The following is a 230,686-nucleotide window of genomic DNA, read 5'->3' as shown; positions in this document are numbered from 1 at the left end:
AATTAAACACCTAATTAATGAGCAACAAATTATATTTGATGCTCATTTTTATACGGTTGTTTACTTGTTTTCTAGTGTAATATACGTGTTTTCAAAGTTCCTGGAATAGACTGAATTTCTTGATATATAGTTTTAGCATCTGTTATATCAAGGTCAAAAACAACATATCCTAAATCATCTTTGGTTTGTAAATACTGAGCAAGGATATTTATATTATGAGCTGCACAGACAGCATTTATTTGATTCAGAATACCAGGGATATTCTGATGAACATGAATAACTCTAGAACAATTCTTTTGATGTGGTAGATTAACCTCTGGAAAATTAACGGCAGTAATAGTAGAACCATTATCAGAATATTTAATTAGCTTCTGTGCTACTTCATCGGCTATTTTGATTTGTGCTTCTTGAGTCGATCCGCCTATATGAGGAGTAAGTATAACATTATTTTGACCACATAGTACTGATTGAAACTTTTCTTGATTATTTTCTGGTTCAATGGGAAAAACATCAATTGCAGCACCTAGTATATGATTTTCATCAAGAGAAGTCTTTAAGTGTTCGATATTAATAAGATTTCCTCGGGCTGCATTAATTATCACACTTCCTTTTTTCATCAAATCCAATTCTTTTTTAGTTATCATATGATGAGTTTGGTTCGTTTCGGGAACATGTAATGATACTACATCTGATTGGCTCAGTAAGTCATTCAAGGAGCTGACTTGACGAGCATTTCCTAAGGGTAGTTTAGTTAACAGATCAAAAAATATTACTTTAAATCCGATGTTTTCTGCAATAACTCCTAGTTGAGTACCGATATGCCCATAGCCAATTATTCCCAAAACTTTATTTCTTGCTTCGAAGCAATTATTTGCAGACTTCAACCAAACATTAGAGTGTGCAGCAGTGTTTTTTGAAGGTACCTGTCTTAAAAGCAGAATTGCTTCGGCTAATACTAATTCAGCAACACTTCGAGTATTTGAAAAGGGTGCGTTAAATATTGGGATACCCATGTTTGAAGATTTGATCAAATCGACTTGGTTTGTTCCAATACAAAAACATCCTATTGCAATTAACTTACTAGCAACTTTAAGGACCTTATCATTCAAATGCGTTCTCGAACGAATTCCAATAAAATGATATGAAGGTATAATCTTTATTAACTCATCTTCAGATATGGCTGACTCATAATATGTAATACTTGTATAACCCGCTGACTTTAATGTATTTACAACATTTTCACTAATTCCTTCTAACAGTAATATTTTAATTTTGTCTTTGGATAAAGAAAGCATTTTTTTTTCCTATATTCTATAATGTTATATTTTTCACACAATCACTAGTTCCCAGTAATAGTATATCGGCCTTTCTTTTAGCAAAGAGACCTACAGTCACAATTCCTGGGATATTATTTAACTGCTCCTCTAAGTTCTTTGGTTCATTTATCATTAAGTTATGAACATCAAGTATGATATTGCCGTTATCGGTGATGCAGTTCTGACGGTAAACTGGATCTCCTCCAATTTTTACAATTTCTCTCCCTACTTGAGAACGAGCCATCGGAATAACTTCAATTGGTAATGGAAATTTTCCAAGCGTTTTAACGTATTTTGATTCATCTGCTATGCATATAAATTTATCTGAAATTTGTGCAATAATTTTTTCTCTAGTTAGTGCAGCTCCTCCGCCTTTTATCATTTCAAAGTTGTGATTTATTTCATCCGCACCATCGATGTAAAGATCTAACTTAGAAACTTCATTAGCTTCATAAATATCGATATTTATTTCTTTAAGTCTTTTTGTGGATTCTTCTGAGCTTGAAACAGCTCCTTTTAATCTTAGATTAGATTTTTTTAACTCTTCAATAAAAAAGTTGACAGTGCTACCAGTGCCAACACCAATAATTGTTTCATCTTGGATATATTGCAGGGCTGATTGAGCAACTAATTTTTTTTTCTCATTTTGATGTAATGTCATGATTTTTCCAATTAAGTGTTTTTGATGGTGTTAGGACATAATCAAATGGCATATCCCACTTGTCATGCTTGAAATTAAAATTGTACTGTAGATCGTATGCTAATCCAATAGTGACACATTCAGTTGAAAGTTGTGAATACAGTCGATCATAATATCCACCACCCATCCCTAACCTTCTGCCTTCTGAATTATAACCTACTAGAGGAACAATAATTTTTTGAATATTCGAACTTGTAATAATTTTACTTTTTTTTAAAGTAGGTTCTTTGATTCCATAATTATTCTTAGAATATTTAGTATTTTTGTCAATTTGTTGAAAAATTAATTGATTAGATGAAAATGGATGGATAATCGGTAAGCAAACACAGGCAGAGTTATTAATTAGAAACTTTATAATTTTAGATGTATCCACTTCAACACTAGTACTTATGTATGCTGCATAAATTTCGTTTTGAGAAATATTAAAATTATATTTAAATCGTTCAAAAATTATATTATCGAATAATTTTTTAGTATTATCAGGTAAAGATTTTCTTAGATATTTTGAATTGTTTCTAATAGTATCTTTAATATTTTGCATAAATTAAATGGGAAATGTTTGCCAAAAATTATGGCTCCCAAGTGCCGTCGTTATTAGTAGCCCTTGAACCATTATGTTCAAGGCGGAAATATATTATTTACCGTAGGCTTCCTAATTAGATTGGGCATGCACAAAAGTAAATGAAAATAGTTCCTAATTTTTTACTTATCGGCTCGGGGACGTTAACAACTAACGAACACAAGAGAGTTATTTATATTTTCTACTTAAATCATAATTATTGCAATGCATTTTCTAAAAAAAGATTTAAATTTTTGATTTTTTCTTCGATATTTCTTTCATTCTGAGAGTATTGTCTCTCTAGTTTTAGTTGTTCTCGACAGAGATTTAAGCAAACAAATATTAAAGCTTGTTCTTTATTTTTAATATTTGAATTGTTAAAAATCAATTCAATTTTTTGCTCTAATGTTTCGACTGAGCTCATAAGAAGCTCTTCTTCACCCTCAGGACAATTTAAAGTTAATTTATTGCCCAATATATTAATTGTCGTGGGATTATTTTTCATTTATAGTTATTCCTAAAAGACTTTATAAAAGTATAATAATATATCTTTTATAATTCTATAAATAATTCATTTGTTTAATGAGAAAGAGGTTTTTATTAATGCTATCTTGTGATATTGGCAATTATGACTCAGTTCAATCTAAGTTGAAACTTTGTGGTTTTCCTATAACTTTCTGTGAATTAGAGGGCTTTGTCTCAGGGATTATGTGTAAAGATCAAAGTCTTGCTTTGAATGTTTATATGGATTATGTTCAAGAATATTTATTAAACGATATTTCTTTTGATAACAAGCAAGAAGATTTTTTAAAATCCATCTTAAATCAAATACTGAAATCTTTTCGTAATAAAACGACATTTTTTGAACCAACTTTCCCTAGTGATATCAGCCAAAAAAAAAGGGCTATTGTAGATTGGATAAACTCATTTTTATCTGGTTTTGGTGTCGTTCCTAGTACAATTGATTTTTCTAAGGCAACAAATGATCTTTTAAAAGATTTATATGAAATTAGTCAGCTAGATGTTAATGAAAAAATTGATAGTACTGAAGAAATAAGTTTAATGAGGGAGGTGGTTGAACATATCAAAGTAATTATTTCTTATTTACAATTAGAGTTTAATAATGATGCAAAGCAATAATGTTCATAATTTTGATATAGTTATAACTGGATGTGGACCAGCTTCTCAAGTTTTAGCGTCAGCTTTAGAAAATGCTCTCCCAGAAAAAAAAGTTGCTTGGATAAGAGATCAGTCTGATTTGAAAGAAAAAAAAGTAGATTCAAGAAAACTTGCTTTATCTTATTCATCTCTTTCAATACTAAAAAAATTAAAACTAATCTCTGATAAAAAAATAGGTTATTACATAAAAAAAATTAATGTATCTGATGAAGGTCATTTTGGGAAAGTATTTCTGCATGCTTCAAAAATAGGAGTGCCTTACTTAGGAACAGTTCTTTCTTTTCATGAACTTTTGCAAAGTTTAAAGAAGGAGAAATGTTGCATATACAAAGATACGGTATGCGAGATTAATCAAAACGAAGAAGAAATAAAAATATCACTTACAAATAATCAAAAATCATAACTAAACTTATAATAAACACAGATCGTACAACACTTCCTTTATCAACAATGCAAAAATTTAAATTTAATACAAAAATTTTTAAACAATTTGCAATAACAGCAGACATTATATTTGAAAGTAATAATGGTAATGAAGCTTTTGAAAGGTTTACTGAAGAAGGTCCATTTGCCTTACTTCCTTTTTCTGATAATGCAATGAATATGGTGTGGTGTTTAGATGAGCGAGAAAAAAAAGTTTATTCTTCACTAAATGATGGGGAATTAATATCTCTAATCCAAAATAAATTTGGATGGAAACTCGGAAAAATTTGCTCGGTTAATAACATAGCATTTTATGATTTAAAGCGAGAAACTATTAAAAATTTTTTTCTCATAGAATACTTAATATCGGAAGTTTTGCAAATAAGATGCATCCCGTTGCAGGACAAGGTTTTAACTTAACCATAAGAGATATATACACCGTCATAAAGACATTAGCCCAAAATGAAGATCCAGGAAGTTGGAGTTCTCTTAATTCGATAAATAAAAATAGAAAAATTGACCAACAAAATATAATATGGTTTACAGAAGGTTTGATTCACTTATTTTCCAATAAAGAGTTGTCATTTTTAGAAGTTTGGGTCTATCAACTTTCAATCATTTTAATTTTTTACAGCAATCACTTAAGAAGTTTATTATTAAAGATGAATATTAAATATTATGATATTGTTATTGTGGGAGCAGGTATTGTTGGATTGAGTCTTGCTGCTTCATTTAGAAACTCTAACTTGAAAGTAGCTCTAGTCGATAAAAAAAATATTTTGCAAAATAAATTGCACAACAACTCCGATGTTGTTGCTCTGAATCGAGCTAGTAGAAATGTATTAAAAAATATCGGAGTAAACAAAGACTTCATCGAATCATCGTGGAGTCCTTACTCAAATATGTTCATCACAAATCAAGATTATACATCTAAAATTAATTTTGATACTGATAAGATATTAGACGTATCACTTGGTTATATCGTAAATAAAAAGAACTAGAAAAAGAATTAACGCTAGTAGTAGAAAAGTCCTCAAACATAGATATTTTCGAAAAAAAGAAAATAAATCTATTCTTAATAGAGATAAAGAAGTTTGGTTAAGTTTTGAATCAGGTGAATATTTAGTATCTAAATTAATTGTTGGTGCTGACGGAGGAAATTCTTGGGTTAGGGGTCAATTAAAGATTCCAACAGTTGAGCAGGACTATGATCAATTTGCACTTACTTGTGATGTTCTAGTTGAACACAGTCACAGTAATACAGCTTCGCAGTTTTTTTTATCTACGGGGCCACTTGCTTTGTTACCAAAGTCAAACCCTAAATCCTATTCTATTGTTTGGACTTTAACTCCTGAGTTAGCTAGAAGTTATGAGAATCTTAGTAAAGATAAATTTCATAAAAAATTATTATCTGCAAGTAATGGATTCGTAGGGAAAATCCTAGAATCAACTAATATACGGATTAGACCTTTAAAAATGATTTGCGCGCAACAATTTATAAAAGATAACGCTGTTTTAGTTGGTGATGCGGCACATGTATTTCATCCTCTGGCTGGGTTGGGTGTGAATTTGGGAATACAAGATATTGCATCATTAAATGAGGTTATAAATCAATGTATTGAAAAAGGCACTGAAGTCAATGATGCAAAACATTTACGACATTTCGAAAGGTGGCGCAAATCAGAAGCAATTAAATTAATTAGTATGTTGAGAGTCATAAACGACATATTTAAAAGTAAAAATAAGATAGTTAATTTTTTTACAAAAACTGGTTTATGTTTAATTGACAATAACTCTTTCATAAAAAATTTTTTCGTAAAAAAAGCTCTACAAGTTGACTTTAAACCCCCTAAGCTGTCTAAAAAAAGTGAATGACTTTTGTTTTAATTGTTTAATAATTTCTTAGGTTGCTTTTAATTTTTTAATTTGAAGATTGATTTCGCATACGGTTTTATAATGCTTTTCTTTGGCTTGATTAGGAATCTGAAGAAAGCCATTATTGAAATCAAATCTACCACGCCCTTTGATATAAATTCTGCCTGTAAACAATCTTATAATATGTTTTGCAATCAAAAGTGGTGAGTAATACGAAAAAAGCCTCATTTTAATTAACTTCCTTTTAAAAATAATTGTTATTATACAGGAATAAAAAAAATTATTGAGTGAGAAAGTTAACAATATTGTTAACTTTTAGTTAAATCTTATGCTTTCTTGAATGTAAACAATAAATCTTCTCTGTCTTTAATTCTCAATTTTTGATTACTATCAAGGTTATTAGGTAAAACAATTAATAAAGCAGTTTTTCCTGTAATGGGGTTTTGATTTATATTTAGTGGGTTACCAACTGAACGCCACGCTTCACCAATACTTCTTTCTAAAGAAATTGTCGTATCTATTTTTATATTGATAGCCTCATTCGAAGTAAGTAAATAGAGAGCTTTTTTATTTATACCTCTGTATTTTGCGCGAGCAACATTTTCTTGACCAGTATAACAGCCTTTATCAAAACTGACTGCGTTAATAACGTCTAAACTAAGAGCTTGAGGTAAATATAATGACGAAGTTTCTTTACTTAATTTAGGAAAAAAATTAACTATATCGTAAAAATCCCATTCAGTTGAACATCCCAATTTCTCAATATTTAATTTTTTTTGTATTTCAACTTTATCAATTATATTACTTTCTTCAAAAAACAATACTCTTTCTGAAGAGGGAATTGTACATGAGACATAATCATCAAGTAATGTTTTAAAACTAGGATCATCCATTTTATTAATACCGAATATAGACGTATTTAGTATTTTTATAGTGACTTTTGAAAAAATAGCATATTTTTTGAGATTATTTATGTGTTCTGCGGCTATCTCCTCATTTATAAAAAAATAAAAACAGTTCTTATAATTAAGCACTATGAATGTGCTTATAACTTTACCATGAGGATTACACATTGCTCCAAATGTTGATTGATTATTATTAATTTCAGTTACGTCACAGGTAAGTTGTCCTTGAAGAAATTTTTCGGAGTCTTCTCCCTCAACTTTAATAACTTTCATATTTGAGAGATCGAATAGTTTGTTATCATTCGTTTTCTCTATACAACATTTAATATTCATATTATACTCTTTGTAATATTTTTTTATAGATTAAAGCAATTTTTTAGAATTGTTAAGTTAAATTCAAAATATGTTACCGATTAACAACGAAAAAAAATTAAATGGGCATGTCGACGAGGTATGTTAGAACTAGATTGTACTCTAGTCCCCTTTTTTGAAAATAGATATGCTTCATTAACAGATCAATTAAAAGAAGATTTTGTAGAGTTGCTTGAAAATAGTGACCCTGATCTTTATTCATGGATAATGGGATTTAGTCATACTTATCCTCTCAAGAGCACTGATATAATTAAATCAATTCACAAATATATTCGTGATTTACAGTCAGTATAATTGTGATTTTTTTCTAATAAACAGCAATAGAAATTTATTTCTCCCTTTTGGATATTATATTTAAATAGAGTAATTAGGGAGAATTTATATGAATAAAAAGCAAACTCAATCTTTTATAAATGCAAGGTGTAATAATTCTTCTTCTTCAAAAGTTCTCCAGATACCTGTCGATAGGGATCTTTATGAGCAAGTTATTTTAATTCAAAATCAACTAGGATTAAAAAAAATTGCTCATGCAGGGCGATATATTCTTTTGCAGGGTTTAGTGTCTCTTGAGAAAGATAATAATAGTTTAGAACATGAAATTTTGATTGAATTATTCAAAAATATTAAACAAGTTAATCAAAAAGTTGAGTATTTACTAACGGAGCATTATTGCGAAAGTTATACACAACCTCAATTATCCTCTGTATCATCTAAGGTATATAGAGAAAAAATTAAAGATAAAATTAAAAACTTTAACGAAAAAATTAATCAAAATGTTGATGATATAATTAAAAATATACCAAACAAATGATGTTAATCATTAGGTTTTAGGATTGTTGGGTGTGGTTCATCATCCTTAAATGGATAATCTATATTGTAATGTAAGCCTCTACTTTCTTTTCTACTCAAAGCACACTCAATCATTAATTTAGACACTAAAACAAGGTTCCTTAATTCGATAAAATTTGATGTTATTTTATATTTAGAATAGTATTCTTGTAATTCTTCTTCTAAAAGGCAGGCTCTTCTTAAGGCACGTGCTAATCTTTTATCAGATCTAACTATTCCCATATAGTCCCACATAAAAAGCCTTAATTCATGCCAATTATGCTGTATAATTACTTCTTCATCTGAATTCATTAAGTTTGATTTTTTACAACTTTCAAAGAACATTGGTTCTTTTAGGGTTGGGATTTTTTTCAGAATATCAAATGATGCCGAACGAGCCATAACTATACATTCTAACAGTGAATTAGAGGCCATTCTATTTGCGCCATGAAGGCCAGTATAAGAGGTTTCTCCTATGGCATAAAGATTTTGAATATCAGTTTCACCATTAAGATTAACAAAAACCCCACCACAGGTATAATGTGCAGCTGGGACAACTGGAATTTTCTGTTTAGTGATATCTATATTTAAATCTTTTAGCTTATGATATATATTAGGAAAGTGACTTACAATGAAACTTTTATCTTTATGCGATATGTCTAAATACATGCAGTCTGCACCTAATTTTTTCATTTCAAAGTCAATAGCTCTGGCTACTATGTCTCTTGGTGCTAATTCTTTTCTAGCATCATAATCTTGCATAAATCTTGTGCCATCGGGCCTAACTAAATAAGCTCCTTCACCTCTGAGTGCTTCGGTTAGCAAAAAATTTCTTGATTCATGGTGGTATAGACAAGTAGGATGAAATTGATTAAATTCTAAATTTGCAACTCTGCAACCAGCCCGCCATGCCATAGCGATACCATCGCCAGATGATATATCAGGATTCGAAGTATACTGATAAACCTTAGATGCTCCACCAGTAGCTAAAATAGTTACTTTAGATAAAATATTGAATATGTTTTTATTTTTATTATCTAAAACCGAACAGCCAATCGCTTGTTTTGTATCTGTTGATTTAATGATATCAATAGCGCTATGATGCTCCAGAATAACAATATTATTCTTTAATTGCACTTGTTCTTGAAGAGAGCTTTGAATGGCTAGTCCAGTTGCATCAGCTGAATGAAGAATTCGTCGATGGCTGTGCCCACCTTCTTTGGTTAAGTGGAAGAGTTGTTTATTATTTTTAATTATAGTATCAAAATGTACGTTAGTATTTTCAATTAACCATTCTAGACTGTTTCGAGCATTTTCTGTTATGAATTTGACAGCATTTTCATCGCAGATACCAGCTCCAGCAATGAGTGTATCGGTTGTGTGAGATTCTATACTATCAGCCTTGTCGAAAACTGCTGCTACTCCACCTTGTGCATAGTAAGTTGAACTTTCTGATAACTTTTGTTTACTTATTAATATGATATTTAAATTATAATGTGATAGATTGAGTGCCAAAGATAAACCAGCAGCACCACTACCAATAATCAATACATCACTTTTCATATTATCTTCATTAGTCTTAATTTGATTTTTATTATAATATTAATTAAATTATAAAGATATAATATAAAAGACAAAAAAATATTATTTTATTGAACTTTTTATAAACATAGCTGTCCAACTTTTTGCTTGGATATTATAATAATAATTAAACAAGGGGATTTGCTCGGATGAGCAAGCTAGACAATAATGATGATTTGCTTGTAAAAAAAGCTCAAGGCGGTAACAAAAAAGCATTTAACATTCTTGTAATAAAATATCAAAATAAAGTTTGTAATATTATATCTAGGTATTTGAATGGCGATTCTCACGAAATTGAAGATATTGCACAAGAAACATTTATCAAGGCTTTTAGATCGCTTCACAATTTTCGTGGTGATTCTGCTTTTTACACATGGTTATACAGGATTGCAATAAATACAACTAAAAATTATTTACTTAGCAATATGAAAAAAAACAAGAAATCTGATTTAACAATTGATGATGCTGATGTGATGGATATACCCAACTTAAAAGAAGTTGAAAATCCTGAAAATTTGTTAACAACAGTTGAATTAAGAAATAAGGTTTTAAGTTGCATAAATGAATTAAGTGATGAATTGAAAACTTGTATTACTCTTAGAGAATTTGATGGTCTCAGTTATGAAGAAATTTCTGACATAGTTAATTGTCCTGTCGGTACAGTGAGATCTAGAATTTTTAGGGCAAGAGAATTTATCGAAAAATCTATTAACAGTATAGGATGAAATATGTCTTTGAATGATAAGTTGTACAATAACGAAAAACTGAAAGAAACCATTTCGGCTCTTATTGACAATGAGTTAATTACTGGTGAAGAGTTGGATACTTTACTATCAGATTCATGTGGTTTGGACTATTATGCTAGATATTATAAAGTTCATAACTCCCTAAAAACTAAAGATTTCCCTCATAATTGGAATTTGACAGACAGAATTATGTCTTCGATTGATGAACCTGAAAATTGCCATGCAATCAAAGACCAGCCATCAATTAAAGAAATAAAAATAAGTGCGCCTCATTGGCTTAAAAGGATGTCTGGTAAGTTATCTCACGTTGCTGTTGCCGCATCTGTTTCACTTTGTGTGGTTGTAGGTTTTCAGTCTTATAATTCCAGAACAGATGATAGTGATTTAAGTGAAGTGGTTCAGTTCAATCCAGCTGGTTCAACTCAACCAGTGAATTATAATCCCAAAACCAATTTCACAATAACGCCAAATCAAAATTACAATATGGAGTTAAAACAACTCGATTCGCATCAAATGTCAATTCTGCAGGATTATAATGAAAAAAAATTTAATGCTGTTAATTCAAACTAAACACATGTTATGAAAATTAAAAAAACATTTTTTTTATTATTTTTTTTAATTTATTTAATGTTAGCTATGCTGTTGACATAATAGATGATAAGGACCTATTACAAGAGATCACTTCAGCAGCAAGCAACAAAAATTATATATTGGATTATGTATATTACTCTCCAGTTCATGGAATTATCCCTCTACGATATGAACATTTAACTAAAAATAACAAAGAAGTTGATTCACTTAGTTTTCTCTCTACTGATACCTCAATCCGAAAGATCATTAATCATGACAATGAACAGGAATACTTCTTCTGGGATGCTAAGCATAACTATAAAACAAATTACAAACCTTTCAGACTTTTTATACCCCCATTCAACAAAGGAAGCTATAAAACTCTACTAGAAAATTACAATATTGAATTTATTAGGACTGGTATAGAAGCGAATAGAAAATGTTCAGTGTACAAAATATCATCCAAATACAACAATACCTACTCATATTTAATTTGGGTTGATTCAAAAAGCAGACTCATACTGAGAGCAAATTTAATTAACAGTAGAAATTTGTTACTCGAAGAATTTAGAGTTCTATCCTCGACTATATTACCGCCAAGCGACAATGACAACGAGAACGATAAAAAATTATTAGTTAATGAAGTTAATAGTGAAAAGTATAATAGTGAGTCGTTTGACTGGCACTCAAATTGGATACCTCAAGGTTTCCAAAAATTTAACTCTACAGAATATAAATTAAAGTTAAATGGTAAGAAAGTACAAGTAAAGATGTACACTGATCACTTGTTTTATTTCTCAATTTATTTTACACATGGTGAATCGACTCAAAATGTTGAAAATCGAGTTGTGAAATTAGGCCCCCAAATTATGGAGTCTAAAAATTTAAATGGTAATTTAGTAACGGTTATCGGTTCTCTTCCGCTCAAAACGATTAATAAAATCCTAAAGAATGTATCTAGCGAAAGCACAAATTAGTTTACTCTCATTTAATCTTTGAATAGCTACTTTTAGTTAAATAAGGTAAAATTAAATTATTGTCTTTATCCAACTTTATTTTATATGAAAAACATTAGAAACTTTTCCATAATTGCACACATAGATCACGGGAAATCAACCTTATCCGATCGACTTATCCAAGACTGTGGCGGCCTTTCTGATAGAGAAATGCAGTCACAAGTTCTAGATTCTATGGATTTAGAAAAAGAAAGAGGTATAACCATAAAAGCCCAAAGTGTGACTCTTAACTATAAAGCAAAAAATGGTGAAAACTATCAATTGAACTTCATTGATACTCCAGGTCATGTCGATTTTTCTTATGAAGTGTCCAGATCACTTGCTGCATGTGAAGGTGCACTATTAGTTGTTGATGCTGGGCAGGGCGTCGAAGCTCAGACACTTGCAAATTGTTATACCGCAATAGATATGGATTTAGAAGTTGTTCCAATTTTAAATAAAATTGATCTACCGGCAGCTGATCCTGAGCGTGTCGCAGAAGAAATTGAGGATATAATTGGTATAGATGCTTTAGATGCAGTTCAGTGTTCGGCTAAAACTGGAAAAGGTATTGATCTTGTTTTAGAAAAAATTGTTAATACAATACCTGCCCCGGATGGAGATATGAGTGCACCCCTCCAGGCATTGATAATTGATTCATGGTTTGATAATTATCTTGGAGTTGTTTCTTTGGTAAGGATAAAAAATGGTGTTTTAAAGAAAAATGATAAAATAAAAGTTATGTCTACTAACCAAGTTTGGAATATTGATCGCCTAGGAATCTTTACTCCTAAACAAATAGATACTGACTGTTTAAATACAGGCGAAGTTGGGTGGGTTGTTTGTGGAATCAAAGATATTTTAGGAGCACCTGTCGGTGATACCCTAACACACTCTAAGGGTGGAGCTGAATCTCCTTTACCAGGTTTCCAAAAAGTCAAACCTCAGGTGTATGCTGGGTTGTTTCCTATTTCTTCTGATGATTATGAAAATTTTAGAGATGCTCTTGGAAAGTTAAGTTTGAATGATGCTTCTTTATTTTATGAACCCGAAAACTCAGCAGCTCTTGGTTTCGGCTTTCGTTGTGGTTTCCTGGGAATGCTTCATATGGAGATCATTCAAGAAAGGTTAGAAAGAGAGTATAACTTATCGCTAATAACAACAGCACCGACAGTCGTTTATGAAGTAACAACTACGAATAATAATATATTATATGTCGATAGTCCCGCCAAATTACCTGCAGTTAATGATATTGATTTTATTGGTGAGCCAATTGCAAGATGTAATATTTTAGTGCCATCAGAATATTTAGGAAATGTTATAACTTTATGCGTAGAGAAGAGAGGAATGCAAGTTGATATGGTTTATCATGGAAATCAAGTGGCCTTGACTTATGATATTCCTTTGTCCGAAGTGGTGTTAGACTTTTTTGATCGGCTTAAATCAACCTCTAGAGGCTATGCTTCCCTAGATTATAACTTTAATCGATATGAAACTTCAGATATGGTAAGGGTAGATATTCTTCTAAATGGAGATAGAGTAGATGCTCTTGCAATTATAACTCATAAAGATAATGCTCAATATCGTGGCCGTGAGTTAGTCGAAAAGATGAAAGAGTTTATTCCTCGACAGATGTTTGATATTGCTATTCAAGCTGCTATAGGTAATCATATTATAGCAAGATCTACTGTTAAGCAATTAAGAAAAAATGTAATTGCAAAATGCTACGGTGGTGATGTTAGTAGAAAGAAAAAATTATTACAAAAACAAAAAGAAGGTAAGAAAAGAATGAAGCAAATTGGTAATGTTGAGTTACCTCAAGAAGCTTTTTTAGCTATTTTGCATGTTGGAAAAGACAAGTAAGTAAAAAATGGATGATATTATTTTAAAAAAGTTACAAAGTGATATAGGTTATCATTTTAACGAAGTAGGTCTTCTAAAGTTGGCCCTAACTCATCGCAGCATGGGATCTCAGCATAATGAGAGGCTCGAGTTTCTAGGTGATTCTATTTTAAGTTACTCAGTTTCAAATAAACTTTATAAAAATTTTTCACAATTAGATGAAGGTGATATGAGTAGAGTAAGAGCATCTTTGGTAAATGGGAAAAATTTAGCAAAATTAGGTAAAAATTTCGAAATCGGTAATAATTTAATAATGGGGCCTGGAGAGCTAAAAAGTGGTGGATATAAAAGGGAGTCAATATTAGCTGATGCCGTAGAGGCCATCATTGGTGCTATTTATCTTGATAGTGACATTTTGACGGTTAATGATGTTATTTTGAATTGGTTAAAACACGACTTTGAGAAAATTGATCAAAATAATGTTATGAAGGATCCAAAAACACAGTTACAAGAACTTTTGCAATCAAAAAAAATGAAGTTGCCCAACTACGAGGTTGTTGAAATTATTGGTAAAGCACATAATCAAAAATTTAAAGTTAGATGTCTTGTTAAAGATTTATCTCTTGACGTTTTTGCAACAGGTACAAGTAGAAGAAAAGCTGAACAAGCATCAGCATTAAAAATTTTAGAGATATTACAATATGACATTAAAAACTAAATGTGGATTTGTTGCTATCGTAGGGAGACCAAATGTAGGTAAGTCGAGTTTGTTGAATAAACTAGTTGGTCAAAAACTGTCGATAACTTCCCGAAAGCCCCAAACAACAAGACATAGGATTATAGGTATTGATACGGAAAACTCTTGTCAAACAATTTATATTGATACTCCAGGGCTTCATGTAGAAGAAAAAAGAGCTATTAATCGACTTATGAATAAATCGGCACAAAGTTCCTTATCTTCGACTGATATTATTCTTTTTGTTCTTGATGGTACCATTTGGAACAAAGATGATGACTTAGTTATGAAATATGTTGCGGAAAGCTCTGCAATTAAGGTTTTGGTGATTAATAAAGTTGATTTAATTAAGGATAAGGAAGTTATTTTTCCTTTTATAAAAAAAATAACATCCAAATATAAATTTGATCAAGTTATTCCTATGTCTGCGAAAGATAATAACCATATCAAAGATTTAAAGTCTAACATTCAATCACTTTTGCCTTTAGGTGACTTCCATTACTCTGAAGATCATATAACCGATAGGTCTCAAAGATTTTTAGCGTCTGAAATAATTCGAGAAAAATTAATGAGATTTACTGGTGATGAACTACCTTATTCTGTTACTGTTGAGATTGAGCGTTTTGATTATGTTAAAGACAATGACTCTTTTCATATAAATGGTTTAATATTAGTAGAAAGAAAAGGGCAGAAGAAAATGATAATAGGTAAATCAGGTGAAAAAATTAAAGTGATAGGGCGAGAATCAAGAATAGATATGGAGTTATTATTTGATAGGAAAGTTTTTCTTGAATTATGGGTTAAAGTTAAGTCTGGATGGGCTGATGACGAGAGAGCTCTAAGAAGTCTAGGTTATATTGATGATTTATGAACCAACTTGAAAAAGCCTTTGTTTTACATGTTGTTAAATATAGGGAAAGTAGTTTTTTTGTGGATTTTTTGACTGAGAATCATGGAAAAATAAGAATTTTAGTCAGAAATAAACATAATAAACACTCAAGCCGACAAGCCATATTACAACCATTTACTCCTCTTTTAATTAATTGGACGCAATCTAAAGAAGTATACTATTTGAATAAAATAGAACCAATAGGTATTGGAATCCCATTTTATGAAAAGAAAATATTTTTATCATTATATGTAAATGAGATTGTTAATAAACTTGTGAAACCACAAAGTCCTTGCCAGGAAATTTTTCATTTATATTTAGGTACTTTATTAAATTTGGCTAAAAGAACAGATACAGAAAGAATTTTGAGATATTTTGAATTTGAATTGTTTGACTTGCTTGGGTATAGTTTTAATTTTTTAAATTGTTTACATCAAAAAAATGGAAATAAAAATTTATATTTTTTTTATGATGAGTCAAAAGGTATGCAAAGAACCAATTCATTCTCCCCTTTAGTTTTTTCTTTAGAGGAAATAGCCATTCTTCACAAACAAGATTTTAATTGTAAACTAAATTTAAGAGTTGCTAAGAAATTTGTTCGAATTTTTTTAAAAAATGAATTAAAAAGTCCTATTGTTAGTAGGAGTTATTTTATAATGAAAGGAAGTTAAATGTTGAATAATACTTTATTAGGTATAAATATCGATCATATTGCTACACTACGAAACGCTAGGGGTACTAAATATCCTGATCCAGTTCATGCAGCTGAAATTGCTGAAAGAGCAGGAGCTGATAGTATTACGGTACATCTTAGAGAAGATAGAAGACATATTAGAGATAGAGATGTCTTTTTATTAAAAGAGACCGTCCAAACTAGACTTAATTTAGAAATGGCTTTAACTAATGAGATGATTGGTATTGCAGAAAAAATACAACCTCACAACATTTGTATTGTTCCTGAAAAAAGGGAAGAACTAACAACTGAAGGTGGTTTTGATTTAATCTCTTGTTCAAGAGAAAAGCTTAACTTAACAAGGTTAGAAGATATAGGGGCCGAAGTTTCTTTTTTTATTGATCCTGATCATGAGCAAATTGAAAGAGCTTTGGAGTTAGGAATCAAAACTATAGAAATTCACACTGGTGGATATGCTGAAGCTCATAAAAATGATGTAGATCATATTCTTGAAAAGTTGTTAGTTGTATCTAAATTTGCGAAAAAGGAAGGGCTAATAGTTAATGCAGGCCATGGTTTAAATTATCATAATGTATTACCTTTAATATCATCTTTTAGATATAATGAGTTAAATATTGGTCATGCAATTATAGCGAGATCGGTTTTTGATGGTTTATATACTGCAGTGAATACTATGAAAAATATTATTTTAAAGGCTTGAATTATGGCAAACATAATAGGAATTGGTATAGATATCTGTGAGATTCTGAGAATTAAAAGATTATACGAAAAGTATAATCATTCTTTCTTAAAAAAATATTAACGGAAAAAGAAATCCAAGATTTTTATGAAAGAAATGAATCTCTGTCATTTCTTGCAGGAAGATTTGCAGCTAAAGAGTCTATAGTAAAAGCTTTGGGTACAGGCTTTACAGGTGGTATTTCTTTTCAAGATTTTACCGTATTCAATGATAAATATGGTGCTCCCAAATTAGATATTATGAATAATGCTCTTGAAATCAAAGAAGCTAAAAATATAAATCAAATACATTTGTCAATTAGTCATGAAAAAAACTATGCAGTTGCATCAGTTATACTAGAGAAATAATGATTTATTATCAAATAATGATATTTATTTCATCAATTAACTCAAATAATTCAGGTTCAACATCTTTAATTGCTTTCCCTTTTTTTAAATTATTTTCAATAGTAAAACATAGTTTTGATATTTTTTGAGCCCCACAATAGACTGAACTTCCATGAAGTTTATGAATTAATGTCTTCATATTATCATTATCATCAACTTTAATTAAATTGGTGATTTTTTCTTCAACATCATTTAGTTCAATTTTAAACATTTTTATCATATCATTTGCAAGAACTTTATTGTTTGCGCAGCTTTTAAGCGCTAATTGAAAATTGATTCCTGATTGTATTTGAGTGGGATTAATATCTAATAAATCTTGTTGAGTCCATTTAACTAATATATTGTAAAGCACATGCTCATCAATTGGCTTAGGTAAATAATCTGACATTCCTTTTTGTAGATATTTTTGTTTTTCTTCTAGAAATGCATGTGCTGTTACGGCAATTATTGGAGTAAGCTTGTTAAAACTAGTGTTTTTTATGAGCTGAGATGTTTCTATACCATCCATTTCTGGCATTTGAATATCCATAAAAATGATATCAAATTGTTTAGTTTGGCATTTTTGTAAGGCACCTTTACCATTATTTACAATTTCAGTACTTAGACAATATTCATTCAGTAGGGCTTGAATTAATTTTAAATTAGCTTCATTATCATCTACTGCTAAAACAGATATTCCTAATTTTGGTTTTCTATTTATGCTATGATTTTCAAGTTCTTTTTTGTATGTTTCTGAAGGCTTTCTATAAAATAACTCTGCTCTTAATTTATTTATATCTATTGGAGCTGAGTATATTTTTCCAACCTTCATTTTTATTAATATTTCTTTTAACACGCTTTGATTTGAAGGAAGAGCTATCGTTAAATTTGAGCTCAAACTATAAATGCCTTCTATAAAGTTTTGTGTAATATTTGAGTCTTTAGATAAATCAACTGGTGAAAATACAGCGACTATGTATTCATATTTATCAGCTTCTACCCTAAAGTCAATATCATATACTCCATTATTATTAAAAAGCTGTATCAATGATCTTTTAGCTGTTTTATTTTTACATAGAATTAATGCTTTTTTATGAGTATTTTCCATTTTAACAACTGATTGTTTGTAATTGTGATTTTGTAATTTCAAATTAAATAAAATATTTGTTCCTTCATTTAATTTACTATCTATGAAAATATCTCCTTTCATGTGATTAATCAGTTTTTTTGTAATAACAAGCCCTAAACCAGTTCCCCCGTATTGTCTGGAAATACTTGTATCTGCCTGAGAAAAAGCTCTAAAAAGGTGCTTTTTTTGTTGAGAGGATATACCTATTCCTGAGTCGTTTATTTGAAATTCAATTTCAACTTCTGAAGATTTAAGACTTTTTAATTCAACGATAATCTCAATGAAACCAGATTGAGTGAATTTTATAGCATTACCGACTATGTTTGTGAGAATTTGTTGTATTCTAAGAGTATCACCGCTAAGCTTTTTGGGAATGGCAGAAGAAATAAATAAAGAAAGATCTATGTTTTTTTCATGAGCTGATGGAGATAATAATTGAATAACCTCATAAACGGTGTCATAAAAATCTAAAGAAGTATTTTCTAAAATAAGTTTTTTTGCTTCTAACTTCGAAAAGTCCAAGATATCATTTATTATTGTAAGTAAGTTATTCGCAGACTTTTCAATTGTCACAAGATTATCTTTTTGATTAGCAGTTAGTTCAGTTTTTAAAGTTTGTCTTGTAAACCCTATTACTCCATTTAGAGGAGTTCTTAGCTCGTGAGACATATTTGCAAGAAATTCTGATTTAATTCTAGCAGCTTCTTGGGCTTTTCTTTTTGCGATATCGAGCTCTACATTTTGTATTTCATATTGTTCTAATGTAGCTCTTAAATCAGAAGTTGTTTGTTCAATTGTTTTTTCCATATCATTGTGATACTCAGATAAAGAAATAGCCATAGAGTTAATGCCATTTTTGAGCGTATCTAACTCACCTAGAAGCTGCCCCTTTATTCTTATAGATAAATGCCCTTGTTTTATTTTATTAATGATTTTCACCATATGATTTATTGGTGTAGTAACATCTTTCATTAACCTATATGCAAAAACACCAGAAAGTAAAAAGCCAAATATTAGGGCTATGAGAGCTGTTAGAATTTCATAATATTGTTGTAAATGAAGAGATGATAAGTCTATTTCAAGTGAGACATAACCAATTACTTTATGTGCAGTTTTCGCAGAATACCCAAAAATTGGAGAGTGAATGATTAAATTATTTTCATGAAATGTAGAAACATCATTGAAAGGAATATTTTTTATCGACTTTAATTGAAGTGCCTTAAAGTCTTTATGATAATTTGACATTGCAAATATTTGATTGTTTTTATCAAATATAGCTATACTTCTTACAATATCTGAATGTCTTCTATGTGAGTAATTAATAAATTTGAGAACTTTCTCAATGTCTCTGGATTCAAGGCCTTGTGAACAACTTGCTGCTAGAGGGTCTATAATGTTTGTGCCTGTTTCAACAAGTTGATTTTCAAGGTCATTATAACGATTAATTGTAAAAAATATACTCAAAAACAACCCAATTATTAGCGTAGGTGCTAAGGTAAGTGTAAAGACTCTGGCTTTTAGTCCATTTTTTGTCATATTTATTTCTGCAAATTAATTTTATTTTTTAAAGTTAACTTATTTTATATTTTAAATAAATATTTATTATTTAAAATTTAAAAAAAAATTTAGTACAATACTTATTATATATTTCTGACGATAGGAATGTTTATTATGGTTTCAATTCGGGAAACGCATAAAAACGACAAAGTATGTTTTGATAGGTGGTTAGATTCATTGCGGTTTGATGCAAATGTTGCGTTAAAAATAAAATCTGCTAAAGAATTTTTAAATAATAATTTAGAAATATACAATGATGATTATCATGAGGGTAGAGAAATCGTCGAAATACTTTTAAGCCTTAATATGGATAGAGATACCTTGATTGCAGGATTACTTTATCCATACCTTTCAGAAGAAAACTTGCAAAGTACTGTGTTCAAGGAAAATTTTAACGAGACTGTCTTGAATTTAATTCTTGGTGTCAGACAAATGGCAGCAATTCAAGATGTAAACACTTTAAATGAAAAGGCTACCTCTAACCAAGTTGATAACCTCAGAAAAATGCTGTTATCTATGGTTGAAGATTTCAGGTGTGTGATTATCAAATTAGCTGAAAGAATTAGTTATTTGAGATTTATCAAATCTGAAAGTAGAGAATCTCAATTAATAGCTGCAAACGAATCAATGAATATATATGCACCTTTAGCCAATCGTCTTGGAATCGGTCAATTAAAATGGGAGCTAGAGGACTATGTCTTTAGATACCAAAACCCAATAATTTATAAAAAAATTGCAAAACAATTATCAGAAAAAAGAATTATTAGAGAAAAATATATTGATAGTTTTGTGCTTACAATCAAGCATGCAATTAAAGAATTAGATATAAAAGCAGAAGTAATGGGAAGGCCTAAGCACATCTATAGTATCTGGAAAAAAATGCAGAAAAAAAGCTTAGACTTTGATGAGCTTTTTGACGTTAGAGCGGTTCGTATAATAGCGAATAAAATTCATGATTGTTATGCAGCCTTGGGCGTAGTCCACACAAAATTTAAACACTTGCCGAGTGAATTTGATGATTACATAGCTAACCCTAAGCCAAATGGTTATCAATCAATTCATACTGTAATTTTGGGCCCAGAAGGTAAAACTATAGAAATTCAAATTCGAACACAAGAAATGCATGAAGATTCTGAACTAGGTGTTGCTGCACACTGGAGATACAAAGAAGGGACATCTACCAACTTAAGTAAATATGATGAGAAAATTAATTGGTTAAGAAAGTTACTATCATGGCAAGATGAAATGGCAGATACTAGTGAGGCATTACAAGATATAAAGAGTCAAGTTTTTGATGACAGGGTTTATGTTTTTACTCCTAGAGGAGATGTTGTTGATTTGCCAATAAAATCTACGCCTCTTGATTTCGCCTATCATATTCATTCAGAAGTAGGACATCGATGTATTGGTGCGAAGGTTGAAGGAAGGATTGTACCATTTACTTATCAACTTCAAATGGGAGAGCAAATTGATATTATAACTAAAAAAGATGCAACTCCATCTAGAGATTGGCTGAACCCCAGCCTAGGATTTGTTACCTCCTCAAGAGCTAGAATGAAAATTCATGCTTGGTTTAGAAAACAAGATAGGGAAAAAAACATTAGTGAAGGTAAAGAATTATTAGAAATTGAATTAAGTAAAAATCAAGTAAATCTTAAACCGATCTTAGAAAAAGTAACTCAGAAGTTTAATGTTTCCTCTTACCAAGAACTGTGCTTGGGTATTGGTAATGGTGATATCAGAATAAACCAAATTTTAAACTTTATCAGTGCAATTCTAAATAAGCTTAGTCCCCAAGAAGCGGATGAGGAGTTAATAAAAAAATTAAGTCCAACAAGTGAAAATAAGGTAAAAAATCTCAATAAAGATGCCGTGATTATTGATGGTGTTGATAATTTAATCAATCATTTGGCGAAGTGTTGTCAGCCTATACCAGGTGATCCTATTAAAGGATTTGTAACTAAAGGTAGGGGTATTTCTATTCATAGAGATGACTGTGAGCAGTTAGAGGAATTAAAACATCATGCACCAGAAAGAATTATAAATACTGTTTGGAGTGAAAATTACAAAGACCATTATAATATGTTCATAAGAGTTATCTCTTCAGATAAAGCTGGTATGGTTAAAGAAATTACTCACAATTTATCAAATGTTAAAATAAAGGTTAATGGAGTTAAGAATAAAATTGATTTTAAAAAAGATTTATCGATAATGGATTTTGAAATTGAAGTTGTTGATTTGGAGTCTTTAAATAAAGTCATTAAAAAGCTCGAACAGATTTCTGGAGTGGATGATGTTTATAGATTAAAATAATCATTTAATACTTTAACTTCATTTGTTTTATTTTATGTTTTCTGTTAAAGTCTTATTCCGTCTTGAATAAACTACTATACTAGGTTGAATAATGAATACTAGATATATTTTTGTTACTGGCGGAGTCGTTTCATCGTTAGGTAAAGGTATTGCAGCTGCCTCACTTGCTGCTATTCTCGAAGCTCGAGGATTAAAAGTTACAATGATGAAACTAGATCCTTATATTAATGTAGATCCAGGTACAATGAGCCCTATTCAACATGGAGAGGTTTTTGTTACAGATGATGGCGCAGAGACAGATTTAGATCTAGGCCATTATGAGAGATTCATCAGAACAAGGATGACAAAAAAAACAACTTCACTGCAGGAAGAGTATATGCAGATGTTCTAAGAAAGGAAAGAAAAGGTGAATATTTGGGTGCTACCATTCAAATAATACCTCACATTACCAATGAGATTAAAAACAAAATTGTAGATGGCTCAAAAGACCATGAGGTTGCTATTGTTGAAATTGGTGGTACTGTCGGAGATATTGAGTCCCTGCCTTTTATGGAAGCCATCAGACAACTTGCCATCGAAGTTGGGCGAGATAATTCTTTATTTGTTCATCTCACATTAGTCCCTTATCTCGGAGCTGCAGGAGAATTAAAAACTAAGCCTACTCAGCATTCTGTTAAGGAGTTATTATCAATTGGAATTCAGCCTGATGTATTGATTTGTCGTTCAGATAGGTCTATCCCAGCCCATGAAAAAGCTAAGATTGCACTATTTTGTAATGTTCCAGAAAAAGCTGTTATTTCTATGCAAGATGTAAACTCAATTTATAAAATCCCCCAGTTATTAAAATCTCAAGGTTTTGATCAATTTGTTTGTGATAGATTTGGGTTTGAGCTTCCAAATGCAGATATGTCTGAATGGGAACAAGTTATATATGAAGAAGCAAACCCGACAGGAGAGGTTAATATTGGGCTTGTTGGAAAATACACCGAACTACCAGACGCATATAAATCAATAAATGAAGCGTTAAAACATGCTGGCTTAAAAAATAGAGTTACCGTTAACATAATTTATATTGACTCAACTGACATAGAAAACAAAGGAACAAAAGCTCTAGAGCAACTTGATGCTATTTTAGTTCCAGGTGGTTTTGGCGAAAGGGGAGTCGAAGGAATGATAAGTACAGTTAAATTTGCAAGAGAAAAAGACATACCATTTCTAGGTATTTGTCTCGGTATGCAAGTCGCTCTGATTGAGTATGCTAGAAATGTAGCTGATATGAAAGGAGCTCATTCAACTGAATTTAATTCTAACTCTGATTATCCTGTTGTTGCTTTAATAACTGAGTGGATTGACTCTGATGGTCAAGTTGAAAAAAGAACGCAATCATCTGATTTAGGTGGTACGATGCGCTTAGGCGCTCAAGTATGTCACTTAGTTGACGGCTCAAAAGCTCTTGACGTTTATGGTAAAAAGACTATTAGAGAAAGACATAGACATAGATTTGAAGTAAACAATAATTTTTTACCTCAATTAGAAAAATCTGGTTTAGTTATTTCAGGGTTTTCTGAAGACAAAACACTAGTTGAAATTATTGAAATACCAAAACATAAATGGTTTATTGCAGCACAATTTCATCCAGAGTTTACATCAACACCAAGAGATGGACATCCTCTATTTGAGGGATTTGTTGATGCTGCAAAAAACTTTTCAAAATTAAAATTAAATTAATTTATATTACAATTAAGAGGAAATGTAATGACTAAAATTGTTAAAGTTCACGCTCGTGAAATCATTGATTCAAGAGGTAATCCAACGGTTGAAGCAGAAGTTCATCTTGAAGGTGGATTTATAGGTTTGGCCGCTGCGCCATCAGGGGCATCAACAGGTTCTCGCGAGGCACTTGAACTTCGTGATGGAGATAAATCAAGATTTTTAGGTAAAGGTGTATTGAAAGCAGTTGAGTCAATTAACGGCCCAATAGCTAAAGCATTAGTTGGACAAAATGCTAGGCAACAGGAAAAGATTGATTCAATAATGATAGAGCTTGATGGAACAGAAAATAAATCGAAGTTTGGTGCCAATGCTATTTTAGCAGTTTCTTTAGCAAATGCGAAAGCTGCAGCTGCTTCAAAAGGTATGCCTCTTTATGAACATATTGCAGAGATCAATGGTTCTAAGGGTAAATTTTCAATGCCTCTACCAATGATGAATATTTTAAATGGTGGTGAGCATGCGGATAATAATGTTGATATTCAAGAGTTTATGATTCAGCCGGTTGGTGCTTCTTCACTTAAAGAAGCTGTTCGAATTGGATCAGAAGTATTTCATAGTCTTGCAAAAGTTCTTAAGTCACGTGGTTTAAGTACATCTGTTGGAGATGAAGGTGGGTTTGCTCCAGATCTTAAATCTAATTCAGAAGCTTTAGATGTAATACAAGAAGCAATAAAGAATGCAGGTTTTGAATTAGGCAAAGATGTTGTGCTTGCAATGGATTGTGCGGCTTCTGAATTTTATAATAAAGAAAAAGGATTATATGAAATGAAAGGTGAAGGCAAAACCTTCACTTCAGAAGAATTCAATCATTATCTAAAAGCATTGGTTGAAAATTATCCAATAATTTCAATTGAAGATGGTCTAGATGAGTCAGATTGGGATGGATTTAAGCATCAAACAGAATTATTAGGCGATAAGATTCAAATAGTTGGTGATGACTTGTTTGTTACAAATACAAAGATCTTTTCTGAAGGTATTGAAAAAGGAATCGCGAATTCAATTTTGATTAAGTTAAACCAAATTGGAACTTTAACTGAAACTTTAGCTTGTATAAAAATGGCGAAAAAAGCAGGTTACACTGCAGTCATTTCTCATAGATCTGGAGAAACAGAAGACGCTACTATTGCTGATTTGGCAGTTGGTACGCAAGCAGGTCAGATTAAAACTGGTTCAATGAGCCGTTCAGATAGGGTTGCAAAGTATAACCAACTAATCAGAATAGAGGAAAACTTGGGCTCTTTAGCTCCATTTAATGGCATTAAAGAGGTTAAAGGTCAATAGTCTCTTTACTCTATACAAAACTCTATTATTAGTAAATAATAGAGTTTTTTTTTTGGAAGAACATGACAATGAACATTTTTAGATATAGTTTAATATTTATATTCTTTTTTTTTCAGTTTACATTGTGGTTTGGAAAAAATGGTGTGATAGATTATATTGAGTATTCAAATAAAGCTACAGAACAAAAAATTGAAAACAATAAACTTTCATTAAGAAATGCCCAAATGTTTAAAAAAATAAATGATTTAGAGAAAGGACATGAATCTATAGAAGAAAAAGCTCGTTTTAATTTAGGGTTTGTAAAAAAGGGTGAGACTTATTTTAATATACAATGATAGCCTTTATTTAAAAGATAAAAAAAATGTCCGATAAGAAGAATGAAATAATACGTGTTAGCGCTGTCATTGTTGCAGCTGGAGTCGGTTCAAGAATGTCGGCTGGAAAACCCAAACAATATATTAAAGTTCAAGATATAAGTATTTTAGAGCATACAATAAATATTTTCATTAAAAGTCAATTAATTGATGAAATTTATGTTGTTATAAGTAGAGAAGATATCTTTTTTGATAAGTTGGGATTAAGAAACATACCAAATGTAAAAGTTGTTTATGGCGGAAAGACTCGCTCTGAATCCGTATTAAATGGTTTACTGGCTATAAAAAACAAAAATAGCTGGGCTTTAATTCATGACGCTGTTAGACCATGTTTGAAGACAGAAGAATTAAACAACTTTATTTATAAAGCAATAAATGATCCCGTTGGAGGTGCTTTAGTCACTCCAGTTATAAATACTCTTAAACATGTTAATGATGAAGGTGTTTATACAACTGTTAATCGAAATTATTATCAAAATGTGCTGACTCCACAGATCTATAAAAAAGACATAATACTAAATGCATTAAAAAGAACTTTAGATTCTAATATTGAGCCTTCAGATGAATCATTTTGTATAGAACATTCGGGTTTAAAAATGTCCTATATTAATGGTAAGTCCAGTAATATAAAAATCACTTACAATGAAGATTTATTATTTTTTGAATTCTATCTTAATCAGTTAAAAGGTAAATAAAATGTATCGAGTTGGCAATGGTTTTGATGTCCATAAATTTATTAAAGGTAAAAAACTAATTATTGGAGGCGTGGCAATAGATTATGAGTTTGGTTTAGAAGCTCACTCTGATGGTGACGTTTTGTTACATGCAATTTGTGATGCCTTACTTGGAGCTGTTTCAGAAAAAGATATAGGGTTTCATTTTCCTGATACTGATAAAAAGTGGGAAAGTGTAAGTAGTTTGGAGTTACTCAAAAATGTATATGAATTAATTAAAACTAAAGGTTTTGTTTTAAATAACATTGACTCTATTATTATAGCGGAAGAGCCTAAAATATCGCCTTATATCGATCACATGAGAAATAAGATAGCCAAAACATTAAATACAAATATAGACTGTGTTAGTGTCAAGGCTACGACTACTGAACGGCTTGGATTTACAGGAAGAAAAGAAGGGATTGCCTCACAAGCAATCGTTATGTTGAGAAAAACTGATGAATAGTGTTACCTATTTACAACATTTGTACGGTTTACCTAAATCGTTTGCAAAAATTAAAATGAAACCCAGTGATTTTAAAGTGTATGAAAACTTAAAATATTCATTCTCAGGTGTCGGCGAACATTATGTATATAAAGTTAGAAAAATTGGAGAAAATACGAAATTTGTAGCGAATGAGTTAGCCAGGTTTGCAAACACGAACCCTAAAAACATAGGCTTTGCTGGCTTAAAAGATCGTCATGCTGTAACTGAGCAATGGTTTAGCATTTATGTTCCTAAAAATAGAGAGTTTTCTCTGGATAAGTTTCAAAAAACTTATACTAATATACAAATTCTTGATAAAAACAAACATAATAAAAAATAAAAAAAGGAGATGTTTCCTATAATACATTTAATATTAAAATTAGAAATATCTCTAATCTAGATGATGTTGTTAAAAAAATAAATTTTGTTAGAGCTGGTGGATTTCCTAATTATTTTGGTCCGCAGCGTTTTGGGATAGACAATGCAAATATCCAAAATGCATTAAAGTTAAACGAAAGAAGAGTATCAAAAAATTTAAAGAGTATTTATCTATCTGCAATAAGATCATATTTTTTTAATGAAATTTTATCTGAAAGAATTCATCGAAATATTCATAGAACAGAATTAGATGGAGATTTTTGTCTTAAAGCTAAAGATTTTGAAGATAATCAATTCATGCTTGATTATGTTCAAGGGACTCAGGATAAATCTTTTTTTCTTACTGGCTCACTTCTTGGAGATAATCGACCAGAAAAAATAAATGATATTGGTTTATTGGAGAATGAGATAATTTCAAAAAATAGAGATCTTTTTAACATTATTAAATGTAATAGGATGCAGTTATCTCAAAGACTATTGATAATAAAGCCCATGAACTTATCTTATTATATTGATCTTGATTCGATATGTATAAAATTTGATTTGCCCAGCGGGGCCTATGCAACATCATTAATGAGAGAATTATTTAAAGAGATTTAAATTTATTTTTATGAGACTAAATAATGAATAATAACTTTCAGGATTATAGAAAACTAATAGAATTTTTAAAAAGTAAAGGTGACTTTAATCAAGAATTATTGGATGCAATGTATAATACACCAAGAATTGATTATGTTGATGAAGCTTTTTCTCATTTAGTGAACTTTAATGATGCTCTTCCTATAGGGTATGGTCAAACAATATCTCAACCTTATATCGTTTTAAGAATGCTTCAATTACTGAATTTAAATGAAAAAAAAATCGTTTTAGAAATAGGTACTGGCTCAGGTTTCCAGACTTCTGTTTTATCTAAGTTAGTATCTCATGTATATTCATTAGAGAGGATAAAAGCGCTACAATTAAATGCGAAAAGAGTTATGCGATTGCACAATATATCTAATGTAACTTGTAAGCATAGCGATGGGTTTTACGGTTGGGAGTCTAAAGCACCATATGATGCTATTATTTTTTCAGCTGCTATATCAGAAAAGCCACTCCATTTGATTAAGCAGTTAAAGTTGAATGGAAAACTAATTGCACCTATTGGAGATAAAAAACAGCAATTAATTATGTATATAAAAAAAAATGGGAGTGTTACTGAAAAAGTTTTCGAAAATGTTAATTTTGTCCCTCTATTAACCGGCCTTTGCTAAAACAGAGCAATATTTATTTATAAAATTTGCAATATTTTTTTTGCAATTCAAGTCACACATTTACTAATTTATTTTTTTTGGTTTAAATTACACTTGATATTTTTGTACAAAATATGTATAAATGTTAAAAACATGTTAAAAAAATGTAAATTTTATTTTGTTTTTGGGGGAAGTATGTCAAAAAGTAATATTGTCGAAGAAATATCTGATTTTGATATTGAAAAGGTTGATGTAGCCACAAATGTAGATGAATCTGACAGTTATGAATCAAATATTATTAACAGCAAAAGCCTTTCCAAGAAAGCATTAGATGCTACCCAATTATATCTTGGTGAAATAGGTTTTTCACCTTTATTATCCGCAGAGGAAGAAGTCTATTTTGCCAGGAAAGCATTAAAAGGAGATGATGCTGCTAGAAAAAGAATGATTGAAAGTAATTTAAGGTTAGTTGTTAAGATTTCTAGACGATATAACAATAGAGGGCTAGCTCTTCTTGATTTAGTCGAAGAAGGTAATCTTGGACTTATAAGAGCCGTTGAGAAATTTGATCCAGAAAGAGGTTTCAGGTTTTCAACTTATGCAACTTGGTGGATCCGTCAAACAATCGAAAGAGCTATAATGAATCAAACAAGAACTATTCGATTACCAATTCATGTTGTTAAGGAACTTAATGTTTATCTTAGAACTGCTCGTGAACTCTCTCAAAAACTTGATCATGAACCGACATCTGAAGATATTGCTAAAAAGTTGGATAAACCGATTGAAGATGTTGACAAAATGTTACGATTGAACGAAAAAATTAGTTCTGTCGATAATCCCATAGCAAATGATTCTGAAAAAGGGTTGCTTGATATCATTGCTGATCAAAAAGAACATGGACCAGAACTAAAAACACAACATGATGATATCAAAAATTCGATTGTTGACTGGTTATATCAACTTAATTCAAAACAAAAAGAAGTGTTAGCAAGAAGATTTGGTTTACTTGGTTATGAAGCCTCTACATTAGAAGATGTAGGAAAAGAAATAGGACTTACCAGAGAAAGAGTTAGGCAAATTCAAGTAGAAGGGCTAAAACGTTTAAAAGATATTTTAACCCATCAAGGTTTAAGTTTGGACTCTTTATTTGATTACAAAGATTAATAATTTTTATTTTGTAATTGTTTGAGAAAGTTAAGTGACTCTAAAGGAGTTGTGTTATTTAAATCTATGCTTTGTATTTTTTTTTCTAGTTTATTCAGCTCCAACTCACTGTCACTTTTATTTGTTTGGTTTAAACTGACGTAAGGGTCACCTTGTTCTTTTTCTAAAGCTAGTATTTTTTGCTTTGCCGATTCAATCACCGCTGAAGGTAATCCAGCCAATCTTGCCACTGAAATACCGAAAGATCTTGAAGTCGAACCTACTTTTATTTTATGGTTGAATGCAATGTCATTTATTTGTTCAACAGCATCGAAATGAAAGTTTTTAATTTTTTTAAACTGAGCTTCTAAATTAGTTAATTCATAATAATGAGTAGCAAACATTGTTAATGGTTGACTCTTTTCCATTAAATATTCAGAAGTAGCCCAGGCAATTGATAATCCATCATATGTACTTGTGCCTCTTCCAATTTCATCCAAAAGAACTAAACTTGATTTTGTTGCGTTATTTAAAATATTTGCGGTTTCAGTCATTTCTACCATAAAAGTTGACTTTCCTGAAGAAAGGTCATCTGATGCACCTATTCTTGTAAATATTCTATCAATAGGCCCAACTTTGCAAGATTCGGCGGGTACATATGAACCTATATGAGCCATGAGAGTTATTAGGGCAGTTTGCCTCATATACGTTGATTTTCCACCCATATTAGGTCCTGTGATAATCATCATTTTAATTGTTTCATCAAAGTTTGTATTGTTTGGTGAAAAGGTGCTATCTAATGACTTTTCTACAACGGGGTGTCTGCCATTTTTTATGGATAATATATTTTCATCAGTAAAAGTAGGGCGAGTATACGAATTTTCAATTGCGCTTATTGCGTTGGAGTTATGTACGTCAATAAGTGATAATATTTTTGCAATATCTTGTAGTTCCTCAAGCTTTTTATATAATGTATCAACTAGTTCAAACCAGATTTTTTTTTCTAAATTTAATATTTCGGTTTTTGATTTAATTAATTTTTCCTCATACTCAGCTAATGCTTCAACAGTATAACGCTCATAGTTTTTAAGAGTTTGTTTACGAATATAATGACTTGGCGCCTTTACAGCTTGAGCTTTTGAAATTTGTATAAAAAAACCATGGACTTTATTATAATTAACTTTCAATGAATCAATTGAATATTTTTTTTTCTCTTCCTTTTCGTAGTTTGCCACATAAGCGTCGACATTTTTGGATAAGGCTCTCCATTCATCAAGCTCTTGATTAAAGCCTTCAAGCACAAAGTTACCATCACGAACGGTTGATGGTGGATTTTCAACCAATATAGATGAGATCCTTTCTACAATAGACTTATATGTATCAGATAATAAGCTGACTTTTTTTAAATCATTGCTTGTGGTGTTATTCAATATATTTTGAAGGGTTGGTATTTTTTGTAATGTTGTTTTTAATTTAATTACATCTCTAGGAGTAACACTTTTTAAGGCAATTCTCGATATAATACGCTCTATATCAAAAACATGGTTGAGCTCATTCGCTATATCATTAAAAAGATCTTTTTGGATCAATTCAGCCACACAATTTAATTTTAAATTTAATAATTGAGTATCTCTTATAGGTTCATGAATTAGTTTTTTTAATAATCTTGCTCCCATAGCTGTTTGGGTTTTATTAATACACGAATAAAGAGTATTTTTACCGTTTTCCTTAGTATTTAAGGTAAGCTCTAAATGTTTACGGGTGTCTGCATCTAAAATAATATAGTCATCTTGATGAGATACTTTAATGGTTTTGATATGATCTAGAGTGCTTTTTTGACAATTTTTAACATATTCCAGCAAGACAGCTGCAGATGAAATAGCTGCATGTTTACTTGAAAATCCGAAACCGTCAAGATTATTAGTTTTAAAATGTTTGTTCAGAATAAATAAACAATTATCAATATTAAACTTATATGATGATAACTTTTTTACAGATATTGATGATGCAAATAAATCAGGATTTGGAAAATTTTCTTCGTACAATACCTCTGTAGGGAAGTTCTTAATTAAAGAACTTTGAAGTGCATTTAACGTGTCATATTCAGATATATTAAACTGGGCTGTTGATAATTCAATTGTTGCTAAAGCATATCTTTTATTCCTATATGAAACACATGCGATTAAGTTTTCATTTTGCTCATTTAAAAAACACTCATCTGTTAATGTGCCGGGAGTTATTACTTTGGTCACCTTTCTTTCCATTGGGCCTTTATTGGAGCCAGATATACCTAATTGCTCGCAGATTGCAATAGACTCTCCTAACTTTATAAGCTTTATTAAATAATTTTCTAATGAGTGGAAAGGAACTCCAGCCATTGGAATAGGGTTATCACTATTTTTGCCTCTACTTGTTAAAGTTAAATCTAACAGTTTTGATGCTTTTTTTGCGTCATCGAAAAATAATTCATAAAAATCCCCCATCCTATAAAATAATAATATTTCTGGGTATTCTGATTTAATATCCAAATACTGTTGGATCATAGGGGTTTGTTTTTGTGAAAAAGTTTCTTTAGACATTTTTAATCTTCTGTTTTTTTTAATTTAGCGTAATTATTTTAATTAAAGTTAGATTGTATCACGATAAATAAAAATATATTATACAATTAAATAATTTTAAATTGGATCTATATTATGAATGTAGATGAGGCTCAAATTCTAAACTTAGTAAAAAGTCTCAGTAAAGTTTTGACGATGAACAAAAAAACATTAACAGTAGTTGAATCTTGTACTGGTGGTGGTATTGGTTACTATATGACAAAACAACCAGGCTCATCTTCTTGGCTTCACTCTTCTCTGGTAACATATTCAAATGAAGCAAAATCTTGTATTTTGGGAATTCAACCTGATTATATTCTAAAATATGGAGCTGTTAGTCAAGAAGTTGCAATGCAAATGGCTAAAAATGGGCAGGCAAAAACAAATTCAAATATTGCTTTATCTGTTACAGGAATCGCAGGTCCGTCTGGAGGAACTGCTTTTAAACCAACTGGAACTGTATACTTTGGTTTAAGTAATGATTTAGGTGAGCGTAAGTATAAACATACTCTTTTTATGGGAAGTAGAGAACAAGTTAGAATTCAATCAATTTTTTATGGTCTAACTTTTTTGTATGAATTTATTACTTAGTATTTACAAATTACTGGAAACTGTACAAATAAACAGTATAATGTATTTAAATAAAAGTTTTATTATTAGGAATAAATAACAATGAACGAGAACAAACAAAAAGCTTTAGAGGCAGCACTAAGTCAAATTGATAAGCAATTTGGCAAAGGCTCAATCATGAGGTTGGGTGATAACAAAACCATGGATATTGAAACTGTTTCAACTGGTTCATTGTCTTTAGATATTGCGCTTGGTGCTGGTGGTCTTCCGTACGGTAGAATTGTTGAAATATATGGACCAGAATCTTCAGGGAAAACAACCTTAACTTTGCAGGTTATTGCTGAAGCACAAAAAGAAGGTAAAACTTGTGCTTTTATTGATGCTGAACATGCGCTAGACCCTTTATATGCAGGTAAAGTTGGAGTAGACATTGAAAATTTATTAGTTTCTCAACCCGACACGGGTGAACAAGCTTTAGAAATAGCTGATGCATTGACTAGATCAGGTGCTGTAGATGTTATTGTAGTTGATTCGGTGGCGGCGTTGACACCTAAGGCAGAGATTGAAGGAGATATGGGAGATGCTCATATGGGACTTCAAGCTAGAATGTTGTCCCAGGCGATGAGAAAATTAACCAGTAATTTAAAAGCTTCTAATACATTAATGATTTTTATCAACCAAATACGAATGAAAATAGGCGTAATGTTTGGTAGTCCAGAAACAACTACAGGAGGAAATGCACTAAAATTTTACGCTTCTGTACGGCTAGATATTAGAAGAACGGGTGCTATTAAAAATGGCGATGAAATAGTTGGTAACGAAACACGTGTAAAAGTAGTTAAAAATAAGATAGCAGCACCTTTTAAACAAGCTGAGTTCCAAATCTTATATGGGAAAGGTATAAATTTGTATGGTGAGTTAATAGATCTTGGCGTGCAACAAAAACTTATTGAAAAATCAGGTGCATGGTATAGTTATCAAGGAAGCAAAATAGGCCAAGGCAAAGCAAATGCAGTTAATTTTCTCAAAGAAAACTCCGCTATTGCTAATGAAATAGAATTGTCTTTACGAAATGAATTATTGGCTGGAATAACTTCTGATGAAAATGAAAGTCCTGATAATGTAACAAATATTAATCTTTAGGTAGAGTTTAATTCATATTTACATGAGTTAAATTCTTAATTTAAAGTGCACTATTTTTCTGTTATATTAATTTATAATATTTTATAAATTAATATAACTCTCATGACAATTAGCACAAATAACTTAAGAAAAAAGTTTTTATCCTTTTTTGAAAAAGAAGGACATACCAAAGTATCAAGTTCATCTTTAGTTCCTCAGAATGATCCTTCTCTTTTATTTACTAATGCAGGAATGAATCAATTTAAAGATGTATTTTTAGGAAAAGAGTCTCGAAACTACTCAAAAGCCACTTCAGCTCAGCGTTGTGTTAGAGCAGGAGGAAAGCATAACGATCTTGAAAATGTTGGCTTCACCGCAAGACACCATACATTTTTTGAAATGATGGGTAATTTTAGTTTTGGCGATTACTTTAAAGAAGAAGCCATTAAACTTGCCTGGAATTTTTTAACAATTGAATTAAAATTGCCAGAAGAAAAATTATTAGTTACTGTCTATCATGATGATCAAGAGGCATATGATATTTGGCATAATAATATTGGGCTTAGTAAAGATAAAATTATTAAAATAGGAGATAAGGGCTCTAAATATATATCTGATAATTTCTGGCAAATGGGAGATACGGGGCCATGTGGTCCATCTACAGAAATATTCTATGATCACGGGCCATCAGTATTTGGAGATAAACCAGGAACAAAAGATGAAGATGGCGATAGATACATTGAAATTTGGAATATTGTTTTTATGCAATATAATCGAAGCTCAAAAGGAGAGATGACGAATCTCCCTAAACCATCTGTTGATACAGGTATGGGTTTAGAGAGGTTGTCCGCAATATTACAGGGTGTTCATTCTAATTATGAAATAGACATTTTTAGAGAGTTAATCGAAAAATCGGGAAGAACTCTAGGGCTTCAAAGCTTTGAACATAACTCTCTAAAAGTGATAGCTGATCATATCAGATCAATTACATTTCTTATTTCCGATGGTGTCACTCCATCTAATGAGGGAAGAGGATATGTTTTAAGAAGAATCATTAGAAGAGCTTTTCGTCATGGACATAAGTTAGGTGCTAAAGAGGCATTTTTATTTAAATTAGTCCAAAGTGTTATTGACGTTATGAGCGATGTTGCAAAAGATATTATCCATCAAAAAAAGAAAATCGAATCAATAATAAAAAGAGAAGAAGAAAACTTTGAAAAAACATTGGATAGAGGTTTATTACTTCTCAAAATGAAATGGATAAATTATCTTCTGGTGATAACTTAAGTGGTGATGTTGCATTTAAATTATATGATACTTATGGGTTCCCTTTAGACTTAACCTTTGATGTTTTGAGAGAAAAAGGGTTAGAGGTTGAAGAGCACAGATTTAATGAGTTGATGGATATACAAAAAAAACGAGCAAAAAATCAAGGTAAATTTAATGTAAATTTAGATAGTACTTCAATCATTGAAGGAAAGAGTATATTTCATGGGTATGAACAAGATCTTTTAGAAACAGAAGTGAAAGAAATCTTTGATATTGATATGAATCGCTTGGATAGTTTATCAAGTGGTAAAGAAGCCTACTTAGTTTTATTAGAAACGCCTTTCTATGCTGAATCAGGCGGCCAAGTTGGAGATACCGGTACTATTAGAGGAAAAGATAACTGTTTTATAGTTTCAGATACTCAAAAAATCGGCAACATATATCTCCATAAGGGAGTGATTGCATCAGGAGTAGTTAATAAACATGAAAAAGTAATAGCTGAAATTGATGTGAAACATAGAAATAATATTAGACTCAACCATACTGCAACACATTTACTTCACAGTGCTCTTAAACAAGTGATTGGAGATACTGTTAACCAAAAAGGCTCTTTAGTAAAGGAAGACATGCTTCGATTTGACTTTTCATCAGATACTAGTCTTGATAATGAACAACTTTTGAAAGTTGAAGACATAGTAAATAATGTGATTAGGAAAAATATCAAGGTTTCAACTGAATTAATGAATATCGATGATGCTAAAAAGAAAGGCGCGTTAGCTTTATTCGGAGAAAAATATGAAGAAGAAGTTAGAGTACTATCTATTAATGACTTCTCAGTAGAGCTTTGCGGAGGCACACATGTTCAAAGAACGGGAGATATTGGGTTATTTAAAATATTATCAGAGAGTGGAATTGCTTCAGGAATAAGAAGAATAGAAGCAAGTACAGGTGAATTTGCTTTGAAACATATACAAGAGAACTCCACAGTTATATCTCGAATAAGTAACGAGCTTAAAGTAGATGAAAATACAATTTTTGATAAAGTCTCAACTTTATTGAAGAGAAACAGAAGTTTAGAAAAAGAAGTTAGTCAATTAAACGAGGCAAAAGTACTCAATGAGAAGTCATCTTTGATTTCGAATGCAGTAAAATATGGTGATATCTCGTTGGTGGTATCAAATTTGGGAAGTGTTAGTTCTAAAAGTTTAAAACAGCTTGTTGACGATATAAAAAATGAGGTCAATAAAGTAGTGGTGGTATTAGCATGCGTTAACTCTGGCAAAATCTCACTGGTAGCGGGGGTATCAAATAACATAACTCAAATTATTAAAGCTGGTGATATTGTCCGCTATGTTTCCGAAAAAATAGGTGGCAAAGGTGGAGGAAGACCTGATTTCGCTCAAGCAGGTGGTACAGATCTTGCTTCACTTAAGGATGCGCTTTTGTCTATTCCAGTTTATGTTGAGAAAAGCATTAATTCTCTAAATTGAATTTATTATTAAATTTATTTACTAAAACTGGATATTTAAGATAAAATGAGCAACTATTTTGAATGTGATGTGAAAATATTAAAACTCTAAGGAGATTATGGATGTTAATTTTGACAAGACGAGTCGGTGAGACCTTGATGATTGGAGATGAAGTAACTGTAACTGTTTTAGGAGTAAAAGGTAATCAAGTAAGAATTGGTGTTAATGCTCCTAAAGAAGTATCTGTTCATCGTGAAGAAATTTATATGAGAATACAATCAGAGAAAGATGCAGAGGAACGAAATGACGAGTTTTAATTTTTTTGGTCGTAAATTCAGCATTTAAAAAAAAAAATGAACAAACAGATTGACTTATTTTATTACCCTAGTATTATAAATTTCCATTGATGTGGTGAGGTGGCCGAGTGGCTGAAGGCGCTCCCCTGCTAAGGGAGTATACGGTTTGTCCCGTATCGAGGGTTCGAATCCCTCCCTCACCGCCATTAAAAGTGCGCTCGTAGCTCAGCTGGATAGAGTACCTGGCTACGAACCAGGCGGTCGGAGGTTCGAATCCTCCCGAGCGCGCCATTCTTATTAGCGTCCGTAGCTCAGCTGGATAGAGTACCTGGCTACGAACCAGGCGGTCGGAGGTTCGAATCCTCCCGGACGCGCCATATTTATATTATTTCGGTGAGGTGGCCGAGTGGCTGAAGGCGCTCCCCTGCTAAGGGAGTATACGGTTTGTCCCGTATCGAGGGTTCGAATCCCTCCCTCACCGCCATCAAAAGTGCGCTCGTAGCTCAGCTGGATAGAGTACCTGGCTACGAACCAGGCGGTCGGAGGTTCGAATCCTCCCGAGCGCGCCATCTACAATATGCTTTTAAAGCGCTCTTAGCTCAGCTGGATAGAGTACCTGGCTTCGAACCAGGTGGTCGCAGGTTCGAATCCTGCAGGGCGCGCCAATCAAGCAACCAGATTAAATAATATTTATAAATTAGTTGTTTATCGTAATTAATTCGTTATGATAAGTATACAACTTAGAATAAACAGAGAAATACTTTGAGTAACTTTAATTTGAAATTAGAATCAATTGGGCGCAATCCAAGTGTACTATGTCAAATCTCTCGAGGGATAGAGAGGGAAGCTCTGAGAATCGACGGAAACGGATCCTTGTCTAAAACCTTACATTCTGAAAATTGGGCTCAGCATTAACAAATAGATTTATTACAACTGACTATAGCGAGTCTTTGCTTGAATTTATAACACCAGTATCAAAAAAAACTAATGAAACAATTCATCAACTTACAGATATCCATAAATTTACCTATTTAAACTTACCAGGAGAATACTTGTGGCCAATGTCAATGCCATGCTATGTTGGAAATGAGGATGATATCAAAATTGCTTCTTATGGAACTTCAAATATTGCGAAAATGAAGTCGACATATAGACTTGGGCTCAAGCATAGATATGGTAGTTTGATGCAAATTATTGCGGGTGTACACTATAATTTTTCGTTTCCAGATGAGTTTTGGAAATGTATTTACAATATAGATTCTAAAAATTTTGCACATCAGAAATCAGATTTTTATTTTGCATTAATTCGAAACTATTTGAGATATGGCTGGATAATACCTTATTTTTTTGGTGCATCTCCAGCTATCTGTAAATCCTTTATTGATAATTCATCATGTAGAAAATATGACTTTAATACTTATAACCATTCGAATTGTTATCTTCCTTGGGCAACCTCTCTAAGATTAAGTGACTTAGGGTATACTGATAGTAATGAACAAGGCCTAATTAAAACATCGTATAACTCTCTTCAAGAATATATTACCTCAATAACTAAGGCTATGAATACAAAATCTTCAATATATTCTAATATTAGCTATGGAGATGAAGAACAACCGAACCAGCTTAATGACAATATTTTACAAATAGAAAACGAACATTATGCTCCAATCAGGCCTAAAAGGGTAACTAACCCAAATGAAAAGCCACTTGAGGCTCTAAACCATAGAGGGGTTGAATATATTGAGATTCGATCTTTAGATGTTAATCCATTTTCTCCTATTGGTATAAGCAAAGAACAAGTTCTATTTCTAGATGTATTTCTAACATGGTTAGCATTAGAAGATTCACATGAAATAAGTAGTGAGGAAGAAGCAAAGATAAAAACAAATTGGAGTAGAGTAATACTTGAAGGAAGAAAAAATAATTTGCAATTATTACACGGCTCAAAAGAAAAAAAATTGAAAGAGTGGTTGAGTCAAATTTTTGAGCAGTTATATAAAGTTGCAAAATTGTTTGATTTAAATAACTCTATTAATCTTTACCAAGAGAATTTAAATTTTTTTAAGAAGCAAATTGAAGACACTTCGCTAACTTTGTCTGGAAAGTTTCTTGATAGGCTTTTTGAGGTTTCAAACATTAAAGAGCTTGGCTTATCCTTAGCAAGGGATCATAAAGCAGACTTGGAAAAAGCAAAATTTAATAATTTGGATGAAAAAACTTTTCAATTGGAAGTAAGTGAATCTTTAACAAGACAAAGAAAATTAGAATCGTTAAGCCAAGAAAAATTTTCTACTTTTTTGAAAAACTACTTTAATTAGTATTATTCTTTTCGAATTTACAATTTGATTGCATGAAGTTTGGTTTTTAATTACATCTTCATGCTATCTTCAATTTTATATATTTACGTATACAATTTAAATTTTAATTAATAAGCTTTTTTATATCAAGTTCAATATCTAAATCTACTTTCTCAACCTTTTAACTTTCACTAAATTAATCCTATTCTTTGATACATCGATAACCTCAATTTGATAATTTGAAATTTTTATTGTTCTTCCTGCTTCGGGAATATCTTCTATATGCTCGAGAATGAGACCATTTAGTGTTCTGGGGCCATCATTAGGTAAATTCCAAATTAAATTTTTATTAAGTTCTCTTAGATTAACACCACCTTCTATAATAAAGCTGCCATCTTTTTGAGGTGTTATCTCTTCTGATAAGTTTGAAGAAATGGATGTTGTAAACTCACCAACAATTTCTTCTAAAATATCTTCCAATGTAACAAGACCAATTATATCACCATATTCGTCAACTATTAGGCCAATTCTCTCTTTGTTTCTCTGAAATTTAAGAAGTTGAGTATTTAAGGGAGTACCTTCAGGTATAAAGTAAATTTCATCGGCAGCTCTCAAAAGTGTTTCTTTATTAAACTCATTTTTTTCGATCATGAGTCTGTAGGCTTCTTTAACTCTGAGCATACCCACAACTTCATCAATTTGGTCCCTGTAAAGTACTATACGACTATGCGCTGAGTGGGTTAATTGTCGTACTATAGATTTCCAGTCATCATTAATATCTATTCCTGTAAGCTCATTCCTTGGTATCATAATTTCATCAACAGTAACATTTTCAAGATCTAAAATTGAAACTAACATGTTTTGATGTCGTTTTGGGATTAATGCTCCGGCCTCATTGACCACAGTTCTTAATTCATCAGTACTTAAATGGTGTTCATCATTGTTATTTACTCGCAGCCCAAAAGTTTTCAATACTAAAATAGAAAAATTATTAAGTAGCCAAACTAGAGGATAAAAGATAAACATTAGATATTTGAGTACAAAACTGCTTATAAATGATACTTTTTCAGAATATACTGCTGCAATTGTTTTAGGAATAACTTCTGAAAAGACTAATACCAAAATTGTTAGAATCATTACAGCACCAGTATCCCACCAGCCACCAAATCTTTGTCCAAATATAGTTGCAATAGACGCTGCAAGGTTATTCGCGAAAAGATTACCTATTAAAATTAGGCTCAAAAGTCTATCTGGTCTTTTTATTAGCTTTTCTGCACGTTTTGCATGCTTATTACCTTTATTTGCAAGATGACGTAATTTATATTTATTTACAGACATTAACCCAGTTTCTGAGCCAGAAAAAAAAGCAGAAATAAATATCAAAATAATTAAACTTATTATTAAAACAATTGAGCCTATTTCTTCCAAAGAGAATTCCTCACTTAACTATGGTGAAAAAAGTAAATATAAGTCATTAAGATTATACCTAATAAATTAACATAATCTATATACTTGCTTTTTAAAATTTTACAGAGATTAAATAATAAAAGTAGTGAATAAATTATAAATATAATTATAGACAGTATCAGATTTGTGTAACTAATAAGTTCAAAGCTTAGAAATTTAGGTTGGAATGAACTCAACAGTGTGAAAATTAAAAATAAATAACCCAGTTTTATTAATAATAATTGTTGTTCATGAAGCTTTTGTAAAGAAGGGCTATTGGTTTTGAAATAAATATTTTTATTTTTAAGTTTTTTATAAACAATTCTGTATAAAAAGTTATATATTAGTGCAAGTAACATAAAAGAATAACTAATGAGACCTAAAAGAAAATGAATTATAAAAATTAGACTTATAGACTTATTTTCAACAAGGGGTATTTTAAAGAATAAAAGTAAAATTAGAGAAATAAGGCTAATGATATTAGTTGTTTTAACGAGAAGTTCTAGATTTTTACTAGAACTTAATCTGTTTAAAATTAACGTTATCGTTAAAATTGTTAAAGACGTTAAATCAAAAAGGTTTAGATTTAATATTGATTGAGATATAATCGAAAAACCAATTGCTAGTGCATGAAAAATGTAAGCTAAACTTAAAAAAATATTAAAACTGGTATAAGTGGAGTTTTTTTGTGTATTAGCATACATGAATTTAATAGAAATTAAATAGCATAAAATAGAAATAATAGAAACTGAAATCATAAGTAATATATCAGCATTTTAGTTAAAATTTATTATAAATGAATTTTTCTTTTTTTTCTAATTTCGATAATTAAATATTTAATATAGAGAAAAAAATAATGTTTAATAATTTAACAGATCGTCTTTCAAGAACACTTAAAAATATAAGTGGTAAAGGTCGTCTCACAGAAGAAAATATCAAAAGTTCTTTACGTGAGGTCAGAATGGCCCTTTTAGAGGCAGACGTTGCTCTTGAAGTAGTCAGAAATTTTATTAAAAAAGTTAAAGAAAAAGCTGTTGGTCTAGAGGTTTCTAAAAGTTTATCTCCTGGTCAAGAGTTTATTAAAATAGTCCAAAAAGAGTTAGAAGAAGTTATGGGAGAATCAAATGAGTCTCTTAACTTATCTACTCAACCACCAGCAGTTATTTTAATGGCGGGGCTTCAGGGTGCGGGGAAGACAACTACTGCTGCAAAATTAGCTGCATTTATTGAAAAAAATGATAAAAAGAAAGTTTTATTGGTATCAACAGATGTATATCGTCCTGCTGCTATTAAACAATTAGAAACCTTAGCAAATGAGATAAAAGTTGATTTTTTTAGCTCAAATATTAATGAATCTCCAATTGATATTACACAAAAAGCAATAAAACAGGCCAAGTTAAAATTTTACGATGTTCTAATAATTGATACTGCTGGTAGACTTCATGTTGATGAAGATATGATGAGTGAAATTTCGCTCATACATAAAGAATCAAATCCGATTGAAACTCTTTTTGTTGTTGATTCAATGACCGGACAAGATGCTGCAAATACAGCTAAGGCTTTTAATGACTTACTTCCTTTATCTGGAGTTATACTCACTAAAATTGATGGGGATACTCGTGGTGGGGCAGCTCTTTCAGTAAAAGAAATTACTGGTAAACCAATCAAGTTTTTAGGTGTATCAGAAAAAATAAATGGATTGGAACCTTTTTATCCAGACAGGATTGCGTCAAGGATCTTAGGGATGGGCGACGTTCTTTCTTTAATAGAAGATATTGAAAAAAACGTTGATAAAGATAAAGCATCTAAACTTGCGAAAAAAATTAAGTCGAAAAAAAGTTTTGATTTGGATGATTTTGTTGAGCAACTTGGACAAATGAAAAAAATGGGTGGAATGACTGGTATGCTTTCTAAGTTGCCGGGTGCTGCGAACTTACCAGATCATGTGAAAGATCAAGTCGATGATAATACTTTTATTAAAATGGAGGTTATTATTAGCTCAATGACAAAAAAAGAAAGACAAAAACCAGAAATTATAAAAGGCTCTCGTAAAAAAAGAATAGCTGTTGGTTCTGGTACCAGTGTCCAAGATGTTAACAAATTATTAAAGCAATTTACCCAAATGCAAAAAATGATGAAAAAAATGCAAACTGGTGGTATTCGTAATATGATGAAAAGTATGAAAGGCATGATGCCAAACAATAAGTTTCAAGGATTTTAGTATTATTTTTATCAAATATAGTTGCATTTAATTTTATTAATAGTAAAATTCTATGGCTTAATGTATGTATATCTTGTATAAGATATATTTTTTTTTATTTATTGGATGTAAAGAGGACGATATGGTAACCATTCGTTTAGCGCGTCATGGCGCAAAAAAACGCCCATTTTATCAAATTGTTGTTGCAGATTCTCGTTTTAAGCGTGATGGCAGAAGCATTGAAAAGATTGGTTTTTTTAACCCTTTAGCTCAAGGTAAAGAAGAACGTTTGCGTTTAGACCTTGATAGAGTAATGCACTGGGTTAGTGAAGGTGCAACTGTTTCTGACAGAGCAGCTAAACTTATCAAAGATGCACAAAATAATGCTTAATTTTATCTGATCATGGAAAAGAATGACATGAAAGATCAACATAGTATAGTTGTTGTGGGTAAGTTAGGTTCTGCCTATGGGATTAAAGGTTGGTTAAAATTACATTCTTTTACTGAAGTATCTGAAGATATTTTTAAGTACAATCCATGGTACATTCAATCTAATCATGATTGGAACATTGTGTGCCTTGAAGATTGGAAAAAACATGGGAAATCATACATTGTTAAATTACGCGGTATTGATGTCCGAGAGGATGTTCAATATTATTCTAATTTAAATATTGGTGTGAATTCTAATACGTTACCAACACTTTCTAACTCTGAGTTTTATTGGCTTGAGCTAGTAGGTATGGATGTTTTTACTACTAAAAACTATCATTTAGGTAAAGTTTCTGAAATTTTAGAAACTGGTTCAAATGATGTCCTGGTAATAAAAGCTAACGTAAATGATGCTTTTAATAAAAAGGAAAGATTAATTCCATTTATTGACGAGCAAGTAATAAAATTTATTAGTCGTAAAGACAATAAGATAGAAGTTGACTGGGAACCAGGCTTTTAAGGCTAAGAGTTATGACGAATGAGCCATTGAATATAGGTGTTATAACAATTTTCCCGGAAATGTTTGAGTCTATACTGAAATCAGGAATAGTCGCTAAAGCTATAAACAATAACTTAGTTTCTATTACCTTTTCAAATCCAAGAGATTTTGCTGAAGATAATAGAAAAACTATTGATGAAAAAGTATTTGGAGGCGGGCCTGGTATGCTTATGATGGCTCCTCCACTTGAAAAATCTTTAAAATTTTTAAAAAAAAAATTGGGAGATGATTCATTAGTTGTATATGTTTCACCACAAGGTAAGAAATTTAATAATGTCTTATCTAAGAAAGTTGTAAATAATAATAAGATTATTTTAATTTGTGGAAGATATGAAGGTATTGATGAGCGATTTATTGAAACATTTGTTGATGAAGAGTGGTCAATAGGCGACTATGTTTTAACAGGTGGTGAATTAGCTTCTATGGTTATTATTGATAGTGTAACAAGGTTTATTCCTGGGGCATTAGGAGATAAATGCTCTGTGGAAGAGGATTCATTTGAGAATGGTCTTTTAGATTATCCTCATTATACAAAACCTAGAGTTTATAATGGAAAAGCGGTACCAGATATACTATTAAATGGTAATCACGAAAAGATTTTAGATTGGAGGCAAAAACAGTCATTGGGAAGAACTTGGCTTCGAAGACCAGAGTTGCTGGAAAATCTAGCTCTGACTGATAAACAAGAAAAACTTCTTTCAGAATTTATTGAAGAACGAAAGAATTTAATGAATGAATAATATATTCAGTTTAATCTAGGAAATAATTATGAGTAACATTATTAAAGATATAGAAAATGCACAATTAAAACAAAGTTTACCTAATTTTGCTCCGGGTGATACAGTATCCGTTAAAGTTAAAGTAAAAGAAGGTACGAGAGAGAGATTACAGGCTTTTGAAGGTGTTGTAATAGCTGTAAGGAATAGAGGCCTGCATTCCGCTTTTACTGTTAGAAAGATTTCTAATGGAGAGGGTGTAGAAAGAACTTTTCAAACACATTCACCGATTGTCGATAGTATTGAGGTCAAAAGAAAAGGTTTGGTTAGACGTTCAAAGTTATATTATTTGAGAGAACGTTCTGGTAAAGCGGCAAGAATTAAAGAAAAACTTGCTAAATAAAATACTAAGAAAGAGCTTTTAAAGCTCTTTTTTTTGGGAGGGACTTGTTAATTTTTGTAAAGTAAAGTTTACACTTTAATTTTATCGATTATTTGATAGTTGATTATTAAAACTATAATATTTCACTTATTAAAAAATTTTATTATAAACATGGAGAAATTTATAGTGAATAGTTCTTTAAGTGATATACACATTAAAAATGCAAGTATATTAATTTCACCAGATGAATTAAAAGAAATATATCCAATCCAAAATAATGACTTTGTACATACTTCAAGAAAAACTATTTCCAATATCATTCATAAAATTGATAATAGACTTTTGGTAGTTTGTGGCCCTTGTTCTATTCATGACGTATCAGCAGCTCTTGATTATGCAAAAAAGCTAAAGCATTTATCTGATAAATTAAAAGACAAGATTTTTATTGTAATGCGTGTATATTTTGAAAAACCTAGGACCACTGTTGGCTGGAAAGGTTTAATAAATGACCCTGATTTAGATGACTCATTTGACATGGAAAAGGGGCTTAAAATAGCAAGAAAATTATTGATTGATATTACTAATATAGGTTTGCCTATTGCAACAGAAGCTCTAGATCCTATTACACCACAGTACATTGATGATTTGATTTCTTGGTCTGCTATCGGTGCCAGGACAACAGAATCCCAGACTCATCGTGAAATGGCCAGCGGTTTATCTATGCCTGTTGGTTTTAAAAATGGTACTGATGGCAGCCTTGATGTTGCAATTAATGCGATGAAATCGGCAGCATCACCGCACAGATTTTTTGGAATTAACAGTCAAGGTAAAGTTGCGATACTATCCACATCTGGTAATAAGGATGGACATATAATTTTAAGAGGTGGAGTGACCCCCAACTATGAAGAAAAGTTTGTTAATGAGTGTGAGCAGTTTATGTTAAAAAACAAATTAAATCCTTCTATTATGATAGACTGCAGTCATGCCAATTCATATAAAAATTATAAAAATCAACCTAAGGTTATTGATGATGTTATTGAACAAATAAAAAGAGGAAATAACACAATTACTGGATTAATGATAGAAAGTAATTTAAATGAAGGAAATCAAACCATAACAACAAAAGATAAACTATTATATGGCGTGTCGTTAACAGATGGCTGTATAAACTGGCAAACAACTGAAGAGCAATTATATAAAATTGCTGAAATATAAATATGGTTGAAATACTATTATGAGTAGTGAACTTGATACATTAAGAAAAGAGATTGATAATTGTGACTCTGAGCTATTAGATATATTATCTAAAAGATATAAGGCTGTTGAGAAGATTGGCCAAATAAAACAAACATTGGGACTTCCTATTTATTCACCTGATAGAGAAAAAAAAATGTTTAAAAGTCTTAAACAAATGGCTCTTCAAAAAAAATTTCCCCTGATTTAATTGAAGATATCATAAAGAGAATTATGCAGGACTCTTATTCAAAAGAGAATAATCATTCATTTAATTGTTTAAATGATAATAATAAATATATTGTCATTGTAGGTGGTAATGGCAAATTAGGGGGCTTATTTTTAAAATTATTTAAATCATCAAAATATCGAGTTGTTTCTGTTGATAAACAAGATTGGGCATCATCAAGTGATTACTTTAAGAATGCTGCACTTGTAATTGTATCAGTACCTATTTCATTAACAAAAAGTGTGATTAACAAAATTCCTGTTTTGCCTAAAGATTGTATTTTAGCTGACTTTACTTCCTTAAAAAAAGAGCCTTTAGCTGCCATGTTAGCTCAGCACTCTGGTCCTGTAGTAGGATTACACCCAATGTTTGGGCCAGATATAAAAAATTTAGCTAAACAATTAATAATATGTTGTAATGGCCGTCAAAAAGAAAGTTATCGCTGGTTTCTTGATCAGTTGATAATATGGGGAGCAAATATAGTAGATATATCTGCGGATGAACATGACCATTATATGAAATACATACAGGTTTTAAGGCATTTCACGTCATTTATTTATGGTAACTTTCTTAGAGATCAAGATGTAAATTTAAAAAAATTAATAGATTTGAGTTCTCCTATCTATAATTTGGAATTGACTATGGTTGGTCGCTTATTTGCTCAGGATCCATCATTATATAAAGATATTGTTTTTTCATCAGAACAAAGTTTAGATATTATTGATGAATTTCTGAAATATTTTTCATTAAATTTTTCACATCTAAAAAAGAAAAAGGAGAACACTTTAAAGCCGAATTTAAAGAGACGTCTGAATGGTTTGGTGATTTTTCTAGAAAATTTATGAAAGAAAGTAAAAGATTATTGATTCAAGGAAATCAAAAGTAAATTTTATTTACTTAATTTTAAAAGTGTTTGAGCTTTCGTAAACACTTTTAGGATAACAGCCCAAAATCTGATGAAAATTAGTGATCTTTCTGAGCTTTTGGATTGCTTCTATGAATTTATAGCTCTCACTATTTTCTTCTACATCAATATAAAATAGGTATTCCCATGGGTTCCCTATGATTGGTCTAGATTCTATTTTTGTCATATTTATATCTAGTTGTTTAAAGATATTTAAACATTCAGCTAAAGAACCACATTCTTTGTTTGTTGACAAAATTAAGGATGTTTTTGCTGGGATATGTTGGCTTACTGGTTCTTTGTTCCTTGAAAGTAAAAGAAAGCGAGTAATATTATTTTTTTGATTGGCGATATTCTGCAATAAAGGATAAAGGTCATAGAGATCGCAACATTGCGTATTTCCAATTGCAGCAATATTAGGGTTTTTGCTATTTTTTACTTCGATAATAGCATCAGCTGAACTATTACAAAATTTAAACTTTACATTAAGCTGCGATAGAAAATTACTACATTGCTCATATGGCTGTGGATGTGTATATATTTCCTTGATTTCACTCAAACAAATTTTTTGTTTTGTAATTATTGTATGAGGTATATCAATGTATATTTCACCAATAATATTTAAATGCGAGTTTTTGAAGAGATCATAAACTTGATTAATAGAGCCTGAAGTAGAGTTTTCAATTGGTACGATACCATAATCGGCACATCCAGTTTCTACATTTTGAAAAATAGCATTAAAGTTATCGCAGTTTAAATCAACTGTTCGTAAGCTTTTTTTATTAAAATAAGAATGTGCTGCAACACTAGAATAAGAACCTTGTTTACCAAGATAAGCAACTTTTACAACTGATACCTTTTCTGAACTATATTTATTTTGGAACATGGATTGTTGTATTAGAACTGAATCTTCAATTATAGAGTTATATATCTTAGAGATGTAGTGCGAATCTAAACTTAAATTTTTTCCTTTAGAAATTAGATTATTTAGTAATGCATGCTCTTGTTTAATGTCCCTGATATCTAAATTAGATTTTATCTTAAGCTGGGCTACTTTTTGACTTAAACTTCTTCGACTAGAAAGCAGTTCTAATAGTTTTAAATCAACAGAATTAATTTTATCTCTAAGTAGTTTAAGTTTAGTATTTATCATAATTAAATTTAGGCACTATTTTGGATTAATAGTACCTAAATTTATAGATATTACAAGTCACTTTCTTCAATGATTCTGTTTTCTATATTTATTTCCATTTGTTTTGCCTTCTCGCCATTGGAAACACGTCTTGATTCTGACTTATGTTGATGTTTGTTTAGCTGTCTCTCAAGTTTATGAAAAGCGTCATTAATAGAAGCATAAAGATTATCTTTCGAAGATGAGGCCTGTAATGTTGAACCGGGAATCGATGAAGTTACTTCAACAGTGTGAACGCCATGAGAATCTTTTTCTATTAAAATGTGGTTTTTTATAAATGGGACGTTAAACTTTTCTAATTTTGAAAATTTTTCGTCAATTTTTTCTCTTACTGCAGGAGATATTTTTTCAAAGTTTTTACCAGTAATTTCAGTTGTCATATTCTTTTCCTTATAATCAACGAAGTAATCTGTTTACCAGATTACTTGATTAGTAAAAAAATAAAATGATATTTGTCACAATTATGAACCATACAGGTTATTTGGATAAATATTCATCATGATTACTTATGTTAGGATTTTATTTCATTTAGTTGTTTAAGCTTTTGATATTCTTTTTTTTGTGAATTTAAATTAAGTTTATCATAACCTTGAATTTGAAAATTTATTGCTTCTTTAGCAGACTTTGTATCAGAGTACAAAATTTGAATTTTCTTTGCTCGATTGATTGAAGAAATCCAAGCACCTTTCTGATTGTAATAATTTGCTATAGAGTATTCATGTTGGGCAAGTTGATTTTTAATAAATATCATCCTGAGCTGTGCGTCTCTAGCATATAAGCTATTAGGGTAGAGAGTTAGAAGTTTTTTGTAGGCAAAAAAAGCTTTCATTTTATATTGATCGGTTCTATCCGAATTATCCACGTTAAATAAGTATTGAACGTAATTTGTATTTAAAGCTTGATAGTTAAGCCCCTGCATGTACAAAACCCAGTCTGAATGAGGGCTTTCTGGAGAAAGTTGCTCATACTTTAAGATTTGTGCATCAGCTAAATTGTATTGGCTGTTCTGATAATATGAAAAGATTAAATTTAGTTGTACTTGGTCATAATAAATCCCGAAGGGATAATTTAAATCTATGTATTCAAAATTTTTAATTGCGCTTGCATAGTTTCCATTATTCATTTCGCTGACACCATCATTGAACAGCTTAGATTGTGGAGCATCTGGACTTATTTTATCAGTTGATGTGCAGCTAGAAAGCATAATTGCGAATAAGAAAGGCATTAAAATTTTTTTACATACGTTCATTATTAACAGTAATCCCTAATTTAATATTAAATAAATTCTTATTGTTATTATAACACGTAACTCTTTTCAGGTTACTAAAATTTAATTTATGTTATAATAAAAAAAATTTAATGAAGTTGTTAGTATGTTAAAGCAAATAGAATTAAAAACAACAATAGATTTTGACTTTTATGGAAATAGACTTGATCACACTTTGTCCTCTATTTTTACTGATTATTCCCGTAATAGAATTAAAGAATGGATTTTATCTGGTTTTATTAAAGTAAATGGAGTTACAATTATTTCTCCAAAGTGCAAGGTAAAAGGCGGCGAAGCAGTTGAGATTAATGCACATATTGAAGAACAAGAAAGGTGGTTGCCACAGGAAATTTATTTAGATGTTGTGTGGGAAGATGATCATATCTTAGTGATCAATAAACCTCAAAATTTTGTTGTGCATCCTGGTGCAGGTACTCCTGACAAAACGGTATTGAATGCTCTGCTATACAGATATCCTGAGCTTTCCTTGGTTCCTCGAGCTGGTATTGTACATAGGCTAGATAAAGACACTACAGGTCTAATGGTTGTAGCTAAGACTATTGAAGCACAAACAAAACTGGTCAATATGCTTCAAAAACGACTTTTTACAAGAGAGTATGAAGCTCTTGTTAATGGGACATTAGTTGGAGGCGGTCAAGTGAATCAACCTATTGGAAGACATCCTTCAAAAAGAACATTGATGTCAGTAAATGCAAATGGTAAACAAGCAATTACTCATTTCAGGGTAGCGACAAATTATCGTGCGCATTCGAGAATTATCTTAAGACTAGAAACTGGTAGAACTCATCAAATTAGAGTGCATATGTCTTATATTTCACATCCCTTGATTGGGGATACTGCTTATGGAGGTCGTCGTAGAATAGCAAAGAACATTTCAAGTTCATTGAAAGCTTGTTTACAGTCTTTTCCAAGACAAGCTCTACATGCGAGAATGTTGAGACTAAATCATCCTATTACAAATGAAGAAATGAGCTGGAAAGCGCCACTACCTAATGACATGAAGTTGCTAAAAAAAGAACTAGAAGAAGACTTTAAAATTGGCGAATAATAGAATAAAAATTATACCTGATTGTTTTGATTCAAAAAAAGTTGATGCTTTTTTTTCAACAAGAAATGGTGGATATAGTCAAAAGCCTTATGATTCAATGAATGTGGGTTTTCATGTGGGTGATGATAGACAAAATGTTATCCGAAATAGAAAAAAATTATTTGTATCCCCAAAAAATCTAGTTTTACCAATTAATCTAACTCAGCAACATAGCGACAAAGTTGTGGTATTGAATAAGCATAGCGATTTAGGGTTGGATTATTTTGGTGATGCGGTTTACACAAAGTTAATTGGTGTTCCTTGTGCAGTAATGACAGCAGATTGTGTGCCAATCTTACTTTCAAGTATTGATGGTAATGAGATAGCTGCTTGTCATGCGGGATGGAGGGGTTTGCTGTCAGGTGTTATTGCAAACACTTTGGAGTGTTTTTCTTCACCGAAAAATCAAATTATTGCATGGATTGGTCCATCTATAAGTTCGAAATTTTTTGAGGTTAAGAATGATGTTGTTAAATTATTCGAAGAAAAGTTTCCAAACTATAACGATAGAGTTATATCTTTTAATAATGGTAAGTTCTTTGTAGATATGCAATATTCGACAGAAATACTTTTGCTAAGGGCAGGGGTTAAAAAAATTAAACAAAGTAGAATGTGTACTTATGAAAATAGGGAAACTTTTTTTTCTTATAGAAGAGATCATGTTTGTGGTAGACATTTTAGTAGTATTGTAAAAATTTCATAAAGTAAATATCTTAATCTTGTTTTTTTCAAATTAAGCTATATGTATATAAATATATACAAAAAATTAATAGGTTAATTATGAGACTCGATAAATTTACTACAAAATTTCAAGAAGCTCTTTCTGAATCTCAATCTTTGGCGATTGGGAGTGATAATCAATATGTGGAGCCCGTACATTTACTTTATTCGTTGATAAATCAATCGAATAGTTCAATTTCACCGCTTTTGCAGTTATTAAAAGTGGATGTTCCTTCGTTTAAAGAGCATTTGTCTTCAATACTTAACAATCAACCCAAGGTATCGGGTGCAAATGTTAATGTTCAGATCTCACAGCAACTTTTAACATTGCTCAATCTATCAGATAAACTTTCTCAGAAAAGAAATGACAAATATATTTCATCAGAGATGTTTTTATTAGCTCTTTTTGAAAATTCAAATCAATTGAGTGATTTACTTACTAAGTATAATTTAACAAAAGTAAACGTTGAGAATGCAATAGATAAAATTAGAGGAGGAGAGAGTGTGGAAGAGCAAAATTCAGAAGAAAGTCGTCAAGCTTTAGAAAAATATACAATAGATCTTACTAAAAGAGCCGAAGAAGGTAAACTTGATCCTGTCATTGGGCGTGATGAAGAAATAAGAAGAGCAATTCAAGTACTCCAAAGAAGAACTAAAAATAATCCTGTTCTAATCGGTGAACCGGGTGTTGGTAAAACAGCTATAGTTGAAGGACTTGCTCAAAGAATAATTAATGGAGAGGTACCGGAAGGTTTATCTGATAAAAAAGTACTTTCTTTAGATTTAGGTGCCTTAATTGCAGGCGCTAAGTTTCGTGGAGAATTTGAGGAGAGATTGAAAGCTGTATTGAAAGAATTAGCAAAAGAAGAAGGCAAGGTTATTTTATTTATTGATGAAATTCATACTATGGTTGGAGCAGGAAAGACTGACGGTGCTATGGATGCCGGTAATATGTTAAAACCAGCTTTGGCAAGAGGTGAACTTCATTGTGTGGGTGCTACAACTCTTGATGAATATAGGAAATATATTGAAAAAGATGCTGCTTTAGAGCGTCGTTTTCAAAAGGTATTAGTAGAGCAACCTACTGTAGAAGACACAATAGCTATTTTACGTGGATTAAAGGAACGATATGAAATTCATCATCATGTTGATATAACGGATCCAGCTATAGTTGCAGCAGCAAGATTATCTAATCGATACCTAACTGATCGTCAATTGCCAGACAAAGCAATTGATTTAATTGACGAAGCAGCCTCAAGTATTAGAATGCAAATTGATTCAAAACCTGAATCTATGGATAGGTTGGAGCGCAAACTTATTCAAATGAAGATAGAAGTGCAGGCATTAGAAAAAGAAAGTGATGATGCAAGTAAAAAGAGATTAACTTCATTAAATAAAGAAATCTCTAAAAAAGAAAAAGAATATTCAGATCTTGATGAAGTCTGGAAAGCAGAGAAAGCTTCACTTTCAGGCACACAAAATATAAAGCTTGAGTTGGATAAGACAAAAAATGAACTTGAACTAGCAAGAAGATCTGGGGATTTGAATAAGATGTCGGAGCTTCAATATGGTAAAATTCCTGAATTAGAAAAACAATTAAACCTTGCTTCTCAGGCAGAAAATCAGGAGATGACGTTACTTAAAAATCGTGTTACAGAAGATGAAATAGCTGCAATTTTATCCAAACAAACAGGTATACCAGTATCTAAAATGTTAGAGGGTGAAAAAGAAAAATTGCTCAATATGGAGACTGTGCTTCATAGAAGTGTCATTGGACAAAAAGAAGCTGTTGATGCTGTATCCAATTCGATTAGAAGAAATAGAGCAGGGTTGAGCGATCCAAATAGACCAATTGGTTCCTTTTTATTCCTAGGACCAACTGGTGTGGGTAAAACTGAATTATGCAAAGGTCTTGCAAACTTTTTATTTGATTCCAAAGAAGCGATGATTAGACTAGATATGTCTGAATATATGGAAAAACACTCCGTTTCAAGGTTAGTTGGTGCTCCTCCTGGTTATGTTGGGTATGATGAAGGTGGTTATTTGACTGAAGCAATTAGAAGAAAACCCTATTCTGTTGTTTTGCTTGATGAAGTTGAAAAAGCTCATCCAGACGTGTTTAATATTTTATTACAAGTTCTGGACGATGGGCGTTTAACAGATAGTCAAGGACGGACTGTTGATTTCAAGAATACTGTATTAATTATGACCTCCAATTTGGGTTCTGATAAAATACAAGAGTTCTTCAATGAAAGGCTTAATAACGATGATGTTGTAGATAGTATTGTAGATGAAGAACTTGATTCTAAAGGTTCTTTAAAAGAACATCTTCAAGAAAATAAGGAACAAGTTGATTATGAGTTAGTTAAAACAAAAGTTATGGAAGTGGTTGGTGCTTATTTTAGGCCTGAATTTATTAATCGTATTGATGAGTCGGTGGTTTTCCATCCATTAAGTGAAGATAATATCAAACAGATTGCAAGGATACAGCTTAATCAATTAGGTGAGAGATTAAGAGATAGAGATTATCAGATTGTTTTCGATGAAAATACGGTTTCATTTGTTGCAAAAGCTGGGTATGATCCTATTTTTGGGGCTAGACCTTTAAAGAGAGCTATTCAAAATTACATTGAAAACCCTCTATCTAAAGACATATTATCAGGTAAGTTACTACCCAAAACAGAAATAGAAGTTTCTTATGTTGATGGTTCGCTTGAAATAAAATAACGCCAGGATTCTCACTAAATATATAAAAAAAACATAAGTGAATGATTTGTGTTCACTTGCGTTTTTTTTTTATTTTTATGCTTGACTACTTCATTTTTTTTGCGTAATATTTGCAACCCTAAGCAGGGATAACTTGCTGAAGTTCTTTAAAAATATAACTAGATAATCTGTGTGGGCACTCGTGAATGATAGTCATTAAAAAAGAATTATCAATGAGCTGAGTGACCGAAATGAATAGAGATATTCATCACAGTCAATTTATTAATCAGAATTCATTGAGCCAAAACTTTAATTGAAGAGTTTGATCATGGCTCAGATTGAACGCTGGCGGCAGGCCTAACACATGCAAGTCGAGCGGTAACAGGGGAGAGCTTGCTCTCCTGCTGACGAGCGGCGGACGGGTGAGTAATGCCTGGGAATATGCCCTAATGTGGGGGATAACCATTGGAAACGATGGCTAATACCGCATAATCTCTACGGAGCAAAGGGGGGACCTTCGGGCCTCTCGCATTAGGATTAGCCCAGGTGGGATTAGCTAGTTGGTGAGGTAAGGGCTCACCAAGGCGACGATCCCTAGCTGGTTTGAGAGGATGATCAGCCACACTGGAACTGAGACACGGTCCAGACTCCTACGGGAGGCAGCAGTGGGGAATATTGCACAATGGGGGAAACCCTGATGCAGCCATGCCGCGTGTATGAAGAAGGCCTTCGGGTTGTAAAGTACTTTCAGTTGTGAGGAAGGTGGTAGCGTTAATAGCGTTATCATTTGACGTTAGCAACAGAAGAAGCACCGGCTAACTCCGTGCCAGCAGCCGCGGTAATACGGAGGGTGCGAGCGTTAATCGGAATTACTGGGCGTAAAGCGCATGCAGGCGGTTTATTAAGCCAGATGTGAAAGCCCCGGGCTTAACCTGGGAATTGCATTTGGAACTGGTAAACTAGAGTCTTGTAGAGGGGGGTAGAATTTCAGGTGTAGCGGTGAAATGCGTAGAGATCTGAAGGAATACCGGTGGCGAAGGCGGCCCCCTGGACAAAGACTGACGCTCAGATGCGAAAGCGTGGGGAGCAAACAGGATTAGATACCCTGGTAGTCCACGCCGTAAACGATGTCTACTTGAAGGTTGTGATCTTGAATCGTGGCTTTCGGAGCTAACGCGTTAAGTAGACCGCCTGGGGAGTACGGTCGCAAGATTAAAACTCAAATGAATTGACGGGGGCCCGCACAAGCGGTGGAGCATGTGGTTTAATTCGATGCAACGCGAAGAACCTTACCTACTCTTGACATCCAGAGAACCTTTTAGAGATAGAAGGGTGCCTTCGGGAACTCTGAGACAGGTGCTGCATGGCTGTCGTCAGCTCGTGTTGTGAAATGTTGGGTTAAGTCCCGCAACGAGCGCAACCCTTATCCTTGTTTGCCAGCACTTCGGGTGGGAACTCCAGGGAGACTGCCGGTGATAAACCGGAGGAAGGTGGGGACGACGTCAAGTCATCATGGCCCTTACGAGTAGGGCTACACACGTGCTACAATGGCATATACAGAGGGCTGCCAACTCGCGAGAGTGAGCGAATCCCATAAAGTATGTCGTAGTCCGGATTGGAGTCTGCAACTCGACTCCATGAAGTCGGAATCGCTAGTAATCGTGGATCAGAATGCCACGGTGAATACGTTCCCGGGCCTTGTACACACCGCCCGTCACACCATGGGAGTGGGCTGCACCAGAAGTAGATAGCTTAACCTTCGGGAGGGCGTTTACCACGGTGTGGTTCATGACTGGGGTGAAGTCGTAACAAGGTAGCCCTAGGGGAACCTGGGGCTGGATCACCTCCTTACCTTAAAGATTATATTGATGTAGTGTCCACACAGATTATTTAGTTAAATATTAAAGAGATTTTCAAGATAGTTAATCTTGAAACCCAAGTCCCGTTCGTCTAGAGGCCTAGGACACCGCCCTTTCACGGCGGTAACAGGGGTTCGACTCCCCTACGGGACGCCACTTAGGGTCGTTAGCTCAGTTGGTAGAGCAGTTGACTTTTAATCAATTGGTCGCAGGTTCGAATCCTGCACGACCCACCATTATTTAATTTAATGGTTTTTTAAGTGGGCGATTAGCTCAGTTGGGAGAGCACCTCCCTTACAAGGAGGGGGTCACTGGTTCGAGCCCGGTATCGCCCACCATTTTCTCCTGGGGCTATAGCTCAGCTGGGAGAGCGCCTGCCTTGCACGCAGGAGGTCAGCAGTTCGATCCTGCTTAGCTCCACCAATTCCTAAGCTGTTTGATTGAGACACTTTAGGAATTGGTTTTTTTGAAAACCATAGCTCTTTAACAATTTGGAAAGCTGACTAGTAAAATAATTCTAACGAGAGTTAGAAGAGTTCTCAAAAAGCAAAACACATCAAGTGTCTTGTATTTTTAAGATCCGGCGAAACAAAGAACCTTGGTTGTTTAGACATACGTGAGACCCTTTGGGGTTGTATGGTTAAGTGACTAAGCGTACACGGTGGATGCCTTGGCAGTCAGAGGCGATGAAGGACGTACTAACTTGCGATAAGCGTAGATAAGGCAGTAAGAGCCACTTGAGTCTACGATTTCCGAATGGGGAAACCCAACTGCATAAGCAGTTATCCTAAACTGAATACATAGGTTTAGGAGGCGAACCGGGGGAACTGAAACATCTAAGTACCCCGAGGAAAAGAAATCAACCGAGATTCCGGTAGTAGCGGCGAGCGAAACCGGACCAGCCCTTAAGTTTTCATTGTGCTAGGCGAAAGTTTTGGAAAATTCTGCGGTACAGGGTGATAGCCCCGTAGCTGAAGGCGCAATGATAATGAAATCGAGTAGGACGGGACACGTGACATCTTGTCTGAATATGGGGGGACCATCCTCCAAGGCTAAATACTCCTGACTGACCGATAGTGAACCAGTACCGTGAGGGAAAGGCGAAAAGAACCCCTGTGAGGGGAGTGAAATAGAACCTGAAACCGTGTACGTACAAGCAGTGGGAGCCCCTTCGTGGGGTGACTGCGTACCTTTTGTATAATGGGTCAACGACTTAATTTTAGTAGCAAGGTTAACCGAATAGGGGAGCCGTAGGGAAACCGAGTCTTAACTGGGCGAATAGTTGCTAGGATTAGACCCGAAACCAGGTGATCTAGCCATGGGCAGGTTGAAGGTGAGGTAACACTTACTGGAGGACCGAACCGACTAATGTTGAAAAATTAGCGGATGACTTGTGGCTAGGGGTGAAAGGCCAATCAAACCTGGAGATAGCTGGTTCTCCCCGAAAGCTATTTAGGTAGCGCCTCGGACGAATACTACTGGGGGTAGAGCACTGTTAAGGCTAGGGGGTCATCCCGACTTACCAACCCTTTGCAAACTCCGAATACCAGTAAGTACTATCCGGGAGACACACGGCGGGTGCTAACGTCCGTCGTGGAGAGGGAAACAACCCAGACCGCCAGCTAAGGTCCCAAAGTTATAGCTAAGTGGGAAACGATGTGGGAAGGCTTAGACAGCCAGGATGTTGGCTTAGAAGCAGCCATCATTTAAAGAAAGCGTAATAGCTCACTGGTCGAGTCGGCCTGCGCGGAAGATTTAACGGGGCTAAGCTATACACCGAAGCTGCGGCAGCGTGCATTAGCATTGCTGGGTAGGGGAGCGTTCTGTAAGCCGTTGAAGGTGGATTGTAAAGTCTGCTGGAGGTATCAGAAGTGCGAATGTTGACATGAGTAACGATAAAGGGAGTGAAAAACTTCCTCGCCGGAAGACCAAGGGTTCCTGTCCAACGTTAATCGGGGCAGGGTAAGTCGACCCCTAAGGCGAGGCCGAAAGGCGTAGTCGATGGGAAACGGGTTAATATTCCCGTACTTTTTATAATTGCGATGGGGGGACGGAGAAGGCTAGGTAGGCCTGGCGACGGTTGTCCAGGTTCAAGAGTGTAGGCTAATGACTTAGGTAAATCCGGGTCATTGTTAGGCTGAGACTTGATGTCGAGCTGCTACGGCAGTGAAGTTATTGATGCCATACTTCCAGGAAAAGCCTCTAAGCTTCAGATTATAAGAAATCGTACCCCAAACCGACACAGGTGGTCGGGTAGAGAATACCAAGGCGCTTGAGAGAACTCGGGTGAAGGAACTAGGCAAAATGGTACCGTAACTTCGGGAGAAGGTACGCTCTTGACGGTGAAGAGACTTGCTCTTGGAGCTGTTGAGAGTCGCAGATACCAGGTGGCTGCAACTGTTTATTAAAAACACAGCACTGTGCAAAATCGAAAGATGACGTATACGGTGTGACGCCTGCCCGGTGCCGGAAGGTTAATTGATGGGGTTAGTTTTCGGACGAAGCTCTTGATCGAAGCCCCGGTAAACGGCGGCCGTAACTATAACGGTCCTAAGGTAGCGAAATTCCTTGTCGGGTAAGTTCCGACCTGCACGAATGGCGTAATGATGGCCACGCTGTCTCCACCCGAGACTCAGTGAAATTGAAATCGCAGTGAAGATGCTGTGTACCCGCGGCTAGACGGAAAGACCCCGTGAACCTTTACTACAGCTTGGCACTGAACATTGAGCCTACATGTGTAGGATAGGTGGGAGGCTTTGAAACGGTGACGCCAGTTATCGTGGAGCCAACCTTGAAATACCACCCTTGTATGTTTGATGTTCTAACTTAGCCCCATAATCTGGGGTGAGGACAGTGCCTGGTGGGTAGTTTGACTGGGGCGGTCTCCTCCCAAAGAGTAACGGAGGAGTACGAAGGTGGGCTAATCACGGTCGGACATCGTGAGGTTAGTGCAATGGCATAAGCCCGCTTGACTGCGAGAATGACGGTTCGAGCAGGTGCGAAAGCAGGTCATAGTGATCCGGTGGTTCTGAATGGAAGGGCCATCGCTCAACGGATAAAAGGTACTCCGGGGATAACAGGCTGATACCGCCCAAGAGTTCATATCGACGGCGGTGTTTGGCACCTCGATGTCGGCTCATCACATCCTGGGGCTGAAGTCGGTCCCAAGGGTATGGCTGTTCGCCATTTAAAGTGGTACGCGAGCTGGGTTTAGAACGTCGTGAGACAGTTCGGTCCCTATCTGCCGTGGGCGTTGGATGATTGAAGGGGGCTGCTCCTAGTACGAGAGGACCGGAGTGGACGAACCTCTGGTGTTCGGGTTGTTACGCCAGTAGCATTGCCCGGTAGCTAAGTTCGGAATCGATAACCGCTGAAAGCATCTAAGCGGGAAGCGAGCCCTGAGATGAGTCATCCCTGATACTATAAGTATCCTAAAGGGTTGTTGGAGACTACGACGTAGATAGGCAAGGTGTGTAAGCGTTGTGAGGCGTTGAGCTAACTTGTACTAATTGCCCGTGAGACTTAACCATACAACACCCAAGGGGTTTTGCAGGATTTTAAAGATATAAAGATCTTGATGTGTATTGCAGAGTCAGCTTTTCGAATTGTAAACAAATTTTGCTTGGCGACCATAGCATTATGGCACCACCTGATCCCATGCCGAACTCAGAAGTGAAACGTAATTGCGCCAATGGTAGTGTGGGGATTCCCCATGTGAGAGTAGGTCATCGCCAAGCTTTCCTTTTTTACGGAGCGGTAGTTCAGTTGGTTAGAATACCGGCCTGTCACGCCGGGGGTCGCGGGTTCGAGTCCCGTCCGCTCCGCCATTATTTTATTTATAAAAAATAACAAATTTTTCTTCATTCTTTATAATAAAATTTATCTTCAATTATATTAGTTATAAAAAAAAAAAATTTCTTAGTTACTTATTGCAAAACCTATATTATTATAAGTAAAACATTTTTAATAAAAGCGCAAACAATATGTATATACTCACTGTTATATTATTGGTATATTTTTTTTCTATTGTAATTATCAGATTACGATGTAAAAACTTTTTTAAATTAAGGAAGCAACTGTCAGATTTTTCAGTGTTTATGGTTCCTTTCAATTTACCTGCTTATTTATTATCGAAAGTACCTACAACATCAAAAATAAGTGCCGAATACTTTCCTGAATTAAATGAGTTAGAACATAATTGGGAAACTATCAGAGATGAAGCATTGCAATTATTTGAAAATGGTTATATCAGTATAAAAGAAGACCTTCCAGCGAGTAGCTTTTATAAGGATGGTAGGTGGACTAGTTTTTACCTTAAGGTATACGATTGTGATATTCCTTCAGCAAGGGAATTAGCGCCTAAAACTATGGAGTTATTAAACAGAATTCCAAATATTAATCTGGCATTGTTTGCTTGCCTAAATCCAGGTAGAAAATTAAAAGATCACCATGATCCATTTGCATATACTGTTAGATATTCATTAGGCTTAAGTACTCCTAATTCGGATAAATGTGCTATTGTTGTTGATGGTGACTCATATACTTGGGAAGATGGTAAGGGTATTCTTTTTGATGAAACATTTTTACATTCAACTCATAATGAGACTGATAAACCAAGAATAATATTAATGACAGATGTCGATAGACCTTTGAAAAGTACATTTATACAAAAATTATATTTTATGTTTGGAAGGTTTTTCAATAGCTTTTTTTATATAGATAATGTTGATTCAAAAAAGAGTGGCTTTGGTAACAAGATCACACCATATTTAAATAAATATAGGAAGTTTCAGAAGAACTTAAAACATAATCATAATTCAGTGTATAAATTAGTAAAATTAGGATTGCTGATTTTTTTCATTTTCATTATATATATAATTTTATTTTAATTAATAAAAGTTAATTTATTTTTCTGGAATGTATTAGTACACTTACAGTTAAGCAGATTGTTCCGCCTAACTGTAAGAAGTTTTATACAATAATAAAATGAACTAAATTATACATTAATTTTTATGAAGCTCTTCGTTTAAAGAGAATGTCTTACTGTTAGTCAAGCACTCAATGCTTCCATTTAAAGAATTTCTTCTAAACAGTAAGTTGTCAAGATTTGCTAAATCTGAAGCTTTAGCTTTTTTCAAAACTTTCCCACTTTCATCCAAGACATTCACTTTTGAACCAGAGGTTACATATAAACCAGCTTCTATAATACAATTATTTCCAAGAGGGAAACCCAACCCAGAATTTGCACCTAAAAGTGATTTTTCACCAATTGATATTGTTACTGTTCCTCCACCACTTAAGGTGCCCATTATAGATGCGCCTCCACCAATATCACTACCATTGCCAACAACAACACCAGCTGAAATTCTTCCTTCAACCATACTCTCTCCGAGAGTACCTGCATTAAAGTTAACAAAACCTTCATGCATGATCGTTGTCCCTTTGCCAAGGTATGCACCAAGCCTGACACGGGAACAATCACCAATTCTGATTTGTGATGGAACAATATAGTCTACCATTTTAGGAAATTTGTCGACAGAATAGATTTGAATAACTTCACCATTGAGTCGAGCAATCATTTGTCTTTCTTCTAAATCTTCTAAGTCAATTGCTCCTTTATCAGTCCAAGCAACATTTTTTAAAACACTAAATATACCACTCAGATTTAAATCATGAGGTTTGACTAATCGATTTGATATCATTTGTAATTTAAGAAATGACTCTGGGATTGATGATGGTGGTAAGTCTTTATCTAAATTGATTATAAGTATTTCTTTAGAAGAACTCTTTGCGTGTTTTAAGAGATTTGCTGTTTTAGAGAAGTTTTGGAAAATATTTATAAATTTATCATATTGATTTTTTTTGATGAGAAAATACTGTTCTTTTGAAGAACTTTGTTCCATAACATCATTTAATAAATTTTGAATAGGGTGTAATATTGGTTCTGGGTAGTAAACTTCTATAATTTCATTTTTAGAGTTTTTTGTAATAATACCTACTGCTAAGCATAAAGATGCCATATAATTAGTTCCTTATATGTGTTGAATTAGAGTTTTAAATGATAAAAACTTAATTAATTTTTATACGATTTTAACAAAAAATTATATTTTATTATATCTATTTTATTAAGTAACAATTTGCTTAAGGGAAAAAAGAAGTGATTAACTTTGTGTATTCAAACGATACATCTGTTTTGGAAAACCTATTGATTGAAATGTCAAAAAGGCAAATGCAGAGTAATTTGAAGAAATTTATCATAACTGGAAAAGTTGATAGGGACATCATCCAAGAAATTAAAAAAAACACAAAAATTGATAAAATAGATATAGTTCATTTGTCAAATGAACTTAACATATGTGAAAACTTATTTCTTTTTTTAAGTAAAGAAAATAATATTGAATTAGTTGAATGGGAAAAAACTTTTTTTTGGTTGTATTCGGTTATTGAAAAATTAACAGGTGATACTTTTGAAAATCTAAGATATCTAAATAATCTTGTAGATTCTTTTAAAGAATTAGATTCAGAAGAAAAAACAAACCATGAAATATCTAATAGTTTGTTGCACTTTAATTCTTTCGAAAAAAAACTAAATCAAAGAACTCTTTACGAAAAAGTGAGTTTACAGCTTTATCAACAAAATATTTTTACTAATCAGAAAATTTTAAAAAAATTAAAAAAAATCATCACACCAGAATTTATCGATAAATATAATGTAAATATTTTTCTACCCTCAAAAATTAGTTTAATAGAAGCAGAAACTTTAAAGTTTTTAAGTAAGTTTATAACTATAAATATTTTTTTTCAGTGTCCTACAAAAGAAATAAGCATGTATTTGGATTATGGGGATACATCAAATGCAGATAATTTTATTTTATCTAAATTTAAACAAAAATACATTAATACTTTTAATAATATAGCTAACATACCTCTTAACGAAATTACGGCTTTTGTTCATTTCTCACCTGTTAAAAGTAGATTAGAAGAATTGAAAAATAATTTGTTACATAATAATGATAATGATATAAAAAATGCGTCTTTTAATAATGGTAATAAAGTTCATGAAAATATCCTTATTAAAAGCTATGATTCAAAAAAGAATGAAGTGCAGGGATTAAAACAAAAATTATTAGAATTTAAAAGTACCTCAGGTTTTGATTATACGGATATCGTAGTTTATGTATGTGATTTGAATTCCTATTCATCAATTATAAAAGGTTTATTTTTAGGTGATACAGCTTTTAAAGATGCCGATATTCAAATACTTAAAGAAAAAAAATTAAATCAAAACTCTGAAATTCAATTGTATCTAAAGTTATTAAAAATAATACATTCAAATTGTACTATCGATGATTTTTTGAATATTATTGAATCTTCTCAAATAAAATTAAAATTTTTATTTTCCGATTTAGATTTAAATTTAATTCGTAAAATTATCAAGGAAAACAAGATATCTGAAGGGATAAGTAACGATATTTCAGTTCATAATAGTTTTACCGATGAACATGGTTTTTTGTTTGGTCTAGATAGAGCACTAAAAAAACTATTTCACCCTTCAAAAATATTTAATATTTCTAGAAATGAGCAAATTTTATTAAGTGGTGTTTTTGATAGATTATACTATTTTTTAAGACTATTATTAAAATATCAAAGAATCTTTAATTATAAAAGAACTTTAACTGAATGGACTAGTATATTAGAAAAGATAGCAGTAGATTTTTTTTCTCATGAAGATGATAACTTAGAGTATATTAATATTCATAATTTAATAGAAGAATGTCATTGTTATTATCAACCCACTATTAAGACTTATAAGTTTTCCTTTAAAGTTATTTTATTTGTTTTAGATAAAATGTCGAATAATAAAATTAAGGAAAAAGTTCCTGTTGGTAAGAAAATTCTTTTTTGTGATTTTCATAGTGATATTACCTTTCAAAAAAAAACCATTTGTTGCTTAGGTTTTGATAACTATGATAACCAGTCATTTCCTAATAATGATTTATACTCTGATAATAAAATTATTGATGTAATACTCAGTGCACAGGATTATTTATACATAAGTTATATTAAAAGAAAAAAAACAAAATTAAACCTACCAATTCAATTACTCAATTATCTGCAGTTTTATATGTCTAAAAAATCATTACATAAAACTCGAAAAGATAATAATCAACTGATTTCAGCATCTTTTAAAAATTCAATTTCATTTCAGTTAGAAAAAATAAAAGGTAAGAATATCAAAACAACTGTAAAACCTAATCACCTAGAGCTTGACTATAGTGAATTGGTAAGAATATTACCTTCTCCAATTAAGTTTTATCTAAGAAGAAAGTTATATTTTCAGCCAGAATCAATTTATAAAAATATAATTTCTAAAGATGATTTGATGATAACGCTAAAAGAAGAGACAAAAATATCAGAGTTCATTTTTAATGAAGTACTAAATAAAAAGAGATTAGATGTTAATACAGTATTCAAAATGTTGGTAGATTCGGGGCATTTCGTTGATTGTAATTATAATAAAAACATTATTAAAGCAACATATTTAAAGGTAAGAAGTCTCTTAAGTAAAAAAAAATATTGTTTAGAAAACTTTAAAACAATTAAGCTAGAAAAATTAAACCTATTTCATGAAAATCAAGCTATAATTTTAAACTCAGTTGTTTTGAGGCTTTATGATAATCATATTGTGGATTTTAACTTTAAAGATCTTAAATATAATAAACTGAGTTATAAAATTAGTATAATTAACTGGATAAATCATTTAATTTACAATGCCTTCATAGAAGAGAAAGATACTTTTATCATTTTTTATGACAACACTTTCATAATAGATAAAGTGCAAAGTATTAAAGCGAAAAAAATTTTATATGAATTGATAAGTTATAGTATTGATTTTTCAAACTCTAAAATCCAAATGCCTTTAGAGTATTTATATGACCATTACGACTCTAAGAATACATGTGCTCTATTAAGTGATGACTTTATTTCAAAATTTATTGAAGATATTTCTTTTGAACACAAAGATAATTTAAACTTAAAAGAAAATTTAAAAATGTCAAATTTCTCATTTTACTTCAAGGGAATAGATAAAGAGGAATTAAAGAAGAATATTGACAGGGCTTTTGAGTTTATAAAAGTAATGCAAGTACATATTCATAAAGCAAAAAGAGGTTTTGATTAAAATGAAATCAATTTTCAAAATTGAGGACTTTCCTCTTAATGGCCAATTTTTAATAGAAGCATCAGCGGGATCTGGAAAAACTTTTACGTTAATAATTATTTTTCTAAAAGTTTTATTAAAAAATGCTATTCATCCTTCAATAAGCACAAAGGTAAAGTTAGATGATATTTTAATTGTAACCTTTACCAATTTAGCTGCATCTGAATTGAGTGAAAGAATTGTAGAATTATTAATTGACGCTAAATTAATTTTTGAAGAAAAAATCACTGAAAGCAAATACTTTGTTCCAATTAATAGTATTAGAAATCAAGTTGTTGACACAAAGCTAGCTATAACAATATTAAATTCATCCATTAAAAATATTGATAAATTATCAATATATACCATTCATGGTTTTTGTCATAAATTTTTGTATGACATAGATGAAGTTTTACAAACTAACCCTATGGATTTAATATCAAATACATATAATTTAAAAAAAAGATCGGTCTCAATATTTTGGAAGAAATACTATTTAAAGGCCGATAGTCAATTATTAGAAATAATATCATCACTTTGGAGCACACCTACTCAATTATTAAATAAAATAGACAAACTGATTGATAACTCTATCCCCATAACTGAATACTATAAAATTGAAAAAATAGAAGAAAATTTAAGCTATTTTAATTCAAAAATTTATTTAATTAGAGAGTTATGGACTCATAAAGAAGAAATATTTGATGAAATATTTAATTTACCATGTATTAATAAAAGAAAATATAATCGCAGAAATATGCGTGTATGGCAAAATAAAATTGATTTGTTTTTGAACAGCTCTGAATTCCAAAATTTTGATAAAGAAGTTTTTGTCAAATTTAGCTTAAGTAATTTTCAGGATCAAATAAATTCGAATGAAAATAAAATTTTGTATCAATTTTCTTCAGCAATAGATAATTTAGTCTTTAAAAGCAATCAAATAATAGATATGTTAGTAAATCATGCTGTAAATGAGACTAAAAATTCTTTTAATATATTAAAAGAAAAGTTAAATCTGATAACTTACGACGATTTGATAAAGCGAACCTCTGAGATATTTAATAGTGATGATAGATATGTTATTAAAGAAACTTCTAATAAGTTTCCATATGTGTTAATTGACGAATTCCAAGATACAGATCAAAATCAATATGATATTTTTAATATCAATTATGAATTAGCAAAACCGGAGTCACTTCTTTGTTTAATCGGTGATCCAAAACAGTCAATATACTCATTTAGAGGTGCAGATATAGACGTTTATCATGCTGCGATTAAAAATGTTAATCAAATTTTTTATTTGGATTGTAGTTTTAGATCATCTGAAAAATTTATAGAAGGTATTAACTCTATTTTTAGCTTAAGAGAAGATCCATTTTGCATTGGAAATAGAATCACATACCAGTCTTTATTACCTAGTCCGATATCAAAAGTAAAAACATGGTTTGTAAATAATAAAGAAAACAAAACTATTAAGTTCTTAATATCGAATAAGATGAGTAAAAAACATGAAACTTTTGAAAAAATAATTAAAGAAACGGCTAATGAAATTTATAAGATTTTGGATAGCAATGTAAGTTTGTATGATGGAAATAATAAAAAACATGTTCAAAAGAAAGATATCACAATTTTAGTTAGAACAAATGATGAATGTTTATTAGTTAAAAAAAAGCTCAAACAGTTAGAAATTGAAAGTGAAATAGTTTCTAATAAAAAAAATGTTTTTGAGTCTCATTTAATTATAAACATTATCTATCTTTTAGAATTAATTGATGATCCCAGTAACTTGCAAAAATTATCTTCTTTTTTATGTTGTGACTTTTTTGCAAATAAGCCATCTGATTTAAATTCTTTACTGGAAGAAGAAAAGACCATTGAAGCTATTAGGGCTTCAATATATGAGTACAGAAAAATTATCATTAATGATGGTTTATTTGCAATGATATTAATATTTATTGAAAGAGAAAGAATATACGAACATCTGCAATCTGATAAAGATAGGAACAGATTAATTGATGATTTTTTGTATATTTCAGAGACTTTAAATGAAGAGTTTAACAACTTCTATCATTTAAAAAGCTTTATTCGGTGGCTTTGTGAAGGTATTATTTCACCGGAAAGTATGAGCCCACAAGAAACCCATGAAAGCTCAGAAGACGCTATAAAAATTTCTACAATTCATAATTCTAAAGGATTGGAGTATAGCATTGTATTTCTTCCATTTATATTTTATTTTAATATAAAAAAGAGTTCGATCGATTATGATATAAAAAATAAAAGATATTGTTTATCCAAAAAGCTGGATAAAGAAATTTTAAAAAACCCATTGTTTAAGGAAGAAATTAGATTATTGTATGTTGCAATAACCAGAGCTATTTATGGATGCTATTTAGGAGTTGTTGATGGATATAATTACAGCCCTCTTAACTATATAATAAATTGCGACACAAACAAAACACTTAGTGATGAAGTGAAATGTTTGTGTAATTTAAATGAAAACTTTGAAGTAATAGACAAGACATATTAACTTGAAAGCAAGTCAATTAACCAGTATGATTCTGGGTTATCTGGGCATTGAAATGGGCCACATTCAATAAAAGTTGCTATTAAGGTAACAAATATACTTATCATCGCAATCAAACCTACAACATTATTGAAGTTACTTATACCTTTAAACGACTCCTGAACTTCACTATTTTGTAATATCATTAGTAGGGATATTATAATTATAGTGGCACCGAAAAGTATAAAAGCCCATGTATAAAAATGAAACCCAAAAATTGCACTTCCATATGGAGGTGTCCCAGGTATAACATGAAGAGAAACTTGTCTCAATGATGCAATTCCTCCAAAAACAGCCCCCAACAAAGCAATTCCATAATGTTTTAAGGATAAACCATGTTTGATGTTCAAAAATAAACCATACATCACAAAACAAAATCCAACTCTTTGAAGAAGGCAAAGAGGACAAGGCAATTCATTCCAAACTAATTGAAGAACTAATGCAACAATTAAAACAACTGACAAGCCAAGCAGTCCAAGTGCATTTATGTTTTGTAAGGAAGTATTATTCATAATTTAATCCTTATAATAATATCGATAAGGTGTCTGTAGCGTGATGATTTAGCCAAAAACAACTTATAATAAATGAGATGCTAAAGACTACGTATCCCATTCTTTTTCTATTTAAATACGAAAATAAAAAAGATAAAAACAAAAGAAAAAAAATCAAAGAAATCATACCTGTAGCTCAATTTAATAAAACTTAATTAAATATAGACCTAGATTAAAAAAAAACCAAACATAAAAGTTAACTCAAATTCTCATTTTTTAAGACTATATAAATAAAAATCATTATTTAATGAAATTTATAGTATAATTTAAAAATTTAAAAAAATATTAGATTGTATTATTGAGTTAATAAAATATTATTAACAAGTTGATTAATAACTTTTTTAAGTAAGAATTTAAATATGAATGAAGCATTGAGATTTAATGGAATAGAAAGACTATACGGACATGAACAATTTGATAGATTAAAGAATTTAAGTGTGTGTGTAGTAGGTATTGGTGGAGTTGGATCATGGGTATGTGAAGCTTTAGCCAGAACTGGAATTGATAATATTACAATGATTGATATGGATGAGATTTGTGAGTCTAATATTAATCGTCAAATTCATGCTGATACTTCTACTATTGGGAACTTAAAAACAGAAGAAATGTTGAAAAGAATTACCAACATTAATCCAAAATGTAACGTCAATATAATTGATGATTTTTTAGATCTTGAAAATATCAATATTCTCATTAATCAAAATTTTGATTTGGTTATTGATGCTATTGATAATGCACGAGTAAAAGCTGGACTAATTAATTTTTGTTATAGAAAAAAAATTTCCATTGTATCTGTTGGTGGCGCAGGTGGACAAATTGACCCTACAAAAATTAAAATAGATGATTTATCAAAAATATATAACGATCCTTTAATGTCAAAAGTGAGAAATCTACTAAGAACAAAATATGGATTTCCGAGAGATAAAAAATTCAAAATAAAAGGGGTTTTTTCTGAAGAACAACTGAGGTATCCTGACACAGAGGGTAAAACTTACTCTTTTAAAAAACCAGGTAACACTACAAAATTAGATTGCTCAGGAGGATTTGGTTCTTGTTCAATAGTGACTGCATCATTTGCATTTTTTGCTGTTTATGCGGGTTTAAAGTTAAAAAAAATTACTTAAACCTCTATCAGTTTTTGTTCTATAGACTTTATGATAGAGTCTATACCCGACATTTTTGTTGCACTTAATGTATTTGGTAAGTTATATGCCTTTAAAATATTAGATAAATCACTTTTTCTTAAAATATCTAAGCTTTGGTTTTGTATAAAATCTAACAACAAATAAATAATACCATTTATAAGTCTTGATTCGGAGTAAAGATCAATATTAACTTGTTCATTATCAATAGTTATGTTTAACCAGACGTCATTTTCACAACCAGATATTAAATTTTTATCAATTTTTTTTCTAAAGGAATTGATTTAACTAGTTTACCCAGTTGTAAAAGAGACTTATACTTTTTTTCCCAACTATGATTTTCTTTTAATAAAATTAGTAACTCATTCTTGGATTGCATATACTATTCTAAAAATTTAATTGCTTTTTTCAAATATTTTATAAATAAGTATATTTCATCTACTGTATTATATAAAGCAAAAGATATTCTAATCGAGCCATTTATATTTTTTAATCTAAAAAAAGGCTCTGCACAATGATAGCCGGATCTAATAGCAACCCCTTGTTCAGAAAGAAGGGTTGATAAATCATAGTGATTTATGTTTGGAGTATAAAAAGAAATTATACTTGTCTTAAAACTTTTATTTAACAGACTCACTTCTGGAATTTTCTTAAGTTCATCAAAAGTGATTTTTGATAAGTGGTGAAGATGTTTGTTAATTAAATTCAAATCAAATTTAGAATACCAATTAATTGCTTCTGCAAGAGCAATTGCACCGCTGATATTTGGTGTGCCAGCTTCGAATTTAAGAGGAGGGGCATTTAATGTAATTTTGTCAAATTGAGTTGATTTAACCATCTTGCCTCCACTCTTAAATGGTGGCATTTTTTCTAATAAATCTTTTTTTGCATAAAGGATACCAATACCATACGGTGCAAAAATTTTGTGTCCTGAAAATACATAAAAGTCTGGTTTTAAATTACCTACACTAATTTTTTCATGAACAATACCTTGTGAACCATCGATTAAAACTTTAGCTTTATATTTATGAGAAATTTCTATGATTTTTTCAATAGGATTTCGATGTCCAGTAATATTATTTATATGTGATACTGCTACAAATTTTGTTTTTGCATTGATTAATTTCTTAAAATGGTTAATGTCAATAATATAATCATCGTTAACCTTTACAACTCTTAAATTAGCACCAATTTCATCACAAGCAATTTTCCATGGGATTAGGTTAGAATGATGCTCGATTTCAGAAATGATAACTTCATCATTAGGTTTTAGGAAGTATTTCAAGTATGATGAAGCCACTAGGTTAATGGATTCAGTAGCGCCAGATGTCCAAACGACTTCCCCATCTTTATCGCAATCTATATAATTTTTTATAGTATCTCGCGAAAGTTCGTACTCTTCTGTAGTTTTATGAGCTTGAATGGAAGTTCCTCGGTAAACGTTTGTGTTTTTATGAGTATAAAATTCAACTAGTGAATCAATAATAATTTGAGGCTTTTGAGTAGTTGCAGCATTATCAAAATAAATATAATTATTTTGTCGAAAGAAAGGGAACTCTTCTCTAATTTTTTTTGTATTAATATAATTCATTTTATTTTAATGGTTATGATTTATTAAAGATAAAAAAAAAGCACTGATTAAAGATTTCAGTGCTAAACATTTTGGTTAATAATCCAAAAATATAGGAAGTAAATTAGTAGATTAAACTACTAGATTAGCAAATGCTAATCAAAATACAAACACAACATGACAAATAAAATAATTTAATACTTTATTCGCATGCACGTAATATAGTTTTTATCTGGAACTTATTCAACAGATAATTTATAATAATTAGCATTAAAAAAACTAATGACAAAATTATATGGCTAGAAGAATTCCTCCTCTTAATTCCTTAAAAGCTTTTGAGGCAGCGGCGAGATATTTAAGTTTTACCAAAGCTTCAGAAGAATTGTTTGTGACTCAAGCTGCAGTAAGTCATCAAATAAAAACGTTAGAAGACTTCTTAGGGGTTAAATTATTTAAGAGAAGAAATAGAAATTTACTATTGACGGAAGAAGGGCAAAGCTACTTTTATGATATTAAGGATGTTTTTGCTTCATTGTCAGATGCTACTGATAAAGTTTTAGAAAGAGGAGCAAAAGGTTCAATTACTGTGAGCTTGCAACCGAGCTTTGCAATTCAATGGTTAGTTCCAAAGTTAGCCAAATTTAACGATCTGGAGCCTGATATAGATGTTCGTATTAAAGCGGTTGATGCTAATGATGGCTCGTTGACTGATGATGTTGATGTTGCAATATATTATGGAAAAGGAAAATGGAATGATTTAAGAGTTGATAAATTATACCAAGAATACCTTATCCCTGTTTGCTCACCAATGTTGCTTAATTCAGAAAAACCAATCAAATCAGTATTTGATTTAAATAATCAAACCCTTTTACACGATACATCAAGAAAGTCTTGGAAAAATTTTTTTAAAGAAAATAATATAGATAGCACAAGATATAATCAAGGGCCAATTTTTAGTCACTCCAGTATGGTTCTGCAAGCTGCTGTTTATGGGCAGGGTATTGCTTTAGCTAACAATATTCTGGCTAAACCAGAATTAGAAACAAAAAGATTAGTAGTTCCATTCTCAGAAAAGCTAATGAGCAAAAATTCATACTATCTTGTTTCCTCAGAAAAAAATGCTGACTTTGGTAAAATTTCTGCTTTTAGAAAATGGATTCTTGAAGAAGCTATGATAGATAACCAACAGATGTGATAGGAAAATTCTCCGACTTTTCTCGAAGAAATAAGGAGTACTTTTCCTTTTTTTAATTTAATAGTTTATAAATATAAATATAAATATGACTAATAATATGTAGCTTAAATGATTAAATTTTTTTATTTTTTTGTATAATTTTCTTTGGTTTATCATCTCTTCTTTTAGAAGCAACATTATCTCATTTACAAATTTATTTTAATTCTTATCAAAAAGATATTTTCAAAACCGGATTGAGATTTCAGGAATTTTATTTGGTGTTTTTTATTATTGGGATCATTTTAGATAGAAAGATTCAATATATTCGAACAAAAGTGTTTTGTGGATTAATTTTTTTGGTATTATCTTCTTTTGTTTTAACTTATATTTAAAAGCCTTTGATTTACATTATTTGGTTTCTATTTTGACGCCATTTGGTGCTATTCTACTTGGGTTGTCATGGATATTTTTCCCTTTCCTTTTATTTAAATCAGCCAATTAAGTTTATTTTATATGAGGGTGTATATTTTTCTTTATTGGTCATTCTTTTTTCTTTAATGAATAGACTTAAAAGCTTTTCAAGTTCAACTTTAATTTTTTGTCTGCATGAATAATAAAAGGTCCTTTTTTTTGGATATTATTTTGGTATTTGACTTTCACATTTCCGGAAACTATTGTAGAAAAAACTTTTCTGAGTTGGCATAACAAAGTAGAAGGATTCGTATTCATACTTAAAATGATTTTTTCAACAGATTTATGGGTTGGCTTGAATGGTTGTTGAAGATTTTTATTTATATGCGTTAGCCAACTAAATGAATATGAATCATTGTTTAAGGTTCTATTTAATTTTACAAGTTTTAAGCAGTTTTTTACTTCAACAGCAACCTGATTAAAGTCTCCTAAAATTATTTTATATAAATCAGTAATTTTTTTTCCAAAAATATTAGAAAGAAAACTATTTATAGCCTCAAAATATGGTTGTGAGTTGGTAGGGCCTGTCAAGATGATTGGTATATAGTTTGATGAGTTGTTTTTATCTGATGCAACTCCTAAAATATAAAGTAACTCTTCCAGAGTTCCTGGACCTCCAGGTAATATAATAAAAGCATGTCCAACTCTTATGAAACACTCTAGTCTTTTTTCGATATCGGGAAGAATTAAGAGCTTATTAACAATTGGGTTTGGTGGTTCTGATGCAATTATAGAAGGTTCACTTAAACCTATGAAATCACTTGAGTTGACTCTTTGCATTGAATGACCAACAGCAACCCCCTTCATTGGAGCTTCCATTGCTCCTGGCCCACATCCGGTACAAATGTGTATTTTCCTCAAGCCCAATGCAAACCCTAAATTTTTACAATACTCATACTCTATTTCATTTATTGAGTGTCCACCCCAACAGACAGCAAGTTTAGGTGGGTGTCCTTGTTTTAGGATACTTGCATTTCTACACATGTTGAATATTAAATTTGTGGTTTCTTGAGAGCTTAAAGAAATTTTTTCTAACTTAATTAAATTATTTAAATAGATTAAATCTCTCAAAACAGAAAATAAGTTTTCCTGAATGCTTTTTATTATTAAACCATCAATAAATGCAAACAGAGGAGGGTTAATTAATTCAATTTTAAAGTCTCTTGCTGTTTGAATAATTTTAATTTCAAAATTTTTATATTTTTCATAAATTAATTTACAGTTATCAGATTTATTTCCTGTATTTAGTATTGCAAGTGAGCAATTTCTATATAATTTATATAACTTGCTACTCTTTTTTTTTAAATCTTTAATTTCAAGTTGAGAAAGCATATTCATGGAACCGGTAGGAGAAACTAAGACTTTGAACTGTTGCTTTTTATACATGAGTAATTTCCTAAATATAATACTCTTAATATTATAGTTTAGTTATTAATTATAAAATTAAATAGAATCTCTTGTTTACTCTTTATATGCTTAAGTTGATTTGAATTGATCTTAAGAAACCCTTTTTCCAAAAGCCTTACCAATCCGCTATTAGAATTGAGATCTATGTAGGATGTTGAAGGAAAGTAATTTATTGATTCGATAAATGTTATTGAATTTTTTTTGTCTCCAAGTTTGTAAAATAGGCAATCTTATTTGCTAGTAATAAAATTTTTATAAAACTCTGAAAAGGAAGATTGAAATTCATATTAGAAATTAATGGGAATTGCAAAGATCCTATTGAGTATGAAAGTATTTTATCAAATTTTTTTAAATGAAAATCAAATTTCTCGAAATATTTTAATGTCATTGTTGTTTTATTTAATCCATAATCCTCGATGATAAAAGTGTTAGTATTGTAAAAATAGACTGTCATTTTCAGTTTGAGTTGTAGTATGCCTATAATTTGTTTTTTTACTTCCTCTGGAACACTATCATTGCCTCTACTACTTATTTGAATGGTGTGGAAAATCACTCCTTTATTAAGATTTTTTGAAATTTTATTTTTATATAAAAACGTTAATTTATTAAAGTTGAAGCAGTTGTATTTATCACAATTAAAACTTTCATTCATAAGCGTGATATTCTTATTAGAAAGTTTTCTATATTTGAGAAGAAGGAATATAAATATAAGGCCTAAAAAAATTAAAGTAAAAAAACATAATAAAATTATATTTTTAAATTGTATAATTGCATCATCTTTTCTTTGTATCGCAGCTCCTATTCTTTTGAAATAGAAGCTTTTATCATATAATTTTTCTTGTTTTAAAAAAAAATGAAGATCTTTTTGGCTTCTCAAGTTTTCTTGTTTCTTTATCAACTGATTGTATTGCTTTTCAATGATCAATGCATGATAGAAATCAGATTGCTTTTCATAACTTTTTGAGAGCAAATCAAGGGTATGAAGCTCTATTGAAATTAGATCTTTGTTTGTTATATTGTCTAAAATTAAATTTAATTTGGGTATTGCCTCTTTAAAATTATTACTATTAATATTTATTTGTGCTTCAATAAGCTCTTTGTGTAATTTTAAATTTTTATTCAGATAATTAGAAGCAACCTCTTTCAGGTATTTTTTGGCATGTTCTAGATCATTATTAAGTAAATATGTTTCGGCTATGTGTAATTTAGTTTTAGATGTTGAGCTGTTATTTTGTTCTTGGTAGTTTAATAGGTTGAAATAATAGTTTAAGGCTAAACTGTATTTCTGTTTCTTTTGATAAATCTGTGCAACTATAAATATTGTTTTCATCAAACTATTCGTATAATGATTATCTTCAAAGTATTTCATTGATGCCTTAGCATATCTTAATGAGTCACTGTAGAGTTTTTTCTTTAAATATAAGTTAGATAAGAAATATTTAGAAGTAGCAACACCGTAATCATCTTGGTTACTTGTCGCTAACCAGAAAGCAGACAAAAACTGATCTAATGATAAATCATATTGCCTATAATTAAGATAATGTTTGCCCTCTTGGATATAAAAGTAAAATAAAACTTCCTTACCTAGTCCTTCGACAAGATATTTTTAGCAATTGAGAAGCTATTAGTTGATTCTTGTTCACTAGTTTTAGACAGGATAATGGCTTTGAAAAAATAGTAGAAAAATAAGGATTGATTTATAGATTTGTCGCGATAATTTAATAGTCTTTCAATTTTTATATTATTGAGCTTTTCTAATGCGTTTTGAGTGTTATTATTAAGAACCCACTCAGCGTAAACTTGGAAGATTTGTGACTTTAGTAAGGAGCTTTCTAAATTATTACGTTTAGAAAATTTATTAAATTCTTTGTTCCAAAATATTGCTGCCTTAAAATTATTTTGAGCAATTTCAGACATGATAAGAATTTGGTATACATGATTTATTTGATTTAATAAAGTCAAATTGTTAATGATTAATAATTTTTCTCCAAATTTATCCTTCATATTTTTTAAAATAAGGACGATTGTTTTGTTACAAGGGAAGGGCTATCTAATAACTTATTTTCAAAATTATACAGATATGGTTTGGGGGAGTTAGATGCATGTGTTACAGTGGAAATGGTAACCAAAATGGCCATTAAAACTATTTTTTGAATGACTTTTAACATTTAATTATTGTCTTGCAAATCTAACATTTTCACTAGGAACTTTACCTTGGTTGGTTCTGTATGGATTAATATCAAGACCTCCTCTCCTTGTGTATCTTGCATAAACTGTTAACAACTCAGGTTTACAATACTGCAAAATATCTAAAAAAATCCTCTCAATGCATTGTTCATGAAACTCGTTATGAGTTCGTAAGGAAATTATATATTTTAATAAAGTTTCTTTGCAAATTTGAGGTCCTTTATATGATATTTTAATGCTTCCCCAGTCAGGCTGATTTGTTATCAAACAGTTGGATTTTAATAAATTAGAATAAAGGTCTTCTTCAACAATTTCACTACCCTTTGCATTTGTTAAAATCTTTGGATTATATTGATATTGTTCAATTGACAAATCAGAAAAAACTTTTTCTAAACATATGCCTGAAAAAAAACCAATAAATTGGTTATTAAACTCTTCTAAAGGAAGAAGCGTAACATCGACAGACGAATTGGCTACCTTAGAAAGATCTTTTTGCATCGTATTAGCAACCTCTTGCCAACTTTTAAAGTTAGTTTGGTTAAAGCTATTTAAATAAAGCTTGAAAGACTTCGACTCAATGATAAAGTCACTATCAGATGAAACTCTAACTTCTCCAATCGCTACTTGAGGCAAGCCATTCATATTTAACCAAGATAGTTCATATAAAGTCCATAAATCAAAGCCAGAGAATGGTATGCAGTTTTTTGTTAGACCTAATGTAGCCCTATTTAAATCCCTAGAAACTCCTTTAAGGAGGGTATTGTTATATTCACTGGGGTATTTTGTGCTTTTACCTAAAATTAAGTGAAGCGTACCAGAATCGGTCGATCGTTTACTCATATTTGATTCTCAATCAGATCTATAAAAATTATTATTAAATTTGCATATTTTGGGTTTATCAAAATTTTATTATTTACTAGATAGCAGAGCAGTAAGCTCATCAATTACAGGTGACCAATCAGAATCATTTAATAACTCTTCTTTCAAAAAAGATTTTTGAAAATCGTTCCAAAAGTTGGCATCATAAAGAGCAATATTTTTAATAGAGTGAGCTTGAACGAAAGAGTCTATTTCTTTTTGGCTGTTAGGTAATCCTAATTGACTAAATAAATTAGCTAGATCGTGTTTAAATGCTTCCATAAAATTTCACAAAAGTAGATATATTTAATTAAGAATTATATCATAAAAAAAAAAAAAATGGGAATAAAATTATTAATAGTATAGATATAAGTTATCGTGACGAATACATCGTAGCTATCAATAAACCTTCAGGTCAACTAGTTCACAGAACATTGATAGATAAATATGAAACCGATTTTGCATTACAACAGATAAGGGATTATTGCGGTAAATTTGTATACCCACTTCATCGATTAGATAAACCCACATCGGGATGTCTTTTATTTGCTTTTGATAAAAAGGTGGCAATAGATATTTCTCATCAGTTTACTGCACGAACAGTAAAAAAAAATATATATCAGTAGTTAGAGGTTGGGTAGAAAAGCCACTTAGAATTCAACATCCGGTTAAGATATTTAAAGATAAAAAGAAGTTTACAAAAAAAGAAGCGATTACCTGTTGTAATCCTCTGAGTTACATTGAACTTGATATACCTAATCGAAAATACCCTAAAAGTAGATATACCTTGCTTCAAATGCAACCCCTAACAGGAAGAAAACATCAACTTCGTCAACATATGCATCATATTTCACATCATATTATTGGTGATGTAAATTATGGTGATGGAGTCCACAACAAAATATTTAGAGAAAATTTTGGAATTAGTAGGTTGCTTCTTCATTGTAGCGAAATGATTATACATCACCCTATATTGAAGAAAGATATTGTCATTAAAAGTCAATTGAAAGGAAGTTTTAAGAGCTTTGTGGAAAATATGTTTAGATAATTTAACATTATATCATTCTTTGCAGAATGGTTAATTTAAGCCTTTCCTTTTGAGTTTCAGTGAGGCAACTGTCATTTAAATTTGTAATAACAAACGTATCTTGAGCTTTTTCTCCAATTGTTGCAATTTTTGCACTTTTCAATATTATATTTTCTTGAGAAAATATTTCTGATATTTCTGTAAGTAAACCAAGTTTATCCATTGCAGTTATCTCGAGTATTGAATGGGATTTCGAAATGGTTTTAGGAAAATTAACTTTGGGCTTAACGTTAAAAACACTATTTTTATAGTTATGGGTATTATTCTTAATTAGATGTTTGTCTTCAATTGCTTTTGTTAAGGAGCGACGCAACTCATTATATCTGTTAGATTGAAGAGGCTTATGATTGACATCCAATATCAGAAAATAGTCTATTATATATTTATTCTTTGCTGAGAATATATCTGCAGAAACAATATTCAGTTTTTTTCGATCTAAAACATGGACTAACTTTGAAAATAAAAAGTTCTCATTGTCACAATAAACAAAAATCTCAGTACCTCCAATTTCTTTGTTTTCTTTTATAGCTATATTTGGCAGAGATGATGACATTAAAACTTCTTTTGTGTGAAATGCAATCTGATTACTATTATGCCTAAGAAAGTATTCAGCTCCAAATTTTCTCCAAAGCTTTTTTATTTCTAAGGGGGGTTCTTTAAATCCCATAATTTTGAGAGCATCTAATTTATTAGTTCTAATTTTTAATCTTATGTCAGGGTATGAATTTACTTTATCGATTAAAATTGATTTGGTTTGTTTATAAAGCTCAGATATCAAAGAGCGTTTCCATCCATTCCAAAGAGATGGATTAGTTGCACATATGTCTGCAACAGTCAAACAAAGAAGGTATTCAAGTCTTTCTAAACTTTTGACTTTTTTTGAAAAAGAGATAATTTCTTCGGGATCATAAATATCTCTCTTTTGTGCCGTAAGAGACATTAGTAAATGGTTTTTAACTAACCAATGCAAAGTTTCTGCATCAGATATTGATAAATCATGTTTTAATGCAAAATTGTAAACTTCATTTGCTCCAATTTCCGAATGGTCACCTTTTCTACCTTTACCAATATCATGAAATAAACAAGCAAGTATAATAATATATTTTTTGGAAGTGTTATTAAATACTCTTGAGCAGAGCGGGTGCTCTTTACTATTTTCTTCAAAGTTTTTTAACTTACTTAATAATTTTATGCTATGCTCGTCAACTGTATATACATGAAATAAATCGAACTGCATTTGGCCTACAATAAATCGCCATTGAGGAAAATAGTTTGAGAGTATATTAAAATCATTAAGCATATGATAGGTTCTTTTCAAAAAATTTGGCGCCTTTAATAATGTCATAAATTTTTTTCTGGCACTGGGAATATCTATCAAATCTTTTGTAATTTTAGTTTGAGATGATCTTAGCAACCTGATGGTTTTAGCTGAAACTCCAACTATTGACGTATCTTGAGTAATTTTGATAAATAGTTCTAATATTGATTCTGGTTTAGATTGAAAGAGAGCGGGTTTTTTTACATCTATTAAGTTGTTAACAACTTGGTAATTATCATCAAGAACTCTTAAAATTGTGTTTTTTTTGTTTGATTTTAAGATTGTTTGCTCAAAAAGTTGCATGAGAAGGCCGTTTAATTCCAATACAACCCTAATAACTCTGTATAGCTCTTTCATCATTTTTTCCACAGCTTCGTTATTTTCTCCACTGTAACCTAGTTCTTTTGAAACTATTGTTTGACTTTCAAAGGTTAATCGATTGTCTTTTCTTTTTAAACTTATATGAAGAGCAAAACGTAATTTCCATAAAAACTTCTTACATTGTTCTAATTCACGATATTCAGATTCTATGAAAAAACCTTTTCTAACAATTTTCTCTTTGTCGTTTGTTCTGAAGTGCTTATTAACTATCCAGTCAATTGTGTGTATGTCTCTTAGAGTTCCGGGGCTAGACTTTAAATCAGGTTCAAGATTATAACCAGTACCCTTATATTGTATCCGACGTTTATCTTGTTCTTCCTTTTTGGCTAAAAAAAAATTTTTTGAATTCCACACAAAATCACCACGAATAATATCCATTAATTTTGTATATAATTTATTATCGCCAACAATTAATCTGGACTCTAATAGGTTCGTTGCGACTGATAATTCGACTTTAGCTATTTTAATAGTTTGCTCTGCAGTTCTGACACTATGCCCTATTTCAAGCTTTAAATCCCATAAAAAATTGACAAATGTGCTAATTTTTGACTCTATCTCATCATCTATTTTTTCTTTACTTAGAAGTATCAATATATCAATGTCAGAGAAAGGGTGGAGTTCATTTCTTCCATACCCTCCCACAGCGACAAGAGACAACAACTGTTTAAGATCTTTTGAAAAGCAATTATCCCATATTAAGCAGACTAAATGATCGATATATGAAGCTCTTTCATGAATTAATTTTTCTGCAGAGTCTGGATTTTGTAAAAATTGTTTTTTTTGTGTATCGTTAAACCCGATTAATTTACTCTTTAATTCTTGCAGAGATAATTTTTTATCCATCTTATTAAATATGTTACATAAATAAATTATATTTTATAAAAAAATCATAACTTGTCTATTATATAACTAGTATTTTGTTAAAAAAAATGATATAAAACGCAACGTAAATTTAAAGTTACAAAAAATTAAAACCACACATATCGACACATTTTTCGGGGTGCTTTTTTTGAAATAAGTCGAAAAATGGGATCATGTGAACGAATAACCCCATATTAAAAGAGGTATTATATGACAACTGTATCTATGAGAGATATGCTAAAAGCCGGTGTACATTTTGGTCACCAAACACGTTACTGGAATCCTAAAATGAAACCTTTCATTTTTGGAGCTAGGAATAAAGTACATATCATTAATCTTGAGCACACAGTGCCAATGTTTAATGACGCTCTTGCAGAAATTAAAAAAATTGCTGATAGAAAAGGTAAAGTTCTTTTTGTGGGTACAAAAAGAGCTGCAAGTAATGCTATCAAAGAAGCTGCTGAAAGCTGTGATCAATTCTATGTAAACCATAGATGGTTAGGTGGTATGTTAACTAACTGGAAAACGGTTAGACAATCCATTAAAAGACTGAAAGAGTTAGAGTCACAATCACAAGATGGTACTTTCGATAAGCTTACAAAGAAAGAAGTTTTAATGTTAACTCGTGAGATGGAAAAGCTTGAAAAATCTCTCGGTGGTATAAAAAATATGGCTGGTTTGCCAGATGCAATGTTTGTTGTTGATGCAGATCATGAACATATAGCTATAAAAGAAGCTAATAACCTTGGTATTCCAGTATTTGCCGTTGTAGATACAAACTCTAATCCTGACGGTGTAGATTTTGTAATTCCTGGGAATGATGATGCTATTAGGGCTGTACAATTATATACTAGCTCTGTAGCTAAAACTGTAAACGATGCTAAAAATGAAGATATTGTTGTTCAAGCAGAACAAGATGGTTTCGTTGAAGCAGAGTAATTTTTACTGTAAGTGAATTTTATTAGAGGGCCTAATAAGGTCCTTTATTTTACCAAACGTATTTATGAGGATATTTTATGGCTACTGTTACTGCTAGTTTAGTAAAAGAGTTGAGAGAAAGAACTGGTGCTGGAATGATGGAATGTAAAAAAGCACTCGTGGAAGCTAATGCTGATATAGAATTAGCTATTGAAAATATGAGAAAAAGTGGTGCAGCTAAGGCAGCGAAAAAAGCAGGAAGAGTTGCCGCAGAAGGTGTTATTTTAGTAAAAGAACACAACGATAAAGCAGCTATACTAGAAGTGAATTGTGAAACAGATTTTGTAGCAAAAGACGAAAGTTTTCTTAAATTTGCAAATGATGTTGCTGACGTAGCAGTTCTAGAAGAGTTGGAAATTGATGAGTTGAAAAATCAGTTCGAAGGCGCTCGTTCAGCTTTGGTTGCAAAAATTGGTGAAAACGTAAGTATTAGACGTGTTTCATACATCAAAGGTTCAAAGATTGGAAGTTACAAGCACGGTTCTAGAATTGGTGTAGTTGTTAGCGGTAATGCAGATGAAGAAACAATAAAGCATGTAGCTATGCATATTGCTGCATCTAAACCTGAATTTGTAAATCCTTCAGATGTTCCAGGCGATGTTGTTGAAAAAGAAAAAGCTATTCAAATTGAAATAGCAATGCAATCAGGCAAACCAGCTGAAATTGCAGAAAAAATGGTTGTGGGTCGAATGAAGAAGTTTACAGGTGAAATCTCTTTGACTGGGCAACCATTTGTAATGGATCCAAGCAAATCAGTTGAGCAGTATTTGAAAGAACGTACAGCGACTGTAAATAACTTTATTCGTTTCGAGGTTGGTGAAGGAATTGAAAAAGAAGAAGTTGACTTTGCCGCTGAAGTTGCCGCAGTTCAAAAAGGCTAAAAATTATAATTAACCACCATTTTAAATGGTGGTTTTTTTTCAAGTGAACTTAAGGTGAACATTATGTCTCAAAATCTAAAAAGTAAGTACAAGCGTATTTTGCTAAAATTAAGTGGGGAAGCACTTCAAGGAGAAGAAAATTTTGGCATTGATGCTAAAGTTTTAGATAGAATTGCTGAAGAAATTCATCATCTAATAAATTTAGGAATTGAAGTTGGTTTAGTTATTGGTGGCGGAAATTTATTTAGAGGCGCTGGATTAGCTGCAGCAGGAATGAATCGAGTTGTTGGTGATCATATGGGTATGTTAGCGACGGTCATGAATGGGTTAGCCATGAGAGATGCCTTGCATCGTTCAGGATTAAAAGCTAAATTAATGTCATCAATCCCACTTAATGGAGTCTGTATTGATTATAACTGGGCAGAAGCAATAAGACAGCTTAGTAAAGGTCAAGTTGTAATTTTTTCCGGTGGTACTGGTAATCCTTTTTTTACAACAGATACAACTGCTTGTCTTAGAGGGATTGAAATTGAAGCAGATTTGGTTTTGAAAGCCACTAAAGTTAATGGCGTTTATTCGGATGATCCTGTTATAAATAAAGATGCTACTTTGTATAGAAAGCTTTCATATGATGAAGTTTTATCTAAAGAGTTGAAAATAATGGACTTAGCAGCATTTACTCTGGCTAGAGATCATAATATGCCAATCAAAGTATTTAATATGAATTTACCTGGAGTATTAACAAAAATTGTTAATGGTTCAGATGATGGTACATTAATAACAAATTAAGTGCACTTGGAGTTAAAAATGATAGATGATATAAAAAAAAACACAAAGTCAAGAATGGATAAAAGCATAGAAGCTTTTAAAAACCAGTTAATTAAAATCAGAACAGGTCGAGCCCATCCAAGCCTTTTAGACTCAATTCAAGTTGATTATTATGGTGGTATGACTCCACTGAAGCAAGTAGCTAATATTGTAGCGGAAGATTCAAGAACGTTGGCCATTACAGTATTTGATAAAGAGCTCACACAAAAAGTTGAAAAAGCGATTATGATGTCAGATCTTGGCTTGAATCCCAACTCAGCAGGTACTGTTATCAGAGTTCCTTTACCTCCACTGACAGAGGAAAGAAGAAAAGATTTAGTAAAGTTGGTTAGATCTGAAGGGGAACAGGCTAAAGTTGCGATACGAAATATTAGACGTGATAGTAATAATGACATTAAAAGCTTACTGAAAAGTAAAGATATTTCTGAAGATGATGATAGAAAAGGTCAAGAGGATATACAAAAAATCACAGATGGATTTGTAAAAAATATTGATGATTTACTGAGTTTGAAAGAAAAAGAATTGATGGCAGTATAACCTAAAGGAGATATATTCTATATCTCTGGATTCTTTTTAATTAGGAATATTAATGGATCAAATTATTAGTAAAGAAAAGGCACCTTTACCTAACCATGTTGCTATAATTATGGATGGAAATGGTCGATGGGCCAAACAAAAGGGACTGCCCAGACATAAAGGGCATAGAAAAGGAGTCGAGACAACTAAACGTATCATAGATTTTTCAGCTAAAAACAAAATTAAAGTGTTAACACTTTTTGCTTTTAGTAGCGAAAACTGGAAAAGAAATAAAAGAGAAGTTAGATTTCTGATGATGCTTTTTTTTATTACTTTAAAGAAAGATTTAAGTGAGCTTTATGATAGAGGGGTAAGGTTGAGAGTTATTGGTGATAAAGTTCAACTACCACTTAGACTTCAACGTTTAATAGAGTTAGCAGAGAAAAAAACAGCAAATAATGATAAGTTATTTCTAAATATTGCTCTCAATTATGGCGGGCAGTGGGATATTGTCAATGCCACCAAAGCTATTGTGGAGCAGATAGAAACAAAGCAAATTAGTAAAGATGAAATCAATACAGAATATTTTTCTAAATTTCTCCAATTATCTGATCTACCAAATGTAGATATGTTAATCAGAACTAGTGGTGAATTTCGAATTAGTAATTTCCTATTATGGCAAATAGCTTATTCTGAACTTTATTTTTCAGAAGCTCTATGGCCTGATTTCAGTGAATCCCATTATCAAGAAGCTTTATTTCAATATCAATGTCGTAATAGAAGATTTGGTGCTTAGCAACAAATCAAATAGATTAATTAAAGGATTTATTGTGCTAAAAACTAGAATCATATCAGGCCTCATCTTGGCACCGTTGTTAATATTTTCAATTATATTTTTTTCATTTAAGTATTTTATGATATTAGTGGGATTAATATCTATTTTGGCACTTTGGGAGTGGACGCAATTTGTTGTCAAAGAATCTAGAATATATCCTATGATTTTGTTTATTATCTTATTACTTTGTTTAATGTATTTGTTACCGACAAACCCCAATGAATTACAGCATAAATTAGTATTTGATTATGTAATTCTTGTTATAGGCATGATATGGTGGGTTTTAGCCAGTTTGATGGTAATTATTTTTCCAAGAAATTCAGAGTATTGGGTTGACTCTAAGTCCTTTAAAGAATTATTTGGTATTCTTAGTATAGTGCCTTTTTTTTGGTCAACTTTGATTCTAAGGAGTTTCGAATACAACATATCTGATAAAGGCATCAAATTGGTTTTTTTAGTATTGTTCATTACTTGGTCTGCTGATACAGGAGCATATTTTGTTGGCAAAAAATATGGAAAACATAAAATGTCTCCACACGTTAGTCCTAATAAAACGATAGAGGGTATGGCTGGAGGAGTTTTATTTGCCTTTGTAGTTGCAACAATCTACAGCAATATATTTTCTATTTCTATAAATTATTTTTATTTAATAATTGCACTCACTGTGATATTTTCTATTTTTGGAGATTTAGTTGAAAGTATGTTAAAAAGAGTCAGTCATGTAAAAGATAGTGGTCGAATTATACCAGGTCATGGTGGTGTTTTGGATAGGATAGATAGTTTATTAGCTGCCTTTCCGATTTTTACTATAAGTTACCTATTATTAAACTAAAAGTCAGTGAGACTTAAATGAAGCAAATTGCGATTTTAGGAGCTACAGGCTCCATTGGGTTAAATACATTAGAAGTTTTAGATTTAAATACAGAAAGATTTTCTGTATTTGCTCTGACTGCTCATAAAAATGTAAAAAAATGATGGAACTATGCATCAAGTGGAGCCCTAAATACGCAGTTATGATGGATGATGATGCTGCAGAGTTATTGGATAACCGACTAAAAAGTACAAATCTAAAAACTAAGGTGCTTTCAGGTAATGATGGTTGTTGTTTTGTTGCATCCCATGAATCAGTTGATGTTGTAATGTCAGCAATAGTTGGTTCACCTGGATTAAAGCCGACATACAGTGCCGCTGAATCGGGTAAAACAATCTTGCTGGCCAACAAAGAATCATTAGTCATATCTGGAAGAATTCTTTTAGAGTGTGTTAAAAAAAACAATGCGCGTTTGATCCCTGTTGACAGTGAGCATAATGCGATTTTTCAATGTTTAGCTCCCGAACTTCAAAATACTATTGGGGATTGTAAATTAAGCGATTTTGGCGTTGAAAAAATTATATTAACAGGATCTGGAGGCCCTTTTTTATCAAGGGATTTACAGACTTTTAATCAAATTACGTTGGAGGAAACACTAAAGCATCCTAATTGGAGCATGGGCTCCAAAATTTCTGTAGACTCGGCTACTATGATGAACAAAGGATTGGAATATATTGAAGCTAAGTGGCTTTTTAATGCAGATGAATCGCAGATTGATGTAATAATTCATCCCGAATCAATTATTCATTCTATGGTAAGTTACAAGGATGGTTCTGTTCTTGCTCAAATGGGAAATCCAGATATGAAAACGCCAATTTCGTATGCAATTAATTACCCAAAACGTTTTTATTCTGGTGTTGAACCTTTGGATTTTATCAAATTTAATCAGTTGAACTTTTTGAACGTTGACTTTCGTCGATATCCTTGCCTTAAATTAGCTATAGATGCTTGCCATTGTGGTCAAGCTAAAACAACAGGTCTTAATGCTGCAAATGAAGTAGTTGTAGCTTCATATTTAAAAAGAAAAATTAAATTTAATGACATATATAAAATGAACCAACAAGTTTATGATCTTATTGATGCTTCAATTAAAATCCAATCAGTTGATGATCTGTTGAGATTAGATAAAGAAGTGAGGGTTTTAACCACCGAATTATTAATAGAGTATGAGCAATGAGTAATGCTGATATCTCAATGATTTTAGTTTCGCTTTTGTCATATTGTTTAGCAATTTTATTCATCATTTTCATTCATGAACTTGGTCATTATTCAGTTGCACGCATATTTAATGTTCAAGTTGATGTTTTTAAGATAGGTTTAGGAAGAACCTTTTTTAAAAAAAAAATGAAGTCAAATACTATATTTGAATTTGGCTTTCTGCCATTGGGCGGTTATATCAAAATGGCATCTAGAGATAATGTAAAAAATCAAAATGAGTGTATTAATGACAAAACTTATTTTCAAAAAGTTCTGATTTATTTTTTTGGTCCTTTTGCAAATATCTTATTAGCCTTGTTTTTATTTTTTGCCATCGATTTTTTTTCTGGTATTCAACATATAAGTCCAGTAATTGATACAGTTAAATCTAACTCATTAGTATCGAATGCAGGAGTGGTTAGTATGAATAGAATCACTCAAATTAATAATCAAGCTGTAAACAACTGGGATGATATTAAAAAAATTCTTAATGAAAGTACTTCTAAAGATATAGAGTTAACGTTTGAAAATGAACATCAAAATGAAAAAAAAATAAGTTTTCAAAAAAGAGTTGAAGATGAAACAGCATTATTATTCCTTGATAGAATAGGTGTAGTGCCTATTGAAGTTAATTCTAAGAAAGTGGGGCTTGTTAATGAAAATAGTCCGGCTAAAACAGCTGGTCTTGAAAGAGGTGATGTTTTTATCAGTATAAATGGAAAAAAAGTTTATAGCTGGCAAGATGTAAGTTCTTTTATTAAACAAAACCCTCAAAAAACTTTAAATATTAAAGTTTATCGCAATAAAAAATATTATGACTTAATATTAAAGCCGCAAGTTGTAATTAAAGCAAATGGAAAAAAAGAGGGTTTTGCTGGGTTTAGCTTTGATATTAGAAAATTACCTGAAAATTTCATAAATTATGAAAGGTTTAATCTTTTAGAGTCATTAAAAAAGTCAATTAACACGACTTATCTATTATCAAATACTTTATTTTCCAATATAATAAACCTTATTTCAGGTAAGATAAGTATTAATAATTTATCTGGACCGATAGCAACAGCTAAAGTTGCTGGTGAAACTTTCTATGATGGTTTTGTATCTTATGTTTTTTTTATAGCGTTTATAAGTTTAAATTTGGCGATAATTAACTTGTTACCTATTCCTGTTTTAGATGGTGGTCAAATAATAAATATTTCAATAGAAAAATTTATCAAACCAAATTTGAGAGAAATGTTTCAGGTAGTTTGGAATATGATGGGCCTAATGATAATATTGGTCTTATTAGTAATAGTTTTCTTTAATGATGTAGCTCGAATATAATTTTATATAAGGAATAAATACAATAATTATGGTTATGAAAAATGTTATTTTAACTGGAGCATTGCTCTCGAGTACCGCAATTTATGCTAATAGTAACTTCAAAATTAATAGTATTGAGTTTATTGGGTTGGAGAGAATATCACAAAAAGCAGCATTAGCTGAACTACCCTTAAAAAAGGGAGATTATTTTAATGTCTCTGAAAGCTCAAAAATTATTAAAGCCTTGTATGATACAGGGAATTACTCAAGCATTGATTTATCAAGCAAAAATAATAACTTAATTATTAGCGTTAAAGAAAATCCAATTATTGCAAATATAGAGATTTCTGGAAATAAAGCCATTAAAAGTGAAATGATTAAGGATAACTTGAAAAAATCAGGAGTCGTTGTGGGTTCTCCCTTAGATCAATCTAAAATTGATCAAATAGATGCGGGTCTTGAAGATTTTTATTATAGTGTGGGAAACTTTGATGCGACAGTTAAAGCAGTTGTGACAAATTTACCTAGAAATCGCGTGAATTTAAACTTTGTTTTTATTGAGGGTTTATCTTCGAGAATAAAGGAAATTAATTTTATTGGTAATACTGTTTTTACCACACAGGAAATAAAAGATAATCTTAAACTTCAAAGTGATGTTCCTTGGTGGAATTTCGTGAGTGATGAAAAATATAAACAGCAATCACTCTCAGATGATATTAAGACTATTGATAAAATGTATAAAAGAAAAGGATATTTAAAATTTAAAATTACACAGAATAAGGTTTCAATTTCCCCTGATAAAAAAGGTGTCTACATAACATTAAAGTTTGACGAAGGAAAAAAATATACCGTAACTGATGTAACTTACTCAGGAGATCTTAAGGCTCTTGGAGGAGTTTCTAAATTAAAGTCTGAGCTACCGTTTAAATTAAATAAGATTTATAATGGCGATTTAGTTGATATTTACAAGAGGCAACTTAAGAGAAAACTTAACAATCAAGGCTTTTCAAATTCAAGAGTACAAGTTTATCCAATTTTTAATGATGTAAATAATAGTGTTGTTCTCAATTTCAATATCCAACAAGGACAGCGCTCTTATGTTAGACAAGTCATTTTTCAGGGAAACTCCGAAACAAAAGATACTGTGATTAGAAGAGAGCTTCCTCAAATGGAAGGTACCTGGTACAATGAAAATAAAGTTCAACTCGGCAAACGAAAATTAAACCAACTTGGCTACTTTAAACAAGTAGATACTAAAACTCAAAAAGTACCTAATAGTCCAGATCAAGTTGATGTTGTTTATGATGTTCAAGAGAATAACACTGGTGCCTTTAATTTTGGTATAGGTTACGGTACTGAAACTAAGGGTATGTTTAAGGCGGGTGTCAATGAAAGAAACTTCTTAGGAACTGGTTACAAAGTTGGTTTAAATGGCCAAACGGATGCATATAACAAATCTCTCTCATTAGATGTAATGAACCCATATTTTACTCTTGATGGCGTTTCTCTTGGTGGTAATATCCATTTTACAAAATTTACTAACCCAAATAATGATGATGGTAATAGTGATTATAATTATACGAACTTTGGACTTAGTACAACACTCGGTATACCAGTAAGTGAAAATAACAGGTTAAACTTTACATTAGGCTATGAGCATTATGATATATCGAATATACCAAATTTTTGGCAATATAGAGATACAATTTTACAAAATGAATCGGGTCCATTGAATCAAGAAATTGTTGATGCATTCTCAACAAATGATTACTCAGTTGGGGTAGGTTTTACTCATAATACATTAAATAATCCACAGCAACCGACTAATGGAAATAAACAAGCAATAAATTTTACAGTAAGTTTACCTAACTCATCCTATAAATATTATACAATGTATTTAAGTAGTGATAATTATTTCCCGTTAAATGAAAAACAAAACTGGGTTTTTTATCTTAACTTTAATGGAGGTTATGGGACAGGTTATGGTGGTAGCACTTTGCCATTTTATAGATGGTATTCTTTAGGTGGTTCTAGTCTTCCTGGTTTTGGTTATAACCAAGTTGGACCTAGAGGCATCCAGTATGACCCTAAGACTGGTGGTTATACTAATCTTACTGACTCTTTTACAGGAGGTAATGCTTTATATGCTGGAAAAATATCTTTAATTACACCTACACCAATTCTTTCTGAAAAGTATCAAAGGGATGTAAGAACTCAAGTTTTTGTTGCTGCGGGGAATGTTTGGAATACGCAATATAAAGCACCCACAAATAATGTTGTAAATAATAGTGATTACTATGACTATTCAGATCCATGGGCGGTTAGGGTGTCAACAGGTGTTCAATTAACTTGGTTTTCACCTATAGCACCTTTGTCTTTTACCTTTGCAAAGGCACTGAAATCTTATCCTGGTGACGATGAGTCATTTTTCTCGTTTGACATCAGTACTGGTTTTTAAATTATATAAATTGTTAGGAGTATTATTTTGAATAAAAAAATCTTAAAGTCGACTTTACTTAGCTTGTCGCTAATATCAACACTTTCTCTTTCTACTTTTGTATCTGCAGAAACAAATAGTAATGTTGTAGCACCAAATAAAATAGCAGTTGTGAATGTTAGAACTATCATTGACAAATCTGGTTTAATGCAAAATACGCAAAAAGAGTTTGCTAAAGAAAATAAAACACAGATTGCTCAATTTCAAAAATCACAAAAAGAACTACAGCAAAAACAAGCAGACTTCCAAAAAAACCAGGCAATTTTGAGTCAAAAAGATAAACGAGCAAAAGAAGAAGATATCAAAAAATTGGTTGTTAAATTACAAAAAGAAGAACGTGATCTTCAGCTATCTCAGCAGAAAATTGGTATGAAGTTACAAAAAGAATTACTTACTAAATTAGAAGTAGCCACAATGAAAGTTGCTAAGAAGGATGGGTATACGAGTGTCTTAGATGCGCAAGTTGTTTTATATCCTAATGGTAAAGGTAATGATATAACAGACGCTGTTCTAAAAGCTATGAAATAATAAAATGAAAAAGATCACTTTAAGAGAGCTAGCAAAACTGTTAAATTGTGATTATCGTGGTGAAGAGTTTGCAGCTGTTAATTCGGTTGCAAGTCTTGACGAAGCCAATGAATTAGATTTAACTTTTTTTGCGGATATTAAGTTTAAGAATAAACTGAATAAAACAAGAGCTGGAATTGTTATTATCGCAGATAATTCTAAAAATCTTTTCACGGGGAATGTCCTTATATCCAAAGATCCCAAAGCTGATTTTATAAAAGTAGTCAATTTGTTGGATCTAATTCCTAATGCCTCTGAGCAAGGAGTGCATCAATCAGCGACTATTCATCCATCAGCTAAAATTGGCAAAAACGTTAGAATTGGTCCAAATGTTGTTATTGAACAAGATGTTGTTATTAATGATAATGCTCAAGTTGGAGCCAATGTTTTTATTGGGCAAAATAGCTCTATTGGACAATCAACAAAAATTTGGTCCAACGTAACCGTTTATTTTAATTGCCAGATTGGATCTGGTTGCACTATAAGTTCTGGTGCAGTTATTGGATCTGAAGGGTTTGGCAATCATTTTTCTAACAATAAATGGCAACCTATTCCCCATATTGGTCGGGTTATTTTAGGTAATGATGTGGATATCGGTGCCCTGACTGCAATTGATAGAGGTGCTCTAGACAATACTATTATTTCCAATGGAGTAAAAATTGATAATTTATGCCATATTGGACATAATTCTTTTATTGGAGAAAATACAGTAATTGCTGGTTGTGCTACAATTGCAGGTAGTGTGAAAATTGGTTCATTTTGTATGATTGGCGGGGATACAGTTTTTAATGGTCACATTGAAATTTGCGATAAAGCAGTTGTTTCTGGTTCGAGTGTAGTGATGAGAAGCATTACTGAACCAGGTATATATAGCTCTTCTATACCAGCAACAAAAAACATAGAATGGAAAAAACAAACTGCTTTACACTACAAACTTCCTAGTCTTAATAGTAAAATTAAAAGCTTAGAAAAAGAACTCATAGCTTTAAAAAAACAAATTGAAAAATAAATTTTAATAAAACTTGAATTGAGGAACTATTTTGTCAGAAATAAATAAATCTTTGGATATAACTGAAATCAGAAAATTACTTCCACACAGATACCCTTTCTTATTAATTGACAGAGTAGTTGATTATAAAGAATTTGAGTACCTAACTGCTGTTAAAAATGTATCTGTTAATGAGCCACAGTTCACAGGTCACTTCCCTCAGTTACCAGTTTTTCCTGGTGTGATGACCCTAGAGGCAATGGCTCAAGCCACAGGTTTATTGGCATTTAAAACTTTTGGTGAAGCTAAAGATAATGAGATATATTTACTGGCTAGTATCGATAAAGCTAAATTTAAAGGTCAAGTTGTTCCTGGCGATCAACTGGTTATTAAAGTTGAGTATATTAAAAATAGAAGGGGAATAGCTGTTTTCAACGGGTATGCCTACGTCAATGACTTATTGGTATGCTCTGCTGAATTGAAATGTGCAAGAAGGGAATTTTGATGATTCATGAAAGTGCAAATATCCATCCATCTAGTATCATTGAAGATGGAGCAATTGTTGGGCCTAATTGTAAAATTGGTCCTTTTTGTGTTATAGGAAAGAATGTACGTTTGGATTCCGGTAATATATTACATTCACATATTGTCATTAATGGACACACTAAAATTGGAAAAAATAATGAATTTTTCCAGTTTTGTTCAATTGGTGAAGTTAATCAAGACAAAAAATATAAGAATGAGGCGACTGAGCTGATTGTTGGGAATGGTAATACTTTCCATGAATGTTGTACTGTCCATAGAGGAACAATACAAGATAATGGTAAAACTATTGTTGGGGATAATAATTGGATTATGGCTTATGTTCATATTGGGCATGATGCTGTGATTGGTAATAATACAGTTATGGCTAACAATGTAACTTTAGCTGGGCATATTAATGTTGGGGATCATGCATATATTGGAGGTTGTTCAGCTATACATCAATTCTGTCGAATAGGTGCATATGCTGCAATTGCAGGAGGGGCCTTAATTGAGAAAGATGTACCTCCTTTTATTTTTGCTCAAGGTGATCGAAAAAATCAGGTCAGAGGAGTACACGAAGTTTCAGCTAAGAGAAGTGGTAACTTTACAGAAGAAGATTTGCATGCAATTAAAGGGGTATATAAGTTAATATATAAAAGTGACAAGTTATTAAAAGATATTATCCCTGAAATTGAAGAAAAGGCAAAAGATAATGCAGTTTTAACTCCATTTGTAACTTTTTTTCAAGAGAGTAAACGTGGCCTTGTCAGATAGAAGAATAAATGTGGTCATTGTGGCTGGTGAGTTATCAGGAGATATTTTAGGTGCTAATTTAATTAAAGCCATGAAACTAATTCATCCAAATATTTCATTTAAAGGTATAGCTGGACCTAAAATGATGAAGGAGGGCTGTGATACGATAGTTGATATTGAAAAAATATCAAAAATGGGTTTAATTGAAGTACTACCTTCTTTAATTAATATAATTAATATTAGAAAAAAAATTATAAATCTTTGTAAAAAAGAAAAACCTGACTTATTTATTGGTATTGATGCACCTTCTTTTAACTTAGGTATAGAATACAATTTAAAAAAAATTGGGATAAAAACCGTTCATTATGCAGGGCCAAAAGTGTGGGCATGGAAACAATGGCGTATCCACAAAATCAAAAAGTCAGTTGATTTGATGCTTTTGTTTCTCCCATTCGAACAGAATATTTATAATAAATTTTCGATACCATCAAAATTAGTTGGGCATGAATTAGCTGACCAGTTTCAATTTGATATAGATAAAACTAAATCGAAATCACTCTTAAATTTAAACCCAGTAAAAAAAACTATTGCAATTGTTCCTGGTAGTAGAAAAAGTGAAATTAAATACTTAACTCCTATAATAATTGAGGCTTGTTTGAAGATTAGAAAAAAAAATGCTGATGTTCAGTTTATTATTAATTTTTCTAGCAAAGAACGACAAAGAGAATTCTTTTTAATTTTAAACAATAGTAAAGAAAAACTTGATTTTATTACATTTCAAAATCGTTCAAAAGAGGTATTATCTGCAGCTGATTATGCGATAGTTAAGTCAGGTACTTCTACACTTGAATGTCTATTAGCCAAAACGCCCATGGTTGTAATATATAAGCCTCATTGGGCTACGACATTTATTGTTAGGTTGATGTTAAAAATACCATTTGTATCTTTACCAAATTTAATTGCCGGTAAAGAATTAGTTAAAGAGCTTATTGCTGATGAGTGTACGTATAATAATATTTATGAAGAAATAGATCATTTGATGACTTCCAATAATGAAGCTCTAATTAATCAATTTACCGAAATCCATAAACTTTTGAAAAAAAATGCCAGTTTTGAAAGTGCAACAGCAATATTTAACTTATTAGACTTTAATATAAAAACATAATGAATACTCAAAAATTAATTGCTGGAGTCGATGAGGCTGGAAGAGGGCCCTTAGTTGGTAATGTGGTCGCTGCAGCAGTAATATTAAACCCGAATTCGATGATACCAGAACTTGACGATTCAAAAAAATTATCTGAAAAAAAACGAATATTTCTTTCAACAGAAATCAAGACAAAAGCTTTTTGTTGGAGTATTGGACAAGCTTCCCCAGATGAAATAGATCGATTAAATATTTTACAAGCTTCGTTGTTAGCAATGCAAAGAGCTGTTTTAAACTTAAAACATATTCCTGAAAAAGTATTAGTTGATGGTAATGCAGTCCCACGACTTAATATTGAAACCGACGCTATAATTGGTGGTGATGGGAAGATACCATCTATTTCTGCAGCATCAATAATTGCAAAGGTAACAAGAGATCAACAAATGAAAATCCTTGATGCAGAATATCCAGAATATGGGTTTGCTAAACATAAAGGTTACCCAACCAAGAAACATATTGAAGCACTAAAAAAGTTTGGTGTTTTAAAAGATTATAGAAAAACATTTAAACCTGTAAAAAATATATTAAATAACTGAGCAAATTACAATGGAAAGAAAGTTTGTCCACTTAAATGTACATAGTGAATTCTCTATCGTTGATGGAATTGTCAAAATACCGAAATTATTAGATGAAATTGAAAAGAATAATATTCCGGCAGTTGCTCTAACAGATTTTAATAATTTATTTGGGTTAGTTAAATTTTATAATGCTTGTTTGGTTAGGGGTATAAAACCGATTATTGGGACTGATATTCTTGTGAAAAGCTGTTACTATGATGGTTTTTTCAATTTAACTTTGTTAGCAATGAATAATCAAGGTTATAGTAATATTATTGAATTAATATCAAAGGCATACAAACGGGGTCATGTAAACAACAGTCCTGTTATTGATCAAGCTTGGTTAAAAAATTACTGTGATGGATTGATTGTTTTATCAGGTGGATTAGATGGTGACTTATCATATGCTTTATCTAAAAATGATAAAGAGCTAATAGATGATATTATTGTATTTTATGGAGAGTTTTTTCAAGATAGATTTTATTTAGAGTTATCGAGATTAAACAAGAAAAATGAACATAAATACATACAAGAAATTCTTGAATTATCCCAAAAGCATAACTTACCACTTGTAGCAACAAATAAAGTTAGATTTATAAAAGAGAGTGATTATGATGCACACGATATTAGAGTATGTATTCATGATGGAGATACGTTAGATAACCCTAAACGTATTCATAAGTACACTAAAGAGCAATATTTAAAGTCGGAACAGGAAATGTTCGACTTATTTTATGATATTCCAGAAGCGATTCAAAATACAATTAACATTGCTCAACGATGTAGTGTGTTTTTAACATTTGGTGATTATTTCTTACCTGATTTTCCAACTGGCAATTTAAAGATTGAAGATTATTTAATAGACAAAGCTCAAATAGGACTGGAAAAAAGACTTAGAAAAAACTTTCCTGATATTAATGAACGCAACAGAATTAGAGGAGAATATGAAGCAAGACTAAATATTGAACTCGAAGTTATTAATAATATGGGATTTCCAGGATATTTTTTAGTTGTGATGGAGTTTATACAGTGGTCTAAAACTAACTCTATACCCGTTGGACCAGGAAGAGGGTCGGGAGCAGGTTCACTAGTTGCATATGCTCTTGATATTACGGACTTAGATCCCTTGGAGTATGATTTATTATTTGAAAGATTTCTAAACCCAGAAAGAGTTTCAATGCCGGACTTTGATATTGACTTTTGTATGGATAAGAGAGATCTTGTTATTGAACATGTATCAGATATTTATGGTAAAGACGCTGTTTCACAAATAATCACATTTGGTACTATGGCTGCTAAAGCTGTAATTAGAGATGTTGGCAGAGTTTTAGGGCATCCTTATGGTTTTGTAGATCGTATTGCTAAATTGATTCCATCAGATCCAGGAATGACACTGTCAAAGGCCTTTGAAGAAGAAAAACAACTTGTTGAGGCATATGAAAGTGATGAAGATGTCCAATTCTTAATTGATATATGTCGAAGTCTTGAAGGCGTAGTAAGAAATGCTGGTAAACATGCTGGTGGCGTGGTTATATCTCCAACAAAAATATCCGATTTTTCTCCAGTTTATTGTGATTCTGAAGGGAGATTTCCGGTCACACAATTTGATAAAAATGACATAGAAACAGCGGGTTTAGTTAAGTTTGACTTTTTAGGATTAAGAACTTTAACAATTATAGATTGGACCTTAAAATTAATCAGAGATACGTTAGGCACCAATATTGAAATTGAAAATATAGCCTTAGATGATAAGAAAGCTTTTTCAATTCTTAAAAAAGCTCAAACAACAGCTGTTTTTCAGTTAGAGTCAAGGGGGATGAAGGACTTAATTAAGCGCCTTCAACCAGATTGCTTTGAAGATATTATAGCATTGGTTGCTTTATTTCGACCCGGCCCACTCCAGTCTGGAATGGTCGATAACTTTATAGATCGTAAACATGGTCGTGAAAAAGTTTCTTATCCTGATGCTAAGTGGCAACACTCATCTCTCAAAGAAACTCTTAATCCGACTTATGGTATAATTTTATACCAGGAACAGGTTATGCAAATTGCTCAAACATTATCTGGATACTCATTAGGAGAAGCTGATATCTTAAGGCGAGCGATGGGCAAAAAAAAACCTGAAGAAATGGCAAAACAGAGAGAGGTTTTTAAGCAAGGAGCGATTAAAAATAATATTGATGGCGATTTAGCTATGAAAATATTTGATTTAGTTGAAAAGTTTGCGGGATATGGATTCAATAAATCTCATTCCGCTGCCTACGCACTTGTTTCATATCAAACATTGTGGCTTAAGGCCCATTTCCCTTCTCAGTTTATGGCTGCTGTAATGAGCGCAGATATGGATAATACTGAAAAAATTATTAATTTAACAGATGAATGTCGACAATTGGGTATTAAAATTTTATTACCTAATGTAAATAAAAGTTTATTCGAATTTTCTGTAAACCAAGATAATGAAATTATTTTTGGCTTAGGTGCCATAAAAGGTGTTGGTGAAAATTCAATTATTAATATTGTGAAATCAAGAAACTTGGATGGGCATTATAAAGATTTGTTAGATTTTTGTAAGAAAGTAGACTTAAAAAAAGTCAATAAAAAGTTAATTGAAAAATTAATTAAATCTGGTGCAATGGATTGCTTAAACCTAGATAGAGACTATTTATTTTCTTCTTTAGATGACACTTTTCAAGAAGCTGAACAATATAAAGCAGCAAAAAATAGTGGGCAATCTGACTTATTTGGTTTATCCTTAAATGTTGGTGTAAGTAAAAGAAATCCTGATTTCAATCAATACAGTTGGTCTGATATAGAAAAATTAAACTATGAGCGAGAGTTGTTAGGAATGTTTTTATCAGGTCACCCTATGGATTATTGTCAAAATGAAGTTAAAAACTATATTACCTTCAAGCTTGACAATCTAAGAGTGTTAAAACTTAACAAACAAGCTGTAGTATGCGGTTTGCTAGTGAGTATTAGACATATTTCTACAAGGAAAGGCACAAAACTTACGATAGCAACGATTGAAGATAGCAGAGCTAAAATTGATGTTGTATTATTCGATGATACTTATGAGCAATTTAAAACAATCCTTACTATTGGAAGTATTCTTTTTTTGTAGGTAATATATCTAAAGATGATTACAATGGAAACTTTAAAATAACAGCAAAATCTATTTACACATTGACAGAAATGAGAGAACAAAATTTAAAGAACATCAATATTGTTTTGAATGAAAAAGATTTAAGCTTAGATAAAAATATACAATTAAAGAATATTTTAGAAAATTATTTTGAAGGATCTGTTCCACTTAATATTGAGTATCAAAAAGATAATTACAAAGTTAAAATCTGTTTAGGTATGCAGTGGTCCGTAACACCAAACGATGATTTAATAAAAAGATTAGAAAATTTAGTCGGCAAAAATAATATTAAATTTAATTACTAAAGATAAATTAAAAGGTTTTAAATTATGAGTTCAAATTTTTTAGATTTTGAAAAACCAGTTGCTGAATTGGAAGCAAAAATTGAAGCATTACGAAGTATTTCCAATAAAGATGAACTGACTGATGTTGATTTAGATAAAGAAATTCAATTATTAGAAAAGAAAAGCTCTGATCTTACAAAAAAAATTTTTTCTAACCTAAGTTCTTGGCAAATATCGCAATTAGCAAGACACCCTGATAGACCATATACTTACGATTATATTAAATATATTTTTGATGACTTTGATGAACTTTCTGGTGATAGAGCGTATGCTGATGACAAAGCTATTGTTGCTGGCTTAGCTCGATTAAATAACACACCTGTTATGGTCATTGGACACCAAAAAGGCAGAGAAACTAAAGATAAAATAGAGCGTAATTTTGGGATGCCAAGTCCGGAAGGATATCGAAAAGCTTTGCGATTGATGAAGCTAGCAGAAAAATATAATATACCAGTAATTACGTTTATTGATACTGCCGGAGCTTATCCTGGGGTTGGTGCAGAAGAAAGAGGTCAATCGGAAGCTATTGCAAGAAATTTAAAAGAAATGTCTGGGTTAAAAGTCCCAATCATTTGTAATATAGTTGGTGAGGGAGGATCTGGTGGAGCTTTGGCTATTGGAGTTGGGGACACAACTAATATGCTTGAATATTCTACGTTTTCGGTAATTTCACCAGAAGGAGCGGCCTCAATTTTATTTAGAGACTCTAATAAAGCTCCTCAAGCTGCAGATTCAATGAGCATAACTGCTCCAAAATTGCATCAATTAGGTTTTATTAATAATATTATAAAAGAACCACTTGGGGGTGCTCATAGAAATTATGAAAAAGCTGCTTTGGAATTAAAAGAACAGCTTGCAAGAGATCTTTTAAAGTTGAAAGATTTGAATGTTGAACAATTACTTGAAAAACGATATGAAAGACTTTTAAGTTTTGGTTTCGTTTAATGATCACTTATGAGGATTTTGAATCTTTAACAAAAAAACACATACCACACAATGCTAGTGTGGTATTAGGCTTTAGCGGCGGGGTTGATTCATGTGTGCTTGTAACCTTATTTGATAATTTTGTAAAAAAGAATAAAAAATTTAATTTAACTGTTAAAGCAGTTTATATTGATCATGGTCTTTCAAAGAAATCAGTTCAATGGGAGAAATTTTGTTATAACTTCTGTAAAACAAAAAATATAACTTTTTACTCAAAAAAAATATTGCTTAATAAAGAATCTAATATTGAGGCAAACGCCCGTCATAAAAGGTATGAAGCTTTACAAAGCTTCATGAATGATGGTGATTATTTGGTAACTGGTCATCATGCTAACGATCAAGTTGAAACACTTTTTTTATCTCTCAAAAGAGCTAGTGGTCCCAGAGGGTTATCCGGAATGTCAATATTCAATAAAAGAGACGTAGGCTATCACTTTCGTCCTCTATTAAAATACCCAAAGGATGCTATTTTAGAGTTTGCCCAAACGTATAATCTAAAATGGGTTGAGGATGAAAGTAATGAAAGTGTTAAATTTGACAGAAACTTCATACGAAAAGATATTGTACCTAGACTTTCTGAGAGGTGGTCAAACTTTCAATCGTCGGCCTTAATTAGTATGAAGTTATGCTCTAAACAAGATAGCTTACTTCAGGAATTAGTAGAAGAAAAAATTAATTTTATATCAAATTCAGGTAAGGCTCTTTCTATAGAGAAACTAAAGAATATGAGCGAAGAGCTTCTACTTTACACTTTAAAGATATGGGTTAAAAAATTATCTAATATCACTCCATCTTCAAAGGGATTGAATACAATAATAAAAGATTTTATCTTTTCAAAACATGACTCTAATCCCATTTATAAAATAGGTGATTATCAAGTAAGAAAGTTTCAATTTTTTTTATACATTATCCCAGATTATAAGGATTTAACATATTTTTCAACAGCATTAAAAATAAATGAAAAAATTCACTTACCGCATAATTATGGCCAAATAACTATCATTTCAAACCCTAAAAAGAATATATTAAGGTTTCCAGATAAATTAGAATATCCTTTACGTATAACATTTTGTCCTCCCAAAGGATTAATTTATCCTAATGGCAAAACCGTTGGTAAAAAATTCAAAAAATGGGCGCAAGAATATAATATACCCAGTTGGGAAAGAAAAAGATTACCTTTTTTATATTATGGCAATAGTTTGGCAGCTATTGTTGGTTTATTTGTTTGTACTAATTTTTCTGGGCAAGATCTATCTATAGATCATCAAAGGCTAGATAAGTAAAATAATTTTTGAAATAAATATTTCACTTTTTAATACGTAAAAACCAATGTCATAATGTAAAATTTTTACATGATATTCTTTATTGTCATCTCTTTTATAACCTGGTCTAGGGTCATATGATAAGATTTCCTGTATTAATTCTTTATGATTTTTAGGTATTTGTTTATTCCATGCATTTTTGAAAAAAAACACTTTTTTTCTCAAGGGTGCTTCTTGTGCATAACCAGAAATAGCATCTTCATGACTATCTGAATATTTAATATATGGTTTTATATCAATAATGGGTGTATTATCAATTAAATCAGCACCTTGAACAAAAATAGAAACATTGTTTTTATTAATTTCAACTTTATTTAAAATGACTGAAGATAAGCCAATATTATTGGGTCTAAAGTTAGAACGAGTTGCAAATACCCCTGTTTTTTTATTTCCTCCAAGTCTTGGAGGTCTTATTAGTTCTTTCTTTTTTTTATTAATACACTCAGAAAATAGAAACAATATCCATAGGTGACTAAATTTATCTAAATCTCTCACAGCATTTTTACTAAAGTTAGTATTAAGAATTATTTGACTTTGCACTGAAGTTAAAAGACCAGGTTGTCTTGGTGTTGCAAATTTTTCTTTAAAGGGAGAAATAATTCTCCCAATTGGTTCAACTGTATACATATTTTTTAAGTGTAGCTCTTATTTTGGTTAAATCACCAACCTTTTACTATATTATTGTGGAATAGTAAAATAGCTTTTTTATAAACTGCATCAGATTGATAGGCTTTAACAAAATCAATTAATTTTTGGTTTTTGATATTATTTGTTTTTGTAACAATTAAATTTACATATGGAGAGTTTTTATCCTCTAAAATAATGGCATTGTTTATATTTAAACCTGCCTGAGATGCATAGGTATTATTGACAAAAGCTAAGGTAACATCTGATAAACTTCTCGGTAGTTGGGCTGCATCTAAAGGTATAAACTTTAAGTTTAATTTATTGGAAGTTATGTCCATAGGTGTCGCAAGAAGACCCACATTTGGTTTTAGTTTAATAAGGTTATTTTTTTCTAAAAGGATCAATGCTCTTCCCATATTAGTTGGGTCGTTTGGTATAGCAATTGAAGCATTTTGGGATATTTGTTTTATATTTTTAATTTTATTTGAATATGCAGCAATTGGATATATGAAAGTATTTCCTATTGAAGAAAACTTATAATTATGATCTTTTATTTGTTGTTCTAAATAAGGTCGATGCTGAAAAACATTTACATCTATAGAGCCATCATTTAATGCAATATTCGGTGTATTGTAGTCACTAAAAGTTATAATTTTTACATTGATATTGTATTTTTCTTTTGCAACTTTAGCTGCAACTTGAGCTAAATCGGCTTCTTGTCCTGCAATCACACCAACTTTTATTTCTTTATCATCACTTTTTTTGTTACAGGCGCTTAATACAATGATTGAGCAAATAACGAACAAAATTTTAAAATAAGACTTCATTGTTTTTGGATCCTTTTGTCTATAAATGTTTTTGAAAAATAATCACCCAGATATTGAATAATTTGAACTAATATTATAATTAAACAAACAGTGATGATCATAATGGTTAAATCAAACCTTTGATAACCATACCTTATAGCTATATCACCTAACCCACCACCACCAATCGTGCCTGCCATTGCTGAGTAATTGACAAGAGTTATAAGTGTAATCGTAGCTATATTAATTATTCCGGAAATAGATTCGGGGATAATAATATAAAATATAATTTGTAATTTTGATGCTCCAAAAGCTTGTGATGCTTTTATTAATTCGTAAGGCATTTCAGAAAAAAGTGCTTCAGATAATCTTGCTACAAAAGGAATTGCTCCAATAGTCAGAGGAACTATAGCTGCAGATGTCCCTATTGATGTTCCAACAATAAATCTAGTTAGTGGCACAATAGCAACCAATAGTATTATAAATGGGATTGATCTTCCGATATTTATTACACTAGAAAGGGAAGCATGTATAATTTTATTAGAGCAAATATGATTTGGGCGGGTTATAAAAACGACAATACCAAGTAAAACACCTAAAATAATAGAAATCAAACCGGATACAAAAACCATTAATAGTGTTTCTATCATTGCATTGTATATGAGATTAAATGTTGCGTTATCCATTATTGATTCCTTTAGCACATAAATCTATATGCTTAATTTTCCCAAATTCCATTGTAACTATTTTATTACAAAATCTATTAATACTTGATATATCATGCGATACCAAAATAATTGTGATACCTAACTTTTTATTTATGCTGTCGAGTAACTCAAGAATTGTATTTGTGTTTTTTGGATCGAGGGCACTGGTTGGTTCATCACATAATAATAATTTAGGGGAGCAAGATAAAGCTCTTGCTATTGCAACTCTTTGTTTTTGTCCTCCACTTAGTTGAGCCGGATATTCTTTCCTTTTGTCTGATAAATTTACTAAATCAAGTAACTCATTAACTTTATTTTGAATAGTTGTCGCATTTAGTTTTTGTAATTTCATTGGTAAAGCGATATTTTGCTCAACATTTTTTGTGCTTAATAAACAAAATGATTGAAAAATCATGCCAATATTTCTTCTTAGAGATACAAGTTCCTTTTCATTAAAAAATAATATATTTTGCTTATCAATTATTATTTCACCGGAGGAAGGCCTATCAAGCAAGTTTATACTTCTAAGAAAAGAACTTTTTCCTGCACCCGATTCACCTATAACACCTACAAAATCTCCTTGTTCGATTTTTAAATTAATATCTTCAAGTATTTTTGTATGCGTGTGTTTTGTAGTTTTTATGGTTTTATTTAAATTAATTATTTCTATCATGCTAACCTCTTTATAAGCAATACGGATGTTAAGACGTTTAGACGTCCGTGTCAATTGTTTTTTTTTATTGATAATTTGTGACATAATAATTTCTTTAACCATATTGTGGGTTTTTTATGAGCTTTAAAGCATTGTTTTTAGATCGAGACGGAGTTATTAATAAAGATTTAGGTTATGTTTCAAAGATTGATGACTTTGATTTTTTTGAAGATATTTTTGAGACTTGTCTGGAATTTAAAAAAAAAGGTTATAAAATTATCATCGTAACTAATCAATCAGGAATTGCTCGTGGTTACTTTACAGAAGATGAGTTTTTTAAATTAACAGAGTGGATGGATTGGAATTTTATAGATAAAGGCATAGAAATTGACGGTATTTATTATTGCCCTCATCATTATGAACATGGTCAAGGTAAATATAAGATAAAATGTAAATGCAGAAAACCAGAGCCAGGTATGATATTAGACGCTGCAAAAGAGCATAACATAAATTTACATCATTCTGTTTTAATTGGAGATAAACATTCAGATTTATTAGCAGGTCATAGAGCTGGTATCAATAATTTGTATTTAATTGAAAATAAAAAATATGTAACAAAAGAGAAAGAATTATTTTCAAAAATAATACTGAATAAAGTATCAGATGTTTTAAAATATATCTAGTTTGTATGATATTTGTTCACTTGTGCTTAAAAGTTATTTTTTTTGAAAAAAAGTATTGAAATAAAATTATAACTATCTATAATTCATTCCCACAAAAGAGAGAGATTTCTTTTAAGTTCTTTAAAAATATAACTAGATAATCTGTGTGGGCACTCGTGAATGATAGTCATTAAAAAAGAATTATCAATGAGCTGAGTGACCGAATGAATAGAGATATTCATCACAGTCAATTTATTAATCAGAATTCATTGAGCCAAAACTTTAATTGAAGAGTTTGATCATGGCTCAGATTGAACGCTGGCGGCAGGCCTAACACATGCAAGTCGAGCGGTAACAGGGGAGAGCTTGCTCTCCTGCTGACGAGCGGCGGACGGGTGAGTAATGCCTGGGAATATGCCCTAATGTGGGGGATAACCATTGGAAACGATGGCTAATACCGCATAATCTCTACGGAGCAAAGGGGGGGACCTTCGGGCCTCTCGCATTAGGATTAGCCCAGGTGGGATTAGCTAGTTGGTGAGGTAAGGGCTCACCAAGGCGACGATCCCTAGCTGGTTTGAGAGGATGATCAGCCACACTGGAACTGAGACACGGTCCAGACTCCTACGGGAGGCAGCAGTGGGGAATATTGCACAATGGGGGAAACCCTGATGCAGCCATGCCGCGTGTATGAAGAAGGCCTTCGGGTTGTAAAGTACTTTCAGTTGTGAGGAAGGTGGTAGCGTTAATAGCGTTATCATTTGACGTTAGCAACAGAAGAAGCACCGGCTAACTCCGTGCCAGCAGCCGCGGTAATACGGAGGGTGCGAGCGTTAATCGGAATTACTGGGCGTAAAGCGCATGCAGGCGGTTTATTAAGCCAGATGTGAAAGCCCCGGGCTTAACCTGGGAATTGCATTTGGAACTGGTAAACTAGAGTCTTGTAGAGGGGGGTAGAATTTCAGGTGTAGCGGTGAAATGCGTAGAGATCTGAAGGAATACCGGTGGCGAAGGCGGCCCCCTGGACAAAGACTGACGCTCAGATGCGAAAGCGTGGGGAGCAAACAGGATTAGATACCCTGGTAGTCCACGCCGTAAACGATGTCTACTTGAAGGTTGTGATCTTGAATCGTGGCTTTCGGAGCTAACGCGTTAAGTAGACCGCCTGGGGAGTACGGTCGCAAGATTAAAACTCAAATGAATTGACGGGGGCCCGCACAAGCGGTGGAGCATGTGGTTTAATTCGATGCAACGCGAAGAACCTTACCTACTCTTGACATCCAGAGAACCTTTTAGAGATAGAAGGGTGCCTTCGGGAACTCTGAGACAGGTGCTGCATGGCTGTCGTCAGCTCGTGTTGTGAAATGTTGGGTTAAGTCCCGCAACGAGCGCAACCCTTATCCTTGTTTGCCAGCACTTCGGGTGGGAACTCCAGGGAGACTGCCGGTGATAAACCGGAGGAAGGTGGGGACGACGTCAAGTCATCATGGCCCTTACGAGTAGGGCTACACACGTGCTACAATGGCATATACAGAGGGCTGCCAACTCGCGAGAGTGAGCGAATCCCATAAAGTATGTCGTAGTCCGGATTGGAGTCTGCAACTCGACTCCATGAAGTCGGAATCGCTAGTAATCGTGGATCAGAATGCCACGGTGAATACGTTCCCGGGCCTTGTACACACCGCCCGTCACACCATGGGAGTGGGCTGCACCAGAAGTAGATAGCTTAACCTTCGGGAGGGCGTTTACCACGGTGTGGTTCATGACTGGGGTGAAGTCGTAACAAGGTAGCCCTAGGGGAACCTGGGGCTGGATCACCTCCTTACCTTAAAGATTATATTGATGTAGTGTCCACACAGATTATTTAGTAATGAAGAACAAAGATATGGGTCTGTAGCTCAGCTGGTTAGAGCGCACCCCTGATAAGGGTGAGGTCGGTGGTTCAAGTCCACTCAGACCCACCAATATTTTATTGGTATCATATCTTAACCATGGTTTCATGGGGCTATAGCTCAGCTGGGAGAGCGCCTGCCTTGCACGCAGGAGGTCAGCAGTTCGATCCTGCTTAGCTCCACCAATTCCTAAGATGTTTGATTGAGACACTTTAGGAATTGGTTTTTTTGAAAACCATAGCTCTTTAACAATTTGGAAAGCTGACTAGTAAAATAATTCTAACGAGAGTTAGAAGAGTTCTCAAAAAGCAAAACACATCAAGTGTCTTGTATTTTTAAGATCCGGCGAAACAAAGAACCTTGGTTGTTTAGACATACGTGAGACCCTTTGGGGTTGTATGGTTAAGTGACTAAGCGTACACGGTGGATGCCTTGGCAGTCAGAGGCGATGAAGGACGTACTAACTTGCGATAAGCGTAGATAAGGCAGTAAGAGCCACTTGAGTCTACGATTTCCGAATGGGGAAACCCAACTGCATAAGCAGTTATCCTAAACTGAATACATAGGTTTAGGAGGCGAACCGGGGGAACTGAAACATCTAAGTACCCCGAGGAAAAGAAATCAACCGAGATTCCGGTAGTAGCGGCGAGCGAAACCGGACCAGCCCTTAAGTTTTCATTGTGCTAGGCGAAAGTTTTGGAAAATTCTGCGGTACAGGGTGATAGCCCCGTAGCTGAAGGCGCAATGATAATGAAATCGAGTAGGACGGGACACGTGACATCTTGTCTGAATATGGGGGGACCATCCTCCAAGGCTAAATACTCCTGACTGACCGATAGTGAACCAGTACCGTGAGGGAAAGGCGAAAAGAACCCCTGTGAGGGGAGTGAAATAGAACCTGAAACCGTGTACGTACAAGCAGTGGGAGCCCCTTCGTGGGGTGACTGCGTACCTTTTGTATAATGGGTCAACGACTTAATTTTAGTAGCAAGGTTAACCGAATAGGGGAGCCGTAGGGAAACCGAGTCTTAACTGGGCGAATAGTTGCTAGGATTAGACCCGAAACCAGGTGATCTAGCCATGGGCAGGTTGAAGGTGAGGTAACACTTACTGGAGGACCGAACCGACTAATGTTGAAAAATTAGCGGATGACTTGTGGCTAGGGGTGAAAGGCCAATCAAACCTGGAGATAGCTGGTTCTCCCCGAAAGCTATTTAGGTAGCGCCTCGGACGAATACTACTGGGGGTAGAGCACTGTTAAGGCTAGGGGGTCATCCCGACTTACCAACCCTTTGCAAACTCCGAATACCAGTAAGTACTATCCGGGAGACACACGGCGGGTGCTAACGTCCGTCGTGGAGAGGGAAACAACCCAGACCGCCAGCTAAGGTCCCAAAGTTATAGCTAAGTGGGAAACGATGTGGGAAGGCTTAGACAGCCAGGATGTTGGCTTAGAAGCAGCCATCATTTAAAGAAAGCGTAATAGCTCACTGGTCGAGTCGGCCTGCGCGGAAGATTTAACGGGGCTAAGCTATACACCGAAGCTGCGGCAGCGTGCATTAGCATTGCTGGGTAGGGGAGCGTTCTGTAAGCCGTTGAAGGTGGATTGTAAAGTCTGCTGGAGGTATCAGAAGTGCGAATGTTGACATGAGTAACGATAAAGGGAGTGAAAAACTTCCTCGCCGGAAGACCAAGGGTTCCTGTCCAACGTTAATCGGGGCAGGGTAAGTCGACCCCTAAGGCGAGGCCGAAAGGCGTAGTCGATGGGAAACGGGTTAATATTCCCGTACTTTTTATAATTGCGATGGGGGGACGGAGAAGGCTAGGTAGGCCTGGCGACGGTTGTCCAGGTTCAAGAGTGTAGGCTAATGACTTAGGTAAATCCGGGTCATTGTTAGGCTGAGACTTGATGTCGAGCTGCTACGGCAGTGAAGTTATTGATGCCATACTTCCAGGAAAAGCCTCTAAGCTTCAGATTATAAGAAATCGTACCCCAAACCGACACAGGTGGTCGGGTAGAGAATACCAAGGCGCTTGAGAGAACTCGGGTGAAGGAACTAGGCAAAATGGTACCGTAACTTCGGGAGAAGGTACGCTCTTGACGGTGAAGAGACTTGCTCTTGGAGCTGTTGAGAGTCGCAGATACCAGGTGGCTGCAACTGTTTATTAAAAACACAGCACTGTGCAAAATCGAAAGATGACGTATACGGTGTGACGCCTGCCCGGTGCCGGAAGGTTAATTGATGGGGTTAGTTTTCGGACGAAGCTCTTGATCGAAGCCCCGGTAAACGGCGGCCGTAACTATAACGGTCCTAAGGTAGCGAAATTCCTTGTCGGGTAAGTTCCGACCTGCACGAATGGCGTAATGATGGCCACGCTGTCTCCACCCGAGACTCAGTGAAATTGAAATCGCAGTGAAGATGCTGTGTACCCGCGGCTAGACGGAAAGACCCCGTGAACCTTTACTACAGCTTGGCACTGAACATTGAGCCTACATGTGTAGGATAGGTGGGAGGCTTTGAAACGGTGACGCCAGTTATCGTGGAGCCAACCTTGAAATACCACCCTTGTATGTTTGATGTTCTAACTTAGCCCCATAATCTGGGGTGAGGACAGTGCCTGGTGGGTAGTTTGACTGGGGCGGTCTCCTCCCAAAGAGTAACGGAGGAGTACGAAGGTGGGCTAATCACGGTCGGACATCGTGAGGTTAGTGCAATGGCATAAGCCCGCTTGACTGCGAGAATGACGGTTCGAGCAGGTGCGAAAGCAGGTCATAGTGATCCGGTGGTTCTGAATGGAAGGGCCATCGCTCAACGGATAAAAGGTACTCCGGGGATAACAGGCTGATACCGCCCAAGAGTTCATATCGACGGCGGTGTTTGGCACCTCGATGTCGGCTCATCACATCCTGGGGCTGAAGTCGGTCCCAAGGGTATGGCTGTTCGCCATTTAAAGTGGTACGCGAGCTGGGTTTAGAACGTCGTGAGACAGTTCGGTCCCTATCTGCCGTGGGCGTTGGATGATTGAAGGGGGCTGCTCCTAGTACGAGAGGACCGGAGTGGACGAACCTCTGGTGTTCGGGTTGTTACGCCAGTAGCATTGCCCGGTAGCTAAGTTCGGAATCGATAACCGCTGAAAGCATCTAAGCGGGAAGCGAGCCCTGAGATGAGTCATCCCTGATACTATAAGTATCCTAAAGGGTTGTTGGAGACTACGACGTAGATAGGCAAGGTGTGTAAGCGTTGTGAGGCGTTGAGCTAACTTGTACTAATTGCCCGTGAGACTTAACCATACAACACCCAAGGGGTTTTGCAGGATTTTAAAGATATAAAGATCTTGATGTGTATTGCAGAGTCAGCTTTTCGAATTGTAAACAAATTTTGCTTGGCGACCATAGCATTATGGCACCACCTGATCCCATGCCGAACTCAGAAGTGAAACGTAATTGCGCCAATGGTAGTGTGGGGATTCCCCATGTGAGAGTAGGTCATCGCCAAGCTTCCCTTTTACGGAGCGGTAGTTCAGTTGGTTAGAATACCGGCCTGTCACGCCGGGGGTCGCGGGTTCGAGTCCCGTCCGCTCCGCCATTACTTTAGGGGATTAGTTCAGTCCGGTAGAACGTCGGTCTCCAAAACCGAATGTCGGCGGTTCGAATCCGTCATCCCCTGCCAACAAAATATCAATATTTTAATTTTCTTTTATAATTAAAGTTATTTAAAATAACTTTAAATTTTTGTATGATAAAAAAAATAGTCTCAGTAACTATATTAATATTAATAACTTTTGTCATTTACTACGAAAAAAATATTAAAATAACATATGTGGATAATGTGATAACATCTCAAAAATATAAAATACATTTAAATAAATATTTAGAGCATAAGATTAATTTTTTAGATCATGATAATATAATAAATATTTCTGTGTGGAACATATACAAGCAACAGAAACCGAACTGGAAAATGGAATTAGATAGGTTAATGGCAAAGTCTGAATTAATTTTACTTCAAGAAGCCAAATTAACTAATAATTTTAATGAGTATTTACAAAGTAAAAACCTTTCAATTACAATGGCTAGAGCTTTTGAATTTAATAAAAAAATTGCAGGAGTAATGACATTATCGAAAAAAAATGCTTCTAAAGAAGATGTTTTTTTATCAAGGGAACCATGGATTCACCTACCAAAATCAGCTCTTATTTCATGCTTTCCGTTGAGTAATGGGACCACAATAGTTGTAATTAATATACATGCGATTAACTTTACTTTAGGAACGCACTTATTTGAACAACAGCTAAATAATATATTTTCAGTAGTTAAGAGTCATCAAGGACCAATGATATTTGCTGGGGACTTTAATACTTGGAGCACCATCAGACAAAAAGTTGTAAATAAATTTTTGCATGAGTTAAAATTAAAGTCATTAGATTTAAATATTGATAGGAGAAAAAAAGTATTTGGCCAGTATTTAGATCATATTTATTATCGAGATCTTGAACCCATCCAATCCACATCTGAAAAAAGTAATGCTTCTGATCATAATCCTATTTATGCTAAATTTAAATTATTAAAATAAATCTTTTTGTTTTCTTAATTTTATAAAAAAATCAAATTCAGATAAATTTTCCAAATCATTTTTTGATAAGATATCACACCTTAAAAATGGATTTACTTTCTTTTCATTTGATAATTTTACTGGAATTGTAGGGATGTTTTTTGTTCTCATATCTGATACTACTTGATTATATTGTACAAGATTGTGATTTTTAGGTTCAGTATGTAAAGCAAACTTTAAATTATTTTCAGTATATTCATGAGCACAAAAAATTAAAGTATCACCAGGTAAAGATTTTATTTTTAAAAGAGACTCAAACATATCATCATATTTTTTTGTAAATACACGACCACAACCTCCTGAAAATAAGACATCACCACAAAATAACTTCTTATCTCCAAAGAATCCAATATGCTCTTTAGTATGTCCAGGAAGTTCCATAACTTCAAAAGTATGATTAAATATTGAAATCACATCACCATCTGAAACATGACTTGTTACATTTGGTAAATTAATATTATATGGAGCGATAAGTTCAATATCTCTGAAAATTTCTTGTAGTTCCTTAACACCACCAATATGATCTTGGTGATGGTGTGTTATTAAAATCTTTTTTAAGGTGAGATTTCTATTCTTTAAATATTCTATCACTGGAATTGATGAACCAGGATCCACAATAACGCATTCATTGTTGTTATTTTTTATTAACCAAATATAATTATCTTCAAAAGCTTTTATAAATTCGACATGAAGCATAAGTAATCCTCTCGAGGTTTTAAATGAAAGAACATTGGACTGAATATTATCTAAATTATCCGTTATCGTGGGATAATCTTTATAAAGGAGCTCAAACAAAAGAAGTAATAAAATTAAAAGTTAACAGTTATAAAAGTTTTTTATTTGGTCCCACGTGTATGAAGCTTGGTCCTTTATCATTCATATTTAAATCAAATTCAAAGTATAACATTAATCTATCTGATTGTATAAAGATTGATGGCTCAAACATAATATGTAATACTCATGATTTGCCACTACAAGATAACTCAATTGATGTTTCTTACATAATATATCAATTAGACTATTCTTTTTATCCTCAAAAATTATTAAAGGAAATAGATAGGGTTATGTCAACTGATGGAACATTAATGATTGTTGGTTTTAATCCATTTTCAGTAAATTATTTATTAAATTTTAGTAAAGCTATTAATAAAAAAATTAGATTAGGTTTTTATACTCCTTATACCTTGAAAGATTGGTTATTTTTTTTAAATTATGAGGTCATCGTATTCGAGAATTTTTTTGTTCTAAATCAATTTTCAAGTAAATTTAAATGTGTTAGTGATAAACTAGAATGTCATTGTCAATTGTTTGGAAATTCATATTTTCTTATTGCAAAAAAAAGAACATATCCACTTACACCTTTAAAGGTAGGAAAAAAAAATATTTCCTACAGACCAATTGTTCTAAGTTAATCATAAATCTTTTTTACTTGGTGAAAGAGCTCCTTTTTTTGCAAGGGCATCACACCTTTCATTTTCTGGATGACCATTATGAGCTTTTACCCATTCCCATTTAACATTATGTTTATTTAGTGCAAGATCTAACATCTGCCACAAATCTTTATTTTTTACATCTTTTTTAGAAGCAGTTTTCCAGTTGTTTTTCTTCCAATTGAATATCCATGATGTGATACCATTTTTAACATATTTACTATCAGTGATTATTTTGACATTACAGGGCTCTTTCAATTTTGCTAGTGCCATAATTGGAGCCATTAACTCCATTCGATTATTGGTTGTATTAAAGAAACCATCATATATTTCTTTTTCATTATTTTTATAGACTAATATTGCACCATAGCCCCCGGGTCCTGGGTTACCTAAACAAGAACCATCGGTAAAAATTTTTATTTCTTTCATCGTTTTTTTATGATAATTTGATCAGAAAATAATTATATTATAAAAAAATGTCAGATAGAATTGTAATTTTAGATACAGAAACCACAGGAATGAATAAAAGTGGCTCACAAGTATCCCTTGGCCATAATATTATCGAAATTGGTGCAGTCGAAGTAATAAATAGAAAGCTGACTGGAAATAATTTCCATGTCTACATAAAACCACCTAGAAAAATTGATCGTGAAGCAATAGAAGTACATGGAATCACAGATATTTTTCTAGATGATAAGCCTTTTTTTAAAGATGTGTGTGGTGAGTTTCTTCAATACCTTCAAAATTCTGAAATTGTTGCTCATAATGCACCTTTTGATTTAATGTTTCTAAACAGCGAAATACAAAAAGTGAAATGTGATAAAAATTTTTTACTTGAAAACACATGTAAAGTAACTGATAGCTTAATGTTAGCCAAAAAGAAATATCCTGGAAAAAGAAATAATTTAGATGCATTATGTAGTAGACTTGGTATTGATAATTCTAAAAGGGTTCAACATGGAGCATTACTTGACTCTGAAATTTTAGCTGATGTTTATTTATTATTAACCGGTGGTCAAATTAATTTATTGTTTAATAACGAAATCAATTCAAATAAGCATTCAGAAGAATATGTTTTTGAAGAGTTAAACTCAAAAATAGAGATAAAATTTTTTCTAAGCTAGGTAAGGAAGAAGAAGAAATTCATTTAAAGTTTTTGCAATTACTTTCAGAAAAAACAAATAAAAAAATAATTTGGTAAGAAGCTTTTATAAATTCTCTTGATCAAAGTCATCTACATTAATAGTATACTTCCTGTAATTTTCAAACTCACACAACGTACTCATCTCTTTTTTGTTTATTATATTTGAATTAAAAGCCTTTAATGCCAATTTATCTAGGGAATGGAAGGGATATTTTAACTTATCATGTTCACAAATCCTGATAAATATCTCTTTGACCTCCTGTAACTTTGTATATGTTGTGAAAATTTTTCCAACTGGATTTAACATCGAATCTTCTAAGTATAAATTTTGGAACAATGTTGTCTCATTTAGATATGTTTTGTAAAAAAATTTTACTAACTTTATTTTAGATGAATCTAATGCTCTTTTTCGTTTTATGTAAAATCTTGGAGATAATAATTTAATAACTTTTGAAATGTATGTGTTAGGGAAGTTATTTATTATTTCAATAATTATCTTTTCAATTTGATATAGATTCTTATTAACTGAATGAATCATAATAGTTTTTTCGGTATTTTTATTATCCAAATAATATTTAATATCTGCAGTTGAAATCACGAGTAAGCTTAAGAAATCAGCCATTCTACCAGAGAGCATTTCATTCTTTTTTAATTTATCCTGAAGGGTGAAAATACAAAGATCACTCAAACAATAGAATATATCACTGTAGTAAGATATTTTATTGCAATAATAATTAACGGTATGATTACTATGATATTTTTTAAAATGGGTGCCGAAAAAACTCCAGAAAAAGGATGATAGAACTTTACTTGTTAAATACTTTAAGTGAATATGTAATATTTTATCAAATTTTACTTTATCGTGGCTTTTAACAGCGTCAATTTCCTCTATCAAGAATGGATGACACCTTAATGCACCTTGTCCAAATGTTATGAGCGAACGTGATAAAATATTTGCCCCTTCGACTGTCTCAGAAATTGGTGCCCCTTGATAAAGGCGAGCTATAAAGTTTTTTGGCCCTAAGCATATAGCTTTCCCACCTAAAATATTCATTGCATAAATCAGGCTTTTTTGAGTTATTTTGGTTGTTTGGTATTTAGTTATACCTGATAAAATTGTTGGTTTTTCTCCATTATTAATACCATTTATGGTTAGATTTGTAATTGCATTAATATTGTAGCAGTTTGTTAGAACTTCATAGAAACATTCCTGAATTCCCTCCATTTCACAAATGGGTGTTTTAAATTGATTTCTGATAGCAGCATAGCAACCGGTTGTGAGTGTAATTGACTTCATGACTCCGTTGGATGTTGAAGGTAATGTAATTCCTCTCCCGACGGACAAACATTCCATTAACATTCTCCATCCCTGACCAGCCATTTCTTTTCCTCCAATTATAAAATCAATAGGAATAAAGACCTTATTTCCAGAAGTTGGGCCATTTAAAAAGGGAATATTCAATGGTAAGTGACGTCTTCCAATTTTTATGCCTTCTAAATTAGTTGGAACCAAGGCTAAAGTGATTCCAATATTTTCATTTAGCCCAAGTAATTTATTTGGATCCTTTAATTTAAAAGCTAGTCCAAGTATAGTAGCAATAGGAGCAAGAGTTATATATCGTTTATTCCAGTTCAGCTCAATTCCCAAGCACTTATCACCGTTCCATTTGCCAAAACAAACAATACCATAGTCGTTTATTGATGCCGCATCTGATCCTGATTCAGGAGATGTCAGGGCGAAGCAAGGTATTTCATCTCCAGAAGCAAGTTTGGGTAAGTATTTTTCTTTTTGTTCATTATTACCATATTTTAAAATTAACTCTGCGGGTCCAAGTGAATTAGGAACCCCAACAGTAATGGCGAGGGTCGATGATAATGCACTTAATTTTTCTATTATCACTGATTGTGCATATGTCGAGAAGGATTTCCCACCATATTTTTTGGGTATAATTAAGCCAAAAAACTTATTTTTTTTCAAATATTGCCATACTTCAGGAGGTAAATTATTTTTTTCGTGTGTTATTTCCCAATCATTTACAATACGACATAAATTTTTAAGCTCAACATTAATGAATTCTTTTTCTTCATCTGTTAATTTGTTAACTTTTAATTTAAAAAATTTTTTCCAATTTAATTGGCCCTTAAATAAATCACTTTCTATCCAAGTAGTTCCGGCATCGATAGCTTGTTGCTCTGTTTTCGATATTTTAGGAGGATTGTATAAAATTTTGTTGTATATAGGATTGGATATTAATTTTTTTCTAGTAACATCATAACTAAAAATCATAATTATTAGAAATGTTATTGAGTTTAAAGTAATTGAACCAATCCCATATATAGATAAAAGCAACCATATGATACTCGTCGAAATAAATAACAAGCGACTTTTATTTAGATATAGTAAAATAAAATAGGTTAAAAGACTAAAAATAAACATAAATATACTTTTTTTGATACTACTTTATATAATAGATTATTTTTTGAATTTATAAATAAGGACTTTTTAATATGTGCGAATTACTTGGAATGAATGCTAATGTTCCTACTGACATATGCTTCAGTTTTTCAGGCTTGTTACAGAGAGGAGGCAATACGGGTCCGCACAGAGATGGCTGGGGTATTGTTTTCTACAATGATAATGGTTATCAAATTTTTAAAGAATCTTTAAGTAGCTCTACATCTTTGCTTGCTAAAATGCTACCTACAATGTCTATAAAAAGTAAATGTATTATAAGTCATGTTCGACAAGCTAATGTAGGTGAAGTTAACCTAGAAAATACTCACCCGTTCGTTCGTGAACTTTTTGGTTTTCATTGTTCTTTTGCACATAACGGACAACTTAAGGGTTATGATAAACTATTAACAGGTTCTTATTATCCTGTTGGATCAACGGATAGTGAGTTTGTTTTCTGTCATTTATTAAATAAATTAAAAAATAACTTTAAGAAAATGCCTAAAAATTACTCGTTATTAGCAAGATTGTTGTACAATAGTCTTACTTCCGTTGAAGCATTTGGAGTTAGTAATGTTCTAATGACAATAAATAGTTACACTTTTGCTTATTGTAGTAATAATTTATATTGGATAACTAGGAAACACCCATTTGGACAAGCTAGCCTTATTGACGATGACATTGAAATTGATTTTAAAAGTGAAACAAAAACCGGGGATGTTGTCTCAATTATAGCAACGAAACCCCTCACAGATAATGAATCATGGAATAAAATGACTCCAGGTCAAATGTTGGTTTTTTTTAATGGCAAAATAGTTTATAATTTCTTGAAAAATGATTGATAAGTATCGATATCAAAATTTGCAGATTTTGTGTCAATAGACTCAATGTTAACATTCATTTTTGAAATAGAGACATTTTTATTTAATAGTAAATTAATGGTTTTTGGATATAATTGATGCTCTATTTCTTGCACCTTTTTATATAGTGTTTGCTCACAATCATGAGACTCAATTTTAAATTTTTTCTGGAAAATTATTGGTCCAGCATCAAGCTCTGGTATCACATAATGAATGGTTGTACCGTGATATATTTCGTTATTCTCTATTGCTCTCTTATGAGTATGCAAGCCAGGAAATTTGGGTAAAAGAGAAGGATGAATATTAATAATTTTGTTTTTAAAAGCATCTATAAATTTAGGTGTTAGTATACGCATAAAACCAGCTAGAATTATTAAATCACAATCATATTGTTTTATAATATGAAGTAACTCTTGATCATAAAGTTCTCTACATGGAAAACATGCATTTTCTAATACTTTTGTTTTTACTCCTAGATTATTAGCTTTTTTGAGAGCTAAGGCATTATTTTTATTTGAGATAACCAAAGAAACCTCAGTATCATGGATACTTTTATTTTGGCAACTTTTGATAATAGACTCCATGTTGGAGCCATTACCAGAAACTAATATAATAATCTTTTTCATTTGTTATTTAATAATTACCTGCTCATCATTTTCTAATCTGTGAGCAATAGAACCAATTTCCCATGCAGTTTCACCTAGTGAATTTAGTATCTCGATGGCTTTATCTTTTTGGTTTTTATCTACGACGACGATCATACCAACACCACAGTTAAAAGTCCTATACATTTCATTTTCTGTGACATTACCATTTTCTTGAATCCATTTAAAAATGGTTGGCCAGTTCCAAGAGTTTTTATCTATTATTGCAGAACTATTCTGTGGTAATATTCTTGGAATATTTTCCCAAAAGCCTCCTCCTGTAATATGAGAAATAGCTTTAACATTGAGTTTTGAAATTAATTCTAGAATCGATTTTACATAAATTTTTGTTGGAGCTAAAAGTAAATCAGCAAGAGTTTCCCCAGAAACTTTTGAAGTTAAATCAATTTTGTTTTTATCTATGATATTTCGTATTAACGAATAACCATTAGAATGAGGGCCACTTGAACCTAATGCAATAATTGAATCACCAGATGATACTTGACTACCATCAATAATTTTTGACTTTTCAACAACTCCGACACAAAAACCAGCCAAATCATAATCATCTACATTATACAACCCAGGCATCTCAGCTGTTTCACCACCAATTAACGAACAATTAGATTGATTGCATCCATTTGCAATCCCTTTAATTACATCAGTTGCTTGAGAGACATTTAATTTACCAGTTGCATAATAGTCTAGAAAAAAAAGTGGTTCTGCGCCTTGAACAATTAAATCATTAACACACATAGCTACAAGATCAATACCGATTGAATCATGTTTTTTTGTATCAATAGCAAGTTTTAGTTTTGTTCCGACACCATCAGTACCAGATACTAGAATAGGCTCCTTATATGATGAGGGTATTTCACACAAAGCACCAAAACCTCCAATATTGCCCATTACTTCTTTTCTATGAGTTTTTTTGACTACTTGTTTGATGTTTTCAACAAGTTCATTACCAGCATCAATATCAACTCCAGCATCTTTATAATTCATTGGTTTTACTTTTTGAGTCACGTTCAAAACCTCTAACAATAATTTATGTGTTAATAAAAATGCTATTCTATCATTTATTTTGTAAAAGGAAAACGATTGCATTGTTAAATATCTCATGTAGTATACTGTAATGAATACATACTATTTATTCGAAAACGTGATTAAGAAATGAATATTATTGAAAGCAACCACCCACTTATAAAACATAAAATATCTCAATTAAGAAAAGATAAAATTTCTCAGAAAGATTTTAAATCTTTATTAAGAGAATTGACGGTTTTAATTTCTATTCCAGCAACCACTGATTTGATCTTACAAAAAAAAGAAATAAAAACTTGGAATGGTGTTTCAGTAGAAGAGTTTCTGTCTGCAGATAATCATTTATCAGTCATCGCTATTTTGAGAGCAGGCTTGGGCATGATTGAGGGTTTTCAGGAATTAGTGCCACAGATAAAAGTTGGTTTGATGGGAATCAAAAGAAACAAAGAAACCTTAGAACCAGTCTGTTATTTTGAACAAATTCACGATCAAGTACAAAATGATGACGTCTTTATTTTAGATCCCGTTATTGCTACTGGAGGATCTTTAATTCAGGCTATACATATATTAAAGGATAAGGGATGTAAAAATATTAAGGTTATTACTATAATTGCTGCACCTGAGGGGTTGGAAGCTATTGAAAAAAATCACCCAGAAGTTAAGATTTTTGTTGGAGTTATAGACAAGAGACTCAATGAGTTTGGTTATGTGCTTCCAGGTGTTGGGGATGTAGGAGATAAAATTTATGGTACTAATCAAGATTTAATAACGCTAAAGAATATTTAGCTATTCTTTGACCTATAAAAAAACCAAGTTTAGACTCCTCAGCAGTTAAATTTTTATTAGAATTTATTTCAACATGAGTGACTCCATAGGGGGTTCCTCCGCTACTTGTAGAACTTAATTCTTTCTCTGTATAAGGAATGCCTAAAATAACCATACCATGATGAAGTAATGGAAGCATCATTGATTGGAGAACAGTTTCTTGTCCTCCATGAAGAGAAGCAGAGGATGTAAAAACAACAGCAGGTTTATCAACCAGAGTTCCTGATAACCATTCTTTAGAGGTAGAATCTATAAAATGTTTTAGTGGTGCAGCCATATTACCAAATCGAACTGGACTACCCATAGCCATACCTACACACTCTTTTAAATCTTCATGAGTTACTTTAGGATCTTGAGGGATTGTTTCATTGTTTGCATCAATTTCAGGTACAGTTCTTAATATAGCTTCGCATGATTCAATTGACTCAATCCCTCTTGCAATTTGTCTTGCTATATTTTGCGTATTGCCGTGTTTACTATAATACAATACAAGTATTTTATTCATCAGTATTATCCTGTACTTTAAGATTGTGATTAATTTATGGATTCGAATAGCAATATTATATAAAAAATCAAGTAATGAAAAACTATTGATGATATAAATAAGATTAAAGTCGAACAAAAAATTTTAAAATGATTAAAAACATTGTTGAATGGAACAAAAAATATATTTTAGAACCTAATAATTTTTGGTTTATTTTCACATTTCTAGTAATTAGTCTAGGTGTCTTTTATCTGGGTGGATATTTATTACCTTTTTTTGTAGCTGTGATCTTATCTTTTTTATTAGATGTCCCAGTCAACCTCTTAGAATCATTAAAAGTGAAGAGAAGCTATGCCGTAACAATTGTTTTATCTCTATCATTTTCGTTAGTTGTTTTATTCATTTTATATTTATTTCCATTGATGTGGAATCAAGTTATGAAGCTTATTGGTGATTTTCCATCTATTTTGACTAGAATGCAAAAATATTTATTCGATATTCCAAATCAATACCCTAACATTGTAAGTTTCAATCATATAGAAGCTATTATTCAATATTTTGAAAATAAATTATTATCATTAAGCGAAAGTTTAATTAAGGTTTCATTAAACTCATTGCTAAGTGTCGTTACCATATTGATATATTCTATTTTAGTGCCTCTTTTGATGTTTTATTTATTGAAAGATAAAGTGTATGTATTATCTGTTGTAAACAGAGCTCTCCCTAAAAAAAGGAGCGTTTTAATTCGAGTTAAACATGAAACATTGAAACAAATTAAAAATTACTTGATTGGAAAGCTGATTGAAATTTTAATTGTTGGTTTCGTTTCTTATATGTTGTTTGCTATCATGGGATTAAATTACTCGATTGTACTAGCTTTAGGTGTTGGCTTTTCAGTTTTGATTCCTTATGTTGGCGCTGTTGCCATTACTATACCTATAATAATGATAGCATTAGCCCAGTTTGGCTTAAGTCATGATTTTTGGTGGTTGATTTCTATATACTTAATCATACAAATCCTTGATGGGAATGTTCTCGTCCCTCTTTTATTTTCAGAGGCAGTAAGTCTTCACCCAATCATTATTATTTTATCGATTTTAGTTTTTGGAGGGATCTGGGGAGTCTTAGGGGTATTTTTTGCCATCCCCTTGGCAACTTTTATTAAGGCAGTTATTAATGGGCTTCTTCCTGAATCATAACTCGAGGTTAGCGTATCTATAAACTTTCTCAAAAAGAAAAGTTTATAGACGATCCCACTTGAAGTGTATGTATCTATTTTTTATTTAAATAATTAAGAACAACTTCATGGTGATCTTTGGTTTTAAATTGATCAAATATATGAGTTATTTTACCTGATGTATCAATAAAGAAAGTAGTTCTAACTACCCCCATACTTTCTTTTCCCATAAATTTTTTTAGCTGCCAAACATTATATAGTTCGCAAACAGAATGGTCTATGTCTGATAAGAGAGTAAAGTTTAATTGTTGTTTTTCCGAAAAATTTTTAAGCCTTTTCGGCGTGTCAGGGCTTATTCCTAAAACAATAACATTATTTTTTTCAAGCTCTTTGTTGATATCTCTTAATCCTTGAGCTTGAACAGTGCAGCCCGGCGTCGAAGCTCTAGGATAAAAGTATAGAAGTACATTTTTACCTTTGTAGCTTGAAAGAGTATGTGATTGGTTATCTTGATCATATAGAGTAAAGTCAGGTGCCAATTGATCTATCATCATATTATTATTTCCTATTAATTATTGGTTTTGTATTTATTAATGTTAAAATTATCGTTTAACTTAACTAAGTTAATAATTAAAATGATTTAAGTGTTAAATTAAGTTTCTTCATCGTTTATAACATAAGTATTTAAAGAAGCGGATAATTTTGAACATATAATCTCTAATTCTTTTTTTAAATTATTTAAAGTTATCATATTATTGGAACGTACTATTATTTCTATACAAAGAAAGTTAGTCGAGTTAACATCTTTTAATTTTGTATTTAAGGACTGTATATTTATTTTATGGTTTTTAAATAATGAAATTATATTCTTTATAATTCCAATCGAATCTGGGACTTGGATGAGGTATTTATATTTTTGATTAGCAATATCTAAATGATTTTTTGTGATTTTTGTTACACTCAGCAAATTAAGAGACTGAGCTTTTAAAGGTAAATTGTTTTCAAGCTTCAAAATATTTATTGAATTAGAATAAACAAAAAAAGTGGCAGTGAACTGCTCACCAAAAATATTGATATTGCTATCAATTATGTTACATCCTGAATTTGTTATAAATTCAATTATTTGGTTTGCAATTCCAATTTGATCTTTTCCAATTAAATTTATTATTAGATAATTATTCATCATTTCAAAAAAACAAAAAGTATCATAAACTATATAACATAATATTGACAATTTTTATAGATTGTAATTTAAAATTATTTAATGTCATATTGAAACACTTGTAATTAATGCGACACAAAAGTAACATTAATACATCTAAACTATAGGAGTAAAAAATGTTTTCAGGAAGTATGGTTGCCTTAGTTACACCTTTTGATGAAAAAGGTTCAATTGATTGGCAAAGTATTACTAAATTAATTGACTATCATGTGGAATCTAAAACAGACTATATAGTTGCTTTAGGGACTACAGGAGAACCTTGCACCTTAACAACTAAAGAGCATATAGATACTGTCTTAAAAATTTGTGATTTAGCTAAAGATAAAATTCCAGTTATTGCTGGAACCGGCTCTAATTCCACAGCCGAAGCGATTGAATATACGAAAGCTTTTTCTGATTCAGGAGTTGTTGGGTGCCTCACTGTTACGCCATATTATAATAAACCTCCCCAGAGAGGTCTTTTTGAACACTTTAAAGCAATTGCAGACAACACCGATTTACCTCAGATATTGTATAATGTTCCGTCAAGAACTGGAGTAGATCTTTTGCCAAAAACGGTACATGAATTAAGCAAAATTGATAATATTGTTGGTATAAAATGTGCGACAGGCGATCTCAGTCGGTTGAAAGAGTTAAAAGATTGTTTAGATGAAAACTTCTCATTAATTAGTGGAGATGATGCAACTGGTTTAGAATTTATTAAAGGAGGAGGGCATGGAGTGATTTCTGTTACAGCCAATGTAGCGGCAAAACAAATGTCAGAGCTTGTTCATTTAGCATTAAAAAATCGTGTTGAAGAGGCAAATAGAATTAATGATGATTTAATCGATCTTCATAAAAACTTATTTATAGAGTCAAATCCAATTCCTGTAAAATGGTGTCTAAAATATCTTAATCTTATATCTTCTAATAGCTTGAGATACCCATTACTCCCTTTAGAAAAAAAATATGAAAGTGTCGTATTAAATTCTCTAAAATTAGCTAATATTGAACCTTTATAATGGTAATTAAATGGAAAATTATAAAAAATTAAGTCTTATATCTTTTGTTATTATATTGACTGGGTGTTCGTCTGGTAAAGATTTGAGGGAAGCTCATTATGGGTTTGGTTACAAAAATTCAACTGAACTAAAACAGATGAAATTTTTGCCAGGTACTCAACAATTTGTTGACAACACATTTGATGTGCCCAATAGTAAGTATCAAGGGCAAATCGGTAATAATGTCGACTTAAGAGCTCCGACGTCTATAATATTTGATCCAACTAAAATGAACGTCTCCAAGGAAGGAAATTTAGTGAATATTCAGTTTGAATCGATCAAACAAGCTGAGTATTTTATGCAAAGATCTCGTATTTACTTTAAGTCAAAAGATATACAACTAATCCAAAATAATAAGCTTTTTATTCAAACAAATAAATTTCCTATAAACTCATCAGATGTAGATGATTTGAACATCATTACAGCGTATAGCCTAACAAGTGAGGGAAATAGGGTAAAAATAAAAAATACATTTTATAATCAAAGAACCAATCAAAATATATCTTATAAGTTAGAAAAAGATAGAGTTTTTAATAACTTAATTAATGAGTTGCTTTATTATTATCAATCTAATCAAAACCAAACAAAAGATATTAAAATGCAATCTCAAAAAAGTTCAGTTAATCTTAAATTAGTAGATGCCAATACTGATCAATTGCAAGAAGTTATTATTGCTAATATGAGCTACGATGATTTCATTTCTTCATTACCATATGCCTTAAACCAATTGGGCTTTCAGGTTAATGTGATTAACCAATCTGAAGGTAAGATATCAACTCAATACGAGAAAGATGAAAATAAACCACTTTCAAAAATTGATTTAGATGAGGGTAATTATATCATCCAGTTAGGTCAATCAGGTAATCAGACCTCATTATATTTAACTAATGAGAAAAATAGACCAGTAAATGCAAGGGAATTTAAATCTTTCTATGATGCTCTAAAAAAAGCTTATTTTTAAAAATAAGCTTTTTTGTTTAATGTTTTTAACGTAGATGATAATTTTTAGGTTATTAAGAGACCTCTTCTCCTTTAGCTTGAAGATCTGCATGATAAGAAGAGCGAACAAAAGGACCTGATGCAACATGAGTGAATCCCAACTCAAGAGCAAACTCTTTTAGTTCTTTAAACTCTGTTGGTGTCACATATCTTTTTACAGGCAAATGATGCTTGCTTGGGGCTAAATATTGACATAACGTTAGCATTGTTACATCATGCGCCCTTAAATCCCGAATAACTTCTTTTATCTCATCATTAGTTTCACCTAAACCCATCATTAATCCTGATTTAGTAGGGATAGTAGGGTGTTCTTCTTTGAATTTTTTTAAAAGCTTCAAAGACCATGAATAATTAGCACTTGGTCTAGCCATTTTATAAAGTCTAGGCGCTGTTTCAAGATTATGATTAAATACATCGGGTGGATTAAGTCTCAAATTATCAAGTGCTACTTCCATTCTGCCTTTAAAATCAGGAACAAGAGTTTCAATTTGAATATTTGGATTTTCAGTTCTTATTTGACTTATACACTTTGAAAAGTGTTCTGAACCGCCATCTCTTAAGTCATCACGGTCTACTGAAGTAATTACAACATATTTCAGCTTCATATCCTTGATTGCTTTTGCTAAGTGTTTAGGTTCATCATTATCTGGAGCAAGTGGTTTTCCGTGAGCCACGTCACAGAATGGACATCTACGAGTACAAATTGCACCCAGAATCATAAATGTCGCGGTTCCATGGTTGAAACATTCTGCTAGATTAGGACAAGAGGCTTCTTCGCATACAGAGTTTAAGTTATTATCACGTAATGCTTGTTTTATTTGTTTAATTCTAGAGCTATCGGGTGGAAGTTTAATTTTCATCCACTCAGGCTTTCTCAAGATATCTTCATTTCCTGAGTTAAATTCAGTTATATTTTTAGTTGGGATAAGGGCCATTTTATCAGCATCTCTATACTTAATCCCAGGCTCGATATTTATTGGTTTACTCATTGTTTGAATCCAACTCCAGTTTAATTGGTAATAACTTTATGGTTATTAATTTCTAAAATTAAATTATTTATTAAATTGTTAATGATTTCTTCTTTTGTTTTTTCGTTAACAGGTATGTGTTTACTTATATTAGTCATCTTCATCCCGCTAAAACCACATGGATTTATGTTATCAAATGGTGATAAGTCCATATCATAATTGAGAGCTAAACCGTGAAAAGAACATCCTTTTTTTATTTTTAAGCCCAGCGAGCAAATTTTTTGATTATCTACATAAACACCAGGGGCATCTTTCTTTGAATAGGCACTTATACTCATATTAGCTAATAATTTTATAACTGAATTTTCAATTTTATCAACTAATTGTCTTATACCTATGCCTCTTCTTTTAATATCAATTAAAATATAAACTATCAGCTGTCCTGGACCATGATAAGTAATCTGTCCACCTCTATCGGTTTTGATAATAGGAATATGGTTTCGCTTTAAAATATGCTTTTCTTTTCCTGCTTGCCCTTGTGTGTAAACAGGAGCATGTTCTAAAACCCACAACTCATCATCAGAACTTTTTTGCCTTGAAGCAGTGTAATCAAACATTTCTTGATAAGTTTCAGAGTATCCAACTGTACCCATTTTTCTTATATTTATATTATTTTTCAAGTTTATTTCCGACCTACAAAACCATTTTTACGATTTCAATTTCACTAAGTTCTTTATAAAGTGTTTCCACTTGGCTTATGTTTTGAACGTAACAAGTAATTGAAACAGAGTGAAAATTACCATTTTTACTCTTTTTTATTTTAGGAACATAATCCCCGGGCAGGTTCTTTTGGACGACGGTTAAAACCTCATCGGCGAGTTCAGGCTTTGCTTCGCCAACAACTTTAAATGTAAAGTTACAGGGGAACTCAAGTAATTCGTTCAGTTTTTCAAGCGACTTCATAATATTCTATTGTTAATTAAATTACTTAATTATACCTCATAAGAGGTATTAATTAAAAGTTATTCTAACTAAAAAGATTATGGATAGCGAGGCTTATGTAATCAAATATTTTACTAAAAAAACCAGCTTCTTGAGATGATGTTAATGCAACTAAAGGATAACTTTTGAGCTTTTCTCCCTTCAACTCATAGAAAATTTCGCCAACAACTTGGTTTTTATTTATAGGAGCCTCTAATTTTTTATCAATTATTATTTTAGCCTTTAAGTTTTTAACTTGGGAACTCGGGATTGTTACGTATGTATTTGTTAATGATCCGATTTTTATTTCATCAGATGTTCCAAACCATACTTTTTTAGTTGTTATAATTTCTCCTGCTTTTTTAGGGGAAACTGTTTTAAAAAACCTAAATCCATATTGCAGAAGGGATCTGTTTGCTGCCGCACGTTCTTTTTTACTTTTAGTACCCATAACGACTGAAATTAACCGCATACCTTTTCCTTCGGGTGAGGATGTTGCAGATGTTATAAGACTATAACCAGCTTCATCAGTGTGACCAGTCTTTAAACCATCTACATTTAATGATTTGTCCCAGAGTAAGCTATTCCTGTTATGTTGAGTAATACCATTCCAAGTAAACTTTTTTTCACTGTATATTTTATATTCCTCAGGTAAATGTTTAATAAGTGCTTTTGATAATATGGCCATATCATATGGAGTTGTATATAGATTGGGAGCATCAAGTCCATCAACATTTGAGAAATGACTATTTTTCATTCCTAGTTTTTGAGCCTGTTTATTCATCATATCTACAAAGGTTGATTGGCTTCCAGCAATGTGCTCTGCTAATGCTACGCATGCATCATTACCAGATTGAATAATTATACCTTGATTAAGCTCAGATACTGTTACTTTTTGATTTGGTGCTAGAAACATTTTAGATGAGCCAGGGAAGTTTTTTGCCCATGCATTTTCAGTGATTTGTACAATATCATCATTTTTAATATTTCCATTTTTCAGCTCAGTACCAATAACGTAACTTGTCAAAATTTTGGTTAAACTAGCTGGATGAAGCTTTTTATGAGCATTATTTGAGGCAAGAATTTCTCCCGTGTTGTAATCCATCAGAATATAACCAAAGGCATTAATCTTGGGAGGTTTAGGAACCATACCCACAAAATTTGGAGAGGATGCATCTAAGGTAACCTTTTTCGAACTTAACGTCTCAGAGGCATGAGAAAAAAAAGAAATAAAAGATAATGACAATATAAAAATAGAAATCTGGGGTAACTTTAATCCTTTCATTGTTACTCACTGCGTTATTATGTATTTATCTATAATATATATTAGTTCAATGAACTTAAGCAAAGAAAATAATTTAAATTTCTAAACTTTATCAAGATTTTGAGAGCATTGTTTTATGTGAATGTATCGACATTACAATACCAAAACTTCCCATAATGGTTAACATAGAACTTCCACCATAGCTTACTAGAGGAAGGGGGACTCCAACTACTGGTAATATTCCACTTACCATACCAATATTTACAAAGATATATACAAAGAAGCTAAGCATTATTGAACCAGAAAGTATACGCCCAAATGAGTTTTGTGATTTTATGGCTAATACTAAGCCTCTAATAATAATGAGTAAATATAAAAAAAGTAATAAGAGTACTCCGGTGAAACCCCATTCTTCAGCTATTACTGCAAAAATAAAATCAGTATTTCGTTCTGGTATAAACTGCAACTGTGATTGGGTGCCATGTAACCAGCCTTTTCCAAAAATTCCACCAGAGCCTATTGCTATTTTTGACTGTATAATATGATATCCGGCACCTAAAGGGTCTAACTCGGGATTAAATAAAGTAATGACCCTCGTTCTTTGATAATCATGCATTAAAAAAAACCATAAAATAGGAATAAATGCGGCTAAAAGAACAAAAGCCAAGAGAATATATTTCCATTTTATACCAGATAAAAAAACAACAAAAATTCCAGAAGCTGCAATTAAAATTGCCGTTCCTAAATCCGGTTGTTTTGCAATTAATATTGTTGGTATAAATATTAAACAAAGTGATATTAAAATATTTTTAGCTTCAGGAGGGAGAGATTTGTTTCCCAAATATTTAGCAACCATAAGTGGAACCGCTATTTTTAATAACTCTGAAGGTTGAAATCGAATTATTCCCAAATTCAACCATCTTTGAGCTCCTTTAGAAATTTCGCCAAAGAATAGTACGCATAGTAACAAAAAAACACCGATAATAAAAAGATAAGGGGCAACAGCCTGATATGTTCTTGGTGGTATTTGTGCAGCAACAATCATTAGTATAATTGATAAGCCCATACGGAATGCTTGTCTATCCATCATAGCTAAGTCTTTTCCACTGGCACTATACATTATAATCAAACTAAAAGACATTAGAGATATAATTGATATTAAAAGAATAAAGTCAATATGAATATATTCTGAAATAGTTTTTTTAGAACTATTAAATTTTTTATTTTTTATCATTGTTGGTTTCATTGTCTTTTTTAATATTAAATAGTCCAAAATTTTTTTTGTAATAGGTCCGGCTGCCGCGGCTCCAAACCCCCCGTTCTCAATAATTGTAGAAATAACGTACTTAGGAGAATTATATGGTGCAAAAGCTATAAATAAAGAATTATCATGTAAATGCTTGGCCAATTTTTTTGCATCGTATTTTTGATTTTTCTTTAAGCTAAAAACTTGTGCAGTTCCAGTTTTAGAACCAACTAAATAAGGGTTTTTTTTGCCGAAAATTGATTTTCCAGTACCATATTGACTAACCAGTAACATGCTTTTTTTAACAGCATTCCAATAAATATCAGGGATATTTGCCACTACTTTAGTATGTTGTGGTGAAATTTTATCAATCTTATTATCATTCAAAATATATTTTAATAGATGAGGAGTATATTTAATACCATCATTGATCAATATTGAAGTAGCCAAAGCGAGTTGAAGTGGGGTAGATGTCCAATAACCCTGACCAATGGCAACACTAATCGTATCTCCATCATACCAGGGTTGTTTTTTGTTCTCTCTTTTCCATAAGCGTGTCGGCATAATCCCATCACTTTCCTCACCTATATCAATTCCTGTTGGTTGACCAAATCCAAATTTGGTCATCCATTTAGAGAATTTAGTTATTCCTAATTTATAGACAAGCTGATAGAAAAAAGTATCCGAAGACTTTTCAATAGCAGTTTCAATATTTATAAGTCCCATTCCATGATCAGTTTGATTGAAATATCTTCCTTTGGTACCAGGAATTCTCCAACGCTTAGGACCTGGTATTTTAGAATTAAGTGTAATTGTATTAGTACCAAGCAAAGCTATTGATGAGAAAGGTTTACTCGTTGAACCAGGTGAATATGCGCCTAGTGTTGCTCGATTATATAAAGGGTTGGCAGGATCATTTAATAGAGAGTTATAATTTTTATGCGAGATACCATCAACAAATAAGTTAGGATCATAACTTGGACTTGATACCATAGCAAGGACTTCGTTATTTCTAGGGTCGAGTACAACAACAGCTCCTCTTGTTGTAATGTGTTTGTCACCATCTTGTGATGATATTTGTGAGTTATGTTCAGATAGCACCTTTTCAATGTATAGTTCTAGCTTAATATCAATAGAAAGATAAATATCTTTTCCGGGAGTTGCAGGTAATATTGATATTGTCCTAATAACTTTCCCATGACTATTGACTTCTACCTCCTTAAAACCAGATTTACCATGCAGAAGAGGTTCATAATATTTTTCAATACCAATTCGTCCAATGTATTTGGTAGAAAGATAGTCATTATATTTTCCTTCTTTTTTTAGACGCTGTATATCACGATCATTAACACGACCAACATACCCAAGCGTGTGAGTAAGTGCTTCTTTAAAAGGATATTCTCTTTTTAAAGATGAAATGACATGAACACCAGGGTATTGATATTGATTCACTGCAATGATTGCTACTTGTTTGGGTGTTAACTGAGACTTCAACAAGACAGCTTTAAAAGGTGCATTATATTTTAATTTTTTTCTAAAAGATTTAATTTCATAATCAGAAATATCAATTAAATTTTTTAATGATGATAAAGTTTGATCTAAATCTTTAACTTGGTTAGGTATAATTTCCAAATCATACACTGGTTCATTTTTTGCGAGTAAAACACCGTTTCTATCATATATTTGTCCTCTTACAGGAGGTATAGGAACAACCTGAATTCTATTTTCATTTGAGCGAGTTTTGTATAACTTGTACTCTTTTACTTGAAGGATGTATAAATTAATTAAAAGAATGCCCGATAATAAAATAACTCCTAAGAAGCCGTAAATAGATCTTCTCAAAAATAATGCTTTTTCAGATTTATGATCTCTGATTTTTGTTCTTAGGTTTGTCATTCTAATTTCTATGATATGGATGATTAATTGAAATTGTCATTGCTCTGTATAAACTCTCAACTAATATAATTCTGACAATCGGGTGTGGAAGAGTCAGTTTTGAAAGAGACCATTTTAAATTTGCTTCTTCTAATATTTCTTTTGATAAACCATCTGGTCCACCAATTAAAAAAGTAATATTCTTACCACTTTGTTTCCAGTCATCAAATTTTATTGCCAGTTGCTCAGTATCCATATTTGAACCATAAACATCTAGAGCTATAATTATTGAGTTTTTTTGTATAGAGGATAGTATCAACTTTCCTTCATTTTGGATAATAGATTTCAAATTTGAATTTTTATTTCTTTTGGTTAGAGGCAACTCTGTAAAAGTTATTGGACAATCCTTTGTAAAACGCTTTGTATATTCAAATATACCCTCATTTACCCATTTTGGCATTTTGGTACCAATAGCAACAACTTGTATTTTCAAGTTAACTCCATATTTTTTCTAATCCATACAATTGTCGAGCATCATCTTGCATTATATGTAATATACAATCACCATAGTCAATTATACACCAATCACAAAGAGGGCTTCTACTTTCAATGATAGGATAAATATTTATTAATTTCATATCTTTTATAACTTTATCGAAGATTGATTGTACATGTTTTGAGGATGTCCCTGTACAAATTATCATTAAATCAGTTAATGTTGATGTGTTTGTAACATCAACCTGTGTAATGTCCAATGCTTTCGCATTCTCTAAAGATTCTATTAGAGGCAGGTCTATTGGGTTTAATGAGTGATTCAAAAAATGCTCCTTTGTGTTTTATTTGCCATAAAATAAGATTGATAAAAACTTTTCAAACTCATTAAATATATTTTGATCGAAATCTATCTTTATTTTTTTTCTGCTTGTAACAGAATTTTAAGACTTTGTTGCAGTTGTTCTACGCTAAATTGTTTAGAAGCAAATACCAATTGATTTTGCTTAAAACTCCAAATATTATTTCTTTTAAAAAAAAGGTCTTTCTTTGAACGATTGTTTGATATTTCAATTAGCTCATACAAATAAAATATATCCTTTAGTAATACATTTAAGATAAATAGAGTATCGAAGTTTGCTAAACGTAATTTACGAAGAATATTAAATGCTAAAAGATCTTTTTTTAACCATGCATTTGATAAGTTGAATACTGAACACTCGTCATTTACTTCAAAATGATGTTCAATATCATATTTAGTAAACATGGAATAACTTTTTTTTAGTATTTTAAGTTTCTCTATAGATTGATGGATTTCATGGAAGCTGTTTGGATAAAATTCTAATAATTTGGATATTGCTTCCTCTTCTATAGAGATGTCATGTAACAAACATTCTTTTGTAATCCAATTTCTTATTTCAAATTCACTGAAGTTATTACAGGAAATTAATTCATATTTTGCTTTAATTTGTCTAATAACTTCATTCCTTTCAATTTGTTTTGTTAGCTTTTGATTTAAGATAATTATAAAGCAATCATTTGAAGAAATACCTTCTATCAAAGATAAAAAATATTTACTCAATTTTTGGAGCAGATTAAAATTGTGAATGGTAGCTACTAAAATACGTGCTTTTTTGAACAATGATATTTCATTTGCTAAACTTTCAAAGTTGAAATAATCATTCTCGCAATTAATATTAACTCGATTTAATTCTTTATTTGAATTCAATAAGTTTTGAGAAATGATTTTATCCTTGTAGTAAGAAACAATAAAAGAATCATCTCCAATCAACAATGAAATATTTGTTTTTTTGGTAGTTACATTTTTCATTATGAAATAAATTGAATACGGTTAATCTGTGAAATCATTTTGGATACAGCCTCCTCCATGAGCTCCTGTTTTAACTGTGTGTTTAACGCTGTACCTGCATTTGGATTACTTGCAGTTGGCGTTAAACTATACTCCGTTACAATAGATGAATAATTTTGTGGTAACTGATTTGGGAAAATTACTTGATAATTTATCGTAAATTTATAGAGAGATTGGACAGTTTGATAAGCTTGGTTTTTACCTGAGGAACCTACAACAAAGCTTGATGAAATAATTTTTATTTGTGGTATCTCATCATTTGCATCGACTATTTTAGTGCCGTTTAATAGAAGAGCTTGCTTTACTTCACGACTGACATCATCATATGGGTTCAAAGTTGTTAAGCTTATCTGTTGTAAAGAAGCATTCGTATTAATGCCTTTACTTCCTCTCAGATGATACCCACAACCACTTAGGACTGAAGCTATCACAATAGATAATATAAATTTAACAACTTTACTTTCCATAAATTATTCCTTCCCTTAGATTGCAACAATATTGAGAATTTTATCTTTAATATAAATTTTCTTTTTAATTTGTTTGTTTAATATAAACTTACTAACGTTATCGTCAGATAAGGCAACTTTCTCTATTTCATCCTGAGAAGCTACACTGTTAAAAGTTAATTTAGCTCTTACCTTTCCATTAACCTGAACCACAATAAGTTTTTCCTGGTCCTTCATAGCTTCCTGGTCAGCTATTGGCCAACTAACATGGTCAATACCATCCGTCTGTCCAAGGTGTCCCCATAGAGTGAAACAAATATGAGGGGTGATTGGATATAGCATTATTATTACAGATGCTAAAGATTCCTGTACAATTGCTTTATCGTTAGAATCTCTTACCTCAAATTTATACAGATGGTTCATAAACTCCATGATAGAAGCAATTGCTGTATTAAAAGTTTGCCTTCTTTCGATATCATCTGAAACTTTCATAATTGTTTTATGGAGCAATCTTCTTAATTTAGTTTGATTTTGTGTTAATACCGAATGATTTAACTTTTCATTTTTGTAATTCGATATATGTTCAAAACTGAATTTCCATAATTTTTTCAAAAATCTATTTGCACCTTCAACACCTGATTCCTTCCACTCTAGGGTCATTTCAGCAGGAGCTGCAAACATTGTAAACAATCTTGCAGTATCAGCACCATATTTTTCAACCATATCTTCAGGATCAACCCCATTATTTTTAGATTTTGACATCTTTGTCATACCAGTCTGGATTAGTTGATTATTTGTATCTTTGCAGAAGTAATTGTAAGTTTCCCCATTGGACTCTTTTTTAACATTATTAGGGCTCACCCATTGTTTAGAGCCATTTTCATCAACATAATAATATGCTTCTGACAAAACCATGCCTTGACAAAGTAATTTTTTATAAGGTTCATCACATTTTACATACCCTTCATCTCTCAATAATTTATGAAAAAAGCGAGAATAAAGAAGATGCATTACAGCGTGTTCTATACCACCAACATATTGATCGACAGGAAGCCAATAAGTACTTTTGTCTGGATCAACAATATCACTAGCATTGGGAGAGCAGAATCTGGCGTAATACCACGATGACTCCATAAAAGTATCAAAAGTATCAGTTTCTCGAATTAAATTTTTTCCATTTATTTTAACATTTTTCCAAACTTCATCCATCTGAAGAGGATTAGTAATCCCGTCCATTTCAACATCAGTTGGAAGCGTTACTGGTAAATCTGAATCAGGGATTGCAATTGTTTTACCATTTTTATCTGTTGCCATGGGTATAGGAGTTCCCCAATATCTCTGTCTAGAAACACCCCAATCACGTAACCTATAATTAACTTTCTTTTTACCTAAGTCATTTTTCTCACAATAATCAATAATTGTAATTGCTGCTTCTTTAGTAGTTTGATCATTAAAAATATCTGAGTTAATTAATACACCAGGTTCTGTATATGGAAGCTTATAATCTAATTCTTTTATAGGTTTTATAACTTGCTTAATATCAATACCATATTTAGTTGCAAAGTCAAAATCACGAGAGTCATGAGCTGGCACGGACATAACAGCACCTGTACCATATTCCATCAAAACAAAATTAGCTATATAAATAGGTAACTGCTTGCCTGAAATAGGATGAATGGCATTGTATTGAGTTTGAAAGCCTTTTTTTTCTGCAGTAGACATGTCTGCTTCAGATAACTTGGTTTTTTTACATTCCTCAATGAACTCTGACAGCTTTTTATTTTCTCTAGCTGCCTCTAGCGCTAATGGATGAGTGGGTGCAATTGCCAAATATGTCACACCCATTATTGTTTCTGGGCGTGTAGTGTATACCTGTAACTTATCTTCTTTTTCAGAGATATTAAAATTCAAGGCTAAGCCTTCTGAACGTCCGATCCAGTTTTTTTGCATTCTTTTTACAGTATCAGGCCAACCAGGTAGATTGTCTAAATCATTTAAAAGCTCGTCAGCATAATCGGTTATTTTAATGAACCACTGGGGAATATCTTTTTGAACGACAGGTGTATCACATCTCCAACAAAGACCACTTTCGACCTGTTCATTGGCTAAAACAGTTTTGTCATTTGGACACCAATTGACAGAAGATGTTTTTTTATAAACGAGTCCTTTTTTGTATAAAATATTGAAAAATTTTTGTTCCCATTTATAGTATTCTGGATCACAAGTTGCGAACTCTCTATCCCAGTCAAAGCTGAACCCTAGAAGCTTGAGCTGATCTTTCATATGAGCAATATTTTTCTTTGTCCATGTATGTGGAGCAGTTTTATGCTTAATTGCTGCATTTTCAGCAGGAAGACCAAAAGCATCCCAACCGAAAGGATGCATTACATTCTTTCCTTTCAACCGTTGAAATCTAGCTATTACATCACTGATTGTATAATTTCTCACATGTCCCATATGAAGATTACCGCTAGGGTAGGGGAACATTGCCAGACAGTAAAATTTTTCTTTATTACTATTTTCAGACGAAGAAAATGTTTTGTGTTCTTTCCAATATTGTTGTACGTCAGACTCAATTTTTTGTGGTTCGTATTGTTCGTTCATTTATATTTATCCAAAAATAGTACTAAAAAAAATCATTAATATGATTGAAACAAAAATTGATAAATAAATTATCAAAAGGTTATTTTAGAGCAATTGAATCATTGACTCAAGATTTAATATTTAATAAAAATACTAAAAATAAGAATATGTGCCATAATTTATATGGTAGACCTTAATCAAGCTTTAATATGAAAACCTTATATTTTTTTACTCATTTTTTCTTAAAAAAAATAGATACTTTTTCTTTAATGAGTGCTAAGGGGCTTAATGATTTAGAATTGCAATTAGATGATTATATATTTGCATGTGAAAACTTACCAGTTGATGAAGTGTATCGTTTATATATATATTTTATTGGCGCTAATAGAAATGCTCATACTCTAACATTTAAAGACAGCGCCTATTACATTTACTTTATATCTGCCCTAAGAGAAACAGTTAAATCATATTATACATCTGATGAAATTAATGATAGAAGATTATTTACAATTAAAAAACCTTGAGAAAATCAACCCCCAAAATATATTTAGTAAAATGAATACAGATGTAAGTAGATATCCAAATTTCCCATATGGGGTCATCCCTTCATACGGCATGACTTCAGCTTGCAAAATATCAGTTTTAAACATTGGTAACCTTTTCTCAATTTTCCCATGTATATTAACTACAGCTGTGATACCACTATTTGTTCCTCTCAGTAGTGGCTTGCCTAATTCAAGAGCTCTCATTTGAGCAATTTGCATGTGCTGACTGGGGCCAATAGATTTTCCAAACCAGGTGTCATCAGATAGTGTTAGCAAAACATCTGTATCAGAATTCACATTGTTTCTAATTTGCTCTGGGAATAAGATTTCGTAACATAAATCAGCTGATATTATTATGCCGTTAGCATTAAAATTATTTTGTTTATACTTACCTGGTGTAAAGTCTGACATTGGTAAGTTAAAGAAAGGACCTAACTTTCGCAAAAGATTAGAGAACGGGACATATTCACCAAAGGGTAATAGATGATGCTTCATATATCTTTGGTATTCATTATTATTTGTTTGATTTTTGGAACCCAGAGCTATTATAGAGTTATAAAATTTGCCATTGTGAGAATAGATAGAGCCAGTTAGTATAACCACATTATTTTTGTTTCCAATACTGTTAATTTCTTTAATCGTTGAACTAATCTGATTTTCAGGAATACTTAATGCTGCTTCCGGCCAGATAATGATAGCGGGTACATGATTAGATTTTTGTTTCTTCATCTTAATGATTGAATCAATAGTAAGATTAATGTACTTCTCAATACTTTGGCTAATATAATCAGGGTCCCATTTTGTACTTTGTTTTATATCCCCTTGAATCAAATAAACTTGAAATTTTTTATTTTCTTTAGGAGTTGTCCAAACTTTATTATAAAAAACTATAGTTATACATACAATTGGTATAATAGTTACCCAAACTTTTAGATTTCGGGTTTTACTAAACAGTAATAAAAAGCCAGAAATAAAAATAACTAAGTAACTTAGACCTGTTACACCTATTATTGGGGCTAAACTAGAAATTGGCGAGTTGATTTGACTATAACCTAATGATAACCAGGGAAATCCAGTAAACAAATGTCCTCTTAACTGTTCTTGTAAAATCCAGAGTAAGGGGGCAATAACAAGATAATTTAGGTAATTTCTTTTTTTCAGTTTATTATAAAAATATCCAAATAATGCTGGATAAACAGATAGATAAAAGATTAAAGCAGAAATTAAAAAGATATTTATATACCATGACATACCGCCATAAAGATGCATACTGACCCATATCCAGCTTACACCGGTATAAAATTGACCCAGTCCCCAAAAAAAACCGATGCTGAAAGCATTTTTATTGGTTTTACTTTTATCTAAAATGGCAAGTAATATAAAAATGGAAATAAAAGAACAAAACCATAATGAATAAGGAGCAAAACTCAAAGTTGAAATTGCACCTGATATAAATGAAAATAAAATAAGAACTAATTTATTATATTTGAACATCTTTTTATTTTTCTAATTTTGGTTGGTAAGCTTTATCAGGTATGACTACTTGAGTTTGTATTACTCTTCGGTTATCAGCTGAAGTTATTTTAAAAGAATACTCATCAATTATAATGACTTCACCTTTTTCTGGAAGATGCCCAAATTTCATCATCAGTAATCCACCAATTGTATCTATCTCGTCAAATCTCTGGAGGTTAGTTTTAAAAATATCATCAAACTCATCAAGAGGAAGGAGAGCTTTTACACTATAGGTATGTTTATTTAGGGCTTTAACTTCAAGATCTTCGATATCATCGAACTCATCTTCTATTTCACCAACGATTTCTTCTAATATATCTTCAATCGTTACAACCCCGGAGACACCACCAAATTCATCTACAACTATCGCCATATGGTACCTTTCCTCCCTAAACTCCTTAAGCAGACGGTCAACTTTTTTGCTTTCAGGTACTACGACAGATGGTCTAAGAATTTCAGATATGATAAATTTTGGGCTTCCTTCTTTCAGATATTGTAAAAGATCTTTGGCAAGCAGTATGCCTTCAACATGATCTTTGTCTTCACTGATTACTGGATATCTCGAATGAGATGTTTTGATAATTACGTCAATAATTTCTTCAAATTTCATTGAATTATCTATTGCGGTAATTTGAGACCTGGGAATCATCACGTCTCTGACTCTCATTTCCGATATTTGGATAACACCTTCGAGCATATCACGAGTATCATGATCAATTAAGTGATTTTCTTCAGAGTCTCTAAATACTTCAACCAACTCTTCTCTATTTTGAGGTTCACCTTGGAAGGCATGTAAAATTCTTTCCATGAAATTTTTTTTATTTTGATTTTCCATTGTATCTTCTAATTTTCCGAATAATAGTGTAGATATGGATTTGAGATGCCGAGTTTTCTTAATGCTTCAATTTCAATTTTTTCCATTTTTTCAGCATCATTTTCATTGATATGATCAAAGCCAATTAAATGTAGCATACCATGAATTGTAATATGTGCCCAATGATCTATTAACTTCTTTTTCTGTATTTTTGCTTCATATTCGATTACATCCTGACAAATCACGAGATCTCCTAAAAAATTTATAGGTACTTGATCATCAAAATATAATTCAGAAGAAAAAGATAAAATATTAGTTGGTTTATCTTTATTTCTATAATCAGAATTTAATTGCTTTATTTCATCATTATCAACTATTGTAATGCTAATCTCGGTATCTTTATTTAGATAACTTACAACAGAATTAATCCATAAAGTAAACTGCTCAATAGTTGGTAAGCTCTCATGATTTGTTACGTTTGTTTGGAAGCCTATTTTAACTTGAAACATTTTTTGCACTTATCTCTTTTTTGTTTATTGAATCCCAAGCTTCATAAGCTTCAATAATTTTTGCAACAACAGGATGTCGAACAACATCATCAGAAATAAAAAAATTGAAACTTATTTGAGAAACATCTGACAAGACTTCAATAGCATGTCGTAAACCTGACTTTACTCCTCGGGGTAGGTCGATTTGTGTTATATCTCCAGTAATTACTGCTTTTGAGTTAAATCCAATTCTCGTAAGGAACATTTTCATTTGTTCAATAGTTGTATTTTGGCTCTCATCTAAAATAACAAAAGCGTCATTCAGTGTCCTTCCTCTCATGTAAGCAAGCGGAGCGACTTCAATAACACTTCTTTCAATCAATTTCTCAACTCTCTCAAACCCAAGCATTTCGAATAATGCATCATATAAAGGTCTCAAATAAGGGTCAACTTTTTGACTGAGATCCCCAGGTAAAAAACCCAACTTCTCGCCAGCTTCAACAGCAGGTCTTGTTAATAAAATCCTGCGTATTTCTTGTCTTTCTAATGCATCTACGGCCGCAGCAACTGCTAAGTAAGTTTTTCCTGTTCCAGCTGGTCCAATTCCGTAACATATATCATGTGTAAGAATATTAGATATATATGACGATTGATTTTGTGTTCTTGGTTTAATGATACCTTTTTTTGTTTTTATATGGACATGCTTTCCAGTTAAACCTTCCGAAGAAACAGTTTGATCTAATAATTTGTGATCTTTAATGGCAAGATTAACTGTCTCTGGCGTTATTTCAGGGTATTTGTTTCTTACAGGAGCCGTTTCAACATAAATTGATCTCAAAACTTTTGTAACACTACTGATAGCTCTTTCTTGTCCAACAATATTAAATACATTTCCCCTATAATTGATTTCAGCGCCTAGCCTTTTTTCAATCAATTTTAAGTTCTCATCAAAAGGTCCACATAGTGATATTAATCTTTGATTGTTATTTGGTTCAAGTATTAATTCAAAGTGTTTTATGTTTTTATTCAAATTTAACCTCGTAATTCAATATTGGAAGGGTCGAATTGTTTAACTGATTGATCTTTTTGTGTTATTAATTTGGGATCAATGTTATTTCTTAAAAGCATTTCAGCTTCTGTTCTTATTAATTTCCCTTTCAATGAATTAGGGTTAACTTCATCAATTAATACATCCACAAACTGTCCAATTAAATTAATATCACCTTCAAAATTAACAACTCTATTATTTTCAGTCCGGCCCCTAAGCTCCATAACATTCTTTTTCGATAAACCTTCAACGAGAATTCTTTGTTCAGTATTTAACATTAAACGTGAATATCTCATTGCTTGAGTGTTAATTTGTTGTTGTAATTCTTGAAGACGGTCTTTCTTTTCTTGTTCTGGAGTATCACAAGGATAATCAGCTGCAGGTGTTCCTGGTCTAGGTGAATATATGAAACTAAAGCTCATATCAAAATCCACATCTTTAATAAGCTTCATTGTTTGTTGAAAATCTGTCTCAGACTCACCTGGAAAGCCAACAATAAAGTCGGAACTAACTGTTAAGTTTGGTCTGACTTTTTTTAGTTTTCGGATAATAGACTTATACTCGATTGATGTGTGTGGTCTTTTCATAAGAGATAAAATTCTATCAGAACCACTTTGAACTGGTAAGTGAAGAAAATTTACGAGTTCTGGTGTATCTTTATAAGCTTCTATAATATCATCAGTGAATTCAATAGGGTGGCTTGTTGTATATCTAATTCGATCAATCCCATTAATCGAAGCAACTAATTTTAACAGTTGAGCAAAAGAAACTTCTTGAGCTTTGTAGTCTAACCCTCTGTATGCATTTACATTCTGACCAAGTAAATTTACTTCTCTTACTCCCTGTTCAGCTAATTGAGCTATTTCATAGATAACATCGTCAAGAGGGCGACTAACTTCTTCTCCTCTAGTATATGGCACAACACAATAGGTACAATACTTCGAACATCCTTCCATAATGGAAACAAATGCAGTTGGTCCTTCAGCTTTCGGTTCAGGTAGACTATCAAACTTCTCAATTTCAGGAAAAGAAATATCCATAACTGGAGATTGATTTTTTTTGAGTCTTGAATCATTTGAGGTAATCTATGAAGAGTTTGTGGACCAAAGATCACATCGACAAACGGAGCTCTTTTTCTAATATGATCTCCTTCTTGTGTCGCAACACAGCCACCAACGCCAATAATTAAATTTGGTTTTTTATCCTTCAGATTTTTCCAACGACCTAATTGGTGAAAAACTTTTTCTTGAGCCTTTTCTCTAATTGAACATGTGTTTAAAAGTAATACATCTGCTTCTTCGGGTACCTCTGTTAGTTCATAACCATTAGAAACATTTAATAAATCTGCCATTTTTGATGAATCATATTCATTCATTTGACAGCCCCAAGTTTTAATTAAAAGTTTTTTTTGCATTGCTATTTTCTACGACTTTGTTTAAGTTAATGTATAAATTTAAAAATTATTTTATTATATAATTTATATTAAAAATTAGCTAGACTTTAATTTTTTTCTATTTTAAAAGAGTTTTATGTATGAAAAGTTTTGATATAATTGTTGTAGGAGGTGGATTAATTGGTCTTTCAACAGCTCTGGGTTTATCTAAACAAAATTTCAATATAGCGCTTGTAGACCCATACCTAAATGAGTTTCTTGATAAGGAAAGCCCAGATTTGCGAGTCTCTGCTTTGTTTCAAAGCTCCATAAATATCTTAAAAAAATTAGAAGTTTGGGGTGAGCTTCCCTCGGAAAAATTATGTTATTTTAACTCAATGGAAGTTTACGAGCATGAACATTCAAAAATTGAATTAAGTGCTAAAGAATTTAAGAGAAGCTATGTAGGATGTTTTGTTGAAAACTTCAGAGTTCAAACAGAGCTGCTACTTAAAATTTCAGAGGAACCTGGTATATCAATGTTTAAAAGTAAAGTTTGTAAACTGGATATATTGGGAAACAGACACAACGAAATCTCCTTGCTTGACGGTAAGACTCTCAAGTCTAAATATATTATTGCTGCTGATGGACTCAATTCATCAATAAGAAAATTGTCTGATATAGGTGTAACATCTTGGAAATATAATCAAGAATGTTTGATAGTTAATATTAAATCTTTTGATCCTTTTGTTAAGACGACATGGCAGAAATTTTTTAGTAGTGGAGCAAAGGCTTTCTTACCACTTTATGAAAATTATGCTTCTTTGATTTGGTATGATGACCCTGATAAAATAAAGTGCCTGACTCAACTAGATTCAAATTCTTTAAAAAAAGAATTACTTGAACAATTTCCTGAACGGTTAGGAGATTTTGACGTTTTAGTCAAAGGAAGTTTCCCTATATCCAGATTACATGCTCATAACTATATCAAAAATAATGTTATTTTAATTGGGGATGCCGCTCATTCGATACACCCCCTAGCAGGGCAGGGTGTTAATCTAGGCTTTAAAGATTTAGAAGTTCTTTTGAGATGCTTTGAAGATAAAATATGTCCTACTAACAGTTATCTTATTAAGCATTATGAGACATTAAGAAAAAGAGATAATTCTCTTATTCAAAATTTTATGGATTTATTTTATTGCGGATTTTCTTGTGAAAATCTACTAGTTGAAAGAATTAGAAACAAGGTGCTAAATCTTTGTGGAAAAAATCATTATATTAAGAGAAAAATACATGACTTAATTAATACTTAGTTAAATGCAGTGTAATTATTAAAATTATATTGAGAGTCTTAAGATTTAAATGAATTGAACTTTAAGCTAGGTTGGCAGGGCTACCTGGATTCGAACCAGGGAATGGCGGCATCAAAAGCCGCTGCCTTACCACTTGGCGATAGCCCTTCATATAGTTAAAATTAAGTTATTGGTGCGGAAGGAGAGACTTGAACTCTCACACCTTGCGGCGCCAGAACCTAAATCTGGTGCGTCTACCAATTCCGCCACTTCCGCTAAATGGTGGCTACGACGGGATTCGAACCTGTGACCCCATCATTATGAGTGATGTGCTCTAACCAACTGAGCTACGTAGCCATATATTTATTAACTTAATAATAACTAATTTTTTATAAACTTTTGGCAGGGCTACCTGGATTCGAACCAGGGAATGGCGGCATCAAAAGCCGCTGCCTTACCACTTGGCGATAGCCCTAAAGTCTAATTTTTGTTTTGTATTGGCAGGGCTACCTGGATTCGAACCAGGGAATGGCGGCATCAAAAGCCGCTGCCTTACCACTTGGCGATAGCCCTATACAAATATTTTTTAACTATGTTCCAGATTGGTGCGGAAGGAGAGACTTGAACTCTCACACCTTGCGGCGCCAGAACCTAAATCTGGTGCGTCTACCAATTCCGCCACTTCCGCGTTTATTTGGCAGGGCTACCTGGATTCGAACCAGGGAATGGCGGCATCAAAAGCCGCTGCCTTACCACTTGGCGATAGCCCTTCATATAGTTAAAGTTAAGTTATTGGTGCGGAAGGAGAGACTTGAACTCTCACACCTTGCGGCGCCAGAACCTAAATCTGGTGCGTCTACCAATTCCGCCACTTCCGCTAAATGGTGGCTACGACGGGATTCGAACCTGTGACCCCATCATTATGAGTGATGTGCTCTAACCAACTGAGCTACGTAGCCGTATATTTAAACTTAACGTGGCGAGAATTATGCTTATTTTAATAGAAAAGGTCAATATATTTTTTATTTTTTTTGTTTATTTGATGTTATTTTCTACAAAAAATAGTATACATACTAAATATATTGCTATACATTAAATCTAAAGTGAATAACGTCCCCATCTTTCACTATGTATTCCTTACCTTCTAATCGCCACTTCCCCGCTTCTTTGGCACCTGATTCACCATTATATTTTGTATAGTCTTCAAATGAGATCACTTCAGCTCTTATAAAACCTTTTTCAAAATCTGTATGAATTTTACCAGCAGCTTGAGGTGCTGAGGAATTCAAAGGGATAGTCCATGCTCTGACTTCTTGGGGTCCTGCTGTAAAATATGTATGAAGAGATAAAAGCTCATAACCTGATCTAATAACTCTATTTAATCCAGGTTCTTCTAGATTCATTTCTGCAAGAAATTCATCTTTATCTTCATCATCTAACTCTGATAATTCTGATTCAATTTCTGCACAGACGGGTACTACAATGGCATTTTCTTTTTTTGCATACTCTTGAAGATTTTTCAAATGTTCATTTTGATCAAAATTTTCATCAACATTTGCAATGTACATTGTCGGCTTTAATGTTAGAAAGTTTAAGTAAGAAATTAGCTTAACTTCATCTGTAGTTAATTCGATAGAACTAGCCTTTAATCCTTCTTCTAAAGCTTTTGACACTTTGTTTAAGACAGCTAATTCTTTTTGAGATTCTTTATCGCCACTTTTAGCTTTTTTTGATTGTCTTTGTATAGCTCTTTCACAGGTATCAAGATCAGAAAGTGCTAACTCTAAATTTATCACTTCAATATCATCGATAGGGTTTACTTTTCCAGAGACATGAACAATATTTTCATTGTCAAAGCACCTAACTACGTGACCTATAGCATCAGTTTCTCTGATGTTTGCTAAAAACTTATTACCTAAACCTTCTCCTTTTGAAGCTCCAGCAACTAATCCAGCTATATCAACAAACTCCATTGAAGTCGGTATGATTTTTTTTGGATCAACAATTTTAGCAATTTGATTTAATCTAGGATCAGGAACTGGTACAACACCGGTATTTGGTTCAATTGTACAAAATGGAAAATTTGCAGCGTCTATACCAGCTTTTGTCAACGCATTAAAAAGAGTTGATTTCCCAACATTTGGTAAACCAACGATACCACATTTAAAACCCATATTTGGTTTCCTTATTTATTTTGAGAGTGAAGTGTATTTTGAGCTTTTGTTATTTGATATTCTACTATATGATCCATAATATTGAGAGAATTATCTATAGAAACATTAATTTTAGCAAGATCCTCTAAATTAGGAGGTTGCACAACATATTTAGAGACGTAATTTCTATTGCCGGGATGTCCTATACCTATTCTTAGACGAAGAAAATCTCTAGAATTTATTCTATTCATAATATCTTTGAGGCCATTATGTCCTCCATGACCACCACCCAATTTTATTTTTGCAACGCCAGGAATGAGATCAAGATCATCATGTGCAACTAAAGTTTCTTCAGCTTTTATTTTAAAAAAATTCATGATAGCAAGAACAGATTGACCTGAAAGATTCATATAAGTCTGTGGAACAAGTACATGAACGTCATGACCTCGCACAGATATTTTTGAATAATTGGCTTGAAACTTTTTCTCAAATTTAAAAGTACTGTTTTTTTCACTAAGAATTGATTCAATGAACCATGCACCTACGTTATGCCTGGTATTCTTATACTCAGGACCTGGATTGGCTAAGCCAACTAACAATTTAAGTCTTTTCACAATAACCTTTAATTTTGTGAAACAGAATAACTATAAAAGTTATTCTGTTCATGTGTTTATTTTGAAAACATCGCAGATATTGATTCTTCTTTGCTTATTCTTCTTATTGCTTCAGCAAGAAGTCCAGATAATGTAAGTTGTTTAACTTTCCCAGTATCAAGTATATTTTTTGCAAGTGGTACAGAATCAGTAATAATAATTTCGTCTATTACAGAGTTTTTGATATTTTGCTCTGCATTACCGGAAAAAATTGGGTGTGTAGCATAAGCAAAAATTCTCTTAGCCCCTTTATTTTTTAGAGCTTCTGCAGCTTTACACAAAGTGCCACCAGTATCGATCATATCATCGACAATTACACAGTCACGATCTTTAACATCTCCAATTAAATGCATTACCTGAGATTCATTTGCTCTTGGTCGTCTTTTATCTACAATAGCAATATCTGTATCATCAAGAAGTTTTGCAGTAGCTCTTGCTCGTACGACTCCGCCAATGTCAGGTGATACGACAATAGGGTTTTGTAGTTTTTTTGTCAGCATATCCTCTAAAAGAACTGGGGAACCAAAAATGTTATCAACAGGAACATCAAAAAACCTTGAATTTGTTCTGCATGAAGGTCAACAGTCAAAACTCTGTCTACGCCAACATTTGAAAGAAAGTCTGCAACAACCTTAGCTGTTATTGGAACACGTGCTGAACGAACTCTACGATCTTGTCTTGCATAACCAAAATATGGAATTACTGCTGTAATCCTTCCAGCTGAAGCTCTTCTAAGAGCATCAATCATAACAACTAACTCCATTAAATTATCATTTGTTGGAGCACATGTGGATTGAATAATAAAACGTCATTGCCTCTAACATTCTCATTTATTTCAACAGAGACTTCGCCATCGGAAAAGCGACAGACTTTAGCATCACCAAGAGAAATATATAATCTATCGGCTATTTTTTGGGCTAAATCTGGAGTTGCATTACCGGAAAAAAGTTTCATATCGGGCACAGTTTTGACCTCATCATTTATTTAAAAGTTAATTTTAGTTGGTTAAGTTTATCTTTTGTGGGAGATGAACTTAAACCTTTTGTAACAAATCCAATCCATTCTTCAGGAAGATTATCTTTAATTTCGTTTGCATGCTGCTCAGAAAAAGCTTCACCAAACACGCACGCACCCGTCCCTGATAAATTTGAGCGTGTATATTGTAACAGCCATGTAAGGCTTTTATCAACATTATTATAAAGACTTCTTACAACGGGTTCACAATCATTTTTAAAGTTACTAGACATTAGCTGAGTGATATTTTTTTAGGAGTATCTCTTTTTAATTTTGTATGATTGAATATTTGAGCAGTTGATACAGATTGATTTGGTTTTATTACAATATAAAAAGGATTAGGGAGCTTTACTGGTGTAAGTTTTTCTCCTATACCTTCTCCAATGGCATTCTCTCCTAAGATAAAAAAAGGAACATCGGCACCTAAATTTCTGCCAAGGTCAATTAATTGATCCTGACTCAATCTCAAATTTAAAAATGTATCCAAAAACAATAGTGTGGTTGCTGCATTAGAGGAGCCGCCACCTAGCCCCCCACCAATTGGAATATTTTTTTTGAGATAGATATCTAATCCTATTGGCTCTAGATTAAAAGTTCTTTCAATTAATTGTATTGATTTGATAATTAAATTATCAGAATTAGATAATTCAGGTAGGTTAGATTTAAAATTCAAAGTCTTGCTTGAATTAAATTTGAAAGTAATTTCATCCTCTACATCAATCATTTGAAAAAGAGTTTGTAACTCATGATATCCATTATCATATCGTTTATTGATGTTTAGAAATAAATTAAGTTTAGCTGGGCATCTAAGAGTTACTGATTTGCTATACATTTTCAATATCCCAACTATTGATGACTAATTTTATTTTTACATTTTTGTTGTTAATATTGATTGTTTCTGGTAATGGGTAACCATTTATGAATTGATATTTATCATAACGAACTTTCCATGAATCTTTATTGTCGTTTTTAGACGTTAATAAGTATACAAGATTATCTTTATTGAATACTAAATCATTGTTTTGATTTGGTAAGCCTAATACCCAATACTTTATTTTTGATACGGGGAAAGTTAGACCTGTTTCTGTTTTAAGTCTACTATTAGCCTCATTGATAGGGCCATTGAAGTTAGCTTTATCTGAATAAAAGGATATCTCATTTTTTGTGATTTTAATGGTAAATAAATTAATTCCAATCAGGTTCGTTGCTTCTATTGTCATGTTTGAGTTTGTTTGTAGTATACTAAAATAAGCACTAAAACTATTTTGTGAAGAAACGTAAGCAAATTTTCCTTTTGCTGAATAGTTTTTAATAGACGAAATGTTTTTTTTGTTTTCACTCCATGTTTGACTTTTGAATTGTGTATTGTTTCGTGATGCGCAGGAGGTGAGAGTTAAGGATAAAATAAATATAATCAAGAAATTATAAATTACTTTGGTTGTTTTCATTGAAAAATTTCCATTAAATTGAAATTATTTTTTAAAGATGATAACATAGTTTTTTCTTAAAGTAATAATTACCATAAACTATATCTTATTTTCTCTTCTTGGTCATTGTAATTTGTTTGTAGTTGTTACAGAATTTTAATTGTGATAGATAACGGTTTGAATAAATGATTTTATGTGTCCTAGGGGTAAATCACAAAACTGCTCCCTTGAATATTAGAGAAAAATTTAACATTCCTTCGGAAAAAATTCCTTCTTTGTTATCCAGTTTGAGAGATTCCAAAATTTCCTCTTCTGCTGTTATTTTGTCAACTTGTAATCGAAGTGAAATATACTGTGAATTGAATGCCGAAATTCATTGCCTGATAAGTTGGTTTTCAAAATGTTTGGGTGTATCAGTGTCTGATTTCCAGGATTATAGTTATCAACATTTCGATTTAGATGCAGTTAAACATTTGATGGCAGTTGCCTCTGGTTTAGATTCAATGATAATTGGTGAAAATCAAATTTTGGGCCAGGTCAAAAAAGCTTTCTCAATTTCAAAATCACACAAACTTATTCAAAGTAAATTAGGTAAGTTATTTCAAAAAACTTTTCAGGTAACTAAAGAAATAAAAAATTCAACTGAGATTTCAAATAACTCCATTTCTGTAGCCTATGCGGCTTGCGCTTTAGCTCGACAAATTTTTAGTTCATTGATTGAAACTAATATTCTTCTTATAGGTGCTGGAGAAACTGTTGAGTTATGTTCAAAGCATATAATGTCTCATGGTTGTAATCAATTATATTTTGCAAATAGAACTTTAGATAATGCACATAATTTAGCAAATGAGTATGATGGTAAGGCATTAAAGTTAAATCAAATTGATGATGTCTTAAATGATATTGATATCATTATTAGTTCAACTGGTAGTTCTGAATTCATCATATATCAAAAGCAAATAGAGAAAATTTTATTGGACCGGGATAGACCTTTATTTATTGTTGATTTAGCAGTTCCAAGAGATGTTGAACCGACAATAGATAAGCTTGAAAATGTTTTTTTATATAATGTTGATGATATGAATTTTATAGTAGATAGTAATTTAAATAAAAGAAAAAGTGCAGTTGATACAGTAAAGTACATAATCGAAAACGAAGCACTTCAATTTATGAGTTGGGTTAATTCTTTGGAGTCAGTGGAAAGCATTAAGGCTTATAGAACAAAAGTAGATAGCATCAAGGATGAATTACTCATAAAAAGTATCAAGTTACTTAAAGATGGAGAAGACCCAGAAAAAGTAATGTTAGAGTTAAGCAATAAGTTAGTTAATAAATTAATTCACCAACCAACAAGAGCTATGAATAATGCTGCATATAATGGTGATTTTCAAAAACTCTCTCTTATGAGAGATATATTGGGTTTGAATCAAAATAAGTAAAAGAATGAATAAATCAATTTTAAGTAAATTAGAAAATTTAAAAGATCGTTATGAAGAAGTTCAACATCTTCTTGGAGATGTTGAAATCATTAATGATCAGAATAAATTTAAAAGTCTTTCGAAAGAATACTCGCAATTAGAAGAAGTTGTGAATGTTTATAATAAATATAATGAAATCAAGAATAATCTTGACGAAGCCAGAGAAATGTTAACAGATCCTGAAATGAAAGAATTAGCTCAGGAGGAAATAACAACGGCAGAAAAGTCATTGGATGAATTAACTAATGAACTACAAATATTACTGATTCCTAAAGATCCAAATGATGAACGTAATTGTTTTATTGAAATTAGAGCTGGTGCTGGTGGAGATGAAGCAGGAATATTTGCTGGCGACTTATTTAGAATGTATTCAAGGTTTTCTGAAAAATCTCGCTGGAAGATCCAAATATTGAGTGCTAATGAAGCTGAGCATGGCGGATTCAAGGAAATCATTGCTAAAATTGAGGGTGACGGGGTTTATGGGCAATTAAAGTTTGAGTCTGGTGGACACAGAGTTCAAAGAGTACCAGAAACTGAATCTCAGGGGAGAGTGCATACCTCTGCTTGTACCGTAGCTATTTTACCCGAAATACCAGAGGCTGAAATACCGGAAATTAATTCATCTGATTTGAAAATTGATACTTTCAGAGCTTCAGGTGCTGGTGGACAACACGTAAACACAACTGACTCAGCAATTCGAATAACACATATTCCAACAGGAATTGTTGTTGAATGTCAAGATGAAAGGTCACAACATAAAAATAAGGCTAAAGCTATGTCTGTATTAGCATCAAGAATTCAACAAGCTGAAGATGATAAAAGACAGAAAGAAGAAGCAAGTACTAGAAAAAATTTGCTAGGTACTGGTGATCGATCAGATCGTATAAGGACATACAATTATCCGCAAAGTCGTGTGACTGACCATAGAATAAACCTTACTTTGTATAAACTTAATGAAGTAATGGAGGGTGATTTGATGTCTTTAATTGATCCTATTATTACTGAATACCAAGCTGATAAATTGGCCGCTTTGTCAGAAGATGTCGATTAGTGAAATCTTACAAGAATATATATGACGTTAGTTTAGAATATCTTTCGAGAAAGACTTCAAAAACTAATGCTAAGTCAGATGTTATAGCTTTAATGGAGCATAGCTTTAAAAGAACTTACAGCTACTTTCTTACTTGGCCAGAAAAATGTCCAAGTAATGAAGATATACTTATTTTTAATAAATGTCTTAACAGACGTTACTTTGGAGAACCCATTGCCTACATTAAGGGATACAAAGAGTTTTGGTCTAATAATTTTAAAGTAACAAGAAATACGTTAATTCCTCGCCCAGAAACAGAATTGATGATAGAAAATATTCTTGCAACTTATGATAAAGAATCGAACCTTAGTATTCTTGATCTTGGAACTGGCTCTGGAGTAATAGGAATAACACTTGGAAAAGAACTTCCAAACTCAAATATTACTTGTGTTGATTTAAGTAAGGACTCTTTAGATGTAGCCTCTCAAAATGCTTTAGATCTCAATGTTAATAATATAAAATTTATACAAAGCAATTGGTTTAAATATGTTAGAGGTAAGTACGATATAATTGTTAGTAACCCCCCATATATAGCTCATAATGATGAGCATTTAAAACAAGGCGATGTTACTTTTGAGCCCTTAACAGCTTTAGTTTCAGAAGAGGATGGTTTACAGGATATTTATCAAATTATTGGTAATGCCCACTTATATTTGAAAGATCGCGGTCTGTTGGCTTTCGAGCATGGTTATAATCAAGCCCCAAAAGTACGAGAATGTCTTAAAAGGTATAGGTATAAAGGTATTTTGACTATTAGAGATTATGCTGGATGCGAAAGGATCACTTTAGGTTATTTTTCCTAAATTTGATAGTTGAATGTTTTTTTTGTAAAATGTTTGACTTATTTATTTTGGCTTTCTGTTGGAATTAGAACTAGATGAAAAATATTAATATTAAAAATGTTGAGAATGTTAGCTTATTTGATTTAGGAATAGAGCTTAATCAGGTTGTAGCTAACTGTTCTAAATCTGAGGTATACCAAGATATTAATAAATTGGTTGATGGCATCGAGTGTGAGTTTAGTCAAATAAAAACAATTAAGAATAAATTAGATTTTTTATTAAAGCAATTTTATATTGAATGGGGTTTTCAAGGGGATTATGAAGAGTTTTATTCTTCAAAAAATGCACTATTGGTTAATGTTTTAAATAGGCGAAAAGGTATTCCTGTAACATTAGGGGTTATTTTTTGTATATTGGTAACTTATTAGGCTTAAACTTGAAGCCCATATGTTTTCCTACTCAATTTATCCTGAGTATTAAATTAGAGGATAAATCAACACTTTATTTAAATCCATTTGATGGACAGTATCTTGATAAAAAAACATTACAATCATGGATTACTGGACTTAAAAATCCTTTTATGAAATTAAATCAGACACACCTCGAAGAAGCTAAAAATAGTGACGTTTTGATGAAATGGATTGCTGTACTTAAAAGCACCTTTTTAAGAGAAGAACGTTACTTAGATGCTTTGAAATTCATAAATATTGCTTTAACCCTTGAACCTGAAGATGCATTTGAGGTTAGAGATAGGGGATATATTTATCAGCAATTAGATTGTAATTCTATGGCTATAAATGATTATAATTTTTTTATTGAAAAATACCCTGAAGATCCCGCATCTGAATTATTAAAAGTTCAAATAAAAGCGTTAAATGATAATAAAGTAGTAATTCACTAAGTAATTATTTAGTTAAGGAAAAGCTAATGAATTCAAAAGTTATTAAAATAAAAGATATCGAAGTTTCTAATGATATGCCGTTTACTCTTTTTGGGGGGATGAATGTCCTTGAATCAAGAGATATGGCTCTTAAAATTTGTGAACATTATGTTGAGACAACAAATAAGTTAGGTATTCCTTTTGTTTTCAAAGCATCCTTCGATAAAGCAAATAGATCATCTATCCATTCTTTTCGTGGACCTGGACTAGAGAAGGGTATCAAAATTTTTGAGGACCTTAAAGCACATTTTGGCGTGAAAATTTTAACAGATGTCCATGAAGTTCATCAAGTCACACCCATTTCCGAAGTAGTAGATGTAATACAATTACCAGCTTTTTTAGCTAGACAAACTGACTTAGTAAATGCAATGGCTCAATCGGATTCAGTTATAAATATAAAGAAGCCTCAATTTATGTCTCCAGATCAAATAAAAAATATAACTCAAAAGTTTGAAGAGTCTGGGAATAAAAAACTTATTTTATGTGAAAGAGGGACACAATTTGGTTATGACAATCTCGTTGTAGATATGCTGGGTTTCAGTGTTATGAAAAAAGCAAGTGGAGGTTATCCAATTATCTTTGATGTCACTCACGCCCTTCAAAAACGACAATCGGACAGTGCAGCTTCTGGCGGTCGAAGAGAACAAACTGTTGAGCTAGCAATGTCTGGTATGGCAACAAAGCTTGCAGGCCTTTTCTTAGAATCTCATCCTGAACCTTCTAAGGCAAAATGTGATGGACCTTCTGCCTTTCCTTTAGATAAGCTTAAGTTATTTTTAGAACAAATAAAAGACTTGGATGATTTGATTAAAAGTTTTAATGAAATAAAAATTTCCTAACCATCTAAAATTTTATGAAGATCTCTGCTAAATTTATACAGAGTTCTTCGATTTATTTATTTAGTTTTAATACATTAATGTATATATTTTTTTCTATATTCTTTCGCTATATCATTATCTTGTCCTAATGATGAAAGGATATTTAGGAATGATTTTTTTGCACCCCCTTCAAGATAGTTAATATCGTGAGATAATACTTCAAACATCAAGGAAAGAGATTTTTCGAATTTATGAACTTCATTGTAGGCGATTGATAATTGATACATCACTTTATAATCACTATTGTTTAATTTTAGTTTTTCCTCTAAAGTTTTTATCTCTGGAGTCTCAGATGCATTATTATGAAGTTCTATTTTTGAAGAAAGTTCATTATATTTACTTGTCTGATCTTGAAGAGGAACCTGTTCTAATAATTGTTCAGCTTGCTCATAATTATTTAATTCAATTTGACACTCAGCTTCAAGTAACTTTAGCGCTCCTTTCTGAGAAAAGTTTTCAGACATTTTTTTTATATTTCTGAGTGCTTCAGAATATTTACTGTTGTTGATTTCATTTTTGATTTGCTCGAATAATATGTCATCTTGACTTGGAAGGTGATTATCAAACAACTGAATGAGGCTCTCTTTTGTTTGCAGTCCCTCTAATCCTTCTACGGGTTGTCCATTTTTAAATAAGGCAATTGTTGGAATAGACCTAATTCCAAATTGGCTAGCTATTATTTGTTGAGATTCACAATTAATGTCCGCAATTGTGAGTGACTCTTGATAGTTAATAGCAATATTTTCAATAAGATTTTTATTTTCAATGGACTCTGGTATGGAAGGTGCCCAAAATATTATTAATAATGGTTTTTTTTGGGAAGACTCAATTATTTCTTGAAAATTTTCTTGATTAATTTCGGTTGAAATTGTGTTATCTTGATTTATCATTTTTTTTCTCTATTTTTTTATATCATCATATTAGATTTCAAATAAAAAACAATATTAAAATTAATTATAGTTTTTTAATAATCTGTCTAACTTACGATCAGAAAGAACTCTTTTTAAAATTCGTATATACTTGGTGGGTTTAGTAATAAGATATCTGATCTTGGGATCTTTCGACTCCAAAGCATGTAAAAGGGCGTCTACAACCTTCTCTGGCGGTAATGTATATTTATTTGAACTCTTATTTGACTCTAATCTTTCAATTTGAATTTGGTAGTCTTCAAAATAATTACTATTTTTAAAGTTCTTTATATATTTATAAAAATACAAAAGTGCGTTTTCTCTAAACTTTGAAGAAATAGGTCCTGGTTCAATGATTGATACGTCAATGTTGGTTTTAGAAAGCTCTAATCGGAGTGTATCAGCCCAACCTTCCAAAGCAAATTTACTTGCTACATACGCGCCTCTGTACTTTAATGCTACAAACCCCAGAACAGATGAATTTATAACAATTCTTCCTGAGTTGTATTTTCTCATATTTTTTAAAATCAGAAGGGTAAGTTGATGGATTGCAAAAAAGTTTACCTGAAATTGTTCTTGAAGTGCTTCTATGGGTAAGTCTTCGATTGCTCCCACTTGACCATATGCAGCATTATGAAAAATACAATCAATCTGGTGGTTAAAATATTCACAAGCTTTTTCATAAAAACCATTAATACTTTTAGTATCCCTCATATCAAGGTGTAAACATTTTATACCTTGTTGTTCTAAATCAATTACATCTGTTTTGGATCTATAGCTTGCAATAACATTAAAGTTTTTTTTATGTAAAAGGATAGCAGCCATTTTACCAATGCCACTTGAACAACCTGTAATAATAATATTTTTTTTCACCTTTATACCTTTTGTTTCTTAATTAAATGACTTAAAGATTTATCGATGGTATCATACTGAAAATGAAACCCATTTTGTGTTAATTTATCAGGCATAACTTTATGTCCCTCAAGTAAAAGCTGTGATGATTCACCCATTAATAACTTTAAAATTATTGATGGCAATCTAAGTAAATTTTTTTTATTTAATGTACTGGATAAAGCTTTTGAAAAATCATTATTTGTAACAGGATTTGGAGCTGTTAAATTTACAGGCCCATTGATTAAATCATTATTAATCATGAAAAAAATGGCATTAATTAAATCACTGATATCAATCCAAGATATGAATTGTTGTCCGTTTGATAAAGGACCGCCAAGATTTAATTTAAATGCCGGTAACATTTTTTTTAGAGCTCCTTTTTCTGTAGATAGAACTATGCCAGTTCGTAATGTAATTATTCGAGTATTCTTATTATTGACCTGATTAGCGATTTTCTCCCACTCTTTACACAAACTCATTGGAAAATCAAAATAATTAATATCGTCAAAATTAAAATTTTCGGTAATATCTTGATTAATATTAGAAGGGTAAACACCAATAGCTGATCCAGAAATAAATATTTTTGGAGGCGTTTTGCTGGCATGAAATAACTGCACAATTTTTTCAGTTGTATTAAACCGGCTTTCTTTGATGACTATTTTCTGCTTTTTAGTCCAACGTTTGTCTACTATTGGCTCACCAGCAAGATTTATTACGATATCAAAATTATCTAAATCGTTTAATTCTGATAATTTATTAATATAATGAAAATGAGAGTGGTCTTTTTTTATTTGTCTAGATAATATTGTAACTTCAGTAAACTGTTTATTTTTTATTATTTTTTCACCAATAAGACCTGTTCCACCTGTAATAAGTAATCTCATTATTCATCCCTTAATAATTATTTCTTTCTTACGTTTTTAGTAAAAATTTGTTAAAATATCAACAATTTTATTACTAATGAGTGATAATAATAATATTATTATGAGAGATCTTGAAGTGAAGAATAAATTAATTTCTATTGACGGATGTAATGCCGTTGCTCAAATTGCATATAAAACAAACGAAATTATAGCTATTTATCCAATTAGCCCGTCTTCTCCAATGGGAGAGCAAGCAGATGAATGGGCGTCTGCAGGCAAAGAAAATATATGGAATGAAGTTCCTTCGGTTGTAGAAATGCAGTCAGAAGGTGGGGCGATTGGCACAGTCCACGGAGCTTTACAAACAGGTTCATTATCAACAAGCTTCACATCATCTCAAGGTTTGTTGTTAATGATTCCAAATCTTTATAAAATTGCTGGGGAACTTACACCATTTGTTCTTCATGTTGCAGCAAGAACTGTAGCTACACATGCTTTATCAATTTTTTGTGATCATTCAGATGTCATGTCTGTTAGACAAACAGGTTTTGCATTATTAAGTTCTTCTTCAGTTCAAGAAGCGCATGACTTTGCTCTTATTTCTCAATCAGCAACATTAAAATCAAGAGTACCTTTCATTCATTTTATGGATGGATATAGAACCTCTCATGAAATAAACAAAATTGAGCAGATTGATGAAAAAATAATTAGGGATATGATTAGTGAAGAAAAGGTTTTGGAAGTTAAACAAAGAAGACTAACTTCTGAAAAGCCCTCCTTAAGAGGAAGTTCGGCTAATCCAGACACTTTTTTTCAATCTAGAGAAGTAACTAATACCTTTTACGATAATTGTGCGGATATTGTTGATGAGGAAATGAATAAATTTTATTCTTTAACTGGGAGACGATACCAGCCTTTTGAATATATAGGAGATAATGATGCAACTAGAATTATCATCTCAATGGGCTCTTCTACAGAAACAGTGGCGGAAACAGTAAATTGGTTAAATACTCAACAAGAAAAGGTTGGGGTAATTAAAGTTAAACTTTATCGTCCCTTTTCTGTAAAGCACTTTTTGAGAGTATTACCTAACTCTGTTAAATCAATAGCTGTGCTTGATCGAACAAAAGAGCCTGGAAGTATTGGAGAACCGCTTTATTTAGATATTGTTAGCGCTATATTTGGATCGGAAAATTTTAAAACAAAAAATATAAATATTATTGGTGGGCGATACGGTCTGTCATCTAAAGAATTTACGCCGGCTAATGTTTTGTCAATTTTTAATGAATTAAAAAAAGATAGTCCTAAATCAAAATTCACAGTTGGTATAAAAGACGACATCACAAATTTATCATTAGATCCAATTGACGTCCCAGCAATGGTAAAATATCAAACTCAAGCAATGTTTTACGGACTTGGTTCGGATGGAACTGTTTCAGCTGCAAAGAATACGATTAAGATTATCGGAGATCACACGAATTTATTTGCTCAGGGATATTTTGTCTATGATTCTAAAAAAGCAGGAGCACTTACAGTATCTCACTTAAGGATTCATGAATCACAAATTAGTGCACCTTACTTGGTTACTCACGCTGATTTTATAGGTGTACATAGGTTTGAATATTTAAATCAGTATGACATTTTGGATAAGATTAATCATGGTGGGGTTTTTTTGTTAAATACACCATACTCATCAGATGAAACATGGAATAAATTACCAAAGTCTATTCAGGAAATTATAATTGATAAAAAATTAAATTTTTATGTCATTAATGCATTAAATGTTGCAAAACAAGCAAAACTTGGCAATAGAATTAATACAGTTATGCAAACTGCATTTTTTGCATTGTCGGGTATTTTTGAAAAAGAAAAGTCTATAAAATACATTAAGGATGAAATCGAAAGGGCTTATGGAAAAAAAGGACCCGAAATTATTCTAAAAAACTTTAATGCAGTTGATCTTACAATTGAATCTATCGAAAAGATTAATATTCCCGCCCATGCAACTAGTAATGTTGTAATACCACCTATTGTTGATAATAAAGCTCCTGATTTTGTGAAAAATATTACTGCAATGATGTTAGCAGGTAAAGGTGATATTCTTCCAGTAAGTGCTTTTCCAGTTGATGGTACATGGGAAACAGGCACAACGAAATGGGAAAAAAGAAATCTTGCTGATGAAATTCCAATTTGGCAATCAAACTTATGCACCCAATGTAATTATTGTACTGTTATATGTCCTCATGCAGCAATTAGAGCTAAAGTTGTTGAAAGCGATTCTCTAAATAATGCACCAAGTAATATTGAAAGTTTAGATGTTAAAGCTCGGGATATGAAAGGACAGAAGTATATATTACAAGTTGCACCAGAGGATTGTACAGGTTGTAATTTATGTGTTGAAATTTGCCCTGCGAAAGATCGAAAAAATCCTGGCATTAAAGCAATTAATATGAAAAATCAGCTCGAACATGTGGCGACTGAAGCTAAAAAATATGATTTTTTTCTTAAGTTAGAAGAAAAAAAACCAAATGAAATAGAAAGAATTGATGTGAGAACATCTCAATTGATGGAACCTTTGTTTGAATATTCTGGAGCTTGTTCTGGTTGTGGAGAAACTCCTTATATTAAACTTATCACTCAATTATATGGAGACAGGCTTCTTATTGCTAATTCTACTGGATGTTCCTCAATCTATGGTGGGAACTTACCAACTACACCATACTCAAAAAATAAAGAAGGGCAGGGACCTGCCTGGGCTAACTCATTGTTTGAAGACACAGCAGAATTTGGTTTTGGTTTTAAATTATCTGTGGATTATCAATTTGATAGAGCAAAATCATTATTAAAAAAATATTCAAATTTATTTAGTGATGATTTAGTTGAGCTTATTCTTGATAATAATCAAACAAATGCAAAAGAAATAGCCGAGCAAAGAAAAAATATTAAACAATTATGTCAGCAGATTTCTAAATTAAATAATCCAAATTTGAAGATGTTGGAAGAAGTAAGTAGTGACTTGATAAGAAAAAGTATATGGATAATAGGCGGAGATGGATGGGCCTATGATATAGGTTATGGTGGCTTAGATCATGTATTGTCAATGAATGAAAATATAAATGTCTTAGTTATGGATACACAGTGTTATTCAAATACTGGAGGACAACAATCTAAAGCTACTCCATTAGGTGCTATAGCTAAGTTTGCCGCAAAAGGTAAGAGACAAATTAAGAAAGATCTTGGTTTAACTATGAGCATGTATGGTCATATTTATGTTGCTCAAGTTGCTTTGGGTGCTCAGTTAAATCAGACTGTTAAAGCAATTCAAGAAGCAGAGGCATATCCAGGTCCATCTTTAATTATTGCTTACAGTCCTTGTGAAGCACATGGTTATGATCTATCTCAATCTGTAACACAAACAAAGAATATTGTTGATTCTGGGATGTGGCCGTTGTATAGATTTGATCCTGAAAATGAATCTAAAAATAAACCCGGTATGCAGTTAGACTCTAAATCTATCAAAAAGACGTTGATGTTATCATGGATAACGAAGGTAGGTTTAGTAGATTACAAAACATTGACTCTGATGCAGCGGAAGAACTCAAAGAGAAAGCAAGAGAGTATGCGAAAGAGCAAATGACTAAAATACAAGAGATGGCAAAATTACACAAAAAAACAGAAAGCTAACATTGCTTACTTCATAAATAATAATCTATGGGAGAGAAATATTTAATATATTTCTCTTTTTTATATCTGTAGTTTAGATACTTAAAGTCTCAAAAGTGTTACAGATATGAAAATTACTGGTATATGTCTTTTGTTATATTCAAGTTTCTGTAATACATAATTGTATAATTTTTATTTTTAGAGATGTATGGTATGTTTAAATTTTATAATGTTATTTTTACTTTATTAATGTTATGTGTCAGTTTTAAAGCTTTATCTGAAAGTAACAAAAGTAACAAAATTACTCTAAATCAAATTGAAAGTATTCAGAATGAATGGGCTAAAGGTTTAATTAATATTGGAGCCGAATATGAAAAAAAAGGTGACTACAGACAATTAGCGTTGAACTTAATCAATCAATTGTATGCGTTTAATTACGGCAATAATATAGTTTTATTTAAGCCAACTAAGGCTTCTACTCATCCTTTCAGAAGAACTAAGGAAAGCGCGTTATCTTATTTTGTTGGTGGTAATGATAGTTTTGATGAAGATAAGGGGTTTGCTTTAGCACCATGGAAAGATATTAAATTTACAAATGATCAGATTTTTTTTCATAATGATTTGGCTATCGTTATGGGTCACTATGTTTTCACTGATACTAAGGGAAATTCTGCGAAGGTTGAATATACATTTGGTTACATTCAAACCCAGAAAGATGGATTGAAAATTATTCTACAGCACTCTTCTTTACCTTATAGTGAATAAGATTAAAGTTGATTTTCTTTGGAGTTAATATTTGATATTGTCATGTCAATTTTTTGTGTATAATATTTATCTTAAAAATAATTATTACTTATAGGTTGAATCAAATGACTTCAAAAATTACATCTCTAGAATTAGAATTAGCGCAAAAATCTTGGGCTGATGGACTTATTTTAATAGGTGAGTCATACGCTAAAAATGAAGATTACAAATCCCTAGCTTCTTCAATTATTGATGAGCTTTATGGTTATAATTTCGGTGATGGTAAGGTTTTATTTAAGCCGACCAAAGCTAAATCTAGCCCATTTAGACCAACTAAAAAGGGTGCCTTATCATATTTTGTCGGTGGTGATGAAGCTTTTTCAGAAGACAAGGGATTTGCTTTATCTAGATGGTCAAAAATTGATTTTAAAAATCATCAAATCTTCGATGATGGCGATATTGTTATTGCTATGGGAGAATATGACTTTACTGATTCTGCAGGAAGTGTTGTGACTGTTGAGTACACATTTGGTTACAAAAAAAATGAGGATGGAAAAGTCAAAATAATTTTACATCACTCATCTATACCATTTAGCGGCTAATTATCAATTGTAATGAGTCCTCCTATATGGACTCATTATAATTTAGGTTGCTTGGATAGCAGTCAAGGCGATTGTGTAAACTATATCATCTACTAGAGCACCGCGTGATAAATCGTTTACAGGTTTTCTCATTCCTTGAAGCATAGGACCTATTGAAACTAATTCCGCTGATCTTTGCACTGCTTTATAAGTGGTGTTTCCAGTATTAAGATCTGGAAAGATAAAGACAGTTGCTTTTCCTGCCACTGGAGAATTAGGGGCCTTAGAAGCAGCTACATTTTCCATTATTGCAGCATCATATTGTAATGGACCATCAATTAATAAATCAGGACGTTTATTTTTTGCTATTTCAGTCGCAAGCCTTACCTTATCGACATCTGCTCCTTTACCGGAAGTTCCTGTAGAGTATGATATCATTGCAACTTTAGGATCAATTCCAAATGATTTGGCTGAGTCAGCTGATTGAATTGCAATTTCAGCTAATTGTTCCGCAGTTGGATCTGGATTAATTGCACAATCACCATAAACTAGCACTTGATCCGGTAATAGCATAAAAAAGATAGAGGATACAATAGATGAACCTGGAGCTGTTTTGATAATTTGCAATGGAGGTCTTATAGTATTTGCTGTTGTATGAATTGCCCCTGAAACTAACCCATCAACTTCTCCTGCTTCTAACATCATAGTACCTAAAACGACGGTATCTTTTAGTTGTTCTTTTGCAACAACTTCAGTTATTCCTTTAGCTTTCCTTAACTCAACCAAACGTTTAACATAATTTTCAGCAACACTTTGTGGTTCAATGATTTTAATCTGTTTGTGGAGGTTTATGCCTTGTTGATTAGCAATTCTTTTTATATTTTCTTTATTTCCAAGCAGTACACATTGAGCAATATTTTTTTCGGCACAGATTGCTGCTGCTGCAATTGTCCTTGGCTCATCTCCTTCAGGTAGAATGATTTTTTTATTAGCTAAACGAGCTAGCTCCGTAAGCTTATATCTGAAGGCAGGTGGGCTAAGTTTATTTATAGAATCGATGTTTTTATTTAATGATTCTAACCATTTTGGATTTATTTTAGATGAAATATATTCTTGAACCAGTTCAATTCTGACTTTATCATTAGAGGGTAATTCAAATTTTATGTGTTGCAATCTTAAAGATGTTTCCCATGTATTTGAATTAATTTTAAGTAACGTTAATCCTGAATTGAAAGCTTGTTCACATAACTGCAGAACAGACTTAGGTATTTCATAATTTCCAGTTAACAAAATTGCACCTATCTTAATACCATTCATAACAGCTAGAGAAGCTGAAACCAAAACATCAGCTCTGTCGGATGGAATAACTAGTAGTGAGTCTGCTGAAAAAGTATCAATCATATTTGAAATAGAGCGAGCACAAAACACAATTTTTCTAATTCTTCGATCGTAAATTTCTCCGGATATTAATATTTCAGCTTCTAATTGTTGAGCTAAATCAATAGGTCTTAGAGCAAATAGCTTTGGATTCCATGGTATTGTTGCAATACAGGGAATTTGAGCATTTATAAATCTTTCTTTTTCATGAATGGCTTCGTTACTATTATTATTCAAAAAAATTGATGATGAGGTATTATCAAAATCTGGTTGGCCATATTTGTTTATAATAAACCCTTTAATGGCAGAGTTAAGTTTGCCCCCGAAGCTTGATTGTATAACATCTAATTGGTTTAATATTTTATCTTCATCTGTTTCATATGGAGATGTAACAAAAACTATTTCTGCATTTAAAGTTTTGGATATTTGGTAGTTGATTTTTTGTGATAATGAAGAGTTGTTTTCATTATCGATACCCTCAATAATATTAATTGCAGACTTATTTTTAATTTTGTTAAAAGACTCTAAAACTTCCTCTAATAAATTATCTAAAGAATTTGAGCTGATCATTGTCTCAGCATAATCGAGAGATAGTGAGGGGAGTTGTTTAATATTTTTTTGTGTCTTTAAAATATTATTTGTACTGCCTTTAGGATGACCACCCGTAAACTTATCAATTGGTTTAAAAAAAGTTACAGCTGTACCTTTTTGTTCAATTGCTCTTATTACACCAAGACTAACACAAGTTAGGCCCACTTTATTCCCAACAGGAACAAGCATTATTGTTCTAGACAAATTTACCTCCCTTAATTTTTGATGTTTGCCAGATGCAGAGTATCTTCAGCAATGACAAGCTCTTCATTAGTGGCAATTACATAACATGGAATTTGACTATCTTCAGAAGTTATAATTCCTTGATTGCCAAAAAGACATTGACTATTTAAATCATCGTCAACTTTTATTCCTAAGAGGCTTAGTTTTGATAACGTTTTTTGTCTAGTTAGCAAGGAATTCTCTCCTATACCACCAGTAAAAGTTATCGCATCTATTTTTTTATCAAAAAGAGTGAAGTAAGAAGCAATATATTTGGCAAGACGGTGTGTCATTACATCCATTGCTCTTTTAGCATCTTCAGTCTTATCATAATTTTCTCCTAAATATCTGCAATCAGAAGATTTTTCTGTTAATCCTAAAAGACCAGACTCTTTTGTAAGTGTTTTTTCTATATCTTCAACGCTGTAACCTAACTGATTATAAAGGAAGAAAACTATAGCAGGATCAATATCTCCTGAACGAGTACCCATAACCAAACCTTCAAGAGGTGTCATGCCCATAGATGTATCTACAGACTCACCATCTTTTATGGCACAAACAGATGCACCATTGCCTAAATGACAGCTTATAATGTTCAGTTCACTAATTGGTTTCTTGAATTTTGTTGCCATTTGTCTAGCAATATACAAATGTGAGGTACCATGCATTCCATACCTCCTTACTCCATGATTTTTATACAAATTATATGGAAGAGCATATAAAAATGAAGATTCAGGCATGGTTTGATGAAAGGCTGTATCAAAGACAGCTACATTTGGAAGGTTGGGAAATGCCTTCATAGCAGCTTCAATTCCAATTATATGTGCAGGGTTGTGAAGAGGAGCTAAGCTAGAACATTCCTGAATTCCAGCAATGACTTCGTCATTAATGAGAACAGATTTTGTAAATTTCTCACCACCATGAACCACGCGATGACCTATGGCAAATATATTTTTCGAAAGATTTGGTTCACTCGCCAATATATCGTCAACGATGAATTGGATTGCTTCGAAATGTGCAGAGTTTTGATTAAGAGGCGCTTCATGCTTTTTGTTTAAATTCCATTTAATTCTTGCCTCCGGAAGATGAAGACATTCAGCCAGGCCTGTCATGTGTTCTTGACCATTTATAGGATCAATTAACGCGAACTTTAACGAGGAACTGCCACAGTTTAGAACTAAAATGAGTTTGGACATATAGATTTTACCTATGTATATTTTATAAAAATTGTTGACAAAATGGTGTTAATCATTAGGCTTAAAAGATAGCAATTTTTTTTATTTATTAAACGAGTATAATATAACAGATAAATAATAAAAAATCTTATTTTCATCTTCATTAGAGTATAGTTTTTGAGAAATTTTATAAGTAAGTTAAGTACAGGATTATCTTATCTAGATAAGTGGCCACTGAGAAAAGAATTAGCTGGAATTTTTCCTGACATCAGAGTTATAATTGCAACTAAATTTGCTCTGAAGAGTATGCCTGGAGTGGCAATTTTATCAATATGCATGGCTTTTTATTTCAGGGATGATATAAACATAAGTGTATTGGTTTTAACGTCCATCATCTCATTATTAATTCCTTGTCAAGGTTTAATTTGGTTAGCTCATAGAAGTGAAAAGAGGCTTCCTAACTCATTGATTGAATGGTATAGAGACATAGCAAATAAATTAACTCAGCAGGGCTATCATTTCTCTAAAAATAATGGAAATTTAACGTATAAAGATTTAGGTTTGATTCTTAAGTGCGCTTGTCAAAATTTAGACAAAGATATGTTAAAGAGATGGTTTTAATTTTAGCACTTCAATTTTAAAATGTGCAGTGCAATTAAACATATTATTTGACATGAGCAACTTTTCTAATTTATTGTTTATTTTCCATTTAAATGGAGTCATGTTAATCAGGTTTTGAAGTTCTTTTGGATTCAATGACATATCTAGCTTAACTTCCTTAGTATGAATTAAATCCACATCCACTATTTTATTTAATTTTTCTGTATTATTTCTGATGGATTTATATAACAAATTTCTAATTTCAATTAAATGATTATTGCCTGGAGACACAGATACAATTATATGTTCCTCTTTTAAGATTTTAGAAATTTCATCTACAAACATGGGGGCACATATTTTGATAATCCCATCTATAGACTTCTCTTGCAAAGGTATATCTTTTGAACTAGCAACAAAAAAAACAGGTTTTTTATGTTTTTTTGCAGCAAGCTTAATAGCATATTTAGAAATATCCAATCCATAAAACTTAATATCATTAAATTCTTTTTGAAAAAAACTTGTATAATAGCCTTCTCCACAACCTAAATCTAAAATATTTTTTGTATGATTCGGTTTATAATATTCAATAATTTTGATAATTTCCAAGATAACTTTGTCAAAGTGGCCCGAATCTAGAAAAAGTCTTCGGGAAGAAATCATATCTTTATTGTCACCAGGCAAGATACTTTTTTTATTGTTAAGTTTTAGTAGGTTAATGTAACCTTCTTTAGCAAAGTCAAAGTTATGGCCATTATCACATTTTAGGCTGCTACTTAATTGATAAAGAGGTAGTTTACATATTGGGCATGAGTAAAGAGTCAAAATTTAATTCTCATTTAAATACATTTTCAGGTTATTTCTAATATCGGTATACATTTGATCTAGCCACGCATACCTTTTTCTATACATAGCTCTTTTATTCCTCGAAATATCTTCAGGATTTTTACGTAAGTCGGTATTAGGTAATACAAAAAAATCTTCGGTAACTTTTTTACCAGAAATACTGGACCAGTGATTATCATAATTTGAAGAAACATGTATAGATTTATATCTATTAGTATTAAACACATGATATTTATTTGAAATGGCAAAAATTTCCTTTACATTGAGTGTGTTAGCAACTCCAATCAAAACCTTAATCATTAAATCTTTTGGCCTAAGGCCATATAACTGTTTCGTTAACTTTTTTATTAATCCGTTAGTGTTGGGAGAACTTTCAGGTCCCTGAAGAGAGCCGATCAAAATATTTAAGTTATCTGAATTATTAAAACAAAAAGATAATGAGTAAATAGGCTCACATTTATCATCTTGTATTTGGAGAGTTAGTTCTCCTTCTCTTCGAAATTTTGGATCATAAATTAACTTTGTCGTGTATAGTCTCTCATCAACCTCAAAGTCAAAAAGTATAATCCCTTCATTAGATAACTTTAGATTTAACTCATTATATTTAAAGTTACTTTCCAGATATCCATAATGTGAGGAGATTATTTTAGCATTTTCATAATTTGATTTCTTTAAACTTAAGTAGGGCCTAAATATTTTCTCTAGTAGATGAGGATTGTAATAAAAAAAAGTTCTATCCACGTTTGATTTTAGGTAATTGAAGGACTTTCGATAAAGATAAGTCCTCAACAAAAAATTAAGGTATTTTTTTTTAAACCTTAGACCGGAATCTCTTTCATGTACTTTGCTAAACAACAAATGATAATCAGATTTATTTAACACTCTAACTTAGCCCTTTGAAGTTTATTATATGAATTTAATAATAGTTGATAATCTTGAAGATCTTTTAGAATAATTGTGGATAGATTTATAAACCTCTGTTTACCCGTTATTAAATCAATACAAGTTTCAATTAGCTCTGTTTCAAAAAATTCAGATAATGCATCTTTAAAATTATTGATTTCCCCTTCGTCGTTAATATAGATATCGATAATTACATTTAGACACTTATAGATATTTAAGTCCGTTGAGAAGTTATTAGACAAATACCAATCAACATATTCTTTAGCAAGAAATAAATCGCCACCAGCAAGCGCCACCATTCCCTTCAGTTCGCCCAATCTTAATTCCTTCCACTTTGATTTTTTAGGAGGAATGAATCCTAGTAGCTCAAAAACTGGCTTATTGTCATCAAAATTAAGCGACTCTAATTGTTCAAAAAGTGATGCGTATTCAGTTGAGCTTAAATTAAGGTTTGGTAAATTAAAAATTGTCTCTCTTAAAGAAATAGCAGAGTTGTTATTTGATTCTATTAACTCTTCGGGTTGATAAACTTCAGACCAACTTGGCACAATAACTCTGCAACAATTCACATCCAAATGATTATATTCTGCAATGAAAATATTTAAGTTTTCTCCAGTTAGTATTGATATTAGTTTTTGTAATTCTTCTTCGGTATTTCCGTCATAATTCCAGTGGATGAAATCAAAAGAATCGTTTTGGCTGAATAGGTTCCAATGAAGCAACCCACTTGAATCGATAAAATGTAGCTCTAAATTATGAATATCGGATACAATTTCTTTATTAAATGTAGGTTCAGATAAATTAGCTGATATTGACGACAGCTCTCTTCCTTGGAGCAATTCTGTGACGGTTCTTTCTAATGCAACTTTAAACTTTGGATGAGAACCGAATGAAGAAATACACGTATGACTCTTCCTTTCAATTAAAACTGAACATATTACTGGATATTTCCCGCCGAGAGATGCATCAAAACATTTTAAGGTAAATCCTTTACTCTCAATATCTTTGACAGATTGAAGTATATCAGGGTATTCTTTTAAGATGTTAAGTGGAATTTCTGGTAATGACAGGGCCTCTTTGATTATTATGTTCTTTATATGCCTTTCAAATATTTCAGAAAGTGCTTGAACAGTTGCCTCTTCTATAGAATTTCCTGCTGACATTCCGTTTGATACATATAAATTACCAATAAGATTAACTGGAAAATAAACTTTTTCTTGCGTCACAATATTTGTGAAAGGAATTGAACATATCCCTTTTTCAATGTTACTTGATTGGAGATCAATAAGATCAGAAGCTAAAAGTTCAAGTGTTGGATCATAAAACTTGAGAAGTTCTTCTGATAAAATTTCAGAAGGAATGATATTGTCTTCTGGTATTTTGAACCACTTTTCATTTGGATAATGAACAAAGGGATTACTTTCATCTAAATCTAAAAAGTAATCAGCGTAAAAATAGTTAGTAGATAATCTCTCAAAATACTCTCCTAAAGCAGAAGCTAAAGCTGCTTTTTTGGTTGCACCTTTTCCATTAGTAAAGTTCATTGGAGCTTCTTTATCTCTGATATGAACTGACCAAATATTTTTTGCTGGGTTAAGCCATGATACTTCTTCAATATCGAACCCATATCTTTTTAACTTTTCTTTAAAGCTTGAAATTGTGTCTTCCAGTGAACATTCTTTTCCATCAATAAAAGTTTGCATTATAACAACCTCAATTATTAATTATAAATTGAAAGTACTCCAAACAGGAGCATGATCAGAGGGCTTGTCTATTCCACGAAGTTCATAATCAATTCCAGAATCATTTAATATATTTAACATTGATTTAGTAACGAACAATACATCTATTCTTAATCCTCGATTATCTAGAAAACCTTTTGAACGATAGTCAAACCAAGAGAATTTATCATCCACATCAGGATATTTTTCTCTAAAGGAATCATATAAGCCCCAAGATTGAAGTTTTTCTAACCATTCTCTTTCTTCAGGTTGAAAAGAAGTTTTGCCTGTACGTAGCCATCTTTTCGCATTTGGTTCGCCTATTCCAATATCTAAATTTGTAGGACTAATATTAATATCACCCATCACAATCAAGTTATCACTTGCCGTATGGTATTCTTCTAAGTGGTTATTGAGATCAGCATAAAATTTTCGTTTTAATGGAAATTTGGTTTCATGTTTAATATTTTCACCTTGAGGGAAATATCCATTAATAATCGTTACTTCTTTTCCATTAAAATCATAGGTATGGATAATTATTCTTTTTTGTTCGTTGCCATCATCACTTGGGAAGCTATGTATTGATTTTATAGGTTTTTTCTTGCTTAAAAAGGCAACTCCATAATGAGCTTTTTGGCCATTAAAATCAGGATAATATCCCATATTCTCTATGGCTTCTACGGGAAAAGAGTCATTATGAACTTTGATTTCTTGAAGACCAATTACATCAGGCTCATGTTTTTTAATTAGAGCTTCTAATTGATGAAGTCTAGCTCGTATACCATTGATATTAAAACTAATAACTTTCATGATTTCTAAATCCAAAGTGAGTGGAAAAAAAGAGAAAAAAGATGGTGGAGGGGGAAGGATTCGAACCTTCGAAGGCAGTGCCGTCAGATTTACAGTCTGATCCCTTTGGCCACTCGGGAACCCCTCCAAATTGATAAGAGCATAATATCAAAAAATTTTCATGTGTAAACAGTTTTTTTTTAATATTTGTTTCTTTGGATATTTTTTCCACAAAAAAATCAATTTTAATACTAAATCGAATAAGATAGAATAGACATAATTATTTTTTGTTTTTGAGGAACTACTTTTTACCATGAGACTTAATAAATATATTGGTGGTAGTGGATTTTGTTCAAGAAGGGAAGCAGATAAATTAATTGATGCTGGTAGGGTAAAAATAAATGGCCTCTTAGCTGAAAAGGGTACGCTTTTAAAAACAGGTGATAAAGTTTATATAGATGATGAACTTATTAGTTCAAATATTTCAAAAGTTTATATTGCTTATAATAAGCCAAGAGGTATTACATCTACCACTGATGAAAGAGATTCTACGAATATGATTTCTCATATAAATCATAATGAAAGAATTTTTCCGATAGGTAGGTTAGATAAGTATTCTGAGGGATTGATATTACTAACAAATGATGGCGATATCGTAAATAAAATTTTACGATCTACCAATAACCATGAAAAAGAATATTTGGTCAGAGTAGATAAAGAAATAACGAAAGAATTTCTACAAAAAATGAAAAAGGGAGTTCATATTCTTAATACAGTTACTCGACCTTGTAAAATATCAAAAATCAATTCGCATGTGTTTAAAATTATATTGAAGCAAGGACTAAACCGTCAAATAAGAAGAATGTGTGAAACGCTCAATTATAAAGTTTTTAAATTAAAAAGAATAAGAATAATGAATATTACTTTGGGGGATTTACCTAAGGGTGATTGGAGAAATTTAACTCAAGAAGAAATAAAGAGGTTACAATTATCATTATTAGACTCCCAGAATAGTCCGGAATATAAAGGAAATATAAAAAATGGATAAAATTTTTATACATGAAGTGGTCGATGAATTAGAGACTCTAATGGATATGGTAAGATGGACTTTTAGTCGTTTTAATAGTAGTGACTTATTCTATGGCCATGGCACAGATAATCCTTGGGATGAATCTAAGTATTTAGTTTATTCCTTGCTTAATCTCCCTTTTGATTTACCTGATTCTTTTTTATCATCAAAATTAACTAAAACAGAAAAAAGTCTTATTCTTGAGAAAGTTATAAAAAGAATTAATGAAAGAGTGCCTGTACCGTATTTAACAAATCGAGCTTTTTATAGAGGCCATGAGTTCTTTGTAAACGAGCATGTTTTAATACCAAGATCCCCAATAGGTGAGATAATTGAAAAAAAATTAGATGTTGACTATGCCATAAATCCATCAAATATCTTAGATTTATGTTCAGGAAGTGGATGTATTGGTATTTTAGCAGCCTTAAAGTATCCTAATGCAGAAGTTGATTTAGTTGACATTTCTGAAGAAGCAATAAAAGTTTGTGAAGAAAATATTCATGCTTATAATTTAGAAGATCGTGTTTTTCCAATCATTTCCGATTTGTATGAAAACTTGAGTCATAGTAAATACGATCTTATTTTAACTAATCCTCCTTATGTCGATCAAGAAGATATGGACTCTTTACCAGAAGAGTTTATTCATGAACCACGTCTTGCTTTAGAAGCAGGCGCAGATGGTCTCAAATTAGTAAAAAATATTTTAAGAAACTCACTAAAACACCTTAATGATGATGGTCTTCTGATTTGTGAGGTTGGTAATTCAATGGTACATATGTTAGATCAATTTCCTAACACTAATTTTAATTGGGTGGAATTTGAGCAAGGTGGGCATGGTGTTTTTATAATGAAAAAAGATGAGCTTTCAAAATTTTTAGAGCTAAATAAATTATATAGTGAGGAACATGATGGCAGGTAATTCTATTGGACAAATTTTTAAGGTTACAACTTTTGGAGAAAGTCATGGTATTTCTTTAGGTTGTATTGTTGATGGTGTTCCTCCAAATATTGAAATTAGTGAGGACGATATTCAAATAGAACTTGATAGAAGAAAGCCAGGCACATCAAATTACACAACCAAAAGAAGAGAAGGCGATAAAATTAAAATTTTATCAGGAGTTTTTAATGGTAAAACGACTGGAACATCAATAGGGCTTCTGATTGAAAATGAAGATCAGAGATCCAAAGATTATTCTAATATTAAAGATCTTTTTCGGCCAGGTCATGCAGATTTTACCTATTATAAAAAATATGGGATAAGAGATTATCGTGGAGGAGGTCGTTCGTCAGCAAGAGAAACCGCAATGAGAGTAGCGGCTGGTGCAATTGCAAAAAAAATATTAAGAAATAATTTTCAAATTGAAATTTATGGTTTTCTTTCTCAGATGGGACACATTAAATTAGATCTAAAAACAAAAGAATTTATAAATAAGAATCCATTTTTTTGTGCTGATCCAGATAAAGTGGAAGAGTTAGATTTATTAATCAGAAAATTAAAAAAAGAAGGTAATTCAGTAGGAGCAAAGAATACAATTATTGTTGAAAATGTCCCTGTAGGTCTTGGAGAGCCAGTTTTTGATCGACTTGATGCGGATTTAGCGCATGCACTGATGAGCATAAATGCCGTTAAGGGAGTTGAAGTAGGTGATGGATTTTCTGTAATAGAACAATATGGGGATAGAAATAGGGACTTAATGACACCTGATGGTTTTTTGTCGAATCATGCAGGGGGAATACTCGGTGGTATATCTAGTGGACAAGATATTTTGCTTAATATTGCATTAAAGCCTACATCAAGTATTTCTATACCAGGGCAAACTATTGATATACATGGAAATACCCAAACAATTGTAACAAAAGGTAGACATGATCCGTGTGTGGGAATTAGAGCAGTTCCAATTGCAGAAAGTATGGTCGCAATTGTCTTAATGGATCATATTTTAAGGCACAAAGCTCAAAATAAATTATAAATCACTAAAATTATACATAATTAGAAGTTTGAGTTTAAAAGTATAAAGATAGCTTAAAATATGTTTATTAAAAATGTAAAGAGAGTGAAAACTTTCATGGTATATTAATAGGTTATCTTTTCAAAATAAGACCGTCACTCAAGATTACAAGCCCATACTTAAGTGAAAAAAAACTGGAAAGATATATTTTAAGTCTTCCTGATTAATAGCTTTTGGTATACTAATTTATTTATCTTTAAATTTAGAATTACCATTAATTTCTTTTATGCTAAAAGTTGGAAGATTTAAATTAAATTTAATTGCAAGTAGACGTATGATTAAACCTGAAAAAAAACTAATTATAATAACTAAATCATGGTTTAATTTTGTGTTAATTAAAAATAAATAAATCCCAGATGTAAGAATAGATACTGATGCATAAAGCTCTCTATAAAGAACAATCGGAGGGTTTTGTGTTAATATATCCCTCATTAATCCACCAAATACACCAGTGATTAAACCTGATACTATACATATTAATGGACTACATCCAATCTCTAATGCTATTTGAAAGCCAATAATTGTAAATGTGATTAAACCAATTGCATCTAATGTTAAAAATAATTTATTATTTTTTGTAATCCAGTTTGGTATCTGTGTTGCACATATACCGGCTAGACAAGTTAAAATTAAAAAATAAGGATGTTTAACCCATGTTAATGGATAATGATTTAATAGAATATCTCTAATTGTACCTCCACCCAGACTTGTTATGGATGCAATTAAAATAACACCAAACCAATCCATTTTTCTTTTACCCGCAGAAAGAGAACCTGTCATAGCTTCAGAAACTATTCCAATAATATAAAGAATTAAAAGAGTCATAATATATTAATTTGAAAAAAAAACTTAATATATTATGCTTTAATTTAAATTAAAAATGAAAAATTTTATTTTTAATTATAAAAATAACTAATTTTATTAATTAGATAATTATATCTATAAATTTTTAGATATCATTTTTAACCATTTTCTATTGGGAAATATTTTTTTTAGAAGATTTAATTCACATGGTATTGGTTCACCAAGAATTGTAGAAACCATTATTTCAGCTAATAATGGACCTGAAGTAAGCCCTCTAGAGCCTAAACCAGTAAATAGAAAAATGTTAGGATAAAAATTAGAAGCTATGTTTTTATCGTATGGTAAATTATTTAATAAAGGTCCAATAAATGGAAAATGATCCCGAGATGTTGCCCTGATGCCCACGTTATAATCTTTAATTTTATTTTCAAAGTAATTGTCCCAGTTTACATTTGGAATTGACTGAATTATTGAATTTAAATTTTCTGAATGTTCTTTTTCTGAGTAACTGGTGTTTAGATTATTTCTTTTATATGAGGCACCCAAAGATTGATATCCTGATCTTGGATCTGGTGGAGTTATATAACCGTCGTAACATAGAACATGATTTATTTTATTGTATTGAATTTTATAGGAATCTTCTTTTGTGGCTATGTACTTCGGTGAGATTAATGAAATCTGTCCTCTAACCGGACATATGGGTATGTTTTCTAGTTGTGAAAAGTTTTTTATATATGGACCACAAGTAAAAATACAAGCTTCATGATGAAAGTTTGTGTTATTGTCAGATTTTAGTCTAATATCGTTTGGATTTAAATATTCTATAGATGATATTTTTTTATTATATTTGACAGTAAATAATTTACTTGTTTTTAAATTTAATAAAATGGATGCAATCCAATTTTTAGGAGAAACCCATAATCCACCGGGATAAAATATGCTTTTTTGATTAATATCTAATCCAGTTGTTAAGTTAGTTTGTTTTTCAGAGAGATTTATTTTTATAGATTCGTCACAATCAAAATTTTCGATTTTCTTTGTACTTCTGGATGGGCAGTCTATTTGTAAAACACCACAAGTCTTATAAGACTCTTTATCATTTTTTAATGTTCTTTTTATTTCATTCGATGAAAAACTAAAGGCTGATATAAAGAAATTTGTTAGGATGTCATTACTTGGACTGATTAAGGGATAGACAACTCCTTGGCTATTTCCTGATGCACCAGTTGCTAATGTACTGTTTTCTGTATAAATAGTGGTTTTAATTCCATTATTAACGAGTAATTTTGCTAAAAGTATAGAGCTTAATCCACCACCAATTAAAGCCACTTCTCTAGTTTCTAACAGTGGCCAAGTAAATTCATTTGTAGACTTTTCTGATATATATTTATTTTTTATTTTTCCAGTTAACATTTCACGCTTGTTTCTAAACCCCTTAACTTTTTTAATTTCAAAATTACATTCTTCAAGGTTTCTTCTTACAAAACTCGATGCGGTAAAGGTCGAAAAAGAGGCATGTTGGTTTGACAAACTATTTAGTTTTTTAAATAAATCTTTACTCCACATATCTTTATTTTTATTTGGAGAAAAACCATCTAAAAACCAAGTGTCAACAAAGCCATTTTGGAAATTGCAAATACTCGATAAGCTATCATGAATATCTCCTATCCATAAATCTAAAATTACTTTTGAATCAAAAAATTTAAGTCGATGACAGCCATTAGTTTTACAGGGATAGTTTTCTATTAGTTCGCTGGCAAGATCTTTGAGATCTGAATCTTTATAAATTAACTCTAAATCATTGAGTGAAAGAGGATATTTTTCAAAACTAATAAAGAAAAGCTTTTTCAAAACTTTTTGATTATTCTGTTTTATGTACTCTTTAAACTTTTTTAGAGCAAGTAAAAAATTAAGTCCTGTACCAAAACCAGTTTCTCCGATAACAAAGTGAGATTTATTCCAAGAATTCCATTTATTTGGTAAGTCATTATTATCAAAGAAGACGAAGTTACTTTCTTCAACACCATCTCCATAAGAATAATAAATATCATCAAATTGTTTTGAGTATGGTTTAGAGTTTTTAAAAGATATATTTGCAGGATTTTTGTCTTTCATTAAGTAAATTCTCTTACAGGAACTATTTAGAATATTTATATATTGTTACAATGATTATAATTTAAATTTTATGTCAATTACAGTGGAGACTGATTCTATGAAAATTTTAATAGATGAAAATATTGTTCATGGAAGAAAGCTATTTGAAGATTATGGAGAAGTTACTTTCAAACCAGGGAGAAATATAAAAGCCGAAGATCTAAAAAATATTGATGTATTACTTGTAAGATCAGTAACTAAAGTCGATGAAAATTTATTGCGGTATGCTAAAAAAATAAAATTTGTTGGAAGTTGTACGGCGGGTATTGATCATATTGATATAAATTACTTGATGAGTAAAAACATCGCCTTTTTTTCAGCACCTGGATCAAATAAAATAGCTGTTTCTGAATATGTCCTGGCAGTAATTATGTATTATGGAAAAAAATATAACTTCAATTTCACTGATAAAGTTATTGGGTTAGTTGGGATGGGTAATGTTGGTTCATATCTTTACGGTCTTTTAAAAACACTAAACTTAAATGTTCTTATTTGTGATCCTCTTATAGAAAAAAAAGGAGATCATAGAGAGTTTTGTGATATTGAATATATTTGTGAGAATGCTGATATTATAAGTCTTCATTGTTCTTTAATTCATGACACTAAATTTTCTTCATACCATTTATTTGATTTGAATCGTCTAAATAATCTTAAAGCAAATACAATTCTAATAAACGCTTCTAGAGGAGATGTAATTGACGAAGGTGCTTTCTTAGGTGGAGACATAAAAAACAAATTTCATTTAACTTTAGATGTTTTTGAAAACGAGCCCTTCATAAATAAAAAAATACTTTCTTATGTAGACTTATTTACTCCTCATATTGCGGGTTATTCAGTAGAGGGGAAAATTAAAGGTTCGTGGATGATTTATGATGATTTTTGCGGATATTTTGGTTACGATAAGAAATATGAATTTTGTGAGTTGTTGCCCACTGTTAAAAAAGATTTTTTTATTGATGGTGAAGTGAATAATAAAAAGATTATGCAATTAATTGAATTTGCGTATAATGTTGAAAAAGAAAGTTCAGATTTTTCAAAAACTCTTTGTATTACTAAATCTAAAAATGATATCGGTAAAGAGTTTGACCTTTTCAGAAAAAACTATGCTCAACGAAGGGAATTTAGTTCAATTTGTGTTAGGGGTTTAAAGAAAAGTCAAGATATAAATAAATTAAAGAAATTAGGGTTTACGGTATTAGAATATGACTAAAGAATATAATATTGCTATTTTAGGTGCTACTGGTGCTGTTGGTGAAATGATAATAGAGGTGTTAGAGGAAAGAAATTTCCCAGTACAAAATTTATTTTTGCTTGCATCTAAAAATAGTGCGGGAAAAACTCTACAGTTTAAAGGTAAGTCTATCAGAGTTGAAAATGTAGAAGAGTTTGATTGGAATAAAGCTGAAATTGCCATTTTTTCTGCCGGTGGTTCAGTTTCAGAAAAATGGGCACCCATTGCTGCTATGAATAACGTTGTGGTTATAGATAATACTTCTCAATTTCGATACGATGATCAAGTTCCCTTAATTATCCCTGAAGTAAATCCTGAAGATATGTCAGCATATACAAACAAAAATATTATAGCTAATCCCAATTGTTCTACTATACAAATGTTAGTTGCCTTAAAACCAATTTATGATTTATATGGGATAGACAAAATTAATGTTTCTACATATCAATCAGTTTCAGGAGCTGGAAAAAGTGCCATAAACGAATTAGCTGGTCAGACAGCAAATTTATTGAACTCAAAGGAACTAGAAAAAAATGTTTTTTCTGACCAAATTGCATTCAATTGTATTCCTCAAATCGATGTTTTTATGGAAAATGGGTATACCAAAGAAGAAATGAAAATGGTTTGGGAAACCAAAAAGATATTAAATGACTTTGAAATTTCTGTAAATGCAACTTGTGTTCGTGTTCCTGTTTTTTTTGGTCATTCAGAGTCAGTAAATATTGAAACGAACTATCCTTTTGATATAGAACAGGTTAAAGATTTAATGAGAGATTCGCAGTACATTAAATTTTTTGAAGATGATGAGTTCCCAACGCAAGTTACGCATGGAGCAAATCAAGACCTAGTTATGGTAGGTAGACTCAGAAAGGATTTAGATAATGAAAATGGATTAAACCTATGGGTAGTAGCAGATAACATTAGAAAGGGCGCTGCTACAAATAGTGTTCAAATAGCTGAGTTATTGATAAATCAATACCTTTAATAATTTATTTTATTTAATAGTAAGGTGAAAATTTTGGAATTTTTTATACAATTTTTAAACTGGATTAAATCATTATTTGAAGGGAACCATGATTTTATATCAATTACTTTATTAGGGATTTTGGTTATTTCCATTATTTTGATTATATTATTATTGCTTCTTCCAACGCGCTCAGCTGAAAATAATAAACAAAACAGAAAGGAAAAAAAAACGAACGAACAACATGTTATTCCTAGTATGCAACAAAATTTTGAGCCATCATTCGTGACCGAAGGCGTTAAGCAAGTTAATAATGAAAGATTAAAAAATAACGTCAATATTCATTTTGATAATCGAGAAGAGCTAATTGTGCCAGAAGTTTTTACTAATCAAAATTTATTTGATATAAATCAGAAGCATAGAAGCATTGTTCCTAATGATCAAAATACTGAAAATCAGAAAATATCTTTTGATGTTGGTGATATAAGTGAACAAAATGATGAAACATTTCCTTCTTTTTCTAGAAAAGGGAAAGATAAACATTATCCTGAAGCATCTTTTAATAAAAACAATAAAGATCAAAATACTGAAAATCAGAAAATATCTTTTGATGTTGGTGAGATAAGTGAACAAAATGATGAAACATTTCCTTCTTTTTCAGGAAAAAAGGAAGATGAACACTATCCTGAAGCACCTTTTAATAAAAACAATAATATCTCAGATATAAATAAAGATAGATCAAAGTATGATGTTCAAAAGGAACACAATATTGATATTTTTAATAAATCGAATTTATCAGATGCTAATGTAAAAACAGAACTTCATAACATAAAAAATGAAAAAGTAATACAAATTGATGACTTTCAATCCGATTTTACCCAAGCAGTTTCTTCAGAAGACGTAATTCTTAGCGATAATAAGAAAAATGAAAACTTTAAAAAAGTAAAAAACTCTTTATCAGATATTTTACCAAGCATACAAGCATGTGATGTTGACGATGATGGAGATATTTTACACTTGTTAGATTTGGCTAAAATGTACATTGAGTTAAAAGATAAAGGAGCTGCTGTTGAACTTTTATCAGATGTCATTAAATCTAATAATGACATCTATAAAAAGGAAGCATTGGACCTGCTAAAAAAAATAGATTGAAATTAATTGAGGTTTAATGATATCGTGTTTTGCTTATTTATATAATATGGTAAATCTATGCGTTATGCTTTAGGTATAGAATATGATGGAAGTACTTTCTGTGGTTTTCAAAAGCAAAAGCACTGTCGTTCAGTCCAAGAAGATTTAGAGCAAGCTATTTCTTTAATTGGAAATGAAAAAATAGAAGTATTTTGTGCTGGAAGAACCGATACAGGAGTCCACGCTACTTTTCAAGTGATTCATTTTGATTCAACATATTCTAGAAGTGCCAGATCATGGTCACTTGGTGTTAATAGTCACTTATCTCCTCATTGTTCTGTGAAATGGGCTCAAATTGTACCAGATAATTTTCATGCCAGATTTTCAGCTTTGAACAGGAGCTATGCCTATATAATCTACAATGGTGAACTGAGGCCATCTATTTGGAATAAAGGTTTTACTCATGTTCATGAAAAATTGGATGAAACTAAAATGCATGATGCATCACAACTTTTGTTAGGTGAAAATGACTTTAGTTCATTCAGAGCATCATCTTGCCAATCCAACTCTTCATTCAGAAATATACAGAAAATTTCTGTTAAGAGGCAAGGAGAATATGTGATTATTAACATTACGGCTAATGCTTTTTTACATCATATGGTTAGAAATATTGTTGGTAGTCTTATAGACGTAGGTAAAGGTTTACAGAAAATTGAATGGTTTAACTCATTACTTAGAGTTAAAGATAGAAACAAGGCAGGTGTTACTGCAAAGCCTAATGGATTATATTTGGTGGGAGTAGAATATCCTGAAGAATTTGGTATAAGTTCTGAATTAATTATTCCCTTAGGGTTTTCGTAATTATATAAAATGCTATATAATTGACGAATATATTAAATATTTAAAAAATAACAAAAAGGTCAATAATGAGCTGGCTTGAAAAAATTAAAAATAATATTGTATCTTCCAGAAAAGCATCAATTCCGGAAGGGGTTTGGACAAAATGTTCTTCATGTGAACAAGTACTGTATCAAGAAGATTTAGAAAAAAATTTATATGTATGCCCTAAATGTGGACATCATATGAGAATTAAAGCTCGTGACAGAATTACAAGTTTTCTCGATAAAGGAACTTTAAATGAATTAAATTCTGATCTTCAAGCCGTAGATGGCTTAAAATTTAGAGATACCAAGAAATATAAAGATCGCATTAGTTCCATGCAGAAATCAACCGGTGAAAAAGATGCTTTGTTAAGTTTTACAGGTAATTTAAATTCGCATCCAGTTGTTGTCTCTGCATTTGAGTTTAGTTTTATTGGCGGTTCAATGGGTTCTGTTGTAGGCGCTAAATTCGTTAAAGCTGCAGAATATGCTATAGAAAAAAGGTGTCCGTTTATATGTTTTTCAGCATCCGGTGGTGCAAGAATGCAAGAAGGAGTCGCTTCATTGATGCAAATGGCAAGAACAAGTGCAGTTCTTGAAAAATTGTCAAATGAAAATTTACCATTTATATCTGTTTTGACAGATCCAACTTATGGTGGTGTCTCTGCAAGTCTTGCCATGTTGGGAGATGTAATTATTGCTGAACCAAATGCCTTAATTGGTTTTGCTGGCAAACGTGTGATAGAAGATACTGTTAGAGAAACATTACCGGAAGGATTTCAAAAAAGTGAGTTCTTGCTTGAACATGGTGCAATAGACATGATTGTTTCAAGAAAAGATATGCGTACTAAAATTCATAATATTTTATCTAAGTTGATGGATTACTAGTTTTATATGAATAAATTCGATGCTATGAATTATAATGAGTGGCTGAGTTATATTCAAACCTTAACTGCAAGTGAAATTGATCTAGGTCTTGATAGAATTTCAGTTGTTTATAGAAAACTTTGTCTTCAACCGTTAGCAAAAAAAGTTGTTTTAGTGGGTGGAACCAATGGTAAGGGTTCCACTTGTGCTTTTTTAGAATCTGTTTTTTTAAATCTTGATAAAAAAGTAGCTGTTTATAGTTCACCTCATCTTGTTGATTTTAATGAACGACTTCGTATAAACGGTAAAAATATCACTAACGATTGTATGATTCGTGCCTTTAAAATTATTGAATCCCATAGAGCTGATGTTCCGCTTTCCTTTTTTGAATTCACTACATTATCAGCATTTTTGGTTATGAGTGAGCTTGATTTAGACTATGCCTTTGTTGAAGTGGGGTTAGGAGGTAGACTAGATGCCACAAATATACTTGATTCAGATTTATCTATTATCACGAATGTCTCGTTAGACCATACTGATTGGTTGGGTAATACCATTGAACAAATTGCTTTTGAAAAAGCCGGGATTATAAAAGAAAAATCTCCTGTAATTTTAGGAGAGCCTCTTTTGCCAAATATTATTAATGAGAGAGCAAAGGCTTTAGGTTGTGATATTTATCAAGCAGAAAGGGACTTTCATGGAAAATTAATTAATATGAATCAATTTGAATGGGAAACTCAGGACCGAAAGATTTTTTTCAGAGAACTACCCAAACTCCATCTTGAAAATGCCTATTCAGCTATAATGGCTTCAATAGTGCTTGCCCCTCAACTTCAAAACAAAGATATCATTAGAGGTATATTAAAAGCTCAATTACCTGGCCGTTTTCAGCTATTAAGAAAAACCCTGATGTTATTCTTGATGTGGCTCATAATCATAAATCAGCCTCTTTGTTAGCACAAAATATATCAAAATATAAAAAAAATGGAAAAACATATGCTCTTATAGGTATGCTAAAAGATAAAGATATAGAATCCGTTATTAATGAAATCAACCCACATGTCGACTTTTGGTTGCCGGTTTCGTTAAATTATGTTGATAGGGGAGCTAGCAAGCAAGAAATATCAAAGTTTTTACCGTCAAATAAAATGGTGAATATTACCTTAAATGATGGGAATATTTTTCAGAATTACACAGAGCTTACTCAAATGTGTAAGCCCGAAGATCTTATTATTTGTTTTGGTTCATTTTTCACAGTGGGTGATATTTTAAGATCTTTTTGATGTGTTTTAAATAAATCTTATAGAGGTATAATATGAACTGGATTGATTATACAATTATTTTTATAATTGCACTATCAATTGTATTTGCTGTTTTTAGAGGCTTTATTAGAGAAACTTTATCATTACTAACATGGGTACTGGCCTTTTATTTTGCATTTAAATATTATGATTTGATTTTACCTTATATGACAAGTATTGATAATCAAGCTTTAAAAACTTTTGTATCAATGGCTATTGTATTTTTTTGTATAATTTTTGTTGGGATGTTAATAGGATATGTACTAAAAAATTTTGTTGCTTCTTCAGGGCTATCAAGTATGGATTGTTTTTTGGGAGTAATATTTGGTATTGTTAGGGGTGTCCTATTTGTATCGATTTTAGTAATATTTGTTGACAAATTTGCTGATCTAGCTCATTCTTCCGACATTAAAAATTCAATATTATTACCACATTTTGATGGTATTATTAAATGGTTAGAAAATTTTTTTCACCAGTCAAGTGAACTGGGCTCAAACACAAAAAATTTGTAATAAGTGAGGAATATATTTCATGTGCGGTATAGTTGGAATTACTGGAAACACTCCGGTAAATCAATCTCTTTATGATGCTTTAATAGTTTTGCAACATCGTGGTCAAGATGCTGCTGGAATAATGACAATTGATAAAGGGTTCTTTAGATTGAGGAAGGCTAATGGATTAGTTTGTGATGTTTTCCAAGCGAAACATATGCAACGACTGCAGGGTAATATCGGAATTGGTCATGTTAGATATCCTACCGCAGGAAATTCCAGCGCAGCAGAATCACAGCCTTTTTATGTTAACTCTCCATATGGAATAAGCCTTGCTCACAATGGAAATTTGACTAATGCTTTGGAGCTTAAAAATTTATTATTAGACGAAGCTAAAAGACATGTGAATACAACTTCTGATTCTGAAATATTATTAAATGTTTTTGCCTATTTCTTAGAAAAAAGATCTGAAAATAAATTAGAGGCAACAGAAGTATTTGACGCCGTCACTGATTTAAACAAAGTTATAAAAGGTGCATATACAGTTGTATCATTAATTATTAATAAGGGCCTTGTTGCTTTTAGAGATCCATTTGGTATTAGACCATTATGTTTGGGTAAAAGAGAAGTTAACGGAGTTATCGAATATATGGTTGCTTCTGAGTCTGTGGCTCTTGATGCTGTTGGGTTTAATTTTGAGCGTGATGTTCAACCTGGTGAAGCGATATATATTGAAAATGATGGCACTTTCCATTCTAAAATATGCGCACCAAAAACTGAGTTATCCCCTTGTATTTTTGAGTATGTTTATTTTGCTAGACCTGATTCGGTTATAGATGGTATATCTGTATATAGCGCAAGAGTGAACATGGGTTATAAGCTAGGGGAGCATATTAAAGAGAAATTCAAAGATCTTGAAATAGATGTAGTCATACCTATTCCAGAGACATCTTGCGATAGTGCTTTAGCAATTGCACAGGTCTTAGATAAGCCATACCGTCAGGGTTTCGTCAAAAATAGATATGTTGGAAGGACATTTATAATGCCAGGCCAGCAATTAAGGAAGAAATCTGTGCGTCGAAAATTAAATGCCATTCAATCGGAGTTTAATAATAAAAATGTCCTTTTAGTTGATGATTCTATTGTAAGAGGAACAACATCTCAACAAATTATAGAAATGGCTAGAGAAGCAGGAGCCAAAAAAGTATATTTGGCTTCAGCTTCTCCAGAAATAAGATACCCAAATGTTTATGGTATAGATATGCCTAGTGCTAATGAATTAATTGCACACGATCGAAATCTTGATGAAATAAGTAATTTAATTGGTGCAGATGGTTTAATTTTTCAAAAGTTAAATGATTTGATTGAAGCGGTTAAAAATGAGAGTGATCATATAGAAAACTTTGAATGTTCAGTATTTAATGGAAATTATATAACAAATGATGTCACTAAAGATTATTTATCTTATATCGATCAATTAAGGAATGATGATTCGGTTCAACAAAAAGAGATTTCTATTAATTTAGCAAATATTGAACTTTATAATGAATCTAATTAAATATATTAATTTTTATGGATAACAATAAAAGCTTAGTAGGCATAGATATTTTGATAATTGAAGACGACAAGATTTTTGCAAAAATCTTGTCGGATTATTTAATTTCTATGGGAGCAAAGGTTAGGTTATCATATGATGGATTAGATGGACTTATTAAAATAAGAGAAAGTATTCCGAATATTTTAATCAGCGATCTTGCTATGCCTTTACTTGATGGTATTGAGATGACAGAAGAAGTATCTATTCAATACCCTATGTTGCCAGTTATAATTATTTCCGGAACTGATAACTTAAATAATGTGGCTACAGTTCTAAAGTTCGGTGTTAAAGATTTCTTTATAAAGCCTATCCGTGATTTGTCTAAACTTAGTGATGCTATCTTAGTAACTCTCGAGCGTTCATCTAATGATTTTGATGGAGCGTTATCTTGGCCAATTCTAAATGATATATCTGAATTAAAAGAATTAGAAAAACATGTTGATTATCTTAATGAACATCCAGATTTTGCAAATAATCTCATTAGAAATTTAATGCCTAAACATCAATCAAATTTTGGTAAAGTAAATTTTAATTTTAATTATTTACATACAGTTGACTCAATACCTCTTCTATATGACTATAATTGGCATCAAAACGGAGAAGTTTCATTTTTTATTACTATAATTACAGAAAAAAATTATTCAAATGTTTTAATTTCAAAATCTCTTTATAATTCTTTATCTAGAAATGAATCAGATTTACTTTCTGGAATAGATAAATTTATTGAGCAACAAAGCTTACATATTAAAACACTGAATGACTCTAAAAAATTCAAAACGGTTATTGGTTTTATAAACTTTCAATCTTATGAAGTAAAATTATTTTCTAATGGTATTAATTTTGAAACAAATGGTCTTAAGGAGTTGAGCAACATTAAGGCCAGTAGAGGATACATATATAGCAATCTTCAATTAAGACAAGATTTAAAAAACTGGTCTATGACATTTAACACAGGTGCAAAGCTGTGTAAAATTAATATTGAGCTAAATTAGAATATAAATTTGAGAACTTACTATGAACAAAAAAATTGATACTGCTGTTATACCTGTTGCAGGATTAGGTACAAGAATGCTCCCAGCAACTAAAGCAATTCCAAAAGAAATGTTACCAGTAGTTGATATTCCACTGATACAATATATTGTTGAAGAATGCTACGCCGCGGGTATCAGAAATATTATTTTTGTTACACATTCTTCAAAAAATGCAATTGAAGATCATTTCGACTTATCTTTTGAACTAGAAACTACTTTAGAGAAAAGAGTAAAAAGACAGATACTATCAGAAATACAGACAATAAAGCCTCAGGACTTAACAATTATGTCTGTAAGACAAGGTCACGCAAAGGGACTAGGGCATGCTATTTTGTGTGCTAAAAATTTGGTTAAAAATAACCCTTTTGCTGTTGTTTTACCAGACGTTTTAATCAATAAATATAATTGTGATTTGTTAAAAGAAAATTTATCGGAAATGGTATCTTTATATAATGCAAAGGGTATACCTCAAATAATGGTAGAACCAGTAGAGTATTCTGAAGTTGAAAAATATGGAATTGTGGGTCTAAATAATAATAGTAATTGTATTGTTAATGATTTAATTGAAAAGCCTCCAGTAGATAAGGCACCTTCAAATTTATCAATTGTTGGTAGATACATATTACCTGCTGAAATTTTAAACATTTTAGAACATACACCTGTCGGAGCTGGTGATGAAATTCAACTGACAGATGCTATTAAAGTGTTACTAACTACTCATGAAATACATGCATATAAATTGATAGGTAATAGTTTTGATTGTGGTGATAAAGCAGGATATTTTGCTGCAAATATAGAGTATGCTTTAAAACATCCTAGCTTGGGAAATAAATTTAAAAATGCTCTTCAAAATTCATTAAAAAATTCTTAATTTAATTATGCTCACGCATCTCGCACGCTAAGAGTGTATTTTCCAATAAAGATATAACAGTCATTGGACCAACCCCACCTGGAACTGGGGTTATGAATGATGCCTTTTTACTTGCCTCATCAAAATGAACGTCACCAGAAATTTTTCCATCTTCACCACGATTGATGCCAACATCTACAACTATGGCGTTTTCTTTAATCCAACTACCATTTATAAAGTTAGCTTTTCCGACGGCTGCAATTAATATATCAGCCTGCTCGACATATTTAGGTAAATCTTTAGTAAATCGATGACAAACGGTTACTGTTGCGCCACTTATTAGTAACTCAAGAGACATAGGTCTACCAACAATATTAGATGCACCAACAATTACAGCATGTTTTCCCTTTATAGGTATATTGTACCTGGTAAGTAAAGTTATAATTCCTTTTGGGGTACAAGATCTAAATAAGGGGTCCCTTAGAACTAGCCTACCCATATTATATGGATGAAAACCGTCAACATCCTTTTGTGGTGAGATTAATTCAACAACTTGATTGTAGTCAATATGAGCAGGTAATGGTGATTGAATTAATATACCATCAATATCATCGTCAGTATTTAAATCTTTAATGAGTTTTGTTATTTCATTATTACTAGTAGAACCCTTAAGAAAGTAAGATCTTGAAAGAATGCCTACTTTTTCACAAAGTTGTATTTTTTTATTAACATAAATTCTAGAAGCAGGATCATCTCCAACAAGAATTACAGCAAGACCTGGTTGTCTTAAACCATTTATTTTTCTTTCTTCGATTCTATTTTGAATTTCATTTTGGATACAAGATGAAATCATTGTACCACTGAGTAATTTTGCTGACATACCTTTTCCAAATAAATAAATAATTAACCATTATCTCAAATATTTAAAATCAATTCTATAAAATATAATTCGGTGTTTATTAACTAACTTTAATCAGAACAGCGAATGGTTTAATATTGAGCAGTTAATTTTTTTTTTAATAAAACTTATTGACGATATTTTTTTTATAAGTATAATTCATTTCATCTTTTAAAGATAATTCATTAAAAGCGCTCTTAGCTCAGCTGGATAGAGCACCTGCCTTCTAAGCAGGTGGTCGGAGGTTCGAATCCTCCAGGGCGCGCCATTCTCCTCAAGAAAATTTCATACTAAAGAGTTACTTTATTTTATAAATAAAAGGATTAAGAAAGTGTGGGAAATTGGAAAAATCAAGTCCAGTTATGGCATTAATTCCGGCGATTTATTACCTCTAACAACAACTGATATAGAAGTTAATATCGAAGGCGTGAACTATATTGTCAATCTACAAACCGATAATATGCAAGTTAAACATAATCCTAAAGTATCTTTGAAAGATCCATTTTTGCCTCCATACAACACAAATTTATTTGTTGAGAATATTGGTCCTGAACATGTCTGTTTACTGAATAAGTTCCCTATAAAAACTCCTCATTTATTGGTCTGTGCAACAAAATATATACCACAGACGACTGCTCTGAAATTAACTGATTTTAAAGCCTGGGTGAAGGGTATTAAAGGTCAAAATATTTTAGGCTTTTTTAATTCTGGACGTGCTGCTGGTTCAAGTCAATCTCATAGACACATGCAATTAATACAAACTGATTTGCCTCTTGAATCAGTTATTATAAACAATGCGCTGCCTTTTAAACATAATTTATTATTGTTAGATCAATTAAATGCAGAAGAACTTTACAGTCACTATTTGAGTGTTATGTCAGACTTTGATCTTTATACATCATCAACAGTAAATGGTTTTGTTGAGTGTTTTCCATATAATATACTTTTAACAGAAAGATGGATGTTATTAATTCCAAGATATAAAAATGAAGTTTATTCAATGAAAGGACATGGAGTAAATTTTGTTGGAAGGTTTTTAGTAAACTCGATGGAACAGTTCGAGTGGTTGAAAGAGTATGGTTTTATGAATTTTTTAATTCAGTGTGGATTTTCTAAGTAAAAAAATTAACCCACTTTTCAATATTAAGTCTTGTTACTAAGGTTTGATATTTTATCTTTATTTAAATTATGTTAGTATTACAACCTATTTATTTAAGTAAATTACACAAATATTTTACCTGAACAGGTTATTAGAGGTTAAAAATGCAAGTAACTATGGAAACAACTGAAGGGCTAGAACGTCAATTAAAAATCACTGTTCCGTCTGAAATTATTGAAAAAACGATTGTTAGTGAATTAAAGAAAATTTCAAAAAACAAACAATTTGATGGATTTAGGAAAGGCAAAGCACCTTTATCAATGGTTTCTAGAATGTACGAATCTTCAGTAAGACAAGATGTTTTAAACGAATTGATGCAAAAACATTTTTTTGATGCAATTATGCAAGAAAAATTAAACCCTGCTGGAGCACCAACGTTTACTCCTGAAGAAATAAAAAAAGATTCTGATTTAGTATTTAAAGCAACATTTGAAGTTTATCCTGAAGTTACAATTTCTGGACTAGATAAAATAAAAGTAGAAAAGCCAACTTGTAGCATAAGTGATTCTGACATAGATGAAATGATTGAAACTCTTCAAAAACAACAAAGCTCATGGAAAGAGTCTAATGATAAGGTTGACCATAATTCAAAAGTAAAAATAAATTTTGAAGGTAAAATTGATGGTGAAGTTTTTGATGGAGGAAAAGCAGAGAGTTTTGAATTAGAAATGGGCCAAGGAAAAATGATACCTGGATTTGAAGACGGCATTGTCGGACATATTAAAGGTGATAAGTTTGATGTTGAAACTCAATTTCCAGAAGATTATCATGCAGAGAACCTTAAAGGAAAAACAGCAGTATTTTCAATTGAAGTATTAGATGTTCTGACGAGGGAACTTCCTAAATTAGACGATGATTTTGCTTTAAAGTTTGGTATTAAAGAAGGTGGTATTGCTGCACTGAAAACTGAAATTGAAAAAAACATGAACCGAGAACTGAAGCAAACTATAAAAAATAAAATTAAAGACATGGCTCTTAATGGTTTACTTGAAAATAATGAAATCGATATTCCTAAAGCCCTAATTGATCAAGAAATAGAAGTTCTAAAAAAGCAAGCTTTGCAACAATTCGGAGGTAATATGAAAAATACTCCTGAACTTCCAAATGAAATTTTTTCAGAGCAAGCTAAGAAAAGAGTCAGTATTGGTTTACTTTTAGGTGAGTTTATTAAGCAGGAAAAAATTGAAGCAGATGATACGAAAACAAAAGAATTAATTGCTGATATAGCGTCCGCTTATGAAGACCCAAGTGAAGTAATTGAATATTATAATAAAGATGAAAAAATATTTAATAATATGAAAAATCTTGCATTAGAAGAAGAAGCTATTGATAAAATTCTATCATCAGCTCAAATAACTGAAAAAGAATTTAGTTTCAATGAGTTAATGAAAAAATAAACGTGATATTGATTGGTATAAATCTTTTTTTTGAGTTTATACCTAAATTCAATTTAGATATAATGATTCGAAGAATAAACTCGAATCATTAATTTTTTAAGGATAATTATGAATAAAGTCAATGAGAATTTTCCAGAAATGGGTGCATTGGTCCCAATGGTTGTAGAGCAAACCTCCAGAGGCGAGCGTTCTTATGATATATATTCGCGACTTCTGAAAGATCGTGTTATATTCTTAACTGGTCAAGTAGAAGATCATATGGCTAATTTGGTTGTTGCGCAATTGCTTTTTTTAGAATCTGAAAACCCTGAAAAAGACATCTATTTATATATTAACTCTCCTGGCGGATCAGTAACCGCTGGTATGTCTATTTATGATACTATGCAGTTCATCAAACCAAATGTTAGTACCGTATGTATGGGACAAGCCGCTTCAATGGGTGCGTTTCTTCTTGCAGGAGGAGAAAAGGGTAAAAGATATGTATTACCAAACTCCAGAGTCATGATTCATCAACCGCTTGGAGGATTTCAAGGACAAGCTTCTGATATTCAGATACATGCGCAAGAAATACTATCTATTAAACATAAATTAAATAAATTGTTAGCTGAGCATACTGGTCAAACTTTAGATGTGATTGAGAAAGATACTGACAGAGATAACTTTCTATCAGCCCAAGAGTCAGTAGAGTATGGTTTAGTTGATTCAATTTTGACACGCCGTGTTTAAAAAATATGAATCTTTTAAGTTGATAGTATAAAATAATATAACTACATAAAAAAACAAGAGGCTTTTAATGACAGATCTTCCTAAAGATAATAACGGTAAATTGCTTTATTGTTCCTTTTGTGGGAAAAGTCAGCATGAGGTAAAAAAATTAATAGCTGGACCATCAGTATATATTTGTGATGAATGTGTTGACTTGTGTAATGATATTATTAGAGAAGAAATTAAAGAAAAAAGCTCTGAAGACTACTCAAATAATAAATTACCAACACCAAAAGAAATTAGAGAAAATCTTGATGAATATGTAATTGGTCAAGAACACGCTAAAAAAGTGCTTTCCGTAGCAGTATATAATCACTATAAACGTTTGAAAAATCTTAAACATGATGGTAGCAATGATGTTGAATTGGGTAAGAGTAATATTTTATTTATTGGCCCTACCGGAAGTGGTAAAACACTTTTAGCAGAAACACTAGCTAGAATGTTAGATGTACCTTTCACAATTGCTGATGCAACTACATTAACTGAGGCAGGTTATGTGGGTGAAGATGTAGAAAACATTATTCAAAAGCTACTTCAAAAATGTGATTATGATGTTAAAAAAGCTGAAAGAGGCATCGTATATGTTGATGAAATAGATAAAATATCGAAAAAATCGGATAACCCTTCAATTACTAGAGATGTTTCTGGTGAAGGAGTTCAGCAAGCTCTTTTAAAACTTATCGAGGGAACAGTAGCATCAGTTCCACCACAAGGTGGAAGAAAGCATCCTCAACAAGAATTCTTACAAGTTGATACCTCAAAAATATTGTTTATTTGTGGTGGTGCATTTGCTGGGTTAGATAAAGTAATTGACAATAGGCTTTCCACATCTTCAGGTATTGGTTTTTCCGCAACGGTAAAAATTAAAGATAAAAATTCGAGTGAGAGTCAAATACTAGAAAAAGTAGAGCCGGAAGATCTAATTAAATTTGGCTTAATACCAGAGTTTATTGGTAGGCTACCTGTTACTGCGGTCCTAAATGAATTGGATTTAGAGGCGCTTGTTCAAATCTTGACGGAACCAAAGAATTCACTCACCAAACAATATAAAACTTTATTTAGTTTAGAAGGTGTCGAATTAGAATTTAGAGATGATGCTATCAATGCAATAGCTAAGAAAGCTCTCGAAAGAAAAACTGGTGCTAGGGGATTGCGCTCGATTATTGAAAGTATTTTATTAGATACTATGTATGATTTGCCCTCTGAAGAAAATGTGTCTAAAGTTGTTATCGATTCATCTGTTGTGAGTGGTGAGTCTAACCCCTACAAAATATACGAAAATGTTGATGATCAAAGTGTGATATGAAATCATAACGTATTTTTTTAAAAAACCAAAAAGTTGAGAGTTTTATTCTCAACTTTTTTTGTTTCTATATTGAAAAAATGAAAATAGGCACAATATTATAACTAATTAGATTTTAAAAAGTAGGAAAATGTATGAATTTAGAGCGTTCTGAAGTGAATGACATTCCAGTTTTACCTTTAAGAGATGTAGTGGTCTATCCTTACATGGTTATTCCTTTGTTTGTTGGACGAGAAAAGTCTATTCGTTGTTTAGAAGCAGCAATGAATTCTAATAAAGAAATCTTGTTAATTGCTCAAAGAGATGCTTCAGAAGAAGATCCAATAAAAGATAATTTATATGAAATTGGAACGATAGCTACAATACTTCAGTTATTAAAACTTCCAGATGGTACAGTTAAAGTTCTAGTTGAGGGTAAAAATAGAGTTAAGCTTATCAATTTATCTGATGATGATTATTTCTTGGGTCAAACAAAAATAGTTAATGAAATTGAGATTGATGAAAAAGATCAAGATGTCCTTTTAAGAACTGTTATTAATCAGTTTGAGAATTTTGTGAAATTAAATAAAAAGATTCCACCTGAAGTTTTAACTTCTTTAAATGGAATTGATGATTTGTCACGACTTGCTGATACTATTGCAGCTCATATGCCACTTAAAATGGAAGATAAGCAAAAAGTTCTTGAAATAAACGATATTAGAGAGCGTCTTGAATTTTTAATGGCACTCATGGAATCTGAAGTAGAGATACTCGAAGTTGAGAAAAAAATTCGTGGTCGAGTAAAAAAACAAATGGAAAAAAGTCAAAAAGAATATTATTTGAATGAACAAATGAAGGCTATACAAAAGGAGCTTGGAGAACTTGATGATGTGCCGGATGAATTTGAACAATTAAAAAATAAAATTTCAAAATCAAAAATGCCAAAAGAAGCTCTGAATAAAACAGAACAAGAACTAAACAAGCTTAAAATGATGTCACCTATGTCTGCTGAAGCTACTGTCGTGAGAAGTTACATAGAGTGGATGACTGCTGTACCGTGGTTTAAAAGGTCGAAAGTTAAAAAAGATTTAAGTAAAGCTGAATATATTTTAAATGAAGATCATTACGGTCTTGAGAGAGTAAAAGAAAGAATTTTAGAGTACCTTGCTGTACAAAGTAGGATAAACAAATTAAAAGGTCCCATATTATGTTTAGTTGGACCCCCTGGTGTCGGAAAAACTTCACTCGGTCAGTCTATAGCAAAAGCAACTGGTCGAAAATATGTGAGAATGGCTCTGGGTGGTGTTAGAGACGAAGCTGAAATAAGAGGGCATAGACGAACTTATATTGGCTCTATGCCGGGTAAAATTATTCAAAAAATGACAAAAGTTGAAGTCAAAAATCCACTATTTTTACTCGATGAAATTGATAAAATGTCATCTGATATGAGGGGAGATCCTGCTTCGGCATTACTTGAGGTCTTGGATCCGGAACAAAATAATGCATTTAATGATCACTATTTGGAAGTTGATTATGATCTTTCAGACGTAATGTTCGTAGCCACATCGAATTCTATGACTATTCCAGGACCTTTACTGGATCGTATGGAAGTTATTCGATTATCAGGTTATACAGAGGATGAAAAATTAAATATAGCAAAAAATCATCTTCTCGATAAACAGATTGAAAGAAATGGTCTGAAAAAAGATGAAATTACTATAGATGACTCTGCTCTTTTGGGAATAATTCGTTACTATACAAGAGAGGCCGGCGTTAGAGGGTTAGAAAGAGAAATTTCTAAGCTTTGTCGAAAAGCTGTTAAAGAAATATTATTAAATCAAAAGATGAAGAACGTTCATATTGAGTTGGACAACCTAAAGGATTATTTAGGAGTTCAGCGATTCGATTATGGAAAAGCAGAAAATGAAAATAGAGTCGGTCAAGTTACTGGTTTAGCTTGGACAGAAGTTGGTGGTGACCTTTTAACAATTGAGACCGAATCGATGATTGGGAAAGGGAAGTTAACTTATACTGGCTCTCTTGGTGATGTGATGCAAGAGTCAATTCAAGCAGCAATGACTGTCGTTCGTTCGAGAAGTGAGAAGTTAGGTATTAACAGTGATTTTTATGAGAAGAGAGATATCCATGTGCATGTACCTGAAGGTGCTACACCAAAAGATGGCCCTAGTGCTGGTATAGCTATGTGTACGGCTCTTGTCTCAAGTTTGACAGGTAATCCAGTCAACTCTGAAGTAGCTATGACAGGCGAAATTACGCTTAGAGGAGAAGTTTTGCCAATTGGAGGTCTTAAAGAGAAACTTTTAGCTGCGCATCGTGGTGGTATTAAATTAGTTATTATACCAAAAGAAAATGAAAGAGATCTTGAAGAAATTCCTGAAAATGTAAAAGCTGATTTAAATATAAAATGTGTTCAGTGGATTGATGAGGTTTTGTCTTTGGCACTTATAAACAATCCCCAGGGTATGGAAGTTGCCTAAAAAGTGATTTATAACAAAAATTTTTTAGACGTATATTAAAAAACATTGAGATTAAAAAAAAGTTTACTATATATTGATAATATCAAAGGTTTAATAATGAACTTTTGATATTACTTTTTTACAACAATGAGGAATGTTATGAATAAAGGTGAACTCGTAGAAAAAATTGCAACAGATGCACAACTTTCAAAAGCGTCTGCAAATCGAGCTTTGGATGCTTTTATGGAAGCTGTATCAGAATCCCTAAAAAAAGGTGATCCAGTAGCATTAGTTGGCTTTGGTACTTTTTCAGTAAAGGATAGAGCTGCTCGTAAAGGTAGAAATCCACAAACAGGTGCTGAAATTCAAATTAGAGCTTCAAAAGTACCAGGTTTTAAAGCAGGTAAAGTTTTAAAAGATTCTCTAAACTAGTTTATATATATTTCATAATACGTTATCATTTGCTTATAAATTAATTTATAAAATCATAATAAGAGCGTCTAAAGCGCTCTTATTTTTTAGTTAAAATAAGAGGAAATGTTCCATGATGGAAAACCTGAGAGCAGGAGCTAATAATATTGTAATCAAGGTAATATTTATTTTGATTATTTTATCATTTATTTTTGCAGGAATTGGTAGTTATGTTGTTGGTAATAAGCAAAATTATGTTGCTAAAGTAGATGATCATAAAATTAGTAAAGAAGAATTTGAAAGTGCCTATCAAAATCAACTTAAACAGATGCAGTCACAGATGGGTAACTACTTTCAAACGCTGTTAGAAAACCCTTCTTATGAAAAACAAATTAAATTACAGGTTATTAATGAATTAATTAATAATTATTTACTTGAAGAGAATGCAAAAAAAAATGGCATGGTAGTAACAAATTCGCAAATTAAAGATGCTATCTTAAAAATGCCTGAATTTTCAAAAAATGGGGTTTTTGACAATCAAACGTATCGTAATTTAATTCAAAGAGCAGGATTAACACCTGATGAGTTTGCTCAATATATTAAAAAAAGCTTTTTGTCAGAACAATATTTAAAAAATATTAATTCTTCAGAGTTTAATTTGCCTGGAGATGCTCAAGAGATTAATAATTATATCAATCAAATAAGATTAATAAGCACAAGTCAATTAAACAACAATGAAATTAAGAAAAATATAAAAATTAGCGACCAAAATATTTTAAAATATTATAATTCAAATAAAAAGGACTTCACTGAACCACGTAAGTTTACTGCAGCTTATATTGAAGTTGAGAAAAAAAATGCAAGTCAAAATATGGTCGTTTCTAATGAAGAAATTCAAAAGTTTTATGAGAAAAATAAAAGTCAATACATTGAACCACGAGAAATAAAAATTAGTTATATTTTTGTTACCAAGAAAGATATTGCCTTAGAAATAGAAAAAAAATTAAGCGAGAAACAAGATTTTCAAAAATTAGAAGAACAGTATTCTCAAGATAAATTCTCAAAATCACACACCTTATCAAATTGGATAAGTAAAGGGGATCTACCCGCCGCTTCAGATAAAGCAGCCTTTAATTTGAATAAAATAGGTGAGTTTTCAAAAATCATAAAAGTATCAAATGGCTATCAAATTATTAGGCTTGATGATATTAAACCGGAAAAGATTAAATCTTTAGAAAAAGTTAAAAGCGAAATTAATGAAATAATTTTAGCAGATAAAGTTGATAAAAAAATAGTTGAACAAAAACAATTGCTTTCAAATTTATCTTTCAGTAATCCTAAAACTTTGGAGCCAGCGTCGAAAAAACTAGGTCTTCCGATAGAAACAACTAAACCTTTTGATATTGATAATATTCCACCTTCAATTCTCTCTAATGGAACAAAAAAAGCACTTTTAAGTTCTACTGTTTTGAAAAGCAGATTAAACTCAAATGTTATTCAGTTACCCAATGGAAACTTAATTGTCTTCAGACTGACTAAAGTTGAACCCCCGAAGGTTATTGATTTTAATTTAGTTAAAGCAAAGATTAAATCTATGTTATTCGAGCAAGCATTAAACATAAAGTCTGATAAATTGGCACAGGATTATGTAAAAGAACTTAATGATAACAAAAAATCTTTAAAATTTAATACACCTATTGAAGTTTCTAGAAATAATATAAATGCTAGCAATCAAAAATTAGTTGAGGCATCTTTCAACATAGCAGAAAAGGGTAAATACTCTTATTATAAAAATAACTCTGGAACAGTATTTATTATAAAACTTAATAATATTATTTATCCTAAAGGTAATATTAACTCGTTAGATGAGGTTAGTAACTCATTAGTTCAACTTAGAAATAATATTAATCAAGCATCTTTAATTACAGCTCTCAGAGAAAAAGCTAAGATTGAAGTTAAAAACATTAATTAATTAAGTTAATGTTTAAAAGTTTTTAGCCACATAATGTGGCTAAATTTTTTTAGTTTATTGACTGTAATCCTTTAAAAAACATCTAAATCTTTCGATGGCTTCCTGAATAATGCTTTCAGATGGTAAAAAAATAAAACGAAAGTGATCATTATTATGCCAATGAAACCCCTTACCATGAACTATTAATACTTTTTTTTCAATTAAAAAATCTAATACAAGCTTTTCATCATCTTTTATATTATAAAATTTTTTGTCTATTCTTGGAAATAAATACAGAGCGCCATTTGGTTTAATACAACTTATACCGGGTATCTTGTTTAATAAATCCCAAGATAAATCTCTTTTTTTTGCTAGTTGATGGTTGATACTTCTGTAGTAATCTGGCTTTGACAGAATATCTTCTAATGCTGGTTGAATACAAAATTGCATCGGAATGTTAGGACATAATCTCATGGAAGCTAGCATATTTAAAGCATGGTTTATTTTTTTTAACTTTAAACTCCTGTCTGTTATCATCATCCAGCCAACTCTAAATCCACATATATGGTGTGACTTAGATAGTCCTGAAAAAGTTATGCATGGGACTTCATCAGAAAATGAAGCAACGTGATGATGGACATAATTGTCGAATAAAATATTTTCATATATCTCATCTGAAAAAATGATAATGTTATGTTTTTTACAGATTTTAACTATCTCTTGTAAAAGAGATTTAGAATATACTGCACCCGTTGGATTATTTGGATTTATTAAAACAATCCCTTTAGTTTTTTTTGATATTCTTGATTTAATTGAATCCAAGTCGGGAAACCAGTTGGTAGAGTAATCACAGGTATAATGGACAGCATGTCCGCCTGCAAGAGATATTGATGCAGTCCACAATGGATAGTCTGGTGAAGGGACAAGAATTTCATCTCCCTTTTCTAAAAAAGCCTGCATCGACATTAATATTAATTCAGAAACACCGTTGCCTATAAAAATATTCTTTTTGTCTATCACATGGTTATATTTTTTCCGCACATAATTACTGATAGATAATCTAGCCTCAATCAATCCTTGAGAGTCACCATAGCCACTACTTTTACTCAGATGTGTTTGAATAGAGTTTAAGATGTTTTTACTCGGATAATAGCCAAAAGGAGTTGTATTCCCAATATTTAATTTAATTATACTCTCATCATTACTTTCAAGCTGTTCAGCCTTTTCTAATATTGGTCCTCGGAGATCATAACATATTTTTTCAAATTTCGCGGGTGTATTGAATAATTTTTCCATAAAATCTCCAAGAGCATTATTTAATCAGAATAAAACTTTATCAAGTAGATAACAGCTAAAATATTAATAAATGAAATTATGACAAGATAATTAATGATTGAGATTTGAAGTAAACTTAGAATGACAGAACTACACATTGCACTTAAAATCATAAAAATTGCATTTAAAAAATTATTCCCTGCTATAACTTGTGAAACCTTTTTACTAGGACTACTAATTTCAAGTTGGTACATTAATTGTACAAAATAAACGCCAAAACAAAAACCAAGAAAAAAAATAGAAATCGAAAGATGTTGAAAATATCCATTAAAGAAAACCGCACTAAGATTTCTAACTTCAGAAGTATTAGAATTATGGAAGACTAAAAATAATGATATTAGTGAAATAAATAGCAAAGATAAAGCACAAATTAGTTTTGAATTGTCGTTATTGAAGAACTTACAAGTCAATGATCCAATTGATATACCAATTATTAATAATATATAGATAAAAGAAAATATTTTTCCATTGTTATCGGTATTTAACAAAGTGTCAACTAACATAGGTAATATATTAATAAAAGAAACTGATAAAAACCAAAACCAACTAAGACAGATTATTATATAAAAAATCCTTTTATTCTTATAAATTAAATTTAAATTTTGTTTTATGGAAGAATAGACATTTAAATCCAATGTTAAATTTTTATCATTAGGTGAGTTGGTTGGTATATATTTTGATGATATATAACCTAAGATAGATGTTAAAATTAGGATACATGATATGAAATATTCTGGAATGAATTTTGCGGCAATGATAAAAGAAGCTAGCATTGATGCTACTAAAATAGCAAACTGTGTTGATGCATTTATTAAGCCATTAGCTTCTTTTAAAGTCTTTTGTTTAAAAAGTGCTGTAGGAAGCGAATATTTAACTGGACCAAATAAAGTATATTGAATGCTAATTAAAATAATAGGGATTAAACTTATATAGTAAAAATGACAAATAATTGAAATACTAGCAAGGATCATTATTAAAACTTCAAATATCTTTAATGATTGAATATATTTTGATTTTTCATATTTATCTGAAAGCTTTCCCGCTAAAGGCGATAAAACTAAAGTTGGAAATACAAATAAAAATAATACAATATTAGTGTAAAGAATATGTGAGTTAGTTGAAGTATTTGTATTTGTGAAAATATAAATAAATATTACTGCATTTCTTAATATATTATCATTGAAAGCGCCCAAAAACTGAGTTAAAAAAAAGGGCAAAAATGTTTTGTTTTTAAAAGAGATATTGCAATCATTCGCATCCATGAGAAAGAGTTTGTCCTAATTAAAAATAATTATTAAAAAAATTATCAATCAAAATTCGTCCATTAGTATTTTTGTTCATGAAAAGCTTATCATCAACAGATAACAATGTAATTCCATGAACGGATGCCCATATAAGGCGACTTGTTTCTGTTAATTCATCACTTGATAAACTTGGTCTAACTTTATGGACTAAATTATCTAGAATCTCAATTAACTTATTTATTCTTAAAGAGTGCCACTCAGGCAATTTATCAGAATTAACTTTATGCTGAAAAATGAGCTGCCAACGGTATGGATTTTTTTCAGCAAAATTGAGATAGCAATAAGCCATTTTTCGTAAAGATTTAAGTGGATCGGATTCTTCGTATATAGCTTTCCCCATATCTACGAAAAGTTCATCAAGTGTCCTTGCATTCACTTCTAATAACAATAGATCATAACTACCGAATATGTTTACTAAAGTACTTGGAACATAGCCAATTAGCGACGCAAGCTTTCGAAGGCTTAATTCATGGTACGGTTTGTTTTCTAGAAAAGTATTCACTTCATTAATTGTAATGGAAACTAATTCTTCTCTTGTATGGTCATTTCTTCTTGCCATTTAAAATTACCTAATTATATTTTTGATATCTATACATAATATTAATTTTTGAAATTTGTTCATTTAAAGTCCATAAATCATAAAGGTAACCAATAAAAAACAGACCAAATGTTAGAAAATAGATTATTCCACTTATCCATTTACCCATATAAAATCTATGTAGGCCAAAAAAACCCAAGAAAGTAAGTAAGACCCAACAAAAGTTATAATCAACTTTACCATAACGATATTTATTAGTTGCACTTCTAGACATTGATGGAATAAGAAAGAGATCTATTAACCAACCAATTAAAAAAAGTCCTAATGTAAAAAACCAAATTGTCCCAGTTATCTTCTTTCCATAGTAAAATCGGTGTGATCCAAAAAAGCCAAAAATCCAGAGAATATAGCCTAAAAATGTACTGTGTGTTATCATAATTAAAATATATGTGAAAAAATATTATAATAACACTTTTTTAACTTTTTTATATATATTTTAGATTAGCGTTAAAACTTAATATGAGTTGACAATGAAAGAAAATTTTTGGCAAACAAAAGATATTAAAAAACTGACCAGTCAAGAGTGGGATGCTATCTGCGATAAGTGTGGCTTATGTTGTTTGCATAAAATTATTGACGATGATACTAATGAGCTTTTTTATACTAATGTTGCATGTAATCTTTTAGATCTAGAGACTCGGCAGTGTTCAAATTATGAAAATAGATTTCACCTCAATTCTTCATGCATACAACTAACTGCAGAAAATATAGATGACTTTAATTGGTTACCAGATAGTTGCGCTTACATTTACCTAAAAGAGCATGGAGATTTACCTAAAAATCACTATTTAAAAACTAAAAGCAAAATTATTGGTAAGAAAATACCTGTTCGATTAATACATGAATGTGATGTTTCATGTATTGAAGATCATATAATCGAAAAACATGAATAAACTTATCGTTTTTTATTATCTAATATTAATGATATTAAACCCACAATACTCACTAAAATATAAAGTATAAAAAATAAGAGTAACCAGTGAGTTAGAGGAATATTGAAAAAGCTCCACTTTACCATTGAACAATCACCATAACTTTTAAATAAGGATGGGAACCATTCATTAAGAGGGAAACTTTTTGGAAAATAATTTGTTTCTTGTGAACAAGCAGAGAATAGTGGAGGGTGTAATTCAAGCTGTATATGTTCAATATTAAGCAAAGCACCTTTCGTAGCAGTAATGAGTAAAACTAACATCAATAAAAAGTTTATTTTTTTTGTCTTACTAAAAAAATTAGAGTAAAGGTAATTAGAGCTATTCCAATAACAGCGACTCGTTCATAAACACAATAGAGGCATGGATAAATTAATTTAAAATTTTGTAGAAATATAGCAAATAGAATAGAAAGTAGAGATATTGAAAACAAGACTAGCCAAAATAGCCTATTTTTAATTAGTTTATTTAATGAATTCGGCATGTATAGGAATGGGTTTGAAACTATTATTGTGCATTTTAACTGTAATTAATTAAAATGCAAGTATATTATTTCTCAAAAATTCCATATTCTGCTTTTTGAAAAATTATCGGTCTCAGCGAGTAGGACATGTATCTAATATTTTGTAAGACCCATTTGGAAGTAATTCTTCAAGGATAACATCAAAACCCCAAAGTCTATGGACATGTTTTAAGACCTCTTTATAACTTTTATGAAGAGGGATTTGATTTTGAGGTACATATTGTAAAGTCAGCGATCTGTCACCTTTTAAATTTACTTTAGATACTTGTATATTAGGTTCAAGTGAACTTAAATTATATTGCTGTGATAAGTTTTCTCTTATAATTTTGTAACCCTCTTCATTATGTATTGCGTTAATTTCAATAAAGTTGTTTTTTTCATCATCGTTTATTGAAAAAAATTTAAAATCTCTCATTACTTTAGGGGAAAGATATTGACTTATAAAGCTTTCATCTTTGAAGTTTCGCATAGCAAAATGAAGCGAATCTAGCCAATTGGAGCCAATTAAATCAGGAAACCATAACTTATCTTCATCAGTGGGATTTTCGCATATTCTTTTAATATCCTTAAACATGGAAAACCCTAAAGCGTATGGATTTATGCCATTATAGTAAGGGCTATTATAGCTTGGTTGTGATACTACATTGGTATGACTATGGAGAAATTCTAAAATAAATTTATCACTGACTATTTTGTCATCATATAGATGATTCAATAGAGTATAATGCCAAAAGGAAGCCCATCCTTCATTCATAACCTGAGTTTGCTTTTGTGGATAAAAGTATTGGCTTATTTTTCTTATAATTCTAATAATTTCCCTTTGCCAAGATTCAAGAATAGGCGCATTTTTTTCAATAAAGTATAAAATATTTTCTTGAGGCTCTTCAGGAAAAGATTTTTCTTGATAACTAAAGTTTGATTTATTTTGAGGTAATGTTCTCCATAGGGAGTTTACTTGAGTCTGAAGATAGTCTTCACGATCTTTTTGTCTTGCTTTTTCTTCATTAAGAGAAAGCTTATCTGGTCTTTGATATCTATCTACTCCATAATTCATTAGTGCATGACATGAGTCTATAATTTCTTCAACAGCAACCACACCATACTTTTCTTCACATTCATTTATATAGTTTTTTGCAAAAAGTAAATAATCAACAATACTACTTGCATCAGTCCATGATTTGAAAAGGTAATTATTTTTAAAAAAAGAATTATGTCCATAGCAGGCATGTGCAATAACTAGTGCTTGCATGGTTATTGTATTTTCTTCCATTAAATAAGCTATACAGGGATCAGAATTAATTACTATTTCATATGCAAGTCCCATTTGTCCATGCTTGTATCCCTGTTCAGTCTCAATAAACTTTTTGCCGAATGACCAGTGATTATAATTAATTGGCATTCCAATACTAGAATAGGCATCCATCATTTGTTCAGCAGTAATTATTTCTATTTGATTATCGTAAGTTTCTAATTTATAAATCTTTGCTACTCGGTCTATTTGTTTTTGATATTCTTTGATTAAATCAAACGTCCAATCTGGACCATCGCTAAGTTTTGAGTATTTTTCCATAAATAATTTCCAAATAAAATTTAGTTTGTTGGTAATTGTTTTTAAATAGTTCTCTAAAAACAGGATAAATATCTTCGGACTTTTGAATATTTTCATAGCAAAATTATTAAAGGTTTTGTTTATAATTTCATATTCTCTCCAGAGCGTTTGATGTGCTCTTCTAGTAATTTCAATATATGTATAATATCTAGTAAATGGTAGTATTTTCTCTGTTAGCTCACTTCTACAATGGGGAGAATCATCAGCCCAGTTGTCACCATCTGAAGCCTGTGCGGCGTATATATTCCAATCAGATGAACTATATCTTTTTTTCATTATATCAACCATTAACTTCAATGAGCTTGAAACTATTGTCCCTCCAGTTTCTTGGGAATAAAAAAATTCATGTTCATCAACTTCCTTTGCCTGTGTATGGTGTCTGATATATATTACCTCAACATTTTTATATGTTTTTTTTAGGAAAAGATACAATAGAATATAAAACCTTTTAGCAATATCTTTAGTTGCTTGATCCATTGATCCTGATACATCCATAAGACAAAACATAACTGCTTTGCTTGATGGAATAGGGCGTTTTTCATAATTTCTAAACCTTAAATCAACAGTATCTAAAAAGGGAGTTTGTGAAATTTTTTGTTTAAGGTTTGTTATTTGCTGTAATAATTTTTTTGTTCAATTAAGTCTGGGATATTTTGATTTTCAAGTAATAAGAGTTCCTCTTTTAATTTTTTAGTTCGGTCTTTTTTGAAGCATTCATTGCAGTTCTTCTTGCAAAGGATTTCTCTAGCGACTTGACTACATCTATATTAGTTGGGACTCCAGTAACTTTGTACCCAGCACGGGAAGATTTCCATTTTACTATTTTGTTATAATTATTCATTTTTAGGTTTGGAAGCTCTAAATCTTCAAATATTAAATCAAGATATTCTTCTTTGGAAATATGAAATTTAAAGTTATCATTCCCATTACCATCCTTACTGGCTTGATCTTCTCCATTAGAAGGAGATGAGTTTTGTGGTCTTTCTATTTTATCTCCCGTAATAAATTGGTCATTACCTGGATGTATAATGTTTCGGCTACCACCACTACCAACATGAAACATAGGTTCATCTATATTCTTAGAAGGAATCTCTATATTTTCCCCATTCTCTAAATCTGTTACAGAGCGGTTGTTTACAGACTTTTCTAAAGAATCTTTTATTTGTTCTCGATGGCGTTGTATAAAACGCCTTCTATTAACAGTACTCTTATTTTTACCATTAAGTCTTCGATCAATAAGATTTGTCATAAAAACTCCTTATTAAGAAGATTTTCTAACTCGAAGATACCATTCCGACAACAATCTTACTTGTTTTCGTGTATATCCCTTTTCCATCATTCTATCAACAAAATCATCATGTTTCTTTTGTTCATCTGTTGAAGTTTTAGCATTAAAAGATATTACTGGTAATAACTCCTCGGTATTAGAAAACATTTTTTTCTCAATTACAGTTCTTAATTTTTCATAGCTAGTCCAATTTGGATTTTTACCTGAATTACTTGCACGCGCACGTAATACAAAATTTACTATTTCATTTCTAAAGTCTTTAGGATTACTTATTCCTGCAGGCTTTTCTATTTTTTCTAATTCATTATTTAAAGCAGATCTATCGAACAATTGACCTGTTTCAGGATCTCTGTATTCCTGATCTTGTATCCAAAAATCAGCGTAAATCACATATCTATCAAAATATTTTGACCATATTCAGAATAAGACTCTAGATAAGCTGTTTGAATCTCTTTTCCAATGAACTCAACATATTTAGGTATTAAGTATCCCTTCAAAAACTCCAAATATTTTTCAGATTGCTCTTTAGGAAATTGTTCTCGCTCTATTTGTTGTTCTAAAACATAAAACAAATGAACAGGATTTGCAGCCACTTCTGAGTGATCAAAATTGAAAACTCTGGATAAAATTTTAAAAGCAAATCTAGTTGAAAGTCCACTCATACCTTCATCTACACCAGCATAATCTTTATATTCTTGGTAGGATTTAGCTTTAGGGTCGGTGTCTTTCAATGTCTCACCATCATATACTCTCATTTTAGAATATATGCTAGAGTTTTCAGGTTCTTTCAAGCGAGATAGAATACTAAATTGAGATAAAACATCTAATGTACTTGGGGAGCAGGGTGCATGTTCTAGTTTACTATTTTTTAATAGTTTTTCATAAATTTTAACTTCTTCTGAAACTCTCAAACAATAAGGAACTTTAACTATATAGACTCTATCTAAAAATGCCTCATTATTTTTATTATTTCTAAATGTTTTCCACTCTGATTCATTTGAGTGAGCTAAAATAATACCATCAAATGGAAGGGCTGATAAACCTTCTGTCCCATTATAATTACCTTCTTGCGTTGCAGTCAGTAATGGATGGAGAACTTTTATAGGAGCTTTGAACATTTCGACAAACTCCATTAATCCCTGGTTACCTTTACATAAAGCTCCTGAGTAACTATAGGCATCCGGATCATCTTGCGCATAATGTTCAAGTTGTCTGATATCAACTTTTCCCACTAGAGATGAAATATCTTGATTATTTTCATCTCCAGGTTCAGTTTTGGCTACCCCAACTTGATCCAGAATAGAAGGAGTTACTTTTATAACCTTAAATTTACTTATATCTCCACCAAATTCATGTAATCTTTTAGAGGCCCAAGGAGACATAATGTTATTAAGATACCTTTTAGGGATATTATATTCATCAGATAAAATTTTACTGTCTTCATCAGCATTGAATAGACAAAAAGGATGGTCATTAACAGGACTTCTTTTTCCATTTGCTGATAAAATATATATAGGTTTTTTTTCCATTAAAGATTTTAGCTTTTCTGCAAGTGATGACTTTCCTCCACCTACTGGGCCCAATAAATATAAGATTTGTTTTCTTTCCTCTAATCCCTGAGCAGCATGCTTCAGGTATGATACTATTTGCTCTATGGCTTCTTCCATCCCATAAAAATCTTTGAATGTATCATATTGCTGAATAATTCTATTCGAAAATAAACGACTTAGCCTAGGATCTTTGGCTGTATCTATTAATTCAGGCTCTCCTATTGCCATTAACAATCGCTCAGCAGCATTTACGTAGGCAGATTTGTCATTTTTACAAATTTCTAAAAATTCTTGTATAGATATTTCTTCCTGCTTAGAAAGTTCAAACCTTTTTTGGTAGTGCTCAAAAATACTCATACTAACTCCTGTAGATTATTTGCTCATGAATGACGAAAAATCCCTTTATAATATTAATTTTAGCAAATATATGAACAATTCGTTTCCAAAGCACATAAGTAAAATTATGTTAATAAGCCTTCATTGTTAATATACGTATACTATAAACTATAAGACAAGAGGGATAATTGTATATTTAAGACGTTAATCACATATGACTTGATTTGAGTGTAAATATTGAGAAGTGAAAAAAGCAAAAATCAATTTGATTTTTGCTTTTGTAATATTATAAGAATAAAGGGATGATTATTTAGAAATATAAGAAACTAAATCAAGAACTTTATTAGAATAGCCAATTTCGTTATCATACCATGATACAACTTTCACAAAATTATCAGTTAAAGCTATACCAGCTTTAGCATCAAAAACAGAAGTACAAGTTTCACCTATGAAATCATTAGATACGACATCATCTTCGGTATAACCTAAAATACCTTTAAGTTCATTTTCGGATGCTTGTTTCATTGCTTCACAAATTTCACCATACGATGCTGGTTTTTCAAGATTTACAGTAAGATCAACAACAGAAACATCAGGAGTTGGTACTCTAAATGACATTCCAGTTAATTTACCATTTAATTCAGGAATAACTTTACCTACAGCTTTAGCGGCACCAGTTGATGATGGAATAATGTTTTGAGAAGCACCACGTCCACCTCTCCAATCTTTAACTGAAGGACCATCAACAGTTTTTTGTGTTGCAGTTACGGCATGAACTGTTGTCATAAGACCATCTTTGATGCCCCAAGTGTCATTTAAAACTTTAGCTATAGGTGCAAGACAGTTCGTAGTGCATGATGCATTAGATACAATAGTCTCACCTTTGTATGATTCGTGATTAACTCCCATCACAAACATAGGAGTATGATCTTTGGAAGGTGCAGACATTACAACTTTTTTTGCACCAGCTAAAATGTGTTTATTTGCAGTTTCTTCTGTTAAAAATAGACCTGTAGATTCAACAACCACATCAGCGTTAACTGCATCCCATTTTAGATCAGCTGGATTTTTTTCAGCCGTCACACGAACAACCTTGCCATTTACAACTAAATTGCCATTTTCAACTTCAACTGTACCTTTAAATCTACCGTGAGTTGAATCATATTTTAGCATGTAAGCCATATACTCGACGTCGATGAGATCATTGATTCCAACAACTTCAATATCAGTTCTTTCTACTGATGCTCTAAAAACAAAACGGCCAATCCTACCAAAACCATTAATTCCAACTTTTACAGTCATTATAAAACTCCAATATAATTTAAAAATTTAATAATCAATCGTAAATTACCTTTTATTGGTAATAACTTCAAGTAAAAATTGAAAAATGTTATGATTATATATATATTCTATGTTTGTTCATTTAATCTAAGTTATAATTACAATTTTTTTACAACCGGGTATGTTTATGAACTTTTCAAAAATCAATACAGAATTAACAGCAGAGGTATATGAACTTCTTTTAGAAGCTGTCGAAACGGGCAAGTGGTCAAACGGAATAAAGCTAACGGAAGCGCAAGTTTCATCTTCGATGCAATTAATTATGCTTTACCAAGCAAAAAAGGGCAAACAAAATGAACATCTCTCCATTCAAGAAAATGGAGAAATAAAACACAAAAGTAGGGCAGAGTTCAAAGCTGAGTTCGAAGATATTATTCAAACAAAAAAAATTTAGTAAGTTATTTCACCTTTTAAGTTTTGAGCAAGTAGCATCTTTCGTTCATCAAAACTGATGGGGAGGCTTAATATTAAATGTAATTTTGTTAATGCAGCTTCTAGAGTTATATCATAACCACTAGTTACCCCAACATTTTGAAGCTCTTTTCCTGTAGCATACCCATCCATATTTACTTTCCCTGATAAGCATTGAGTAATATTTAAGATTAAAATTTTGTTTTCATTTGCTTCTTTAAGTAACTGAATAAAAGAAGGCTCCTGAGGTGCATTGCCTACACCAAATGTTTGAATGATTAGTGCTTTGACAGGTTGTAAAATTGTATTTTTGATCACTTGAGTAGAAATTCCTGGATAAAATGTTACTACTCCAATTGGTTGTGTATACAAGGTGTTTATTTTAACGGGAACATTTCTTTTCTTGGGTAAATCAATCAGGCTTTTATTTACTTTAATATTGATGCCAGCATGAATTAGGGGTGGTAAGTTTGGGGACTCGAAAGCATCAAAACCATCAGCATGTATTTTTTTGCTCGATTTCCCCTTAATAATTTATTATTAAAAAATAAACTTACTTCATTTACTGGATAATTTGCAGCTAAGAATAATGACGTCAAGAGGTTATTATGGGCATCAGATCTAATTTCACATAAAGGGATTTGAGAACCCGTAACGATAATTGGTTTGTTTAGATTTTCAAAAATAAATGATAATGCTGAAGATGTATATGCCATAGTATCCGTTCCGTGAAGTATCACAAAACCATCATACATTTCGTAGTTTTTATAGATATCATTGGCAATTCTAACCCAATCATTTGGGTTCATATTTGAAGAATCAATTAAAGGCTCATATTCATTTAAAGTAAAAGATGGCATTTCATCACGATGAAGTTCTGGTATTTTTAATAATTGTTCATGCATGTAGTTCTTCGCAGGGACGTAGCCATTGGGAGATCTTACCATCCCAATAGTTCCGCCTGTGTAACATATATATATTTTTTTCTTATTTTTTTTCATTACTGATATAACCCATCACATTGAATACACAGTGCATATTGTCCTTTGGGATCTTGGAGACTTAATAATGGTTGTAGTATTAGATTGGTATTCACTAAATTTTTAATTTTGGTAGAAACACCTATGCTATCCATTACAAACATACCCAAGGAGTTGGATATGTTTGTATTATCGCTTTTTTGCATCCAAAGTATTTTTGCTGTTTTTAATTTTGATAAAGCTTTAGCCTCCTGTATAGCTTCATCAAAATCACCTAATTGATCAACCAGTCCAACTTTAAGTGCATCCTCGCCAGTCCAGACTCTACCTTGAGCAATTTTCTGAACTTGGTTTAATGGAATTTTTCTAGATTTTGATACTAGTTGAATAAACTTTTTATAACCATGGTCAACGTTTATTTGTATAAATTCGCTCATTTTTGGACTTAGGTTTTGAGTTTGACTCATTTTAGAAATTGGTGTTGTGTAATATCCATCAGAATCAATTCCGATTTCTTTTAAAGAATTCTTAAAGGTTGGATATATTGCAAAAATGCCAATAGAACCTGTTAGTGTATTTGCATTTGCTATAATTTTATCTGCGCTCATTGAAATCCAATACCCTCCCGAAGCTGCATAAGATGACATTGAAATAATTACTTTTTTACCTGCTGCTTTAAGTTGAAGAATTTCATCTCTTATATTAGCTGATGCAAATGCGCTACCTCCAGGGCTATTGACTCTAATAACAACCGATTTTATTGAAGGTATAGTCTTTATTGTTTCTAACCTAGAAATGAGATCCTTAGCATTAATTGTATTTGGGATGTTATCATTATCAACAATTTCTCCCTCAGCCACGACGACTGCTATGTTGGGGTTACCATAGTTTGGATATAATTTTGATAAACTTCATTTCGGTAGTTTTCGTAAGTTACATGTTTATATTTATCATCGCTTTTACCAAATTTGTTTATTAAAATTGATTTTAACTCAGGAATAGTTACAAGTTGATCAACAAGTTTTTCTTTTAAAAACAATCTTGAGAGATCGCCATCATTATTTTTTAATTTCGATAAAAGGTTATCAATATCAAAATCTTTTGGCGATAAATTTATATTTCTGTTTTGAGATATAACTTTTAAATAACTTACCCATAATTGATCAACAATTTGTTTGTTTTCTATTTTTGCTTCATTGGACATACTTTCTCTGGTAAAGGGTTCAATAGCAGATTTATATTTGCCAACACGAAAAACATGAACGTCAATTTTTAATTTTTCAAGTAAATTTTTAAAGTAAAGATTATTAATAGAATAACCTTTTAATAAAATAGCACCATCTTCCGAAAGGAAAATTTTACTTGCATATGATGCAAGATAATATTGGCTTTGATTGTAATAATCTCCAATAGCGTAGATTGGTTTTCCAGATTTTTTGAAATCTTTAAGTGCCTCACCAATGTATGATAATTGAGTTATAGATGTTTCAGGAAGATTTTTAAGATTTAAGATTAAGCCATTAATATTTTTGTCCTTTGAAGCTACTTTGATAACTTTAGTTAAGGTAAATAAATTTACATTGGAATAATTATTACTGCTTATTCTTCTTAAGAAATGATTGAAAATAGATTGTTTTTCTTGCTGCTCTACGATTGGCCCATTTAGATTAAGTAACAAAGGGCGAGGTTCAATAATTTGTTGAGAGCTTTTACTATGTTTATTAACATATAAAAGGTATACAATGCTAAAAATAAATATTATAAATATTATATTTAAAACTATTTGCCTTGTAATATTTAATGTATTCCAGAATAATCTAAAAACATTATTGATAATTGTAAATATTTTCATGTAAATTTCATCTTATTTGTCATTTTGATTATTAATCTTTTTAAAAAAACTATTATATTTATCGAAAGAAACATCAAGAAGATCAAAGTCAGGATTTTCAGTTTCTTGAACGTTTAGATATGAGTTCTTATCAAATGCATAATAATTAGCCTTTTCATCCAACATAATAAATTTATCTTTAAAGATTAGATATATATTACTTGTACTAGCCGTGAAAATTGGATAATTATTTGTGCAACTATCGAATAAATCGCATCCAGATGAAAATGAACTTAGTGGATTTGTTATCTCGAATAATTTTGAGAGAATAGTAGGCGTAATACTATATAAATTTGAATCTCTGAAAGTAAACTTTGTATCATGAATACCTGGCCAATGAATTGTCAATGGTGTTTTTAAATTATCAATATTGGTACTATCATTTACAAATGGCACATCAGAATTGGTAACTATTACAATTGTTTTTTGTAAATCTAGTCTATTAAGTATTTGTTGAAATTTTGAATCAATATCACTTTTAAATTCAAATGAAATGTAAGTAAACCATGGTGAAGATGAACTATCGTTACTGTCTAACCACTTAATAACATCAGTATATGTAGATGGATTTTCTGAGTCTGTTTTTACATGAAATGACTTTATATTTTTATTATTTAAAATAATTCTATAATAATCATCTGCTTTACTAGGGCTTGAAAGAAAGAAGTTTATTTTGTAATTAAATTTTTTTAATGTATCAAATAACACAGACTGTATTTTTGAGTTATCAATTTCACTATAGTAATTTGGTGTTAAACCATAAAATAAACTAAAGATTGATTTTTGTAAATTGTTTGAAGCAACATAAGTGTTTTTGAAAAACATGTTTTCTTTAGAAAATAGGCTTAGGTAAGGGTATTGATGTATATCAGCTAAATCTTTATTGTTAAGGCCTCTTATATCTAATAAAAGAATATTTAAATTGTTACCCTTCGGTGAATAAGTTATGTTGTTTTTTGGGTATTTGAAATTTGATATTTTGGATACTTTCTCAACGTGTTTTTCATATAGTTTGGAAAGTTTATATTGATTTTCTTTTAAAAAACCTGATTTAATTAATAGATCTTTTGCTGTAAGAGGTGCTGCTAATGGAAAACTATTTCTTTGCATTGTTACTGATTTTTCTAACGTTGCATCAGCCCAGGCAAAAATAATATTACTTATTAAAAAGCAAGATAATAAAAACATGAAAATAGAAAAGGTTAGTTTTCTATTTTTTTTGTTTTTATTTTAGTTTTATTCCATAACCATTGAGATGTTAACGTATTGATAATTATTAGAATTGGAAAGATAAGAAGATAATGAATACTTATAGTATTATTGGGTTCCTGAAACATTGTAAATAAAGAGAAGTGTTCTTTGTAAAGGTTAAAGTAATTAACGTCTACAAATTGAAAGGTAAGAGCTAAAGATGAAATAAAAATAGTATAAATTCTGAAAACTCTCGAATACTTTATTACGAATGTAAATGGGAAAACAAAAATTATGTAAAATAAAAAACAAAAAAAACTAAAATATCCCAGCCAAGAAACAAAGAAATAAATTATTCCAATACTAGTGTTAGGTAATGGATTGGCATAAAAATAAAGTAATGCAATTAAAAGGGAATATATTATATTAAAAGCTGTATATCTGTGACCCCAATTAATTAGGAAAGAAATTTGATTTGAATGTGATATGTTTTTATTCATTATTCTTTTCTTGTATGGATTGATAAAGTGCCTTGGAAAATGATTTGGTTAATGCTTCTTTTTGTGCATAAGGGTATTCATCAAGTAATGAGGTAATAATGTTACCTAGAACCATTAATGAAAGATCCGTTGGTGAATTATGTTTTTCTAAAACAGATAAAATATCATCCATAATTTTTTCTACCGTATTAGTTTGATATTTTGACTTTTGCGGCATCTTAATCTCCAATAACTATTTATTTAATTTTATAATATTTTATTTTACATACAATTTTATTTTTAAATATATCAATTAAAACATCAATTTTTTTTATCTTATCTAAAGCTAAGTATGTTGTTGGAACTATAAAGAGAGAAAAAAAAGTTCCAATAAACAATCCAAATACTAAAACAACACCTATATTTATTTGACCTAATGAACCTGGTCCTGATGATAACGAAAGTGGAATAGCTCCGAGAATCATTGTTATAGATGTCATTATAATTGGTCTTAATCTTTGTGTACCGCTATTTATTGCAGCTTCTTTTGCTGTTTTTCCTTTTTTTTGTTCTGAATTAGCAAATTGAACTAACAAAATACCATGTTTTGTAATCAAACCAACTAAAGTTAAAAGCCCTATATTAGAATATACATTTAATGTAAAACCACCTATCCATAGAGCTATGATGCCGCTTACAAGTGTTAATGGTACCGTGAATAGTATAATTAAAGGGTCAATAAAATTTTCAAATTGTGCTGATAGAATTAGATAAATTAAAATGATTGCTAGAACAAAAACAATAACTGTAGATTGCTGAGATTCATCAAGTTGTTTAATTGCACCGTTAAATTCAAATGTCTCATCTTTATTCAAATATCTTGGAATATTTTCTTCGATATATCTTTTGATTTGAGATGGACTGTAGTTAGCATCAATATCCGCGGTTATTTGAGTAGCATCCAATCCATTAAAGTTAAATTGATGTTTACTTTCGGTATTTTGTGTTAAACTGACAAACTGAGATACAGGAATTGGATTTCCATAAGCGTTAACATAAATCTTATTAAGCACATCTATATTATCGAGATTATTTTTATCAATTTGCACTTTGATGTTATATTGGTTATTGTTTTTATCTTTCATAAACCCGGCCTTGGTGGAACCTAAAAAAGTATTAATAGCTGATGAAAACTCATCATAAGTAACGCCAGATAATGAAAGTTTGTCATGGTTAATTGCAAGCTTATATTCTAGTTGATCTGCTGTTGATGAACTTTTAACATTAGTTAAGCCAGGAAATTTTTTTAACTCATCAACTATTTTTTCTGAAGCATCTCTCAAATGTTCTAGGTTCCTAGATATCGTAGTTATTTCAAGCTTAAGTCCTGTTTCATAAGATAAACCAGACATGTTTTGTACTTTAAAGCTCGCATCATACGCTGCTAGATTATTTGCAGAATTATTAAGCTCACTTACAATTTTATCTGCATTAGTTTTGCGTGTACCCCATGGTTTTAGAAATGTTTGCGTAATTGGATCATTTCCATCTTTTAAAAAAAGCATGTTAGTTTCAATGTTTTTATTTTTTTGATTAAATTTTCTAATTGAGGGCTGTATTTTAAATTATAGTTTCGACCAGCTCCTGATGGAGGTGTGATTGCACTTGAATAAATTACGCCAAGATCCTCAGTAGGAAGAAGTTGTTTTGGCATATAATGATAAACAATTACTCCTAATATGAATATTACAATCATTCCGGTGAATGATATTTTGAACTTATCAATACATTTTTTTAATAAAGCAACATATTGTTTGGTTAAATTTTCAAACTGAACATTAAACTTTTTGTACCAATTAGATTGGCTGTTAACTGTAAGAAGTTTTGAACACATCATTGGCGACAAAGTGAGTGCAATAAAGCCAGATATAATTACAGAAAATGCCAGAGTAAAAGCGAATTGTTTAAATAAAGCGGCACTAATACCTTCTGTAATTGCAATTGGAATGAAAACTATAGCTAGAGTTAGTGTCATTGAAACAATTGGTAAAATTATTTCGTTTGAACCTTTTATTGCTGATTCATAAGCACTTAGTCCTCTTTCTTTATATCTAAAACAGTTCTCAACTACTACAATTGCATCATCAACTACAAGTCCAATAGCTAATATAATCGCTAGCAAGGATAGAATATTTATGGAGAACCCCATTAGTTCCATAAATGCAAAAGTTCCAATGATACAAACGGGTATAGTTATTATTGGTATAATAGAAATTCGCAATGAGCCCATAAATATATATATAATTGCGGCAACTAAAATAATGGCAACAATTAAAGTTTCATAGGACTTATTTATAATTTTATTTATATATGTTCCTTGATTATATATTAACTGAGCACTTATACCGTCAGGAAGTTGTTTTTTTAATGTGACATTTACAAATTTGTCAATATCATGTCCTACTTTGATTGGGTTAGCTGAATCTCTATGAAGAATTTGCATTAACAGAGTTCTTTTCCCGTTGGTTCTCATTATTTGTGGGATATTTGAAGAAGGGGCTAAGGCTACATCAGCAACATCGTTAATTCTAATAGGATTTTTATTATCATCAATTTTTATAGTTAAGTTTTTTATGGCATTAATGTTATCGACTGTATTTTCTGGGACAATAGCATAAGATCTATCTTTACCATATATTTTTCCTGCATTGACATCCGTAGTAGCAGTTTGCAATGCTAAAGTGACATCTCCGGGGGTAACATTTAAATCAGACATTTTATTGGGGTTAAGCCAAACTCTAGCATTGTTATCGTCTGCTCCTTGAATCCATAGGGCCCCAACACCATCTATTCTTAAAAGCTCATTTCTTATATTATTATTAAGATAGTCTTTAACTTGAGATGGTTTATATTTTTGTGGATCATAATTAATTTGAATGTAATAATCTGGCTGACTACCTGAACTTCCCGTATCATCTGATACAGTAGGCTTGTCAATCAACGTTGAAGGCATGTTATCCATTTGAGCATCAATGTTGGATCTAAGCTTATTTATGACGCTAACATAATCAACAGAATCTTTAAAATTAATTGTTAGTTTACAAGAACCTTGTTGGCAATCAGATACTAAATTCTTTATATCTGGTAGAGATTTGGCTGCATTAATAAGAGGCACCGCTACATTGTCAGATAAGTATTTTGCACTTGCTCCAGAAATACTAGCTGAAACAGTTGCTGATTTAGTATTGTATGATGGATAGAGATTTGTTTCTAGCTTGTTATATGAAAACACACCAACTAGTAGTATTAATAAACTTAGTACTGTTGCAAATACAGGGTGTTTTATACAAATTTCAGGTAACTTCATACAGCTCTCTAATTTCTAATTAATATTAATTTCTCAGGAAACATACTTTAGGCATAGGTTACAAATAAACTAGATTATATTATATAAGTAAATATTTTATTCGCCTAAATTGTTATTATTTTGTTTACTCTGAGTATTCTCGTTATTCTGAGTATTCTCGTTATTCTCGTTATTCTCGTTATTCTGAGTATTCTGAGTATTCTGAGTATTCTGAGTATTCTGAGTATTCTGAGTATTCTGAGTATTCTGAGTATTCTGAGTATTCTGAGTATTCTGAGTATTCTGAGTATTCTGAGTATTCTGAGTATTCTGAGTATTCTGAGTATTCTGAGTATTCTGAGTATTCTGAGTATTCTCGTTATTCTGAGTATTCTGAGTATTCTGAGTATTCTGAGTATTCTGAGTATTCTGAGTATTCTCGTTATTCTGAGTATTCTCGTTATTCTGAGTATTCTGAGTACTCTGGGTATTCTGGGTATTCTGGGTATTCTGGGTATTCTGGGTATTCTGGGTATTCTGGGTATTCTGGGTATTCTGGGTATTCTGGGTATTCTGGGTATTCTGGGTATTCTGGGTATTCTGGATATTCTGGGTATTCTGGGTATTCTGGGTATTCTGGGTATTTTGTTTTGTTGCAACAAAATTGTCTACATTAAATTTTTTAAGTATTTTAACTTTAGCCTTTTCATTTAGGCGTTGCATTCCTGTATTAACAATAATTTCATTTTTTTTAAGTCCTTTAGTTATAACAACTAAACCACTATCTAAATTTTCACCTAAAGTAACATCACGTTTTTGGACAGTTTGGTTGTTGTTGACTATCCACACATAAGTTTCTTGGTTCTCAGCAACGACAGATAGTTGAGGTATTACTATTTGAGGAGAGTTTTCACCGAGTGTTTGTGTTATTTGAGCAAACATACCCGGTGCTAATTTTTTATCAGGGTTATTTATGATGGCTAGTTCTTTAACTCTACCTGACTCATCAACTTGTGGAGATACATATGATACTTGACCAATGAATGTATCATTAGGAAAAGCGGTTACTTTTACTTCAACTTTTTGATTTTTACTTGCTTTACCCACTAAATCTTGTGAAATATGATATCTGACTCTTATCGGGTCAAGTTGAACGATGTTAACAAGAGTTATATTAGCTGAAATATGACTTCCGACTGATTGAGTGAAATTAGTCAAAACACCATCAAATGGTGCGATTATATAATAATTACTTAGTTCTGCTTTAGCAGACTCTAAGTTTGCTTTAGCTAACTCTAAATCATTTTTTTGAGTTTGTAATTCTGTTTGAGAAATTGATCCGGGTACTGCTTTATTGGTTTTAACTTTTTTTATATATAAACTTTTTTGTGTATCGTAAGCACTTTGAGAACTATTTAAATTTGCTAAAGCTTTTTGATCATTTAATTTAGCTAATAGATCACCTTTTTTAACTTCATCTCCATCTTTAAAGTAAATTTCCTTAATTTTCTCATCTACACCGAAGGATAAGTCTGCTGTTTTTACAGCTTCAAGCTTTCCAGAGTCACTAGTAATATCTGGTACATTAACAGTATTAACATCATATGTTGTTATTGGGTATACTTTTATGTCATTAGAAAAAGCTAAAAAAGGAAAAAGCGTGAATATAATTAAAGTTAGATTAAAAGCTCTAAAGATCATATAGGTATTATCCAAATAAATTGTTCGTTCAAAGTAGAATAAATGAGTCAATCCGTTACTCAAGATATGATTATATTATATGTAACTTACTAATTATTGTCATATTTAGTTCAATTTTAAGTTAAAATTGAACTAAATGAATATAATTTATTTAAGGTTTTGGTTTACGAAATCCCAATTTATAAGATTCCAAAAAGCACTTAAATAATTCGGTCGAGCATTTCTGTAATCAACATAATAAGCATGTTCCCAAACATCAACAGTCAATAAAACATTTACATCTTCATTAGTTAAAGGAGTTTCTGCATTTGAAGTATTAATAATTTCTAGTTCATCTTCTCCTTTCTGAACAAGCCATGTCCATCCAGAACCAAAATTATTGATGGCATTATTTGTAAATTTCTCAGAAAACGCTTCAAAGGATCCAAAGTTTTTTTCGATAAGTTCTTGAATTTTTCCTGTTGGTTTACCGCCTCCATTTGGGCTCAAACAATGCCAGTAAAAAGTATGGTTCCAAACTTGGGCTGCATTATTGAAAATTGGGCCTGAAGAATTTTTAACGATTTCTTCTAGGGACTTTCCAGAAAATTCCGCATTTTGCTCCAGTGCAGCATTCAACTTATCAACGTAAGTCTTGTGATGCTTCCCATAATGATAATTAATTGTTTCTTCAGAGATGTGAGGCGCTAGCGCATTTTTTTGATAAGGTAGATCTGGTAAACTAAAAGACATTAGTATTCTCCGTAATATTTATTATTCTTAAGGTCTAATATTATCATTATTTTTTATAAATAAAACTTATAATTTGATAAAATTGCTTAATTTTTTTTTCGTAGTATCATATAAAGCATACTCATGGTTAAAAATAATTATTTTAGGAAATACAATGGAAACTTTAGATAAGATTAAAGAACAAATAGCTGAAAACCCAATACTTTTATATATGAAGGGTTCCCCAAAACTACCAAGTTGTGGTTTCTCTTCTCAAGTAGCTCAAGTTATGATGGCTTGTGGACATAAGTTTGCATATGTAGATATACTTCAAAATCCTGATATTAGACAAGAGTTACCTAAATATGCACAATGGCCGACATTTCCTCAGTTATGGGTTAATGGTGAGTTAATTGGTGGATGTGACATCATTTTAGCAATGTATCAAAAAGGAGAGCTTCAACCAATTTTAAAAGAAGCGGCTCTGCAAGAGTAGTTCAAATAATTTCATATATTAAATTTATTTACAATATTACAAAATAATTGGCTTGTAACTTCAGCATCATAAAGTGCATTATGAGCCTTTTCTTTATTGTAATCAATTCCGGAGGCTTCACAAGCTTTCGATAAAACTGTCTCGCCATAAACTAAACCGGCTAATGATACTGTATCAAAAGTTGAGAAGGGGTGTAATGGTATTCTTTTCAGATTATGCCTGATGTTAATAGCATTTATAAACGATTGATCGAAAGCTGCATTGTGTGCGACGAGGATGGATCTTTGACATTCGTTTGCTTTTTGTTCGCTTCTGATTAATGAATAGATTTCTTTAATGGCATCAACTTCATATAAAGCTTCTCTTTTTTCTGAAAAAGGATTATCTAATTTTAAAAATTTAAGAGCACTTTCTTCGATATTTGAACCTTCAAAAGGTAAGATATTTCTTGCAATTTTTTTGTTTGGGAATAATGTACCATCTGTATTCATTTTGAAGGTAATGGCTGCAATTTCTAAAACGGCATCAGTTTGCGGATTAAATCCAGCTGTTTCAATGTCAAAAACAACTGGAAAAAAACCTCGAAATCTATCTTTTAATTTTTTTATCATAAAATTAAAGTTCTTCTTTTAATGATTTACTTTCAATCAATTCAATTTTATAACCATTGGGATCTTCAATAAATGCAATAATTGTACTTCCTCCTAAAACAGGACCAGGCTCACGCGTGACTTTCACACCATACTCCCTAGCTTTATCTACTGCATCTTTAATATTTTCAACTCCAAATGCCAAGTGTCCAAATGCTGTACCAAGTTTATAATTAGACTCGCCCCAATTGTACGTTAACTCAATTACAGTATGAGAGTCTTCGTTACCATATCCTAGAAAAGCAAGCGTATACTTATATTCCTGATTATCATTCTTTCTGAGTAACTTTAAATCAAAGATATTTTGATAAAAATTTATTGATTCGTCTAAATCATTAACTCTTAACATTACGTGTAGAAATTTGTTTTTTTCTTTCATTGATTTCTCCTAATATACTTTTTCATTAAATTCACACAAATCATGTATTAAACAATTTTCACAATTCGGTTTTCTTGCGGTACAAACGTAGCGTCCATGAAGAATAAGCCAATGATGAATATCATATTTAAATTTCGTAGGAACAACTTTCAATAGTTTTTCTTCTACCTTAATGACCGTATCGCCCGATGCTAACTTTGTTCTATTACTTACTCTAAAGATGTGCGTATCAACTGCAATGGTCGGTTGATTAAAGGCTGTATTTAAAACCACATTTGCTGTTTTTCTTCCCACGCCAGGAAGCTTTTCAAGATCGTCACGATTATCAGGCACTTTGCCATCATGCTTTATTAGTAATATTTTGCAAGTTTTAATTATATTTTCAGCTTTAGAATTAAATAAACCTATTGTTTTTATATAGGTTTTTAACGTGGCTAATCCCATATTTTTGATTGCATCAGGTGTGTTTGCAATTGGAAAAAGCTTATCGGTCGCTTTGTTTACAGAAACATCAGTAGCTTGAGCAGATAAAATTACAGCTATCAATAATTCGAAAGGGGATGTCCAGTTAAGCTCAGTTTCAGGTTTTGGGTTATTTTGCTTGAATCGCTCAAATATTTGAACTCTTTTATTGTTATTCAAAGTTTTTCCCTTTTACTTATTTAGTTGAGCTTTCCTAGCCTTTTCAATTGCTTTTTGTATGGCAATATTGTTACTAGAAAATGAGTTATTTTTCTTTTTTGCCCTTACTCTTTCAATAGCTGCTTTTATGTCACTTTCATTACTATTTGTTGTTATTTTTGAACTTCTTGATTTTGATATTGATTTAATATTTATTCTTTTATTCTTTTTTTCAAAAAAAATATGATTATTAAGTCGTTTAGTTTTGAAAATATCATAAGATATTTTCTCGTCACTTTTTACAATTGATATACAGTCAGTAGGGCAGGGTGAAACACAAAGTTCACATCCAGTGCATTGTTCAATGAAAACGGTATGAATTTGTTTTTTTGCACCAACGATTGCATCTACTGGGCATGCATCTAAACATTTCGTGCAACCTATACAAGCACTTTCATCAATTTTGGCAAATTTTTCATCCGATAGTGATTTATCATAATTAGGTTTTATAGCGGGTACATTCAGCAAATCAGATAACTCTTTTATAACAAAATCTTTCCCAGGTGGGCAAAGATTTATAGATTCACCTTCTGATATTGCTTCAGCATATGGCTTGCAACCATTATAACCACATTGGCCACATTGAGTCTGTGGTAAAATAGCATTAATCTTTTCTACAATTTTTTTATTAGATTGTGACAATTTTGAACCATTTAATTTATTAATATAGTATTATTTTAAGTGAAAAATGTATTTATTCATAGACTTTTTGAAAACTTTATTAGTAGTTGAACGATAGAAATTTTTGAAAATTGAAAAAGATTATTTTTATGTTTGAGTTGGCTCCCCCTGCTGGACTCGAACCAGCGACATACGGATTAACAGTCCGGCGTTCTACCAACTGAACTAAGGGGGAATATTTAAATTTGGCTCCCCCTGCTGGACTCGAACCAGCGACATACGGATTAACAGTCCGGCGTTCTACCAACTGAACTAAGGGGGAATATTTAAATTTGGCTCCCCCTGCTGGACTCGAACCAGCGACATACGGATTAACAGTCCGGCGTTCTACCAACTGAACTAAGGGGGAAAAACTGGGAAGAATAATATATTTAGTCTTTTAACTTGTCAATATTTTTTATTTGAAAAAGTATTGTTTGGTTTTTCTTTAATCAAGTTATGCTTTAATATGTTAGTATCATAATACTTTAGTAATTGAATAATGAATAATGAATTTAAATTAAGATCAAAATTACTCCCAAAAGGTGATCAACCACAAGCAATAAAAAAATTAGTTGAGGGTGTTGTAAATGGCGAACTATATCAAACTCTCGAAGGTGTTACAGGCAGTGGTAAAACATATACAATGGCAAATGTTATTAAGACACTTAATAAACCCACATTAATTATGGCTCCAAATAAAACACTAGCGGCCCAGTTATATGGTGAAATGAAAGATTTTTTTCCCAACAATGCAGTTGAATACTTTGTATCTTATTATGATTACTATCAACCAGAAGCATATGTAGCATCGACAGATACTTTTATTGAAAAAGATGCTTCAATCAATGAGCATATTGAACAAATGCGACTTTCAGCTACAAAATCATTATTAGAGAGGAGAGATGTGGTAATTGTAGCATCGGTTTCTGCAATATATGGCCTAGGAGATCCTGACTCCTATTTAAAAATGGTATTACATCTCAGAGTAGGTGATATTTTTTCTAAAAAAGATCTTACTCTCAAGCTCGCTGAGCTTCAACTTGAAAGAAACGATACTGAATTAAAAAGAGGCTGTTATCGTGTTAGAGGAGATGTTGTTGATATATTCCCAGCAGAATCTGAAAAATATTGTTTTAGGATTGAATCTTTTGATGATGAAATAGAAAATATTAGTAGTTTTGATCCATTGACAGGTGCTTTAAACAAAAAGAACATAAGTAGAGTGACAATTTACCCCAAAACTCATTATGTCACCCCACGCTCAACTATTTTAGAAGCAATAAGATCAATCAAGTCAGAATTACATACATCACTTCAAGAGTTTCACAGAAATGAAAAGTTTATTGAGGAACAAAGACTAAGAGAAAGAACTTTGTTTGATATTGAAATGATGAAAGAGCTTGGGTATTGTTCAGGAATTGAAAATTATTCTCGATATCTAAGTGGCAGAATTGATGGAAACCCACCACCTACATTAATTGATTATTTCCCTAGCGATGGCCTAATGTTTATCGATGAATCTCATGTAACTGTTCCGCAAATTGGAGCAATGTATAAAGGAGATCGTTCTAGAAAAGAAAATTTAGTTAAATATGGATTTAGGCTTCCATCAGCTTTAGATAATAGACCTTTAAAGTTCAAAGAATTTGAAGATTTATCTCCCCAAACTATTTTTGTATCTGCTACACCTAGTCATTACGAATTGGATAAAAGTGGTAAAAGTATAAGACAAATAATTAGACCTACTGGATTATTAGATCCAGTAATTCAAGTAAAGCCAGCATCTACTCAAGTTGATGATTTAGTTTCCGAAATTAAAAGATGTACAGACAAAAATGAAAGAGTTTTAATTACTACATTAACAAAAAAAATGGCGGAGGATCTTACAAATTATTATTCAGAACAGGGAATCAAAATAAAATATTTGCATTCTGATATTGATACAGTTGAGAGAGTGGAAATTATTCAAGATTTGAGGGCAGGTAATTTTGATGTATTAGTTGGTATAAATCTTTTAAGGGAAGGGTTGGATATGCCTGAAGTATCACTAGTTGCAATTTTAGATGCAGATAAAGAGGGTTTTTTAAGATCAGAGCGTTCTTTAATTCAAACTATTGGAAGGGCAGCGAGAAATATAAACGGACAAGCCATTTTGTATGCAGATAATATTACTAAATCAATGGATAGTGCAATCAAAATTACTCGCAAAAGAAGAGAGCTACAAAATGAATTTAATGTTAAACACAATATAAAACCTAAACAAGTTCAACGTAAAATTTCCGATATCATGGAAGTAGCAGATGATTGTGTTGACAAGATGAAAATTTCTGAAGATGAACATCAATATACTATTGAAGACATCCCAAATCTAGAGAAGAAAATGAAAGAATATGCTTTAAGTTTAGAGTTTGAACAAGCTGCAAAAATTAGAGATAAAATTAATATTTTGAAAAAAAAATAATTATAGAGATGTTAAAAATCAATTAGAAGCTTATACTTAAATTTATAAGTTAATTATAATAAATGGAAATTTATTTAAATTATGTTAAAGGGTACTTCTAATAAAAAAAGCATCTTAATTGTTGAGGACTCTCAATCAGAGGCATCTCTATATTATAAATATTTGGCTCCTTTAGACTTTAATATACAGATTAGTTTAAATGGTAAAGATGCACTTAACAAACTCAAAGAAAAAGAGATTGATCTGATTTTATTAGATATCCAATTACCAGATATGTCTGGTATACAGATATTGAAACATATTCACAAAAAGAAATTAAATATTTTATCAATTATTATGACTGGAAATGCTTCAATTGATCTGGCTATCAATGCCATGAAACTTGGAGCAAAAGATTTTATACTAAAACCATTAAAATCATCTCAAATAAGAATATCTATCAACAAACTTTTATTCCCTGATACAGATTTAATTCAATCTAAAGTATCTAACGCAGAAAAACAAACTTTTATTGGTTCATGTCCTCAAATGAAAGATGTTTTCAGAATAATAAAGTCATCCTCAAAGTCGAAAGCAACAATATTTATAACAGGTGAGAGTGGTACTGGTAAAGAAATATGTGCAGAAACTGTGCATGCTATGAGCACAAGAAGTTCCAAAAGATTTATCGCATTAAACTGTGCTGCAATACCAAAAGATTTAATGGAAAGTGAGATATTTGGCCATGTGAAAGGTGCGTTTACAGATGCATCTGTTGAAAGAAAAGGCGCAGCTGAATTAGTTGACGGTGGAACGTTATTTCTTGATGAAATATGTGAAATGGCGATTAATTTACAGTCTAAACTGCTAAGATTTTTGCAAAGTGGAGAGTATCAAAAAGTAGGGACATCTGAAATAATGTACTCTGATGTAAAGATTGTTTGTGCTACTAATAGAGATCCTTGGGAAGCCGTTGAAAAAGGCCTCTTTAGAAAAGACTTATTTTATAGACTATTTGTTATTCCTATAGGCCTTCCTCCTCTTCGTGAGAGAGGCGCGGATATTTTACAAATTGCAAATTCAATACTTTTAAGTGTTTCTATTGAAGAATCAAAAAAGTTCACATCATTTTCATCGGATACTCAAGAAGCATTTTTGCGTTACACTTGGCCAGGAAATATCAGACAACTCAAAAATATTATAACAAACATAGTTGTTTTAAATGAGGGTGATGTAGTCGAATATCAGATGTTGCCAAATATTTTGAAATTTGAAAATAATAAACAAATCCATATTATAAGTTCTTTCGATGAAAAACCTCAAAAAACTTTGGATAAGATTGTTCCTCTATGGATACACGAAAAAAGATATATTGAGGAAGTTATTGAGTTGTGTGATGGTAATATCCCTAGAGCCGCTAAGTTTCTTGAAGTCAGCTCATCTACCATTTATAGAAAACTTCAAACTTGGAAAGACATTAATTAGGAGATAAACCATTGATTTTAAATAAGGATATTTTAAAGGCTCTTGAAAATGAAGTTGGGTACGCCGATCTATCTGATCTTCTTAAGGTTTTTATTGAAGATCTCAAAGAAAATTATAGTAAATTACAAGTAGACACCATTTCTAATGAAGAATTAAGTTCAATTACACATACTCTTAAAAGTACAGCGGGCACATTTGGTGCAGAAGAATTATCCATTCTAGCGTTTGAAATTAATACTGATATAAAAGCAAATAATTTAAAAGATTCAAGTGTAACCAAATTGACAGAAATGATTTCAGAAACTATCGAAGTTTTTCAAGATATTAGTGACTTACAGTCATAATTTGTAAAAGGTAATTACATACTTTTTCAAAATTTTGATTATGAATTAGGGCTTGTTTGTCGGACGGAGATAATGGTAGTATTTCTATTAAGCGGTCACATATCCATTTTATATTATCCCACTCCTTTTCCTTATATAAACATGAAACAGAAGGATTTTTTTTAAAAAAAAGTTTTAAATTTTTAGCTAATATATTGTACTCATTATTATTCAACTGAACAAACTGATCATTATTAAAACTTAATTTTATTTTGGCAAACAAGGTTTTTTGTTCTTCAAATATCTCTGCTATTGAAAAATGTTGAACACCCTTTATAGTCAATTCTAATTTGTTTGAAGGAAAAGATGAATTAAAGTCTATTATTTCAACAACTGTCCCAGTGTTAAATAATTGGTATCCTATTTTTTCAGTCGTGGAAGTTTCAAACATACATAAACCGAATCTATTTTGATTTTCAAAACTGAATTTTAATGTATTAATGTGTAGATTCAAATTTAAATATATTTGATTACAGCCATTTGGCAAAACATGCTTTCTTTCTAGTAAAATAGGTATTTTCATTTTTTTATAAATAATTGCTAATCAATCTTGATTTATAGACGCAATATTTATGCCCAAATTATAATTATGTGAAAGCATTAAAATTAAGCAAAAAAAAAAAATTGAAATTTTCATTATAATTTTATTTGCAGTTTTGTAATATTTTTTTTATTATGCAAACTCATAATAAGAAAAATTTGTTTAATTGTTGTTCCTGAAATTAATTTTAATAATAATTAAACGACCATAATAAACACAACAATAGAATACGGTGATTTAAACATGATAAATCAAAAAATCAATAGCAAATATTGCTTTTTTAGTAGTTGCTTTATTGCAATCCAAAAAATTCCAAATCTTATCCAGCAGAAACTTTACTCAGTTCAAATTAAGCATTAATTTTGTACAACTGTTTAATTTTATGTTCATTTCGATAATTTATAAGGTTATTAATTACGATGCTTAAATTTATTTTAAAGCGAATTGGAGTAGCTATTCCTACTTTGCTTATTTTAATTACAATTTCTTTTTTTATGATGAGACTTGCCCCAGGTAATCCCTTTTCTAGTGACAGAGCATTACCTCCGCAGGTTATGAAAAACTTAAATGCTAAATATGGATTAGATAAACCAATGGCAGTGCAATATTGGAATTATTTGAAGAATCTTTCTCATGGAGATTTAGGCCCTTCTTTTAAATACAAGGATTCAAGCGTAACGGAACTTGTTCGGGCTGCATTCCCTGTATCGGCCAAAATTGGTGTAATTGCATTCATATTATGTTTAATCATTGGTATATCTTTTGGTTGTTTAGCCGCTTTAAATCAAAATAGCTGGATCGATTATCTTCTGATGTCAACAGCAATGATCGGGGTTGCTATCCCTAACTTTGTATTAGGTCCATTATTAGTTTTAATTTTTGCAGTTTCTCTTCATTGGTTACCAGCTGGTGGATGGAATGGTGGCGCTCCGCAATATTTAGTTTTACCAGTTATTGGTATGATGATGTATTACGTTGCAAGCATGGCAAGAATTATGAGAGGAAGTCTTATTGAAGTTTTGAATTCAAACTTTATAAGAACTGCTAAGGCGAAGGGACTGTCAAAAACAAGAATAATTCTTAAGCATGCTCTTAGACCATCGCTACTTCCTATAGCTTCTTTTATGGGACCTGCTTTTGTTGGAATTATCACTGGTTCTGTTGTAATAGAGACAATTTTTGGTCTTCCTGGAATTGGGCAAATATTTGTTAATGGAGCTTTAAATAGAGACTATGGAGTCGTATTGGGCGTAACTGTTTTAATCGGGGCACTGACAATTGCATTTAATGCTATTGCAGATATTTTATTAGCCGTTATTGATCCTAAAATTCGTATGTAACTTTGAGGTATAAAAATGTTATCAAAAAAGAAAATTGAATCAATAAGCAATATTGCAGAAAATACAAACCTCGAAGTAGAAGGCAGAAGTTTATGGCAAGATGCAAAAAATAGATTTGTAAAAAACAAAGCAGCTATGGTTAGTTTATTTATATTGCTAGCTATTACAGCTTTAGTGATCATTGGTCCTTTTTTAAGTAAATATGGATATGCTCAAACTGATTGGGGAGCAATTAATCAAGCACCAAGTATGGCTCATCTGTTTGGAACAGACACTCTTGGACGTGATTTGTTTGTAAGAGTGTGTATGGGAGGGCGCATATCATTGATGGTTGGTGTAGTAGGTGCTTTGGTAGCCGTTCTTGTTGGTACTTTGTATGGGGCAATTTCAGGTTTTGTCGGTGGCAAAGTTGACTCCATTATGATGCGTGCTGTTGAAATTTTATATTCTTTCCCATTTATGTTTTTTGTAATTTTGTTAACTACATTTTTTGGAAAAAATATTATTTTAATTTTTGTTGCAATTGGAGCTGTCAGTTGGTTAGACATGGCTAGAATTGTACGTGGTCAAACATTAGGACTTAAAAATAAAGAATTTATAGAAGCAGCTCATGTTTGTGGTGTGAGTACTTTTAAAATAGTTGTGAAGCATATTGTACCCAATTTATTAGGAGTTGTTGTGGTTTACGCAACTCTTTTAGTTCCAGGAATGATACTAATTGAATCATTTTTAAGTTTTCTAGGTTTAGGCGTTCAGGCTCCAATGTCAAGTTGGGGTACTCTACTTAATCAAGGACAGCAAACTATGGAAGTTGCTCCATATCAATTGATTATTCCAGCGATTTTTATGGTTGTAACTTTGTTTTGTTTTAACTTTATGGGCGATGGTTTACGTGATGCTCTGGATCCGAAAGATAGGTAAGGTAATAGAATGAGTTTATTAAGTGTTAAAGATTTACGAGTTGAATTCACAACGCCTGATGGCATCGTAACAGCGGTCAATAATTTAAATTTCGAGTTAGATAAAGGTGAAACATTAGGTATTGTTGGAGAGTCAGGATCGGGTAAAAGTCAAACAGCCTTTTCACTGATGGGATTATTGGCTAAAAATGGAAAAATTTCAGGTGAAGCTAAATTTGAAGGTAACTCAATTCTTAATTTATCAGAAAAAGAGTTAAATCATATACGAGCCGAAAAAATATCGATGATATTTCAAGATCCTATGACATCTTTAAATCCATATATGAAGATTGGACCTCAAATGATGGAAGTTCTTAAACTTCATAAAGGTATGAGTCATAAAGAAGCGTTTGAAACATCAGTTAAAATGTTAGATGCTGTGAAAATGCCTGAATCTAGAAAAAGAATGTCTATGTATCCCCATGAGTTTTCAGGTGGAATGAGACAAAGAGTTATGATAGCTATGTCACTTCTTTGTCAACCTCAGTTATTAATAGCTGATGAGCCTACAACAGCTTTAGATGTAACTGTACAGGCACAAATAATGGAATTATTAAACGATTTAAAAAAGGAGTTTAATACTGCCATTATATTAATTACCCACGATCTAGGTGTTGTTGCTGGTTCTTGCGATAAAGTGCTTGTAATGTATGCTGGAAGAACAATGGAATATGGTGGTGTAAATGATATATTTTACAAACCTTCACACCCATACACAGAAGGCTTATTAGGAGCAATTCCTAGACTAGATCATGAGGGCGACATATTACCAACAATACCAGGAAATCCACCAAACTTATTAAGTTTACCCAAAGGTTGTCCGTTCCAAGAGAGATGTCATCGAGTTCAAACAGAATGCAAGAAAGAATCTCCAATTCTCGAAACTTTTGATGATGTAAGACAAAGAGCGTGCTTTTGGAAAGGAGGTGCATAATTATGACTGTTCAAAATAAAAATATTTTACTTAGTGTTGATGATCTGAAAGTTTATTTTAAAATTTCTCCAAAAGGCGCTATGCCTTGGAGCAAAAAACTTGACTTAAAGGCAGTTGATGGGGTCAGTCTAGATATTTTTGAAGGAGAAACTTTGGGCGTTGTTGGTGAGTCCGGTTGCGGTAAATCGACATTAGCGAGAGCTTTAATTAAGTTGGTTCCAATACGTGATGGTAAAGTTGTTTGGTTGGGAAATGACATTACAAGCTTAAATGAAAAGGAAATGCTACCACATAGAAAGAACTTACAGATGATCTTTCAAGATCCATTGGCTTCTTTAAACCCAAGAATGACAATTGGAAACATTATAGCTGAACCTTTAACGATTCATTATCCTCACTTAACTAAAGCTGAAATTAAAGATAAAGTTAAAAGTATGATGAAGAAAGTGGGGTTGTTACCCAATGTGATTAATCGCTACCCTCATGAATTTTCAGGAGGCCAATGCCAAAGAATTGGTATAGCTAGAGCACTTATCTTAGAGCCAAAACTAATTATTTGTGATGAGCCAGTTTCTGCTCTTGATGTATCTATTCAAGCTCAGGTTGTTAATTTATTGAAAGAATTGCAAAAGGAAATGGGGTTATCTTTAATTTTTATTGCACATGACTTATCAATAGTGAAACATATTTCAGATAGAGTTTTAGTCATGTATCTCGGTAATGCTGTTGAACTATCAACTAGTACTCAATTATTTAAAGATCCAAAACACCCATATACTAAAGCTTTATTGAGCGTTGTTCCAATACCAGATCCAAAGCTAGAAAGGAACAAAAAAATTGAACTTCTTGAAGGAGATTTGCCTTCTCCTATCTCACCTCCCTCAGGATGTGTTTTTAGAACAAGATGTCCTAAAGCTCAAGATTTATGTGCACAGAAAAAGCCTGTGTTCAAAGAAGAAAGTGAAGAACATTTTGCATCTTGCCATTTTCCATCATAATAAAAATACCTTGAAAAACACATAAAGTGAACTGAATAATTTCAGTTCACTTTTTTTATAAATCATTGTCTTATTTATAAAAAAGCAAACCTAAATTTAAAATTTTGGTTATAAATTTTATTATATTGTCTGAAAATAATGCTTCTGGTGTAATTATCTGGTCATTTACTTTCTTGAACTGAGATATCTTTTTAATTTCTTGGAAATGTTTACTATCTATTTCAAATGATTGACCGTTAATGTATAGTGTTTGTTTACTTTTCTCATTCTCAAAATATATAAATTTAACGCCATTAGTAAGGTATAGAGTTGTTTTATTTATTAGAAGTTCTTTGACTTCAATTGAGGAATAGTTATCCGTAAAAATATCCTGCTCATGCCTTGGTGTGCTGAGGTATAATCCTAAAAAATCTCTAAAAGTTTCCTGATTCTCTAAACATTTAAGAGTCATATCATAAAGTAATTTTTCATCCTCATGTGAAACATTGTTAGGATCAACTCTGGCTGTTAAGTTTCTATTTATATAGTGGTTTTTATTTATGTTTTTATCAATTAAATAATCTGTGTAGTGACTTAAAATTTCTTGTTGATTAGGTGAGCGATATCCAATCGAATAGCTCATTGAATCCTCAAGAGCAATGGCTTTGTGAGGAAAGCCTATAGGAATGTATAACAGATCGCCTGCCTCTAAAGTGACATCTATCATAGGTGAGAAGTTTTCAATAAGTTGTAAATTTTTTTGGCTTTGGTCCAATTTATAATTCCCTTCTTTATCTCCGACAGTCCATCTTCTTTTACCTTTACCCTGAAGAATAAATACATCATAATTATCAATATGAGCACCAACACTGCTATCCTCAGTAGAAAAACCTACCATAATATCATCAAATAACCAATTAGGAAGAAAATCAAAATATCTACTAAGAGAGTCAACTCCATCGTGCCAATGATTTGTTGCTTGTACTAGAAACATCCAATTTTTTGTTGGATTATTTTTTTTATTAAAAGATAAGGGACCTTGTTTAACTTTCCATTTGTTTTCGGTATTACTTACTTCTCTGGAGTCTATGAAACCCTCCATAGATAAACCAGCTAATTCATTTGGAGTGATAGGATCTTTAAAGTTAGTGATTGCGTTTTTATAAAAAACAGGTTTTTTTTGCCAATAAGATTTTAAAAATTGGTCTTTCGAAAAATTTAATTCAAAGGAGGACATAAAATACCATTATAAAAAAATATAATGGTATTCTAGCATATCAAAGATATTTAATCGCAAGTTGTTCTGCAAGACCTATATAAT

Annotated in this window: 198 protein-coding genes, 29 tRNA genes, 6 rRNA genes, 1 other RNA gene and 17 pseudogenes (2 of these 251 cut by a window edge); 141 read left to right on the top strand and 110 right to left on the bottom strand. The window is 31.5% G+C overall.

Annotated elements, in window-relative coordinates:
- Window positions 1-6 carry the 3' end of a mechanosensitive ion channel domain-containing protein gene (locus CF386_RS01860; RefSeq protein ID WP_089072795.1) on the top strand. 837 nt of this gene lie to the left of the window's left edge, so 6 of the gene's 843 nt are visible here — the last part of the coding sequence; its start codon lies beyond the left edge, outside the window; its stop codon occupies window positions 4-6.
- A 65-nt stretch (window positions 7-71) separates the two neighbouring features.
- On the opposite strand, the gene serA is transcribed toward CF386_RS01860, so the two are convergent.
- From serA to CF386_RS01835, 5 genes are all read right to left on the bottom strand, one after another.
- Window positions 72-1,295, bottom strand: coding sequence for a phosphoglycerate dehydrogenase (serA, locus tag CF386_RS01855; protein ID WP_089072794.1), 1,224 nt, complete (start codon window positions 1,293-1,295; stop codon window positions 72-74).
- Window positions 1,296-1,311: 16 nt separating this feature from the next.
- The gene (gene rpiA, locus CF386_RS01850; RefSeq protein WP_089072793.1) at window positions 1,312-1,977 is read right to left on the bottom strand and encodes a ribose-5-phosphate isomerase RpiA; all 666 of its coding nucleotides are present in this window, start codon (window positions 1,975-1,977) and stop codon (window positions 1,312-1,314) included.
- The gene (locus CF386_RS01845; protein WP_089072792.1) at window positions 1,958-2,557 is read right to left on the bottom strand and encodes a 5-formyltetrahydrofolate cyclo-ligase; all 600 of its coding nucleotides are present in this window, start codon (window positions 2,555-2,557) and stop codon (window positions 1,958-1,960) included. Before CF386_RS01845 ends, rpiA begins: the two co-directional genes overlap by 20 nt.
- Window positions 2,558-2,586: 29 nt before the next feature.
- Window positions 2,587-2,768: non-coding RNA, 6S RNA (ssrS, locus tag CF386_RS01840), on the bottom strand.
- 24 nt (window positions 2,769-2,792) lie between these two features.
- Window positions 2,793-3,080 (bottom strand): cell division protein ZapA, encoded by a 288-nt coding sequence (locus CF386_RS01835; protein WP_089072791.1) that lies wholly within the window; start codon window positions 3,078-3,080, stop codon window positions 2,793-2,795.
- Between the two features lie 98 nt (window positions 3,081-3,178).
- On the opposite strand from CF386_RS01835, the gene CF386_RS01830 reads away from it, so the two are divergent.
- Genes CF386_RS01830 through CF386_RS01810 form a run of 5 tightly spaced genes read left to right on the top strand, consistent with a single transcriptional unit; the run spans window position 3,179 to window position 6,052 of the window.
- On the top strand, window positions 3,179-3,715 hold the full coding sequence (locus CF386_RS01830; protein ID WP_158522269.1) for a UPF0149 family protein: 537 nt from the start codon (window positions 3,179-3,181) through the stop codon (window positions 3,713-3,715).
- Window positions 3,699-4,157: a Rossmann-fold NAD(P)-binding domain-containing protein gene (locus tag CF386_RS01825; protein ID WP_089072789.1), complete on the top strand. Its 459-nt coding sequence runs from the start codon at window positions 3,699-3,701 to the stop codon at window positions 4,155-4,157. Before CF386_RS01830 ends, CF386_RS01825 begins: the two co-directional genes overlap by 17 nt.
- Window positions 4,158-4,204: 47 nt before the next feature.
- Window positions 4,205-4,597 (top strand): Rossmann-fold NAD(P)-binding domain-containing protein, encoded by a 393-nt coding sequence (locus tag CF386_RS01820; protein WP_089072788.1) that lies wholly within the window; start codon window positions 4,205-4,207, stop codon window positions 4,595-4,597.
- Window positions 4,564-5,178 (top strand): NAD(P)-binding protein, encoded by a 615-nt coding sequence (locus CF386_RS01815; RefSeq protein ID WP_089072787.1) that lies wholly within the window; start codon window positions 4,564-4,566, stop codon window positions 5,176-5,178. The genes CF386_RS01820 and CF386_RS01815 overlap by 34 nt, the downstream gene beginning before the upstream one ends.
- Window positions 5,165-6,052, top strand: coding sequence for an FAD-dependent monooxygenase (locus CF386_RS01810; protein WP_089072786.1), 888 nt, complete (start codon window positions 5,165-5,167; stop codon window positions 6,050-6,052). Before CF386_RS01815 ends, CF386_RS01810 begins: the two co-directional genes overlap by 14 nt.
- Before the next feature lie 27 nt (window positions 6,053-6,079).
- On the opposite strand, the gene CF386_RS01805 is transcribed toward CF386_RS01810, so the two are convergent.
- Together CF386_RS01805 and ygfZ are read right to left on the bottom strand one after the other, a co-directional pair.
- Entirely contained in the window at window positions 6,080-6,280 is a 201-nt protein-coding gene (locus CF386_RS01805; protein WP_089072785.1) for a DUF1107 family protein, read from the bottom strand.
- Between the two features lie 98 nt (window positions 6,281-6,378).
- Window positions 6,379-7,290, bottom strand: a complete 912-nt coding sequence (ygfZ, locus tag CF386_RS01800) for a CAF17-like 4Fe-4S cluster assembly/insertion protein YgfZ (protein ID WP_089072784.1) — start codon at window positions 7,288-7,290, stop codon at window positions 6,379-6,381.
- A gap of 96 nt (window positions 7,291-7,386) precedes the next feature.
- Between ygfZ and CF386_RS12955 the strand changes: the two genes are divergently transcribed.
- Window positions 7,387-7,623: an FAD assembly factor SdhE gene (locus CF386_RS12955; protein WP_264080476.1), complete on the top strand. Its 237-nt coding sequence runs from the start codon at window positions 7,387-7,389 to the stop codon at window positions 7,621-7,623.
- An 88-nt stretch (window positions 7,624-7,711) separates the two neighbouring features.
- Window positions 7,712-8,140, top strand: coding sequence for a hypothetical protein (locus CF386_RS01790; protein ID WP_089072782.1), 429 nt, complete (start codon window positions 7,712-7,714; stop codon window positions 8,138-8,140).
- A 2-nt stretch (window positions 8,141-8,142) separates the two neighbouring features.
- Here CF386_RS01790 and nadB read toward each other — a convergent pair whose 3' ends face one another.
- Window positions 8,143-9,720, bottom strand: a complete 1,578-nt coding sequence (gene nadB, locus CF386_RS01785) for an L-aspartate oxidase (RefSeq protein WP_192867710.1) — start codon at window positions 9,718-9,720, stop codon at window positions 8,143-8,145.
- Between the two features lie 167 nt (window positions 9,721-9,887).
- Here nadB and rpoE point away from each other — a divergent pair, with 167 nt between their 5' ends.
- The 9 genes from rpoE (at window position 9,888) to acpS (ending at window position 17,296) form a co-directional block, all read left to right on the top strand.
- Complete coding sequence (gene rpoE, locus CF386_RS01780; RefSeq protein ID WP_089072780.1) at window positions 9,888-10,463, top strand: RNA polymerase sigma factor RpoE; 576 nt, start codon at window positions 9,888-9,890, stop codon at window positions 10,461-10,463.
- Window positions 10,464-10,466: 3 nt separating this feature from the next.
- Window positions 10,467-11,054, top strand: coding sequence for a sigma-E factor negative regulatory protein (locus CF386_RS01775; protein WP_089072779.1), 588 nt, complete (start codon window positions 10,467-10,469; stop codon window positions 11,052-11,054).
- A gap of 26 nt (window positions 11,055-11,080) precedes the next feature.
- Window positions 11,081-12,031 carry a MucB/RseB C-terminal domain-containing protein gene (locus CF386_RS01770; RefSeq protein WP_318778973.1) on the top strand — a complete coding sequence of 317 codons (951 nt, stop codon included), beginning with the start codon at window positions 11,081-11,083 and terminating at the stop codon, window positions 12,029-12,031.
- Between the two features lie 84 nt (window positions 12,032-12,115).
- A complete protein-coding gene (lepA, locus tag CF386_RS01765) occupies window positions 12,116-13,912 on the top strand; it encodes a translation elongation factor 4 (RefSeq protein ID WP_089072777.1) in 1,797 nt (598 codons plus the stop codon).
- A gap of 7 nt (window positions 13,913-13,919) precedes the next feature.
- Window positions 13,920-14,609: a ribonuclease III gene (rnc, locus tag CF386_RS01760; protein ID WP_089072776.1), complete on the top strand. Its 690-nt coding sequence runs from the start codon at window positions 13,920-13,922 to the stop codon at window positions 14,607-14,609.
- Complete coding sequence (gene era, locus CF386_RS01755) at window positions 14,593-15,498, top strand: GTPase Era (protein WP_089072775.1); 906 nt, start codon at window positions 14,593-14,595, stop codon at window positions 15,496-15,498. Before rnc ends, era begins: the two co-directional genes overlap by 17 nt.
- Window positions 15,495-16,187: a DNA repair protein RecO gene (recO, locus tag CF386_RS01750; RefSeq protein WP_089072774.1), complete on the top strand. Its 693-nt coding sequence runs from the start codon at window positions 15,495-15,497 to the stop codon at window positions 16,185-16,187. Before era ends, recO begins: the two co-directional genes overlap by 4 nt.
- Before the next feature lie 3 nt (window positions 16,188-16,190).
- Window positions 16,191-16,910 carry a pyridoxine 5'-phosphate synthase gene (locus CF386_RS01745; RefSeq protein WP_089073741.1) on the top strand — a complete coding sequence of 240 codons (720 nt, stop codon included), beginning with the start codon at window positions 16,191-16,193 and terminating at the stop codon, window positions 16,908-16,910.
- A 95-nt stretch (window positions 16,911-17,005) separates the two neighbouring features.
- Complete coding sequence (gene acpS / locus CF386_RS01740) at window positions 17,006-17,296, top strand: holo-ACP synthase (RefSeq protein ID WP_225971720.1); 291 nt, start codon at window positions 17,006-17,008, stop codon at window positions 17,294-17,296.
- Window positions 17,297-17,306: 10 nt separating this feature from the next.
- Here the strand turns inward: acpS and barA are convergent, their stop codons facing one another.
- Window positions 17,307-19,979 (bottom strand): two-component sensor histidine kinase BarA, encoded by a 2,673-nt coding sequence (gene barA / locus CF386_RS01735; protein WP_089072773.1) that lies wholly within the window; start codon window positions 19,977-19,979, stop codon window positions 17,307-17,309.
- Between the two features lie 135 nt (window positions 19,980-20,114).
- Between barA and relA the strand changes: the two genes are divergently transcribed.
- The 10 genes and pseudogenes from relA (at window position 20,115) to rpoS (ending at window position 29,715) form a co-directional block, all read left to right on the top strand.
- Complete coding sequence (relA, locus tag CF386_RS01730) at window positions 20,115-22,313, top strand: GTP diphosphokinase (protein ID WP_089072772.1); 2,199 nt, start codon at window positions 20,115-20,117, stop codon at window positions 22,311-22,313.
- A gap of 91 nt (window positions 22,314-22,404) precedes the next feature.
- Window positions 22,405-24,041 (top strand): annotated as a pseudogene (locus tag CF386_RS01725) (CTP synthase).
- Between the two features lie 27 nt (window positions 24,042-24,068).
- Window positions 24,069-25,367 (top strand): phosphopyruvate hydratase, encoded by a 1,299-nt coding sequence (eno, locus tag CF386_RS01720; RefSeq protein ID WP_089072771.1) that lies wholly within the window; start codon window positions 24,069-24,071, stop codon window positions 25,365-25,367.
- 68 nt (window positions 25,368-25,435) lie between these two features.
- Window positions 25,436-25,702 (top strand): septum formation initiator family protein, encoded by a 267-nt coding sequence (locus tag CF386_RS01715; protein ID WP_089073740.1) that lies wholly within the window; start codon window positions 25,436-25,438, stop codon window positions 25,700-25,702.
- Window positions 25,703-25,728: 26 nt separating this feature from the next.
- A complete protein-coding gene (gene ispD, locus CF386_RS01710; protein WP_089072770.1) occupies window positions 25,729-26,436 on the top strand; it encodes a 2-C-methyl-D-erythritol 4-phosphate cytidylyltransferase in 708 nt (235 codons plus the stop codon).
- Between the two features lies 1 nt (window position 26,437).
- On the top strand, window positions 26,438-26,920 hold the full coding sequence (ispF, locus tag CF386_RS01705; protein ID WP_089072769.1) for a 2-C-methyl-D-erythritol 2,4-cyclodiphosphate synthase: 483 nt from the start codon (window positions 26,438-26,440) through the stop codon (window positions 26,918-26,920).
- A pseudogene (gene truD / locus CF386_RS01700) lies at window positions 26,913-27,361 on the top strand (tRNA pseudouridine(13) synthase TruD); the annotation flags it as partial. The gene ispF and the pseudogene truD (CF386_RS01700), both read left to right, overlap by 8 nt.
- On the top strand, window positions 27,359-27,919 hold the full coding sequence (gene truD, locus CF386_RS12950) for a tRNA pseudouridine(13) synthase TruD (protein ID WP_404824950.1): 561 nt from the start codon (window positions 27,359-27,361) through the stop codon (window positions 27,917-27,919). The pseudogene truD (CF386_RS01700) and the gene truD (CF386_RS12950), both read left to right, overlap by 3 nt.
- Window positions 27,920-27,942: 23 nt before the next feature.
- A complete protein-coding gene (locus CF386_RS01690) occupies window positions 27,943-28,572 on the top strand; it encodes a protein-L-isoaspartate(D-aspartate) O-methyltransferase (RefSeq protein ID WP_089072766.1) in 630 nt (209 codons plus the stop codon).
- Window positions 28,573-28,746: 174 nt separating this feature from the next.
- On the top strand, window positions 28,747-29,715 hold the full coding sequence (rpoS, locus tag CF386_RS01685; protein WP_089073739.1) for an RNA polymerase sigma factor RpoS: 969 nt from the start codon (window positions 28,747-28,749) through the stop codon (window positions 29,713-29,715).
- Here rpoS and mutS read toward each other — a convergent pair.
- Window positions 29,712-32,273, bottom strand: a complete 2,562-nt coding sequence (gene mutS / locus CF386_RS01680) for a DNA mismatch repair protein MutS (RefSeq protein ID WP_089072765.1) — start codon at window positions 32,271-32,273, stop codon at window positions 29,712-29,714. The genes rpoS and mutS overlap by 4 nt on opposite strands.
- Window positions 32,274-32,387: 114 nt before the next feature.
- Between mutS and CF386_RS01675 the strand changes: the two genes are divergently transcribed.
- The 11 genes and pseudogenes from CF386_RS01675 (at window position 32,388) to gshA (ending at window position 39,335) form a co-directional block, all read left to right on the top strand.
- Entirely contained in the window at window positions 32,388-32,882 is a 495-nt protein-coding gene (locus CF386_RS01675; protein WP_089072764.1) for a CinA family protein, read from the top strand.
- Between the two features lie 81 nt (window positions 32,883-32,963).
- The gene (gene recA, locus CF386_RS01670; RefSeq protein ID WP_089072763.1) at window positions 32,964-34,004 is read left to right on the top strand and encodes a recombinase RecA; all 1,041 of its coding nucleotides are present in this window, start codon (window positions 32,964-32,966) and stop codon (window positions 34,002-34,004) included.
- 102 nt (window positions 34,005-34,106) lie between these two features.
- Window positions 34,107-36,742: pseudogene (gene alaS / locus CF386_RS01665) on the top strand (alanine--tRNA ligase).
- 101 nt (window positions 36,743-36,843) lie between these two features.
- Window positions 36,844-37,038, top strand: coding sequence for a carbon storage regulator CsrA (gene csrA, locus CF386_RS01660; RefSeq protein WP_089072762.1), 195 nt, complete (start codon window positions 36,844-36,846; stop codon window positions 37,036-37,038).
- Window positions 37,039-37,131: 93 nt separating this feature from the next.
- Window positions 37,132-37,223 (top strand) — tRNA-Ser (locus CF386_RS01655).
- Window positions 37,224-37,231: 8 nt separating this feature from the next.
- Window positions 37,232-37,308, top strand: a tRNA-Arg gene (locus CF386_RS01650).
- A gap of 9 nt (window positions 37,309-37,317) precedes the next feature.
- A tRNA-Arg gene (locus CF386_RS01645) sits at window positions 37,318-37,394 on the top strand.
- 15 nt (window positions 37,395-37,409) lie between these two features.
- Window positions 37,410-37,501: transfer RNA gene (locus CF386_RS01640), tRNA-Ser, on the top strand.
- A gap of 8 nt (window positions 37,502-37,509) precedes the next feature.
- A tRNA-Arg gene (locus tag CF386_RS01635) sits at window positions 37,510-37,586 on the top strand.
- A 19-nt stretch (window positions 37,587-37,605) separates the two neighbouring features.
- A tRNA-Arg gene (locus CF386_RS01630) sits at window positions 37,606-37,682 on the top strand.
- A gap of 234 nt (window positions 37,683-37,916) precedes the next feature.
- The gene (gshA, locus tag CF386_RS01625; RefSeq protein ID WP_089072761.1) at window positions 37,917-39,335 is read left to right on the top strand and encodes a glutamate--cysteine ligase; all 1,419 of its coding nucleotides are present in this window, start codon (window positions 37,917-37,919) and stop codon (window positions 39,333-39,335) included.
- 144 nt (window positions 39,336-39,479) lie between these two features.
- On the opposite strand, the gene CF386_RS01620 is transcribed toward gshA, so the two are convergent.
- Window positions 39,480-40,742 carry an HlyC/CorC family transporter gene (locus CF386_RS01620; protein ID WP_089072760.1) on the bottom strand — a complete coding sequence of 421 codons (1,263 nt, stop codon included), beginning with the start codon at window positions 40,740-40,742 and terminating at the stop codon, window positions 39,480-39,482.
- Between the two features lie 874 nt (window positions 40,743-41,616).
- Here CF386_RS01620 and ffh point away from each other — a divergent pair.
- The 7 genes and pseudogenes from ffh to tyrA all read left to right on the top strand — a co-directional run bounded on the left by ffh (window position 41,617) and on the right by tyrA (window position 47,394).
- On the top strand, window positions 41,617-42,981 hold the full coding sequence (ffh, locus tag CF386_RS01610; RefSeq protein ID WP_089072758.1) for a signal recognition particle protein: 1,365 nt from the start codon (window positions 41,617-41,619) through the stop codon (window positions 42,979-42,981).
- Window positions 42,982-43,102: 121 nt separating this feature from the next.
- On the top strand, window positions 43,103-43,351 hold the full coding sequence (gene rpsP, locus CF386_RS01605; RefSeq protein ID WP_089072757.1) for a 30S ribosomal protein S16: 249 nt from the start codon (window positions 43,103-43,105) through the stop codon (window positions 43,349-43,351).
- Window positions 43,352-43,378: 27 nt separating this feature from the next.
- Window positions 43,379-43,909: a ribosome maturation factor RimM gene (gene rimM / locus CF386_RS01600; RefSeq protein ID WP_089072756.1), complete on the top strand. Its 531-nt coding sequence runs from the start codon at window positions 43,379-43,381 to the stop codon at window positions 43,907-43,909.
- Window positions 43,910-43,920: 11 nt separating this feature from the next.
- The gene (gene trmD, locus CF386_RS01595; protein WP_404824942.1) at window positions 43,921-44,688 is read left to right on the top strand and encodes a tRNA (guanosine(37)-N1)-methyltransferase TrmD; all 768 of its coding nucleotides are present in this window, start codon (window positions 43,921-43,923) and stop codon (window positions 44,686-44,688) included.
- Between the two features lie 28 nt (window positions 44,689-44,716).
- Window positions 44,717-45,067 carry a 50S ribosomal protein L19 gene (gene rplS / locus CF386_RS01590; RefSeq protein WP_089072755.1) on the top strand — a complete coding sequence of 117 codons (351 nt, stop codon included), beginning with the start codon at window positions 44,717-44,719 and terminating at the stop codon, window positions 45,065-45,067.
- Between the two features lie 162 nt (window positions 45,068-45,229).
- The gene (locus CF386_RS01585; protein ID WP_145955022.1) at window positions 45,230-46,261 is read left to right on the top strand and encodes a 3-deoxy-7-phosphoheptulonate synthase; all 1,032 of its coding nucleotides are present in this window, start codon (window positions 45,230-45,232) and stop codon (window positions 46,259-46,261) included.
- Between the two features lie 19 nt (window positions 46,262-46,280).
- Window positions 46,281-47,394, top strand: a pseudogene (gene tyrA, locus CF386_RS01580) (bifunctional chorismate mutase/prephenate dehydrogenase).
- Window positions 47,395-47,401: 7 nt separating this feature from the next.
- On the opposite strand, the gene pheA reads toward tyrA, so the two are convergent.
- The 3 genes from pheA to CF386_RS01565 all read right to left on the bottom strand — a co-directional run bounded on the left by pheA (window position 47,402) and on the right by CF386_RS01565 (window position 49,853).
- Entirely contained in the window at window positions 47,402-48,565 is a 1,164-nt protein-coding gene (gene pheA / locus CF386_RS01575; protein WP_089072754.1) for a prephenate dehydratase, read from the bottom strand.
- A gap of 50 nt (window positions 48,566-48,615) precedes the next feature.
- Window positions 48,616-48,984, bottom strand: coding sequence for a ribosome hibernation-promoting factor, HPF/YfiA family (gene hpf / locus CF386_RS01570; RefSeq protein ID WP_089072753.1), 369 nt, complete (start codon window positions 48,982-48,984; stop codon window positions 48,616-48,618).
- A gap of 131 nt (window positions 48,985-49,115) precedes the next feature.
- On the bottom strand, window positions 49,116-49,853 hold the full coding sequence (locus tag CF386_RS01565; protein WP_089072752.1) for an outer membrane protein assembly factor BamD: 738 nt from the start codon (window positions 49,851-49,853) through the stop codon (window positions 49,116-49,118).
- A gap of 124 nt (window positions 49,854-49,977) precedes the next feature.
- Here CF386_RS01565 and rluD point away from each other — a divergent pair, with 124 nt between their 5' ends.
- From rluD to CF386_RS01505, 12 genes are all read left to right on the top strand, one after another.
- Window positions 49,978-50,940, top strand: a complete 963-nt coding sequence (gene rluD / locus CF386_RS01560) for a 23S rRNA pseudouridine(1911/1915/1917) synthase RluD (protein ID WP_089072751.1) — start codon at window positions 49,978-49,980, stop codon at window positions 50,938-50,940.
- A complete protein-coding gene (gene pgeF / locus CF386_RS01555) occupies window positions 50,930-51,682 on the top strand; it encodes a peptidoglycan editing factor PgeF (protein WP_089072750.1) in 753 nt (250 codons plus the stop codon). The genes rluD and pgeF overlap by 11 nt, the downstream gene beginning before the upstream one ends.
- Window positions 51,683-51,759: 77 nt before the next feature.
- A complete protein-coding gene (gene clpB, locus CF386_RS01550; protein ID WP_089072749.1) occupies window positions 51,760-54,426 on the top strand; it encodes an ATP-dependent chaperone ClpB in 2,667 nt (888 codons plus the stop codon).
- Between the two features lie 289 nt (window positions 54,427-54,715).
- Window positions 54,716-56,256 (top strand): 16S ribosomal RNA (locus CF386_RS01545).
- Window positions 56,257-56,344: 88 nt separating this feature from the next.
- Window positions 56,345-56,420 (top strand) — tRNA-Glu (locus tag CF386_RS01540).
- A 4-nt stretch (window positions 56,421-56,424) separates the two neighbouring features.
- Window positions 56,425-56,500 (top strand) — tRNA-Lys (locus CF386_RS01535).
- A gap of 26 nt (window positions 56,501-56,526) precedes the next feature.
- Window positions 56,527-56,602, top strand: a tRNA-Val gene (locus tag CF386_RS01530).
- A gap of 9 nt (window positions 56,603-56,611) precedes the next feature.
- Window positions 56,612-56,687, top strand: a tRNA-Ala gene (locus CF386_RS01525).
- A gap of 215 nt (window positions 56,688-56,902) precedes the next feature.
- Window positions 56,903-59,794 (top strand): 23S ribosomal RNA (locus tag CF386_RS01520).
- A gap of 91 nt (window positions 59,795-59,885) precedes the next feature.
- Window positions 59,886-60,001: ribosomal RNA gene (rrf, locus tag CF386_RS01515) — 5S ribosomal RNA — on the top strand.
- Together the 16S, 23S and 5S rRNA genes with 5 tRNA genes alongside form the textbook arrangement of a ribosomal RNA operon.
- Window positions 60,002-60,014: 13 nt before the next feature.
- Window positions 60,015-60,091, top strand: a tRNA-Asp gene (locus CF386_RS01510).
- A gap of 270 nt (window positions 60,092-60,361) precedes the next feature.
- The gene (locus CF386_RS01505) at window positions 60,362-61,153 is read left to right on the top strand and encodes an aspartyl/asparaginyl beta-hydroxylase domain-containing protein (protein ID WP_225971711.1); all 792 of its coding nucleotides are present in this window, start codon (window positions 60,362-60,364) and stop codon (window positions 61,151-61,153) included.
- Between the two features lie 114 nt (window positions 61,154-61,267).
- On the opposite strand, the gene CF386_RS01500 is transcribed toward CF386_RS01505, so the two are convergent.
- A complete protein-coding gene (locus CF386_RS01500; protein ID WP_089072747.1) occupies window positions 61,268-62,284 on the bottom strand; it encodes a DapH/DapD/GlmU-related protein in 1,017 nt (338 codons plus the stop codon).
- 137 nt (window positions 62,285-62,421) lie between these two features.
- On the opposite strand from CF386_RS01500, the gene CF386_RS01495 reads away from it, so the two are divergent.
- Window positions 62,422-65,445 carry an exodeoxyribonuclease V subunit gamma gene (locus tag CF386_RS01495; protein WP_089072746.1) on the top strand — a complete coding sequence of 1,008 codons (3,024 nt, stop codon included), beginning with the start codon at window positions 62,422-62,424 and terminating at the stop codon, window positions 65,443-65,445.
- Between the two features lies 1 nt (window position 65,446).
- Window positions 65,447-67,990 (top strand): UvrD-helicase domain-containing protein, encoded by a 2,544-nt coding sequence (locus CF386_RS01490; protein ID WP_089072745.1) that lies wholly within the window; start codon window positions 65,447-65,449, stop codon window positions 67,988-67,990.
- Here the strand turns inward: CF386_RS01490 and CF386_RS01485 are convergent.
- Together CF386_RS01485 and CF386_RS12945 are read right to left on the bottom strand one after the other, a co-directional pair.
- The gene (locus CF386_RS01485; RefSeq protein ID WP_089072744.1) at window positions 67,987-68,538 is read right to left on the bottom strand and encodes a disulfide bond formation protein B; all 552 of its coding nucleotides are present in this window, start codon (window positions 68,536-68,538) and stop codon (window positions 67,987-67,989) included. The two genes, CF386_RS01490 and CF386_RS01485, sit on opposite strands and share 4 nt — an antisense overlap.
- Before the next feature lie 10 nt (window positions 68,539-68,548).
- Complete coding sequence (locus CF386_RS12945; protein ID WP_225971710.1) at window positions 68,549-68,704, bottom strand: DUF5993 family protein; 156 nt, start codon at window positions 68,702-68,704, stop codon at window positions 68,549-68,551.
- A gap of 232 nt (window positions 68,705-68,936) precedes the next feature.
- Here CF386_RS12945 and CF386_RS01480 point away from each other — a divergent pair, with 232 nt between their 5' ends.
- Entirely contained in the window at window positions 68,937-69,701 is a 765-nt protein-coding gene (locus CF386_RS01480; protein ID WP_089072743.1) for a tRNA threonylcarbamoyladenosine dehydratase, read from the top strand.
- Here the strand turns inward: CF386_RS01480 and CF386_RS01475 are convergent.
- Both CF386_RS01475 and CF386_RS01470 read right to left on the bottom strand, forming a co-directional pair.
- Window positions 69,698-69,982 carry a SufE family protein gene (locus CF386_RS01475; RefSeq protein ID WP_225971718.1) on the bottom strand — a complete coding sequence of 95 codons (285 nt, stop codon included), beginning with the start codon at window positions 69,980-69,982 and terminating at the stop codon, window positions 69,698-69,700. The two genes, CF386_RS01480 and CF386_RS01475, sit on opposite strands and share 4 nt — an antisense overlap.
- A 119-nt stretch (window positions 69,983-70,101) precedes the next feature.
- Window positions 70,102-71,310 carry an aminotransferase class V-fold PLP-dependent enzyme gene (locus tag CF386_RS01470; RefSeq protein WP_089072741.1) on the bottom strand — a complete coding sequence of 403 codons (1,209 nt, stop codon included), beginning with the start codon at window positions 71,308-71,310 and terminating at the stop codon, window positions 70,102-70,104.
- Window positions 71,311-71,584: 274 nt separating this feature from the next.
- Here CF386_RS01470 and CF386_RS01465 point away from each other — a divergent pair, with 274 nt between their 5' ends.
- Window positions 71,585-72,484, top strand: a complete 900-nt coding sequence (locus CF386_RS01465; protein WP_089072740.1) for a transcriptional regulator GcvA — start codon at window positions 71,585-71,587, stop codon at window positions 72,482-72,484.
- Window positions 72,485-73,030: 546 nt separating this feature from the next.
- Here the strand turns inward: CF386_RS01465 and ppnN are convergent.
- The 5 genes from ppnN to CF386_RS01440 form a co-directional block, all read right to left on the bottom strand.
- On the bottom strand, window positions 73,031-74,320 hold the full coding sequence (ppnN, locus tag CF386_RS01460) for a nucleotide 5'-monophosphate nucleosidase PpnN (RefSeq protein WP_225971709.1): 1,290 nt from the start codon (window positions 74,318-74,320) through the stop codon (window positions 73,031-73,033).
- A 208-nt stretch (window positions 74,321-74,528) separates the two neighbouring features.
- A complete protein-coding gene (locus tag CF386_RS01455; protein WP_089072739.1) occupies window positions 74,529-75,839 on the bottom strand; it encodes a tetratricopeptide repeat protein in 1,311 nt (436 codons plus the stop codon).
- Window positions 75,840-75,925: 86 nt separating this feature from the next.
- Window positions 75,926-76,345 carry a hypothetical protein gene (locus tag CF386_RS01450; RefSeq protein ID WP_089072738.1) on the bottom strand — a complete coding sequence of 140 codons (420 nt, stop codon included), beginning with the start codon at window positions 76,343-76,345 and terminating at the stop codon, window positions 75,926-75,928.
- A gap of 168 nt (window positions 76,346-76,513) precedes the next feature.
- On the bottom strand, window positions 76,514-77,368 hold the full coding sequence (queF, locus tag CF386_RS01445) for an NADPH-dependent 7-cyano-7-deazaguanine reductase QueF (protein WP_089072737.1): 855 nt from the start codon (window positions 77,366-77,368) through the stop codon (window positions 76,514-76,516).
- A gap of 69 nt (window positions 77,369-77,437) precedes the next feature.
- Window positions 77,438-77,668, bottom strand: a complete 231-nt coding sequence (locus CF386_RS01440; RefSeq protein ID WP_089072736.1) for a DUF2789 family protein — start codon at window positions 77,666-77,668, stop codon at window positions 77,438-77,440.
- Between the two features lie 152 nt (window positions 77,669-77,820).
- Between CF386_RS01440 and CF386_RS13575 the strand changes: the two are divergent.
- Together CF386_RS13575 and CF386_RS13265 are read left to right on the top strand one after the other, a co-directional pair.
- Window positions 77,821-78,173, top strand: a pseudogene (locus CF386_RS13575) (pseudouridine synthase); the annotation flags it as partial.
- A complete protein-coding gene (locus tag CF386_RS13265; protein WP_264080466.1) occupies window positions 78,174-78,434 on the top strand; it encodes a pseudouridine synthase family protein in 261 nt (86 codons plus the stop codon).
- 7 nt (window positions 78,435-78,441) lie between these two features.
- On the opposite strand, the gene glnD is transcribed toward CF386_RS13265, so the two are convergent.
- Window positions 78,442-81,015, bottom strand: a complete 2,574-nt coding sequence (glnD, locus tag CF386_RS01430; protein ID WP_089072735.1) for a [protein-PII] uridylyltransferase — start codon at window positions 81,013-81,015, stop codon at window positions 78,442-78,444.
- A 228-nt stretch (window positions 81,016-81,243) separates the two neighbouring features.
- Between glnD and rpsB the strand changes: the two genes are divergently transcribed.
- From rpsB to tilS, 18 genes and pseudogenes are all read left to right on the top strand, one after another.
- Entirely contained in the window at window positions 81,244-81,972 is a 729-nt protein-coding gene (gene rpsB / locus CF386_RS01425) for a 30S ribosomal protein S2 (RefSeq protein WP_089072734.1), read from the top strand.
- Window positions 81,973-82,049: 77 nt separating this feature from the next.
- Window positions 82,050-82,892: a translation elongation factor Ts gene (gene tsf, locus CF386_RS01420; protein ID WP_089072733.1), complete on the top strand. Its 843-nt coding sequence runs from the start codon at window positions 82,050-82,052 to the stop codon at window positions 82,890-82,892.
- A 63-nt stretch (window positions 82,893-82,955) separates the two neighbouring features.
- Complete coding sequence (pyrH, locus tag CF386_RS01415; RefSeq protein ID WP_089072732.1) at window positions 82,956-83,681, top strand: UMP kinase; 726 nt, start codon at window positions 82,956-82,958, stop codon at window positions 83,679-83,681.
- 18 nt (window positions 83,682-83,699) lie between these two features.
- Window positions 83,700-84,257: a ribosome recycling factor gene (gene frr, locus CF386_RS01410; protein WP_089072731.1), complete on the top strand. Its 558-nt coding sequence runs from the start codon at window positions 83,700-83,702 to the stop codon at window positions 84,255-84,257.
- Window positions 84,258-84,309: 52 nt separating this feature from the next.
- Complete coding sequence (locus CF386_RS01405) at window positions 84,310-85,032, top strand: isoprenyl transferase (protein ID WP_089072730.1); 723 nt, start codon at window positions 84,310-84,312, stop codon at window positions 85,030-85,032.
- A gap of 34 nt (window positions 85,033-85,066) precedes the next feature.
- The gene (locus CF386_RS01400; protein ID WP_089072729.1) at window positions 85,067-85,903 is read left to right on the top strand and encodes a phosphatidate cytidylyltransferase; all 837 of its coding nucleotides are present in this window, start codon (window positions 85,067-85,069) and stop codon (window positions 85,901-85,903) included.
- Between the two features lie 17 nt (window positions 85,904-85,920).
- A pseudogene (gene ispC, locus CF386_RS01395) lies at window positions 85,921-87,119 on the top strand (1-deoxy-D-xylulose-5-phosphate reductoisomerase).
- A complete protein-coding gene (gene rseP, locus CF386_RS01390; protein ID WP_089072728.1) occupies window positions 87,116-88,462 on the top strand; it encodes an RIP metalloprotease RseP in 1,347 nt (448 codons plus the stop codon). Before ispC ends, rseP begins: the two are co-directional and overlap by 4 nt.
- Window positions 88,463-88,490: 28 nt before the next feature.
- Window positions 88,491-90,899 carry an outer membrane protein assembly factor BamA gene (gene bamA / locus CF386_RS01385; RefSeq protein ID WP_089072727.1) on the top strand — a complete coding sequence of 803 codons (2,409 nt, stop codon included), beginning with the start codon at window positions 88,491-88,493 and terminating at the stop codon, window positions 90,897-90,899.
- 27 nt (window positions 90,900-90,926) lie between these two features.
- Window positions 90,927-91,466 (top strand): OmpH family outer membrane protein, encoded by a 540-nt coding sequence (locus tag CF386_RS01380; RefSeq protein ID WP_158522267.1) that lies wholly within the window; start codon window positions 90,927-90,929, stop codon window positions 91,464-91,466.
- 4 nt (window positions 91,467-91,470) lie between these two features.
- Complete coding sequence (lpxD, locus tag CF386_RS01375; RefSeq protein ID WP_089072725.1) at window positions 91,471-92,514, top strand: UDP-3-O-(3-hydroxymyristoyl)glucosamine N-acyltransferase; 1,044 nt, start codon at window positions 91,471-91,473, stop codon at window positions 92,512-92,514.
- A 31-nt stretch (window positions 92,515-92,545) separates the two neighbouring features.
- Window positions 92,546-92,998 (top strand): 3-hydroxyacyl-ACP dehydratase FabZ, encoded by a 453-nt coding sequence (gene fabZ, locus CF386_RS01370; protein ID WP_089072724.1) that lies wholly within the window; start codon window positions 92,546-92,548, stop codon window positions 92,996-92,998.
- Window positions 92,998-93,792 (top strand): acyl-ACP--UDP-N-acetylglucosamine O-acyltransferase, encoded by a 795-nt coding sequence (gene lpxA / locus CF386_RS01365; protein WP_089072723.1) that lies wholly within the window; start codon window positions 92,998-93,000, stop codon window positions 93,790-93,792. Before fabZ ends, lpxA begins: the two co-directional genes overlap by 1 nt.
- Window positions 93,776-94,936 (top strand): lipid-A-disaccharide synthase, encoded by a 1,161-nt coding sequence (lpxB, locus tag CF386_RS01360; protein ID WP_089072722.1) that lies wholly within the window; start codon window positions 93,776-93,778, stop codon window positions 94,934-94,936. Before lpxA ends, lpxB begins: the two co-directional genes overlap by 17 nt.
- A complete protein-coding gene (gene rnhB, locus CF386_RS01355) occupies window positions 94,936-95,511 on the top strand; it encodes a ribonuclease HII (RefSeq protein ID WP_089072721.1) in 576 nt (191 codons plus the stop codon). The genes lpxB and rnhB overlap by 1 nt, the downstream gene beginning before the upstream one ends.
- A gap of 10 nt (window positions 95,512-95,521) precedes the next feature.
- Window positions 95,522-98,979 (top strand): annotated as a pseudogene (gene dnaE, locus CF386_RS01350) (DNA polymerase III subunit alpha).
- 24 nt (window positions 98,980-99,003) lie between these two features.
- Window positions 99,004-99,963: an acetyl-CoA carboxylase carboxyl transferase subunit alpha gene (accA, locus tag CF386_RS01345; RefSeq protein ID WP_089072720.1), complete on the top strand. Its 960-nt coding sequence runs from the start codon at window positions 99,004-99,006 to the stop codon at window positions 99,961-99,963.
- Window positions 99,963-101,285, top strand: coding sequence for a tRNA lysidine(34) synthetase TilS (tilS, locus tag CF386_RS01340; RefSeq protein WP_089072719.1), 1,323 nt, complete (start codon window positions 99,963-99,965; stop codon window positions 101,283-101,285). The genes accA and tilS overlap by 1 nt, the downstream gene beginning before the upstream one ends.
- Here the strand turns inward: tilS and tsaA are convergent.
- From tsaA to CF386_RS01320, 4 genes are read right to left on the bottom strand one after another with little or no spacing between them, the layout of a single operon-like run.
- Complete coding sequence (tsaA, locus tag CF386_RS01335; RefSeq protein ID WP_089072718.1) at window positions 101,274-101,951, bottom strand: tRNA (N6-threonylcarbamoyladenosine(37)-N6)-methyltransferase TrmO; 678 nt, start codon at window positions 101,949-101,951, stop codon at window positions 101,274-101,276. The two genes, tilS and tsaA, sit on opposite strands and share 12 nt — an antisense overlap.
- A gap of 32 nt (window positions 101,952-101,983) precedes the next feature.
- The gene (locus tag CF386_RS01330) at window positions 101,984-102,778 is read right to left on the bottom strand and encodes a MetQ/NlpA family ABC transporter substrate-binding protein (RefSeq protein WP_089072717.1); all 795 of its coding nucleotides are present in this window, start codon (window positions 102,776-102,778) and stop codon (window positions 101,984-101,986) included.
- Window positions 102,775-103,443 (bottom strand): methionine ABC transporter permease, encoded by a 669-nt coding sequence (locus tag CF386_RS01325; protein WP_089072716.1) that lies wholly within the window; start codon window positions 103,441-103,443, stop codon window positions 102,775-102,777. The genes CF386_RS01330 and CF386_RS01325 overlap by 4 nt, the downstream gene beginning before the upstream one ends.
- Entirely contained in the window at window positions 103,436-104,221 is a 786-nt protein-coding gene (locus CF386_RS01320; protein WP_158522266.1) for a methionine ABC transporter ATP-binding protein, read from the bottom strand. The genes CF386_RS01325 and CF386_RS01320 overlap by 8 nt, the downstream gene beginning before the upstream one ends.
- A gap of 32 nt (window positions 104,222-104,253) precedes the next feature.
- On the opposite strand from CF386_RS01320, the gene gmhB reads away from it, so the two are divergent.
- From gmhB to CF386_RS01275, 9 genes are all read left to right on the top strand, one after another.
- Window positions 104,254-104,799, top strand: a complete 546-nt coding sequence (gmhB, locus tag CF386_RS01315; RefSeq protein WP_089072714.1) for a D-glycero-beta-D-manno-heptose 1,7-bisphosphate 7-phosphatase — start codon at window positions 104,254-104,256, stop codon at window positions 104,797-104,799.
- Between the two features lie 262 nt (window positions 104,800-105,061).
- Window positions 105,062-106,603 (top strand): 16S ribosomal RNA (locus tag CF386_RS01310).
- A 62-nt stretch (window positions 106,604-106,665) separates the two neighbouring features.
- Window positions 106,666-106,742 (top strand) — tRNA-Ile (locus CF386_RS01305).
- A gap of 37 nt (window positions 106,743-106,779) precedes the next feature.
- Window positions 106,780-106,855, top strand: a tRNA-Ala gene (locus tag CF386_RS01300).
- A gap of 215 nt (window positions 106,856-107,070) precedes the next feature.
- Window positions 107,071-109,962 (top strand): 23S ribosomal RNA (locus CF386_RS01295).
- A 91-nt stretch (window positions 109,963-110,053) separates the two neighbouring features.
- Window positions 110,054-110,169 (top strand): 5S ribosomal RNA (rrf, locus tag CF386_RS01290).
- A gap of 11 nt (window positions 110,170-110,180) precedes the next feature.
- Window positions 110,181-110,257, top strand: a tRNA-Asp gene (locus CF386_RS01285).
- Between the two features lie 7 nt (window positions 110,258-110,264).
- Window positions 110,265-110,341, top strand: a tRNA-Trp gene (locus CF386_RS01280).
- Window positions 110,342-110,407: 66 nt separating this feature from the next.
- Window positions 110,408-111,244: an endonuclease/exonuclease/phosphatase family protein gene (locus CF386_RS01275; protein ID WP_089072713.1), complete on the top strand. Its 837-nt coding sequence runs from the start codon at window positions 110,408-110,410 to the stop codon at window positions 111,242-111,244.
- Here the strand turns inward: CF386_RS01275 and gloB are convergent.
- The gene (gene gloB, locus CF386_RS01270) at window positions 111,236-111,979 is read right to left on the bottom strand and encodes a hydroxyacylglutathione hydrolase (RefSeq protein ID WP_089072712.1); all 744 of its coding nucleotides are present in this window, start codon (window positions 111,977-111,979) and stop codon (window positions 111,236-111,238) included. The two genes, CF386_RS01275 and gloB, sit on opposite strands and share 9 nt — an antisense overlap.
- A 23-nt stretch (window positions 111,980-112,002) precedes the next feature.
- Here gloB and CF386_RS01265 point away from each other — a divergent pair, with 23 nt between their 5' ends.
- Entirely contained in the window at window positions 112,003-112,695 is a 693-nt protein-coding gene (locus tag CF386_RS01265; RefSeq protein ID WP_089072711.1) for a methyltransferase domain-containing protein, read from the top strand.
- Here the strand turns inward: CF386_RS01265 and rnhA are convergent, their stop codons facing one another.
- A complete protein-coding gene (gene rnhA / locus CF386_RS01260) occupies window positions 112,696-113,142 on the bottom strand; it encodes a ribonuclease HI (protein ID WP_089072710.1) in 447 nt (148 codons plus the stop codon).
- Window positions 113,143-113,189: 47 nt separating this feature from the next.
- On the opposite strand from rnhA, the gene dnaQ reads away from it, so the two are divergent.
- Entirely contained in the window at window positions 113,190-113,837 is a 648-nt protein-coding gene (gene dnaQ / locus CF386_RS01255) for a DNA polymerase III subunit epsilon (RefSeq protein ID WP_089072709.1), read from the top strand.
- An 84-nt stretch (window positions 113,838-113,921) separates the two neighbouring features.
- Here dnaQ and CF386_RS01250 read toward each other — a convergent pair whose 3' ends face one another.
- Window positions 113,922-116,294, bottom strand: a complete 2,373-nt coding sequence (locus tag CF386_RS01250; RefSeq protein ID WP_089072708.1) for an acyl-CoA dehydrogenase — start codon at window positions 116,292-116,294, stop codon at window positions 113,922-113,924.
- A 71-nt stretch (window positions 116,295-116,365) separates the two neighbouring features.
- On the opposite strand from CF386_RS01250, the gene CF386_RS01245 reads away from it, so the two are divergent.
- Entirely contained in the window at window positions 116,366-117,151 is a 786-nt protein-coding gene (locus tag CF386_RS01245; RefSeq protein ID WP_089072707.1) for a class II glutamine amidotransferase, read from the top strand.
- Here CF386_RS01245 and purN read toward each other — a convergent pair.
- Complete coding sequence (gene purN / locus CF386_RS01240) at window positions 117,127-117,795, bottom strand: phosphoribosylglycinamide formyltransferase (RefSeq protein WP_089072706.1); 669 nt, start codon at window positions 117,793-117,795, stop codon at window positions 117,127-117,129. The two genes, CF386_RS01245 and purN, sit on opposite strands and share 25 nt — an antisense overlap.
- A 3-nt stretch (window positions 117,796-117,798) precedes the next feature.
- Complete coding sequence (gene purM, locus CF386_RS01235; RefSeq protein WP_089073736.1) at window positions 117,799-118,818, bottom strand: phosphoribosylformylglycinamidine cyclo-ligase; 1,020 nt, start codon at window positions 118,816-118,818, stop codon at window positions 117,799-117,801.
- 168 nt (window positions 118,819-118,986) lie between these two features.
- Between purM and upp the strand changes: the two genes are divergently transcribed.
- Window positions 118,987-119,643 (top strand): uracil phosphoribosyltransferase, encoded by a 657-nt coding sequence (gene upp / locus CF386_RS01230; protein WP_089072705.1) that lies wholly within the window; start codon window positions 118,987-118,989, stop codon window positions 119,641-119,643.
- On the opposite strand, the gene wrbA is transcribed toward upp, so the two are convergent.
- Window positions 119,609-120,187 (bottom strand): NAD(P)H:quinone oxidoreductase, encoded by a 579-nt coding sequence (wrbA, locus tag CF386_RS01225; RefSeq protein WP_089072704.1) that lies wholly within the window; start codon window positions 120,185-120,187, stop codon window positions 119,609-119,611. The genes upp and wrbA overlap by 35 nt on opposite strands.
- A 128-nt stretch (window positions 120,188-120,315) precedes the next feature.
- On the opposite strand from wrbA, the gene CF386_RS01220 reads away from it, so the two are divergent.
- Window positions 120,316-121,365 carry an AI-2E family transporter gene (locus tag CF386_RS01220; RefSeq protein ID WP_089072703.1) on the top strand — a complete coding sequence of 350 codons (1,050 nt, stop codon included), beginning with the start codon at window positions 120,316-120,318 and terminating at the stop codon, window positions 121,363-121,365.
- Between the two features lie 73 nt (window positions 121,366-121,438).
- On the opposite strand, the gene bcp is transcribed toward CF386_RS01220, so the two are convergent.
- Both bcp and CF386_RS01210 read right to left on the bottom strand, forming a co-directional pair.
- Window positions 121,439-121,897, bottom strand: a complete 459-nt coding sequence (gene bcp, locus CF386_RS01215; RefSeq protein ID WP_089072702.1) for a thioredoxin-dependent thiol peroxidase — start codon at window positions 121,895-121,897, stop codon at window positions 121,439-121,441.
- Between the two features lie 98 nt (window positions 121,898-121,995).
- The gene (locus CF386_RS01210; protein ID WP_089072701.1) at window positions 121,996-122,529 is read right to left on the bottom strand and encodes a glycine cleavage system protein R; all 534 of its coding nucleotides are present in this window, start codon (window positions 122,527-122,529) and stop codon (window positions 121,996-121,998) included.
- A gap of 152 nt (window positions 122,530-122,681) precedes the next feature.
- Here CF386_RS01210 and dapA point away from each other — a divergent pair, with 152 nt between their 5' ends.
- Both dapA and bamC read left to right on the top strand, forming a co-directional pair.
- Window positions 122,682-123,566, top strand: a complete 885-nt coding sequence (gene dapA, locus CF386_RS01205) for a 4-hydroxy-tetrahydrodipicolinate synthase (protein ID WP_089072700.1) — start codon at window positions 122,682-122,684, stop codon at window positions 123,564-123,566.
- 10 nt (window positions 123,567-123,576) lie between these two features.
- Window positions 123,577-124,566 (top strand): outer membrane protein assembly factor BamC, encoded by a 990-nt coding sequence (bamC, locus tag CF386_RS01200; RefSeq protein ID WP_089072699.1) that lies wholly within the window; start codon window positions 123,577-123,579, stop codon window positions 124,564-124,566.
- Between the two features lie 52 nt (window positions 124,567-124,618).
- On the opposite strand, the gene lipA is transcribed toward bamC, so the two are convergent.
- The 10 genes from lipA to leuS form a co-directional block, all read right to left on the bottom strand.
- Entirely contained in the window at window positions 124,619-125,593 is a 975-nt protein-coding gene (gene lipA, locus CF386_RS01195) for a lipoyl synthase (protein WP_089072698.1), read from the bottom strand.
- A 20-nt stretch (window positions 125,594-125,613) separates the two neighbouring features.
- Entirely contained in the window at window positions 125,614-126,252 is a 639-nt protein-coding gene (gene lipB, locus CF386_RS01190; protein WP_225971707.1) for a lipoyl(octanoyl) transferase LipB, read from the bottom strand.
- A gap of 13 nt (window positions 126,253-126,265) precedes the next feature.
- Window positions 126,266-126,535 carry a DUF493 family protein YbeD gene (gene ybeD / locus CF386_RS01185; RefSeq protein WP_089072697.1) on the bottom strand — a complete coding sequence of 90 codons (270 nt, stop codon included), beginning with the start codon at window positions 126,533-126,535 and terminating at the stop codon, window positions 126,266-126,268.
- Window positions 126,536-126,599: 64 nt separating this feature from the next.
- Entirely contained in the window at window positions 126,600-127,838 is a 1,239-nt protein-coding gene (locus CF386_RS01180; RefSeq protein ID WP_225971706.1) for a serine hydrolase, read from the bottom strand.
- Window positions 127,839-127,929: 91 nt separating this feature from the next.
- Window positions 127,930-130,959: a penicillin-binding protein 2 gene (gene mrdA / locus CF386_RS01175; protein WP_089072696.1), complete on the bottom strand. Its 3,030-nt coding sequence runs from the start codon at window positions 130,957-130,959 to the stop codon at window positions 127,930-127,932.
- Between the two features lies 1 nt (window position 130,960).
- Window positions 130,961-131,431 carry a 23S rRNA (pseudouridine(1915)-N(3))-methyltransferase RlmH gene (gene rlmH, locus CF386_RS01170; protein ID WP_089072695.1) on the bottom strand — a complete coding sequence of 157 codons (471 nt, stop codon included), beginning with the start codon at window positions 131,429-131,431 and terminating at the stop codon, window positions 130,961-130,963.
- Between the two features lies 1 nt (window position 131,432).
- The gene (gene rsfS, locus CF386_RS01165; RefSeq protein WP_089072694.1) at window positions 131,433-131,756 is read right to left on the bottom strand and encodes a ribosome silencing factor; all 324 of its coding nucleotides are present in this window, start codon (window positions 131,754-131,756) and stop codon (window positions 131,433-131,435) included.
- A gap of 89 nt (window positions 131,757-131,845) precedes the next feature.
- Complete coding sequence (gene holA / locus CF386_RS01160; RefSeq protein WP_089072693.1) at window positions 131,846-132,760, bottom strand: DNA polymerase III subunit delta; 915 nt, start codon at window positions 132,758-132,760, stop codon at window positions 131,846-131,848.
- The gene (locus tag CF386_RS01155) at window positions 132,760-133,266 is read right to left on the bottom strand and encodes an LPS-assembly lipoprotein LptE (RefSeq protein WP_089072692.1); all 507 of its coding nucleotides are present in this window, start codon (window positions 133,264-133,266) and stop codon (window positions 132,760-132,762) included. The genes holA and CF386_RS01155 overlap by 1 nt, the downstream gene beginning before the upstream one ends.
- Before the next feature lie 15 nt (window positions 133,267-133,281).
- Window positions 133,282-135,849, bottom strand: coding sequence for a leucine--tRNA ligase (leuS, locus tag CF386_RS01150; protein WP_089072691.1), 2,568 nt, complete (start codon window positions 135,847-135,849; stop codon window positions 133,282-133,284).
- 188 nt (window positions 135,850-136,037) lie between these two features.
- Here leuS and CF386_RS01145 point away from each other — a divergent pair, with 188 nt between their 5' ends.
- Window positions 136,038-136,352 (top strand): hypothetical protein, encoded by a 315-nt coding sequence (locus CF386_RS01145; RefSeq protein ID WP_089072690.1) that lies wholly within the window; start codon window positions 136,038-136,040, stop codon window positions 136,350-136,352.
- Here CF386_RS01145 and lnt read toward each other — a convergent pair.
- The 5 genes and pseudogenes from lnt to miaB all read right to left on the bottom strand — a co-directional run bounded on the left by lnt (window position 136,329) and on the right by miaB (window position 141,652).
- Window positions 136,329-137,867 (bottom strand): apolipoprotein N-acyltransferase, encoded by a 1,539-nt coding sequence (gene lnt / locus CF386_RS01140; RefSeq protein WP_089072689.1) that lies wholly within the window; start codon window positions 137,865-137,867, stop codon window positions 136,329-136,331. The genes CF386_RS01145 and lnt overlap by 24 nt on opposite strands.
- A 4-nt stretch (window positions 137,868-137,871) precedes the next feature.
- On the bottom strand, window positions 137,872-138,723 hold the full coding sequence (corC, locus tag CF386_RS01135) for a CNNM family magnesium/cobalt transport protein CorC (protein ID WP_089072688.1): 852 nt from the start codon (window positions 138,721-138,723) through the stop codon (window positions 137,872-137,874).
- A gap of 8 nt (window positions 138,724-138,731) precedes the next feature.
- Window positions 138,732-139,211, bottom strand: coding sequence for an rRNA maturation RNase YbeY (gene ybeY, locus CF386_RS01130; RefSeq protein WP_089072687.1), 480 nt, complete (start codon window positions 139,209-139,211; stop codon window positions 138,732-138,734).
- Entirely contained in the window at window positions 139,198-140,220 is a 1,023-nt protein-coding gene (locus tag CF386_RS01125; RefSeq protein ID WP_089072686.1) for a PhoH family protein, read from the bottom strand. Before CF386_RS01125 ends, ybeY begins: the two co-directional genes overlap by 14 nt.
- A 2-nt stretch (window positions 140,221-140,222) precedes the next feature.
- Window positions 140,223-141,652: pseudogene (gene miaB / locus CF386_RS01120) on the bottom strand (tRNA (N6-isopentenyl adenosine(37)-C2)-methylthiotransferase MiaB).
- A gap of 119 nt (window positions 141,653-141,771) precedes the next feature.
- On the opposite strand from miaB, the gene CF386_RS01115 reads away from it, so the two are divergent.
- On the top strand, window positions 141,772-142,923 hold the full coding sequence (locus CF386_RS01115; protein ID WP_089072685.1) for an FAD-dependent monooxygenase: 1,152 nt from the start codon (window positions 141,772-141,774) through the stop codon (window positions 142,921-142,923).
- Between the two features lie 72 nt (window positions 142,924-142,995).
- Here the strand turns inward: CF386_RS01115 and CF386_RS01110 are convergent.
- From CF386_RS01110 to lolB, 15 genes and pseudogenes are all read right to left on the bottom strand, one after another.
- Window positions 142,996-143,070: transfer RNA gene (locus CF386_RS01110), tRNA-Gln, on the bottom strand.
- A gap of 23 nt (window positions 143,071-143,093) precedes the next feature.
- Window positions 143,094-143,178, bottom strand: a tRNA-Leu gene (locus CF386_RS01105).
- 4 nt (window positions 143,179-143,182) lie between these two features.
- A tRNA-Met gene (locus CF386_RS01100) sits at window positions 143,183-143,259 on the bottom strand.
- 43 nt (window positions 143,260-143,302) lie between these two features.
- A tRNA-Gln gene (locus CF386_RS01095) sits at window positions 143,303-143,377 on the bottom strand.
- Window positions 143,378-143,400: 23 nt separating this feature from the next.
- Window positions 143,401-143,475, bottom strand: a tRNA-Gln gene (locus CF386_RS01090).
- Window positions 143,476-143,505: 30 nt separating this feature from the next.
- A tRNA-Leu gene (locus CF386_RS01085) sits at window positions 143,506-143,590 on the bottom strand.
- A 7-nt stretch (window positions 143,591-143,597) separates the two neighbouring features.
- A tRNA-Gln gene (locus CF386_RS01080) sits at window positions 143,598-143,672 on the bottom strand.
- Between the two features lie 23 nt (window positions 143,673-143,695).
- Window positions 143,696-143,780: transfer RNA gene (locus tag CF386_RS01075), tRNA-Leu, on the bottom strand.
- A 4-nt stretch (window positions 143,781-143,784) separates the two neighbouring features.
- Window positions 143,785-143,861, bottom strand: a tRNA-Met gene (locus tag CF386_RS01070).
- A 126-nt stretch (window positions 143,862-143,987) separates the two neighbouring features.
- A complete protein-coding gene (gene ychF, locus CF386_RS01065) occupies window positions 143,988-145,076 on the bottom strand; it encodes a redox-regulated ATPase YchF (protein ID WP_089072684.1) in 1,089 nt (362 codons plus the stop codon).
- Between the two features lie 11 nt (window positions 145,077-145,087).
- Window positions 145,088-145,672: an aminoacyl-tRNA hydrolase gene (gene pth / locus CF386_RS01060; protein WP_225971760.1), complete on the bottom strand. Its 585-nt coding sequence runs from the start codon at window positions 145,670-145,672 to the stop codon at window positions 145,088-145,090.
- A 53-nt stretch (window positions 145,673-145,725) separates the two neighbouring features.
- Window positions 145,726-146,671 (bottom strand): annotated as a pseudogene (locus CF386_RS01055) (ribose-phosphate pyrophosphokinase).
- Window positions 146,672-146,688: 17 nt separating this feature from the next.
- Window positions 146,689-146,955 (bottom strand): hypothetical protein, encoded by a 267-nt coding sequence (locus tag CF386_RS01050; protein WP_089072682.1) that lies wholly within the window; start codon window positions 146,953-146,955, stop codon window positions 146,689-146,691.
- On the bottom strand, window positions 146,955-147,554 hold the full coding sequence (gene ispE, locus CF386_RS01045) for a 4-(cytidine 5'-diphospho)-2-C-methyl-D-erythritol kinase (protein ID WP_089072681.1): 600 nt from the start codon (window positions 147,552-147,554) through the stop codon (window positions 146,955-146,957). Before ispE ends, CF386_RS01050 begins: the two co-directional genes overlap by 1 nt.
- Window positions 147,547-148,170, bottom strand: coding sequence for a lipoprotein insertase outer membrane protein LolB (gene lolB, locus CF386_RS01040; RefSeq protein ID WP_089072680.1), 624 nt, complete (start codon window positions 148,168-148,170; stop codon window positions 147,547-147,549). Before lolB ends, ispE begins: the two co-directional genes overlap by 8 nt.
- A gap of 164 nt (window positions 148,171-148,334) precedes the next feature.
- Between lolB and hemA the strand changes: the two genes are divergently transcribed.
- From hemA to kdsA, 6 genes and pseudogenes are all read left to right on the top strand, one after another.
- Entirely contained in the window at window positions 148,335-149,588 is a 1,254-nt protein-coding gene (gene hemA, locus CF386_RS01035) for a glutamyl-tRNA reductase (protein ID WP_089072679.1), read from the top strand.
- A 4-nt stretch (window positions 149,589-149,592) separates the two neighbouring features.
- Entirely contained in the window at window positions 149,593-150,678 is a 1,086-nt protein-coding gene (gene prfA / locus CF386_RS01030; protein WP_089072678.1) for a peptide chain release factor 1, read from the top strand.
- Window positions 150,678-151,520 carry a peptide chain release factor N(5)-glutamine methyltransferase gene (gene prmC, locus CF386_RS01025; protein ID WP_158522265.1) on the top strand — a complete coding sequence of 281 codons (843 nt, stop codon included), beginning with the start codon at window positions 150,678-150,680 and terminating at the stop codon, window positions 151,518-151,520. Before prfA ends, prmC begins: the two co-directional genes overlap by 1 nt.
- Before the next feature lie 74 nt (window positions 151,521-151,594).
- Window positions 151,595-152,082, top strand: a pseudogene (locus CF386_RS13260) (transglutaminase family protein); the annotation flags it as partial.
- Window positions 152,080-152,400, top strand: a complete 321-nt coding sequence (locus tag CF386_RS13570) for a tetratricopeptide repeat protein (RefSeq protein ID WP_404824967.1) — start codon at window positions 152,080-152,082, stop codon at window positions 152,398-152,400. The pseudogene CF386_RS13260 and the gene CF386_RS13570, both read left to right, overlap by 3 nt.
- A gap of 26 nt (window positions 152,401-152,426) precedes the next feature.
- Window positions 152,427-153,278, top strand: coding sequence for a 3-deoxy-8-phosphooctulonate synthase (kdsA, locus tag CF386_RS01010; RefSeq protein ID WP_089072674.1), 852 nt, complete (start codon window positions 152,427-152,429; stop codon window positions 153,276-153,278).
- 74 nt (window positions 153,279-153,352) lie between these two features.
- Here kdsA and CF386_RS01005 read toward each other — a convergent pair whose 3' ends face one another.
- Genes CF386_RS01005 through CF386_RS00995 form a run of 3 tightly spaced genes read right to left on the bottom strand, consistent with a single transcriptional unit; the run spans window position 153,353 to window position 156,003 of the window.
- On the bottom strand, window positions 153,353-154,207 hold the full coding sequence (locus CF386_RS01005; RefSeq protein ID WP_089072673.1) for a tetratricopeptide repeat protein: 855 nt from the start codon (window positions 154,205-154,207) through the stop codon (window positions 153,353-153,355).
- 60 nt (window positions 154,208-154,267) lie between these two features.
- Window positions 154,268-155,098 carry an SDR family NAD(P)-dependent oxidoreductase gene (locus tag CF386_RS01000; protein WP_089072672.1) on the bottom strand — a complete coding sequence of 277 codons (831 nt, stop codon included), beginning with the start codon at window positions 155,096-155,098 and terminating at the stop codon, window positions 154,268-154,270.
- Between the two features lie 2 nt (window positions 155,099-155,100).
- The gene (locus tag CF386_RS00995; protein WP_089072671.1) at window positions 155,101-156,003 is read right to left on the bottom strand and encodes a TIGR01777 family oxidoreductase; all 903 of its coding nucleotides are present in this window, start codon (window positions 156,001-156,003) and stop codon (window positions 155,101-155,103) included.
- Between the two features lie 76 nt (window positions 156,004-156,079).
- Here CF386_RS00995 and nifJ point away from each other — a divergent pair, with 76 nt between their 5' ends.
- The 3 genes from nifJ (at window position 156,080) to CF386_RS00980 (ending at window position 160,991) form a co-directional block, all read left to right on the top strand.
- Window positions 156,080-159,619 carry a pyruvate:ferredoxin (flavodoxin) oxidoreductase gene (nifJ, locus tag CF386_RS00990; protein WP_225971705.1) on the top strand — a complete coding sequence of 1,180 codons (3,540 nt, stop codon included), beginning with the start codon at window positions 156,080-156,082 and terminating at the stop codon, window positions 159,617-159,619.
- A gap of 239 nt (window positions 159,620-159,858) precedes the next feature.
- Complete coding sequence (locus CF386_RS00985; protein ID WP_089072669.1) at window positions 159,859-160,410, top strand: hypothetical protein; 552 nt, start codon at window positions 159,859-159,861, stop codon at window positions 160,408-160,410.
- Between the two features lie 104 nt (window positions 160,411-160,514).
- Complete coding sequence (locus CF386_RS00980; RefSeq protein WP_089072668.1) at window positions 160,515-160,991, top strand: hypothetical protein; 477 nt, start codon at window positions 160,515-160,517, stop codon at window positions 160,989-160,991.
- 42 nt (window positions 160,992-161,033) lie between these two features.
- Here the strand turns inward: CF386_RS00980 and pta are convergent, their stop codons facing one another.
- Both pta and CF386_RS00970 read right to left on the bottom strand, forming a co-directional pair.
- A complete protein-coding gene (gene pta, locus CF386_RS00975; RefSeq protein WP_089072667.1) occupies window positions 161,034-163,142 on the bottom strand; it encodes a phosphate acetyltransferase in 2,109 nt (702 codons plus the stop codon).
- Window positions 163,143-163,153: 11 nt separating this feature from the next.
- Entirely contained in the window at window positions 163,154-164,356 is a 1,203-nt protein-coding gene (locus CF386_RS00970) for an acetate kinase (protein ID WP_089072666.1), read from the bottom strand.
- A gap of 156 nt (window positions 164,357-164,512) precedes the next feature.
- On the opposite strand from CF386_RS00970, the gene yfbV reads away from it, so the two are divergent.
- The gene (gene yfbV / locus CF386_RS00965) at window positions 164,513-164,956 is read left to right on the top strand and encodes a terminus macrodomain insulation protein YfbV (RefSeq protein ID WP_089072665.1); all 444 of its coding nucleotides are present in this window, start codon (window positions 164,513-164,515) and stop codon (window positions 164,954-164,956) included.
- Here yfbV and CF386_RS00960 read toward each other — a convergent pair.
- The 5 genes from CF386_RS00960 to CF386_RS00940 form a co-directional block, all read right to left on the bottom strand.
- Window positions 164,939-165,757 carry a putative RNA methyltransferase gene (locus CF386_RS00960; RefSeq protein WP_089072664.1) on the bottom strand — a complete coding sequence of 273 codons (819 nt, stop codon included), beginning with the start codon at window positions 165,755-165,757 and terminating at the stop codon, window positions 164,939-164,941. The genes yfbV and CF386_RS00960 overlap by 18 nt on opposite strands.
- 3 nt (window positions 165,758-165,760) lie before the next feature.
- Window positions 165,761-166,660 carry a VirK/YbjX family protein gene (locus tag CF386_RS00955; RefSeq protein WP_089072663.1) on the bottom strand — a complete coding sequence of 300 codons (900 nt, stop codon included), beginning with the start codon at window positions 166,658-166,660 and terminating at the stop codon, window positions 165,761-165,763.
- A complete protein-coding gene (ycaO, locus tag CF386_RS00950) occupies window positions 166,654-168,384 on the bottom strand; it encodes a 30S ribosomal protein S12 methylthiotransferase accessory factor YcaO (RefSeq protein WP_225971704.1) in 1,731 nt (576 codons plus the stop codon). Before ycaO ends, CF386_RS00955 begins: the two co-directional genes overlap by 7 nt.
- Before the next feature lie 21 nt (window positions 168,385-168,405).
- A complete protein-coding gene (xthA, locus tag CF386_RS00945; protein ID WP_089072661.1) occupies window positions 168,406-169,212 on the bottom strand; it encodes an exodeoxyribonuclease III in 807 nt (268 codons plus the stop codon).
- Between the two features lie 42 nt (window positions 169,213-169,254).
- A tRNA-Tyr gene (locus CF386_RS00940) sits at window positions 169,255-169,339 on the bottom strand.
- Between the two features lie 165 nt (window positions 169,340-169,504).
- Between CF386_RS00940 and CF386_RS00935 the strand changes: the two are divergent.
- From CF386_RS00935 to aroC, 3 genes and pseudogenes are all read left to right on the top strand, one after another.
- A pseudogene (locus tag CF386_RS00935) lies at window positions 169,505-170,212 on the top strand (pseudouridine synthase); the annotation flags it as partial.
- Between the two features lie 19 nt (window positions 170,213-170,231).
- Window positions 170,232-171,179 carry a 50S ribosomal protein L3 N(5)-glutamine methyltransferase gene (gene prmB, locus CF386_RS00930; RefSeq protein WP_089072659.1) on the top strand — a complete coding sequence of 316 codons (948 nt, stop codon included), beginning with the start codon at window positions 170,232-170,234 and terminating at the stop codon, window positions 171,177-171,179.
- Entirely contained in the window at window positions 171,169-172,230 is a 1,062-nt protein-coding gene (gene aroC, locus CF386_RS00925; protein WP_089072658.1) for a chorismate synthase, read from the top strand. The genes prmB and aroC overlap by 11 nt, the downstream gene beginning before the upstream one ends.
- 225 nt (window positions 172,231-172,455) lie before the next feature.
- Here aroC and CF386_RS00920 read toward each other — a convergent pair whose 3' ends face one another.
- Together CF386_RS00920 and mnmC are read right to left on the bottom strand one after the other, a co-directional pair.
- Window positions 172,456-173,094 carry a trimeric intracellular cation channel family protein gene (locus CF386_RS00920; RefSeq protein WP_089072657.1) on the bottom strand — a complete coding sequence of 213 codons (639 nt, stop codon included), beginning with the start codon at window positions 173,092-173,094 and terminating at the stop codon, window positions 172,456-172,458.
- Between the two features lie 114 nt (window positions 173,095-173,208).
- Entirely contained in the window at window positions 173,209-175,188 is a 1,980-nt protein-coding gene (gene mnmC, locus CF386_RS00915) for a bifunctional tRNA (5-methylaminomethyl-2-thiouridine)(34)-methyltransferase MnmD/FAD-dependent 5-carboxymethylaminomethyl-2-thiouridine(34) oxidoreductase MnmC (RefSeq protein WP_089072656.1), read from the bottom strand.
- 97 nt (window positions 175,189-175,285) lie between these two features.
- Here mnmC and CF386_RS00910 point away from each other — a divergent pair, with 97 nt between their 5' ends.
- The 11 genes and pseudogenes from CF386_RS00910 to galU all read left to right on the top strand — a co-directional run bounded on the left by CF386_RS00910 (window position 175,286) and on the right by galU (window position 185,592).
- Window positions 175,286-176,437, top strand: a complete 1,152-nt coding sequence (locus CF386_RS00910; RefSeq protein WP_158522264.1) for a 4-phosphoerythronate dehydrogenase — start codon at window positions 175,286-175,288, stop codon at window positions 176,435-176,437.
- Entirely contained in the window at window positions 176,430-177,443 is a 1,014-nt protein-coding gene (locus CF386_RS00905) for an aspartate-semialdehyde dehydrogenase (RefSeq protein ID WP_089072654.1), read from the top strand. Before CF386_RS00910 ends, CF386_RS00905 begins: the two co-directional genes overlap by 8 nt.
- 33 nt (window positions 177,444-177,476) lie before the next feature.
- Complete coding sequence (locus tag CF386_RS00900; RefSeq protein WP_089072653.1) at window positions 177,477-178,574, top strand: FimV/HubP family polar landmark protein; 1,098 nt, start codon at window positions 177,477-177,479, stop codon at window positions 178,572-178,574.
- 57 nt (window positions 178,575-178,631) lie between these two features.
- A complete protein-coding gene (gene truA, locus CF386_RS00895; protein WP_089072652.1) occupies window positions 178,632-179,414 on the top strand; it encodes a tRNA pseudouridine(38-40) synthase TruA in 783 nt (260 codons plus the stop codon).
- Window positions 179,415-179,479: 65 nt separating this feature from the next.
- Window positions 179,480-180,319 (top strand): annotated as a pseudogene (gene accD, locus CF386_RS00890) (acetyl-CoA carboxylase, carboxyltransferase subunit beta); the annotation flags it as partial.
- Window positions 180,320-180,328: 9 nt separating this feature from the next.
- The gene (locus tag CF386_RS00885) at window positions 180,329-181,258 is read left to right on the top strand and encodes a bifunctional folylpolyglutamate synthase/dihydrofolate synthase (protein WP_089072650.1); all 930 of its coding nucleotides are present in this window, start codon (window positions 180,329-180,331) and stop codon (window positions 181,256-181,258) included.
- Window positions 181,252-181,584 (top strand): glutamate ligase domain-containing protein, encoded by a 333-nt coding sequence (locus CF386_RS00880; RefSeq protein ID WP_089072649.1) that lies wholly within the window; start codon window positions 181,252-181,254, stop codon window positions 181,582-181,584. Before CF386_RS00885 ends, CF386_RS00880 begins: the two co-directional genes overlap by 7 nt.
- A 32-nt stretch (window positions 181,585-181,616) precedes the next feature.
- Window positions 181,617-182,114 carry a CvpA family protein gene (locus tag CF386_RS00875; protein WP_089072648.1) on the top strand — a complete coding sequence of 166 codons (498 nt, stop codon included), beginning with the start codon at window positions 181,617-181,619 and terminating at the stop codon, window positions 182,112-182,114.
- Window positions 182,115-182,133: 19 nt separating this feature from the next.
- On the top strand, window positions 182,134-183,651 hold the full coding sequence (gene purF / locus CF386_RS00870) for an amidophosphoribosyltransferase (protein ID WP_089072647.1): 1,518 nt from the start codon (window positions 182,134-182,136) through the stop codon (window positions 183,649-183,651).
- A gap of 14 nt (window positions 183,652-183,665) precedes the next feature.
- The gene (locus CF386_RS00865) at window positions 183,666-184,682 is read left to right on the top strand and encodes a response regulator (protein WP_089072646.1); all 1,017 of its coding nucleotides are present in this window, start codon (window positions 183,666-183,668) and stop codon (window positions 184,680-184,682) included.
- Window positions 184,683-184,704: 22 nt separating this feature from the next.
- The gene (gene galU / locus CF386_RS00860; protein ID WP_089072645.1) at window positions 184,705-185,592 is read left to right on the top strand and encodes a UTP--glucose-1-phosphate uridylyltransferase GalU; all 888 of its coding nucleotides are present in this window, start codon (window positions 184,705-184,707) and stop codon (window positions 185,590-185,592) included.
- 1 nt (window position 185,593) lies between these two features.
- Here the strand turns inward: galU and folD are convergent, their stop codons facing one another.
- Window positions 185,594-186,451, bottom strand: coding sequence for a bifunctional methylenetetrahydrofolate dehydrogenase/methenyltetrahydrofolate cyclohydrolase FolD (folD, locus tag CF386_RS00855; RefSeq protein ID WP_089072644.1), 858 nt, complete (start codon window positions 186,449-186,451; stop codon window positions 185,594-185,596).
- Between the two features lie 209 nt (window positions 186,452-186,660).
- On the opposite strand from folD, the gene CF386_RS00850 reads away from it, so the two are divergent.
- From CF386_RS00850 to CF386_RS00815, 8 genes are all read left to right on the top strand, one after another.
- Window positions 186,661-186,737 (top strand) — tRNA-Arg (locus CF386_RS00850).
- A gap of 63 nt (window positions 186,738-186,800) precedes the next feature.
- Window positions 186,801-187,589 carry an ATP adenylyltransferase family protein gene (locus CF386_RS00845; RefSeq protein ID WP_089072643.1) on the top strand — a complete coding sequence of 263 codons (789 nt, stop codon included), beginning with the start codon at window positions 186,801-186,803 and terminating at the stop codon, window positions 187,587-187,589.
- A gap of 143 nt (window positions 187,590-187,732) precedes the next feature.
- Window positions 187,733-189,025, top strand: coding sequence for a trigger factor (gene tig / locus CF386_RS00840; RefSeq protein WP_089072642.1), 1,293 nt, complete (start codon window positions 187,733-187,735; stop codon window positions 189,023-189,025).
- A 108-nt stretch (window positions 189,026-189,133) separates the two neighbouring features.
- Window positions 189,134-189,751: an ATP-dependent Clp endopeptidase proteolytic subunit ClpP gene (clpP, locus tag CF386_RS00835; RefSeq protein WP_192867709.1), complete on the top strand. Its 618-nt coding sequence runs from the start codon at window positions 189,134-189,136 to the stop codon at window positions 189,749-189,751.
- A 67-nt stretch (window positions 189,752-189,818) separates the two neighbouring features.
- Window positions 189,819-191,096, top strand: a complete 1,278-nt coding sequence (gene clpX / locus CF386_RS00830; protein WP_089072641.1) for an ATP-dependent protease ATP-binding subunit ClpX — start codon at window positions 189,819-189,821, stop codon at window positions 191,094-191,096.
- A 131-nt stretch (window positions 191,097-191,227) separates the two neighbouring features.
- Window positions 191,228-193,570, top strand: coding sequence for an endopeptidase La (gene lon / locus CF386_RS00825; protein WP_089072640.1), 2,343 nt, complete (start codon window positions 191,228-191,230; stop codon window positions 193,568-193,570).
- Window positions 193,571-193,708: 138 nt separating this feature from the next.
- The gene (locus CF386_RS00820; protein ID WP_089072639.1) at window positions 193,709-193,981 is read left to right on the top strand and encodes an HU family DNA-binding protein; all 273 of its coding nucleotides are present in this window, start codon (window positions 193,709-193,711) and stop codon (window positions 193,979-193,981) included.
- 115 nt (window positions 193,982-194,096) lie between these two features.
- Window positions 194,097-195,932 carry a SurA N-terminal domain-containing protein gene (locus CF386_RS00815; RefSeq protein WP_158522263.1) on the top strand — a complete coding sequence of 612 codons (1,836 nt, stop codon included), beginning with the start codon at window positions 194,097-194,099 and terminating at the stop codon, window positions 195,930-195,932.
- 54 nt (window positions 195,933-195,986) lie between these two features.
- On the opposite strand, the gene CF386_RS00810 is transcribed toward CF386_RS00815, so the two are convergent.
- From CF386_RS00810 to CF386_RS00795, 4 genes are read right to left on the bottom strand one after another with little or no spacing between them, the layout of a single operon-like run.
- Entirely contained in the window at window positions 195,987-197,207 is a 1,221-nt protein-coding gene (locus CF386_RS00810) for an aminotransferase class I/II-fold pyridoxal phosphate-dependent enzyme (RefSeq protein WP_089072637.1), read from the bottom strand.
- A 20-nt stretch (window positions 197,208-197,227) separates the two neighbouring features.
- The gene (locus tag CF386_RS00805) at window positions 197,228-198,508 is read right to left on the bottom strand and encodes an MFS transporter (protein ID WP_089072636.1); all 1,281 of its coding nucleotides are present in this window, start codon (window positions 198,506-198,508) and stop codon (window positions 197,228-197,230) included.
- A 19-nt stretch (window positions 198,509-198,527) separates the two neighbouring features.
- Complete coding sequence (locus CF386_RS00800) at window positions 198,528-199,109, bottom strand: TetR/AcrR family transcriptional regulator (RefSeq protein ID WP_089072635.1); 582 nt, start codon at window positions 199,107-199,109, stop codon at window positions 198,528-198,530.
- Between the two features lie 10 nt (window positions 199,110-199,119).
- Window positions 199,120-199,524: an NINE protein gene (locus CF386_RS00795; protein WP_089072634.1), complete on the bottom strand. Its 405-nt coding sequence runs from the start codon at window positions 199,522-199,524 to the stop codon at window positions 199,120-199,122.
- A gap of 94 nt (window positions 199,525-199,618) precedes the next feature.
- Here CF386_RS00795 and CF386_RS00790 point away from each other — a divergent pair, with 94 nt between their 5' ends.
- On the top strand, window positions 199,619-200,041 hold the full coding sequence (locus CF386_RS00790; RefSeq protein ID WP_089072633.1) for a YcgN family cysteine cluster protein: 423 nt from the start codon (window positions 199,619-199,621) through the stop codon (window positions 200,039-200,041).
- 2 nt (window positions 200,042-200,043) lie between these two features.
- Here CF386_RS00790 and CF386_RS13250 read toward each other — a convergent pair whose 3' ends face one another.
- The 6 genes and pseudogenes from CF386_RS13250 to gap all read right to left on the bottom strand — a co-directional run bounded on the left by CF386_RS13250 (window position 200,044) and on the right by gap (window position 206,688).
- A complete protein-coding gene (locus CF386_RS13250; protein ID WP_264080465.1) occupies window positions 200,044-200,346 on the bottom strand; it encodes a disulfide bond formation protein B in 303 nt (100 codons plus the stop codon).
- 8 nt (window positions 200,347-200,354) lie between these two features.
- Window positions 200,355-200,564, bottom strand: coding sequence for a disulfide bond formation protein B (locus tag CF386_RS13565; protein ID WP_089072631.1), 210 nt, complete (start codon window positions 200,562-200,564; stop codon window positions 200,355-200,357).
- A 112-nt stretch (window positions 200,565-200,676) separates the two neighbouring features.
- The gene (locus CF386_RS00775; protein WP_089072630.1) at window positions 200,677-202,173 is read right to left on the bottom strand and encodes a SpoVR family protein; all 1,497 of its coding nucleotides are present in this window, start codon (window positions 202,171-202,173) and stop codon (window positions 200,677-200,679) included.
- Window positions 202,151-203,461, bottom strand: a pseudogene (locus tag CF386_RS00770) (YeaH/YhbH family protein). The gene CF386_RS00775 and the pseudogene CF386_RS00770 overlap by 23 nt, the downstream one beginning before the upstream one ends.
- Before the next feature lie 12 nt (window positions 203,462-203,473).
- Window positions 203,474-205,407 (bottom strand): annotated as a pseudogene (locus CF386_RS00765) (PrkA family serine protein kinase).
- Window positions 205,408-205,692: 285 nt separating this feature from the next.
- Entirely contained in the window at window positions 205,693-206,688 is a 996-nt protein-coding gene (gene gap, locus CF386_RS00760; protein ID WP_089072629.1) for a type I glyceraldehyde-3-phosphate dehydrogenase, read from the bottom strand.
- A 166-nt stretch (window positions 206,689-206,854) separates the two neighbouring features.
- On the opposite strand from gap, the gene CF386_RS00755 reads away from it, so the two are divergent.
- Window positions 206,855-207,121, top strand: coding sequence for a YeaC family protein (locus CF386_RS00755; protein ID WP_089072628.1), 267 nt, complete (start codon window positions 206,855-206,857; stop codon window positions 207,119-207,121).
- Here CF386_RS00755 and ansA read toward each other — a convergent pair.
- The 10 genes and pseudogenes from ansA to CF386_RS00705 form a co-directional block, all read right to left on the bottom strand.
- Window positions 207,118-208,139 (bottom strand): annotated as a pseudogene (ansA, locus tag CF386_RS00750) (asparaginase). The gene CF386_RS00755 and the pseudogene ansA sit on opposite strands and share 4 nt — an antisense overlap.
- Complete coding sequence (gene sppA / locus CF386_RS00745) at window positions 208,139-208,978, bottom strand: signal peptide peptidase SppA (protein ID WP_158522261.1); 840 nt, start codon at window positions 208,976-208,978, stop codon at window positions 208,139-208,141. Before sppA ends, ansA begins: the two are co-directional and overlap by 1 nt.
- 8 nt (window positions 208,979-208,986) lie before the next feature.
- Complete coding sequence (locus tag CF386_RS00740) at window positions 208,987-209,970, bottom strand: S49 family peptidase (RefSeq protein WP_089072626.1); 984 nt, start codon at window positions 209,968-209,970, stop codon at window positions 208,987-208,989.
- Between the two features lie 12 nt (window positions 209,971-209,982).
- Window positions 209,983-211,218 (bottom strand): annotated as a pseudogene (locus CF386_RS00735) (DUF3413 domain-containing protein); the annotation flags it as partial.
- On the bottom strand, window positions 211,212-211,700 hold the full coding sequence (locus tag CF386_RS13560; protein ID WP_089072624.1) for a DUF3413 domain-containing protein: 489 nt from the start codon (window positions 211,698-211,700) through the stop codon (window positions 211,212-211,214). The gene CF386_RS13560 and the pseudogene CF386_RS00735, both read right to left, overlap by 7 nt.
- Window positions 211,693-211,917 (bottom strand): YejL family protein, encoded by a 225-nt coding sequence (locus CF386_RS00725; RefSeq protein WP_089072623.1) that lies wholly within the window; start codon window positions 211,915-211,917, stop codon window positions 211,693-211,695. Before CF386_RS00725 ends, CF386_RS13560 begins: the two co-directional genes overlap by 8 nt.
- 19 nt (window positions 211,918-211,936) lie before the next feature.
- Window positions 211,937-213,244, bottom strand: a complete 1,308-nt coding sequence (locus CF386_RS13245) for an efflux RND transporter permease subunit (RefSeq protein WP_089072622.1) — start codon at window positions 213,242-213,244, stop codon at window positions 211,937-211,939.
- Window positions 213,232-215,046: an efflux RND transporter permease subunit gene (locus tag CF386_RS13240; protein ID WP_089072621.1), complete on the bottom strand. Its 1,815-nt coding sequence runs from the start codon at window positions 215,044-215,046 to the stop codon at window positions 213,232-213,234. Before CF386_RS13240 ends, CF386_RS13245 begins: the two co-directional genes overlap by 13 nt.
- A gap of 96 nt (window positions 215,047-215,142) precedes the next feature.
- Window positions 215,143-216,726: an efflux RND transporter periplasmic adaptor subunit gene (locus tag CF386_RS12900; protein WP_089072620.1), complete on the bottom strand. Its 1,584-nt coding sequence runs from the start codon at window positions 216,724-216,726 to the stop codon at window positions 215,143-215,145.
- Window positions 216,727-216,873: 147 nt separating this feature from the next.
- Window positions 216,874-217,458 carry a superoxide dismutase gene (locus tag CF386_RS00705; RefSeq protein WP_089072619.1) on the bottom strand — a complete coding sequence of 195 codons (585 nt, stop codon included), beginning with the start codon at window positions 217,456-217,458 and terminating at the stop codon, window positions 216,874-216,876.
- 154 nt (window positions 217,459-217,612) lie between these two features.
- Here CF386_RS00705 and grxD point away from each other — a divergent pair, with 154 nt between their 5' ends.
- Window positions 217,613-217,933, top strand: coding sequence for a Grx4 family monothiol glutaredoxin (gene grxD / locus CF386_RS00700; protein WP_089072618.1), 321 nt, complete (start codon window positions 217,613-217,615; stop codon window positions 217,931-217,933).
- Window positions 217,934-217,944: 11 nt separating this feature from the next.
- Here the strand turns inward: grxD and rnt are convergent, their stop codons facing one another.
- The 7 genes and pseudogenes from rnt to CF386_RS00665 all read right to left on the bottom strand — a co-directional run bounded on the left by rnt (window position 217,945) and on the right by CF386_RS00665 (window position 220,673).
- Window positions 217,945-218,544, bottom strand: a complete 600-nt coding sequence (gene rnt / locus CF386_RS00695; RefSeq protein ID WP_089072617.1) for a ribonuclease T — start codon at window positions 218,542-218,544, stop codon at window positions 217,945-217,947.
- 4 nt (window positions 218,545-218,548) lie between these two features.
- The gene (gene gloA / locus CF386_RS00690; protein ID WP_089072616.1) at window positions 218,549-218,962 is read right to left on the bottom strand and encodes a lactoylglutathione lyase; all 414 of its coding nucleotides are present in this window, start codon (window positions 218,960-218,962) and stop codon (window positions 218,549-218,551) included.
- A 9-nt stretch (window positions 218,963-218,971) separates the two neighbouring features.
- Window positions 218,972-219,604: an endonuclease III gene (nth, locus tag CF386_RS00685; RefSeq protein WP_089072615.1), complete on the bottom strand. Its 633-nt coding sequence runs from the start codon at window positions 219,602-219,604 to the stop codon at window positions 218,972-218,974.
- Between the two features lie 279 nt (window positions 219,605-219,883).
- Window positions 219,884-220,264 (bottom strand): annotated as a pseudogene (locus CF386_RS00680) (RnfABCDGE type electron transport complex subunit B); the annotation flags it as partial.
- A 159-nt stretch (window positions 220,265-220,423) separates the two neighbouring features.
- Window positions 220,424-220,499 (bottom strand) — tRNA-Asn (locus CF386_RS00675).
- A gap of 11 nt (window positions 220,500-220,510) precedes the next feature.
- Window positions 220,511-220,586, bottom strand: a tRNA-Asn gene (locus CF386_RS00670).
- Window positions 220,587-220,597: 11 nt separating this feature from the next.
- Window positions 220,598-220,673: transfer RNA gene (locus tag CF386_RS00665), tRNA-Asn, on the bottom strand.
- A 132-nt stretch (window positions 220,674-220,805) separates the two neighbouring features.
- Here CF386_RS00665 and uvrB point away from each other — a divergent pair.
- The 3 genes from uvrB (at window position 220,806) to CF386_RS00650 (ending at window position 224,575) form a co-directional block, all read left to right on the top strand.
- Window positions 220,806-222,767: an excinuclease ABC subunit UvrB gene (uvrB, locus tag CF386_RS00660; RefSeq protein ID WP_089072613.1), complete on the top strand. Its 1,962-nt coding sequence runs from the start codon at window positions 220,806-220,808 to the stop codon at window positions 222,765-222,767.
- An 81-nt stretch (window positions 222,768-222,848) separates the two neighbouring features.
- A complete protein-coding gene (locus CF386_RS00655; protein ID WP_089072612.1) occupies window positions 222,849-224,231 on the top strand; it encodes a sigma-54-dependent transcriptional regulator in 1,383 nt (460 codons plus the stop codon).
- A gap of 11 nt (window positions 224,232-224,242) precedes the next feature.
- A complete protein-coding gene (locus tag CF386_RS00650; RefSeq protein ID WP_089072611.1) occupies window positions 224,243-224,575 on the top strand; it encodes an Hpt domain-containing protein in 333 nt (110 codons plus the stop codon).
- Here CF386_RS00650 and CF386_RS00645 read toward each other — a convergent pair.
- Window positions 224,556-225,137: an LON peptidase substrate-binding domain-containing protein gene (locus tag CF386_RS00645; protein WP_089072610.1), complete on the bottom strand. Its 582-nt coding sequence runs from the start codon at window positions 225,135-225,137 to the stop codon at window positions 224,556-224,558. The two genes, CF386_RS00650 and CF386_RS00645, sit on opposite strands and share 20 nt — an antisense overlap.
- Window positions 225,138-225,574: 437 nt before the next feature.
- On the opposite strand from CF386_RS00645, the gene oppB reads away from it, so the two are divergent.
- Genes oppB through oppF form a run of 4 tightly spaced genes read left to right on the top strand, consistent with a single transcriptional unit; the run spans window position 225,575 to window position 229,386 of the window.
- Entirely contained in the window at window positions 225,575-226,495 is a 921-nt protein-coding gene (oppB, locus tag CF386_RS00640; RefSeq protein ID WP_089072609.1) for an oligopeptide ABC transporter permease OppB, read from the top strand.
- A gap of 15 nt (window positions 226,496-226,510) precedes the next feature.
- A complete protein-coding gene (gene oppC / locus CF386_RS00635; protein ID WP_089072608.1) occupies window positions 226,511-227,416 on the top strand; it encodes an oligopeptide ABC transporter permease OppC in 906 nt (301 codons plus the stop codon).
- A gap of 9 nt (window positions 227,417-227,425) precedes the next feature.
- Window positions 227,426-228,388: an oligopeptide ABC transporter ATP-binding protein OppD gene (gene oppD / locus CF386_RS00630; RefSeq protein WP_089072607.1), complete on the top strand. Its 963-nt coding sequence runs from the start codon at window positions 227,426-227,428 to the stop codon at window positions 228,386-228,388.
- 2 nt (window positions 228,389-228,390) lie between these two features.
- On the top strand, window positions 228,391-229,386 hold the full coding sequence (gene oppF, locus CF386_RS00625) for a murein tripeptide/oligopeptide ABC transporter ATP binding protein OppF (protein WP_089072606.1): 996 nt from the start codon (window positions 228,391-228,393) through the stop codon (window positions 229,384-229,386).
- Window positions 229,387-229,456: 70 nt separating this feature from the next.
- On the opposite strand, the gene CF386_RS00620 is transcribed toward oppF, so the two are convergent.
- Window positions 229,457-230,602, bottom strand: coding sequence for a cupin domain-containing protein (locus CF386_RS00620; protein ID WP_089072605.1), 1,146 nt, complete (start codon window positions 230,600-230,602; stop codon window positions 229,457-229,459).
- 40 nt (window positions 230,603-230,642) lie between these two features.
- On the bottom strand, window positions 230,643-230,686 hold the 3' portion of the coding sequence (gene purB / locus CF386_RS00615; protein ID WP_089072604.1) for an adenylosuccinate lyase. It continues 1,327 nt past the right edge of the window; the window shows 44 of its 1,371 coding nt (coding positions 1,328-1,371); its start codon lies beyond the right edge, outside the window; the stop codon is at window positions 230,643-230,645.

This window comes from Paraphotobacterium marinum, assembly GCF_002216855.1.
Taxonomy (GTDB): Bacteria; Pseudomonadota; Gammaproteobacteria; order Enterobacterales; family Vibrionaceae; genus Paraphotobacterium; species Paraphotobacterium marinum.
The sequence above is the reverse complement of the archived record's forward strand: the minus strand, read 5'-3'. Positions and strand labels throughout refer to the sequence as shown.

Bases quoted from the DNA above. Each gene is read 5' to 3' on its own strand.
- CF386_RS01275 (WP_089072713.1), top strand. From the start codon at position 110,408: ATGATAAAAAAAATAGTCTCAGTAACTATATTAATATTAATAACTTTT.
- CF386_RS13560 (WP_089072624.1), bottom strand. From the start codon at position 211,700: ATGAATAAAAACATATCACATTCAAATCAAATTTCTTTCCTAATTAAT.
- bcp (WP_089072702.1), bottom strand. From the start codon at position 121,897: ATGATGATAGATCAATTGGCACCTGACTTTACTCTATATGATCAAGAT.
- CF386_RS00970 (WP_089072666.1), bottom strand. From the start codon at position 164,356: ATGTCCAAACTCATTTTAGTTCTAAACTGTGGCAGTTCCTCGTTAAAG.
- lon (WP_089072640.1), top strand. From the start codon at position 191,228: ATGAATTTAGAGCGTTCTGAAGTGAATGACATTCCAGTTTTACCTTTA.
- relA (WP_089072772.1), top strand. From the start codon at position 20,115: ATGGTTTCAATTCGGGAAACGCATAAAAACGACAAAGTATGTTTTGAT.
- CF386_RS01500 (WP_089072747.1), bottom strand. From the start codon at position 62,284: ATGGCATCTTTATGCTTAGCAGTAGGTATTATTACAAAAAACTCTAAA.
- lpxA (WP_089072723.1), top strand. From the start codon at position 92,998: ATGATTCATGAAAGTGCAAATATCCATCCATCTAGTATCATTGAAGAT.
- CF386_RS01815 (WP_089072787.1), top strand. From the start codon at position 4,564: ATGCATCCCGTTGCAGGACAAGGTTTTAACTTAACCATAAGAGATATA.
- rnhA (WP_089072710.1), bottom strand. From the start codon at position 113,142: ATGAAAGAAATAAAAATTTTTACCGATGGTTCTTGTTTAGGTAACCCA.
- lpxD (WP_089072725.1), top strand. From the start codon at position 91,471: ATGAAAAAGATCACTTTAAGAGAGCTAGCAAAACTGTTAAATTGTGAT.
- purN (WP_089072706.1), bottom strand. From the start codon at position 117,795: ATGAAAAAGATTATTATATTAGTTTCTGGTAATGGCTCCAACATGGAG.
- CF386_RS00980 (WP_089072668.1), top strand. From the start codon at position 160,515: ATGACTTCAAAAATTACATCTCTAGAATTAGAATTAGCGCAAAAATCT.
- glnD (WP_089072735.1), bottom strand. From the start codon at position 81,015: ATGGATAAAAAATTATCTCTGCAAGAATTAAAGAGTAAATTAATCGGG.
- recA (WP_089072763.1), top strand. From the start codon at position 32,964: ATGAACGAGAACAAACAAAAAGCTTTAGAGGCAGCACTAAGTCAAATT.
- rpsB (WP_089072734.1), top strand. From the start codon at position 81,244: ATGACAACTGTATCTATGAGAGATATGCTAAAAGCCGGTGTACATTTT.
- pheA (WP_089072754.1), bottom strand. From the start codon at position 48,565: ATGATAAATACTAAACTTAAACTACTTAGAGATAAAATTAATTCTGTT.
- rplS (WP_089072755.1), top strand. From the start codon at position 44,717: ATGAGTAACATTATTAAAGATATAGAAAATGCACAATTAAAACAAAGT.
- folD (WP_089072644.1), bottom strand. From the start codon at position 186,451: ATGTCAGCAAAATTACTCAGTGGTACAATGATTTCATCTTGTATCCAA.
- ispF (WP_089072769.1), top strand. From the start codon at position 26,438: ATGTATCGAGTTGGCAATGGTTTTGATGTCCATAAATTTATTAAAGGT.
- xthA (WP_089072661.1), bottom strand. From the start codon at position 169,212: ATGAAAGTTATTAGTTTTAATATCAATGGTATACGAGCTAGACTTCAT.
- rpsP (WP_089072757.1), top strand. From the start codon at position 43,103: ATGGTAACCATTCGTTTAGCGCGTCATGGCGCAAAAAAACGCCCATTT.
- kdsA (WP_089072674.1), top strand. From the start codon at position 152,427: ATGAATTCAAAAGTTATTAAAATAAAAGATATCGAAGTTTCTAATGAT.
- uvrB (WP_089072613.1), top strand. From the start codon at position 220,806: ATGAATAATGAATTTAAATTAAGATCAAAATTACTCCCAAAAGGTGAT.
- mutS (WP_089072765.1), bottom strand. From the start codon at position 32,273: ATGTCTAAAGAAACTTTTTCACAAAAACAAACCCCTATGATCCAACAG.
- ygfZ (WP_089072784.1), bottom strand. From the start codon at position 7,290: ATGAATATTAAATGTTGTATAGAGAAAACGAATGATAACAAACTATTC.
- rpoS (WP_089073739.1), top strand. From the start codon at position 28,747: ATGTCAAAAAGTAATATTGTCGAAGAAATATCTGATTTTGATATTGAA.
- CF386_RS13565 (WP_089072631.1), bottom strand. From the start codon at position 200,564: ATGCCGAATTCATTAAATAAACTAATTAAAAATAGGCTATTTTGGCTA.
- oppB (WP_089072609.1), top strand. From the start codon at position 225,575: ATGCTTAAATTTATTTTAAAGCGAATTGGAGTAGCTATTCCTACTTTG.
- nadB (WP_192867710.1), bottom strand. From the start codon at position 9,720: ATGAAAAGTGATGTATTGATTATTGGTAGTGGTGCTGCTGGTTTATCT.
- prfA (WP_089072678.1), top strand. From the start codon at position 149,593: ATGAATAAATCAATTTTAAGTAAATTAGAAAATTTAAAAGATCGTTAT.
- tilS (WP_089072719.1), top strand. From the start codon at position 99,963: ATGATCACTTATGAGGATTTTGAATCTTTAACAAAAAAACACATACCA.
- CF386_RS01145 (WP_089072690.1), top strand. From the start codon at position 136,038: ATGAAAACCTTATATTTTTTTACTCATTTTTTCTTAAAAAAAATAGAT.
- gloB (WP_089072712.1), bottom strand. From the start codon at position 111,979: ATGCTTCATGTCGAATTTATAAAAGCTTTTGAAGATAATTATATTTGG.
- pyrH (WP_089072732.1), top strand. From the start codon at position 82,956: ATGTCTCAAAATCTAAAAAGTAAGTACAAGCGTATTTTGCTAAAATTA.
- CF386_RS00805 (WP_089072636.1), bottom strand. From the start codon at position 198,508: ATGGATGCGAATGATTGCAATATCTCTTTTAAAAACAAAACATTTTTG.
- grxD (WP_089072618.1), top strand. From the start codon at position 217,613: ATGGAAACTTTAGATAAGATTAAAGAACAAATAGCTGAAAACCCAATA.
- eno (WP_089072771.1), top strand. From the start codon at position 24,069: ATGACTAAAATTGTTAAAGTTCACGCTCGTGAAATCATTGATTCAAGA.
- prmB (WP_089072659.1), top strand. From the start codon at position 170,232: ATGGATAAAATTTTTATACATGAAGTGGTCGATGAATTAGAGACTCTA.
- CF386_RS01330 (WP_089072717.1), bottom strand. From the start codon at position 102,778: ATGAAGTCTTATTTTAAAATTTTGTTCGTTATTTGCTCAATCATTGTA.
- CF386_RS00985 (WP_089072669.1), top strand. From the start codon at position 159,859: ATGTTTAAATTTTATAATGTTATTTTTACTTTATTAATGTTATGTGTC.
- CF386_RS01485 (WP_089072744.1), bottom strand. From the start codon at position 68,538: ATGAATAATACTTCCTTACAAAACATAAATGCACTTGGACTGCTTGGC.
- galU (WP_089072645.1), top strand. From the start codon at position 184,705: ATGAACAAAAAAATTGATACTGCTGTTATACCTGTTGCAGGATTAGGT.
- CF386_RS00865 (WP_089072646.1), top strand. From the start codon at position 183,666: ATGGATAACAATAAAAGCTTAGTAGGCATAGATATTTTGATAATTGAA.
- mnmC (WP_089072656.1), bottom strand. From the start codon at position 175,188: ATGAAAGACAAAAATCCTGCAAATATATCTTTTAAAAACTCTAAACCA.
- bamC (WP_089072699.1), top strand. From the start codon at position 123,577: ATGGAAAATTATAAAAAATTAAGTCTTATATCTTTTGTTATTATATTG.
- CF386_RS01265 (WP_089072711.1), top strand. From the start codon at position 112,003: ATGAAAGAACATTGGACTGAATATTATCTAAATTATCCGTTATCGTGG.
- CF386_RS01320 (WP_158522266.1), bottom strand. From the start codon at position 104,221: ATGTCACAAATTATCAATAAAAAAAAACAATTGACACGGACGTCTAAA.
- tsaA (WP_089072718.1), bottom strand. From the start codon at position 101,951: ATGTATACAGTTGAACCAATTGGGAGAATTATTTCTCCCTTTAAAGAA.
- CF386_RS00795 (WP_089072634.1), bottom strand. From the start codon at position 199,524: ATGATAACACACAGTACATTTTTAGGCTATATTCTCTGGATTTTTGGC.
- CF386_RS01405 (WP_089072730.1), top strand. From the start codon at position 84,310: ATGGATCAAATTATTAGTAAAGAAAAGGCACCTTTACCTAACCATGTT.
- leuS (WP_089072691.1), bottom strand. From the start codon at position 135,849: ATGAACGAACAATACGAACCACAAAAAATTGAGTCTGACGTACAACAA.
- truA (WP_089072652.1), top strand. From the start codon at position 178,632: ATGCGTTATGCTTTAGGTATAGAATATGATGGAAGTACTTTCTGTGGT.
- dnaQ (WP_089072709.1), top strand. From the start codon at position 113,190: ATGTCAGATAGAATTGTAATTTTAGATACAGAAACCACAGGAATGAAT.
- holA (WP_089072693.1), bottom strand. From the start codon at position 132,760: ATGAAAAATGTAACTACCAAAAAAACAAATATTTCATTGTTGATTGGA.
- CF386_RS01050 (WP_089072682.1), bottom strand. From the start codon at position 146,955: ATGTCTAGTAACTTTAAAAATGATTGTGAACCCGTTGTAAGAAGTCTT.
- gap (WP_089072629.1), bottom strand. From the start codon at position 206,688: ATGACTGTAAAAGTTGGAATTAATGGTTTTGGTAGGATTGGCCGTTTT.
- purM (WP_089073736.1), bottom strand. From the start codon at position 118,818: ATGAATTATAAAGATGCTGGAGTTGATATTGATGCTGGTAATGAACTT.
- CF386_RS12900 (WP_089072620.1), bottom strand. From the start codon at position 216,726: ATGATCTTTAGAGCTTTTAATCTAACTTTAATTATATTCACGCTTTTT.
- CF386_RS01005 (WP_089072673.1), bottom strand. From the start codon at position 154,207: ATGATAAATCAAGATAACACAATTTCAACCGAAATTAATCAAGAAAAT.
- CF386_RS00885 (WP_089072650.1), top strand. From the start codon at position 180,329: ATGAATAAATTCGATGCTATGAATTATAATGAGTGGCTGAGTTATATT.
- CF386_RS01220 (WP_089072703.1), top strand. From the start codon at position 120,316: ATGATTAAAAACATTGTTGAATGGAACAAAAAATATATTTTAGAACCT.
- tig (WP_089072642.1), top strand. From the start codon at position 187,733: ATGCAAGTAACTATGGAAACAACTGAAGGGCTAGAACGTCAATTAAAA.
- CF386_RS01180 (WP_225971706.1), bottom strand. From the start codon at position 127,838: ATGAAAGGATTAAAGTTACCCCAGATTTCTATTTTTATATTGTCATTA.
- hpf (WP_089072753.1), bottom strand. From the start codon at position 48,984: ATGACAACTGAAATTACTGGTAAAAACTTTGAAAAAATATCTCCTGCA.
- CF386_RS00820 (WP_089072639.1), top strand. From the start codon at position 193,709: ATGAATAAAGGTGAACTCGTAGAAAAAATTGCAACAGATGCACAACTT.
- CF386_RS01155 (WP_089072692.1), bottom strand. From the start codon at position 133,266: ATGGAAAGTAAAGTTGTTAAATTTATATTATCTATTGTGATAGCTTCA.
- era (WP_089072775.1), top strand. From the start codon at position 14,593: ATGACATTAAAAACTAAATGTGGATTTGTTGCTATCGTAGGGAGACCA.
- wrbA (WP_089072704.1), bottom strand. From the start codon at position 120,187: ATGAATAAAATACTTGTATTGTATTATAGTAAACACGGCAATACGCAA.
- clpP (WP_192867709.1), top strand. From the start codon at position 189,134: ATGAATAAAGTCAATGAGAATTTTCCAGAAATGGGTGCATTGGTCCCA.
- CF386_RS00800 (WP_089072635.1), bottom strand. From the start codon at position 199,109: ATGGCAAGAAGAAATGACCATACAAGAGAAGAATTAGTTTCCATTACA.
- CF386_RS12945 (WP_225971710.1), bottom strand. From the start codon at position 68,704: ATGATTTCTTTGATTTTTTTTCTTTTGTTTTTATCTTTTTTATTTTCG.
- accA (WP_089072720.1), top strand. From the start codon at position 99,004: ATGAGTTCAAATTTTTTAGATTTTGAAAAACCAGTTGCTGAATTGGAA.
- ispE (WP_089072681.1), bottom strand. From the start codon at position 147,554: ATGTATAGCAAATCAGTAACTCTTAGATGCCCAGCTAAACTTAATTTA.
- oppD (WP_089072607.1), top strand. From the start codon at position 227,426: ATGAGTTTATTAAGTGTTAAAGATTTACGAGTTGAATTCACAACGCCT.
- CF386_RS01690 (WP_089072766.1), top strand. From the start codon at position 27,943: ATGAATAATAACTTTCAGGATTATAGAAAACTAATAGAATTTTTAAAA.
- clpB (WP_089072749.1), top strand. From the start codon at position 51,760: ATGAGACTCGATAAATTTACTACAAAATTTCAAGAAGCTCTTTCTGAA.
- dapA (WP_089072700.1), top strand. From the start codon at position 122,682: ATGTTTTCAGGAAGTATGGTTGCCTTAGTTACACCTTTTGATGAAAAA.
- gmhB (WP_089072714.1), top strand. From the start codon at position 104,254: ATGAGCTTTAAAGCATTGTTTTTAGATCGAGACGGAGTTATTAATAAA.
- lnt (WP_089072689.1), bottom strand. From the start codon at position 137,867: ATGTTCAAATATAATAAATTAGTTCTTATTTTATTTTCATTTATATCA.
- rseP (WP_089072728.1), top strand. From the start codon at position 87,116: ATGAGTAATGCTGATATCTCAATGATTTTAGTTTCGCTTTTGTCATAT.
- CF386_RS01830 (WP_158522269.1), top strand. From the start codon at position 3,179: ATGCTATCTTGTGATATTGGCAATTATGACTCAGTTCAATCTAAGTTG.
- CF386_RS01820 (WP_089072788.1), top strand. From the start codon at position 4,205: ATGCAAAAATTTAAATTTAATACAAAAATTTTTAAACAATTTGCAATA.
- CF386_RS13245 (WP_089072622.1), bottom strand. From the start codon at position 213,244: ATGCTTTTTTTAAAAGATGGAAATGATCCAATTACGCAAACATTTCTA.
- CF386_RS01825 (WP_089072789.1), top strand. From the start codon at position 3,699: ATGATGCAAAGCAATAATGTTCATAATTTTGATATAGTTATAACTGGA.
- ycaO (WP_225971704.1), bottom strand. From the start codon at position 168,384: ATGCAAACTTTTATTGATGGAAAAGAATGTTCACTGGAAGACACAATT.
- corC (WP_089072688.1), bottom strand. From the start codon at position 138,723: ATGGAAAATCAAAATAAAAAAAATTTCATGGAAAGAATTTTACATGCC.
- barA (WP_089072773.1), bottom strand. From the start codon at position 19,979: ATGACAAAAAATGGACTAAAAGCCAGAGTCTTTACACTTACCTTAGCA.
- CF386_RS01835 (WP_089072791.1), bottom strand. From the start codon at position 3,080: ATGAAAAATAATCCCACGACAATTAATATATTGGGCAATAAATTAACT.
- mrdA (WP_089072696.1), bottom strand. From the start codon at position 130,959: ATGACAAACCTAAGAACAAAAATCAGAGATCATAAATCTGAAAAAGCA.
- CF386_RS01210 (WP_089072701.1), bottom strand. From the start codon at position 122,529: ATGATGAATAATTATCTAATAATAAATTTAATTGGAAAAGATCAAATT.
- clpX (WP_089072641.1), top strand. From the start codon at position 189,819: ATGACAGATCTTCCTAAAGATAATAACGGTAAATTGCTTTATTGTTCC.
- bamA (WP_089072727.1), top strand. From the start codon at position 88,491: ATGGTTATGAAAAATGTTATTTTAACTGGAGCATTGCTCTCGAGTACC.
- CF386_RS01470 (WP_089072741.1), bottom strand. From the start codon at position 71,310: ATGAATTATATTAATACAAAAAAAATTAGAGAAGAGTTCCCTTTCTTT.
- CF386_RS01250 (WP_089072708.1), bottom strand. From the start codon at position 116,294: ATGTTTATTTTTAGTCTTTTAACCTATTTTATTTTACTATATCTAAAT.
- rimM (WP_089072756.1), top strand. From the start codon at position 43,379: ATGAAAGATCAACATAGTATAGTTGTTGTGGGTAAGTTAGGTTCTGCC.
- CF386_RS01715 (WP_089073740.1), top strand. From the start codon at position 25,436: ATGAACATTTTTAGATATAGTTTAATATTTATATTCTTTTTTTTTCAG.
- frr (WP_089072731.1), top strand. From the start codon at position 83,700: ATGATAGATGATATAAAAAAAAACACAAAGTCAAGAATGGATAAAAGC.
- rpoE (WP_089072780.1), top strand. From the start codon at position 9,888: ATGAGCAAGCTAGACAATAATGATGATTTGCTTGTAAAAAAAGCTCAA.
- ispD (WP_089072770.1), top strand. From the start codon at position 25,729: ATGTCCGATAAGAAGAATGAAATAATACGTGTTAGCGCTGTCATTGTT.
- CF386_RS00810 (WP_089072637.1), bottom strand. From the start codon at position 197,207: ATGGAAAAATTATTCAATACACCCGCGAAATTTGAAAAAATATGTTAT.
- ffh (WP_089072758.1), top strand. From the start codon at position 41,617: ATGTTTAATAATTTAACAGATCGTCTTTCAAGAACACTTAAAAATATA.
- lolB (WP_089072680.1), bottom strand. From the start codon at position 148,170: ATGAAAACAACCAAAGTAATTTATAATTTCTTGATTATATTTATTTTA.
- queF (WP_089072737.1), bottom strand. From the start codon at position 77,368: ATGAGTAAACGATCGACCGATTCTGGTACGCTTCACTTAATTTTAGGT.
- ychF (WP_089072684.1), bottom strand. From the start codon at position 145,076: ATGGGTTTTAAATGTGGTATCGTTGGTTTACCAAATGTTGGGAAATCA.
- CF386_RS13240 (WP_089072621.1), bottom strand. From the start codon at position 215,046: ATGAAGTTACCTGAAATTTGTATAAAACACCCTGTATTTGCAACAGTA.
- CF386_RS01490 (WP_089072745.1), top strand. From the start codon at position 65,447: ATGAAATCAATTTTCAAAATTGAGGACTTTCCTCTTAATGGCCAATTT.
- CF386_RS00655 (WP_089072612.1), top strand. From the start codon at position 222,849: ATGTTAAAGGGTACTTCTAATAAAAAAAGCATCTTAATTGTTGAGGAC.
- CF386_RS00875 (WP_089072648.1), top strand. From the start codon at position 181,617: ATGAACTGGATTGATTATACAATTATTTTTATAATTGCACTATCAATT.
- CF386_RS01450 (WP_089072738.1), bottom strand. From the start codon at position 76,345: ATGAAGGATAAATTTGGAGAAAAATTATTAATCATTAACAATTTGACT.
- CF386_RS00815 (WP_158522263.1), top strand. From the start codon at position 194,097: ATGGAAAACCTGAGAGCAGGAGCTAATAATATTGTAATCAAGGTAATA.
- recO (WP_089072774.1), top strand. From the start codon at position 15,495: ATGAACCAACTTGAAAAAGCCTTTGTTTTACATGTTGTTAAATATAGG.
- hemA (WP_089072679.1), top strand. From the start codon at position 148,335: ATGATTTTATGTGTCCTAGGGGTAAATCACAAAACTGCTCCCTTGAAT.
- CF386_RS01790 (WP_089072782.1), top strand. From the start codon at position 7,712: ATGAATAAAAAGCAAACTCAATCTTTTATAAATGCAAGGTGTAATAAT.
- CF386_RS00775 (WP_089072630.1), bottom strand. From the start codon at position 202,173: ATGGAAAAATACTCAAAACTTAGCGATGGTCCAGATTGGACGTTTGAT.
- upp (WP_089072705.1), top strand. From the start codon at position 118,987: ATGAATATTATTGAAAGCAACCACCCACTTATAAAACATAAAATATCT.
- gloA (WP_089072616.1), bottom strand. From the start codon at position 218,962: ATGAAAGAAAAAAACAAATTTCTACACGTAATGTTAAGAGTTAATGAT.
- csrA (WP_089072762.1), top strand. From the start codon at position 36,844: ATGTTAATTTTGACAAGACGAGTCGGTGAGACCTTGATGATTGGAGAT.
- trmD (WP_404824942.1), top strand. From the start codon at position 43,921: ATGACGAATGAGCCATTGAATATAGGTGTTATAACAATTTTCCCGGAA.
- ybeD (WP_089072697.1), bottom strand. From the start codon at position 126,535: ATGAAGTCGCTTGAAAAACTGAACGAATTACTTGAGTTCCCCTGTAAC.
- rnt (WP_089072617.1), bottom strand. From the start codon at position 218,544: ATGATAAAAAAATTAAAAGATAGATTTCGAGGTTTTTTTCCAGTTGTT.
- CF386_RS01440 (WP_089072736.1), bottom strand. From the start codon at position 77,668: ATGGAAGCATTTAAACACGATCTAGCTAATTTATTTAGTCAATTAGGA.
- rnc (WP_089072776.1), top strand. From the start codon at position 13,920: ATGGATGATATTATTTTAAAAAAGTTACAAAGTGATATAGGTTATCAT.
- CF386_RS01675 (WP_089072764.1), top strand. From the start codon at position 32,388: ATGAATGTAGATGAGGCTCAAATTCTAAACTTAGTAAAAAGTCTCAGT.
- CF386_RS01325 (WP_089072716.1), bottom strand. From the start codon at position 103,443: ATGGATAACGCAACATTTAATCTCATATACAATGCAATGATAGAAACA.
- rluD (WP_089072751.1), top strand. From the start codon at position 49,978: ATGTTAAAGCAAATAGAATTAAAAACAACAATAGATTTTGACTTTTAT.
- CF386_RS00740 (WP_089072626.1), bottom strand. From the start codon at position 209,970: ATGAAAATATTTACAATTATCAATAATGTTTTTAGATTATTCTGGAAT.
- CF386_RS01245 (WP_089072707.1), top strand. From the start codon at position 116,366: ATGTGCGAATTACTTGGAATGAATGCTAATGTTCCTACTGACATATGC.
- lepA (WP_089072777.1), top strand. From the start codon at position 12,116: ATGAAAAACATTAGAAACTTTTCCATAATTGCACACATAGATCACGGG.
- ppnN (WP_225971709.1), bottom strand. From the start codon at position 74,320: ATGTATAAAAAGCAACAGTTCAAAGTCTTAGTTTCTCCTACCGGTTCC.
- rpiA (WP_089072793.1), bottom strand. From the start codon at position 1,977: ATGACATTACATCAAAATGAGAAAAAAAAATTAGTTGCTCAATCAGCC.
- CF386_RS00705 (WP_089072619.1), bottom strand. From the start codon at position 217,458: ATGTCTTTTAGTTTACCAGATCTACCTTATCAAAAAAATGCGCTAGCG.
- CF386_RS00725 (WP_089072623.1), bottom strand. From the start codon at position 211,917: ATGCCGCAAAAGTCAAAATATCAAACTAATACGGTAGAAAAAATTATG.
- CF386_RS00645 (WP_089072610.1), bottom strand. From the start codon at position 225,137: ATGAAAATACCTATTTTACTAGAAAGAAAGCATGTTTTGCCAAATGGC.
- oppC (WP_089072608.1), top strand. From the start codon at position 226,511: ATGTTATCAAAAAAGAAAATTGAATCAATAAGCAATATTGCAGAAAAT.
- serA (WP_089072794.1), bottom strand. From the start codon at position 1,295: ATGCTTTCTTTATCCAAAGACAAAATTAAAATATTACTGTTAGAAGGA.
- CF386_RS01775 (WP_089072779.1), top strand. From the start codon at position 10,467: ATGTCTTTGAATGATAAGTTGTACAATAACGAAAAACTGAAAGAAACC.
- CF386_RS01480 (WP_089072743.1), top strand. From the start codon at position 68,937: ATGAATGAAGCATTGAGATTTAATGGAATAGAAAGACTATACGGACAT.
- CF386_RS01465 (WP_089072740.1), top strand. From the start codon at position 71,585: ATGGCTAGAAGAATTCCTCCTCTTAATTCCTTAAAAGCTTTTGAGGCA.
- CF386_RS01505 (WP_225971711.1), top strand. From the start codon at position 60,362: ATGGTTCCTTTCAATTTACCTGCTTATTTATTATCGAAAGTACCTACA.
- CF386_RS00905 (WP_089072654.1), top strand. From the start codon at position 176,430: ATGACTAAAGAATATAATATTGCTATTTTAGGTGCTACTGGTGCTGTT.
- CF386_RS01805 (WP_089072785.1), bottom strand. From the start codon at position 6,280: ATGAGGCTTTTTTCGTATTACTCACCACTTTTGATTGCAAAACATATT.
- CF386_RS13570 (WP_404824967.1), top strand. From the start codon at position 152,080: ATGAAATTAAATCAGACACACCTCGAAGAAGCTAAAAATAGTGACGTT.
- CF386_RS01565 (WP_089072752.1), bottom strand. From the start codon at position 49,853: ATGAACGTATGTAAAAAAATTTTAATGCCTTTCTTATTCGCAATTATG.
- CF386_RS01115 (WP_089072685.1), top strand. From the start codon at position 141,772: ATGAAAAGTTTTGATATAATTGTTGTAGGAGGTGGATTAATTGGTCTT.
- CF386_RS00910 (WP_158522264.1), top strand. From the start codon at position 175,286: ATGAAAATTTTAATAGATGAAAATATTGTTCATGGAAGAAAGCTATTT.
- ybeY (WP_089072687.1), bottom strand. From the start codon at position 139,211: ATGTTTCAAGTTAAAATAGGCTTCCAAACAAACGTAACAAATCATGAG.
- purF (WP_089072647.1), top strand. From the start codon at position 182,134: ATGTGCGGTATAGTTGGAATTACTGGAAACACTCCGGTAAATCAATCT.
- tsf (WP_089072733.1), top strand. From the start codon at position 82,050: ATGGCTACTGTTACTGCTAGTTTAGTAAAAGAGTTGAGAGAAAGAACT.
- nifJ (WP_225971705.1), top strand. From the start codon at position 156,080: ATGAGTGATAATAATAATATTATTATGAGAGATCTTGAAGTGAAGAAT.
- oppF (WP_089072606.1), top strand. From the start codon at position 228,391: ATGACTGTTCAAAATAAAAATATTTTACTTAGTGTTGATGATCTGAAA.
- lipA (WP_089072698.1), bottom strand. From the start codon at position 125,593: ATGAGTAAACCAATAAATATCGAGCCTGGGATTAAGTATAGAGATGCT.
- CF386_RS00995 (WP_089072671.1), bottom strand. From the start codon at position 156,003: ATGAGATTACTTATTACAGGTGGAACAGGTCTTATTGGTGAAAAAATA.
- CF386_RS01845 (WP_089072792.1), bottom strand. From the start codon at position 2,557: ATGCAAAATATTAAAGATACTATTAGAAACAATTCAAAATATCTAAGA.
- CF386_RS00790 (WP_089072633.1), top strand. From the start codon at position 199,619: ATGAAAGAAAATTTTTGGCAAACAAAAGATATTAAAAAACTGACCAGT.
- aroC (WP_089072658.1), top strand. From the start codon at position 171,169: ATGGCAGGTAATTCTATTGGACAAATTTTTAAGGTTACAACTTTTGGA.
- rnhB (WP_089072721.1), top strand. From the start codon at position 94,936: ATGAATACTCAAAAATTAATTGCTGGAGTCGATGAGGCTGGAAGAGGG.
- CF386_RS00620 (WP_089072605.1), bottom strand. From the start codon at position 230,602: ATGTCCTCCTTTGAATTAAATTTTTCGAAAGACCAATTTTTAAAATCT.
- CF386_RS00920 (WP_089072657.1), bottom strand. From the start codon at position 173,094: ATGACTCTTTTAATTCTTTATATTATTGGAATAGTTTCTGAAGCTATG.
- CF386_RS00755 (WP_089072628.1), top strand. From the start codon at position 206,855: ATGAACTTTTCAAAAATCAATACAGAATTAACAGCAGAGGTATATGAA.